Here is a 230,686-nt window from a genome sequence, read left to right on the forward strand (position 1 = left end):
ATCCAAGGGTCCAAAACCAGAACCCGTGGCCCGGAAAGGCGGCACAGAAAAGCCCAAGTACAATTTCGATATAACCCAGGTAGCGGACCTGCCCCAGGGTGTATTTGGACGCGTTGACCAAAGCCAGACCATAAAAGATCAGCATAAGGGCCCCGGTCAGACCAAAGTGATCGCTTTGAATCTTAATGAGAATGTAGATTCCACCGGTAAGTAAGGGCACAGCAAAGTTGATCAGTAGTCGGGTAGTCGTGGCATCCCATATGTTTTCTCCATTCTTTTTGGCTTTGCGATAAGAGAGCCCAATGGCGGTAACTATACTCAAGAAGGCAATTCCCAATAAAAGGGCAACCAGGAGCGAAAAGGAGGTACTGTGTGTTCTCAAGCTTTCGCCTTCAGCGGGGAGCAGATAGACATAGGCAATACCTGCGCCGATTAAGGCATAAAGGCCAGCGAGTATTCCGGATAGGCCACTCAGCGATAGAAATCGAGAGGAGCGGGACATGAGGTCCTTGATTTCGGAAAGGTCATCCAGGTAGTTCTTTGATTCCATTTAAAAGTACTTTGAAATACAAAGTAAAAATAATTTAATTTTCCAATTGAAGTACTATCTTTTGAAAAATTTAAGAGTGAACCCGGCCGAAGACTACATTCTCCAACAAAAAGAACCCTATAGAGAGATCCTCCTCTTTCTTCAGCAGTTTATCGAGCGTCAAATCCCTTCTATACAGCTGAAATACAAGTATAAGATACCGTTCTTCGACTATAAAGACAGACCGTTCTGTTATTTGAATGTACCCCGTAAAAAGACCTATGTCGAGCTTGGATTCTGGCATGCGGCCCACCTCACCTTGCATCCGGAACACCTGCATTCCGATGGTCGCAAAGTCATGCGCTCCTTGCGATTTCACTCTTTGGAGGCGATTGACCCACAGGTATTGGAAGACCTGCTTCAAGAAGCGGTATCCAAATCACACCTGGGCTTTTATAAGAAGTAGAACTTAGCTCTTCTTCAGGGAAATCAAACTGTTTTGCTGTAAATAATAAAAGGTGTCGTAAAGTTCCTTGAGTTGGGGGTAGTTTTCGACCAAGAAGAAGACATTTTTGACATCAAAGACAAACTGCAAGTTGATGTTCTTACCGTCGGGGGAGGCTTTGCAATCGTACTTTAATGAAGCCTGTCCGTCTAGTACACTCAATTCCTTTTTCGCAGGCAAGTCCTCAATGACGTAGCCTTCCGGAACAGGAATAATGGCATTGAAGCCATAGGATCTGGGATAACCAAATTCCACCGGGAATTGCCGCTTCTTATTCTTGAAGGGGGAAGAGCTCAAAAACTTCACAATAAAGGGATTGAAACGTATTCGGTTGTCTTCACTGAAGCCCGGCATTTCAAAAACATAGTTTTGGGTCAGTTTTTTTGGGGTACTGCCGGGAGCAATCTTGTGCTCGCTGATTTCAATAAAACTGTTGTCTTCGATTTTTTCTAGAAAACCTTCTTCTCCTAACTTATCGAGAGTTCTGTAGCGATCGGATGCACTGTACCCCAGAAGGATTTCTCGATGACGCCCCTTAATGACCTGATTATCCAGGTCAAATTGCAGCATAACTTGACTGGTGGATTTATTTCGGTTCGATACCGGCAGGTCAATCCAATAGCTGTCTTTCTTAAAGTCCATGACCCGCCCGACATAGTTGAGTGCACGATAGGGTAGCATTCCAAAAGGAGTAAACTTATCGCTGGCGTCCAAAACATAGTCCTTTCCATCGATGGTGGCCAAAGCGACTAAATAATTAAAGTCGGTGATATTGGCCTGATTACGTCGAGGTAAACCGTTTTCTCGGGTGGACAAGAGTACAATCTTGGCGGGAATATCGGCCGCTTCCAGCATATTGATGAGGGAGATATTGATTTCGCCAATATTCCCCGTTCTATTTTCGTAGGCCTTTTTGACGCGCACCTTGCGGTAGATCCCATACTTCTCATTCCAATTGAAATGGTCTTGTATGTGCTTGTAAACAGCGCGGGCTTTTTCCATTGTGGTCTGAGCCGACTTCGCGTTACTCGGCAAAGCCTTGGTAAAGAAGTCCTGTTTACCCACTTGTCTACCAATGTCCTGATCCTTGCGATACTCTTTGTCTACATCCTTCCAACTTTTGGAATACTTTTCGACCCCTCCATTAAAAGGGTAGAACTGCGAAAGTTCAAAGACCAGACGCGAGATGTAGTTCTCGCTAGAGAGCATAAAGGGTTCGGTCTCTCGAAAAGCGGGCACATTTTCGATAGCAAAATCCAATACCTCGCAAGAAGCCGATTGAGAACTGCGTGGAACAGAAAAACAATTTGGGCGTTCTGAGTTTAAATTGAGCGAAAGCGGGAGATCTCCTTTTAGGACCCGGTTATACACATAGTTCCCTGGTATTTCGGCATGAAAACGGCTGTAGAGCTTTGGTATGGATCCCTGAAAATCCCAGCGGTCCAAATTGAAGTAAAAAGGAGATTGCAGGGTGTATTTGTACTCAATGATGGACCCCACTTTTACTTTCGGAAAAGTAAATCGGTAGGCCGACCAATTGGGGGTTTCGTCCACCAAAAACTGAGCAGATTGGTCGACTCCTGTTTTTTCGCGTCCGTTGTGGGTGATGGCCTGGAATTTGACGATTTGTTCTTTTCGTTTATCGGTCCTGTAAAGGGGAATTTCCTGATTGGCCAATTCGAGCCCTTCCTGATTGAGGATCTTGATTTTGGTATGGTACTCCTTCATCAAGTAGATATAACCGTTGTCTTTCAGCTCAAAGGTGTAGACACCGTATTCGAAAATAGCCATGGCTTCGGCTTCGGGATCACCAGGAAAATGATCCATCTCGAGTTCTTTGACCGTCACGTTGCCAAAAGGTTGGCTGTATTGGGCGCTGAGACTAAGGTTGAGAAATAAAAAGAGGAGGAGTAGAAAACTTCGGCTCATCAGGTGGTTGGTTTAGGCCCGGAAGATAACCGCTCCCCACCAACAGACCAAGAAGTTTTATGTATTCTGCACCACTTCTCTCAGTCGGACAAGTTGGGTCAACAGGTCTTCCATCAAATCCAACTGCAGCATATTCGCACCATCACTTTTCGCATTTGCTGGATCATAGTGTGTTTCCATAAACAAGCCATCAACTCCGACGGCAATACCGGCTTTGGCCATAGTACTGATCAGAGCAGGGCGACCACCGGTAACTCCAGAAGCCTGGTTGGGCTGTTGTAGAGAATGGGTAACATCCAGAACCACAGGAGCGTAGTTTTGCATTGTTGGGATACCGCGGTAGTCCACTACCAAATCTTGGTAACCAAACATGGTCCCCCTTTCGGTGAGCACGACCTGCTGATTACCGCTGTCAGTGACTTTTTTGACGGCATGAGACATGCTCTCCGGGCTCATAAATTGCCCTTTTTTGAGGTTAACGGTCTTTCCGGTCTTCGCTGCAGCAACTACCAAATCCGTTTGACGCACCAAAAAAGCGGGAATTTGCAGAACGTCAACGTACTCGGCAGCCAAGGCTGCATCTTCAGGAACGTGGATGTCTGTCACGGTGGGAACCTGGAACTCTTGGGATACTTTTTGGAGGATTTTCAGGGCTTTTTCGTCCCCGATTCCACTAAAAGAATCGATTCGGCTGCGGTTGGCCTTCTTAAAGCTGCCTTTGAAAACGTAGGGAATACGAAGTTTATCCGTAATGTTCACTAGTTTTTCGGCAATGCGCAAGGCCATTTCTTCCCCCTCAATTGCACAGGGTCCAGAGAGCAAAAAAAACTGCCCGGAGTCGGTGTTTTTAATCTGAGGGATTTTGGAGAGTTCCATAGAAAAATGTTTTCACAAAGATACTTTTTCAGATCCGAAAATTTTTCGGCCTAAGTGTAGGGGATTCAGACTATATTTGCGGGCTGAAAGCGAGGGCTCTTCCTAACTGAGAGTCAGATAAAAGCACCTATGGGCACCATCAAAAACATTGCAATCATTGCACACGTTGACCACGGTAAGACCACCTTGGTAGACAAAATCATGTACCACTGCCGTTTGTTCCGCGAAAATGAGAACAAAGGAGAGCTGATTTTGGACAACAACGACCTGGAACGCGAGCGTGGAATTACCATTGTCTCCAAGAATGTTTCGGTTCAGTACAAGGACGTTAAAATCAACATCATCGATACCCCTGGTCACGCCGACTTTGGTGGGGAAGTGGAACGTGTTCTCAATATGGCTGATGGGGTTCTTCTTTTGGTTGACGCCTTTGAAGGACCGATGCCTCAAACCCGCTTTGTCTTGCAAAAGGCGATCGAATTGGGATTGAAGCCCTGTGTAGTCATCAATAAGGTCGACAAAGAGAATTGTACCCCTGAAGAAGTTCACGAAAAGGTGTTTGACCTGATGTTTGAACTGGGGGCTGAAGAGTGGCAACTGGACTTTCCTACGGTATACGGTTCTGCCAAGAACAACTGGATGGGCGAGGACTGGAAAACGCCAACAGAAAATATTGAACCCTTATTGGACATGGTACTGGAACACGTTCCGACCTTTGAACCTACAGAAGGGAACACCCAATTGCTTATCACTTCCCTCGATTTTAGTTCTTTCACTGGGCGAATCGCTATCGGTCGCCTGCAAAGAGGTAGTCTGAAAGAGGGGCAGCAAGTCGTGCTAATCAAAAGAGATGGGTCTACTCAAAAAACCCGCATCAAGGAACTCTTTGTTTTTGAAGGTTTAGGCCGTCAAAAAGTAAGCGAAGTGCAAACGGGAGACATCTGTGCCATTGTTGGTATGGAGAACTTCGAAATTGGCGATACGGTCGCTGATTTTGAGGAGCCAGAAGCCTTGAAGACCATCGCGATCGACGAGCCGACCATGAGCATGCTCTTTACTATTAACGACAGCCCTTTTTTCGGGAAAGACGGGAAGTTTGTAACCTCTCGCCACCTCAAGGAACGTCTCGAAAAAGAGCTCGAAAAGAACCTGGCTTTAAGGGTAGAAGAAACCGACAGTGCTGACCGCTTTATGGTCTTCGGCCGTGGCGTACTTCACCTCTCGGTTTTGATCGAAACCATGCGAAGAGAAGGCTACGAACTGCAAATCGGTCAGCCCCAGGTAATCCTTAAAACCATAGACGGGGTGACCTGTGAACCGGTCGAAGAGTTGACTATTGATTTGCCGGAAGAAGTATCGGGTAAGGCAGTAGAAATGGTGTCAATCCGCAAAGGAGAGATGAGGAGTATGGAGGCCCGTGGAAGCCGAATGCTCTGTGAATTCGAAATCCCTTCTCGGGGAATCATTGGATTGAGAAATCAATTGCTTACCGCGACAGCAGGGGAGGCTATTATGGCTCACCGCTTCAAGGAGTACCAACCCTTAAAAGGCGATATTCCTGGTCGTATCAACGGTTCTTTGGTTTCGATGGAAAACGGAACGGCGATTCCTTACTCGATCGATAAACTACAAGAAAGAGGGAAGTTCTTTATCGATCCGGGAGAAGAGATCTACGAAGGACAAGTAATTGGTGAAAACTCGCGAAACGATGATATGGCCATCAATGTGACCAAGACCAAAAAGCTATCTAACGTTAGAGCTGCGGGATCAGACGATAAGGCCAAGATTGTACCAGCAATCAAGTTCTCTTTGGAAGAAGCTTTGGAGTACATCCAAAAAGACGAGTACGTTGAGGTGACTCCAAATCACTTGAGATTGCGCAAAATCTTCCTGAAAGAGGTCGATCGCAAGCGCAACAAAACCGTCTAATTCGGACTATTGTTCAAATCGGTGCATGTGGACGCAAGACGCGGCTGCACCGATAATACCAGCATTGTTCTTCAATTCTGCAGGAACAATCGGGGTTTGTATTTGGATCATGTGGCTGTACTGATTCCACTTTTTGGAAGCTCCTCCACCGACGATTATGTAGTCCGGGTTGACGACGAGTTCCACGTAGTTTAAAAATTTGTTGAAACGTTTGCCCCATTTCTCGTAGCTGAGACCATCGCGTTCGCGGGCTGAAGCGGCAGCGTAGTCTTCTATTTTCTTGAAGTCTTTATACGGCATTTGACCCAATTCAAAATTGGGAAGGAGTTCTCCGTTAAAAAAAGCACCACTGCCCAAACCTGTACCCACGGTGATCATCAGTACAAAGCCTTTCTTGCCTTTTCCAACACCGTATTCCATGGAGGCAAAACCAGCAGCGTCCGCATCGTTCACCACGGTAAACTGTTGACCCGTATGTTGGCTGAAGAGGTCTTCGATATTGGTGCCAACCCATTCTGGATTGAGGTTCCCAGGGGAAGTGCACACGCCATTCTTAACGATGGTCGGGAAGCCACAACCTACGGGACCACTGTAGTTGAAATGATCGATAATTTCTTGAACCACTCCGGCCATTTCCTGAGGGCCTCGGGAGCCTGGGGTTTGGACACGAAAACGATCCGTAGTCATTTCTCCGGTTTCTGCATTGACCAGAGCACCTTTCATACCGGTTCCACCGATATCAATACCAAGTACTTCCATGAAGTTGATTTATGAGTGAGTTGAGTAGATGAGAAGCGGTAACTGTAGTCAATCTAAACGGCTTTTTGGATCACTTCAAACATCTTGTTTCCATCGCACTTAATGGTCTTGTGCGGATATTTTAAGATCAGGGCGTAGTCGTGGGTGGCCATGACAATGGTACGCCCGGTCTGGTTGATTTCTTGGAGGACCTTCATCACCTCGACACTGGTTTGGGGGTCCAGGTTACCGGTCGGTTCGTCGGCCAGGATCAGTTCGGGATCATTCAGCAGCGCACGGGCGATCCCAACACGTTGTTGTTCCCCTCCCGACAACTGATGCGGAAATTTAAAGCCTTTACTTTTCATTCCAACCTTGTCGAGAACTTCTTCTATTTTCAATTGCATCTTGGCCGGCTCCGTCCATCCGGTGGCCTTCAGAACAAATTCGAGATTTTGCTCAACACTGCGGTCCGGAAGAAGTTGAAAATCTTGAAAAATAATGCCGAGTTTTCTTCTGAGGTAGGGGATGTCCTTCTCTTGCAGCTTTTTTAAGGAGTAGTCCACTACACTGGCCTGTCCTTTAGATAAAGGCAGGTCACCGTAGAGGGTTCGCAAAAAGCTGCTTTTTCCGCTACCGGTTTTTCCGATGACGTAGACGAACTCGCCTTTCTTTACCTCGAGGTTGATATTGCTTAAAATCAGGTTGTCGTTCTGAAAAATATCGACATCCTTCATTTGTAAAACTGTTTCGGCCATTGGGGTGACTTTTCCCTAGTAAAGGTAATAAGGATTTCCGGAAAAGGGCAGGGGTATACTTTGGCCCATTATTTGACGTTCTAAGAAAAGTTCTCGAGGCGCACGAGGTCTTGAAGCAGAACAGAGAAGCTATATGAATCGATTGCACCTTATCTTGCTGTTTGCGGGATTGTGCTGCTCGGCCCTGTATGGCCAGCAAAGTGTACAGCCCCAAGAACAATCCCAAACATTTCAGAAAGCCCTTCGGCTGTATCAACAAGGGAACTACACCCAGGCACAACCCCTATTCCGGCAGGTTCAGGCCGGCTCAGACAATGATCTCGAACGGGGAGAAGCCCTCTACTACGCGGCCAGTTCAGCAATACGCTTGGGAGAACGCCAGGCGGATCGCGAATTACTCGGTTTTGTCGAGAAGTACCCCCTATCACCCAAGCGTTGGGCGGCCTACAAGGAAGTGGGGGACTACTATTACGGTATAGGCCGGTACCTCTACGCCCTCAAATGGTACCGTCAAGTGGATCCTGACTTTTTGAGCGATCGGGCTCGGGACCGTTTTATTTTTCAATACGGCTATTGTCTGTACGCTGCTGGTAATAAGGAAGAGGCCAAAACCTACCTCAGTCAGGCCAAGGAAACCGAAGCCTATGCTTCTCAGGCCGCTTATTACCTCGGGTTTATCTCATACGAAGAGGATGATTACCAAGGGGCCAACCAGGCCTTTAGCGAGGTAAAAGACCCCAAGCTTCTGGAAGAAAAGCTCAGTTATTTTCAGGCCGATATGAACTATAAATTGGGCAAGTTTGAAGAAGCCATTGCCCAGGCCAAAAACTACCTGCCCCGTGCAGATGAAGAAGAGAAGTCCGAACTAAACCGTTTGATCGGTGAAAGTTATTTTCAACTCGAAAATTACGCTGAGGCGTTGCCTTTTCTGGAGAAGTACCAGGGGCGCAACGGCAAGTGGACCAATGCTGATTTCTACCAGTTGGGCTACTGCCACTACCAACAAGCCCAATACAGTGAGGCGATTGAATCCTTCAACCGAATTATAGAAAGCCCGGATGCTCTGGGGCAAAATGCCTATTATCATCTGGGGCAGTCTTATTTACAAGAAGACAAGAAAACCGAGGCTTTGAACGCGTTTAGGCAAGCCAGTTCCATGGATTTTGACGGTGCTATTCGCCGTGAAGCTCTTTTGAATTACGCCCTGCTCAGCTACCAAATAGGCAATGCGTATGAGCCGCCTACTCGGGTCTTGCGTACCTACCTCGAAGATTACCCTCGGGACCAAAAGCGCCGCGAAATCGAGAAGCTGCTCCTGGATGCCTACGTCAGTTCACAAAACTTTCAGGATGCCCTGGAGTATATCGAAGCCAACGGCAAGGATCTCGATAAGCAATCCCGGCAAAAAATCTTTTTCTTTCGGGGGATTCAACTCTTTGCTGAAGGGACTTATGCAGAGGCCGAATCTCTTTTTAGCAGGACTTTGGAAGAAAGCAATTCCACACTCTGGTCTTCCCGAGCTCTATTTTGGCGAGCGGAGTGCTTTTCTAGAGCGGAACAACACGAGCAGGCCCTGGCGGATTTGATCGCTTTCGAAAACAGCCGAAAAGCAGAAGAAACTCCAGAGTACCCCGAGCGAAACTACCATTTGGCCTACGCCTATTTACGACTGGAGCAATTCCCCCAAGCCGCCAAGCGATTCGCGGACGCCCGAGCCAATTTCTCCGTCGAAGATGCCCGTTGGCAGGATGCACAAGTTCGTGAGGCTGATGCCCATTATGCGGGCAGCCAATACAGTAAAGCCATCAGCGCTTACAAAAAACTAGCCCCGACGCATCCGGAGTATGATTACAGTTTGTTTCAACTCGCCAAATCTCAAGGACTAGTCGGTCGACCGCAGCAGAAAATGCTGGAACTCGCTCGTTTAGAACAGGACTATCCGGAATCGAATTACCGGGACGATGCCCTTCTAGAACGGGCAGCGACCTTGGCTGAACAAGGGCAAGAAGGGCAGGCTTTAGCGGGATATCGTCGCTTGATCCAAGACTACCCTGAAGGCAATTTACACTTGACGGCTCGCCTAAGGGAGATCCTTATTCTCTATAACCAAGGAGAATTGGATGCCTCTCTTGAAAAAATCAATGCACTGGTGCAGGCCTATCCAGAATCCGCAGAAGCCACACAGGCGGTTTCGACGGCCAAACTCATCTATATGGACAAAGGAGAGGTTTCTAAATTTGCCGCTTGGGCTAGGGACTTGCGTTTTGTGCAGCTCACCGATTCGGAATTGGAAGAGGCGTCCTATAGTGCGGCACAGAGCCTCTTGGATCAGGGGCGTACCGCAGAAGCGATTCGGGCCTGCGAAGATTACCTGAAGGCCTTTCCTCTAGGCGCTCGCTCCGGTATTCTTTCGTTTGAACTGGCCGAACTCTACTACAACCAAGGACAAAAAGATTCTGCCTTACCCTACTACCAGAGGGCGGCCAAGGCATCTTCCAGCTACAGTGAGAAGGCCCTGACCCGGGTAGCCAGTTACTATGTCGAAACGGAACAGTTTTCTCTGGCGTCACCCTATTTGGAAGAATTGCTTCAAACAGCCCAAGTCGAAGAGAACAAACGATTTGCCCTGTCCAACCTGATGAAGTGGTTTTTTGAACAAGGGCAGTTTGATCGTTGTGTACAGTATTCCCAACAGCTGCTGGAGAAACCCGGTCTTGGCCAACGTTTAGAAAAGGAAGCCTGGCTCTATCAGGCTCGTTCGTCTTGGGTGACCGGCAATAAGAATCAGTCCAAAAGAGCTTATGCGGAATTACTAAAAACAGCTTCAGGCAGTCGAGCGGCTGAAGCCCTCTATTATCAGGCTTATTTTCAGAATGAATCAGGTGATTACCTCGACTCGAACAGTTCCATCGAAAAATTGGCCCAGTCTTATTCGTCCTATAAAGAATGGGGTGCTCGAGGTCTGATCTTGATGGCTCGAAATTACGATGCACTCAAGGATCCTTTCCAGGCGACCTATATTCTGGAATCCGTTATCGAAAACTTCGGAGAATTACTGCCTCAAAAAATGGAAGCCGAAGCCCTTCTCGCTCAGATCAAAGCCCGAGAGGCCCAGAACAATTCATCAGTCAATCCTCAAAACAAGCGTCCATGAGAACAGTCATTTCTATCGTATTTCTGCTGATCCTTGGGCCCGCTTTGGCTCAGGATAAACCCCTGAACACACAGACGGTAACGGTGACCCGCTCTTATGCGCCCTCGATCGCACCGGCCAGTAAAATTCTTTCGGAACCCGGATTGTCGGATTCCCTCTTTTTGAAAAAACGACCGGTACAGTGGAGTCGTTTTACGGCCCCTGTGGCCTCTACTTTCTCACCAGCCAAAGGCAAGGCCGAGAAAGTGCAACCGGAGCCCCCAGAAAAATTGTACAATACGGCAGTCTCTTTAGCAGCGGGTAACTTCACCAATATTGAAGCCGAGGCCTTTACGCGCCAGCCTCTGGGTACTGGTCGAAACAGCTATGCCTTGGGGTTGGAACACCGATCGGCCCAAGGCGATATTCTGGACAACCCCCTGCCAACCTCCTTCAGTCAAACCGCTTTGGAAGGGGGCTTGCACTTTAAGGGGAAAGAGAATACCGGCCACTTGCTGATGGAAATCCAACGCGATATTTACCATTGGTACGGTTTTGATCGGGATCTTTTTGGTCCTGAATCCTTCCCCGAGTCTGGGGTGCAACAGCGCTACTTTACCGGAGCCTTGAACGGACAATACACAGACGATAAGGTTGCGGTCGATGGCGGGTTTCGGTGGTTTACAGACGAAACCGGTTCTGATGAAAGCCGTTTGCAGTTTGGTTCTCGCTTTGATGTCGAAATCGAGGAGACCCGGGTGAGTTTTTTACCCTCGATCGATTGGGTTCAAGGCCAGCAAAGTGTCACTTCTCTGAGGGAAGTAGCTGCGGCCAGTCCAGATCGCTACAGCCAAGCCCAGGCCGAAATCGCGGTGTACTGGTCGATCAAAAAAAGGAGTGGGATCTCCAAATCGGTGGTGCCGTTGTGTACAATGTCGATGCTTTGGATCGGGATCAGGGCTTCTCGGTTTATCCCCGAGTTAAAGCACGTTATCCCTTGCAAAAAGAAAAACACTACTTCGTTGGGGAGGCCACCGGTGGTCTCAAACAGAACAGCTATGCCCAGGCAGTGGCCGCAAATCCCTTTGTTGCCCCTAGTTTGGATATTCGCCCCAACCAACAGCAATACCTGGTAAAAGGGGGCTTACAGGGGCTGATTGCAACCAATGTGACCTACCAAATTGGAGTGGCTGTGGAATCCAATGACCAGCAAGCTCTATTTCAACTTAATCCATACAATACTTTCCGAACCGATGAAGCTTATGCCTTCGGAAATTCCTTTGAATGGCTTTATGAAGATGTACAGCGTTATGGGGGTTATTTTGCCTTGCAATGGGAGCCCAAAGAAGCCATTTCTTTCCGAACAAGTTGGCAATTTGACCAATACAGCACCGCATCGGATAATCCGGCATGGAACTTACCCAATTACCAGGGAGAGGTCGCCTTGAGTCTGGAGTTTCTGGAAAACTGGCGATTGACCAGTGAACTCTATGTCATTGGAGAAAGAGAAGACCTGAACTCAATTGTGGTTGGGGCAACCGTTCCTATACCAGGACAAGGAGAGCCTTTTCAACTCGAACCTATACTCGACCTCAATTTGGGTGTTGAATACCAATGGACACCCCAATGGAGCTTCTTTTTGCAAGGGAGGAACCTGAGTAATCAGAACTACACCTTCTTTGCGCAGTACCCTGCACAAGGGGCCCAGCTCTTGGGCGGAGCCCGCTACCGATTTGATTGGTAAGACCGCTGGGCTTCTTTGGGAATGAAGTATTTTTACGTCTTCCTAATCACGCCCAAATCATGTCTTCCGCCAATCGACTCTCCTTTATTGATCCTGCCCGTTCCAGGCTATTTTACGGCTATGTGGTTCTGTTTATCGGAACCTTGGGTGTTTGGTGCAGTATTCCGGGACAGACCATTGGTGTTTCTGTTTTTACCGACCCGGTCATGGATGCTTTGGGGCTCAGTCGGGATCAGTTCAGTAACGCTTATGCTATAGGAACCATCCTGAGTTCCCTGTTCATCTCCAAGGCAGGGCGCTGGTTTGATCGATTTGGGGCCCGGTATGTAGCTTTTGCAGCTACCTTAATGCTTGCATTTTCGGTGCTCTTGTGCTCCCAAGCCGATCGTATGAGCTTGCGCTACAAGGGGTTTTTGATCTTTCTGCTGCTACGGTTTCCTTTGCTTTGATGATCGTTTTGTTTTTCCTGATCCGCTTTAGCGGGCAAGGCGTGCTGACCATGTCTTCTCGCAATATGATCATGATGTGGTTCGACAAGAACCGAGGCAAGGCCAACGCTTTTACCAGTGTCGCCCTTTCCTTTGGTTTCTCTTCCGCTCCCCTTTGGTTAAATGAATTGGTCGAAGGAGAGGGCTGGCAAAGGACCTGGCAATGGATGGCCGCTGCCTTGCTCTTTTTTAGTCTGGTGGTTTTTCAGCTTTACAGAAACCGTCCCGAGGACCACGGCTTAGCTGTCGATGGTGGCTCAAGAGCATCCAAAGAAAAAGCCCCAGAAGTAAAACGGCCCTTTTTGCGTTTGAACAAGCCGTTTACCTTGGAAGAGGCCAAACAAACCCGCGCTTTTTGGATGTATGGACTTTTGTTGGCCTTCCACAGTTTTTTTATCACCGGCCTCACCTTTCATGTGGTATCAATTTTTGAGAGTTCGGGTTACGAAAAGCAAGTGGCTATTTCTTTGTTTTTGCCCGCTTCGGTTATTTCGGTCTGTTGTTCGACCCTCTTCAATTTCTTAAGTGATTACTTGCGCTTAAAGGGTTTCCTATTCGCCAAGACCGGTGGGGGGCTTTTGGCGAGTATCGGTTTATTCTATCTGGATTCCTCCTGGGGAGTGGTGGCCTTGACCATCGGTATTGGTATTATGGGAGGCTTTTTTGCTGTGCTAAATTCAGTGACCTGGCCCCGATTCTTTGGAAGGGCGCATTTAGGGGCGATCACCGGAAAGGTGACTTCTTTCTTGGTCTTAGGAAGTGCCTTGGCCCCGAGTGCATATGCCTATGGTTATAGCCAACTGGGAAGCTACCGCTACTTGGGGCTTTTGGCCATGGCCTATTTGTTGTTTATTCTTGCAGGGAGTATTAGGGCGAATAATCCGCAACAATCAGCGAGCTGATTTGGGCGCAAATACGATTTTATCTATCCTTTACGTTAAGGAAATGGGGAATGATGATAGCTTACTCTACTACAAGTCAATCCAATAGCTTGCGCGATTGGGGGATGCTCTTGGCCAGCATCGTACTATTTTGTACTCCTCTTCAAGCGCAAAACCTCATTCTAAATCCAGATTTTGAGGACCGCCTCTTTTGTCCCAAAGCGCTCGGAAGTTTTGATCAGGATGTGGAGGGCTGGACCTGTCCTACTCAAGGCAGTACCGACTACTTTCACCGCTGCAGTGAGGTCATGGGAGTGCCTAAAAATTACAACGGAAACCAAGAGGCCTATTCTGGTGACGCCTATGCCGGACTCTACTTTTTTGCTCCTGGAGATTACCGGGAATACCTACAGGCAGAATTGAGCCAAACCCTGGAGCCTGGGCGCAAGTATCATTTTGAAGTCTACGTCAGTTTAGCCGAAAGTGCTGACTTTGCCGTGCGCAAATTTGGCCTGATGTTCAGCGAACAGCGCATACAGATCGAAACAAGGAAATACCTCTCCAAAGGACGTTTGTTAGAGCAGACCGGAAACCGTATCCATACCATGGAGATGGAAATGGATCATATTGACGAGAATCGAGATCGCTGGTTCAAATTGAATATTTCATTTACGGCTAAAGGGTTCGAACGCTACCTGCTGATCGGAAATTTCTATCCGAATAAAGGAACCCAACGCATTAAAACGGAACGCTGGGGAACCAAGCAAGGAGCGTATTACTACGTTGATCGTACAGCGCTTTATGAAGACGGAAACAGCCTGCCCAATTACGAACTGGAAAAGCGCTATCACTTTCCGAAAGTCTATTTTGCCTTTGATTCCGATAAGCTGGATGGAACGGCTAAAGAGAGCCTTAAGGAGATGCAGGCCTTTTTAAAGAAGAACCGGGACTACTACATCATTGTCAGTGGGCATACCGATAGTTTAGGGCAGAGTGAATACAATACCGATCTTTCCCACAGACGTGCCAAATCCATTGCTAAACAGTTGGTCTTGCTGGGTGTAGACCAAGATAGAATCAGACTCGAAAGCTTTGGGAGTGACAAGCCTTTGGCCAATAACCACAGCGAAAAAGGACGTCAAAAAAACCGTCGTGCCGAGTTCAAACTGAGTTTAGTTGAACCCTTTCCACAACGCTAGTTCTAACGTCCTTTGTATTGTAAGGAGTGTTTGGACTACCAGCTAATCGGCAGGCTAACGCGGGTGGTATCCCATCCCATGACTAATTCTACTCCTTTACCACTGTTCTTATAAGCGATAGAGAATTGCTCCAAGGAGCTTGAATCTGAAGAGGCAGAAGCCTGTACACGCACTACATCCGCAGCGCTGTCGTAGAAGTAAGCTCCCCATTGGTTCAGATTCGTATTCAAAATAACGGTCCACTCTCCTTCACCTGGAATGGTGAATAGGGCATATGTTCCCGCTTTTACAGCCTTTCCACCAAATACTACGTCTTGGTAAAAAGTAATCTCAGGTGCCTCGTTAGCCCCTGTTCTCCATACCTTGCCTACTGGGGCCAAATCTGCAAGGGATCTTTTTTCTCCTGTTTTAGGGCTCGTCAGGTTTGGGCGGCTGTAAATGATTCGAACATTTTTGTTTGCTTCCTTGTAACTGGTCGGATAAGAAGCAATATCCGCAGGACTCACATCTGCTTTGCTGAATTTCTGTGCAGAGGCTGTAGCGCTGATAAAAAGGGCTGTAAAAAGTCCGAGTAATAACCGATTGTTCATAGTGATGTCGTTTTTGGTTTACACTGGGCTCCAAAATTAGGGAGCCTTCCTACTTGGTAGTAAAAACGCCTAAAAACTTTCAAGCTGATAGCAGGGAAGGGAAAAAGACCTTAGATATTTAAAATATGTCGTAAAAAACGCTTATAAAAGTTAAAATATGTTATTGATTACTTAATTGCTATTTCATATTGACATATTAAGGCGGTTATTGCATTCAAATTATTAGCTATGTGTGGAATTGTATGTGCATTTGAACCCAAACAGGACGTGAGCGAATTGCGTCCGCAACTTTTGGAAATGGCGAAAAAGCTGCGTCATCGGGGTCCCGACTGGAGTGGAATTTACAGCTGTGAATCTGCCGTAATGGCCCATGAACGTTTGGCTATTGTGGATCCCGCCTCTGGGGGACAACCCCTTTACAGTGCAGATCGGCAGTTGATCCTTGCAGCCAATGGCGAAATATACAATCACCGGGAGTTAAAGGAAGAATTTACTCCGGACTACGACTACCAGACCGCTTCGGATTGCGAAGTGATTCTGGGGCTTTACCAAAAATTTGGTGCCGATATGCTGGACAAGCTCAACGGGATCTTTGGTTTCGCCTTATATGATGAAAGTGAAGACCGTTATTTTATTGCCCGGGATCATATGGGCATTATTCCTCTGTACTATGGCTACGATCAATACGGCACCTACTATGTCGCTTCAGAATTAAAAGCCCTGGAAGGTATTTGCCAGCAGATAGAACTCTTTCCGCCTGGACATTACCTAGATAGTTCTGAGGGCGAGATCAAGCCGTGGTATCAGCGAGATTGGCAGTCTTATGAGGCAGTCAAAGACAACAGCACCAGTATCGAGGATCTACGCATGGCACTCGAAGAGGCGGTACACCGCCAGCTGATGTCTGATGTACCTTATGGCGTGCTGCTTTCCGGAGGATTGGATTCTTCCATTACTTCTGCAGTGGCCAAGAAATATGCCCAAAAGCGTGTAGAGAGCCAGGACACTCAGGAGGCCTGGTGGCCTCGATTGCATTCTTTTTCGGTCGGATTGAAGGGTTCACCGGATTTGGCCGCTGCCCGAAAAGTAGCCGATCACATCGGAACGGTCCACCACGAGATCGAGTTCACCATACAGGAAGGGCTAGATGCGATAAAAGATGTTATTTATCATCTAGAGACCTACGATATCACCACGATTCGCGCCTCGACTCCGATGTACCTCATGGCTCGGGTGATCAAATCCATGGGAATCAAGATGGTGCTCTCTGGCGAGGGTGCCGACGAACTCTTTGGCGGATACCTGTATTTCCATAAGGCGCCCAATGCTCAGGAGTTCCACGAAGAGTTGGTTCGCAAGCTCAGCAAGTTGCATATGTACGATTGTCTGAGGGCCAACAAATCCCTTTCTGCCTGGGGGATTGAGGGCCGAGTTCCTTTCTTGGACAAAGAATTTATGGATGTGGCCATGCGACTGAACCCAAAAGACAAAATGTGCAGTTCAGAGAGAATGGAAAAATGGGTGCTTCGAAAGGCTTTTGAAGAGTATTTACCGGCCGAAGTCGCCTGGAGGCAAAAAGAGCAGTTTTCCGACGGGGTTGGCTACAGTTGGATCGATACCCTCAAAGAAGTGGTAAACCGCGAAGTAAGCGACCAGCAAATGGAGCAGGCGACCTTTCGCTTCCCTTTCCAAACCCCGCAGACCAAAGAAGAGTACTTCTACCGCAGCATCTTTGCCGAGCACTTTCCATCGGCAGCAGCGGCGAAGAGCGTCCCTCAGGAAGCTTCAGTGGCCTGCAGCACCAAAATTGCGCTGGAATGGGATGCCGCATTTAAAAACCAAAATGAGCCCTCAGGAAGGGCTATAGCAGCGGTTCATACCGACGCCTACGAATAGTTTTCTATTAGGGTTGAGTCGAGGGGGTCTGGCCTGGTGCAGGACCCCCTACTCATAGACTTCGGTTATTCACAAGATTTTGTTAATAACTAAGCACTTAAAAACCCTTCAATGCCGCATATTTACTAGCTTTTCGTTATATTTGTGAGATTTGAAAATCGCCAAAATTTAAGGCCTAGCTCATGAGCGAAAACGAGAAAAAGAACAACTACTCCGCAGACAGTATCCAGGCACTGGAAGGAATGGAGCACGTAAGAATGCGTCCGTCCATGTATATCGGTGATGTCGGGACCCGTGGACTGCACCATTTGGTGTACGAGGTGGTCGATAACTCCATCGATGAAGCCCTTGCTGGACACTGTGATACTATTGAAGTCATTATCAACGAAGACAACTCCATTACCACCCGTGATAACGGACGGGGTATTCCGGTAGGTCTTCACAAGAAAGAAGGGGTTTCGGCTCTGGAAGTAGTAATGACCAAGATCGGAGCAGGTGGAAAGTTCGATAAGGACTCCTACAAGGTTTCGGGAGGTCTCCACGGGGTCGGTGTATCCTGTGTGAATGCCCTTTCGAGTCACTTAAAAGCCACGGTCTACCGAGAGGGTAAAATCTGGGAGCAAGAATACGAAAGAGGGAAGACCCTTTACCCGGTAAAAAGCGTAGGGGATACCGATGAAACCGGTACCGTAGTTACCTTCAAGCCGGATCACGAGATTTTTAAGCAAACCACCGAGTACAGTTACGAAACCTTGGCCAATCGTATGCGCGAGTTGGCTTACCTGAACAAGGGGGTGAGTATTACCATGACGGACAAGCGTCAGAAGAATGAAGATGGCAGCTTTGTGGGCGAAACTTTTGTATCTGAAAAGGGACTAGAAGAATTCATCCGATTTCTGGACGAAACCCGAGTACCGATTATTCAGGAGGTTGTCGCTATGGAGGGCGAGAAGAATGGAATTCCGGTCGAAGTAGCCATGATCTACAACGATGGGTTCTCCGAAAACCTGCATTCCTACGTAAATAACATCAACACCCACGAAGGGGGTACCCACCTTTCTGGATTCCGTCGCGGACTCACCACCACCTTGAAGAAGTATGCCGAAGGTTCTGGAATGCTGGACAAGGTCAAATTCGAAATCTCTGGTGATGACTTCCGAGAAGGATTGACTGCCATTGTTTCGGTGAAGGTTGCGGAGCCTCAGTTTGAAGGGCAAACCAAAACCAAGCTGGGTAACCGGGAAGTTACCTCTGCAGTAAGCCAGGCGGTTTCGGAGATGCTCACTGATTATTTGGAAGAGCATCCGGATGATGCAAAGCGCATAGTCGAAAAAGTATTGATCGCTGCTCAGGCCCGCCATGCGGCGGCTAAAGCCCGGGAGATGGTTCAACGCAAAAGCCCCATGGGCGGCGCTGGACTTCCGGGTAAATTAACCGATTGTTCTGAGCAAGATCCAGCCAAATGCGAAGTCTTCCTCGTTGAGGGAGATTCGGCAGGTGGTACGGCCAAGATGGGCCGTAACCGAGAGTTTCAGGCAATTCTGCCGCTTCGAGGTAAAATCCTCAACGTCGAAAAAGCCATGCAACACAAGGTTTTTGAAAACGAGGAAATCCGCAACATTTATACGGCCTTGGGCGTCACCGTAGGAACGGAAGAAGACAGCAAGGCACTCAATCTCGAAAAGCTGAGGTACCACAAGGTGGTGATCATGTGTGATGCGGATGTCGATGGGAGTCACATTGAGACCTTGATTTTGACTTTCTTCTTCCGCTACATGCGCGAGTTGATTGAGAAAGGCCACGTTTATATTGCCACTCCACCGCTTTACTTGGTGAAGAAGGGATCAAAGAAGCGTTACGCCTGGGATGATAAAGAACGCGACTCCATTGTAGAGAGCATGGGTGGTTCCGGAACCAGTATTCAACGCTACAAAGGTCTTGGAGAAATGAACGCCGAGCAATTGTGGGATACCACCATGAATCCTGAGTTTAGAACCCTGCGTCAAGTAACAATAGATAACGCAACAGAAAGCGACCGAATTTTCTCTATGTTGATGGGAGATGAGGTGCCGCCGAGACGCGAGTTTATTGAGAAAAATGCGGTCTATGCCAACATTGATGTCTAGCTAGACGCTTACATAACTGCATTTCACAACAAAAACTCTCCAGCCCCTGGGGAGTTTTTTAGTTTAGAGGAAAACTTACAAAAATGAAACGTATTCTTTGTCTTTTTGCTTTGTGCGCCTCCATGACGACCCAAGCACAGGATTTGAACGATATTTTTATCTCTGGGCTTGAGGATGCAGAACGATTTGCAAACGACTACACAGCACCCGCAGCGGAAGCTTTGATGTTTAATCTGGCCAATGGTTGGTACAATAGCGGACAAGCGAAAAAGCTCGGTGGATTTGAGATTTCAATTGTCGGTAATACGTCCTTTTTCAAGAACATGGACAATAAAACTGGATTTATACTGGATCCAAGTCAATACGAAAATTTAAGATTTAGAGATGGCGACCCTTTGGCTCCACGAAGAGTATCGAGTGCGCTCGGTGATATTGAAGGAGTGTTTGTTGTCGTCGACGACGGTAGCGGTCTTTTCAATGAAGAGTTTGAATTGCCTTCTGGATTGCTGTCTGAAGGAATCAATTTTGTCCCTACTGGGTTTTTGCAGGCCAGCGTTGGACTGATTAAAGGAACCGAAATCAAAGCCCGCTTCGTCCCTAAGATTTCCATTGAGGATGAAGGTGAATTGGGTCTTTTTGGTGTAGGTATCCAGCACGATTTCACTTCTCACTTGCCAGCCGATAAGGTTCTGCCTATCGCCATTTCTGGGGTTATTGGATACACCAATGTCAACTTCAATTACGAGTTTACAGAGAGTAGCGGGGTTACCGGCTCGGATCAACGTGTAGAATCCGATTTTGGCATCTGGACGTTTAGTGCTGTAGCCTCTACCAGGCTTCCGGTCATTAACTTTTACGGAGGATTGAATTACATCAGCGGAAAGGCTGAAAATTCCATATTGGGACAATACACTGTTCAAGAAGGACCTTTTCAAACCACTTACACCGATCCTTTTGTGTTGGAGACCAAAGTCAACGCCGTCTCTGCCAATATCGGAACCAAGTTGAAACTCGGATTTTTCCGCATCAACGTCGACTACAATATTTCTGAATTCAGTACATTAACCGCAGCGGTTAACTTTGGATTCCGTTAGACCTAACCACGATTTTCTTAACTAAATAACTCAACTAGGAACCCCTGTTTCGGCAGGGGTTTTTTTATTCCTTCTCGGCAAATATCTGTCCCGAAGGCATCAGCAATTGTCGAGGGTCTGTCAGGTTATCTAGTCGTACAGAATCCTTAGGAAAGTCTGTTCCATAGTAATCGATCAGGTAGGTATCGCCTTGAAGTTCCCAGGCATAGTCGGTGTAAAAGTGCAAAGAGTTGTTGTGGAATACCTGATATCGACCAAGGTAGACATCATTGAATATCCATTCTTCTTTGACTTGAATCGTCTGAGAGTCGGGGGCTGAGGTTTCAACGCTGCTGCGCACCCAGATGCCTAAAATAGGATCATTGTTTTCGGGTATGCGTGAGCAGTTGATCGCCACAGCCAAGACCAAGAGGCCCAGGAAGGTGTGTCGCCTTTTCATGCGTAAGTAGGTTTTTTCTGATTTGGGACTATTATAACGGCTTAGAAATTTGTTTTGGTATAGATTTTTCGACCAACGGTAAGGTAGCGGCCAAAAGCCCTTATTTTCTTCGGGTTGACAAAATGACTCTGTACATTAATTTTATGTCAAGACCTGCCAATTATCATAGAGTAAATGGGTTAAATCCACTATTTTTGCCCCCGAATAATTGAAAAATACACATCATGAAAGTTACGGTTGTTGGTGCAGGTGCTGTTGGAGCAAGTTGCGCTGAATACATTGCAATGAAGGATTTTGCTTCTGAAGTCGTTCTCCTGGATATCAAGGAAGGATTCGCAGAAGGGAAGGCCATGGATTTAATGCAAACGGCTTCTCTGAATGGATTCGACACGACCATTACAGGAACCACAAACGACTATAGCAAGACAGCCAACTCCGATATCGTGGTGATTACCTCAGGAATTCCACGCAAACCTGGAATGACTCGGGAAGAATTGATCGGGATCAATGCCGGGATTGTCAAAACCGTGAGCCAGAATCTTTTGGAGCACTCTCCGAATACGATTGTCATCGTGGTGAGTAACCCGATGGATACCATGACCTACTTGGTGCACAAAACAACAGGTCTTCCTAAAAACCGCATCATCGGAATGGGTGGTGCCCTTGACAGCGCGCGTTTCAAGTACCGATTGGCTGAAGCCCTTGGTGCTCCAATCTCTGATGTTGATGGAATGGTGATTGGTGGACACAGTGATAAGGGAATGGTTCCATTGATCAACCACGCCGCCAGAAACAGTGTAAAAGTGTCAGAATTCCTAAGCCCAGAGCGCATGCAACAAGTGGTGGAAGACACCAAAGTTGGAGGGGCTACCTTGACCAAATTATTGGGAACCAGTGCCTGGTATGCTCCTGGAGCAGCGGTATCTGGATTGGTTCAGGCGATTGCTATGGATCTTAAAAAGATTTATCCTTGTTCTGCTCTTCTTGAAGGGGAATACGGGCTAAACGATTTGTGCATTGGTGTACCTGTGGTTTTGGGACGCAATGGATTAGAAAAAATCGTTGAAATTGAACTTTCGGAAGCAGAGCAGGCCAAAATGGTCGAAAGTGCAGAGGGAGTAAAGAAGACCAACGGTCTCTTGAACACCTAATTTCATCGAAAATACGAGCTATAAATCCCGCTTCTGGCGGGATTTTTTATTTGGGGGCTGATCCAATTGGGAATTGGTGTTTGAAATGATATATTTGCACGCTGTTTGAAAAAACTTCTATAAACACCAGAATTCATGCAGAGTAAAGGACTCATTAGCTTTTCGCCATTCTTTTCGGTTTGGTAAGTATCTACCAACTCTCTTTTACCTTTATTACCAATAAGCTAGAGAAGGACGCCGATAACTACGCGATCAGCCAAATTTCAGAAGATCAGGAAAACTACCTTAGCCTGCGAGAGGCAGAGGCTGTGAGCTATCTCGACTCGATTGGCAACGACCCTGTTTTGGGTTACACCAGCTACAACGATGCGAAAACAAAGCAGCTGAACAAAGGTCTTGACCTGGAAGGGGGGATCAACGTGACCCTTCAAATTTCTGTAAAAGACATTTTAAAAGGATTATCCAACAACAGCTCCAATCCAGTGTTCCTGCAGGCTTTGGAAGACGCTGACGAAGCTTCTAAGAACAGCCCGGATACCTACCTCGAACTCTTTTTTGATGCTTTTGACGAGAAGAAAGGAACGACCACTTTAGCGTCTCCTGATATTTTCGCCAATAAAGGTCTGGAAGAGGATATCGATTTCGAGATGAGCGATGATGAGGTAAAGCCTATTCTTCGCCGCAAGATTGACGAGTCTGTTGAATCTGCCTTCGAAGTACTTCGCGAGCGTATTGATGGATTCGGGGTAACCCAGCCCAACATTCAGCGGGAAGGGAATTCTGGTCGTATCATCGTCGAGCTTCCTGGAGCGCGTGACGTTAAGCGTGTTTTGACCTTGGTTTCCAGTACTGCCCAATTGGAGTTCTGGGAAACCTACAATCCTCGTCAGGACCAGTTCTTCGGATTTATTGCAGAAGCCAACCAGCGTTTGGCTCAAATCTTGGATCCAAAAGAAGAAACAGAAGAGCAAGAGCCTGAGTCAGAATTGGATTCTCTCTTGACCGATGTAGCAGAAGACTCTTTGGATCTTTCTCAAAGTCAACCGTTGACGGATCTCTTGGACTTCCAAATCGTCGGTTACCAGATCGCCAGAGCACGTATTGCAGATACGGCGACTATTGGAGAATACTTGAGAATGCCTGAGATTCGTTCCTTGCTGCCTGCACAATTAAAATACACCAAGTTCGCCTGGGAGCGTCCAGCGAACGAAGACGTCGAGTTTGTAGGCCTCTACGCCCTCAAGTCTAATCGTTTGGCCATGCCAGCGATGAGTGGTGACGTAGTCGCTGATGCACAGCCAACTTTTGATGAGAGAGGACGTCCAGCCATTAGCTTGAACATGAACGTCAAGGGAGCCCGTGACTGGGAAGAATTGACCGGGATCGCTTACAACAACCAAACCGGGATTGCTATTGTTCTGGATGAAAAAGTATACTGTGCTCCTGGAGTTTCTGAAGGTCCTATTGCCGGAGGGAACGCCCGAATTACAGGAGATAACTTTACTATTGACGAAACCAGTGATATTGCCAACGTACTTCGCGCCGGTAAACTTCCTGCCAAGGCCGAGGTAATTCAATCTGAAGTTGTTGGTCCATCTTTGGGTCAGGAAGCCATCAACAGCGGTTTCAACTCCTTCATCATCGCTATGCTCTTTGTGTTGGCCTGGATGATTTTCTACTACGGACGTGCAGGAGTATTCGCCAACGTGGCTTGGTACTCAACATCCTCTTGATCTTTGGAGTACTCACCAGCTTAAGTGCGGTACTGACCTTGCCTGGTATTGCCGGTATCGTTTTGACTATTGGTATGTCGGTGGATGCGAACGTTTTGATCTTTGAGCGTATTAAGGAAGAAATTGACCGAGGAAAAGGTCGTATGGAGGCGATTAGTGACGGTTTTGGTAACGCCTTGTCTTCTATCCTCGATGCCAACATTACCACCGGTCTTACAGCGATTATCCTTTTCTTGTTCGGATCCGGTCCGATCAAAGGTTTCGCAACAACGCTTTTGATTGGTATTGCGACTTCCTTGTTCACGGCTATCTTCATCACTCGTTTGTTGATTGAGGGCTATTTGAGCAAAAAAGGAAATGTCTTGACCTTCTCAACGGCCATGACCAAGAACCTGTTCAAGAATTTCGATATCAACTTCTTGGGCAAGCGCAAGATCTCTTACATCATCTCTTTCGCCTTGGTTGGAATTAGTGTCTTTGCGCTAAGTACCCGTGGGCTTCAAGAAGGGGTTGATTTTGTCGGAGGTCGTTCGTACCAGATCCGCTTCGAAAAAGCGGTAAATCCAGCCGAGATCTCTTCTGAATTGAATGATATTTTTGGTAGCGGAACCAACGTAAAAACATTCGGTGAAGCCAACCAGATCAAAGTAACGACTCCCTACAAGGTAGATGTTGAAGGTCTGGAAGTGGATGACGAAATTCACGGCAAGCTTTTCCAAGTAATGCAGAAGTTCATGCCTGATGGCAGTACTTTGGAAGACTTTGTAGAGCTGAAAGAAGATAAAACCACCGGTATTCTTTACCGAACCAAAGTGGGTCCAACCATTGCTGATGACATCAAGAACAATGCTTTCTTGGCCATCTTTGGATCTCTCTTGGTGGTATTCTTGTACATTCTCTTGCGTTTTAGCCGCTGGCAGTTCTCCCTTGGAGCCGTTGTGGCGGTATTCCACGATGTGATGATCGTATTGGGAATCTTCTCGTTGACCAGTGCAGTGATGCCTTTTAACATGGAGATCGACCAAGCCTTTATCGCGGCAATCCTGACGGTCATTGGTTACTCGCTCAACGATACCGTGGTTGTATTCGACCGTATTCGTGAGATCGTGAACCTGAAGGGCTGGAAGAATGGAGATCACGTCAATGAGGCTTTGAACAGTACCCTAAGCCGTACGTTGAATACCTCTTTGACTACCTTGATTGTACTCTTGGCCATCTTCGTTTTTGGCGGAGAGAGTCTACGCGGATTCATGTTCGCCATGATCATCGGTATCCTAGTCGGTACCTACTCGTCGCTCTTTATCGCGACGCCGGTCATGTTTGATACCTTGAAGAAAAACATCAAAGACGGTTCTTCAGAATAAGAAGAGCCCTTACTCTACAATATAAGTGTTTGCTATTGATCCCTCCTCGTGAGGGATCAGTTGTATACGGTGGGTTGGTTTCAGCCCTTGCTCCGGATGATGGCTGACATAGATTAGACTAGCATCGGATTCCTTATACATCAGATTGACCAGCTCGACAAAGAGGGCGACTTGCTCTGGATCCAGCCCCCAAGTCGGTTCATCCAGAATAAGCAATGGAGGTTGCTTTAAAAAGGCTCTGGCGGTCATCACTAGGCGTTGTTGCCCTTGAGAAAGATTGCGAAATGCATTCTTGAGGGGGATTTGCAAAAGATCCAGCCATTGGCGGGCGATCCTAAGCTGTCGATCGCTGGGCAATTGATAGAGTCCTACAGAATCGTAATAACCCGACAGCAAGACTTCTAAGGCGTTCTGGTACCCCCCAAAACCTTGAAGCTGAACAGGAGTGAAGTAGCCGATATGGGATTTGATCTCCCAGACACTTTCGCCACTGCCTCGCTTTCGCCCAAAGAGGGAATAGGGTTGGCCGTAGCCCTGGGGATTGTCTCCGGTAATCAGGCTGATGAGACTGCTTTTTCCGCTTCCATTGGGTCCGCTGAGTTCCCAGAACTCATGTGTCTTAACCCGCCAGTGAATATCCTGGAGAATGCATCGGTTGCCGTAATGCAGCTCCAAGCCCTTCATCTCGATCAGGCTGTCGAATTGCTGTGGTACTTTTTGTTCAGCAAATTCGGGCAGGCCCTTTGCCTGTATGGCGTTGGCAAATTCCGTAGATCGGGCTTTATTTTGGTGCGGGGCCAGTTGGCGATACCTCAGATCAAAATCCAACTCTTCTGCCGTCCAAGGCAACAGAAAATCGGGGCGGTGGAGAACCTGGATAATCCAGCATTGGGACGAAAGCTTGTGAAGTTCTTCCAGAAAATATGCACGATTAGCAGGGTCCAGGCTTTCTAATGGACTGACCAATAGTAAAACCTCCGGGGCTTCTTGGATCAGCTGTGAGAAAAGAGCTCTTCGTTTTTCACCACTGCTTAAATGACTGAAGTGTTTGTTTTGTGAAAGACCACTGTTTCCGTGACGACTTTCGTTCAGGAGAAAGCGATCAATAGCTCTTTCCGAGAATTCTGACCATCCTAGAGAAGAAAGACTGGGATAAGCGGATTGAAGGGTCTTTTTAAGCTCGTCGAGGAGCTCCGCTTCACTGGGATTTCCCAGAGGGTAAATCGCTAGGGTTTTGGGCTGATTCACTTGGTTTTAGTGAACTCCATTCGATCGCCAACCTGCATGCCTAAAGCATCGGCTTGTCCACCGTTGATCTCAAAAACGTATTGGGCAGGGCCCTCAGACGGTAAGGAAGATTCATCCAGTGGCTTGGCATTCTTTTGAAAGGAAATGATTTTTTTTTCCGCATTCAGGTAAATGATGTCCAGAGAGATTTCGGTATTCTTCATGTAGAAGTAACGCGGCTGTTCTTCAGGGAAAATAAAGAGCATGCCTCGATTGGATCGCAAGCTCTTACGGTACATCATACCGGTCTGAATTTCGTAATCGTTGTCGGCAATTTCAATCTCGAAATCAGCATAAGGCTGTTCGGTAGAATCTTTGAACATCTTGAGCTGACCTTCCACGGCGAACTGAACATCAGAAGAAGTGTTGATGGTCTTCTGGTCCTTTTCTCCACAAGCAATAGTGAGCAGGATAAGCGCTCCAGCGAGAAAAGAGGATACATGTGATTTGTAGGTGGCCATAGCTCGATTATTGGCGGATACTGACTCCCGGCTTGGGACGGAACATCAAGTAAAGTCCAAAGAGTACAAAAGGAATACTGAGGTACTGCCCTGTAGAAAGCGAATCACCGATGGCGGTCTCAAAGCCTCCCTGGCTTTTCTTGTAGAATTCTAAAACAAAACGGATGGTCCACATACCCACCAGCCAAAAACCAAATAAATATCCTGGTTTATCGCGTTTGGAGGTGTTGTAGATTCCGAAGTACATAACAATAAAAAGAATCACGTACCCTACGGCCTCATACATCTGAACCGGATGGCGGAAGGGAATAGCGGCCAATTGATCCGCAAATTCAGGCTTGTTTTCCAGGGCTTTATAGGCTGCACTAGCTGTCTTTTCTTTGGTGATGGCCATGGCCTTGTAGGCCGGCATGTCCGAGGAGTCTCGAATAAATCGGGTGGCCAATGCGAAACCTTCATCGACTTCCTTCCCGTTGATTTCCGAATTAAAGAAGTTACCTATTCTCACGAAGGCGGCTCCAATCACGCTCACGATACCAATGCGGTCCAGAATCCACCAGAATTTGATGTCTTCGAATTTTCTGGAATACAGATAAATACCAATGACACCCGCGATGGCTGCTCCATGACTGGCCAAGCCGGTAAATCCAGTAAATTCATAACCGTTGATCAAGCCGAACAATCGCCCATCTTGGCTACCGCGAATCGGAAGCAGGATTTCGATGAGGTTGTTTTGATAGTATCCCCAGTCGTAAAAAAACACATGACCAAGGCGGGCACCCAACATGATGGAAACCACAGCGTATACAAACAGGGAATCTAGTTTATCCTGGGAACGACCTTCTTTTTTGAAGATCTCTTTCATGAGGTACCAGCCCACAATAAAGGCTGCAATCCACAAAAGATTGTAGTATTTGATCTGGATAAACCCTAGGGTGAAAAGGGTGTCGTCCGGGTTCCAGTTGATTCCAAGAAATACCATGGTTGAGCTTTTTGGCTAAAATAAGGAAAAACCCCAGCCAGAGCAGGAAAATTTAGCTCATCGACTCAAGTTTCACTTTTTCTTGTGAGATCGGGAATCAGGGTACAGGATCATGCCCGTGTCCACCCCAGGGGTGACAGCTAAAAATCCGTTTGATTCCCAGCCAACCTCCTTTAAAAAGTCCATACTTTTTAAGGGCTTCCAGGGTGTATTGCGAACAAGTAGGGGAGTAGCGGCAGGTGGCCGGGGTGTAAGGCGAAATACCGTACTGGTAAAAGCGAACTAACGCTATGAACGGGAGGCTAAACCAATACGAGAGCCCGCGTTTTTTCATTCTACACTATAGGTGGTTCCTTCTTTCCCGTCCTTGAGTTGCACGCCCAGGTTGGCCAACTCATCTCGAATTCGGTCTGATGTGGCAAAGTCCCGGTCACCTCTTGCCTGCGTTCTCAAGTCGATCAAAAGTTGGATAGCTCCATCCAGAGCCTTGTTATTTCCACTTTGTTGTTGAGGAGCTAAAAGCCCGAGAACATCAAAGATAAAGGCTTTGAAAAGTCGCTTGAATTCTTCTAAGTCGGAAGCGTTCAAAGACATTTTACCTTCTTGTGCCTGGTTGACAAACTTGACACCGTCAAAAAGGTGGGCAATCAGTATAGGCGTGTTGAAGTCATCTCCCATCGCCTTGTAGCAATTGGCTGCCCAAGCTTTTAAATCAAAGTCGCTGTTTTTACCAGCGTCTAGGGTTTCCAATCTTTTAAGTCCATCCATCAAGCGCAAATACCCTTTTTCAGAGGCTTGTAAGGCGGATTCACTGATGTCCAAAATACTGGTATAGTGGGCCTGTAGCATGAAGAAACGAACTACCGAAGGACTGTAGGCCCTAGTCAGTAAAGGGCTGCTGCCATTGAAGATCTCGTTCGGATAAATGTTGTTGCCCGTCGACTTCGACATTTTTTTACCGTTCAGCGTCAGCATATTGGCGTGGAGCCAGTAACGCACTGGGGTTTCCCCATTGCAAGCTTCCGCCTGGGCGATTTCACATTCGTGGTGTGGGAACTTGAGGTCCATTCCACCCCCGTGAATATCGAACTGTTTTCCGAGGTATTTGGTGCTCATCGCAGTACACTCCAGGTGCCATCCCGGGAAGCCATCCCCCCAGGGTGAAGGCCAACGCATGATGTGCTGAGGCTCTGCCTTTTTCCAAAGGGCAAAGTCCTGCGGTGCTTTTTTCTCGCTTTGGGCCGTTAACTCACGGGTATTCGCAATCATATCTTCCAGCTTGCGACCGCTGAGTTTACCGTATTCTCTGTCTTCGTTGAATTTGATCACATCGAAGTAGACCGAACCATTTTGTACGTAGGCATAGCCGGCATCGATAATTTCTTTGATCAGTTCAATCTGTTCAATGATGTGCCCGGTAGCTGTCGGTTCTATACTGGGCGGCAAAAAGTTCAGTCTTTCCAGGGTTTGGTGAAAGTCTACGGTATAGCGCTGCACCACCTCCATGGGCTCAAGCTGCTCCAGTTTGGCCTTTTTGGCAATTTTATCTTCCCCTTCGTCGGCATCGTTTTCCAGGTGCCCCGCATCGGTAATGTTTCTGACATAGCGCACTTTGTACCCCAGGTGACGGAAGTACCGGAATATCATGTCAAAAGACAAGAAGGTACGGCAGTTCCCCAAGTGGACATTGCTGTATACGGTGGGTCCGCAGACATACATGCCCAAATAACCCTCTTTAAGAGGAAGGAGTTCTTCTTTTTTTCCGCTTAGCGAATTGGTGACGTAAATCGGGTGTTGTTGGTAAAGTGGAGCCATGCTCTAATGAAAGTCCGTATCTAATTTGATGTAGTCCAAAAACGCACGTTGTTTAGCCTCTTCTTTAAAGACCCCACCGTATTCCGCGGTTACCGTGCTGCTCTCAATATCGCGAATTCCACGTGAATTGACGCAGAGGTGCTTCGCATCGATGACACAAGCCACATCTTCTGTTCCTAGTACGGCCTGCATCTCTTTGACGATTTGCATGGTCAAACGCTCCTGAACCTGAGGACGTTTAGCAAAATAGTCAACAATACGGTTCATTTTAGACAGCCCAACTACGGTCCCATTCGAAATATAGGCGATATGTGCCTTCCCGACAATGGGTAGCAAATGGTGTTCGCAAGTAGAGTAGAGCGTGATGTTCTTTTCTACCAACATCTCCCCGTACTTGTACTTGTTATCAAAAGTTGAGGAGGTGGGTTTGCGGTCGGGATGAAGTCCTCCAAAGATCTCCTTGACAAACATCTTGGCCACCCGTTTAGGTGTGCCTTTGATGCTGTCGTCTTCCAGATCCATACCGAGTGTCCACAAAATGTCTTTTACATTCTCCTGGATACGGTCCATTTTTTCTTGATCAGAAAGCGCAAAGGCGTCTCTTCTCAAGGGAGTATCCTGAGCGCTACTCAGATGATCTTCTTCGTTTTCTTCCCAGCGTTGGTCGATGTGTTCATCGATTTTCATAAGGCTAAATCAGGGGGCAAAGATATACATTAATAGGCGATTAACATCTCCAAACCCCCGGTTGACAACATAAATTCTTGTTAAGCCGGACTCCGTTATATTTTTACAACTACCAAATCTACAGCTACTTATGAAGGGGCAATTCTTCTTTGTCGTCGTTTTATTTTTCTCTGGCCATATTCTGCAGGCGCAGATTTCGGCAGATTGCTCGACGGCCATCCCCATATGTTCCAATACACCGATCAATTCAGGTACCGATGGATACGCTTCTGATGACTTTAATGGAGCGGCCAGCAGTGGCTGTTTAGAACAAACCACTACAGGCGCCATTGAGTCCAATTCGGCCTGGTACCGTTTTCGTGTAGGTGCATCCGGTCAATTGGGTTTCAATATCATGCACGACCCTTCGGAGGACTGGGATTTTGCGCTGTACCAGACCAATGATTGCACTCAACTCGGTGAGCCTGTACGTTGTAATTTCTTCGATAACCGGGATCAGAACAGTTATATCGGGGTAGGCGAAGACCCTACCGGAGATAATCTAACCGTGCAATACGAGGACTGGATCCAGGTAGAGGCGGGACAGGAATATTATTTACTGATCAACAACTTTAGTAAGCTAAACTCCGGTTTTTCTATCCAATTCTCTGGACAAATCTTCTTGGACTTTCCGGATACCGCCTTGGACTGTTCCATCGTGGATAACCTCCTAGGACCGGGACAGATCTTATGCGAGAACGGAACGACTGAACTCAATGCGTCTACCATGGGCGCCCTGGGATACCAATGGTATGCCGACTTTGGAACTGGATTTGAACTGCTTCACGGGGAGGACAAACCCCGCTATACTGTTCTTCAGGCCGGATTATACCGGGTTGTGGTGGATTTGCCAGAAAATACGAACCGGGTGAGTGATGTTCAGATTGAGTATACCGAGATACCGAATTCCTTTCCCATAGAAGACCAGGGCTATTGTTTACCCCTCGGGGAGGAGGTCTTTTTCGACTTATCCGCTTTGGATTCTCAAGCATTGGGCAGTCAGGACCCTAGTCAGTTTCGGGTAAGCTATCACCATTCCCAGCAGGACGCCGACTTGGGTGTTGGAGCCTTACCCTTGCAGTACCAGACCCCCCCGGGAACAGAAGTGGTTTATGCCCGGGTGAGTTCTCGACTGAATCCAGATTGTTATGACGCTTCACATCACTTTCAACTCAGTGCCCTGTCTGAGCCACTTTTTGACTTTCCTTTAGAGGTGTCCATATGCGGGAATGATCCGGGTGTACTTATTGGCGAAGACAACCCTAACCCAGCCTATTCTTATGAATGGAGTACGGGAGATAGGGGCCCAGAATTGTGGGTCGAAAACCCCGGAGACTATGAATTGACCATTACCAATAACTTTGGATCGTCCAGTTGCAGTAGCACAAGGATCGTTCGTGTACAAGCGGTTCAAGTGCCCGTGATTAAAGAAATTCAGATTGATGATTTGCAGGCCTTAAGCACGGTTACCGTGGTGATGGACCAACCGGGTAATTTTAGGTACCAGTTGGACGGAGGACCTTTTCAGCCGGGCTTCCGATTTACGGGAGTTCGCCCTGGTGTACATCGATTGGTTATTCAGGATGAGCAGGGTTGTATCAGCATTGACGAAGAAATTGTCGTCATTGGATTTCCTGCGTTATTTACACCCAACGGAGATATACAAAATGAAACCTGGCATATCGTAGGGCTCGATTATCTGGAAGATCCAATCGTATCCATTTTTGACCGCAACGGTCGTCTTCTTCAAACAGTCACGGCCAATTCTGGCGGCTGGGACGGTACTTACCAAGGTCAACCCTTGCCTCGTGATGATTATTGGTTTCGATTGACTTACCGCGATACCCGAGGTAACCGAAGCGAAGCCAAGTATTTGCGTACTCATTTCGCTCTTGTACGCTAAAATCTCTTTTTTGAGGTGTACGGTCATTGATCGAAAAGTCAGGAACTCTTCCATAGTTGAATAATAAAGTAGAGGAAAGTACAGTTATAGGTGTTGTATTATTGCGGAACAAAAATTAGCCCAAATCCCAATGAGAACACTGTATCGTGCTAGTTGTTGCTTCATATTCCTCCTGCTGCCCTTCCTGGTACAGGGGCAAAATTCTCCCGATTGTTTTACTCCCATTCCGATTTGTGCTGATGCCCCCTACGCCGGGCTAGCCGATGGCGGTGGTGCGGACGATTTTGATCCCAATGTGATCACTCAAATTGGCTGTTTGGAAAAGGGGAGTAGTAACAACGCCAATATCGAGAACAACTCTTCCTGGTATGTGTTTCGAGCTTCCCAAGACGGTATGATTGGTTTTGATATCGAAGCCCTCAGTAATTCTGCTGACTGGGATTTTGCGGTCTTTGGGCCGGATGTACAATGCACCGATATCAGTAACGGGAGTGTGCAGCCCATTCGATGTAATTACGAAGCCAATGTCACCGGCTATACGGGCCTGGGGACCAACCCCATCAGCGGACAAAACGGAGCGCCCAATGTGACCGGAAGTCAAAACACCTATGACGAAATGATTCAGGTTACGGCAGGGGAAGTGTATTACCTCTTCATCAACAACTACAACACCAACTTTAACGGGGATCCAGAGCCTTATGAACTGACTTTCACCGGTCCCTTGGTCGATAACGACCCCGCAACAGCTTTGGACTGTACCATCCGAGATGAGTTTTTAGGCCTGAACGATATTATTCGCTGTGAAGGAGATCCCGATGTGGTTCTTTCGGCCGCTAGCAGCCCTGCTGGGCCCAATGTAGTTAACTACACCTGGACACGGGATAACGAAGACGACGGTTTCATTGATGAAGTACTCCTTACAGGAATAAATGCTTCTGAGTTGACTGTAGTTTCACCCGAATCAGGCCGCTATTTTGTCTCTATCGAAACGACTACCGGCGAAATTATTTCGGATGACATTCTCATTACCTGGTACGGGGCTCCTCAGCTCAATCCGATCCGGGGTGTGGAAGTATTGGACGATTACCTCAATGGAGATTTGGATACCTATTCGATCCAGGTTAATGTAGTAGGAACAGGAGATTATGAGTACCGCTTAAACGACGGAGAATTTCAAGATGACCCCGTTTTCTTGGATGTGCCTGCCGGCTTGAACAATTTGGTGATCAACGATAAGAATGGATGTGGATCGACAACGACAGAAGTCTATGTGCTTGGTTATCCGCGGTTCTTTACTCCGGACGGAACAGGAACTCCTGAGACTGAGCGCTGGAATTTGAGAGGGATAGATCCTAACTTTCCTTTTGCGTACCGCCTCTACATCTACGATCGCTACGGTAAGCTGTTAAAGCAACTGAACGAAGGTTCTGTGGGCTGGGATGGTATTTTCAATGGCCGACCCCTGCCGGCTACGGATTATTGGTTCCGAGTCGATTTTGAACGGGATGAATCAGGCACCATCGTCGCTATGTCTTCCCGCTCACATTTTACGCTAAAGCGTTAGATAAAGCATTAAAAAAGCCCGGTCAAACCGGGCTTTTTCTATTTAGAATTTTAAGGTGTAGCTCAAGACGACATTCGTTACACTCTGATCGTTTAAGGAGGAGTTGGTACTCCCAGAGTCAAAGAAGAATTCATTGACCATTCTTTGGGAGTGACTGACCGCAAGATCGATACGGCTGTCGTCAAAGGAGAAGCCGAGTCCACCACTGTAGGCTTCTAGATCTCCAATAAAGTCACTGCTCTCGTACGGGCTTTCTTCCAATCGGTAACCACCTCGTAGACTGATGTTGTTAAAACGCCATTCCCCTCCAATACGAAAGCTCTGAGCGACCCCAAGCTGATCTGTGATCAATTGGTTTTCGGCGGCAAATGAAGGATCCGAATTGGGTCTCAATTCCGCAGTAGAGAAGTCTTGGTATCCATAATCAAAACTCAAAAGCCCTTGCTTTCCGAAAACCAAAGCTGCACTTCCAGTTACTTTAGAAGGGGTTTTGATTCGGTGCTCGTCAAAGAAATTCAAGACATTGAAGTTGATAAAACGGATATCCGAATCAGCCAAGTCTGAGTTTATACGTTGAGCTGTATCGTCCGTTAAGCGGTACCAAGTAGGAGACTGAAAACTACCGCCAATTCGAAGAACATCTCCCAACCGAGCAATAGCGCCAACACTAAAGGAGAAACCTGTTCCTTGGGTACGCAGAAAATTGTCAAAGTCTACAAAACTGATTCCTGAACCGGTGTCGTAACCGCTCTCTGAAAAGAAGGTAGTCCGCTCATAGAAAATCGAGTGAAAGTTCAGGGAGGCTCCAATATTCAAAACGTTCTCGTATTGCCCTGAGGCGTTCACCGTTATGCGGCTGTTGTAGCCATTGGTGGCTTGCAGGTAGTCCTGGTTAACACTGCTGTAACTCGCGTTGGAGACATAGGTTGTTCCGTTTTCGTTACTGGCATCCGTCGGATCAATGACCCCACCAAAATACCCCAGGAAGGCCTGCTGACTTCCAAATCCTAGATCACGCCCTACGTTGAGGTATCCTTCTTCCAGAAGTTCACCATCGCGTAGTAAAAGATCCCCGAAAGGAACCCCATTGGCAAAATTTTGGAAGTAATTGTCAATTCCTTCCTCGCTGCTGCCAATCGCTCTGTATTCGTTGTCAAAATCCTGTACCTGATCGTAGTTAATTGCCAGCGCCACTTTTCTCCAGGGTCCATTATTGCGGTAGACAAAGACGGCTCCTGCCTGATTTAAATCGATGCTGTTAAAAGGGTTAGACGTCAGCGTTCCTCCATAAGAGACATCGTTTTGGATGTTGAAGTAATTGCCCGTGATCACAAACTGATCTTCGGAAAAAACCGAAGAACCAGCAGGATTGACATTCAGGCCTGAAAGGTCTCCGCCTAGTGCTCCGAAGGCTCCTGCCATACTGTGATAGCGTGCTGTTCCTTTGATGTCTTCTAAGCTGTAGCGAAGCACATCGTCAATTGTTTGCGCCTGGATAAAGGCAAAGCCAGCCAGGAGCAATCCTAGTGATAGTATACTCTTTTTCATGGGATGAATTGCTTGGATAATTTGAATTTAGTCTGCCCGAGAATTAGTTTCTTCTTCCGCTAGATCGGCCTCCGCCACCTGAAGAGCGACTGCTCGATCTGCTGCTTGAACTTCTCGCGCTTGAACGGCTGCTCGATCTGCTGCTCGAGCTGCGTGCACTGGATCTGCTTGAACTGCGTCCACTGCTGTATCCAGACGAACTTCTTCTCGATCCGGAGGAAGTTCTCGTTCCTGAAGAGCGAGTAGAACCAGACCCACTGCGATAACCGGAACTTCTGCTAGAACCAGAAGAACTTCTTCGGTATCCACTGTTGCCTGAGCTTCTTGTTGAACTGTTGCCGTAGCTTCTTCGTGTCCCGGAACTTCTGCTGTATGAATTGCTTCTACCTGAACGGGTGTTGCTATAGGTGCGCCCTGTAGCCCGAGTCGTACGGTTCGAACGGTATTGTTGATTCCGTGCGTAAGCGCTCATACGCGAACTCCGTGTTGTGCCATTAGAACGTACGCTTCTTGCGCTACTTGACGTAGTCAAATTAGAACGTCCTCGAAGCGAATTGGCTGCGATTGCGGTATTGGAATATCCGCGACGCCCTCCGTTGCGGCCCCAGTTGTAGCCACGGGTGTAGTAGTTCGGATGTCCCCAGCGATTGTTCCAGCCCCAGCCGCGGCCCCAGCCCCAACCGGCCCAGCCCCAGCCTGCATTCCAACCCCATCCGGGACCCCAGCCGTTCCAGCCCCAGGAGTTCCAACCCCAGCCGCCCCAGCCCCAGGAGTTCCAACCCCATCCGGGACCCCAGCCGTTCCAGCCCCATCCGGCATTCCAGCCCCAGCCGCCTCCCCAAAAGGGATCGATCCAGCCACCATTCCAGCCCCATCCGTTGTCGTAGACATTGATGACGACCTGGCTTCCATTGTCTCCCCAGCTTCCGAATCCGTCGTAAGCTTCTGGAGCAAAATAAGTGGTATCACGGGCGAATTGCGTACTGTCCTGAATAGAGTTGCTCGAATAACTATCCGGGTCGGTGAATATTTCGCTTTCTAAAATTTCGTTGTACTGATCTGCTTTTTGTCCGAAGTAGTCTCCGTACAAATTGTTCTGAAGGTCCTCAGCAGCCACGCCCTCACCCGTTTTAACCTGAACTTGTCGATCACCTCTTCGGGTACCGTAAATACCATCGTCTTCGTAATCGGAAACCTGTTCATAGGTGACGCAAGACGAAAGACCCAAAAAGAGAAGACAAAGAAGAAGGAGTGGATGATTTTGGCGGCGGAGTAATTTCAGATACATCATAGATTCTTTTATTGTTGAACTACCTTAAAATAGTTAGTTTTACCCAACTTTTTTGATAAAATTAGCACAAGTTTTGTGCCAAACTACAGTGAATGGCTAAAAAACTAACGCCTCGAGCCGAGGATTATTCAAAATGGTACAACGAACTGGTTGTACAAGCCGATTTAGCAGAGAACTCAGGGGTTCGTGGCTGTATGGTGATCAAACCCTACGGCTACGGTATCTGGGAAAAAATGCAAGCCCAACTGGACAAAATGTTCAAGGAAACAGGCCACCAGAACGCCTATTTTCCTCTGTTTATTCCAAAGTCCTACCTCAGTAAAGAGGCGAGTCACGTCGAAGGCTTTGCTAAGGAATGTGCTGTAGTCACACACTACCGCCTTAAAAATGCGGAGGACGGAAGCGGAATCGTTGTTGATCAAGACGCCAAGCTTGAAGAAGAGCTCATCGTGCGTCCAACCTCAGAAACCATCATCTGGGACACCTATAGAAGATGGATTCAGTCCTACCGGGATCTACCGCTAAAGCTAAACCAATGGGCCAATGTGGTGCGCTGGGAAATGCGTACTCGTTTATTCTTGCGGACGGCTGAATTCTTATGGCAAGAAGGACACACCGCCCATGCTACACGGGAAGAGGCGATTGAAGAAGCTGAACAAATGATGCACGTATACGCCAGCTTTGTAGAAGAGTTTATGGCTGTACCTGTTGTTCGCGGTTTAAAGTCAGAAAGTGAGCGCTTCGCTGGGGCCGAAGAAACCTACTGCATTGAGGCTTTGATGCAGGACGGAAAGGCTCTTCAGGCGGGAACTTCTCACTTTTTGGGGCAGAATTTTGCCAAGGCCTTTGATGTGAAGTTTCAAGATAAGGAAGGGAAGCAGGAATTGGTCTGGGCGACCTCATGGGGGGTGTCTACTCGTTTGATGGGAGCCTTGATCATGACGCACTCTGACGACCAAGGCTTGGTGCTGCCTCCAAAATTGGCACCTATTCAGGTTGTTATTGTTCCTATTTACAAAGGAGAAGAGCAGCTGAGCCGTATTGCGGACTATCTAGATCCGTACATCAAGGAGCTTCGTGAAGCGGGCATCAGTGTCAAGTTTGACGATCGAGATACCCACAAACCTGGGTTTAAATTTAATGAATACGAGCTCAAGGGTGTTCCGGTGCGTATTGCTATCGGCTCACGTGATCTTGAGAACGGAACCTTCGAAATTGCGCGTCGTGATACCCTGAGTAAAGAGAGTATTGCCGCGGCCGATATGGTCAAGCATGTCCAAGGCTTGTTAAAAGATATTCAGGAGAATTTATTCACCAAGGCGATTGCCCACAGAGAAGAGCATACCACCAAGGTCGATGGCTACGAAGAGTTCAAGGAATTGTTGGAGTCCAAAGGAGGCTTCTTCCTGGCTCACTGGACGGTACAGCCGAAACGGAAGACCGTATAAAGGAAGAAACCAAGGCCACCATTCGGTGCATTCCTATTGACGCAGAGGAGGAAGACGGGGTTTGTATTTATTCCGGAAAGCCATCCTCGAGAAGAGTGGTTTTTGCCAAGGCGTATTAATGAGTTTTGCATCAGGGTTAAAAAAAACGACCAGCACTTGTAATACTTAAAAATAGTTGTATTTTTGCGTCCGCAATTATGCGACCTATGGCCCGTTCGTCTAGGGGTTAGGACGCCAGGTTTTCATCCTGGTAACAGGGGTTCGATTCCCCTACGGGCTACAAATTAGTAATGAAAATTTTACGGGAAATCCGGTAATAGGGCCCGTTCGTCTAGGGGTTAGGACGCCAGGTTTTCATCCTGGTAACAGGGGTTCGATTCCCCTACGGGCTACAAAAAAATAAAAATGGCAAATCACAAATCTGCTTTAAAGCGAATCAGAAGAAACGAAAGCGTACGTCTGCGTAACCGTTATCAGCACAAAACTACTCGTAATGCAATCAAGAAATTGCGCACTGAGGAAGACAAGAAAGCGGCTGAAGAAATGCTTCCTGGCGTTTTGTCTATGATCGATAAGCTGGCTAAGCGCAATGTGATTCACAACAACAAGGCATCTAACTTGAAGAGCAAGTTGATGATCCATGTGGCTCAGATGTAATCAGCTGTTTTAAAGAATAAGAAGCTCTCCGATTGGAGGGCTTTTTTTGTGGCCAGATTTTAGCGAAATGCTGGTCTTGATGCACGAATAAAGCCAATGATAAAAATGATGTACATGGCCGCGATTGATAACTCAAATACGGTGCCCAAACCATAGGGTTGAAAAACGTTGCGGTAGTAGTTGCACATCAGGAAGTAGAGCATAGGGAAGGGGAGATAAAAAGCGATCAATCCGCGATCTATCCAAAACATCAGGTTGTAGTAGGCAGGCGTGCTGCCTCGTTTTTGTTTGAGTTCCCAGATGTGAAAAAAGGCCGCTGTAGCAATCAAGAATCCTTCAATCATAGCCGGCGCGAGGAATACATCGTGAGCAGGGTCGAGATAGATGAGACAAATGAAGTAACTGATAAAATAAAGGATGACTCCACCTTTGATCACTAGTTGCAGTCTTCTTCTCTTGATCAGTTTGAGGTACACCCAGGCAAAATACAAGAGGGTCAATACCCCATAGATATTGTAAATAATGATGTTGTGCCAATCGTAACGGGGATCCGTGTAAAAGGTAAACTCGGAATAGTTTTTGACCAGAAACCCCAAAAGTTCATTCAAAAAGGTGTATCCAATAAAGAGTGGAAGGTGGCGAATAGCGGTATCGAAGTACTTTTTAAAATTAATAACCCCTACCACCCAAGTGAGGGCGTATAGGGGTAAAATTGGAAATTTTATAAAAATGTCTTCGATTATGCGCCACATGGCCTAAAAATCATCTGGTGGTGGAGGCCCTCCTTGGCTGTAATTCAGAATCAAACTACCATCTCCTTGATAAATTGGTGAAGGCAATAGGCTGATAGGAACTAAACTAGCTTCGGCAGTTCTAGGATTGGACTTGCTACCCAAATCCGCTTGACCTTTTAGGTTAGCGCTCCAGTCTCTGATTAGCTGAGCTTTGCCATCCGATCCGATGTAAAATCCAAATTCCTGATCTCTTTCCGCATTCACAAGAGTGGGAAGAATAAAAATTCCATTTTGACGGGGATGAACCACCTGACGTCCATTCGGGTAGGTTGGACTATTGGGGTTGTTTCCGAAGTAAAAGCGAAGGCTTTCTACTTCTACACCGGCCTTATTGGCTTCTTGCTCAACATAGCTGACGTACTGCCTGATTGTCTCAAAATCAAAGGCGGCATAACGAGCTACGACAAATTCCTGAGGATCTCGTTTAGCTTCATAGGCCTCAATAATAGGAACTCGATTTATAGAGTAGCCATCGTAGAGCCTTTTGGCTTCTTTTAGACTAATCAAGTCTTTTGGAGGTTGCACAGTTGCTTCTTTGGCCGCATTTTCGGCCGGGGCATTTTCATTTTTACCTTGCGTATTGCAAGAGCTCAGAAATAGACATACGCTGCCGCAAAGCGCCAAAAATGGCGTTTGTAAATGTTTCATGTTAATGGTTTTTAATGTTCAACGGCGGGGAAACCTTAGCTAAAGATAAAGTTATTCGTTCATTGTCATTAAAAACTCTTCATTGTTACGGGTTTGTTTCATTCGCTGCTCCATGAATTCCATGGCCTCCACAGGATTCATATCGGCTAGGTATTTGCGCATAATCCACATGCGTTGGATTGCGCTTTCGTCCAAGAGCAGGTCATCACGTCGTGTGGAAGACGAAATAAGATCGATAGCCGGGAAGATTCTGCGGTTCGCGATACGGCGATCTAACTGAAGTTCCATGTTACCGGTACCCTTAAATTCTTCAAAAATCACCTCGTCCATTTTGGATCCGGTCTCGGTAAGAGCTGTAGCGATAATGGTCAGTGATCCACCATTTTCAATATTACGTGCGGCTCCAAAGAATCGCTTGGGCTTGTGCAATGCGTTAGCGTCAACACCACCACTCAGTACTTTACCAGAGGCAGGCTGTACGGTATTGTAGGCACGAGCAAGACGTGTAATCGAATCCAACAAGATGACTACATCGTGTCCACATTCAACCAGACGCTTCGCCTTCTCGATAACAATGTTCGCAACACGCACGTGCTCGGTCGCTTCTTTGTCAAAAGTAGAAGCCACTACTTCACCGCGAACATTGCGCTGCATATCGGTTACCTCCTCAGGGCGCTCATCAATCAAAAGAATGATTTGGTACACCTCTGGGTGGTTGGCTGCAATAGCATTGGCAATATCTTTTAGGAGCATGGTCTTACCGGTCTTGGGCTGAGAAACTATCATTCCCCTTTGCCCTTTACCAATCGGTGCGAACAAGTCCATGATGCGAGTAGACAGCGTGCTTTGCTTCTCGGCCAAGTCGAATTTTTCTTTTGGAAAGAGTGGTGTCAGGTGTTCAAAAGATACACGGTCACGAACCACCTGAGGATCCAGGCCGTTGATTTTATTCACCTTGATTAAAGGGAAATACTTTTCTCCTTCCTTTGGAGGACGAATACTCCCGAGCACCGTATCTCCTGTTTTCAAACCGAATAGACGAATCTGGGATTGAGAAACATAGATATCATCTGGAGACGAGAGGTAATTGTAATCCGATGATCTCAGGAATCCATAACCATCCGACATAATGTCCAAAACCCCTTCGCTGGTAATGATGCTGTCAAACTCAAATTCAGGTTCTTTGTACCTGTTTTTCAAGTCTTTATCGAAGTTGCTGTTCTTCTTGTCTTGACGGTTGTTGTTATTATTGTTGTTGGTGCGGCCGCGCTGCTGTTTTTGCTGTTGTCCGTTTTGGCGGTAGTTGTCCTTTTTCTGGCCATCCTTCCCGTTTTTGGAGTCGGTTTTCTCGTCTCCTTTGGACTGCTCTTTCTCGCGACTTTGTCTTTTGTCCTCGCTGGCCTCCCCGCTTTTGGCCTCCTCCTTATTAGCGGGCTTTCGGCTGCGGGGCTTGCGGGTTTTCGCGGTGTCCTCACCGCTAGAAGTGTTGTCTTTGACTGGAGTTTCTTTTTTGAGGGCTTGTGGGTTAGAAGCCTGAAAATCCAGGATTTGATAGACCAAATCCAGCTTTTTAAGTGAACTGAATTTCGGTACGTTTAATTCTTTAGCGATCTCCTGTAGCTCAGGTAATTTTTTGGCTTTTAGATCTGAAATCTCAAACATGTAAGAAGAAAAAAGTGAATAATACGTGCTCTAGAATACGTGGAGCAACATTAAAAAATTTGGAATAGTGGAAGGCAAAGAAGATTGCCTAGGGTAAGTATTAAATCAATAACGACACAAGTATACAAATTATTTTTCAAGAGGAATGCTTGTTTTCCCAAAAGAGGTTCTATTTTTACGCTCCTTTAACACAGGAGAATATTATGTGGCAGAGAATACAAACCCTTTACCTAGCTTTGGCAGCGATCTTGAATGCTGCTTTGGGTTCCTGGGTGCCTCTTTACAAAGAGAACTCTGCGGATTGGATTTTGGCCACTGATCGACTAGAAGTGCTTATTGGCTTTGGATTAACCGCCCTTGGTGCTTTAATTTGTATCTTCCTGTACAAGAAAAGACAGAACCAGTTTGTGCTGAACAGACTGCTTATGATATTGAATCTTTTTTTACTAGGATTTTTCGTTTTCCGGTCCCTAAACTTATCCGGAGAGACTGTCGTCTCAGAGAAGGGTATTGGGATGTTGATTCCGATTTTTTCTATCGTTTTACTGGTCCTGGCTAACAGGAACATCAAAAAGGATGAAGATCTCGTAAAATCTGTGGATCGATTGCGATAAACCTTACATCTTAGTAGTATTAGTGCGTGAAACCCGGGATCTTCCCGGGTTTTTTTGTTTTACAAAGAGAAGCGTTGACCTACTCGGGCGATGTTTAAACCGGCCCTCTCGACTTGCCTGACCCGGTCTTCGTTTTCGGGCCGATCCGCATGGAGCAGTGGGTTGGTGTGGTTAAAATGGATCAGATAAATCTTTATTCTTTCCTCCAGTGGCAAGGATTCTACTTTTGCAAGAGTTTCCAGAACAAAGGGGTGCGGAATCTCGTCCATATTGCGACCAGGGAGTTCATCCGTATCAAAAAAGGTGGCGTCGATAAAGGCGTAATCGACTTGGGTCAAAACCGTATTGAGATCGCGCTCCCAGAGCTTCCATTTATCAATGTCTGGTACAAAAAGGGCAGTTTTAGAAGGCCCTTCAATAAGGTAGGCAGCGGTCTCAGAATATTCGTCCCGGTGGGGGACCTTTACAGGAACAACAGCAAGGCGATTACTCAGATGTTGAGTGCTATCCGCAGCCAGGGTATGGAGTTGGATATTATTCAGGTGCACCAATTGGTTCCAAGGCCCTTGGGATTCGATAAAGGAGGTCATTCGGGGCAAGCCATAAACCGGTACTTCTTTTGCGCCCATTGCTTCCCGACCCAGGTGAACCAGTCCGATATAGTGTCCCATGTGGGCATGGGTCAAAAAGACCCCGCTGGGTTGAGATAAAGCCGGTTCGAGCTCTTCGGATAAATCTTGCCATTGCTGGCGGATATCGGGGGTCGCTTCAAATAGGTATTGCTTTTTCAGAAGATGATCAGTGATTCCAAGACTAACAACGGGAGTGTGGAGTTCGGGGTGACCCCACAAGGGTTTACAGCAGTCCTTTTGGCAGTTCATCTGGGGGCTTCCGGCATCTTGGGCGGTTCCCAGTACCTGGAGAATCACTTGCGTTGAAGCTTTAGTTTGTTCGGCCGGAGTGGATGGATTTTCGGATTGTTTGCCCGAACAGCTCAATCCTAAAACTAGCGCTACAAGAAGCCCCGGTATTTTTAAAAATGCACCATTTCTCATGATTCCTCTGATTTTATTTTTCCTCTTTTACCAAATTCGATGACCTGCAGGTCTTTGAACTCTTTGCCGTCGACCACAAATTGCAGCGCTGTTCGCGTCTGATGAAACCCATGTTGTCCGCAGGCACCTGGATTCATATGCAAAAGCTGACGTTTGGGGTCCTGCACCACCTTCAGGATATGGGAATGGCCAGAGATGAACAGATCAACGGGCTTGCGGTCCAAAAAGGCTTTGGCTTTTGGGGTATATCTCCCAGGATATCCACCAATATGGATCATATAAATGCGGCATCCTTCGCACTCAAAGTACAATTCTTCGGGGTATTCCTGTCGAACCCGATGACCGTCAATATTCCCATAGACTCCTCGTAAAGGAGCGATGGCGTTGAGCTGATCGCATACTTCGAGTTTGCCCATGTCTCCCGCATGCCAGATCTCATCGGCCTGTTCAGCATAATGGAGAATTCGTTGGTCCAGGTAGCCGTGGGTATCTGAAAGAAGAAAGATTCGCTTCATGGGATTTTGAATGGATAAACAGAGAGGAATATCTTTACAGGGTAAAAATACAGCAAGCCTTGCGATATTTCTTAGAATGTGCCTTTAAGGGAACGGCCTACCACGGCTGGCAAAAACAACCGGACGCCGCAAGTGTGCAGGAAAGGTTGGAAGAAGCCTTGACCTTGCTCCTGGGTGAAACGACAGAGATCACCGGTGCTGGTCGAACGGATGCTGGGGTTCATGCGCATCAGATGTACGCTCATTTTGATGCTGCCGAGGAACTGGACTGTCAAGACCTGGTGCATCGCTTGAATCGATTTTTACCGGAAGACATTGTCGTTAAGAGTATTTGGAAACTTCACGATGAAGCCCATGCCCGTTTTGATGCCACGGCTAGGGCTTACCGTTACCGCATCGTCCAAAAGAAAGATCCTTTTGAATCAGAGTGGGCGCATAGAGTCCATTTGCCATTGGATGTGGAAGCCATGAATAAGGCAGCTTCTCTGCTTTTGGGTCAGCGGGATTTTCAGTGTTTTTCGAAAAGCAAGACCGACGTAAAAACCTATATCTGCGACCTGCGTCAGGCCGAGTGGAAAAGAGAGGGGGATATTCTGGTCTTTTCTATTGAAGCCGATCGCTTCTTGCGCAATATGGTTAGGGCAGTAGTGGGTACCTTACTCGAAGTCGGGTTTCACAAGAAAAGTCCTGAAAGTGTGCTGGAGATTTTGGAGGCCAAAGACCGTTCTCAGGCAGGGGTATCGGTGCCTGCAAAAGGGTTATCTTTGGTATCGATTCGCTACCCCTATTCCGATCAACTGAGATAGGGATATCCATCCAAATTGGTTATGAGTAAAGAGAAAGAACAAGGAAAAACCTTTGATTACCAGCTGCTCAAAAGGGTGATTCACTACACCAAACCCTACCGTCTTGTCTTTTACGGCGTGGCTCTAGCGGCCGTTCTACTTTCGGCCTTTGCGGTGCTCACTCCGGTTTTAGTTCAAGAAGTGGTCGATTCCGGAATTACCAGTAAGGATCCAGACCGCCTGTTGACTTTGGTGATTTGGATGACCGTGGTCTTGGTGGCCGAAGTGGTCTGCCAGCTACTTTTTACCTACTACGCCAACTGGCTCGGTGAATCGGTTATTCGCGATATCCGCATCAAGCTGTTCCGACAGATGATCGGATTTAAAATGACCTATTACGATAACTCTTCCATAGGTGTCTTGGTGACAAGAGCCGTTTCTGATATGCAGAAGATTGGTGAAATTTTCAGTCAGGGTTTCTTTGTGATAATCGCCGATGTCCTGAAAATGGTCGTCGTTGCGGTGGTTATGCTGGTTATGGATTGGGAACTCGCTCTTATCGTGTTTATTTTGATGCCTGTTATTCTGCTTTTGACCCGTTGGTTTCAGCGTTCCATGAAAGTGGCCTTTACCGAAGTGCGAACCCAGGTGGCCCTCCTCAATGGTTTTGTGCAGGAGCGTCTGGCCGGGATGAAAATAGTACAGTTGTTTACCCGAGAAGAAATGGAGAAGCAACAGTTCGAAGCGATTAACGAAAAGCATAAGGCCGGCTGGTTGAAGACGATTTGGTACAACTCCATTTTCTTCGCTTTGGCCGAAATGATCTCTTCGGTAGCCTTGGCTTTGGTCATAGGATACGCCGGATTCAAAATAATTGGCCGGGACTTGAGCATTCCGGAGTCACAGTTTGGGGTCATCTTCGCCTTTGTTTTATTGACTGGATTGCTCTTTAGACCCTTGCGTCATATCGCGGATAAATTCAACACCCTGCAAATGGGAATGGTGGCTGCCAGACGTGTTTTTGAGGTGCTTGATACCGACAGTCATATTCCCAATACCGGAACCCTGTATAAGGAATCCGTTCGAGGAGAAATTAGTTTTGAGAACGTACACTTCGGTTACATTCCCGAAGAAGAAGTGCTGCACGGGGTGAGCTTCGATGTCAAAGCAGGGGAGACCCTGGCCATTGTAGGGGCTACTGGAGCGGGTAAGTCAACCATCATCAACTTACTGAATCGATTCTACGATATCAGCAGTGGAAACATTCGCATTGACGGAACCGATGTCCGGGAATTCGAATTATCGGCCCTGCGTAAGCACATTGCTATTGTCCTTCAAGATGTCTTTTTATTCGCCGATACCATCGAGCAGAATATTTCTTTAGGGCACCCTGATATCAAGCTCTCGGATATTGAGGATGCTGCCAAGCAGATTGGGGTGCATGAGTTTATTTCGAGCCTGCCAGGTGCTTACGGGTACAATGTAAAGGAAAGAGGTTCTATGCTTTCTGGAGGGCAGCGTCAATTGATTGCCTTTTTGCGGGCCTATGTCAGTAAGCCCTCCATCCTGATTCTGGACGAGGCCACTTCTTCGGTCGATACCTATACGGAGCAACTCATACAGAAGGCGACCGATAAGATTACCGAAGGGCGCAGCAGTATTATCATTGCTCACCGCCTGGCCACCATCAAAAAGGCAGATCGCATTCTGGTTATGGATGCCGGCCAGATTGTAGAAACAGGCACCCACAAAGAGCTGCTCGAAAAAGGCGGTTACTACCGCGACCTGTACGAAGCTCAATTCCTAGACGAGGAAGTACTGGGGTAGATCCAATAAGAAGGCGCTTTCTTTGGGGATAAAGCTCTCGCGTAGTTCTGGGTTTAAAAAGATGATCATTATCATTATTAATATCAAGGCCACATAGAGAACGGCCCCAAAGGCGAAGAACAGCATAGTCCTGGCCAGAATCCCGACAAAACTCAGGTCAAAGACTCGCTTCATTGTAAAGGCGTAGTACAGAATCATAAGGAGAGAAGCCATTACCGAAGACCAATAAAATACTTCTTTGTTCCATAGACTGGCAAGACTCATTAAGGTTGTTAGGATATAAGCATGAGAATAGGCATAGGTGTTCAGAACAATATGCTCGCTGTAGTTTAGGTCCTTCATCTTCCAGAAAATCACTTTACTGGTTAAGGCCAAAAAAGGGATGGTTGCAAAGGTGAGTAGGTATATATTGTCAATGGTAAATTGGAGAAAATTCTCCATATTTTCCGCCATCATTTGATCGAAAGCTGGATTCTTACTGGAATCCAGATTCATCATATCGCTTACTGTTAAGATATCTGGAAAGAAGGTTGCTTGAACGTAGTAATTGGCAACTACAAAGGCCAAGGTCAGGGTGATGTACGAGACCGGATTCAGGTACTTCCCTCGAACCCCGTTGATATAATCCAATATGACCACCTCGGGCTTCGTAGTCATATGGCGAAGAGTCCTTAATAGGGTATTGTCAATATTCAGGAAGCGGTCCTTAAAGTCTTCCAATAAATGACTAATCGTCAGTCGTCTACGAATGATCTTGGCTCCGCAACTGGGGCAAAACAGATAGTCCGTGCGCAGAGCTTTGTTGCAGTTTTTACAGTTCATAGCAGTTTAATCGAGAGCGCCAGGCGGTAAGAAGTCATTGATTTCAATTACCCCCAGGAGCAGATTGATGATAAAAGTGACAATGGACAACCCAAAAAAGCCCATCACATAGAGCATTAAAAAAGCCATAGCCTGTACGAGTCGTGTTCCGATTCCGGTTTCGGTATTCAGTCGCCAATAGACATACACACTGTAGGTTGCCATGGTTAGAAGCCCAAGAGTAGCTATGAGCAAGTAATATTTTGGGATGGCAAAAAGAGCAACCAAGCTAACAGGGAACATGAAAATGCTGTAATTAGCCAGAATATAAATGGCCGCGAGGATGTTTTCGACATAACTCAAGCGTTTCACGTTTAGAGCGATTAATCCAGACAAGGCCAAAATCGGGATATAACCCAAAAAGATGAAGGTGCTGTATTCCATATTGGCTGCCGACATCTTTCGGTTGGCTTCTGCGCTGCCGTTGCCGTTGATGAGCTCAAAATCAATCATTTCCCAGGCGTAGGATTTCATCACAAACAAGGTAAGCCCGGATAGGGTTAAGGCAATGGCCAGAAGGCTGGCCGGGTTTAAGTACTTCCGGCGTATTCCATTGAGGTAGCCCAAAATAACGACTTCGGGCTTGATCAGCATGTGGGTAATCGTCCGAATAAAGGTGTTGTCGACATTGAAATAGCGCTCGACAAAGTCGTGAACCAGTCCTTTAAAGGTGATCCTTCCGTGGATTACTTTGGCGCCACAATTTGGGCAAAAGCTGTAGTCGGTTCGCAGCGAGAAATTGCAGTTCTTGCAGTTCATCGGGTTGGTGTTTAGTAGGTGCAGACTATCAGGGGGTTAGCCTAAATCTTTTTTCACTTTTTCGGAAAGTTCGTCCAAAGTTTTGAAAGGCACAAATGCCCGGTCTTTGATGTAAGAGATTTGCCCTGTTTCTTCACTCACGACCAGACAAAGGGCGTCGGTACTTTCGGTTATTCCGATGGCCGCGCGGTGGCGAAGACCGTAGCGCAGTGGAATATTCCTTTCGTTGGACACCGGCAAAATAACCCGGGTGGCTGTGATTTTATTGCCCTGGACAATGGCTGCCCCATCGTGCAAGGGACTGTTTTTGTAAAAGATACTTTCGAGAATAGGCTGGGTGATTTCGATACTCATCTTATCTCCCGTCGACTTGATAAAATCGAGACTGTTGGTCCGTTCCATAACAATGAGGGCCCCGGTCTTGTTGGAGCTCATTTTTTCGCAAGCGCGCAGCACCGCGTCGACGTCCGTTTTGGTCGGAATCTCGGTTTGCTGTCGAAGGAACCGGAAATAGCGACTAAAATTCTGCTTGTTCGGAAAGTTAGCGGAACCGATCATGACGAGGAACTTTCGGATTTCCTGCTGAAAAACCACTACGAGTACGATAAAACCCACTTGCATAAAGCCACCAACAACACTACTGATCATTTTCATGCCCAGTAATTTGGTCAAGTTCCAGAAGGTCCAGACGATGACCAGCCCAATAAAAATATTGATGGCTACGGTACCGCGTAGGAGCTTGTATACGTAATAGAGAAGGAGGGCGACCAGGAGTATGTCGATGAAATCGGTAATCTTAAATTCGAGGAAATTCAGGTACTCCAAGGAAGCGGTTTTTGTAAAATTAGGAAAATTGCCCCAGTTCCTGCACCAGGCGCACGCATTCGCGGGCTTCGGCCACATCGTGGGTTCGCAAAATGGACGCGCCTTTGAGTAAGGCCACCGTATGAAGAGCAGTGGTGCCGTTCAGGGCGTGTTCGGCAGTCGTATCTAAGGTTTTGTAAATCATTGATTTGCGACTCAGGCCAATGAGCAGGGGTAGCCCTAAACTCCTAAAAAGTTCCAATTGGTTGAGGAGTTCAAAATTCTGCTCTCTGGTTTTGGCAAAACCAAAGCCCGGATCCAGGATCAAATCATTAATCCCCAGAGAAGCTGCTTTGGTCTTGAGTTGCGAAAAGTAAAGGGCAATCTCCTTGAAAAGATCTTCGTATTGGGTCTGTTGCTGCATGTTTTGCGGGGTGCCACGCATATGCATGGCCACGTAGGGGACTTGCTGCTTTTGCACCACTTCCCATATCCTGGGATCTTGCTGCCCGCCGGAGATATCGTTGATTAAATCGGCCCCTGCCTGCACAGCTGCTTCAGCGACTGCGGATCGAAAGGTATCGATCGATAAAAAGGTCTTTGGAAAAGCTTTGCGAAGGGCCTTGATGGCGGGTATAACGCGCTGGATTTCTTCTTCTTCAGAAACATGGTCGGCACCAGGCCTGGAACTGTAGCCACCAATGTCCAAAAACAGAGCATCTTCTTTTACCATTTTTTCGGCTTGTGTCAAGAGTTCGCTCAAGGCATTGGAGCGACTGGAGGCATAAAAAGAGTCTGGCGTGCGATTCAATATTCCCATGACTTGAGGTTCAGAAAGATCGACCAATTGTCCTCGGCAGTTTATTTGCATGAAAGGGGCTTGCTTTGAGTGGTTTTTTTATCTTTGGATTCTTGGCAAAAGTGCATATTTTTCGTGGAACTTATGGGGGAAGAGCAACAGGTGATGAATCAAACTTTGGAACAGTACAACGGTGTCTTTGAAAAGTGCCGGGAACTGTTTATGAAAAAGAGCCGCGACTATGGTACTGCCTGGCGTATACTCCGCCTACCTTCCTGACGGATCAAATTTTCATTAAAGCGCAGCGCATTCGAGGCTTGCAAGAACTCGAGGAGCGCAAGGTAGATGAAGGAGAAGAACCTGAATTCATCGGAATCGTCAACTACTGCATCATGGCCCTCATTCAGATGGAGCTTGGGGTGGTCGAGGAACCCGATTTGGACGCGCAGACGGCCTTGGACTTTTACGATAAAAAGGCGGAAGAAACCCGGCAGTTGATGCTGAAGAAAAACCACGATTATGGAGAGGCTTGGCGATCTATGCGGGTGTCTTCTTTGACCGACTTAATCCTTCAAAAATTGCTGCGAGTCAAGCAGATTGAAGACAACGCTGGCAAGACTTTGGTCAGCGAAGGCATCGACGCGAATTACGCCGATATCATAAATTACGCCTTGTTTGCGTTAATCCATATAAAATCAACAAATTGAAACCACTAGTCACTACCTCCCGAATTCTAGTGGGTCTGCTTTTTATTATAAGTGGGCTCATCAAACTCAACGATCCGATTGGGTTTTCCTTCAAACTGGAGGAATACTTCAGTCAGGCCGTTTTGAATTTACCCTTTCTGGAGCCAGTTTCCCTGGGGCTGGCTTTATTTCTGGTCACCATTGAAATCGTTTTGGGAGTTATGTTGCTAGTAGGCTTAAAGCCCAAGATTACGCTCTTTAGCCTGTTGGGCATGATCCTCTTTTTTACTTTTCTGACCTTTTATTCTGCTTATACCGGTAAGGTGACAGACTGTGGATGCTTCGGAGATGCGATCAAGCTTACGCCTTGGGAATCTTTCATAAAAGATGTCATTCTACTGATCCTGATCGTGATTATGGTCATTGGCCGTAAGTACATTCAACCTTACTCCACCCTGAAGTTTCGACTTTATGTGACGGGTATGGCCTTTGTCGTCTGTTTGCTCATTGCCAATCGTGTACTCAACCATTTACCGATGAAGGATTTTCGTCCGTACAAGGTGGGCAATAATATTTTGGCTGGAATGCTGGTTCCGGAAGATGCACCCAAGCCCATTTACGAATACGCTTGGAAGTTTAAAGTAGGAGACGCTGAACAAGTGGTAGTTACCGCCGGTGACTTCCCCACCGTTGAGGGAGGGGAATGGACGGGAGACGTTGAAACCACCCAAGTGCAGGAAGGCTACACGCCTCCCATTCACGATTTTCAATTGAAAAGGAAGGGACCGATTATGCGGCCTACTTCTTAGGTGAAGAAAAGGTCATTTTTGTCATTGCCTATGATTTGATGAAAACCGATGCCGATGTCTTTGAAGACCTCTCTGAACTGACCGGGCATGCCTTTCTAAAAGACTACAAAGTGGTGGGGCTATCGGCTTCCAGTAAGGAAGTTGCTGCCGAAATGAAGAAGATGTACAAACTCGCCTTTGATTTTTATTTCACAGACGAGACCACTTTAAAAACCATGATCCGAGCCAATCCCGGTGTTATGGTACTCGATAGAGGAACCATTACCCACAAGGTGCACCACAATGACTTGGACGATTTAAAAGAGAACCTCAATTTACAATAGAACCACTATGAGAACACCCCTGGTTGCAGGAAACTGGAAAATGAATAAAACACTGGAACAAAGTGAAGCCCTCTTGACAGAGCTTGCCGCAAAGCGTCCAGACACGAGTGCCGAAATTATTGTTGCACCTCCATTCCTCAACCTGCCTGCGGCCGTTCGTCAGCTACAGAACTCTGTTATTGGGGTTGCGGCACAGAACATGCACCAAGCCGAATCAGGAGCTTATACCGGTGAAGTATCAGCCGATATGTTGTTGTCTGTTGGTGTTCGTACGGTCATTCTTGGGCACTCTGAACGCCGATCTTATTTTGGTGAATCAGACGAACTTCTTAAAGAGAAGGTAGATCAGGCGCTGGCCAAGGACCTGCAAGTGATCTTTTGTTTTGGAGAAGAGTTAGGTCAGCGAAAAAGTGGAAGTCATTTCGAAGTCGTAGAACGACAATTGCGCGAAGCCCTTTTCCATTTGGATGCTTCTCAATGGAAGTCTCTGGTTTTGGCCTATGAGCCTGTTTGGGCTATTGGAACAGGCGAAACAGCCAGTCCTGCGCAAGCGCAGGAGATGCATGCTTTCATTCGCCAGTTGTTGGCTAAAGAAGTAGGTGCTGGAGTCGCTGATGCGGTTCGTATACTCTATGGCGGAAGTGTAAAGCCGGCGAATGCGGAAGAAATCTTCTCTCAACCCGACGTCGATGGAGGGTTAATCGGAGGCGCTTCTCTAAAAGCAGATGACTTCGTCGCGATTATTGCAGCTGCAGGTTAAATGACAACTTCTCAGCCCTATTGGGTTTTTCATTTTGATTTAGAGCCGCTTGATGGCTTTCGGGATATCCTGTTGGCCGAATTGGTTGAAGTCGGTTTCGATAGTTTTGAAGAAACTCCGGCGGGATTAAGCGCTTATGTGCAGCCCAAAGAATTGCCAGAAAACTGGTGGAGTGAATTGCGTATTCGTCAGATGGAAGGTGTAAGTCTTTCTTATCGTAAAGAAGAGTTACCCGATATCAACTGGAATGCGGAGTGGGAGAAGCAATTCGACCCGATTGAGGTCGGTGACCGATGCCGGGTTCGGGCAGACTTTCATCCGTATAAGGAGGTGGAGTATGACCTGATCATCTCTCCTAAGATGAGCTTCGGGACAGGTCATCACCAGACCACCTACATGATGTTGGAGTTTTTACTTGAAGCAGAGTTAGAAGGTAGTTCGGTACTCGATATGGGCTGTGGCACCGGTGTCTTGGCCATTATGGCCGAAAAAAGGGGCGCCGTTCAGCTACAAGCGGTTGATATTGATGCCTGGTCAGAAGAGAATTCTCGCGAAAACACCGAGAAGAATGGCTGCGAAAACATCGAGGTACACCAAGGAGATGGGCAAATTCTGCACCGGTGGCCGGCTCAGTTCAACTGGGTATTAGCCAATATTAATCGCAATATTCTTTTGCAGGATATTCCGCTCTATGTCGATACGCTCCAGGAAGGAGGGGCCCTTCTGCTCAGCGGTTTCTATACCGAAGACCTGCCCTTGATCAGCGAGAAATGCGAAGCAGCAGGCGGCCGACTCGAAAAAAAACGAGTCCGGGACAATTGGGTGGCAGCAAAATATGTATTTTAGAGAAAAGCAAACGGCATGGCTGTTAAGGAAAAGGTTTCGGTAGAACTCCTCTTGGAGGAGCAGGAAAGCTTGCAAAACGAATTGATTCTGTTCAATGACGATGTCAACACATTTGAGCATGTAATCACCACCCTTATTCGTGTATGCGACCACAGCCCTGAACAAGCGGAACAGTGCTCACTCATCGTTCATCACAACGGAAAGTGTACTGTGAAGACGGGGGAGTATGATGATTTGAAGCCTCGCTGTTCAGCATTATTAGACGCTGGTTTGAGCGCCGAAATTCAGTAACGAGCACTTCTATTTTTCAGTTAACGGCGGGTGCTTTCTTCCATGTGCATGAGGTACAGACTCTTTTTCTTATTCGTTTTTATTCAAAGCCTGCTCTTAGGGCAAGGCACCTACCCCATTAAAAACTTTAGTCCATCCGACTACCAAGCCCGAAATCAGAATTGGGCGATCGCTCAGACTGAAAACGGCAAAATTTATACAGCGAATAATGCGGGTATGTTAGAGTATGATGGCCTTAATTGGAGATTGTACCCTTCACCCAACCATTCTGAGGTTCGTGCACTCCATGCTGTCGGTAACCGAATTTATATGGGGTGCTACGGTGACTTTGGTTACTGGGATAAAGGAAATAGTGGAAGGCTTCAATTCACCTCTCTAGTCAATCAAATGAGTGAAGAGCTCGGCGAGGACGAGGAGTTCTGGAATATTACCCAGTTTGGCAACTACTTCATCTTTCAATCCTTAAAAAGGCTTTATTTCTACAATTCGGAAACTGCTACTATTCATTATGTTGAAGCACCTTCTGAAAGAGCCCGGCTGTTTCGAGTTAAGGACCGCCTTCTTTTTCAAATAGCAGATGAAGGTATTGTTGAATTATATGAAGGTAAAACCCGGCCATTCGCAGGCGGACAAGGAATATCCGACAAGGTAGTGGTTCAAATTTCGGTGGTAGGGACTGAGATTGTAATGATTAATGAGGATGGAGAATTTTTTGTTTGGGAGCATGAAAATCTGACTTCCTGGCGGCCCATTGATGAAAAGAATTTAAGAGGAGTTAAGGTGTACAGTGCCCTGTATACCAAGAAACGAGAATGGATTCTTGGTACGATTAATAAGGGGGTAATTGTTTTGGATGAGGAGGGAAGAATCCTTTCTAAAATTGACCGATCTAAGGGCTTGCTGAACAACACTGTGCTGAATATTTTTGAGGATCAACAGGGCGTACTTTGGTTGGGTTTAGACAACGGAATTAGTCTCTTGTTTCAGCAATCAGCCTTTAGGGAGTACCGAGATGAACTGGGAGAGCTCGGTGTCGTCTATGCCGCAGCTCGAGTAGAGGATCAACTTTTCTTAGGGACGAATCAGGGCTTATATAAGTATGTGGATGGGCCTGAAAGTCGATTCGAATTAATACCGGGCAGTTCAGGTCAGGTTTGGACCTTAAAACAAGAGGGCGATGTTTTGTTAGGCGGGCACAATTCCGGTGTTTTTCGTTACCAAAACAATCAGTTTGTGTGGTTGAATAAAGGAACAGGTGTTTTTACTATTCAAGATGTTCCTGATCGACCGGATCTGCATCTCTTGGGTACCTATGAGGGGTTAGGAGTGCTCAGTAGTCAAACTGGAAATTGGGAGTTTTTAAGGCAGATACCAGGGTTTAGTGTCACTTCTCGATTTTTTGTTTGGACAGGTGAAAACACCTTATGTGTGAACCATGAATACAAGGGTCTGTTTAATGTAAAACTGAATGAAGATTTTACTCAGGCAAACTTACTGAATCAGCACACACCTTATGGGCAAAGTAGTGCTTTGATTCAATTTAGAGATTACTCGATTTACGGCCATAATAATGGGATAGAAGTGTGGGATCAGGCGAATTCACAATGGACCAGAGATACCACCTTAATGAGGCTGCTACATTCTGATTCTGACAGCCTGGAAGGGATTCTTATTCCTGATGAAGCTGGGGGCGTACTTTGGGGTATTGGTCAGAATGGTCTTTTCCTTATTTCACAACAAAAAATTGATGGACGATTCGTGGGCCAGCAATTGGATCTTAGTACGGAGGTAAGACAAACCTTGGGAACAGCGGGTTTTGAATGTATAAGTCGAATTGGTGAAGAGTCCTATTTGATCGGTAGGAATGAAGGCTTTTTAATTCTGGACATAACCAAATTGGGCGAAAATCCTCATGAACTAAGTCTTTTATCCGCGCATCAAGAACTATTTTCCCAGGAAAGCCGCGTATTGAATATTCAGGATTTAGAATTTGATCTTGGAGACGAGCCTGGGGAGCTTGTATTGGAGATGGGTGTGAACCAAATTCCCGTTTATCAGGAGGTATATTACCAGTACAGAATTCCTGGAGAGGTAGATGCATGGTCTGATTGGACCACAGATCCTATCATCAGACTTTCTGGATTACCCATTGGCGAATACAATGTTGAGTTCAGATCACGTATTAATATGAGTTTCAATACCAATGATCTCCAGATTGGTTTGGTCATAAAGTCTCCTTGGTATGCCCGATGGTGGGCGGTTGTGCTTTATATTCTCGGCTTCCTATTAGCCTCTTAGTAATACATTACATCTACAGATCCTACTATAAAAAGGAACAAGAAAGGCTCGATTTAAAAGCACAGGAGGAGCGGATACAAGAGAGTAGGGAAGCTCAGCAGAGAATTACTCAAATGGAATACGAGCGTTTGCAGCAAGAAATGGAAAGTAAAAACCGTGAGCTTGCGGTTTCTACAATGAGTATGATCAAGAAGAATGAATTTCTTAACGAAATAAAAAAGCAATTACAGTCGACGGATCTGGATGAAGTGAAGCCCATTATTAGGAAGATTAATAGGAGTCTTAGTAATGAGGACGATTGGAAGTTTTTCGAAAATGCCTTTAATCAGGCTGATCAACACTTTCTGAAGAAAATCAAAAAAACGCACCCAGATTTAACCTCTAATGACTTAAAAATCTGCGCCTATTTACGTCTTAATTTAAGTTCTAAGGAAATCGCACCATTACTAAATATCTCCGTTAAGAGTGTAGAAGTGAAGCGATACCGTTTGCGTAAAAAGCTGGGAATCCAGGCTAAACAGAGTCTTATCGACTATATACTTGAGGTTTAGCAACTCTACTCCAACCTTTACACACCTCTACATCGCCACTACAATACCCTGATTAGTTCTTTTTCTTGCAAAAGGTTAAGCCCAAGTTAATAGAAGGGTGATTATTGCGTATATCCCAACTACACTGGGTTTTTTTTGAGTATTTGGTGATTTATGAAGGAAATTCTTACCGTCTTCGAGTTTTGTTGTGTTTTTATAACCGGAATAAGCCACTACTTCCGCTTATATTGTAATCCAAACAATTCAACAAATGAAAAGAGAATTACTGTTACTGGTTCTCGCAGTTTTTTCATGTTCCATCTACGCTCAGAAAAGAGTTAGCGGTACGGTTTACGACGCAGGTCTAAACGAACCGCTCCCTGGAGTGAACGTTGTGGTAAAAGGAACAGCGAAGGGTACCAGTACCGATTTTGATGGCAACTTTGTCTTGTCGGACGTGAATGTAGGGGACGTACTTGTGTTCTCCTATATTAGTTTCAAAACACAGGAAGTAACTGTTAGTGAGCTTGCGGTGTACAATGTTTACTTACAAGAAGACCTCAATTCTTTGGATGAGGTTGTTGTAATTGGATATGGTACACAAACCAAAAAGGAGATTACAGGGGCAGTTTCTGTTGTAGGTTCTGAAACAATCGAAGAATTGAATCCCCAAAGAATTGAACAAGCGCTACAAGGACAGGTAGCCGGGGTACAAATCACCTCCAGTTCTGGTTCACCAGGAGCTGCTTCTAATATTCGTATTCGGGGTATCTCGACCAATGGGGATAACCGACCGCTGATTTTGGTTGATGGGAACGTCATTGAGGACCTCAGTGTGATTAACCCTGGTGATATCGAAAGTATCAACGTTCTCAAGGATGCCACCGCAGGTATTTATGGTGTGCGAGCGGCAAACGGGGTAGTACTCATTACAACCAAAACGGGGCGTCGCAACACTGGACTTAAGTTCAGTTATAATGCCTATGGAGGATTTCAGGAAACTTCCCGCAGACTGCCTTTACTCAATGCAACGGAATACGCTCTTATAGTTAACGAGGCGCATGCTGCTGGCGGGCAACCCAATCCTTTTCCAGTTGTTGGAAACTTAGGACAGGGCACCGATTGGCAAGACCGTGTCTTCCAACGTGCTCCTATTTTCAATCACGATATCTCTGTTTCTGGAGGTGGTGAAAAATCCACTTACTCCGCAAGTGCTTCTCTCTTGACCCAAGATGGTATCGTCGGTGGTGATAAGGCCAACTTCAAGCGTTGGACCACCAGAATTAACTACAACCTAGACCTCTTTGAGAAAGTAAAGCTTACCGCGAACCTACTCTATACAGGTACAGAACGTAGTGCCTTGCCAGAAAACTCTTTGGGATCTGTTCTATTTAACGCCCTGAATAATGCGCCAACTTTTTCTGTTCGCGACGCTAACGGAGACTTCACTTTGGCAGAAGGTTTAGGGAACGAGGTTATTAACCCTGTTGCTCAAATCGCGAATACTTTCAACGATACGGACGTTCAGCGTATCAGTGGAAAGTTTGGTTTGGATTATGAAGTGCTTCCAAATATCACCGCTGTAACTAGTTTGCAGTTCAACTACGCTGAAGTAGAAGGACGCAGCTTCTTACCTGAAGTATTCTACGGTTCAGGAAAGGTATTCAATATTGACCGAAACGTAGTGAGTACAAGCGATAACATCTTCCGTGATTACACCTTTGATGCTTTCTTGAACTACGATACTATATTGGGAGAAAATCACGATCTCAAGGCGACTTTGGGTATGTCTGTTTTCAAAACAAGAGGAAAATTCTCTGGCTTTACGGGTTTCGATATTCCGGATAACAGCTTTAAAAACGCCTTTATCGAAAACGCTTCCGATGTAGTAGATAACTTCATCAACGGGGGTGATGAATTCGATTCACGCTTACTGTCCTATTTCGCTCGAGTCCAATACAACTACGCTGGCAAATACCTATTATCAGCGGTTATTCGTCGTGACGGTTCTACCGCCTTCGGTCCTAGAAACCGCTTTGGATGGTTCCCTTCCGGTTCTGCGGGATGGGTCGTTTCTGAAGAGGAATTCTTGCGGGATAGCAACTTCATTACCTTCATGAAATTCAGAGGCAGTTACGGTATTGTCGGTAACGATAGAATTCCTGCGAATGCCTTCCGTTCCGTTTTATCTGGAGAAGGTGCCTATGTGTTTGATGATCAACTTCTCTTTGGACAGGCTGTTGGTTTAATATCTAATCCTGAAATCCAATGGGAAGAGCAAAAGACACTCGACGTTGGTGTCGATATGCGACTCTTTAAGGATCACGTAAACATCACTGCAGATTACTTTAACCGCCGTACCGAAAACCTTTTGGTTAGTCCACCGGTTTCTGGAATTCTAGGAGCTTCTGCCCCTGGATCTGGATCTCCTGTGGTAAATGCCGGTACCGTAGAGAATCGCGGTTTTGAGTTTGCTTTCGGATACGATGAAAGCATCAATGAGGACCTGAGTTTTGGAATTAATTACAACGTCACCTTCCTCGATAACGAGGTGATTTCGGTAAACAATGGTGTTGGGTTTATTCCCGGAGGTGCCTTTGGTGTTGGACAAGAACCACCATCAAGAATGGAGGATGGATTCCCTTTAGGCTACTTCTACGGTCTTGAAACAGACGGTCTTTTCCAGAATGTCGGAGAAGTTTCGGCTCACGCCACTCAGGCAAACGCCGCTCCTGGTGATCTTCGCTTTGTAGATCAAAACGGGGATGGGGTCATTGACCTGGACGACCGTACTTATATCGGGGATCCTATTCCGGACGCTACCATGGGTCTGAATATTTCTGTGAACTATAAGAATTGGGATTTTGGAGCCTATGCTTTTGCTTCGATCGGGAATGAGATTGTGCGTAACTACGAGCGTAACCAGCCTTTGGTAAACCGTTCTGTTTACACGCTGAACCGTTGGAGAGGAGAAGGCACAAGTACAACTTTCCCACGGGTAACCACAGGAGCAACTTCCAACACCTTATTCTCTGACTTCTTTGTAGAGGATGGTTCTTTTGTCCGTATCCAGAATGTTCAACTGGGTTATACCCTGCCGAGTGACTGGATGGAGAAGATGGGTGCTGACTCACTTCGTTTTTACCTCTCGGTAAACAACTTGTACACCTTCACTGAGTACAAAGGATACGATCCAAGTGCCTCATCAGGAGCACCAATTGGAGGAGGGATTGACCAAGGGTTCTACCCGGTCCCCAGAACATATTTCTTAGGCGTAAACTTCAAATTCTAAGCAGATGAATTTCGAAACAAAACTCAAAAGATTCTTCGCGATAGCAATTGTGGCCTTTATGCCCTTGAGCTGTTCGGACGAGTTCCTTGATGTGGATTCGTTTGAGGAAGATTCCGAAAACTTTTTCAATACTGAACAAGACTACCAAAACGCACTTATTGCGGCTTATGACTTGTTGCAGTCGACCTATATCAATGTCATGCTGGGCGAAATTGCCTCGGACAACACCTTGGCCGGTGGTGAAAGTGCTACCGATGTGCCAGGTATTCAAGAAATCGATGACATGGTTCACACACCGCTGAATCAGCAACTACAGGATATGTGGGGCTGGATGTTCTCCGGGGTGAACAGGGCCAATTATATTCTCGAGTTCAAAGACAAGACGGATTTTGCCGGTAAGAATGTTATTATCGCCGAAGCGACCTTCTTAAGAGCTTACTATTACTTCGAGCTTGTCAAGTGGTTTGGTGATGTGCCTCTTTCAGTTGATCGCCGTCTCTTGTTTGGTGATCAAGATGTTGTCGAGCGAACTCCTGTAGCGGAGGTCTACGCTCAAATTGAGCAGGACTTGCTCTTCGCGATCGATAATTTGCCAGAGGTACAATCACAAACGGGTCGTGCGACCAGAGGAGCTGCACAGGCTCTTTTAGGGAAGGCCTATTTGTACCAGGACAAGTTTACAGAAGCGGCTAACGTATTGAATGACTTGATTAATTCTGGTACCTATGACCTGCTTGCTGATTACAGCACTATGTTTGAGAACGACAACGAAAACAATATTGAATCTGTTTTCGAGGTCCAGTATACTGACATTGAGGGAGCTGGTTTTGGATGTCTTCAATGCAGTGAAGGAAACGTGGCTGTAGGGTTTAATGGAATCCGTAACTATGCTGGTCCTTTATTCGAATCAGGCTTTAGTTTTAATGTTCCAGTTCAGGAAGCCTATGATGCTTTTGAAGATGGTGACCTGAGAAGAGACATAGCCATTTTGGACATCAACTCTTGGGCAGAAGCCAACCAAGACTTCGCAAGTGGAGCAGGGATTTCCTTCGTGGAAGGTTTTGAACATACTGGTTACTACAACAGAAAGTATATCGCCCGTCAGGGTGATTTAAATACAGGGGATGCCAACTTAACGAACCCGAACAACTACAGAGCGATTCGCTTTGCTGATGTTCTGTTGATGGCAGCAGAAGCCCTGAATCGTGGTGGGATCAACGAGGCTTTGGCTCAAACTTATCTAAACCGGGTGCGTACCCGCGCTGGATTGGCTGATGTCATGGCTACAGGATCTACTTTGACCGATGCGATTTACCAAGAGAGAAGAGTTGAATTGGTTGGCGAAGGCCACCGTTTCTTTGACTTGGTTCGCACCGGAAGAGCAGCCACCGAAATTGACGGTTTTCAAACCGGTAAACACGAATTATTTCCCATTCCCGCCATCGAAATTGAACTTGCTGGCAATCGCTGGGCTCAAAATCCAGGGTACTAAAAATAAAATTGATGAAGATGAAACAACTTAAAAACGTATTTGTATTTCTTTTGGCCGCATTGTCTTTTACGGCCTGTGAAGAAGAGGAGATCGTATCCTATGTATTACAGGATATCTCTGCGCCTACCAATGTCAATGCCATCTTCGACATTGCCCAGGATGAGAGTGGCGAAGTAAGCGTTACTCCAACTGCGGTTGGTGCATCTGTTTTCGAAGTGTACTTCGGAGACGTTGACAACGAAACACCAACGGAAGTCGCCCCAGGCGAAACCGTTACTCATGTCTATGCAGAAGGAGAATTCCTTTTGCGCGTCGTGGCCATTGGACCAACGGGCTTGACGTCGGAACTGAATCGGGTGATAACCATTGCCTTTACGCAGCCGACCAACCTCGAGGTTGATATTGAAATCAGCCAGGCGAATCCATTCGAGGTTCTCTTTACTCCAACTGCGGACGATGCAACTGTATTTGACGTCTTCTGGGGTGATGTAGAAAACGAAACGCCAGAGACCAAAATGGCCGGTGAAGAATTCAGACACCTTTATGCAGAAGTAGGAGACTACACCATTCGAGTAGTGGCTAGAAGTGCCAGCGCAACAACCATCGAATACAGCGAAACGGTTTCCATTACCGGAGCTAGTGATCCGATTGTACTGCCAATTACTTTCGATATCCCAACCGTAAATTACGCCTTTGGAACATTCAACGGTGCGAGCTACGAAGTGGTTGACAACCCTGACCTTTCAGGAGCCAATACAGAAGAATCCAAAGTTGGTGCGATCACCAATAGCGGAAATGCCTTTGAAGGAGGAGCCTTTACTTTAGGGACTCCAGTAGACTTTAGCGGTGACAATAAGACCATTACCATGAAATTCTGGTCTAATGTAGCTCTGCCTATTCTCTTGAAATTTGAAGGAGGAGTTAATGGAGAACGCGAGAACGAAGTGGTTGTAGATCACGGAGGTACTGGATGGGAAGAGTTGAGCTTTGACTTTGGTGTAAACGCGGTGAAGAGTTTCATTGACGGTTCACAAGGAGTAGGTGAACCCTTCGTCCCAACCGGACAGTACGGAACTATTGTACTCTTTGTTGATGGTCCTGGTACAACAGCCGGAACCTTCTACATGGATGATATCGATCAAAGCACCGGTGGCGGTGGAGGAACGGACCTCTTGGAATTGCCATTGACCTTTGATGTTGCGGGTGTAGACTACGCGGCTACGACTTTTAATGGAGCGGAATACGAAGTTGTCGCTAACCCCGATCAATCCGGAGCCAACACTTCTGCTTCGAATGTGGCTGCGGTAACGAACTCTGGTGTGAACTGGGAAGGTCTTTTCTGGGAACTGGATACCCCAGTTGATTTTAGTGGAGACAACAAGACCATTACCATGAAACTATGGTCGACTGTTTCTTTACCTATTCTCTTGAAATTTGAGGGTGGAGTCAACGGAGAGCGTCAGAACGAAGTGGTGGTAACCCACGGCGGATCTGGATGGGAAGACTTGAGTTTTGACTTTGCTGTCAATGCCGTTAAGAGTTTTATCGACGGATCTCAGGGCGTAGGTGAGCCTTTCGTTCCAACGGGACAGTATGCTACAATTACTCTTTTTATTGACGGCCCTGGAACAACACCGGGAACCTTCTACCTGGATGATATTGCTCAAGACGGAACTGGCGGCGGCGGTGGACCCATGGCTCCATCCGTTGGACCTGATGCACCTTCTTTTGATGCAGCTGACGTGATCAGTATTTACTCAGACAGTTATACAGATAACCCAAGAGACGGATTTAACTTCTACGGTTCTGCGGCATTTGAAGAAGTAGACCTGGGAGGAAATATGGCACTTAAATACACTTTCGTAGAAGGTGGTGGAGGAAATTTCCAAGTGATTGAATTAGGGGCGAATCAAATCGACGCCGTTGGTGCTGGTATGACCAACTTCCGTTTTGACGCTTGGTTCCCAAATGAGGTTTTGGCCGAAACTGCTGCGCTCTTCAAATTGGTTGATATCAATGGAGCAACAGTTACAGAAGCACTGATCAATGTGAATGCTTCTTCTGATCCTGCCATTGCTCAAGGACAGTGGTTGACTTTTGATTTCACTATTGCTGAATTGCAAGGTCTTGGATTGGGTGCAGGAAATAACATTCAGCAATTCGTGATCGATTTGATCAACTCGGGTGAAGTGTATCTGGACAACCTCTTGTTCTATGTGGACAATGGAGGTGGAGGTGGAGGCCCAATCGCTCCGACGATGGGACCTGACGCTCCAACTCAGGATGCTGCTGATGTAATTAGTATTTACTCTGATAGCTACACCGACAACCCAAGAGACGGTTTCAATTTCTACGGCTCCGCTGCTTTTGAAGAAGTAGACCTCGGTGGAAACATGGCGCTCAAGTACACCTTCGTTGACGGAGGTGGCGGAAACTTCCAGGTCATTGAGCTTGGTGGTGCTAACCAAATTGATGCCGCTGGTGCTGGAATGACCAACTTCCGTTTTGACGCTTGGTTCCCGAACGAGGTTGCGGCCGATACACAGGCACTCTTCAAGCTGGTTGATATCGGTGGAAGTGTTACGGAGGCTATTATTACCGTAAACAGTTCTTCGAACCCAGCCATCGCGCAAGGACAGTGGTTGAACTTTGATTTCACCATTGCCGAATTGCAAGGACTTGGATTGGGTGGAAGCTCTAATATTCAGCAATTTGTTGTTGACTTGATCAACTCTGGTGAAGTATACTTGGATAACCTTTACTTCTACAACGACGGTAGTGGAGGCGGAGGCGGAGGCCCAATCGCTCCAACGATGGGACCAGATGCTCCAACTCAGGACGCTGCTGATGTGATCAGTATTTACTCAGATAGTTACACCGATAACCCAAGAGATGGTTTCAACCTATACGGCTCCGCTGCTTTTGAAGAAGTAGACCTCGGTGGAAACATGGCGCTCAAGTACACTTTCGTTGACGGAGGTGGCGGAAACTTCCAGGTCATTGAGCTTGGTGGTGCTAACCAAATTGATGCCGCTGGTGCTGGAATGACCAACTTCCGTTTTGACGCTTGGTTCCCGAACGAGGTTGCGGCCGATACACAGGCACTCTTCAAGCTGGTTGATATCGGTGGAAGTGTTACGGAGGCCTTAATCACCGTGAACAGCTCTTCGAACCCTGCGATTGCACAAGGTCAGTGGTTGAATTTTGATTTCACTATTACGGAGCTAGAAGGACTTGGATTGGGTGGAAGCGCAAACATCCAGCAGTTCGTGATCGATTTGATTAACTCGGGTGAGGTGTATTTGGATAACTTGTATTTCTACAACAACTCTGCGGGTGCACCTATTGCTCCGACAATGGGCCCTGCTGCTCCTACTCAGGATGCTGCTGATGTAATCAGTATTTACTCTGATAGCTACACGGATGTCCCCAGAGATGGTTTCAACTTCTATGGTTCTGCTGCTTTTGAAGAAGTAGACCTTGGAGGAAACATGGCGTTGAAGTACACCTTCGTTGATGGAGGTGGCGGAAACTTCCAAGTCATTGAGCTTGGTGGTGCAAACCAAATTGATGCGGCCGCGGCCGGTATGACCAACTTGAGATTTGACTTGTGGTTCCCGAACGAGGTTGCTGCAGATACGCAAGCACTCTTCAAATTCGTAGATATCGGAGGAAGTGTTACCGAGGCCGTTATGGTAGTGAATGACAGTTCTAGTCCAGCGATTGCTCAAGGGCAGTGGTTGTCTTTTGACTATACCTTCACTGAACTTCAAGGCCTTGGTCTTGGTGGTAGTGCGAACATCCAGCAGTTTGTTGTTGACTTGATCAACTCTGGTGAGGTATATATCGACAACATCTACATGTACAAATAAGACAAGAGATGAACATGAGAAAGATATTGAACAAATACAGTGTGCTCTTCTTAGGCCTGGTCCTTCTGATTTCTTGTCAGGAGGAGGAGCCGGAGTTGCAGACCATAGTGGTCCCGATGAACTTGTCGGTTAACGCGACAGTTTTAAATGACCAATCAGGAAATGTTACCGTGAGTCCAACGGCGGATGATGCCTTGTACTTTCACGTGATCTTTACGCCCGGTGCAACACCGCAGGTACTTTCGCCAGGAGAGACGGCGAGTTTCCGCTTTACTCAGTCCGGTCAATACCAGGCTCCAGTATCTGTGATTGCATTTGGTGTTGGAGGCGTTAGCTCGAGCACAACGGTGTTTTTGGATATGGATGTGCGACTTTTTATCGATCAGTCTACACTCGAAATGATTGGAGGAAGCGGATCCAAGCGTTGGGTTTGGGATCAGACGGTAGCCGGACACTTTGGAGTTGGACCTTTAACCAATAACTTCCCTGAATTTTTTAGTGCAGGACCCAATCAGTTGAACACTTGTCTTTATGACGACGTGCTGACCTTCAGCTATGACGATAATGACAATTACAACTTCACCCTAGATCCCGGTGCAAATAACGAGGTCTTTATCAACTGGGCAGAAGTCAATCGCTTCTTCCCTGATGCAACACCAGGACAGTTTGTTGATGAGTGCCGTGATATAACCACCCAAGTTCCCTTTCAGGAAAACTTTGTCATCATCGACAATGCCGATGGTACGCGTACCCTGGATGTAGGAGACAGCTTTATGAGCTACTGGGTAGTGGTTTCCGGAGAATACGAGATTGTTGAATTGACTGCCGATAAACTGGTATTACGAGGAATTAGTTCTCCTTTTAACGGAGACGATCCATTGGCTTGGTACTCCACTTTTGTTCCTGAAGATGCAGGCAGTGGAGGTGGAGGCGAAGATCCAGTCTTTGATACCTTGATTTTTGAGGAGGAGTTTGATACGGGGACTCTGGATACCGCTACCTGGAACTACGAAATCGGGACCGGTGAGAACGGCTGGGGTAACGGAGAATCCCAGTACTACACCGATCGACCTGAGAATATTGTAGTGGAGGATGGGATGCTAAAAATCACCGCGCGCCAAGAAAACTTCGCCGGAAGTGCTTACACCTCCTCCAGAATTCAAACTTACCAGAAGTTTGAGTTCCAATACGGACGGGTAGACATTCGAGCTAAACTGCCTACAGGCGGTGGAACTTGGCCAGCACTTTGGCTCCTCGGATCAGATTTTGAAACCAATGCATGGCCTGCTGCCGGAGAAATTGACATTATGGAACACGTAGGTAACCAACAGAATACCATTTTTGGATCCACCCACGATCCGGCTAACTTTGGAGGAAATTCCAGATCCGTTAACACGGTTGTTGAAGGGGTGTCAGACGACTTTAATGTGTATTCCATCATCTGGTCCGAAAATACCATTCGATTCCTGATTAACGACGAAGAATACGGAGCACTTAGTAATAGTGGAAGTCTACCGTTTAACAAAGATTTCTTTTTGATTCTCAATGTAGCCATGGGAGGAAACTTTGGCGGAGCAATTGATCCGGCCTTCAGTTCTTCTACAATGGAAGTTGATTACATCCGCGTCTACCAATAAGTGTGAAAAATTTTTGAATAGGGATTAGTTCCTGGAATTGGGATTCTTGCAAAGTGAGCGCAAGGATCCCTTTTCTTTTTTTACATTTAGGGTTCGCTTAAACACCTAATCAGCGCACCCCAACATGACCGAGTTTTTCAAGTCTGAATTGAAAGACAAGTTTCTTGAGTACGCCTGTTCCCGGGACGATTACTTTGAGACACAGCTACTCTATGACGAATTTCTAAGACCCAACTACGACCGGAAATTTGCTGAGAAACTGATCGAAGAGATTCTGGAATACGACAACCAACTCCTGGATACCATCAGCGGAAATGGAGTGAAAGTCTTCATGTTGTCCTCGACCGCCTATACGGATGAGTTTCTGGAAAGCGGTGGCTTTAAAAATCTGTTTATTCAGGAAGAGGAAAAGTGGGATACCTTCTTACAACACCTGGGCGGAGGGCGTTCTTCTAAGAAGAAACCTATGAAAAAAAGTACGAAGTCTTCCCTGAAAAGGGAGCGGCAGTGGATCATTTTGCTCTTGTGTATGTTGGGTTTCAGTTTTTTGGTTTCCTCAACAGCAGTGGTATGGACTTTATTCGGCGAGCCCAAAGTCAGCGAAAAGGAATTAGAAGAAAGGCTGAAGCGGATGGAAATCCGCCATATGGAAGAAGTGCAAAGTCTGCAAAGGGAGCTCAATGCTATACGTCAATATCATGAAGCTGATTCCAGTCAATAACGCCATTCCCACTGTTGATTCTTATCATTACGCTTGCCTAATTCTCCGATGAGGTTATCGTATTGAGCGGGGTCTTCCGAACAGGTTTTTATCGCGATTACTTGAGGATGTATTTGTGTAGTCTGGTCGTATATTCTGGATTTAATCGTCGACAGGGCTTGCATGGCTTGTTGAATACTGGTACGATTGATTTCGCTTGGAAGAGGCAGGGTACCTGTTACTTCCCTAGATTTAATACCGATAATCTCAATTGAAAGTGTGCCTGAAATATGATTCGATTCTGCGGCCAAACCCAAAGCGAAGAGATCGCCAAAATTGATGTTGGATTTATGGGCTTTGATGTGGGCCACCAGCCGCAATCCCACCCCGATACGGGCCTGACCACATTCCTCGGAATTCACCGTTCGGAACTTGGAATAATCCATAATCACGCGGTACGAGGAATTCTTTTTTGACACAAAGCTATTGCTCACACTGAGATCGCCTCCCCGATCGTGCTCCAAAACCGAGACCAAGACATTTTCGTTGATAAGAAAGTCCAGTTTTTCTTGTTTTGAGCACTGCCCTAAATGCTTGCGCAGGCTTTGTTGCTTTTGAAAGAGTTGAATAGGATGGGCATATTCCAAAGGATCTACGGGAACATAGCCGCTTATTTTTTGAGGGCAGTCGTTTCCGGTGCCAGCGTTTGATAACTCTTGCAGGAAAGGCTGAAACAAGAGAGAAGAACAAGTACGCAGAGTGCTTTCATGGGTGAAGCTTTTCCGCAAAATACATGGAAGGGCTTCTGGTGGCAAGCGCTATTGAGGGAGGAAGGCGTTAGGTTGAGTGAGTAGGAAAGGGAATGGCGAAATTACATCATCCGACCCATCCACCGGAATAGTCCGTAAAACACCAAAGCGATTGCCGCATACAATAAACCATAAAAACCCAAGAGGCTCAGGTTGTGTATATCCAGGTTAGAAAAGTAGAAAAGGCCTTGCGAACGATGTTGATAGAGATCCACGACCACCGATCCGACTTGGGAAAGGAGGACGATGAGAAGGATGTGACGGCCTTTTAGCATGATGTTCGTTTTAATAGATAGACGCCCGATAAAATCAAAAGTTACGCCTAGGGGTGTTAAAGTTTACTGTATCCACAAGAGGAACTCCACATAGAGGCGTTCCCAGTAGTTGATTTGGGTTAATCCAACGAATAAAATAATAAGTAAACTGGACAACATTGAGGTAGCAATGCTACGCTTCACGTTTTTTCGACGAACAGGAGGCTGTGCCGGGTAGTAAGCAATGTTTCTGATAACAAAACGACTGCTCTGAAATAGAACATAGCAAATCGCTCCCAGGAGCACCCAGGCCAAAGCCAGGTTGGGAAGCAATTCAATCAGTTCTTGTAGTTGGGAATCAGTCCACATAGTTTATTCTCTCTCTTATAACGAAAAAAAGTAGCAAAACGTATGCCACAAACGGACTACAAAATTAGGGGTTGGAAGAACCTGTGCTGTTTGGGAGAGCTCTATTTAACCTGAATTTAGCTTTTGCTTAAAAGGAAGATATTTAACGACTGAAAACATAGAGGAGACCATCTGCCGCTGTACCGGCGTCAAGCCGCAATCGATTTTGTCTCCAGGACAAGGTGCCCAATCTTTCTCCTTCGACAATAAAATCATAGGTGTAACGAAGTTCCTCTTCTTGTTGGATTAAATCAAATGAATAAACACCATTCGCAAGGGGAAACTGTCCTCTTTTAGGGTCGTTTTCGTCTAAGTTTGACGAGACGCTAACCACAGAAGCAAAAAGGTTAATATTCCATTTCAATTCTCCAGGGTTAAAATCCGTACTTGACCCTGTAAGTCCTCCAGAAATGTTAGATAACTGCCATTGGCCTGATAATAGGCGAACCTCGTTTTCGTCTTGTTCTGCTTCTGTACAAGCCAAAAGAGTAAGAAAGAAAAGGTAGAATAAGGAGCGTCTCATGATGAGGTATTTAGCCTTAGACAAGATGCAAAAAAAATCAAGGTCTTCCGTCTGTCAAGCGCAGAGCATCTTCATCAATCCAAAGACTATCGGTTTTTCGGTTAAGCAATCCGTGATTCAGGAGCAAATAGGTGCCTTTTTCGCTGGTATCGCCTCGTTTGGTCTGAGGCGAGTAAAGTCCCCGAATCAAATAGGTCTTTGCAGAGCTTTCTAAGCGGTTCGGTTGAACTAAAATGTATAAATCCACAGGATCTACTTCGGTGACTTTATTGGCACTTGGACGGCCAGAAAACTGCATAAAACGTATAAAGTAATCCGAGGTATACAGGGAGTTTTCTGAAACAAATTGAGACATCCATCCCACCAAAGATTCTGATGGTTGTTTTTGCACTAAGAGCAGATGACGCAATCCCAGAGGACCTTGGTCTGTAGCGATGCTGTCTTCTACCCAGATCTTTTGTAAGGTGTTGGTTTGCTTACTCTCAGGCAGAGCAGGGGACGATTTTTGTTCTCCTTCAGGCAAGATAACCACAAAGGTTTCTTCTTCCTGGCTTTTGTGGTATTCCGATTCAGCGAGCTCAATTTCCTTTTTAAGACGTTCAATATTTTCTTCCTCCTCCTCCAGTTCCTTTTGCAAGGTTTCAAGAGTTGATCTGGTCTCTTCCCGTTGGCGTTCTACTTGGGATCGGGTCTTGGGATCGACACAGGCAAGAAAGAAAATGAATACGCCCAAAGTGAACAATAGGACTCTCCGGCTATTCATACTTATGGGGTTTGGGGCGGGCTAAAGGTAATTATTCTTTGGAATTAGCCGGATTCGGCCATTGATAAAGAAAAATTAACGGCTAGTGTTAAAGTCTACGGCTTCTCTAGGCGATTGACTTATCTTGGTTCGCAGTTTTTACACCTAAACATGAAGAATACACTGCTACTGACCGGCATTTTATTTGCTACAATGCTACACGCCCAGGTGACACCAAACTGGGTGCGTTATCCTTCCATCTCTCCGGATGGAAAAACAGTCGTTTTTACCTATAAAGGAGATTTGTTCTCGGTACCCGTAACAGGAGGAGAGGCACGACAGTTAACCTACCACAAAGCCCACGATTACAAGGCTGTTTGGAGCCGCGATGGCAAAACCATTGCCTTTGCCTCGGATCGCTATGGGAATTTTGACATCTTTACCATAGATGCGGCTGGGGGACCAGCAAAACGCCTGACTTTCCACAGTACAGACGAGCATCCATTTACCTTCAGTGCCGACGATAAAGGCGTGGTCTTTGGAGCAGTTCGGCAGGACTTGGCCGAACACAGACAATACCCTACGCGTTCTCAACCCGAGTTGTATAAGGTTCCACGTAATGGGGGCCGTGTTGATCAAATTCTAACGGTTCCTGCCGAAGATGTGCGCATTAGTGCCGATGGTAATCGCTATATCTACACGACAAAAAAGGGGGAGAAAATGAATTCAGAAAACACCACACCAGCTCTATTGCACGCGATATCTGGACGTACGATCCCAAAACCGGAAACCACAAAAAGTTGACGAATTTTTCGGGTGAAGACCGAAATCCAGTCTTCAGTAAAAGTCAGGAACGCATCTTTTATCTGAGCGAAGAAAGTGGAACCTTTAATATCCACGAAATGGACTTGGAATTCCCAGGAAGCTCCAAGCAGCTGACCCGTTTCGAGAAACACCCTATCCGCCACTTAACGGCTGCTCAGGGGGTGATGACTTTTAGTTATGATGGAGAATTGTACGCTTTACGCGAGGGGACACAAGCCCAAAAAGTTCGGGTTTTTCTGCGCAGCTCGGATGTCGAAAACAAGGATCAGGTGGTTTCCATTTCCGGAGGAGTACGTGAGATGCAAGTTTCGCCTAACGGAAAAGAAATCGCCTTTATCTCTCGAGGGGAAGTCTTTGTAACCGCTGTAGAAAGCGGATTGACCAAGCAGATCACCAAAACTCCCGAACAAGAGCGCTTTGTTCAGTTCACCCACGATGGGAAGGGATTGGTCTATTCCCGGGAGGTCAATGGAAAGTGGACCTTGTTTCAAACGCTAAAACAACGCAGCGAAGAACCTTACTTTTTCGCTTCGACTCTATTGGAAGAGAAGAAGTATATAAAGGGCGATAAAGAACACTACTTGCCTCGCTTTTCTGCCGATGGAAAGTATGTGGCCTTTATTGAGGACCGTCGTAGTTTGGTTGTGATGGATTTAAAATCCAAATCCAAGACCACCTTGCTTACACCGGACGATCTTTACCATATGACTGATGGTGATCAGTACTTCACCTGGAGTCCTGATAGCCGTTGGTTACTCTTTAGCTGGGGGCAAAGCCTGAGTAACGAAGAGGTACTCTTGCTTTCTAAGGACGGAGAGCAGCGGATTAATCTGACCCAAAGTGGCTACTACGATTACTACCCCAAATGGATTGGCAAAGGGGAACAAATGATCTGGTTCAGCAACCGGGATGGGCTTAAGAGTTACGCGACCAGTGGTCGTACACAGACCGATATTTACACCATGTTCTTTACCCAGGAAGCCTGGGATAAATTCAGCCTTTCTAAGGAAGACTACGACCTCAAGAAGCTGCTCGAAAAAGACAGCAAAAAAGATAGTGGTTCGGCCAAAAAAGAGGATGATAAAAAGAAGAAGAAAGACGCCAAAAAAGACGAGAAGAAGGAAGCTGATCCTCTGAAGTTGGATTGGGCCAATGCAGAAAACCGCAAAGCGCGTTTGACCATTCACTCTTCGCGTCTGTCGGATGCAGTCTTGTCTAAAGATGGCGAAAAGCTCTACTACCTCGCTCAATTCGAAAAGGGATACAACCTTTGGGAGACAGAACTAAGAACCAAGAAAACCCAGCAACTGATTTCTCTTAAAGGAAGAGGAGGTTCGCTACAATGGGATGCTAAGCAAGAAAACCTCTACCTGCTGAGCGCTGGACGAATTTCGAAGGTGAACCTCAAAACGAAAAGAACCAAACCGGTGGCTATGCGCTCCGAAATGCTATTGGATACTGAGGCGGAACGCAAGGCCATGTTTGAGCATATCTGGATTCGAACCAACAAGATATTCTACACCTCAGATTTTCATGGTAAAAACTGGGACAAGCTCAAGACAGAGTACGAAAAGTACCTGCCTCATTTGGGTAATTCTTTTGAGTTCGCTGAAATGATGTCCGAGATGTTAGGAGAGTTAAACGTGAGTCACGCGGGAGCAGGGTACAACAGCAGCATACAGAATGGAGATGCGACCGCTAGCTTGGGAATCTTTATGGACTACGCTCACAAAGGAGATGGACTGCGTGTCGTTGAGGTCATGAAGGGTGGGCCTTTGGATAAAGCAGGCCTCAATGTCCGTAAAGGGGATATCATTCTAAGTGTTAACGGAACGGTGCTAAGTCCAGAGAAGGACCTGGCCTCCTATCTGAATAGACTGGCTGGTAAGATCACTCTACTCGAACTGCGCAAAGTTGATGGGAGCACTCAGCAGATCACCGTCAAGCCAATCACAACTGGTCAGGAAAATCGTCTGCTCTACAACCGCTGGGTTAAGAAGAACGAATCCGAAGTGGCCAAGCGCAGTAATGGTAAATTGGGTTATGTCCATATTCCAGGGATGAGCGATGGTCCTTACCGCAACATCTACGAGAAAATGCTGGGTAAATATGGCGATAAGAAGGGTGTTATTGTGGATACCCGTTTTAATGGAGGAGGAGACTTGGTAGCCGATTTAGCCATGTTCTTTACCGGAGAGCCTTTTATTTCTTACGAAACAGAGGCGCGTCGTGTGGGAGGAGAACCCACTTCGCGATGGACCAAACCTACCCTGGCCATGTTCAATGAATCCATGTACAGCGACGGGCATTGTTTTGCCAGTGGGTACACGGATTTGAAAATTGGAAAGACCGTTGGAATGCCTGTCCCGGGTACCTGTAGTTTTGCTGGATGGGAAGGATTACCGAACGGCGGCTATTGGGGCGTTGTGCCGGTAAGCGCCAAAAACAAAGCAGGGGAGTGGATGGAAAACAACCAGACCAACCCGCAGATTCTGGTCAAAAATGATCCAAAGATCATCGCCGAAGGTCGTGACCAGCAATTGGAGCGGTCCGTGGACGAATTGCTACAAGACGTGAACTAGTACTGGTGAAATCCAGCACTGATAAATTCTAAAACAAGAGGAAGGGAGGCCCGCCAGTAGGTCCAGGTGTGGCCTCCGTCTCTTACACGGTATTCGTGTTTGATTTTCTTTTTAGTCATCGCGATATGCATTAGGCTGTTGCCCTCAAAAAGAAAGTCGTCATCCCCACAATCGATAAACCAGCGAACAGAATTCAGATCTTTTTCGCTCATGCTTTCCACCAGTCGAAGCGGGTTATTAATGTCCAGGTATTTTTCAAGTTCTTCCTCGGAGAGCTTTTTGTTTTTAAGTTGTTGAAATCCGGCGAGCTCTTCGGCCGTTTGTGGCCCCATCCAGGCACTTAAGGGGCAGGCTGACGCAAAAAGATCAGGCCGGTGCAAGGCGTAGAGAAAAGTGCCTCCTCCACCCATAGAAAGACCGGAGACAGCGCGATAACGCTTTTCTTTCTTAATTCTAAATCGCGATTCGACCGTGGGCATCAGTTCCTCAAAAAAGAACTCCTCAAACTTCCATTTTCCGTCTATGGTATTGGTGTACCCAGGCTGCCCGGTATCCGCGTCAGGCATGACAATGATCATCGGGGTTGCTTTGCCTCTGGCTATGGCTTGGTCTGTGATTCGCCTTACCTCTCCAAATTGGACCCAGCCCGTGTGGTTATCGGTATATCCGTGCAGGAGGTACAGGACGGGGTAATGCCGTTTTGAGAGTTCGTAATCCGGGGGCAAATAGACCGCGTAGTTTCGCTCTTCTTTTAAAATCTTACTCTTTACCGTGAGGTTGTCGTATACTTTACTATGTTGCCCGTGGATCTGAGCGACCGTCAAAAGCGCAAGGAAACACAGGAGGGTTTTCGGTAATAAAAGAAGATTTTTTAACATTTTTTCTGTTTTGAACGTCAGATTGTTGAGAGATTGATTGAAATACTTGTACCTTAAAGTCGTTAAAATCCTACATTTAAACAAAATAATATCCAATGGGAAAGTTTGAGATTAAAACAACTGCTAAAGGAAACTTCATGTTTAACCTCAAAGCAGGGAATGGCCAGATCATTCTCACTAGTGAGCAGTACAACAGTAAAGCGGCCTGCGAGAACGGCGTGGAATCTGTAAAAAAGAACGCTTCTGAAGATGGACGTTTCGAAAGAAAAGAGGCTAAGGATGGTAGCCCTTATTTTAACCTAAAGGCTTCCAATGGTCAGGTCATCGGAAAAAGCGAAATGTATTCCAGCTCTTCCGCTATGGAAAATGGAATCAGCTCGGTGAAAAAGAACGCTCCTGACGCTTCAGTAGAAGAAATTTAACAGCTGCAGCTGAATAATTTAAGCCTCCTTCGGGAGGTTTTTTTGTTTTCAGCCCCTATCTTGTAAACAAAATTGCTAGATCCGCCTATGAAATGGAAAGCTTTCGTATTGGGCGTCTTCTTTGTGCTGGTTTCTTGCGGCACTACAGACACCCCTGATGTACCCGAACCGAACACCGATATTATCCCTGCAAACCTCACGGTTGAAGTCGTCCGAGTTGGTTCTGATTCCCAAAATCCCAATGGGGATGGATCAGGAGAAGTACTTCTGAGTGCCAACGCCGATAATGCTGTTCGCTTCACCTTTCAATTTTCTGATGGACAGCTCATAGAATCCAATACCGGACAGGTTCAGTACCGCCATGATTTGGCTGGAACGAGAACCTACGCCGTATTGGTGAAGGCCATTTCCGAAACAGGGAATGAATTGGCTTTATCCCGTCAGTACCAGGTCTTTGTTTCTTCAGAATTGTTCTCGACTTTGGTCTTTTCGGATGAATTTGATGAAGATGGGGCCTTGGATCCTGAAAAGTGGCATCACCAGATTATTCCACCCCAAAACGGAGGATGGTTCAATGGGGAGCAACAACACTATACGGATCGTTTAGACAACTCTTACGTGAGCGATGGGACACTGAAAATCGTAGCAAAGAAAGAGACTTATACCACCCAAAATTCTACCCGGGAGTACACCTCGGCGCGTTTGAATTCTATTTTCACCTTCCAGTACGGCCGTGTCGAAGTTCGAGCGAAGACGCCGTCTAGAGGAGGGACTTGGCCTGCGATCTGGACGCTGGGCGCCAACATCAATGAGATTGGCAACTACCACGGAACTACTTTCGGTAGTGTGGGCTGGCCTGCTTGTGGCGAGATTGATATCATGGAACAAAAAGGTTGGGACAAAACCCGTACCATTGGCTTCTTTCACTGGGGCAACACCAATACGGGTGCGTACCAGAATGAAGGGGGGGAGATTGATATCGCTGGTGTGGGAACCGACTTTCACATTTATTCCTTAGAATGGACCGAAAACAGCATGCGTGTCGAAATGGATGGGCAATTGATTTACGAGTTGTCCAATACCCAAGATAAACCCTTTGACAATCCCCACTATTTGCTGTTAAACATCGCCATGGGTGGTAACCTGGGAGGGGATATCCCGGCAAACTTCACTGAGGATGTAATGGAGATTGACTACGTACGAGTGTATCAATAAGTCGGCTTATCTCGAGGCTGCATAGGACTCGACCTCGTCAAGTATACGAAGCATATTCGCACCCCATAATTTGGTGAGGGCTTCTTTGTCGTATCCACGCTTGATCAATTCTCGAGTGACATTGATCGTTTCGGAGCTGTCCTGCCAACCGGCAATACCACCACCCCCATCAAAATCGGAGCTGAGTCCTACTTGATCAATTCCCATTTTATCGACCAGGTAATCTACGTGATCGGCGAAGTCCTGCACATTGACCTGAGCAGGCGCCTGCTTGTCTTCTGCGGCCAGGGCATTAGCCAAGGTTTGAATGCGGAAGCGACTGTTCATAAAGGCAACGAAGTCTTCCTTGAGCAGTCGGGAGAATTGAGAGCGATCGAAATACGGTAACCCCAATTCGCTTGCGGCGCGTTTTAAATACTGCTTCATAAAGGCTGCACGGGCATTGTGTTTTTCGGTGTGCAAATAGGAGCTAAAGGCTACCGCTTGCACCAATCCTCCTTTTTCTTTGAGCGCTTGGAGTTGCTCATCGTCCAAATTGCGGGAGTGACCACAAAGGGCTCGGGCAGAAGAATGCGACGCGATAATGGGCGCTTCGGAAAGTTGAACCATCTGCATCATGGTCTCTCGGGAGACGTGGCTAACATCCGCCATGATTCCTAAGCGGTTCATCTCGGCCAAGGCTTCTCGACCTAAACCACTCAGGCCTCCGTGAATCCAAATATCATCTTCTTCCCCGGTATTGGAATCACACAATTGGTTGTGCCCATTGTGCGACATCGAAATATAACGGGCTCCACGCTGATGATAATCCTCCAATTGCTTGAGGTCGGTCCCCAGTGGGTAGGCGTTTTCTACACCGATCATGATGACCTTTTTGCCTTTTTCCAAAATCCTTTTAACCTCGGAGGAAGAAGTAGCCAGTTCGACCTGCTCAGGAGCGTACTCCATGCAGAGACGATCAATGGCATCAAATTTAGAGAGGGCAACTTCTCTTGCGTTTTTGTAGGCCGCTTCATTGAGCTCACCCTGCCCCGTAAAGACGATAAGCCAGGCCACATCCAACCCTCCTTGTTTCATTTTAGGCAGGTTGAATTGGGTGTCTAGATTTTGGGTGTAGTTGACCTCCTTAGTGAAGTTAGCTACATTGATATCGATGTGGGAATCGAGGGTCAGGAGTTCTGAATGTAGCTCCTGAACGTGTTGATCAATAGTGCTTTCTTGCATTGCTCTCTTTTCGGTACAAGAAAAGGAATTCGCCCATAATTCTAAGACTAATGGCTATTGAATTTCTGGTTTTACCCGAGCTCCGTCCTCTCCGATACTAATCTCTGAACTAATCAAAATATTACGGGAAGAGTTGCCCAGTTGAATAAAATAGTCTCCGGGTTCAACCACCCAAGAGGACTGATTTTCATTCCAATAGCTCAAATCACTTAAAGGGATTTCAAAGGCTAAGGTTTGGCTGGTACTCGGTAAAAGAGCACTGGTCTTCGCGAAGGCTTTCAGTTCTTTTTCCGGACGCTCGACGGCCGATTCTCCTTTTCCGATATAAACCTGGACTACTTCTTTTCCCGCCAATTCTCCCGTATTGGTCACCTTAACCTGCAGAATGATTTTGTTTTCTTGGATTTCCGTCTTCAGCTCATCGAGTTCAAAAGTGGTGTAGGACAGACCGTATCCAAAAGAATAGGAAACCCGAAGATCAGCATGGTCAAAATGACGATAGCCCACAAAGATGTCTTCTTCGTACAGAGTGAAATCGATATTTCGCTCTTGCTCTTCTTCGGGTTTGGTTTCGGGGGGACCTTGCATCAATTCCATCAGCATGCCGGGCAAGGACCATTGGGTTCCCACAAGGGGGAAGTTGGCATGAGAGGCGTGGTCTTCCAGTTTTACAGGAAAGGTCATGGGGAGCTTTCCACTGGGGTTTACAGCACCTTTAAGAATATCAGCGACGGAGTTACCGCCTTCTTGCCCTCCTTGCCAGGCCAAAAGAATGGCGTCGGGGGCCTCTTTCCAGGAAGCGGTTTCAATGACTCCTCCAATGTTGAGTACCACGATCACGGCTTTGTTCTTTGCGTGAAAGACCTCGCAGGTGTTCACAATCATTTGTTTTTCGGCCTCCGTCAGTAGGTAATCCCCTTCTGGCAACCGATCTCCACCTTCTCCGCTGTTGCGTCCGATGGTAATAATCGCAGCTTCTGCCGTTTCCGCCATTTTGACCAGGTCTTCAGCCGTATACGTCAGGTGAGGAGGGATATAGGGAGTGAAAATAGCGTCCATGCCTTCTGGTTTTTGGAAGCCTTCTTTATTCTCGGCCTTGTGCTTTTCAAACACCTCTTTGGAATAGTCGTTTACGGTAAAACCAGCATTTTCAAGCCCCTGATCCAGAGAAATGGAGTAGGCTTCGTTGACATCTCCAGAGCCTGTTCCTCCAGCGATAAAATCAAAGGAAGTCACTCCGATAAGCGCAATATTGTTTTGGTTGGTCAAGGGCAATGCAGATTCGTTTTTGAGAAGAACCATGCCTTCTGAGGCAGACTGCCTTGTTAGGGCGGCGTGGGCCTTAAGATCCGGTTCATTGCTGTATTCGGTCCCTTTCATCTTGTGTGAGGTAAAGACCAGGCGCAGGATGCGGCGAACGGAAGTGTCGATAGCCTCTGACGAAAGAGTGCCTTCTTCTGCCCCTGCTTTAAGGGCTTTCCACTGGTTGTTTGTACCGGGTTCCAAGAGATCATTACCCGCCATGACCATTTTCACGGGATCGTATCCACCAAACCAATCGGTCATAACCAAGCCTTCAAACCCCCACTCATCCCTGAGAATATCCGTCAGGATTCTGCGGTCTTCGGCCACATAAGTACCATTGATTTTATTGTAGGACGACATGATGGTCCAGGGCTGTGATTCTTCCACCATGATTTCAAACCCTTTGAGGTAGATTTCACGCAGGGCTCTTTCCGAAATCCGAACATCGTTCAGGTTGCGATTCGTTTCTTGGTTATTGGCCAAAAAGTGTTTTACGGCAGTACCCACACCATTAGATTCTATCCCATTGACCAGGGCGGCACCCATCTTCCCGGAGAGCAGCGGATCTTCCGAGTAATACTCGAAATTACGGCCACATAGAGGGTGGCGCATGATATTGGCTGCTGGCCCCAGAATCACATCGATTCCATATTCTTTTCCTTCCTTACCCATGGCCTGACCGACTTCTTGGGCCAGCGAAGTATTCCAAGTAGAAGCCATCAAGGTTCCAATAGGGAAAGCCGTACAGTAGTAGGTTCTCTCTTCACCCTTGCGGGCAGGTTGTATACGCAAGCCGGCTGGTCCGTCAGAAAGATAAATGGTGGGTAATCCCAAACGGGGAGTGGGAACGATGGTTCCCACCGCTCCAGGGATTCCGGTGCCTGGTTCTACTTGACCCATGGCAGAGGCAAGTCCGGACCCTTTGAGCAGGTGAATTTTTTCTTCTTGAGTCATCAGGCTCAAGGCATTACTTACTCGCTCTTCAAGAGATAGGCGATGATCTTCATAAGGATCAAGAGTACTGTTGCCATTTCGATCGGCAAAAAGCTGGCCGTCTACCTCAATGTCGCTGAATTGCGCTTTTTCGACGTAGTCATCTTCAAAATCAAGGAAGGTGCTTTTGAATTTATTGGCGGTGAATAGAACGACAATAATTATAAGGAGTAAAATGATTCCCAATCCTATTCCGATTTTCTTCAGTACTTTTTTCATTTCTTTGGTTTGTGGCAGAATGACACAAATATAAATTATTTATTGTGGCGAACTGACACAAAAGTTTATTTTTGTGGTATGGATGTTTCCGATTTCCTGCATAATGGAGACAAGAGTTATCTGCCCAATCTCAGTTTGGATCATGTTATTCTGGGGTATGAGGAGGGGCAACTAAAATGCTTGCTCTTGCAGACCAATGAGGGCTGGAATTTACCGGGGGGACTGATTAAACGAACAGAGTCCGTTGAAGAAGCGGTCGATAGAGTGCTTCAGGAACGCACCGGTTTAACGCACGGTCATCGGGAGTTTTTAAGCGTATTCGGAAAGCAAGATCGATCCTTTGCTCAGCAGTGGAAGCAAATGCTCGAGAGTTATAAGCTGGAGTGGAAACCCGAGTTCTGGATTAACGATCGCTTTGTAACGCTGGGCTACTATTCCCTGGTCAATATTCGCGATGTAGAGCCGGTTAAAGGGGAGTATAATCAAGATATCGCCTGGTTCTCTTTACAGGATTTACCCGAAATGTGGATGGATCACAAGGACATTGCTCTGTTTGCTCATGAAAAATTAAAGAGAGACATCAAAGAGCAAATGGCCTCCCATTACCTCCTCAACAGCGAATTCACCATGCCAGAATTGCATCAGCTCCATCAAACTATTTTGGAGCAAGAACTGGACCGCAGTCGGTTCCAAAAGAAGATGTTATCGAGCGGCAAATTTGAACGTCTGCCGCAAAAAAGGACCGATAAACCGGGTCGAGCTCCTTTTCAATACAGGGCAAAATAGCATTTTTAGGGACGTGATTAAGGCTTTGGAATCTGTTTGCTTTTTACTTGTCGTACAGCGAATGAATCGAACCCCAAGAAGATTACTTGGAAAAGACATCAGAAGATGATGTGGAAGAAAGCCCGGCAGTTTTTCCTTTTGAGACTACTTCGCTTCCATCACCTGTACCAACGACATTGGTTACCTACATTTAAGAAGCTGGATTCAATGGGGGAGAAAAGACCTTTATCTGCAACAATAATCTTCTGGACCAGATCACAGAACTGCTCGAAAACAAAGTGGCGGTGGCTTCCCTTAATTATCGTAAAATCCTACCGGACGCTTAAACCGCCTTGTGGATATCTACCGATGACGAAATGGCTGAATCGACCAGTACGGATCTAATCGTAAGAGAAAGCACCAGGGTGCTTGGAATTGCCTTAAATGCCACCCCATACGGTTTGGATCTTGAAGGTCGATGGATGATCGATGTGTTCAGGGAGTAAGATCCAGTATTTAGCTAAAGCGAGGCCTTTTATGGATTAATTTTTCCAGCTAAAAATTCGAAATCTGCAGAAAGGGTCTTTTCGAAAACGGTGTAGTCAAACCACCTCTTCACAAAGGCGAGATTTCAGGCCTCAATGAACAACTACTTTTATTGACATTCTCGCGAATTACCGGGTGTAAGTTTGTCATTATAACAGAGACAACTTCACAAAATTGGAATTTGGCAAAAAGAACCTAGTGGAGATCTAGATTTGAATTGCCGACGTATTTTTCGAACAACAATAAAAGTAATATGAAAGACACAGGAAGATTATTCGCATGGGGCTACGTTGCCTCTGTTGCATTCTTTTTCATTGTACTGACATTGGTAATCACAGCGATGAATTAAAAATGCGGACAGGCCAGGCTATGAGGCCAGAATCCGAAGGTTACAGACTCGATTAAAGTCTGAGGAAAATATAAAACCACGCCCCGTAAGGCGTGGTTTCTTTTTAGGGATTAAATACAAGATCTTCCGGATAGGAGTCCTGACTGATCGGGGTTCCTTCGGTGTTTTCGACCAGTACGGGTTCTTTTTTCTCGGGGGAAGAGGAGGTCGGAAGTAAAAAGCTCAAGCCGAATACCAATAAGACCAGAGCAGCGACCTGGTAAGCCGGTATGGGCCGGTTAGCCAATCTGTTCAAATTCAAGGCACTTTGTTGCGTCCAGCTCCTTTCCGACAGTTGGTAATCACGTTCTGAATCCGTCTGCCGAATGGTCGTGACGAAGGAACGGTAATCCGAGTACTCTTCTGCGGTTAACCATTCTTCTACCATGGGGCGTTCTTTTGAAGTGAGCTCTTCAAAAGATTTATCAGCGATCAGGTCAAAGAGCTCAGAGGGAATATTTTCGTTTTTCATGACTGTTGTGCTATTTCTTCTCTTAATTTTTTTAAGGCGTAAAAAAGCCTGGATTTTACGGTGCCTTCACTGCATTCCAGGTAATCACTTATTTCGGCAATGGTTAGGTTGTTGCTGTATTTGAGCAAAACCACCTCTTTGTGGTCAAAAGACAGACGATTCAGCGCTTTTTGAACCAAGTTTTTCTTAGCGTTGAAGAGAGGTTCTTCAACTTCAAGGGTACTCCAAGATTCCGCTGACTGTTCCACTTGTCGGAGACTGTGGTATCGGATTTCGTTTTTCCATTGGTTTTTGGCGATCGAAAAAAGCCAAACTTTGAGTGATTTGTTCGGATCGAAGAGCTGAGGTTTTCGGAAGACCTTTAAAAAGACGTTTTGGGTAATGTCGCGAGCCAGTTCTGAATCTCCGCTGAGCCAGGTGACAAAGCGGAAAAGGTCCTGGTGATTGCGCTGGTATATCAAAGAGAACACCTCCCGGCTTCCGCTGGAGGTGAACTCTTGCATTAGTCTTTGATCGTCTAAGGGCATCTGAATATGGTCCGGATTCAAATTAGGATTTTTAGTCTGCCCGGTCAAACCAACTCAGTACTTCGTCTTTGCGACCACTGTCCTCGGCAATGCGATTAATAAAAACTAAAGCTTGTTTGTATTTCACTTTTTGACCGGTACGGGCGTAGTGATTGCGCAAGTGCATCAAAGCCGGCAGATAAGTCAAATTCATACGCTCTTTGACCATTTGATCTTCCGGATGGGTTTGAAAGTTTTGCAAGAGATAATCCAGGTAGTACTTCTGCTCAAAATTGGTTCTCATCGCGGCGGTATTATCGAACGGCTGGGCGGAGTACCGAATCACGTTTCCGACCAGGTACATTTTATTCTCCAATCCGAATTGCTTGAAATAATCCAAATCAGTTCCGCCAGAGATGTAGGCTGGACGATTACTGCCACGAAGTACTTCTGCAGCCAGATAATCCGCATAGGCTGTAATATTCTTAAAGTCCTTTTGGAATTTAGCTGGTGATTGAATGCCCAGTAATTTGAGCACTTTTGAGCGGTACTCGTCTTCGGTAGCTAAGATCCATTTGTTGATGACCAGGACATCCGTTCGAATACCAGCGCCGTACTGCAGAACCCATTTTTGCATACTGTCGGTATCGCCATTGGTAATAATGATCCCGTTTTGATCGATCGATTGCAATGCATTGTAGTTCCACTTCAAACTGGCGTTACTGTAAATATTGCTCTGGAGCATTCGAGGAGCGAGATCTTTCAATTTCGCTGATTCAAATTCGGGCACATACACCGCCAGTAGCCAGCCGTAGACTTCCGGTCGATCGGGGTCGATGCGGTAAGCCGCTGCAAAATAGCGGATCGCCTTTGCTCGAGGAGTATTCATCCCCTTGATGTATTGGTAGTCAAAGGTCTCACCGATGTGGGGTTTGGCCTTGACCAGAATGGGGTCTAATTGAGCGTAAAAATCATTCTTGCCATCGGACCAAAGGTCGGGTTGCTCCAGTTGGAGTTTCGCTCGTTCTGCTCGGTAATAATTGGCCCATGCCTCGGTATTGGCCGGACTCTTTTTGAGCTCTTTTTGCCAAAGGGAAGATTGTTCCTCATAGTAAGAAACTGGATGTACCTCTTTAGCAATTCCGAGAATTTTTTTGGGTTTCTGAGCCAAAAGAGAAAAGCTAAACAGAAGGCTCATACCAAGACAGGTAAGGGGCCGAATTGATGTACTCATGTGAAGGGTATTTTGATGTTCGTTTTGAGATAGTACACTTCAAAAATCAAAAGGTTCAAAAGAAGTTGATTGAGTACCTTTCGGTAAAATTGCTCAACCGAATAAGAGCCGGCATGCGCTTCGATTTAAAGAGACTCATTCCTTATACCTATTCCTGGCGAAACACCTTTATTATTGGGTTGTCTTGGGCCGTGGTCAGTGGACAAGCCTTTAAAGTAAATGAGGACTACAGTGTCTTTTTATCTATTTCGGATTATTTAGCAGCAGACGGGCAGCGTCTTGATCAGGTAGGAGTAACCCCAGAGCATCATGTTCCCGCCGAACGAGCTTTGGAGTATGTGCTCACTGAATTAATCAAGTAGTCAGAAGACAATACTAAAAGAAAAACCACAGCCACTGCGCTGTGGTTTTTTATGAAGTCCTACGGCCTGTTTTAGTGAGCCTTTATAAAGGAATAAAATGGGTGTTTTGGGAAAGGGATATTCCTTCAGTTGCCTGTAAAGAGTTAAATGTTAAAATCTATTTTTATTTAGAATAAATATAGATAAGACTAGGTTTTTATGTTTTTGAACTTTAATTTCGACCCCGAATTATTGAAGTTATAACACCATTTAACTATGAAAAATCTGAAATATATTTCCTTGGCTTTGCTAACGGGTCTCGTTTTTATCGCTTGCGAAAAAGAAGATGATGGCCCCGTCGATCCCATCGCAACTTGTACTGATGGGATTCAGAATGGCGATGAAACCGGGGTAGACTGCGGAGGCAGTTCTTGTGCTCCCTGTACGACCGTTACTGAAATCCCCGCGATCTACAGCTTTCAAAGAAATGGAGAATCGACGGTGAGTTTTAGTGGACAAACCACGCGCCTCATGATGGCAATAGAAATTCTTGGACTTCTTAGAGACAATACCTCCACGGAAGCGCAAATTATGGCCGCCTACAATCACCAAGAGGGGGTTGCTGATTTTAGTGATGCGGAATTGAATGCATCAGACAAGCAGGTACGAAACAAAACCGCTGGTTCTTATTTTTTTCAAAACTTCATGCCCTCTATTGCTTCCTCAGCGGTAGTTGCAGATTTTGAAGGCTTTGTAACAGGTCAAGTGAATGAGGTTTTTCCGGCCTGGAACACGGTAGCGGCTGCTGGAAATGCTGGTCAAATCGCCGATGGTAGCTCAACGCGATACGTCAATGCCAAAGGATTGGAGTACGACCAAGCCTTCATCAAAGGCTTAACAGGAGCTTTTGTGGCTGATCAGATCGTAGGTAACTACACTTTTCCGGGGAACCTTGAGCGCTTTGAGGCTGCCAATGACGAAGGAACTATTGTCGATGGCAAATCCTATACCGATTTGGAGCACGATTGGGACGAGGCTTACGGCTACTTCTTTGGTCTAGCAGCCGACGGTGCTAATCCCCTAGCTGCACTACTCGAAGGAGGAACTCCAGGTGATTTCAGCTCAGGCGATGATGAATTCCTATACAAGTATGTAGACAATGTCGAGGCCAACTTTGAGGGTACGGCAGAAACTATTTTCGAAGCCTTCAAAGCAGGTAGAACTGCTATTATAAATAAAGACTATGTCGAAAGAGATGTCCAGGCCGATATCCTACGAGAACAGGTGGCTTTTGTGGTTGCTGTCCGTGCCGTTCACTACCTAAAAGCCGGAGGAAATATGGCTGCCAGTCCCGGGACAAGGCTTCATGATTTATCGGAAGCTTATGGTTTCATCTACAGTCTACAGTTTCTTTTGGAGCCGGGAACCAATGACGAGTTCTATTTTACTCGACAAGAAGTGGAGGACTTCCTGGACACTATTTACAATAATCCAACCAATGGGTTTTGGGGTGTGACAACTGCCGATTTGAATTCGGTAGCAGAGGCCATTGCTGTAAAATTTAGTTTCAGTGTAGCGGAGGTTGAATAACCCCTGCAGAAGCGCTTGAAAATTAAAGCTATTTAGATCAAATAAAATCAAGATAAGGGCGGATTTGAAGCGAACATGTTTTATTTTTGCCTGCCATTTAGAATTAATCTGAATAAAAATGATGAAAGGAAAAGCCCATTGGATCTTAACAATTTTATCGGCTCTTTTTATTTGGGCCTGCTCAAGCACAGGGGATGATACCCCTATAACGGATGATGATGGAGTGTCTCTGACCTTTGATCGGGGAGCGATGCTGGAAAATTGGGCAGACAACATTATTCTTCCTTCTTACAACCAGTTTCTAGTTGATTACGCCGCCTTCAAGGCCGACTTCGAAAGCTTTCAAAATGATCGAAGTGGGTCGAATCTGATCGCCTTGCGTTCTTCCTGGGTAGACGCCTACCTCAGTTGGCAATCGATTTCTCCATTTGAAGTAGGTCCTGCGGAAGACAATGGACTAAGGCTGAATGTCAATACCTACCCTACGGACGTCGCTTTAATTGGAACGCACATCTCCTCAGGGAGCTACAATTTAGACCTTTCCTCCAACCGCGATTCCAAAGGTTTTGCGGCTTTGGATTACCTGATTAATGGAATTGGCGGGAACGATGCCGAAATAGTTCAGGTCTACACCGATGCCATAACAGGGGATGCTCATGTCGCTTATTTAGGGGAGGTAATTAATGATATTGATACCCGGGTGACCACTGTTCGTAATGCTTGGCAAAATGGATACCGCGATACCTTTGTTCAAAACGATGGATCTTCGGCTACGGCTTCGGTTGATCGCTTTGTAAACGATTTTATCTTCTACTACGAGAAATTCCTTCGAGCAGGAAAGATGGGAATTCCTCTGGGCGTTTTTTCTCGTACTCAAACACCAACTTTGGTTGAGGCATATTATTACCCCCAGCTATCCAATCAGTTATTCTTGGCTGGTCTTAGTACAGTTGAAGACTTTTTTAACGGAAAAGCGTTTGGAAGTTCGCGTACCGGAGAGAGTTTAGCCTCTTACCTCACCACTCTTAACCAGATCACTTTACGAAATGATATTCGCAATCAATTCTCCAGCGCCAGAACTGCGGTAAGTGGTTTGGGACCCTTTCGGGCTGAGTTAGAAAATAACAGCCCAGCGGCGGATATGTTTGCCGCATATGATGAAGTACAAGGGGCAGTGGCTCTGTTCAAAGTCGATATGGTTTCGGCCATGAGTATAGCCATTGATTTTGTCGATGCCGATGGAGACTAGATGAAGGACTTAATCCAGACCTATCTTTCAAAGAAATCGGAGGCCGCCACTTTGGCGGTCTTTCGTGTTTTCTTTGGTTTGATGATGGTCTGGAGTCTGCTGCGGTTTTGGTATAACGGATGGATTGAAAGCCTTTACCTGGAGCCTGGCTTCCATTTTTCGTACTACGGATTTGAGTGGGTAAAACCGATCGGAAATTGGACCTACCTCTTGTTTGTAATCTGCGGTATCACGGCCCTCTTTGTAACACTAGGATATAAATACAGGCTTTCTATTGTCGTGTTTTTTCTGTCTTTCACCTATATCGAGTTGATGGACAAAACCACTTACCTGAACCATTACTATTTCATCAGTATACTTTCGTTCTTGCTGATTTTTTTACCTGCAAACGCCTACTTCTCTCTTGATGCCATGGGGAATACCACGAGAAGATTTCAGTTTATCCCTCGTTGGAATGTAGATGCGATCAAAGTTTTGCTGGTTATTGTTTATGTGTACGCTGGGCTAGCCAAGCTTAATTCCGATTGGCTCGTGGAAGCTCTGCCTTTGAAGATTTGGCTTCCGGTCAAAGCCGATACGCCACTGATTGGTGAACTCTTGGGGGAGCCATGGGTGCACTATATGTTTAGCTGGTTTGGAGCCTTGTATGATTTGACCATACCCTTTTTCCTGCTGTATAAGCCGACGAGAAAGGTCGCCTTTTTCTTTGTGGTTGTTTTCCACATCTTGACTCGGCTACTCTTCAATATTGGGATGTTTCCTTACATCATGATTGTCTCTACCCTGATCTTCTTTGACAGCCCCCTACACCAGCAAATCTTGAATTTCCTTTCTCGGCTGCTCCGGATTAAAACAAAGGTGTTTGACAATGGGCTCTCTTACGCGATGAGCTCGGGTTTAAGAAGGAATACAGTCTACGGAGTCGTTTCCTTGTTTTTGCTTGTTCAATTGCTTTTACCCTGGCGGTATCTGGCCTATCCAGGAGAATTGTTTTGGACGGAAGAGGGTTATCGATTCTCTTGGCGGGTGATGTTGATGGAAAAGGCAGGCTACGCACAATTCAAAATAGTCGACGGCAGGACCGGCCAGTGGTTCTATGTAGACAATACCGACTTTTTGACCCCTTTTCAGGAAAAGCAGATGAGTTTTCAGCCGGATTTTATTTTGGAATACGCTCACTATTTAAAAGACCATTTTGAAAGTCAGGGGCATAAAAATATTGAGATCTATGTCGAGAGTAAGGTGACGCTCAATGGAAGGAGAAGCACTACTTATGTCGATCCGAACGTAAACCTGGTGAGTGAAGAAGAGTCATTTCGCCATAAAAAATGGATAATTCCTTTTAAAGATGAGATTAAAGGTATTTAGCACTTTTTGTTTTCTGCTTATAACGGCTACCCTGATGGGTCAAGAACGCCTTAGGGGTCAAGTCGTTGATCAACAGGGTGTACCTGTTGTAGGGGCCGAGGTGTATATCAGGCAAACAGAGACCTTGAGTATATCCGATGAAAAAGGCGAGTTTGTGCTTGAAGCAATCCCCTTCGGGACTTATGACGTGGTCGTTTTTGCCTTGGAGTACCGGGTTTATGAACAGCAACTTGAGATCAATTCGTCTACTGCTCTTCGGATTCAATTACAACCTCTTGCTGCTCAAGAACTCTCGGAGGTCGTTATTACTCAGGAGCGAGAAAAAGTCTTCGCTTTGCAAAAGCTCAAATCGGTTGAAGGTACGGCCATCTATGCCGGCAAAAAGAGTGAGGTCGTTTTGGTGGGTAATATCCCCGGCAACCTAGCGGCCAATAACCCTCGACAATTGTACAACCAAGTCGCCGGCCTGAATATATTCGATTACGGGGATGCAGGACTTCAGCTAAACATTGGCGGCCGGGGGCTCGATCCCAACCGAACCGCCAATTTTAATGTACGCCAGAATGGCTACGACATCAGTGCGGATGCATTGGGATACCCGGAAAGTTACTACACACCTCCGGCAGAGGCACTGGATCAAATTCAGGTGGTTAGAGGAGCGGCTTCTCTGCAGTATGGGCCTCAGTTTGGCGGCCTTATTAACTTCAAGTTCAAGAAACCCAACCCGAATAAAAAGATAGAATGGGTGTCCAGACAAACAGTGGGTTCCTTTGATTTAAAAACCAGTTTCAACAGCCTTACCGGAACGTTAGGGAACTTCAGTTACTACACTTATTTCAATTACAAAGAGGGGAGTGGGTTTAGACCCAACTCCAATTTTGATAGCCGGAACTACTTCGGACATTTTGAATATCAATTTTCTCAAAAAACCAGTTTGGCCTTTGAAGTGACCATGCTCAATTATTTGGCTCAACAGCCCGGAGGATTGACCGATGTTCAGTTCATACAAGATCCTGTATTTAGCAACAGGGAGCGCAATTGGTTTGGTGTGGATTGGAAACTCTATTCCTTACTTTTCAAGCATCAGTTTTCGTCCAATACCGATTTTAGTTTGAACCTCTTTTCATTAGACGCTTCCCGCGAAGCTCTGGGATTCCGAACCAACCGGGTTTCTCAACCGGATGATCCCAACGAACCTCGCGAATTGTTGGCCGACAACTTTCAGAATTGGGGAGCAGAGGCCCGGGTTCTGAATCGGTATAAAATCAACGATTCCGATGCCGTCCTGCTTTTGGGGGCAAAGTATTACCAAACATCGAATGACCAGAGGCAAGGTCCTGGAAGTAATAGCAACGATCCGGATTTCAATTTCGCCGATCAGGATTTTCCGAACTACGAGCGGCAGTCGCAATTTGAATTCCCCAATTTGAATATGGCTTTTTTTGGAGAGAACATTTTCAATCTTTCTAAAAAATTCTCCTTGACCCCAGGTTTTCGGTTTGAATACATCAAGACCGAGAGCGAAGGGAGTTTCCGCAACATCGTTTTGGATCTGGCGGGTAACCCCTTGCTCAATGAAGAGATTGAAGACAACCGTACCTTTGAGCGCAACTTTTTACTGCTGGGACTAGGGGCGTCCTACAAGCCTACAGCTAACTTGGAAGTTTACGCCAATTTTTCTCAAAATTACCGCTCGGTTACTTTTAGCGATATCCGCGTCATTAACCCTTCTTTTCAAATCGATCCCAATATATCGGATGAAGACGGATTCACGGCAGACCTGGGGATTAGAGGCCGCGTAAAGAATGCCTTGACCTATGATGTGAGTGCCTTTGGCTTGCTTTACGACAACCGATTGGGCGAAATTCTCAAGAACGAAACCCGAACCAATGCTTTGGGCGAAGAGGTCGAAACTGGCCGAGTGGTGCGCTTTCGGGGGAATATCGGAACCGCTTTTATCTATGGCTTGGAGTCCTTTGCCGATTGGAATATCAAAGAAGTTGCTTTCCCGGGACTAGAGAAAGCGAAGCTGAATCTCTTTGTCAACTTGGCTCTGACAAATTCGGAGTATACTGATTCCGAGCAGAACAATGTGGAGGGGAACAAAGTCGAATTTATTCCGGAAGTCAATTTGAAGACTGGACTGAATTTTGGTTACGGGAACTTTTTGGGAAGTCTGCAGTATACCTATCTCTCGGAGCAGTTTACAGATGCGACCAATGCTCCTCAGGATATCAATGACAACCAAAGGGGTATTGAAGGGACAATCCCAGCCTATGATATCATGGACCTTTCGTTCTCGTATTCCTGGAAAATGTTCAAGTTAGAGGCCGGAGTCAATAACGTATTGAATAACTCCTATTTTACTCGGCGTGCAACCGGTTACCCAGGTCCGGGAATTATTCCGGCAGAACCCAGAACGTTTTACACCACTCTTCAGCTGAAGTTGTAGAAGGGGGGCGCAGACTTATTTACTGGAGTTGATGGATTCCTTATTTTCTTCTGACTTTAGCTGGGATACCAAGTTTGAAATAGATTCCTTCAAGGTGAATTCAAAGTTCTTTAAGTCGTTGCCCATTTGATCGATCACACTCATGATATCAACAACGGTGGTGGAAGAATCAAAATTGAGGATCTTCTGTAGAAGTGAATTCGCAAAATCAGCGTATTCTTTTTGGTAATTATAAACCTCGGAAATGGCTTGAACGGTCTCAAAATCAAACTCTTGAATGATCCCGGAGATTTTGGCGGCTTCAAAGGCGGTATCATTCAAGTTTGCATAGCCTAAGCCCTTCCAGCCTTTAATTTCCGTGTGCTTAAACACGGTATTCCCAATATAGGGTTTGAGGTAGTCCGATTCTTTTACCTTATTGCGATTTGCATCAAACTCCAGCTCAATCGATTGGTGATATGCATAGGCTGAGTCTAGTTTTGCTTTGTTGTTTTCGAGCTCTTCGATAATAAAGGTGAGGGACTTCTCTTTCTTTTCGTAGGTTTTCTTTTCGCTTTGTTTTTCGCCAGCGTAAACGCCTAGATAAACACCAAAGGCGACAATTAAGAACTCGATGAAGTATTTGGAAATCGTCCTGATATTTAAAACCATATTCTCTCTATTGATCTATTCGTTTGGGTAAATGCGGATCAGGTTCGCTTTAGTATCTTGTGTCTTTATGATGCCAAGCAAATGAAAAGACTTCTTTACTCCCTGTCAGCACTTGTTCTTTTATTGTGTGTTTACGCGGCCTATATTTTAAATTCCACAGGCTTTTTTAGGAAGGTAGAAAATACGAATACCCAGGCAATTCTTCAATCGATTCCTCTCTATGGTACGGAAGATTTAACCGTTAGTCAGCAAGGTGAATTTGTTCTTATTTCTGCCACCAAACGCGGGGTGCAATATCCGGATGCTGATCATCAGGATGGTCTCTATTTTATGGATTTACAAGAGGAAGGGGCAAGGCCGAAATTGATTTCAGGGAATTTTAAAAAGGCGTTTCATCCCCACGGCATCGACATGGTTCGATTAGATAGTAGCCGACACCGACTTTTTGTAATTAATCATGTGGATGAGGTTAATTCGGTGGAGGTCTTTACTTTACATAATCGAGATAGCTTGGTGTTTGAGGAAACCTTGACCGATAAACAGATGTTTAGTCCCAACGATATTGTTGCTCTCGGAGATCGGGAGTTTTACTTTACCAATGACAAAAACGCTAGCAGCACTTGGGGGAAATTTCAAGAGAACTATCTGGGTAAGGCTGCGTGCAAAATCACCCATTATAACGGACAAGAATACCGAACGGTGGCCGACGGCCTGGCCTATGCCAACGGAATCAATTACGATGCAGAAAGAGAGTTGATGTATATCGCTTCCTCCCGGGGATTCTCGGTCAATGTGTACCACAGAGAAAGCAACGGAGATTTGACCTTGCTCAAAAGCATCCCGTGCGATACTGGTGTAGATAATATCGAACTCGATACCAATGGGGATTTATGGATCGGCTGTCATCCCAACTTAATGGCTTTTAAGTCTTACAGCCAAGGCAAGAAGGCAAAGGCTCCTTCTGAAATAATCAGGTTGGTCTACAAACAGGATGGAAGCCACATCCTGGAGTCCTTCTTTGTGGATGACGGCACCAATATTTCTGCCTCTTCAACGGCTGCGGTCTTCCAAAACAAAGTGATAGTTGGTAATGTTATGGATGATCACTTTGTGATTTTGAAGAGGTGATACTTCTGATAGGGACTAGTCAATTTAGGCAGCTTGTCGAGTAATTGCCGCGTTGGGCAATTATATAATTCATACTCAGTAGGTTTTACAATCTTGCATGGCCCTACTATGCTATGAAGACTGTAAAAACCAATACTGGTAGAATTCCATTTTTGGATTTCCTCAGAGGCGTTGCCCTCTTGGGGATCCTACTTATCCACTGCGTACAGCAATTCAACGTACTCTACCCAACTTCCTATGAAGGTCTTTTCGGGGATTTTTTTTCTGGCCAATTTGAAGCCACCCTCAATTTTCTGATCGCCGGTAAATTCATCTTGATTTTTTCTCTGCTCTTTGGAATTAGTTTTGGCTTACAGGCCAAAATGAAAAGGGAATACGACAGTCCCTTGTTTTTTTATTCCAAGAACCTGGTTCTTTTTGTCTTTGGATTTGCGCATTTAATGATTTATTCCGGTGATATACTTTCGAAGTATGCCATTATGGCTGTTGTGCTGTATCTATTAGTCAAGGGGCTTAAGCCGATTTATATCAAGATTCTATTCTTGGTTTTTTTCTTTCAACTCATACCGGCCGCGCTCCTACTTGTGCAGGGGGATTTATTCAAACAAGAGTTGGTAGATCAACGCATTCGAGGTCCTATCTATCAATTCTCAGGCCTCTCTGAGGTGATTTACTACAATATGGAGACCTCTTGGTTACAGGCGTTTACCAAAAAGATGCTCAGTCCGAGGATGCATCGAATTTTTGCTTTCTTCCTTTTGGGGTATCTCATCACCACCTACGATTTAAGGCGATTACTGAAAAGGTCGGAGAATTGGTCTAAACACGTCTTTGTCGTCTTGTCGGTTGCCGTAGGACTTCTGTATTGGATGAAGTTCTATATGGGCGGACTAGGGATAGAAGGAATATTTAAGAACTCCTTCTCTTCGAACGGGTTCATGACTTTTGCGCTTACCCATCTTTGGAAATGGTTTATCCTATTGGTCATTACCAGCTTTTGGATCTGCTCTGTACTGCTGCTTCACCAATCCACTGATCCGAGATCTTGGTTCATAAAGATGTTCTCGAATGTCGGAAAAATGAGTTTGACCAATTATCTGCTGCAATCGATTTTGTGTGTTATCATATTTTACGGCTTCGGCTTTGGGCTATATGCGCTCGGGTTAGAGTGGAGGCTACTCTTAGGAATGATTGTCTTCTTGATGCTGGCTTTCTATTCCACCTATTCCCTGGATCGATACAACTACGGTCCATTTGAAGAGCTGTGGAAGAATCTTTCAAAGTGGGTGTATAGTTTGCACGCTCTGCCATCCAGTGTGATTCCCCTTGGCGTCAAAAAGTATTTAAAGAGAAAGCTTTAGGCTTACTGAGTTGTTCTACTCAGTGGATGTCAACGCGTTTTTTAATTAGAATTCTACCTGCGTTGATCAACAGGACCGTCAGGCAAACGGCTACCGTTCCAATGATGTAAGGGTAGTTTCCGTCAAAACCTGAAGGGGACACATGTTTTAAGAGAATACCCGAGTAGGCCCAAACAAAGACCAGACCATAAGCTCTATTCCAGTCTTTATTCATGCGCAGGATTCCAATCACTAAACCGATCACCAGAATCAAACAGGTCCAAATCGATTCACTGATACCGAATCCGTTCCATTGAATGCTGACTAGAAGGGCGGTGATATTGGCGATGGTCGCTACGGTTATCCAACCAAAATACACGCTGAAGGGTAGTCGAATGAAAAGTTTCTGTTTGCCCGTGAGCTTGCGGGTGTTAACCATATCAGCAATCTTAATGAGGGTGATAAGCAAAACAAGCATCAACAATACGGACAGCCAAATAATCCCATAATGCCAGGCAAAAATCCAGGCAATGTTAGCCAGGGCGTTGATGATGAAAAACTGGCGAATACGGGTGCTACTTTTTTCATCAGTTTCAGACAGCCCTTGTCCAGTGCCAAATTGGTAGATGGTATACCCTAAAAGAAGCAAGTAGATAAACCCCCAAATGGAAAAGGTAAGGCCTGCTGGTGTAAATAGATTGCCTAGCTTATCGGATGCTTCCCCGGTCGTAACTCCTCCAATAGGCAAGGCATTGGCCAGGTAGTTCACAGCAATCACAACAGTGAAGGCCAAGGCCACCAAGATTTTGAGAGCGGTATCTTTTTTAGTCATGGTAAAGCAATTAAAGTTGGCGACCGAATATTAGTCTAATTGTGTTTTAGTGATGAAGATTGCTTTTTCCAAGATAGGGATTTATAGGGTGTTCCATTTTGGAAAGATGTTTTTGTGGCAAGGATTGGCTTCGCCCTTCCTGACAAAGCTCCGTAGTCTAAATGAAAAGCTTGTAAACCTGCGGTTTAGGCCCTTTTTATTTTCATTTCGATTAGGAAGCGAGCTTCCATCTCATTCAAATAAAAAAGCCCGCCTTGCAGGGCGAGCTTTTCATTCTTAAGTGACCTCGGCAGGATTCAAACCTGCAACCTTCTGAGCCGTAATCAGATGCGCTATTCAGTTGCGCCACGAGGCCTTTTGGTAAATCTCTTGAAGGATGATTTTCAAGAGGGGTGCAAATATATTTCTTTTTAAATTTACTTCAAACTCCCAAGTTCAGTTTTCCATGAATCTTAATGAATTTATTCGGGATATCCCTGATTTCCCTGAGCAAGGCATTGTTTTTAAGGACATTACCCCCTTGATGGGAAATCCTGTAGCGCTTCAAGCTGTTCAGGAAGGTCTTCTGGATTTACTCCAAGGCCTGAAAATTGACAAAGTGGTGGGCATGGAAAGCCGCGGGTTCTTCCTGGGACCGGCTTTAGCGATGCACCTGAATGCTGGCTTTGTTCCTTTGAGAAAGCCCGGTAAACTGCCCCATACCACCTTGAAGCAGGCCTATGGCTTGGAATACGGAAAAGATGTTCTTGAGATGCACACGGATGCCATAGAAAAAGGGGAACGGGTATTGATTCACGATGATGTTCTGGCTACTGGAGGGACGGCCGAGGCAGCCTGTAAGCTCGTCGAACAAGCCGGTGGAGTAGTGGTTCAATGCAACTTCTTAATTGAACTGGACTTTCTAAAAGGACGCGAACGCATCTCTGCGTATTCCGTTCAATCCCTATTACATTATTAACCCAGCGCCTGGCAGGTGACATAGTAGCGGTAGCCAACCAATGCCAACTGCCACTTCTTGGCTTTCGCCAAATCCAAACCTTGCTTCGTAAAAGAGGGTAATACTGCTTTGTTGACCTTGGCGAGCCCTTGGAAGAAACTTTGCTTCATTGCGGTTGGTTGAGCTGCAAAGAAAGAAAAAACCCGGCACATGGCCGGGTTTCATCACAATCGCAGGTCGTGTCAATTTGCTATTGCTTGTTGCTTTTTAGCATGGTCTTCGCCAGATCAGCTCCGATCAGCGATTCCAGGAGATTGGCCTGGGCTTTGTCCTTTCCGCCTCCTTCAATATAAAACTCGGGAAGTTTTAAGGCCTTGAGCTCTCTGGCTACGCCAACGGCGGTTTTGTATTCCCACTCGGCTCTTTCTTGCGGAGTAAGTCCCGCATTTACGAGCTTGGCGTTCTGATAGGCTTCTGCATCCGCAGCGACCTTCTTACTCTGGGCTTTGAATTTTTCCACCTCAAATTGTTTCTTCTCTTTGACGAGGTTGAACTCAGCCACTTTGGCTTCGGTCTCTGCAGCGATCGTTTTTTGGATCTGCTCTTTCTCTAGACGGGCTCTTTCGGCCGCCTTCTCGGCTTCACCACGGGCTTTCTCTTTTTGTGCCCGGTAAAACTCACGCTCGGCTTGTTGCTTTTCGAGTTGGGTTTGTGCCACCTCCTCCTTTTGCAATTGCAGACGCTTATCAAAGGTCTCCTCCCAGTCAATCTCGGTAACCACCGCCTGAACGACGGTCAGTCCGTACCCTTTGAGGGAATTGCCTGGCTCCCTTACGGGAAGACCATCTTTGATTTTAATCCGAAAGCGTTTTTGCTTGGTTTCTTGATTCACCACCGTTCTCACGGTAGAAGAATCTCCGATTACCTCGCGGTTCTCACTTTCGTTGTACTCTTCCAGAACATACATTCCGTTTTCGAGTTGATCTTTAAAATAGCGGTCAAAATCCGAAGCCTGTCCAGAAATATAATCCTGGGCATCCATGAGCTTACAGGTGTTTTTGATCGACTGATCAATGTTGGGGATAATCCGCGAACGGATTAGGTTTTTTTCAGTTTTGTTTCGATCGGCTACAGATAAGAACTGCGCTTCATCTTGTGTGTTGATGCTGATGACCACGGAAGTCGCGATTCGGGCTTTTACCGCATCGCTGAAAGCCCAGTATTTGGCCACGTCAACATTGGCGTATTCACTTTGCTCTCCAAGTTCGCCATCCCGACCAGGAATCACGTATTTAATCGGTAGTTCAAATTGTATAGGAATAAGTCTTCCCCACATTTTGGTGTTGATTCCTTGTCTAAAAACGGCCTTTTGACCGCCCCAAGGGTATTGCACTGCGTAGGCTGTACCAGGCTCGGCGTAAAACACCGTACCCGAAACGATGCTGAAGACAATACCGACTAAAAGAATTTGGATGCTTCGACGCGTGGTAAAGCGTTGAAAGAAGGTGTTGTTTTTAAGTATTGGATTTAGGATGAGGGTGATGAGCCCAAAAAGAATTATTAAAATTCCGAAAAATGTAATCATAAATTAGTTGGTGTTAAAGGTTAGTAATTGTTTAAAGCAGTACCTGAACGAGGTGTACAAATAGGGACACGACAAATTCAATAAATGCGATCATGATGTTCTGATTTTTTGATGATTATAAACTCCTTGATTGATGATGTTTGATCAATATAAAATGAGGAATGTCATGTTTCCAAGGATTTGGAAGGAAATCTATGAAAGAGAATACGAAACTGTAAGTTTTTAAACGGAATATCTTTCAGAGTTTGAGTGACCTCCTTGGGCAAAGTTTTTGTTTGTAATTATAAAAATTCAGAAAGGTTTCGGATTATCACAAATGAAGGGGGTTTTTTGAGGGTATTTTGAAAACCAAGGGGCGTTTCGTTTAAAAAACAACCAAAAATGGCCAATCCGTTTATTAGGCCATTTCCTAATTCTGAAATTTCACTAAATCCATAACACAAAAAAACCAGCCATTTTCGGACCGGTTTTTTCGATTGATTGGTTGGGTTGAGTCTTTATTTTTTGGTGTTAATGACCACGACCCCGTTTTTGCCCTTGCGGCCATACAATTCTTTAGCAGACTCTCCTTTCAATATATTGATGCTTTCAATCTTGTCTGGATTCATTTGGATCATCTTGTCTTTGTCGACCACCTTACCATCGACGATGTACATGGGCTCTTTATCTCCATGATTGCGCACCACGACAAATTCGTTATCGGTATCCGAGATCACCTTGACGCGAACCGAATCGCTAGAGTTGGTGCGAATCACTACCCGAGAACCATCGGTCTCCGATTCCTTTACACGCTTCTTTCTTTTGCGGCGCTTGCTTTTGTGCTTTCCTTTCTCGTCCTTATCCTCAATTCGGATGACCTCTACTTCAACCTCCTCTTTTGGATTTAAGTGGATGATTTCATCCTCATTAAGATCTCCTTTAATTCGGATGACCTTGTGCTTATCGGTCAGGCGAATCACTTTTTCAGCTCCTCCTTCGATATCGATGGTTTCGAAGTGAACACTATCACCTATTGATTTCCAAACAATACTGTCTGCTTTAAAGGTGTGGGTTTTATCGCCATTGAGAATAATTATTTGCTCTTCTTTTTCTCCACCATTGCGGTCTCCACGAATGACAAAGGTGTTCCCTGCTCGAATACGCTTGCCTTTGTATTCCATGTTTCCGAAAGAAATTTGATTGCTCTGGTCATCGTAATGGATGGCAATAGGGGAGATGGGCTCCTCTCCGTTGAGGTTGTAGTTGCCGTTAAACTGGGCACCGTTCTCTCCCTTCCCGTTCATGGACAATTCAATGCTGATGATTTCTTTGTCGTCGTTGCGAACAACGGTGTACGAGAAGTCGATTCCATCCTTCGCCAAATCCGATTTGATTTTTTGAAGCTCTGCATCGGTCGTCGTGCTGTTGATGATAAGGTCAATGGATTTTACCCCTTCCATAGGCTTGCGCGGCTGGCGTACGGTATTGATCCCTCCCTGAGCCGTTTTGGGCTTTTTGGCTTTCACTTTTTTGCCGTAGCGCTCTTCGGCTTGGCCAAAATCTATAAAGCCTAAAGGATCCTGAGGATTGTTGTTCAACAAGATTTCGAAGTGAAGGTGGGGCCCTGTCGAAAGACCAGTGCTTCCAACGAAGCCAATAAGGTCTCCCATTTTTACGCTTTGGCCTTTTTCAACCATTCTCTTTTGCAAGTGCAGGTAGCGCGTGGCATACCCTTCTTGGTGCTCAAGACGCAGGTACTCTCCGTTCTTCTCGTTGTAATCGCTAATCTGTACAAGACCATCAGCACTTGCATAAACAGGTACGCCGGTTTTCGCACTGAGGTCAATGCCCTTGTGCTGTTGCAGATTCCCATTGAAAGGATTCTTGGCCGGGCCAAATCCGGAGGTAATCCGGTTGATTTGGTTTGTGGCCAAGGGACTGATAAAAGATACTTCCCAGGCGCTTACTTCTTCGGCATTGGCATAGCTGTAGCGCAGGACTTCTTTTTATTGAAGCTCAATAAAAGACCGCGATCAGGGGTAATACAAGTAAGAACTTCCAGCGTTTTGCTGGGGATGAAGGCTCTTGATTGATCATAACTATTCGTTTTTTGATTAATGAATTAAAAAAGGATGCGGACAACGCTGGGCTGTCTTGATGAATACTGAGTTTAAGCAGTGTCTTTTGGTAATTGCGGCTCGATTCCAGTTCTGCCGTAGCGGATTGGTCAGCCAAAAATTCCAGGTTTTGTTCGATATTTTTTCTAAACCACCAAGCAAACGGGTTGAACCAGTGCAGGCAGAGGACCAATTCCGCAAGCAGAATATCGATCGAGTGGAGCTGTTTGGCGTGTGCTCTTTCGTGGGTTAGAATCGCCTCCAGCTCGTCCTCCGGATAGGCTTCCGGATTAAAAGCTATGTAGCGGAAATAAGAAAAAGGCGGGTAGCTTATCGGCAACTTTACGTAGCGAAAACCTTCTTTCTTGTGTTGTGGGTAGCGTTGCAGCATGGAAGTTAGTCGCCAGCTCTTAAAGGCCAAACGCCCAAGGAGGAATAGGGTGGTGGTACCGTAAAGCATGAGGAGCATGCCTTGCCAGCTCGACCAAATGGAGCTAGACTCTTGGCCGGTTTCTTCAATGATCTGTTCCACCGAATTAGCCGGAACCAGGACGGGTTGCCATTCCACGAGTACATCGGTATAGGTGGTCCAGGTCAAGAGGGGCAGGACAAAGGATACCGATGGTAAATAAAAGGAACCAGCGCGAGACCTGAAAGTGGGTTTCTTTATACAAGAAGGCGCGGTAGAACAATAAAAACAAGGATAAAAGACCGGTGGCTTTGAGCAGGTAGATAAAAAAGAGTTCCATGGGACTATTTGGATTTTTCAATCAGGTTGATGATTTCTTTTAGTTCTTCTACACTGATTTTTTCTTCTTTGGCGAAAAAAGAAACCAGACTCTTGTAAGAGTCGTCGTAGTAATCAGCGATGGTCGCGTTCACGTACTTCTGTCTGTACTCGGTTTTACTGATCACCGGATGGTAGCGGTGGGTGTTACCGAAGGCTTTGTGCCCGACGAATCCTTTCTCTTCGAGATTCCGAACAATGGTCGATAGGGTGTTGTAATGGGGTTTGTCCTCAGGCATTTCGGCCAAGATCTCCTTGACAAAGGCTTGTTCCAGTCGCCATAAGATCATCATGATCTCTTCTTCTTTGTTCGTTAATTTCAGCATAGTCTTTTATCTTGGTTCCAAACCTATTACTAAAATTTTAGTTACGCAACTAAAAACGTAGTAGTTTAACTAATTTTTTAGGAAAATTTTGTGAACGCCTCTGTAACAAGGCCCTAAGTTGAAAGACAAATGTTACCGTTATCTTTGCTGAAACACTTACCCCTTTGGAAAACTTTTTATACGTCATCGGTGGCCTCATTCTGCTCATTGCAGGTGGAAACTGGCTCCTTAAATCTGCGGTAGCCCTTTCTCTCCGCATGGACATTCCCAAAATTGTCATTGGGATGACGGTGGTTTCTTTTGCTACTTCTGCACCTGAACTCATTGTTAGCATCAAGGCAGCCCTGGAGGGTTCTCCTGATTTAGCATTAGGGAATGTGGTGGGTTCCAATATTGCCAATCTCGGTTTGGTCCTGGCGGTCACCGTTCTTATGGGAAGTATTGACGTACGGAAAAGCTTCTATACCACAGATTGGCCTGTGATGATGGTAGCTTCTTTGCTTTTTGTAGGCTTTATCTACGAAGACAAAGAACTTCAGCAATTCGAAGGCATCATCATGGTGGTTCTTTTGGTGCTCTTTCTATTCTATCTCTTACGTGTTCAAAAACCAGCGGTCGTTGATGAAATGCCGGAAGACGATAAGCCCATGTCCTTAATTGCGACACTCTTTTATCTCTTGGTAGGAGGTGCAGGGCTTTGGGCGGGATCTGAACTCTTGATCGAAGGGGCCAAATCATTGGCCAGTAGCTTTGGGGTAAGCGAACGGGTAATCGGAATCACCGTAGTTTCCATAGGGACGAGCATTCCTGAACTCGCCGCTTCCGTTATCGCTGTCCTTAAAAAGGAAAAAGCGATATCGCTGGGGAATTTGATCGGCTCCAATATTTTCAATTTGTTGGCCGTGCTGGGCATCACTTCAATTGTAACCCCGATCAAGGTCATTGACGAAGGCTTGCTCGAAAGAGATATCTTCTGGATGCTGGGAATCTCCTTTCTTATCCTCCCCTTGGTTTTCTTCCCAAAGGGATTGCGTCTGGGCTGGAAGGATGGCTTTGTTCTCTTGGCCCTCTACACCTTATTTGTTTATTCCACCTTGGCTTAAAGACAATAAAAAAGCCACCGTGAAGGTGGCTTTTCATTTAGGGTGAAGTGCTCTTAAGCAGACTTGACAGTCTTGATGATACGAGCAGCTACTTTGTATGGATCAGCGTTTGATGCTGGACGACGATCTTCCAACCATCCTTTCCATCCACTCTCTACTGTAGCAATTGGAATACGGATGGAAGCTCCACGGTCAGATACTCCGTAAGAGAATTGATCGATGGATTGGGTTTCGTGGTCTCCGGTTAGACGCATATCGTTGTTGGCACCGTAGACAGCAATGTGCTCAGCAGCAACCGGGCGGAAGGCTTCACAGATCTTGTCGTAGGTCTCTTTGTTTCCAGCTGTTCTCAAAGTACTGTTCGAGAAGTTAGCGTGCATACCACTACCATTCCAGTCACCTGTTACAGGCTTTGGGTGAAGTTCAATGTAGTATCCATACTTCTCGGTGATGCGGTTGAGGAGGTAACGAGCTACCCACAGTTCATCACCGGCCTTCTTTGCGCCCTTGGCGAAGTTTTGGAACTCCCACTGTCCTGGAGCAACTTCCTGGTTGATCCCCTCGATGTTCAATCCTGCTTCAAGGCAAAGATCCAAGTGCTCTTCTACGAAGTCACGCCCCCAAGTGTAGCGCCCACCAACGGAACAGTAGTACTGTCCTTGAGGTCCAGGGAAACCACCACGTGGGAAACCTAGCGGAAGATCCGTTTCGGTATCCATCAGAAAGTACTCCTGCTCAAACCCAAACCAGAAATCGTTGTCATCGTCATCAATTTGTGCTCTGTGGTTAGAGGCGTGAGGTGTACCGTCGGGGTTTAGTACTTCGGTCATTACCAAAAATCCGTTCAAACGATCCGGATCGGGGTAAATCGCTACGGGTTTCAACAAGCAGTCTGAAGAATTTCCTTCTGCCTGTAGGGTAGAACTCCCATCAAAAGACCACATGGGGCAGCTTTCTAGCTTCCCGTCGAAGTCCTCAATAATTTTTGTTTTACTTCTCAATTCCTGGGTTGGTACGTAACCATCCAGCCAGATGTACTCTAATTTAGACTTGCTCATTTTGCGTCAACCTTTAATTCTTAAAGGCGTCTAAATTAGACGATTTGGTAAAAAAAATAGTTTCCTGACGGAGATTCGATCAAAATTTATCAACATCGGACTATAGGCTTGATCCCATTTGAAGTTTTCTAGCGAAATGGCGAATAAAATGCGAAAATCGGAAGCCTAAACAAACTGATAGGACACCGCGACTCTCTGAAATTCATTTACTTTTGCGCAAAACAGGAAATCATATGAGCCAAGCGGCAGATGGTAGGTATGCACAACGGGGAGTTTCGGCTTCTAAAGAGGATGTGCACGCAGCGATCAAAAATATAGATAAGGGCCTTTATCCCAAGGCTTTCTGCAAGATCGTACCCGATTATTTAACCGCCGATCCGGAGGCAGCTTTGGTCATGCATGCCGATGGGGCAGGAACCAAGAGTTCTCTGGCTTATATGTATTGGAAAGAAACCGGGGATTTATCGGTTTGGAAAGGGATTGCCCAAGATGCCCTGGTCATGAACCTGGACGACTTACTCTGTGTAGGGGTAACGGATCAAATTTTACTTTCTTCCACCATAGGCCGAAACAAAAATCTGATCCCAGGAGAGGTGATCAAAGCCATCATTGAAGGAACAGAAGAGTTGATTGAGGAACTCGCTTCTTTTGGTGTGCAGATATACAGTACCGGTGGGGAAACGGCCGATGTGGGAGATTTGGTCAGAACGATCATTGTCGATAGCACAGTTGTTGCCCGTATTAAACGGAATCAGGTGATCGACAACGCCAACATTCGCCCAGGAGATGTCATCGTAGGGTTAGCTTCCGATGGTCAAGCCACTTATGAGAAGGAGTACAATGGCGGAATGGGAAGCAATGGCCTTACTTCGGCAAGACACGATGTCTTTGTCAAGGACCTGGCCGCCAAATACCCCGAGAGTTTTGACCCCAGTGTTCCTCAGGATTTGGTGTATACGGGTTCTCGTCGCTTGACGGAAGAGGTCTCTGGAACTCCTTTAGATGCTGGTAAGTTGGTTCTTTCTCCGACCCGTACCTACGCTCCCGTAGCCAAGAAGGTCATCGATGAGATCGGAACCCAGCATATCCACGGGATGGTGCATTGCAGTGGAGGTGCCCAGACGAAAATTTTACACTTTTTGGAGAAAGGACACGTGGTCAAGGACAACCTTTTTGCCTTGCCACCGCTCTTTCAAATGATCTCAGAAGAATCGGGTACGGCGATGAAAGAAATGTACCAGGTCTTCAACTGTGGTCACCGAATGGAGTACTATGTGCCTGAGGAAGTTGCGGATCAACTCATCGCGATTTCAGAAAGCTTCGGAATCCCTGCACAACGCATTGGTCGGGTGGAAGCTTCCGATACTAAAAGCCTGACTATAAAAAGTGCTTTTGGTCAATTTGACTACCGCTAGCCTTTTCGTAACTTTTGGTTTATTGTCAATAAAGGGGGGATTTAGAGGACTAGCCATACGGCCAAAAAGCTGTAAATTCGCCCTCCGGATAGATTTCACGGCATGATCGACAAACTCAATATTATTCAACAGCGCTTTGATGAGGTAGCTGATTTAATCATTCAGCCCGATATCATTGCAGACCAGAAGAGGTATGTCAAACTCAATAAAGAGTACAAGGACCTCAAGAAGATGGTGGACAAGCGCAAAGAGTATCTGGAAGTGCTTGCCAATTTAGAAGAAGCGGAAGCGATTCTTGCGGATGGCAGCGACGCCGAAATGGTGGAGATGGCCAAGATGCAACTGGATGAGGCCAAGGAATCCCTCCCACAACTCGAAGAAGAAATCAAATATCTCCTTATTCCCAAAGACCCAGAGGACGAGAAGGATGTGGTCATGGAAATTCGCGCGGGAACCGGGGGTGATGAGGCCAGTATCTTCGCTGGAGACCTCTTCCGGATGTACTCCAAATACTGCGAATCCAAAGGGTGGAAAACAAACATCATGGACCTTTCTGAGGGTACAAGTGGTGGTTATAAAGAAATTCATTTTGAAATCAGTGGGGAAGATGTTTACGGAACCCTCAAGTTTGAAGCTGGAGTGCACCGGGTACAACGAGTACCTCAAACCGAGACGCAGGGTCGTGTACATACCTCGGCTGCGACGGTCATGGTCATTCCGGAGGCAGAAGACTTCGATGTACAGATTGACCCCAAGGATGTTCGAATCGATTACTTCTGTTCTTCAGGACCAGGAGGACAATCGGTTAACACCACTTACTCTGCAGTTCGCTTAACCCACGTTCCTACTGGATTGGTGGCTCAATGCCAGGACCAGAAGTCTCAGCACAAGAACAAAGAAAAGGCGTTCAAAGTACTGCGCTCTCGTCTATACGATTTGGAATTGGCCAAAAAGCAAGAAGCCGATGCGGCCAAAAGAAATTCCCAGGTGAGCAGTGGAGACCGATCCGCCAAAATCCGCACTTACAATTACCCTCAAGGCCGGGTGACGGATCACCGAATAGGCTTGACTTTATACGATTTACAGAACATCATCAATGGAGATATTCAGAAAATCATTGATGAGCTGATGTTGGTAGAAAATACCGAAAAGTTAAAAGAGGCTTCAGATCTTATTTAGGCTATGACCAAGGAACAACTCGTTCAACAAATTCAGGAAAAATCATCTTTCCTCTGTGTGGGCTTAGACCCCGATTTGCAAAAGATTCCTGCACACCTGCGGGATTTGGAAGATCCGTTTTTTGCCTTTTGCAAGGCCATTATTGATCATACTAAGGACTACTGTGTAGCGTATAAACCCAATACGGCTTTCTTCGAAGCCAGGGGAGCTGCGGGCTGGCAATCTCTAGAAAAGACCATAGCTTATCTCAACGAGACATGCCCAAATCACTTCATTATTGCTGATGCAAAACGAGGGGATATTGGCAATACAGCTACCCAGTACGCCAGGGCCTTCTTTGAACAGATGGACTGCGATGCGGTGACCGTAGCCCCTTATATGGGCCGAGATTCGGTAGAGCCTTTTTTGGCTTTTGAAAAACGCTTTTGTGTTTTGTTGGCTTTGACCTCCAATCAAGGAGCCAAAGACTTTCAAACGACACGAGAAGAAGCTCCCCTCTATGAAGAGGTGCTTACTACCTCTCAGACCTACGCCCATAGCGAGCGCTTGATGTATGTGGTGGGTGCCACCAAAGCGGAATACCTCGAACGGATTCGACAATTAGTACCAGCGAGTTTTCTTTTGATTCCCGGTGTTGGGGCACAGGGTGGAAAATTAGACGAGGTCTGTGCAGCAGGAATGAATAAGGAAGTCGGACTCCTTGTCAATAGTTCACGAGGAATCATTTATGCTTCAAGCGCGGAAGATTTCGCTCAAGTGGCTGGTGAGCAAGCCCGGGTACTTCAACAGCAAATGGCCGAAGAATTAAAGAAGCAAAGGGTATTTTCTTGAGTTTAAACGCCCAGTTCGTCCAATAATTTTTTGAGTTGTTCGGCTTTGGCTTGAAAGAATTCTCCGCGAAGAGGATCCTTCTTCAGGCTTCGGGCAGCAAGCTCATTAAAGTGTTGGTAACGAGATTCCAGGATGCTAAAAGCTTCGTTAAGTCCTTCGATGGGAGTAATATTCCCAACTTTGCAATTTTGTTGTAACATGACGGTAAGATTTTGGTCTTATAAAAGTAATACAGGGGAATGGGTTGAACCCCATACCTCCTTGGTTACTGAACCGAATTTATTGGTTATTGGTCCAAAAACCAGGCCAATACCTGTGAAGAAAGACCTAAAATGGGGAAAGAATGAAAAAAGGACTTCGTAAGAAAAGTTGTAATTTGTCAAAAAATAAAGCTTGATCCACTACACTGTTTATCCCAATGCCCAGTCCGATGAATGGGTGACTTTCGTTCACGGCGCTGGAGGCAGTTCTACCATTTGGTTCAAGCAACTGCGTGATTTTAAAAAGCACTTCAATATTCTCCTGCTCGATTTGCGCGGGCACGGAAATTCACAACCCAATCTAAAGGAGGCTTTTAACGATAAGTACACCTTTGACTCTATTACAGATGATATTGTAGAGGTAATTAACCACGAGAGTATCGAAAAATCTCATTTTATCGGGATTTCCTTGGGTACCATCCTGATTCGAAATTTGGCGGAGCGTTACCCAGATCGCGTACAGAGCATGATCATGGGCGGGGCGATTCTTAAATTGAATTTCCGTTCACAGGTCTTGATGCGTTTGGGTGTTCTTTTTAAGTCGGTTGTCCCGTACCTCTGGTTGTACAAGTTCTTCGCTTTTGTTATCATGCCGAACAAGAACCACCGCGAATCCCGATCTCTTTTTGTGCGAGAGGCTAAGAAGCTCTACCAAAAAGAATTTATCCGTTGGTTCAGGCTCACTTCAGAAATCAATCCACTGTTGAGGTTCTTCCGCTCAGTTGATATTAAAATCCCCACCCTCTATGTGATGGGTGAGGAGGATTACCTGTTTTTACCGAGTGTTCAGAAAGTGGTCAATGCACACCAGGTTTCTTCACTCCATGTCATTGAGAATTGCGGGCACGTGGTCAATGTAGAACAGCCTACTGTTTTTAATGAGACGGTTATCAGCTACCTCAACGGGCTGAGTCGTTCCTAATCCACCTTCTTAAGACTAGAAAATAGTCTAGAAAAAACCGGCCCATCAAGGCCGGTTTTTAACTAACTAACTCAAAAATGCTTACTCAGATTATCCGGTTCAAAAGTCCTTCTACCGTGTAATGAAGAAGTAAAAGTCACTTTTAGGAATTGGTTATAATCTAGGGTTGCTTACAAAGCAAACGGTACCCGCAGAAAAATTATTGCAGTTTTTCCAGTCTTTTTATCAAAGATTCGATAAACGGGTCGGATTTGTAGGGTGTTTCCCTTAATTTCTCTGGTCTTGCAGAGCAAAAACTTTTTGTAAAAGCCGGGTGCCGCGCGCAGAAACTTTGGAGCGAATTTCTTTCTCTTCCTCCCCAATAACCTGGTAAACTCCCCCGAGGGCTTCCCCCGTTACATAGGCCGAAAGATCCGGATTGACATCTCTGGTGAGGGGAATATTGTTGTAGCGCGTGATCAGATCTGACCAAATACGATCGGCTCCAACCTTGGCAAATGAACTTTGAATGATAGGCAAAAAACGGTTGTACAATTCTTGCCGGGTTCTGCCTTCTAAAAAAGTGGTAGCCGCAAGTTCGTCGCCCAGGAGAATGTTCTTAGCGTCGGCAAAGGTGATCCCGCTGACGGCATCGACAAAAACGGGTATAGCTTCACTCACGGCATCTTCCGCAGCGCGGTTGAGTACTTTAAGACCTTCATCTGCCAATTTGCTCAGTCCGATATCCCTAAGGGCTTTATCTACTTTTTGTAAATCGGAAGGCAGCCCGATACGAACCAGAGGATTATTGAAATAACCCCCTTCGTCTGCCAAGCCTGATACTCTTTGGTCAATTCCCTGCTGGAGTGCAGCTTTAAGGGCTTGGGCAATTTCTACTTCCGTAACTGGACCTTGGTTGGGAAGTTGACTGACTACCTGTTGTAGTTCGTCGCAGGCACTAAATACAAAGAGGGATAGAATGAGAACCCATTTTGCCGGAGCTGTTTTCATGGTCTAGAGTTTGAGTTAAAGGTACAAAGATCGAGTGCAGCTGCTCGAGCATAAAAATCAGCCTTCTAACGACTATATTTTTCTTAATGTTTCGGTGATTTGAGTGCGTATTCCGTAAATTGCAGGGCCGAAAACGCTCTTTTTTTATCAATGGAACAAAATCCAAATCGCCCTACACACAAAATTAGAATTGTAACCGCTGCTTCGCTCTTTGATGGTCATGACGCCTCCATCAATATCATGCGAAGAATCATGCAATCCAGTGGTGCTGAAGTTATTCACCTCGGGCACGATCGCAGTGTGGAAGAGGTGGTTCGCTGTGCTATTCAGGAAGACGCTCAGGCGATTGCGATGACTTCTTACCAAGGAGGGCACAACGAATATTTCCGGTACATGTATGACTTGCTTCAGGAACAAGATGCCGGACAGATCAAAATCTTTGGAGGCGGAGGCGGAGTAATCTTACCAAAAGAGATCAAGAGCCTGATGGATTATGGTATCGAGCGCATTTATTCACCAGACGATGGACGTGAACTCGGACTACAGGGGATGATCAACGATTTGATCCAACGCAGTGATGTTCCAACGCCGGATATGCCAGCAGACCGCAAGGCCAATTTGCGCGAGCGATTAGAGCAAAAAGACGTGGTGTCTATCGCCCGACTCATTTCATTGGCAGAGAACCGTGCGGAAGATTTTAACGAAGAAATTAAAGGGTGGGAAGCGCCTGCTCAACCAAGTCCTGTACTGGGTATAACAGGTACCGGAGGGGCAGGAAAGTCCAGTTTGGTTGACGAGTTGGTTCGTCGTTTTCTTTTGGAGCATCCGGAAAAAAACCTGGCTATCCTTTCGGTCGACCCCAGTAAGCGAAAAACGGGAGGCGCACTACTCGGAGACCGTATTCGAATGAACGCCATCGATCATCCTCGGGTGTATATGCGTTCATTGGCGACACGACAATCCAACCTGGCCCTTTCTAAGTATGTTGCAGATGCGCTGCAGGTTTTGCAATGGGCCAAGTTTGATTTGATCATTCTAGAGACCTCGGGTATTGGTCAATCCGATACGGAGATTCTGGAACACAGCGACGTTTCGCTTTATGTGATGACTCCTGAATTTGGAGCGGCAACACAGCTCGAAAAAATCGATATGCTCGACTTTGCGGATTTAGTCGCCATCAATAAGTTTGACAAACGAGGTGCCTTGGACGCCCTGCGTGATGTGCGCAAACAATACGTGCGTAATCATAATCTCTGGGAAGAAGATCCGGAGAGCCTGCCCGTATTTGGAACGATTGCCTCTCAATTCAACGATCCTGGAATGAATACCCTTTATCGCCAAATCATGGAAGTGATTTCGGAGAAGTGTGAAGTGGACCTCGCCAGTCAATCGAAATTAAATGAGGGCGAAAGTGAGAAAATTTATATCATACCTCCGGCCAGGACCCGCTACCTGTCTGAAATTGCCGAAGGCAACAGGCTTTATAAAGAGGCAACGGAACACCAGGCAACGGTGGCCCAACATCTGTATGGCTTGTATCAGTCTATCATTGGTTTGACCCAAGCAGTGGGCAAAGCGCTGCCGGAAGGCGAGTTTGTCAATAAAAAGGACCTGGATCGGGAGCAAATACTCAGCGGAATCTCAGATCCCGCAAAGAAGGAATTGGCCGAGCGTCTGCTGGAAGAATTTGATCGGGTAAAGCTCGAGCTCAATCCTCACCACTGGGAAGAGTTAGCGCAATGGCCTGAAACCAAGACACGGTATAAAAATGAGGAGTACATCTTTGAGGTGAGAGGAAAGGAGATTCGAATTCCTACCCACACCACCTCTTTGTCCGAAAATCAAATCCCCAAAGTCGCTCTACCTTCTTACCAGGCGTGGGGAGATATTCTGCGCTGGTTGCGAAAAGAGAATGTACCGGGACGTTTCCCATTTACATCAGGACTTTATCCCTTTAAGAGAACCGGTGAGGATCCCACCCGTATGTTCGCTGGTGAAGGCGGGCCAGAGAGAACCAATCGTCGTTTTCATTATGTTAGCCTGGGAATGCCGGCCAAGCGCCTTTCGACTGCCTTTGATTCGGTAACCCTCTATGGACAAGATCCAGATCACCGACCTGATATTTACGGGAAAATCGGAAATGCCGGGGTATCGATATGTTGCTTGGACGATGCCAAAAAGCTGTATTCTGGCTTTGACCTGAGTAATCCGATGACATCGGTAAGTATGACCATCAATGGTCCGGCCCCCATGTTGTTGGCCTTCTTTATGAATGCCGCGATTGATCAGAATTGCGAGAAATACATTCGCGAGCAGGGCCTCGAAAAAGAGGTTAGCGCCAAAATTCAAAAACTTTATAAAGACCACGGTTTGTCGGTACCACAATATGCCGGTGATTTGCCAGAGGGGAATGACGGACTGGGCTTAATGCTTTTGGGTTGTACAGGAGATCAGGTCTTGCCGGCCGAGGTCTATCGGCGTATCAAAGCCGAGACCCTATCTCAAGTTAGAGGAACCGTCCAAGCCGATATTCTCAAGGAGGACCAGGCACAAAACACCTGTATTTTTTCAACGGAGTTTGCTCTTCGCCTGATGGGAGATGTGCAGGCCTACTTTATTGAGAAAGAAGTACGAAACTTCTACTCGGTTTCTATTTCCGGTTACCATATAGCTGAAGCGGGAGCCAACCCCATTACTCAGTTGGCCTTTACCTTGGCCAATGGATTTACCTATGTGGAATACTACTTGAGTCGGGGGATGGATGTCAACCAGTTTGGGCCCAACCTTTCGTTCTTTTTCTCCAACGGAGTGGATCCTGAGTACGCGGTTATTGGTCGAGTGGCTCGACGTATCTGGGCTAAAGCCTTACGCGATAAGTACGGAGCCAATCCTCGAGCGCAAATGTTGAAATACCACATTCAGACCTCTGGAAGAAGCCTGCACGCTCAAGAGATTGATTTTAATGATATTCGAACGACCCTGCAGGCCTTGTATGCGATTTACGATAACTGTAATTCTTTGCATACCAATGCTTATGATGAGGCCATAACCACACCGACAGAAGAATCGGTACGACGGGCCATGGCCATTCAATTGATTATCAATAAGGAGTTGGGTCTGGCCAAAAACGAAAACCCGCTACAGGGATCCTTTATTATCGATGAGTTAACCGACTTGGTGGAAGAAGCCGTGCTGATGGAATTCGATCGTCTCACCGAAAGAGGTGGCGTACTTGGAGCGATGGAAACCATGTATCAGCGTTCAAAAATTCAGGAAGAAAGTCTGCACTACGAAATGCTGAAGCACACCGGAGAATATCCGATCATTGGAGTGAACACTTTCTTGAGTTCTAAAGGATCACCAACGGTACTGCCTGCCGAAGTTATCCGAGCGACTGAAGACGAAAAGAAACGTCAAATCGAAACCCTCGGCTTGCTACATACACGTTATTCTGAGGGTACGGAAGATAGGCTTAAGGACCTGCAAAGGGCAGCGGTGAACAACGAGAACCTATTTGAGCACTTGATGGAAGTGGCTAAGTACTGTTCTCTAGGACAAATTACCCAGGCCTTATTCGAAGTGGGGGGAGAGTACCGAAGAAATATGTAAGCTTAAGACAAGCGTCTAAGCTTCTTCCAGTCTTTTTGAAAAAGAAGGACTTCTTGACGGAAGAGTTCCAGGTATTCGCGATCTTGAACCCCGTCATTTTCTAGGCCACGGATATAGGACAAAAGGTTTTTGGTAGCTGTTCCCCAGCGCCTGCCGGGCTTGCTTGTACGTCTTTCTTGGAGGGATTGAACGAGCTCCATCAAAATGCTGGACTCATAGCGCAGGGCTTCTGAAATTTCTTCTCTTAAAGAAGCAACTCGTTTTCGGCTCGGAAAGGAGGTCATCCAAGGGTAAGCGTAGGTCTTTATAGGCTCCTTTTCTCCTGTAAAACCATAGCAGGCTGACAAGGCATTGGCAATACCAGCCACCTCATGGGTTCGGGAAAACAGACGCAGTTTTAAAGAATCGCTTTCTTGGGACACAATTTTTCTTTTTATCAAAGTTACTAGAGGTAAAGTATATTATATCTTAAAAAATTAAGGCAAAAACGATAATATGCTTTAAATATTAATTAAATTTAGATTTAAAGCCTAAATAATGGATGTAGTTAACTTTAGAATACTGGAAGCTTTGCAGGAGGATGCACGAATGCCTTTTACTCGGATAGGCCAAGAGCTCGGAATGAGTTCACCAGCGATTAGCGATCGGGTGAAGAAAATGGAGGATCTGGGAGTCATTCGTGGGTACAAGGCCATTGTTGATCCTAAAGCATTGGGTTATCAATTTCAGGCGATGATTACCCTGAGGGCCTTTGTCGGAAAATTGCGTCCTTTATTGGATAAAGTACCTCAATTGCGAGAAGTACGAAATTGCTACCGTATCACCGGGACCGAGAATATTATCATGGAAGTGGTCTTGGAAGATCAGGGTCATTTAGAGCGCTTTATCGATTTACTCATTGCCTATGGTGAAACCAGAACCCATGTTGTTTTATCTCAGGTAATTGCGCAAAATCCATTGGGTAGACCTCTGGCAAAAAAGGATTGATAGGGGGAATCATTTTCAATATCTTTGTTAAGCAGACCGCGTTTTGGCGGGATTTTTGATGCGTACCTGGCATGAGCAAAAAACACAGCACTCTTCTTCTCTTTAGCTTCTTTTACATATGGGTAAATGCCCAACAATTCACCATTAAGCCAGGTGAGGTCTACGATTCTATTCCCGTGGTAGGTGCCGGAGAAAGCTACTCCATCTTTCTGCCCAAGGGATTCAAACAGCAGGGCAAATGGCCCATCCTTCTGGTCTACAATCTTCAGGGTAAATCAACAGATCAATTGCGTAAGCTCACCAAACTGGCGGATCGAGAAGGATATATGCTCGCTGCCAGTCATCAAGTCAGTGATAGCTTGAGTATTACGGATAATGTATTGGTAACCGGTCGGATGATTGAGTCCATCAAGGCCCTTTTTCCTATTCATCTCGGACGAGTCTACACCTACGGACGAGGAATTAATGCCCGCTTTGCTAATCTGGTTCCGGTTTTGCTGAAAGATGTGGAGGGGGTGATATCAGATGGGGCCGGACTGGCCAATCAGCAATTGATCAGCACCAAGAATTCTTTCCACTTTGTCGGTATCATCAAACCCACAGACTTTAGCTATCCGATCATGACCTTGGATGTAGAACTTCTGAACCGACTTAAGTTCAGAAATCAACTTCTGCTGGAAGAAATTGTGGATTCTGTGGATCAGGAGAAAGAACACGAAGCCACCCTAGGACGGGCTTTGCGCATGCTTACACTGGCTTCTATGAGGGACCAGTACACTCCCCGAGATACCGCCTATATCAATCAATCCTTTGTGGAGGCTAATGGGCAGGTCCAGCGTCTGTACGCCAAAGGAAAGGCTCAGAGAGCTTTGCAGTGGATTGCGGCCTGGAAGGTGTCTTTCACCGGTTTGAATAAAAATCAGGATTGGTCAGAGCAGGAAAAAGAATGGAAAAAGAGCAAATTATTCCGCTCCCAAAAGCGCGAAGAGCAGGGAGCTTTCTTTAAAGAAGAAATACTCAAGGAGGATTATATCTACTACCTGCAGGAAGACATGGAGGTCACCAATTTCAATAACCTGGGTTGGTGGAATTCGCAATTGGCCGATATTGCCGAATTTCTGAAAAGTAGTAATGTACGCGAACAGGAAATGGGTTATCGTTTAAAGAGCTTTGTGAATGCCCTGCTGGACGATAACCTGGAACTTATGGAGACTGAAAAGAATGCCAAAGAGTTTGACGAAACCCTCTATCTGTGGATGCTAAAAACCTTGACCTTGCCGGATAGTCCAATAGCCTACCTGAAGGTAGCTTCTCTGAGTTCGTACCGTGAAGACTATGGAACGGCTTTATTTTATTTGGAAGAACTACTTAAAACGGGCTATGAAGACCGGGCGAGCTTATACCAGCTGGAGGACACGGCGCTGTTGCGTATTACGCCTGAATTCAATGCTCTAATCGATCGATATTTTGACAAAGGTTCCCGTTATCAGCCAAAATAAAAAAGTCTTACTGCCCGCGGCTTTGCTTGTGGCGGTTTTGCTCCTTAGCGGATGTCAAGAAAAGAAGTACCTGGATAAACGCGAAGAAGGTGCAATCACGCCGGAATTAAAAGAAGCGTATTATTTCCAAGCCGACTTGAACCGCCAATTCAGCGATCCTAAAGATTCGCCCCTAAAAAAGAAAGATCTCAAAAGGTTTGAAGAGCTTTCGTTCTTTCCGCTCAATGCGGCTTATCGGGTCAAAGCTCAGTTTTCGCGCAGTGCCGACAGCACACCTTTTTGGATGCCCACAACCACCGGTCGCAAATCTAGAGAGCGCATTTACGGCATACTGCAATTTGAACTTGACGGACAACAGCATCAGCTACAAGTGTACCAAGAAATTGATACGGCTGGTCAGGCCAGTCAAGGCGACCTTCTTTTTTTGCCTTTTGGGGACGATACCAATGGGCAGGATAGTTACCCTGGGGGACGATATTTGGACCTGAGTATACCTCAAGGGGAGGACGTCCTGCTGGATTTCAATCAAGCTTACAACCCCTATTGCGCATACAATGCCAAATACTCTTGCCCCTTGTTGCCTGCACAGAACAGACTTTCGATTGAGATTCCAGCAGGTGTCAAATACCCCGAGCCCTGGCAGCATAAATAGATAACAAAAAGCCCACTCTTTCAAGTGGACTTTTTTCACTAGTAAACCCTAAAGAATAATTATCATGGTTGGCTTTCGTCCTTTGATTATAAGGATAGGAAGAAAGATAATTTATAAAAGTCGTTAGGAGCAAAACGGCTGTCTTCGTCCGCTAGATTTCCTCCGAAAGAAAAGCGAAGTCCGGCATTTCCTTTTTGAAACTGGATGTATGGTCCTAGCCAAACATAGCCATCTACACGATCGAGCTCACCTCCGCCATTAACTTCTCCACCAGAGAGGTACAATTCTTCGAAGTGACCTCCTACAGAGAAGAAATCAGAGACTTTGTACCCCAAGTTCAGCCAGTAGTGGATGTAGTTGTTTGTTGCATTTCCGGCTGCAGTTTCATCACTCAAGGCTGCATAGTATCCGAAGTATGCCTGACCTTCGAGTTCTTCCGTACCCAGGTTAACGGTTAGGTTAGGAACGATACCATCCCCAATAACACCCGGTTGAGCTGCTCCACTGGACAAGAGGCTACCCATGGTAAAACCCAATTGAGGGTTAATATCGAAGGCTCCTATTGTTTTGTTGTATCCAATACCGAATTCTGTCCACTGACCCCAGGCAGATCCTGTTCCAGCGCCCCACTGAATACCATAAAAAGTCAAAGCCTCGGTTTCGTTCAGCGAATAAGACACAGCCATCATCGGGTTAAAGCCGAAAAAGGCATCGTGGTTGAGGCTAAGCCCCACGCCTACTTTATCGTCAATACCGACTTCTTCTTGTGCGAAACTCTTGCCTGTAATTGCCAATGTGCCTAAAAGGGAGAGCAGGATTATTTTTTTCTTCAACATAATTTCTAAGATTTAAAAAGGATTAATAATTGGTTATAATTCCCATTATATCAGCCCTTTACTGATATTTTCAAGCCTGAGGTCTTGCAATGGAAAGTTCTTTTTGTAGAGGACCACTGGTGTTCCGTGAAGAAGGTGCCTTTCTAAGTCTTTTTTTGTTACTTTGAAGAACGATACCTGTTATCATAATACACGGATTAAACACCTTTTTAAAGGTCTTGATCTACCTGAATGTGTTAAGTAATAAGGTTCTAAAACGGAGTGTTCTGCCAAACGCTCCGTTTATTTTTAGTGCTGATTCATACGGAAATCCGCATAAGCATCCATTCCGTGTTCGTGGATGTCCAGCCCTTCTAATTCTTCTTGCTCGCTTACACGAATTCCAACTGTTTTCTTGAGTGTAAACAAGATGCCAAAGGCAGTGAGGGTGCAAAAGGTAGCTACCGCTCCTGCGCCTGCCAACTGAACCAGAAACTGATCTACACTCGCTTTGGATCCAAATAGCCCCACTGCCAGGGTTCCCCAAATTCCGCAAACAAGGTGAACTGCAATAGCTCCAACTGGATCGTCGAGTTTGAGTTTGTCGATGAGTGCCACCCCAAGAACGATAATTAACCCAGCCAGAAAGCCAATCATTACGGCTTCGTTAGGACTCATCAAATCCGCACCTGCGGTAATGCCCACGAGCCCGCCGAGAATTCCATTGAGAAACATGGTTAGATCGTATTGTTTGTACATGATCGTAGAGAGTAAAAAGGCACTAACTCCGCCGGCTGCTGCGGCCAAAGAAGTGGTGACAAGCACCAAAGAGGTGCCTGCTGGGTCTGCTGACAAGACCGAGCCTCCATTGAAACCAAACCACCCCAACCAGAGAATAAGAACCCCTGCGGCCGCAAGAGGTAAGTTGTGTCCAGGAATAGCCTGGGGCTTGCCGTCTGCACTGAATTTACCAATTCGAGGACCTAAGAGGAAGACTGCGATTAGTGCCGCCCAACCTCCTACAGAGTGAACCAAAGTGGAACCGGCAAAATCGTAAAAACCGGCTGATTCACCATAGCTCATGGTAGACAGAAAACCTTTACCCCATTGCCAGGATCCAACAATTGGGTAAACAAGACCTACATAAATCAAGGTAAAGATCATAAAGGCCCCCAGTTTGATGCGCTCGGCTACAGCACCGGAAACAATGGTCGCTGCCGTAGCGGCAAACATCCCTTGGAATAAAAAGTCGGTCCACCAGGTGTATCCTCCCTCTGCATAGTCGGGAGTCATTCCGTTTTCAGGGGCCGAAATACCCCAACCGGCAAACTTAAAGAAGCCAGCGTCCCCGGTTTCAAATCCTGGATACATCAGGTTAAATCCTCCAATATAATACACAAGAAGGCCAACGCAGATTATAAATACATTTTTGAAAAGAATATTGACGGTATTCTTTTGGCGTGTCAAACCGATTTCCAAAAAGGAGAAACCGAGGTGCATAAAGAAAACCAGTCCTGTACAGACCATCATCCATACATTGTTCACCGTAAAAAGTCCTGTTTCCATCTTCGTTCTTGATTAGTGATTAGTTAATGCCCGCTTTACCGTTTTCACGGGTTCGGATGCGATAGGCCTCTTGGATTTCGGAGACGAAAATCTTTCCGTCCCCCACATTTCCGGTAACCGCGGAATCGAGTATAGCTTCCACGGTTCGGTCCAGAAATTCATCAGAAACGACAATTGAGAGGTAACGGCGTTGGATATCGGAAGTACTGTAGGTGATTCCACGGTAGACGTGGCCTTGGGTCTCGTTTCCAACTCCTGTTACGTCCCAGTAACTGAAGAAGTTCACCTCGATGTTGTGAAGGGCTTTTTTCACATCATCGAATTTCGATTTACGAATGATCGCTTCAACTTTTTTCATAATTATTCCTTGATGGTTTCGCCAAATATAAAGGCGGGATTTCTCGATAACCTAAAGAATTGAAGCTTTGCAGATTATTTTTCTCAAATCCCAAATGGGAAAACCTTTTGGTTAAGGAATCATTAAAATATTTGGAGAAAAATTATCAGGAGGCTGATAAAAATGCAGAGGGTAATCTAAATGCTTAAATGAATTACAACGTTTTCGTAAAAAAGCTGGTAATTATACAATGAGGAATTAGCGGTTACTCAGGGCAAATCCGAGCCATAGAAAGAGGTAGCCAGTGGCAATACTGAGCCCGAGATAGGCCAGAAAAGGCAGCCAAGCTCCCTCACGGAGGAGTTGGTGTTTTTCGAGTACAAAGGTGGAAAAAGTGGTAAAACCTCCGCAAAAGCCAGTGGCAAATAAAAGGGAGTATTCAGGTGGAAAATTAGAGTTTCTAAGACTGTAGCCAGTCAGAAGGCCAAGAATCAAACAGCCCAAAATATTCACAGAGAAGGTTCCCCAGAAAAAAGAAGTAGAGAGAGTATTGAGGTGCTTCGAAAGAAGGAATCTCAAAAGACTCCCCAGACCTCCGCCCACAAAAACAAGTAGTGCTTGCTTCACGGGTCAAATGTAGGAATTAGATGGCTTTCTTGTACTCGGTGGGTGCGTACTTCTGATCGAAAAGGCGCAGGATTGGTGTTTCAGAAATACGTCTAAGTGGACGCTTGAACATATCCAGGGCACCATTAACGCTAAAGATAAGCAGGAGGCATTGATGCCGAGTAGGACCATTAGGATGTAGAGAAATGTTGTCATGTTTTTGTTGATATGCACATACAAAATTACTCCTTTTCCCTTCTCAGCCGCGGGATGACCGGGAATATGTTGCGAAATGCAAGATTCTTGTTGTGAAGTGTAAAATCCTGTTAATTCTTCAATATAAACTTGACAGAAAATAGGAATATCACAAAGATGATGAAGCCGATAAGCACCTTCCAGCTCCCCGGATAGTTTTTTGTGTGCAGGGCCTTGTCTTTTGAATACGAGAAGTAGATCAAACTGGCGAAGCCTAGAAAGAAAAGTCCTGCAAAGACGAGTTGACCAGTAGTGAACATAGGCTTAAGAAGTAACGACTTGTTCCCTCCAGCCATGCGGATCCTCGCTGCGGTTGTACTGGATGTTCATCAACTGATTTTTAAGGCGTAGAGCATAGGAGTCTTTACTGAGTTCTGGAAGTTCGTAGCGTTTGCCTTCATAACTAAATCCGCTGATCGGACTGACCACTGCGGCAGTTCCCGCTCCAAAAAGTTCAGTCATTTCGCCACTGGCTATTCCTTTAACGAGCTCGCTAACGGCAATAGGACGAACTTCGGTTTTAATACCCATGTCCTCTGCCATTTGAAGTAGGCTCTTACGGGTAACTCCGTCCAGGATTCTATCGCTAACAGGGCAAGTGACCAAGGTATCCTTAAGTCGAACAAAGATGTTCATGGTTCCTGCTTCCTCGATGTATTTGTGTTCTGTAGCATCTGTCCAGACCACTTGCTGAAATCCTTCCTGCTTGGCTAATTGGGTTGGGTAAAACTGTCCGGCATAATTTCCAGCGGCTTTGGCGTAACCAAATCCTCCGTTGGCCGCACGACTATAATGCTCTTCGATTTTTACGGAAACAGAACCTGTGAAATAAGACTGTGCAGGTGCACAGATGATCATAAAGGTGAACTCTTCTGCCGCAGAAGCAATGATCCCCGCCTGGGAGGCAATCATAAAGGGTCTTACATACAAGGTGTTCCCAATACCGGGCTTGATCCACTCTTGATCCAGACGTAATAATTCGTGGAGTCCCTCAAAGAAGTATTCCTTTGGAAGAGGAGGCATCGCCATGCGTTCAGCCGACTTATTGATGCGCTCGTAGTTTTGATCGGGTCGAAAAAGCCAAACTCCACCTTCGTCATCCTTGTAGGCCTTCATTCCTTCAAAAATGGCCTGACCGTAATGGAAAACACGGGCAGAAGGTGCGATCTGAAGGGGTTGGTACGGTTGGATTCTCGGGTTCGACCAAGCTCCGTTTTTGTAGTCACAGATGAACATGTGATCCGTGAAAATTTCCCCAAATGGCAATTTGTCAAAATTGACTTGATCTATTTTGCTGCTTTCACACTTAGTGATCTGAAGGGTGGTTGTCTGCACAGAAGTTTATTTTTTTCAAAAATAAGCAAAAAAAATCCATTTTAGGCCATCATAATTACACTATTTATTGAATAAGAACAGATTTACTGACAATACTGTAATTTCTCTTCGACTTCCATGGAAGCTTGCTACCTAAGGCTATAAAGGTACCTATTTTTGCAGCATAAAGGCATGGAGAAAAAGATTGTACAAACCGCCGATGGCAGTAAAACCATTGCTATTCCGAAGTGGAACGAATCCTACCATTCCAAGCATGGGGCTTGGCAGGAATCTCAACATGTATTTATTCAAATGGGTCTTGCTTATACAGGGCTTTCAAGTCTCTCGATTTTTGAAATGGGGTTTGGAACGGGTTTGAATGCCATACAGGCTCTTCTCTATGCCGAAAAACACCAGATCAATATTGATTACCACACCCTAGAGGCCTATCCTTTGGAAGAGGAATTGTGGCAACAAATGGACTATGAAGACTTCTTGCCCAGCCGTCTCATGAAGGACTTTTTTGGACGAATGCACCGGGTAGAGCCGGAGCAGAGCATCCGCTTAGCCGACTTTTTTAGGTTTACCAAGTACCACGCCGATATTCACGAATTTTTACCGCCAACAAATCCCGACCTGGTCTTTTATGATGCCTTTGGCCCTCGGGTACAGCCTGACTTGTGGACCTCGACCATTTTTGAGCGCCTACACAGCATGATGTCGCCAGGAGCGATTTTGACAACCTATTGCGCCAAAGGCGAAGTTCGAAGAACCTTCCAATCTCTTGGTATGGAGGTAGAACGCCTACCTGGCCCTCCCGGAAAACGGGAGATGCTGAGGGCGACCAAGGCCAAATAGCCCCCTCGATTTAGTTTTATCTTTGCATAAAAACGGCATGAAGGTATTGATTACAGGAGCGACCGGGCTCGTGGGTACTGCGCTCAGAAAACACTACGAGGAGAAAGGAATAGAAGTGCATTACCTCACCACCTCAAACAAGAAGATCGGGCAGGGCTATGGATCTGGATTTTTGTGGAATCCGCGCAAAAAAGAAATGGATCTTCAGGCATTTGAAGGTGTGACTCACCTGGTAAATCTGGCAGGGGCCTCTATAGCCCAGCGCTGGACCTCGAAGAACCGCAAGAGTATCCTCAATAGTCGCATAGACAGTCTTTCTACTTTAAATGAGGCTCTGAAGCAGCTGAATTCAAACAAAATCGAGCATTTCTTAACTGCTTCGGCCATTGGGATTTATCCGAATTCGTACAGCACGGAATACCGAGAAGAACACGCCGGAGTGGACAACAGTTTTTTAGGAGAAGTGGTGGAAGCATGGGAAAAAGCGGTGCAACCCTTTGATGCACATGCCTTCCCGGTTTCTATTCTGAGAATCGGGATTGTGCTGGATGCAGAGGAAGGAGCTTTGCCCAAGTTGGTTCAGCCCATCGTTTCTGGTGTAGGAGCTCCCTTAGGAAGTGGCCGTCAATGGCAATCCTGGATCCATATCCAAGATCTGGTTGGCATCATTATCCATGCCCAAAAGCATACACTGTCAGGAGTATACAATGGGGTAGCTCCCCAGCCTGTTCGCCAAAAAGAACTGACTAGAGCCGTGGCCAAGAGCCTGGGTAAAAAAATCTGGCTACCTCCTGTGCCTTCCTTCGTATTGCGGCTCATGCTTGGCGAAATGGCCTATATCGCCTTGGCCAGTCAGCGAGTGAGTGCCGAAAAAATACTGCAGACCGGATACGCTTTTACCTTTGATAAGGTGCAGCCCGCCTTGGACTCTCTCTTGCCCAAGAACTAAGCGAAAATGACATTTTGACATTTTACGACAATTGGCAGTACTTTTGCCCCTTCATCATTCGAATTGCATAAGCATTGACATCACATGAAAGAAACCGAGCATAATAAAGAAGAGCTTAAGGACCAAGAGTTGAACCAGGAAAGCCCGCAGAACGAAGCGGAGGAAGTGGAAGAAACGGCTCCTGTGGAGGAAGATCCGGTAGCAAAATTAGAGGGAGAGCTGGCTCAGGAAAAGGACAAGTTCTTGCGTTTGTTTGCAGAATTCGAGAATTACAAAAAGCGCACCACCAAAGAACGTCTGGAACTTTTTAAAACAGCCGGACAAGAAGTCATGGTGGCCTTATTGCCTGTCATGGATGATTTTGAGCGTGCCCTAGCCGAGATTGATCGGTCAGGGGACACTGAACTGTTGAAAGGGATCGAGCTTATTCAAAACAAACTAAAAGAGACCCTGAAGGCAAAAGGATTGGAGCAAATGGCTGTAGGAGAAGGAGATGCCTTCGATGCAGAAATTCACGAAGCTCTAACCCAAATCCCGGCGCCGGACAAAAAGCTCAAAGGAAAAGTGCTCGACGTGGTCGAAAAGGGATATATCCTGGGCGACAAGATCATACGTCACCCCAAGGTGGTAGTAGGTCAATAATAGGCAAATGATGAAACAGGATTTTTACGATATACTGGGGGTAAGCAAGGATGCTTCGGCAGGCGAAATCAAAAAAGCCTACCGCAAGAAGGCCCTGCAATACCACCCGGACAAAAACCCCGGTGATCAAGAAGCAGAGGCCAAGTTCAAGGAAGCGGCTGAAGCTTACGAAGTACTGAGTGACGCCGATAAAAAGGCCCGCTACGACCGCTACGGACATGCTGCCTTTGAAGGGGGCGGCTTCGGTGGAGGTGGTATGAATATGGACGATATCTTTAGCCAATTCGGAGATATTTTCGGAAGTGCCTTTGGAGGTGGTGGTTTCGGTGGATTCGGTGGCTTTGGTGGCGGACAGCGGCGCGTCAAAGGAAGTAACCTTCGTATTCGTGTAGGGCTGACCCTGGAAGATGTCGCTCATGGAGTAGAAAAGAAAGTCAAGGTACGCCGAAAGGTAAAGGCCGATGGGGTTACCTATAAAACCTGTCCGACCTGCCAGGGTAGTGGTCAGATGACCAAGATAACCAATACCATTTTAGGGCGAATGCAAACAGCGACCACTTGTACTTCTTGTGGTGGAGCTGGCCAAGTTATAGATCATAAACCAGCGGGAGCCGACAACCAAGGGTTGGTTGTGGAGGAAGAGACCGTCTCGATCAAGGTGCCGGCGGGAGTAGAAGAGGGCATGCAGCTCAAGGTAACCGGAAAAGGAAATGAAGCCCCCGGTGATTCCATTCCTGGGGACCTTTTGGTGGCTATCGAATTTAAGGAGCACGATACCTTAAAAAGAGATGGTGACAACCTGCACTACGATTTGTACATCAGTTTATCGGAAGCGGTCCTCGGCGGAGCACGGGAGATCGATACCGTCGATGGCAAGGTGAGAATCAAATTGGAAGAGGGAATTCAATCCGGAAAAATCCTGCGTCTTCGAGGCAAAGGGATCAGTAGTCTCAATGGCTATGGCAAAGGAGATCTCTTGGTTCATGTGAATGTGTGGACGCCCCAAAACCTCAGTCGTGAACAGCGTGAATTTTTCGAGCGCATGCAGGAGGATGATAATTTTGAACCCAAGCCTGAAAAATCCGATAAGTCCTTTTTTGACCGAGTTCGCGATATGTTCTCCTAATCTTCGGAACTGATTAAAATAAAACCGTATATTTGAACTAGTATTGGTATACCAATATTAATTTTCTTTTTCATAGCAATTTTTTTCCCATCCTTGATCTGATTAAGGGTGGGTTTTTGTTTTTAGAGGGGGGTGGCTTCCCTTCTCGGGTTTTCTTTATATTTGGTAAATTTAGAACTATGGACAACATCCTTGTTGTTGATAGGGTTTCGAAGAAATACGGGGATTACACGGCACTCAACCAACTCTCACTCGAAATTCCTAAGCACTGCATATATGGCCTTTTAGGTCCTAACGGAGCGGGAAAAACTACCCTTATTCGGATTATAAATCAAATCACCTATCCAGACACTGGATCTGTTTATTTTGATGGGGAATTACTCGAACCCCAGCACATTGCTCAAATTGGCTATTTGCCCGAAGAAAGAGGGCTCTACAAGAGCATGAAAGTGGGAGAACAGGCTCTTTACTTGGCCCAGTTAAAAGGGCTGAGTAAGACAGAAGCAAAAAAGCGGTTGAAATTCTGGTTTGAACGCCTCGAAATTGGTGATTGGTGGAACAAAAAGATACAGGAGCTTTCTAAAGGGATGGCTCAAAAAATACAGTTCATCGTCACTGTCCTTCACGAACCAAAACTCCTGATTTTTGATGAGCCTTTTAGTGGCTTTGATCCTATCAATGCCAACAAAATAAAGGAAGAAATTATCTACCTCAAGGAGCAAGGCACCTCTATTATTTTTTCGACTCACCGCATGGAATCGGTTGAAGAGCTCTGCGAGTATATCACTTTGCTCAATGAATCCGAAAAAATTCTGGACGGAAAGCTTTCTGACATTAAAAAGGCCTACAAGAACAATACCTATCAGGTGGGGGTGCGTCTCAATGTGGGTGAAGAACAGGCCTTGGCACGATTGCAAGGTCAATTGAAGATTTCCAACAGTGCCTATGACAAACAAGAAAATCTCTTGGATTTTACCTTGAATCTTCCCAGTCCGGATACACACCAGGCCCTTCAAGTAATCAATGGTTTAGGAATGCTCAGTCATTTTGAAGAGACCATTCCCTCAGCGAACGATATTTTTATCAGAACCGTAGAAGAAAAGCAACAGCATGGGTAAACTCGGTCTGATCATCAAAAGAGAATACCTGGCCAAGGTCAGGAACAAGTCCTTTATCATTATGACTTTTCTCAGCCCGGTGCTGATGGTGGCCATGGTGGTACTTATTTCGTTTTTGGCCAAGGTCAATGACAGCGAGAAACGGGTCATTTCGGTCCTTAATGAATCGTCCTACCTGCTGGAGCTTCGAAACCAACCAAAGTATTTCGTATGTGTCTCTGCGTGATATCGATTTGGAGCAGGCCATCGATTCTACAAGATCTTTGGGATTTTATGGGCTCCTGCACATCCCAGATGAACCCAGTTTGGAACAGGCGGCAGACAGCGCTTATTTGTACACCAAAGACAGCCCTGTGAGTTTTGTTCTAGAGCAGCTCGAAGGGGTGTTCGAAAGTGAATTGCGTAAAAAACGCCTACAGGATCTTGGGCTAAGTCGAAGTGAATACTTGCAAGTGGATCGGTCCTTTGAGATTCGGGCATCGACCTTTAGTGGGGAGGCCAACATAAAAGGAGTGAGTGAAATTAAAGCCTTTATCGGAGGAGGATTTGGGTATATGATTATGATGTTCATTATCATATACGGTGGATTTGTCATGCGCTCGGTCATTGAAGAGAAAACCAGCCGCATTATCGAAGTGATCATTTCTTCGGTGAAGCCTTTCCAGCTGATGTTGGGTAAGATTATTGGCACCTCATTGGCAGGGGTTACTCAATTTGCAATTTGGATTGTTTCGGCCAGTATTTTATTGGTTATCGCCTTATTAGTTTTTGGGATAGACCCCAGTATTTTGGTCGACCGCTCTAATATGTCTGCTGTTTCTGCGGGCATGTCATCAGACCTTTCGCCTGAAGTATTTGAGCGGGTTCGCATTATAGGAAAGGAAGTTTTGCGCATTCCTTGGGTCAGCCTGCTTTTCTTTTTCCTCCTGTATTTCGTGTTAGGCTATCTGATTTACAGCTCGATTTATGCGGCTATTGGTGCGGCGGTCGATAACGAAACAGACACCCAGCAGTTTATATTTCCGATTATTTTGCCCTTGATGTTGGCCATTTATGTGGGCTTCTTCTCGGTATTCAGTAATCCTCACGGGCCTATAGCGGTAGGCTTCTCCCTCTTTCCGTTGACTTCGCCGATTGTCATGTTAATGCGACTGCCGGCCGGAATCGGTGAGAACGGCGTCCCGGTTTGGCAATTGGTGGTTTCCATCCTCTTGCTGATCCTGACTTTTTTGGCCATTGTCTGGCTCGCAGCAAAAATTTACCGGGTGGGAATTTTGATGTACGGCAAGAAACCGACCTATAAAGAGTTATGGAAGTGGCTCAAATATTAATTACTTTGACAGTGTAATGGAGGAACTTCGCAGCTTTTTTGAAAGGGACATTTGGGGAAAGATTCAAGAGGTCTTGAATTGGGGCTTTCACTTTAATGTAGGAGAGAAAGAAATTCACCTCACCATTGGCCTAATTCTGTTGGTCATCGCCGTTTATGTCGCCACCCGCATCTTGCTCAAGTGGTTGAGACGATTACTGACTCGGAAGATGAACGAAGAAGACAAACTGAAATTCATCAGCGTCTTCAAATTCACCGATTACATCATTTACCTCACCGTGATCCTCTTAACCTTAAACGCAGCGGGGATTAATGTGACCGTTATTCTTACCGCTTCCGCTGCCTTATTGGTTGGTTTGGGTCTTGCTTTGCAGATTTTATTTCAGGATATCTTGGCAGGTATCCTTATTATCGTAGACAAGAGTGTCAATGTAGGGGATGTGGTGGAAGTGGATGAAAAAGTCGGGAAGGTATTCGAAATCAAACTGCGAACGACTCGTGCCATTACCCGCGACGATAAGGTGGTCATCATTCCCAACCACAAGTTTATTACCGATACTGTTTTTAACTATACCCAAAACCACCGTACCACCAGAGAAAAGATTTCGATAGGTGTTGCTTACGGGAGTGATGTAGAGAAAGTCGAAGAGATTCTGATCTCGGTTGCCGAAGACCAAAGCGGGGTATTGCAAAATCCGGAGCCCTTTGTGCTTTTTGAGGATTTCGGGGATTCTGCCTTGCTCTTCACTTTGCAATTTTATATCAATGATAGTTTTCAGGTTCCTCGCTTAAAGAGCCGTATGCGATTTACGATAAATGAGCGTTTTAATTCGGCGGGTATTCGTATTCCTTTTCCACAAAGAGACGTGCATTTGTTTTCTTCGGAAGGGAATTCATCCAGCCCTTCGAACCCATGAGGAAACCTTTTGCATCCTTGATTTATTTTCGGCCTACCGTTCTGTTCTCTTGCCTTTTATGGGCCATGTCCTCCTGTATGGCTCAAAGTACAGACCTTTTGCGATTGGAGTACCTTCAAATTCCTTCGAATGAAAGTGGGGTACGCACTAGCCGAATCAAGGCACTCGCCAATGTTCCCATTTTTTGGATTCGACCAATGTTCTCTTCGCAGGTTTAGAGTACAACCGATTGCAATTTAATTACGAGAATGAATTGGATTTTTCGACCGCTGCGATCGAAAATTCTCGATTATCGATTTGAATCTGGGCTACCTGACCGATTGGAATGAAAAGTGGAAGTTTATTGGAATTTTGACCCCCAGGGTGGCCTCCAACTTTCAGGAAGGGTTAAAAGCCAGAGATGTCTTTTTGAATGCGACAGCAACGCTGTGGAAAGAACAAAATAAAATAGAGAAGCCTTTTCGGCTTATTCTCGGTTTGACATTCAACAGCACCAGTGGATTGCCGGTACCTTTACCCTTGGTCAACTACACCCGGCGCTTCCGCCCGAATTGGTCCTTTACCTTAGGGGTCCCCAAGATGGAAATACGCCACTGGATACGCCCCCAACAATCCATTTTTGTCGAAACAAAACTGGATGGCTACTTTCTCAATATCCAAAACGATCTGAATCTGGGAAACGGCGATATTGCCTCCCGGAATTCTCTTTCGGCCCTAATTGTGGGAGCCGGCTACGAATACCAGATCGGAGACCGCCTCAAGTTCTACGCCCTTGGAGGGACTACTTTGATCCAGAACGCGATTTTAAGGGACCGCCAACGCAACAATTTACTTACCCTGAACAACCAAATGAGCTTCTACTTTAAAAGTGGTGTTAAGCTCAGCCTTTTTTAATCCAGAAGGAGTTAAATTTGGATTATGTCGAGAATTCTAATTATTGAAGATGAATCCAGTATACGCCGTGTACTGGTCAAAATATTAGGGGAAGAAAACTCCCAGTACAAAGTATTCGAAGCCGAAGATGGAGCGGCTGGTTTGGCTATGGTTAAAAAGGAGGATTTTGATTTGGTTCTCTGTGATATCAAGATGCCTAAAATGGATGGAATTGAGGTTTTGGAAGCCAGCCGTAAGGAAAAGCCTGAAATTCCCTTCATCATGATTTCCGGACACGGAGACCTTGATACGGCGGTGAATGCTATGCGTCTCGGTGCCTTTGACTACATCTCCAAACCCCCAGACCTGAATCGCTTATTGACCACTGTTCGCAATGCTTTGGATCGGAAGGTTTTGGTTCAGGAGAATAAGATCTTGAAGAAAAAGGTCAGTCGCAATTATAAAATGATTGGCGAAAGCCCTGAAATACAACAAATTCAGGGGATAATCGAAAAGGTTGCGCCCACCGATGCCCGGGTATTGATTACCGGTCAAAATGGAACAGGAAAGGAATTGGTTGCCCATTGGTTACACCAAAAGAGCGAGCGTTCTGCCGCTCCCTTGATCGAAGTAAACTGTGCGGCTATACCAGCCGAATTGATTGAAAGTGAGCTTTTTGGTCACGTCAAAGGGGCTTTTACTTCTGCTGTGAAGGACCGAGCGGGTAAGTTCGAAACCGCGCACAAAGGAACCCTCTTTTTGGACGAGGTCGGCGATATGAGTTTGTCGGCTCAGGCCAAGGTGCTTCGAGCTCTGCAGGAGAACCGAATTTCCAGAGTAGGTTCTGATAAGGACATCAAAGTCGATGTTCGGGTCATTGCTGCAACCAATAAAAATTTAAAAGAAGAAATTGCCGAGGGGCGTTTTCGAGAAGACTTGTATCACCGATTGGCGGTCATATTGGTCGAGGTTCCTTCGTTGAATAATCGACGCGATGATATTCCTTTACTTATTGATTTTTTTGCGGATAAAATAGCCTCCGAGCAAGGAACCGCACCGAAGAGCTTTTCAAAGAAGGCGGTAACCCTCTTAAAGGGATACGATTGGACCGGAAATATTCGAGAACTGAGAAACGTAGTAGAACGCTTGATCATCTTGGGAGATCAGGAAATCAGTGAGCAAGACGTAAAAGCTTTTGCAAGCAAATAATGGGCTTTAGGAGGCGGCCCAGAGAACGCTGTGGAATAGCCCTAAAATACCGAGGGCCAGGCCAAGCAGGATGATGGTAATCTTCAGTTTCATTTAGTGGTCATTGGGACGCGCTAAAAATAGAGCCAACATCCTTGAGTGAAGCAAAATAATCGACCAAGTGGTATTTTTTTAGAAGAAAGTCATGAATAACCAGAAGCATACAGAAAACTACTTTTTTTCGGAAGATTCTCGTTTGAAGGACTACCCAACTCGGGTAGATCTCGGTTTGGACAATAAGGGTCTCAAGAAAGAATTGAACCGTCTCAGAGAAGAACTGGCCGCCTTTCAAGATAAACTCTATGCGCACGGGAAGTACGGGGTCTTGGTTTGTTTACAGGGAATGGATACTGCTGGTAAAGACAGTTTGATCCGCGAAGTATTCAAGGAATTTAACGTGAGAGGAGTGGTGGTTCACAGTTTTAAAGTTCCTACTTCTAAAGAACTGAAACACGATTATTTGTGGCGCCATTATGTCGCTCTGCCGGAACGAGGTAAGTTCTCGGTTTTTAACCGGACTCACTACGAAAACGTTCTGGTTACACGGGTGCATCCGGAGTATCTTCTCTACGAAAACCTGCCTCATTTGACGCGAGTAGAACAGGCTGACGAGAAGTTCTGGGCCGATCGCTTTCGACAGATTCGGGATTTTGAGCGACACATCAGTGAGAACGGTGTTAAAATTCTGAAGTTTTACCTGCACTTGTCCAAGGACGAGCAACGCAACCGGCTTTTGAGACGTTTAGAAAAAGAAGAAAAGAACTGGAAGTTTTCTCCGGGAGATTTAAACGAGCGCAAGCTTTGGGAACAGTACGAAAACTGCTATCAAGAAGCGCTGAGTGAAACCAGCACAGAGCAAGCTCCATGGTATTGTATTCCAGCCGATGATAAGAGAACAGCGCGGGTACTGGTCGCTTCGATTCTACAAGAAACCCTGACCGTACTCGATGATGTGCAGTACCCTCAACTGGAAGAGAAAGTTGCCCGGAATATTGAAAATTTTAAAGAAGTACTTAACAACGAAGAATAGACCCATGAAAAGAAAGATTTTATTCTCGATGCTTTTGGTTTTTGGCTTAAGCTTAGGTCAAGCCCAAAGTGAAAAAGACGCAGCTCAGATCAAGAAAATGTACAATTCTGTACTCACAGAAGGAAAGGCCTACGATTGGTTAAATCACCTTTCCAATCAAATTGGGGGACGTCTCTCTGGTTCGGTTGAAGCACAACTCGCGGTAGAGTACACCCAGAAGGAATTGAAAAAACTCGGTTTGGACCGGGTTTGGTTACAACCGGTCATGGTGCCAAAATGGGTAAGGGGAGCCCCCGAATTTGCCTATATCGAAACCCAGATCGGTATCACCACCAATGTTCCTATTTGTGCACTTGGAGGGTCAGTAGAAACCCCTAATGGAGGGATCAAGGCCCAGGTTATTGAGGTTCAGGGGATCGAAGAATTGGCCGGTTTGGGAGAAGATAAAATCAAAGGAAAAATCGTCTTTTTTAATCGCCCGATGGATCCGACCAATATCAGTACTTTCAAGTCCTATTCTGGTTGTGTTGATCAGCGGTATTCTGGTGCAGCGGAAGCCGGTAAATATGGCGCAGTAGGAGTGATTGTCCGTTCTGTGAATTTGCGATTAGACGATCTGCCTCATACGGGATCGATGTCTTATGGCGAAACTCCCGTAGAACAGCGTATACCAGCAGCAGCAATTAGTACCAATGGTGCTGAACTCCTCAGTACAACGCTTAAACTCAACCCAGAAACTCGTTTTTTCTTTAACCAAAACTGTCGGGTCTATGACGATGTAGAATCCTTTAATGTGATCGGTGAAATCCGGGGCAGTGAATTTCCAGAGGAGATCATGGTTGTTGGGGGGCACCTGGATTCTTGGGATCTCGGAGATGGTTCTCACGACGACGGTGCCGGCGTTGTTCAAAGCATGGAGGTCTTGCGCTTGTTCAAGGGGACCGGTTACCGCCCTAAAAGAACCATTCGCGTTGTCCTTTTTATGAATGAAGAAAACGGTCTTCGCGGAGGGAGAAAGTACGCTGAAGTGGCTCAGAATAAGGGAGAGCAGCATGTGTTTGCACTCGAAAGTGATGCCGGTGGGTTCACTCCACGTGGATTCTCCTTTGATTGCAGTGATGAGAATTTTGCACAGATCGAATCGTGGAAACCCCTATTTGAACCCTATCTGATCCACCTCTTTGTTCGAGGTGGGAGCGGTGCCGATATCGGCCCCTTGAAGGATCCAAACATCATTCTTTCCGGTTTGCGTCCGGATTCTCAACGCTACTTTGATCACCACCATGCGAGAACGACACCTTTGAACATGTAAACAAAAGAGAGTTGGAGTTAGGAGCCGCTACTATGGCGAGCTTGGTTTATCTAATGGACAAATACGGACCAGTTAAAACGCAAAAGATTAAAGGATAGCTGTATTTTTGCAATCTCATAGAAAAAAATATCACCATGCAAAACGGCCTGTACGCCCAATTTAACACCTCCAAAGGAAAAATCACCGTTGAACTGATGCACAAGCGCACCCCTGGAACGGTAGGGAACTTTGTCGCTTTGGCAGAAGGAAATATGGAGAACGGTGTAAAATCGCAAGGTAATCCGTACTACGACGGTTTGAATTTTCACCGTGTTATTGCTGACTTTATGATTCAGGGAGGCTGCCCCGAGGGTTCAGGTTCCGGAAGTCCAGGATACCAGTTTGACGATGAGTTCCACCCGGAACTGCGTCACGATGGTCCCGGTGTTTTGTCTATGGCGAATGCTGGCCCTGGTACCAACGGGAGTCAGTTCTTTATTACCCACGTCGCCACACCTTGGTTGGATGACAAGCACACCGTCTTCGGGAAAGTGGTCGAGGGTCAAGATATCGTAGATACCATTGCACAGGGTGATACCATCGATCAACTCAAAATTCTAAGAGTGGGGGAAGAGGCTGAACAGTGGAATGCCATTGAAGCCTTCCGTACTTTCGAAGGAGCGCGCGAAAAGCGTATTGCTCAAGAGAGAGAACGCAAGTCAAAGGAGTTGGATAAATTAGCCGCAGGTTTTGAGCAAACCGAATCAGGTCTTCGCTACAAGCAAATTCAAGCGGGAAGTGGACAGGCCGCAGAGAAAGGTAAAAAAGTTGCCGTCCACTACGAAGGGAGTCTTGCCAATGGACAGGTTTTCGATTCTTCTTATGCCAGAAAAGAGCCTATTGAATTTACTTTAGGTATAGGGCAAGTAATTGCCGGATGGGATGAAGGGATTGCTTTGTTGAAAGAAGGGGAAAAAGCACGCTTTGTCATTCCTTCTGATTTAGGCTACGGAAGCCGCGGTGCAGGGGGGGTAATTCCTCCTGATGCGACCTTGATATTTGACGTGGAGTTGGTTCGTGTCGGCTAAATTATCGCGCACGATTTACACTAATTAGCAGTAAAAATGCGTTTACTGCGAGCAATGTTACCAATACTGAGAGTAGTTGCGTCACCATGGGGCGTGCTTTTGGTTATTATTAAATAGATTTACATCTATTAAACAATACGGGAAGAGAAAACCCTACTTCGGTTTCTGCTTAAAACTGAGATTTTGAAGTAGGTCATAACTTCCTTACTCTGTAACGGAACCAAACACCTAAATCGTATTTTTTGGAACACCTAAAATATCCTATTGGGTTATTTGAGCTACCCGAATTTGACCTGCAACTCCTAAGTATTTGGAAAGAAGAACTTCAAGATTTTCCATCCCAATTACGTCAAACCGTACAGTCCCTAAATGATGAACAGCTCGACACGCCCTACCGACCGGAGGGTTGGACGGTACGTCAATTAGTGCATCACCTAGCCGATAGTCACCACCACAGCTATGCCCGTTTTAAATGGGCGATGACCGAGAATAGGCCCATCATCAAGGACTATAACGAAAAGAAATGGGCGGAGCTGGAAGACGCTAAGACGACGGACCTAGAAGCCTCCTTATTGCACTTGGAGGCGGTTCATTTACGTCTCCTCAAGCTTTTGGATCGGATGGAAGAAGAAGATTTTAGAAAGGTTTACATTCATCCCTCCGAGCCTGATCCTGTGAGTTTATTTGAGAATACTGGCCGGTACGCCTGGCACGGCAAGCACCACCTGGCCCATATTCAACGATTGATCCACCGCGAAGGCTGGATGTCGTCCTAGGAAGTTTTCCATTTGATATTACAGCCAATACTCGGCTTTTGATCTTCTGAGATTCGCTCTCCCTGAAGCAAGGCTTGCATGGCTGATCTCAAGTCTTCTCCGGTAACAGGAAGACCATTGCCTGGACGAGAATCGTCCATTTGTCCTCGGTACACCAGGGCATCTTCTGCATCAAAAACATAAAAATCAGGGGTGCAAGCGGCATCATACGCTTTGGCAACGAACTGGGTTTCGTCGTAGAGGTAAGGGAAGGTATAGCCCTCCTCCTTGGCGGTTTGGGTCATCAGGTCCGGATGATCTTCCGGATAGTTGACCACATCGTTACTGGAAATCGCCACAAAGCCCAAGCCTTGATTTTGAAACTCCTCCGCCAAGGCAACTAGTCCGGCATTAATGTGTTTTACAAAAGGGCAGTGGTTGCAAACAAAGGCAATTAAAGTGCCTTTTTCTCCACGTATATCAGCTAAGTGAAGGGACTGACCGGAGACGGTGTCCGGGAGTTGAAAATCGGGTGCTTTGCTTCCCAAGGGAATCATGTTGCTAGGAGTTCTGGCCATTATCCTGTACTTTTCTACAAAGGTAAGACAGAGGCCATGGAAGAAAAAGTACTGGATTGGGAGACTTTCACCCAGGTCGATATGCGCGTGGGAACCATCGAAGAGGTTCAAGAGTTTCCGGAAGCGCGTAATCCCGCATACAAGCTCAAAGTTAATTTTGGAGAGGAGATTGGAATTCGCTGGTCCTCCGCACAAATCACCCTCCGCTACACTCCTGAGGATTTACTCGGAAAGCAAATAGTAGCCGTGGTCAACTTTCCGCCCAAGCGCATCGCAGGCTTTAAAAGCCAATGCTTGGTGCTGGGAGCAGTTGAAGGCAAGGATGTAGTGGTCCTCCAAACGAGTACCCCGGTCAAAAACGGATTACCGATATCCTGATTACATCTGTGGTCCAAAGAACACCGCGTTCATCATGAGCTTGTTGGTACCGTACCAAAAAGCTCTGAAGTTGGTGTTATCCGTAAAAGCCATAACACGACCGCGGCCGAATCGGGCCACCTGAAAAGGTACGCTGTTGGCAATTCTCTTGGCGTTTTCTTCCGAAATATAGCCGCTTTGCAAGGGCTTGCTGGTGTATTGAATTGGATTATCGTAGCTATTAGCAGCGGGCTTCATGTAGAAGTTCGTATTGCGGAATAGGGAGATGCGGTCACCCGTATACCCATAAACTACAGGGTGAGAACGATCGATTTTGGCTTCAAAAATGGCACCTCCAGTTACCTGGGCGCCTAATAAATCTCCTTTTTGGTCAAAACGTATGTTTTTGGCCACCAGGCTATCCGGGATAAAGTTGAGATCGATTAAGCCTCTCGTTTCATCCAGCGCACGGTGTTTCTAAATCCGATAAGACTACCTCCGTTCTGAACAAAATCCTTGAGGTTTTCGGTCGCACGCTTACTAAAACTTCCGCTGTAGCTTGGGATGATGATGTCGGTGTATTCCCGAAGATCGACTCTTCCCAAGGCGGCAACATCCAGTTTGGTAATGCGCATATTATAGCGTTGGTCAAACACATGCCAGATTTCCCCAGCGTCGTAAGAGCGAACACCATTGCCGACCAGCACAGCCACTTTTTGGGGTCGTACCGGATCAAAATCATTACTTCCCAGGTCTATGCCCTGGGTCAGCCCTGTGCTAACCCCAGTGATTTGTACTCCTGCAGTGGAACCCAAAGAATTCAAATACTCATACAATTCCTGAGGGGTTAATTTTTGACCTACGACAGGTACCATAATGGTTCCATAATCGTAGCTCTTTCCATCGAGAACAAAGGGAGATTTGGCCACCTTGGCACGCAGACCTTTCTCCAGTAAGGCATTCAAGACCTTGGGGCTGTAGTAGTGGTGCCATTCAAAAAGGTAGGCGTAATTGCTCTGGGAACTCACGCCACCTTTATTGGGCTTAAGGTCCGTTATTTCGGCTCCGGCTTTAGAAAGGTTCGTTTGACTTTCGTAATTCAAATCAAAAGCCAGGGGCAGGGTCCAGGCCGAAACATCATAAAAAAGACTGTCGGTAAAGGTGGTTCTCTTTTCGAAGATGGCTCGAATCAAGCGAGGATTTTTCTGGTCCATCGGTACAACATAACCCTGACTCGCAGGAACCATTTGGCCTTGGATACGGGTGTCCTGGGCCAGTGCATGGATTTTGATATTTTGCCTTTTGAGAATTTCAGCCAGGTGATAAGCACGTGCTGGGTCTTTAGGATCTCCGAAGACGTAGGCCTTTGTTTTAGCACGCGCAGCCTCCGCTCTGGTGTCTTGGAAAAACTGGTGCTGGTACTTGAGAATCTTTTCCTTAAGACCTTCAGCGGCAGCAATGGTCGAAAGGGCTGTGGTAAATTGATTGCGAATGGTAAAAGGGAAAGTCAGGATCCCGTTTTCGCTCTCTTGAATATGTCCTCTGGAGCTTCCCTGCTCAAAGAGAATACCGATTCCTCCGTTCACATCCGGGAAGGTAGACCCCTTACCGTAATAGTAGTCGTCGTAGTTTTCTTCTGAGTAATACAAGGAGCCAATTTTGTCCAGGGCTTTGGCGTGGTAGGTTCCGATCGCTTTGGTCAGTTCTTGGTTCAGGTCAGGAGTGAGGGGGTGGATACGACTGGGTTCTCCCGGCTGAAAGAAAAAGGTCGAATTGGTTCCCATTTCGTGGTGATCGGTCAGGATGTTGGGCATCCACTTGTGGAAGGTCTTAATGCGAACACGGCTTTCAGGAAGCTGTACAGGAAGCCAATCCCGGTTCATATCGAACCAATAGTGGTTGGTACGCCCTCCCGGCCATACCTCCCGGTACTCGCGGTCATTGGGATCAGGATTAAGACGAGCGGATCGGTGAACATTCGCCCAATAGGCAAAACGCTGCAGTCCGTCCGGGTTAAAGCTAGGGTCCAAGAGAATGACTTCGTTCTTCAAAAGGTTTTCGATGGCGGGTCCTTCTGCAGCGGCCAAGTAATAGGCGTAGAGGAGGGCGGCATTGGAACCACTTGGTTCATTTCCGTGAATAGAAAAGCCTTGGTAAACAACAATAGGTTCTTGCTCGGCACTGGGTCCTCCTTCGGTAGCTCCTACATGCTTTTGACGGATATCTTCTAAGCGTGCCAAGTTATCGGGGTGCGAAACAGTGAGTAACAGTAGTGGACGCCCTTCGTAGGTGGTGCCTCTATTCTCGATCTGAATTCGGTCACTCGCGGCGGCAACAGCCTGCATGTAATAAACCAGTTTGTCGTGAGTGATGTGCCATTCCCCAACCTGATGACCAATAACGGATTCCGGGGTGGGTATGGCTGTATCGTAACTAATGTTCTGGGGCAGGAAGTAATCCAGTCCGTACTTTTGATCAGGATCGATTTCCTGCGCGTTCAGGCCAAAACCTGTCAATAAGGTAGCAACAACTAAGGCCCCCTTAAAAAGGCGGCTACGAAGAATTCTATTCATCAGATGTACTCTTTGTGATCCCGGTATTCGGGGGTTAATGGCCAGACGATCAATCAGATGTCATCAAAATCCAGGTCAGTAAAGGAACCTGTTGATTGCTCAGCACTATCAGACTGGCCGTTTTGTTCTTCTTTTTTGAAGTCCTTTCGGTGTCTTTCCGAGATTACTTCCATTCCTTTCTCCTCGATGATATAATCCATCATCTCTTCCATGATCTCCCTAAAAGATTGAAAATCTTCTTTGTAGAGATAGATCTTGTGTTTTTTGTAGTGAAAAGAACCATCGTCGTGTGTAAACTTCTTACTCTCTGTAATGGTAAGGTAGTAATCTCCAGCCTTGGTGCTGCGCACGTCAAAAAAGTAGGTCCTACGACCTGCCCGGAGCACTTTGGAGTAGATCTCTTCCTGATCCATTAAATCTTTCTCGCTCATGGACTGCAGTTCGGTTTGGTTATTTTATCGGTCTCTCAAAAATGAAAAAAAAATGGGAACGAGCCAATTCTTTTTTGCTTACCCCTTAGAAGCCAATTGTTCCTCGTATAAATCCTTGTAATAGCCAGGAATAGCTAGTAATTCATCGTGAGTTCCCGATTGAATAATAGACCCTTGATCCAGTACCAGAATATGATCAGCATGCCGAGCGGAAGAGACCCGATGACTCACCAAGAAAGTGGTTCTGTTTTTGGATTCATTTTGCAGATTGCTGAGAATTTCTTCTTCTGTTTCGGTATCGACTGCAGAAAGGCAATCGTCAAACAGATAGATCTGGGGTTCTCTGATCAGCGCCCGAGCGATCGATACCCGTTGCTTTTGACCACCGCTCAAGGTTATCCCCCTTTCACCCAACATGGTTTGGTACTGCTTGTTAAAACCCATGATATTCTCATGAACTACAGCTTTGCGTGCATACTCTTCAATTTTTTCTAAGCTGGCCTCTTGGTCCCCAAATCGGATGTTATTTTCGAGGGTATCGGAAAATAGGAAGGCCTCTTGTGGTACCGCTCCGATATTGCTTCTGAGCGCGTCCAGTTTGAGCTTTTGTATGGGGTTGCCATCAACCCTAATCTCCCCATCCGTACAGTCGTAAAGGCGAGCGACCAATTCGAGTAAGGTTGTTTTTCCGGATCCGGTATTTCCCAAGACAGCCAGGGTTTGTCCAGGTTTTATAGAGAAAGAAACCTCCTTCAAGGCTTCAATCCCCGTGTCGGGGTAGGTAAAACTCACCTTATCAAAATCAATTTGTCCTTCAATGGCTTCGGGGACGAGTTCTCCACTGATAATTTCTGGTTCTTGATTCAAGAATTCGTTTATCCTCTTTTGGGAGGCTTCTGCCCGCTGGACCACGGAGGTTAGCCAGCCGACCACGGCTACGGGCCAGGTGAGCATATTGACATAAATCACAAACTCAACGATCAGTCCCAGCCCAATTTCGCCAGCGATATACTGCTGCCCTCCAATGTAGATGACATTGATGTTGCTTATACCAATAAGAAGCATCATCAGCGGAAAAAACCAGGCATTGACCTTGGCCAAGCTCATGCTGGTTTGCTTGCCCTCTTCCGAGAGATTCTCCATGTCGGAGTTCATTTGCGGCTCGAGTAAGTACGCTTTGATCACAGTGATCCCGGCAAAGGACTCCTGGCTAAAAGTCGAAAGCGTCGAGAGGTATTCCTGAACCCGGGTACTTCGGTGGTGAATGATGCGGCTAATTTGGTAGATCAGAACCGAAAGAAAAGGCAGAGGGAGTAGGGTATACATCGCCAGCTCGGGAGCCTTGATGAACATCAGCGGAATTAAAATAGCAAAGAGGGTAAGGGTGGTAATACCATACATGATCACAGGCCCTCCGTACATGCGAACCTGGGTCACATCTTCGCTGATTCGGTTCATCAAATCCCCAATACGGTTGTTCTTGTAAAAGCTTTGAGACAGTTTTTGGTAGTGCTCGTAGACCTCGTTTTTCAGGTCAAACTCGATATAGCGCGACACATTGATGATGGTCTGGCGCATAAAAAAAGTAAAGAGTGCCGAGAGCGCAGCGGTTCCAATAATGATTCCGATATATAGCAGAAGAGTACTCGTTGCTTCTTCCTGAGAGAGTTGGTTGTCACGGGCTAATTCCATGACATCCAGTGCTTTTTTAGCATAAGAGGGCAAGAAGAGTGCAAATACCCGGGCGATGATGGTAATGATGACACCAAGGATCAGTTTGAACCGGTATTTGCGAAAGTATTTGTGAAGGTGTTTTAGTTCTTTCATCGGGCCTTCAAAAATAGGAATATAACACTACTTTTGTAGGCGTTAATTAGAAGAATCTCTAGGCGAATACTCCTTTCATGCTCACCCGTAGACACATCAGAGTCAAAGTTATGCAGTGCATTTACGCATTGTCACAAACCCGTGAAGAATCCCTGGATGGGCAAAAGAAATTCCTCAAAGGGAGTATAGAGAACATGTATGTGCTCTATTTGCTGCAGTTGAGCTTGTTTACCGAGCTTCACAAGTTAGCAGAAAAACATGTGCTTCACGACGAGAAGAAGTACTTAAGTGACGAAAAAACCAATTGGAGGAACCCGCGAAAATTCATCGATAATCTTCTGCTGCTGCAACTGCAGTCCAATACCCTCTTGAAGGAGCAGCTCGAAAAACGCAAGTTGAAAAACTGGTACCTCAATGAGGAGTATGTCAAGATCGTCTACCGAGACCTCGTTGATAGCGATTTGTATAAGACCTATATGAAAGAGGAAGGTCGCAGTTTTGAGAAAGACCGGGAGTTCTTGACCGAGGCTTTCAAACAAATCATCGCTCCCAACGAGAAAATTTACGAGTACTTTGAAGACGATCGCCTAACCTGGGTGGACGATATCCCGCTGGTCAATACATTTTTGTTGAAGCTCATGCGAAAAGCGGCGCACGATACGCCGGCATCGTACTTCTTACCAGAGCTATTGAAGGACCAGGCCGATTTGGACTTTGCCAATGAACTCTTGACCAAAACCCTGCTTAAGGATGGGGAATGGGAGAAGGAGGTAGAAGGAAAAACGCCCAACTGGGACAAAGAGCGAATTGCCGAAATTGATTTTATTTTGCTTAAGATGGCCATCTGCGAACTTCTGAGTTTCTCGTCTATCCCAGAAAAGGTGACCATCAACGAGTACCTGGAGATTGCCAAGGAATACTCGACTCCAAAAAGCAGCATTTTTATAAACGGAATCCTCGATAAACTCGTTAAGGAATATAAAGAAAGTGGAAAGATGCGCAAAAGTGGTAGGGGATTACTCTAAGCCACCTCGTTGAACATGTCCACCGTAATATGTATTTTTGAACAAAACTTAATTACCCATGAAAAGAACAGTTTTATCCTTTGCTCTAGCCGCTCTTGTGAGTGTTTTTGCTATTAGCTGTAAGGAAAAAGCCAGTGACAAGGTGATCGAAGACAATGTTGCTGTTGCTTCTGCCAGAGATCAAGTACAAAAGAAACTTCCTGTTATGCAATTCAATAAAAGAGAGCATGACTTCGGAAATATCGTTTCTGGAACCCCTCAACAGACCGTATTCACATTCACCAATACGGGAGATGCACCTTTGATTATTACAAACGCCGAGTCTACTTGCGGATGTACAGTTCCTGAATATCCAAGAGATCCAATCGCTCCTGGTCAAACAGGTGAGCTTTTGGTAAAGTTCAACGGTACGGGTAAAAACCAAGTGACCAAGCAGGTAACAATTACAGCGAATACGGCCGCCGGAAAAGAAATTCTCCGCATTAAGGCTTTTGTTGAGTCTAAAGCTGACGGGTCCGTTGTATCACCTTGGAACTCTAAGTAAATGGAAGCACTGAATAACTTTCTGCCCATCATCCTCATTTTTGTGGTGGCTTATTTCTTTATGATTCGTCCGCAAATCAAGCGTCAAAAAGACGAGAAAAAGTTCGCGGAATCGTTGAAAAAAGGAGACAAGGTCATTACCAAAAGTGGAATGCACGGAAAAGTAGTGGAACTCAATGACAAGGACAATTCCTGTGTAATTGAGACCATGGCAGGCAAACTGAAGTTTGACCGTTCCGCAATCTCTATGGAGATGAGTGCTCGTCTTAAACCGGCTGCTACGGCAGAGAAGAAAAGTTAATAGCCTTACCGGCAAACAAAAAACCCGCCTTCAAGGCGGGTTTTTTATTTCTTGTATTTGTCGTTGAGGCCTTTGCCATCGAGGATCATGGGCACAATAGTGGTCCACCGCTTTATCTTGGTTTCTTCTCGCTTAGCAGAGCTAATGTGCTCGGCATAATCGCGTTGCTTGCTGGGGCTCAGGCTTTCGAAGGCCCTTTTAAAATCAGCGTCCTTTTTCATCTCATTTTGGAGGAGCTCAGGAAGAGCTACCGCTTGGGGAGCTTTGCGGTCAGCGGCAATGCGCTTTCCTTGCTTTTCATTTTCTAAAGCCTCCAAAACATAGGCCTTTACCAGGGCTTTGTTATCGGGTTGCGGGGCTGTGAACTTCCAATGCCGCATGGCTTTGGTCTTCCCTTCTTGGGCGTTTTGAAGGACGCCTTCAGCGTCCTGGAGTAAGCCCCCTTGAAAAAACCAGACACCGTAGTGTTTTTTGAATTTGGCGATGCTTACAATGTTCTTTTTATTCCAGGTGTAGGTGGGTAATTGCCACTTGTAGTCTTCCTCTAAGCCGCATTCTTTAATCCATTGACGCAGTGTATTTACACCTTCAGAAAAGGGGTGCTCTTCTTGGTAAAAGAGGTCAATTTTTTCGCATTTTTCCATTGGACTTGAAGCGTTTTTGTGTTCTCTCTGCGATCCTTACAATGACCTGAACAGCCTTCTCCATACTTTCTAGAGGGATGTACTCATAGGGTCCATGGAAGTTATGACCACCCGTAAAGAGGTTGATACAGGGCATTCCCTTAAAGCTGAGGTGAACAGCGTCTGTCATGCCTCGTATCGGTCGATTAAGGGGTTTGATGCCCGTCTCAACGATAGAGCGTACGGCGATTTCTACCGCATGAAGATGTTCATCGATGATGGGCTTCATATTGGTGTACTCTTCCATAATATTCAGGCTGCAGTAGTCCCCTTTTTGTTCTTCATTGACGCGATCACGGCAATAGGCCAGGAGTTCTTTTCTGGCTTTGTAGTGCTCTTCGTCAATATCGCTAATGATGAGGTGTAGTCGAGCTTTTTCTACATCACCTAACAGTTTAGTCATGTGGAAAAAGCCTTGTGATCCTGAAGTTTTTTCAGGTACTTCTTCTGCGGGAAGCATCCCCATAAAAGCCCGAGCCATTCCCAGAGCGTTCACCATTTGTCCTTTAGCGATTCCAGGATCAATTCCTCTGCCCTGAAAGTCTACAATAACATTGGCCGCGTTAAAGCTCTCGTGTTGTATCTCCCCAATACCACCTCCGTCAACGGTATAGGCCCATTCGGCCCCAAAACGCTGTAAGTCAAAAAACTGAGCCCCTCTCCCGATTTCTTCATCGGGAACAAAAGCGATCCGAATAGGTCCTCGTTTGATTTTAGGGTGTTTGATCAAGTAGTCTAGGGCCGTCATGATTTCTGCAATGCCTGCCTTGTCATCGGCACCTAATAGGGTGGTCCCATCGGTTGTGATCAGGGTTTGTCCTTTGTATTGATTGAGTTCGGGAAACTCCTCAGGGCGCAGCCAGGCATCCAACTGCTCGTTGATGAGTAGGGCCTCTCCGTTGTAATCCTTGTGCACTTGCGGATTGATTCCCGTACCGTTGTAGTCTGGACTGGTATCATAATGCGCTATAAATCCGATGGTGGCGACTGGCTTTTTGGTGTTGGCCGGCAGAGTAGCCATGATGTAACCAAAATCATCGATGGTCACATCGGCCAATCCCAACTGATACAGTTCCATCACCAGTTTCTTGGCCATGTCTTTTTGTTTGGCTGTACTCGGGCTGGTATTGGAGTGAGGATCGCTCTGTGAATCGACCTTCACGTATTCCAGAAAACGCTCTAGTAGTCCGTTCATTTATTGGATTTTGTCAGAATTTTTGGTAATATATCTGTAAAATGCGGCCCCTAAATTGCCATTTTCTAAATTTAAAGAAAACGATTGGATATGAGAATTGCCTTCGTTCTAATGTGCTTTTTATCCGTTACGGGCCTGGTCGCTCAGCAGGATTGTTATTTGGGTGTCGGTGGTCCGGACAACCAGACCATTGCGGAGGTATTTCAGCTGGATTCCGTTCAGCAGGAGCAGCTGGCCAATTTGGGTGCTGAACTCAACTACCGCAATCAACTCCTTGCCCAAAGAGCAGAATATTTACTCGATCTGCATGCGCAAAGCTCGCCAGAAGATTTATTGGTCATGTCTTTTGAATACCGTCAGGTGATCGACAGCATGCATACCAACATGAGGATGATTGACAAGAAGATGCTCAGTCTCTTTAATGATAAACAGTACAATATGTACATCAAGCTCTGTAACCAGGCCATGAGCAGTCCTATTTACACTTCCAGAGCGAATCAAAAGCAGAAGAAAAAGAAGGATAGCCGTTAGTTTCTTATTTGTTTCTATTTTTGCCGAAACTGCAGGGCATGTATAAGCACGTCATCCGGCCCATTTTATTTCTTTTCGACCCCGAATTCATTCACCACTTTGCGTTTTACAGCATCCGGGTGTTCAATCGTTTGGGTTTCTCTTTTTTGATCAGAAAATGGTATCGTATGGACAACCCTGCCTTAGAAAGGGAAGTCTTTGGGCTAAAGTTTCCGAATCCGGTAGGCCTGGCCGCTGGCTTTGATAAGGACGCCAAACTCTACAATCAACTCTCCGATTTCGGTTTTGGATTTATTGAAATCGGAACCGTCACACCAAAGCCCCAAGCGGGCAATAGTAAGAAGAGACTATTTCGTCTTAAAGCCGACCAGGCCCTCATCAACCGCATGGGCTTCAATAACGGAGGTGTATTTGACGCGGTAAACCGATTAGATAAGGAGCACCGGGTATTGGTTGGGGGAAATATCGGAAAGAACAAAGTCACCCCAAACGAGAAGGCGATCCTGGATTATATGATCTGCTTTGAAGCGCTGTTTGATTATGTCGATTACTTCGTTGTCAATGTCAGTTCACCCAATACTCCGGGCCTACGTGAATTACAAGACAAAGAGCCGCTGGAATTGCTTCTGAGAAAGCTCAAGACCCAAGGGGAACGGTTTGCTGAGAGAAAGGGTATTGCTCCCAAGCCCATTCTTTTAAAAATTGCTCCGGACTTATCGGAGAACCAATTGATGGACATCATTGAGATCGTTAAATCCACTCAAATTGATGGGGTTATTGCAACCAATACCACCATTTGGCGTGAAGGCTTGAATTCTCCCCGTCGAGTTGTTGCGGAGGCAGGCGGTCTGAGTGGTAAGCCATTAAAAGACAGAAGCACTGAAGTCATTCGCTTTTTAGCCGAGAAGAGTAATAAAGCCTTCCCTATTATTGGAGTGGGAGGAATTCACTCTGCTGAGGATGCCTTAGAAAAACTGGATGCCGGTGCCGATCTTGTTCAACTCTACACAGGCTTTGTTTACGAGGGGCCTCAATTGATACGCAACATCAACCAAGCCATTCTGGAACGCAGCAAGGCAGAAGTCAAAGAGGCGGCGCTAACCTAAAAACGCCCATGACCGAAATCCTACTGGCCTTTACTTTTGCTACTTTTTTTCTGGCCCTCTCTCCAGGACCCGATAATATTTTTGTGCTAACCCTGAGTGTGACTCACGGGTTCCGCTATGGTTTAGCCACCATTGCCGGCTTGATGACGGGCTGTTTTGTACACGCAACCTATATGGCGTTTGGGATTTCGGCCCTGTTGATTCAATGGCCGGTTCTCTTGTATGGAATCCAGTTTTTTGGAGCGGCCTACCTACTTTACCTGGCCTATCAGGTATTCAGGAGTCCTGCGGAAATAGGGGAGGCCTCTGTTGACGCTCAGGCACCTTTGCTGATCGCTATGTATAAGAAAGGGTTTTTGATGAACGTTTTGAATCCCAAAGTGAGCTTGTTTTTTATCGCCTTTTTTCCAGGGTTTTTGTTTGAGTCATCTTGGCCCTTTTGGCTGCAGATTTATACGCTCACGGCCTTGTTTATTGTGGTCTCATCGTTCGTTTTTGGGAGTATTGCTCTGGCCGGTGGGGTTTTTACTCAAGCCCTAAAAAGACCCGGTGTTGGTCAGGTCATGAAGTGGGTGCAAATTCTTGTTTTCGTCGGGATCGCAGTATATTTAATGGTCGTTGAACCCACAATACCAGAATTAGGATGATTGAGCTGGTGGAATGCCCTCGCGATGCTATGCAGGGTATAAAAACCTGGATACCTACCGAAAAGAAGGTCCTCTATTTGCAGGCCCTCCTGAATTGTGGCTTTCACACCCTGGATTTTGGGAGTTTTGTCTCGCCCAAGGCGATTCCTCAAATGCAAGACAGCGCCGAGGTATTGGCTGAACTGGATCTGGATAAATCCAAGACCAAACTGCTCGCTATTGTCGCCAATTTGAGGGGAGCGCAAGCGGCTGCCGAGCACCCTCCAATTGATTTTCTGGGCTACCCTTTCTCTATTTCGGAGAACTTTCAGATGCGGAATACACACAAGACCATCGACCAATCCGTGGACGTACTCAAGGATATTCTCGAGGTGGCTGAGAAGTCCAACAAACAAGTGGTCACCTATTTGTCTATGGGATTTGGAAACCCTTATGGAGATCCCTGGAATGTCGATATTGTCGCTGAATGGGTGGAACGGCTATCGGCCTTAGGGGTCGGTATTCTTTCACTTTCGGATACCGTGGGTAGTTCGACACCTGAAATTATTGAATATCTGTACAGCGATTTGATTCCACGTTATCCAGGGATGCAGTTCGGAGCACATCTGCATACCCGACCAGACCAGTGGCACGAGAAAGTCGATGCGGCTTATAAGGCCGGTTGTCGTCGTTTTGATGGCGCTATACAGGGCTTTGGCGGATGTCCTATGGCCAAGGATGAACTCACCGGAAATATGCCGACCGAAAAAATGTTGAGTTACTTCAATACACACGACCTGCAGACCGGGGTTGATCAATTGGCTTTTGAGGCAGCCTACAACAAGGCCTCCGATCTTTTTTCAGTCTTTCATTAAGAGGGAATTACATAGGTGAAAACCCCTGAAAAAATCGTATATTTGCACGCAATTAATCATTAATTGCTATGCAAGCTCACCTTTCCAAAATCGTCGGTGAGGGATTGACCTACGACGATGTTCTCCTGGTTCCTGCTTATTCTCAAGTTTTGCCGCGTGAAGTAGATATTACCACGCGCTTCACCCGTAATCTAAGGTTGAATGTACCGGTTATTTCGGCGGCCATGGATACGGTCACTGAATCGAAAATGGCCATTGCCATTGCTCGAGAAGGAGGTATTGGAGTTCTCCACAAGAACATGACGATTGCTCAACAGGCCAATAAGGTCCGAAAGGTAAAGCGTGCAGAAAGCGGGATGATTCTCGATCCGGTTACCCTTCCCTTGACAGCCTTAGTGGAAGACGCCAAGGCGAGTATGCGAGAAAACAGTATTGGCGGTATTCCGATCGTCAACGACGATGGTCGCCTGGCAGGAATCGTGACCAATCGGGACCTGCGTTTCGAAAACAACAACCGCCGTCCGATCACGGAAGTCATGACTTCGGAAAACTTGGTAACCGCTGCTGAGGGGACCACCCTACAAGAGGCTGAAGGAATCTTGCAGGCCCATAAAATTGAAAAGTTACCGGTTGTTGATAAGGACAACACCTTGGTTGGTCTGATTACTTTTCGTGATATCACCAAGCTGACCCAAAAACCAATCGCCAATAAAGATCAGTACGGGCGTTTGATGGTGGCTGCGGCCATTGGGGTAACCCCCGATGCAGGGGAACGAGCTGCTGCGCTAAAGCAGGCAGGAGTCGATGCTATCGTTATTGATACTGCGCATGGCCACACCTTGGGAGTGGTTAATACCTTAAAAGAAATTAAAGCGGCCTTCCCGGATCTGGAGGTCATCGTTGGAAATATTGCAACAGGGGATGCTGCGCGCTACCTGGTGGAGGCTGGAGCAGATGCCGTCAAGGTCGGAATTGGTCCTGGATCCATTTGTACAACCCGGGTTGTCGCCGGTGTTGGTTTTCCTCAATTCTCAGCTGTTCTGGAAGTGGCAGCAGCCATTAAAGGATCTGGCGTCCCTGTTATCGCGGACGGGGGAGTACGCTACACCGGGGATATTCCAAAAGCTATTGCGGCAGGAGCAGACAGTGTCATGCTGGGATCCCTGCTGGCCGGAACAAAAGAATCTCCCGGCGAAACCATCATCTACGAAGGGCGTAAGTTCAAGTCTTATCGCGGAATGGGTTCTGTTGAGGCTATGAAAGAAGGTTCCAAAGACCGTTACTTCCAGGATGTAGAAGACGACATCAAAAAACTGGTTCCAGAAGGAATCGTTGGACGCGTTCCTTACAAAGGAGAGCTCTACGAAAGCATGCACCAGTTCATTGGAGGTCTACGGGCCGGGATGGGCTATTGTGGCGCCAAAGACATCGCTAGTCTCCAAGAGAACGGGAAATTCGTCAAGATCACCTTCAGCGGGATCAAAGAGAGCCACCCCCATGATGTAACCATCACCAAGGAATCTCCTAACTACAGCCGATAAAAGAAGGATTACTTTCCGGTCTGACGACGGGAAGCGCGAACGCCTTTTTTGTATTCTTCCTCGCCGACAAAGCGCGCGATTTTGAAGAATTCCGGAGCTTTTCTAAATCCGGGAACCGGAGTGATGATATTAAACTCTTCATCCAGAAACACGGTGGTCGGATAACTCAGTTTGCCCTGAAGTAGAGCGGCGGCTAGTTGGTGGTAGCCACGACGCCACTGGCCACGTACTTGAAGGTGTTTCCTTTGAATACAATGTCTGCTTTTTGCTCGGCATCCAGCTTGACCAGGTAGTACTTTTTACTCATGTAGGCCATGAGCTTGGGGTCGCTAAAGGTGGTAGCGTCCATCCGCTTGCACCAGCCACACCAATCGGTGTAAACATCGACAAAGACTTTTTTGGGATTTTCGTCCGTCACGGATCGTTCATAAGCTTCTTCCCAGCTTAGCCAGACGACTTCTTCTTTGGGTTCCTCCATCGGAACCATCATTGTTGCTTTCTGCCCCATAACTGGGACAACCAGTCCCAATGCCCATACGATAGTTACTATCCATTTCTTCATGACAACTCATTTTACTTCCTTTCCTTAGTGGGAGAGGAGCAAGAAAACTAACGTCAATTTTACGAAAAAATTGCCTTAAAAGAAATCGGCAAAAGACTTAAAACACTGAAATACAATTGATTAAGCTTTTGCGGAAGCTTTCTTTTTAGCCGATTGAGCAGCAAAATCGATCTGGGGATCTTTTTGATGCCTGAGTAAGTCATCAAAATTTTCGCGTTCGCGGATCAAATAGGCCTGTCCCTGATGCCAAAGCACCTCCGCCGGACGGTAGCGGGAATTGTAGTTGCTTGCCATGGTAAAACAATAAGCGCCTGCATTGTCAAAGCACAGTAAATCTCCTTCCGATATTTCGGGGATGCGTCTATTGCTACCAAAGGTGTCTGTTTCGCAGATGTAGCCAACAACTGAATAGAAGCGCGGTTTCCCTTCCGGATTACTCAGGTTGCGAATTTCGTGTCGTGATCCATAGAGCATGGGACGGATGAGGTGGTTGAAGCCCGAATCGATACTTGCAAAAACGGTAGAGGTGGTTTGCTTGACCACATTGACAGGGGCGACAAAATACCCGGCTTGGCTCACTAGGAATTTGCCCGGTTCAAAAGCGAGCTGAATGTCGCGGCCCAGTTCCTGGCAAAATTCCTTGAAGCGCTGGCTTAGCTTCTCACCCAATTCCTCAATATTGGTCTCGATATCATTCTCGCGATAAGGTACTTTGAACCCGCTCCCAAAGTCGATAAAATCAAGATCGGGGAAGTGTTTAGCGGTATTAAAGAGGATTTCTGAGGCGTGCAAAAAGACCTCGATATCCAGGATGTCACTTCCTGTGTGCATATGAATACCGTTCACATGCATGCCGGTGAGCTCAATGATACGCAAGAGGTGGGGGGTCTGGTGAATACTAATGCCAAATTTGGAATCGATATGCCCCACAGAGATATTGCTATTGCCTCCCGCCATGACGTGCGGATTGATGCGAATACAGACGGGAATATCCGGATGTTTTGTACCGAATTGTTCGAGCAGCGAGAGGTTGTCGATATTGATTTGTACCCCTAAGCTAGCGGCCTCTTCAATTTCTTCTAGAGAAACTCCGTTGGGGGTGAAGATGATATTTTCTGCCGCAAATCCCGCCGTGAGTCCCAGGCGAACTTCTTGTATAGAAACCGTATCCAGTCCGCTACCGAGAGAGTTCATCAAACGCAGTATGCTGAGGTTGGACAAGGCCTTCACCGCGTAATTAATACGCAGTCGAGGTACAGAAGCAAAAGCGCTGGTCAGGCGTTTGTACTGCTGGGTGATTTTTTCTGAATCGTAAACATAAACAGGGCTTCCGAACTCCCGGGCTACCTCGATTAAATCTTGATCTCTCATATCGGTATTAGAATGATTTCAAAACTAGCTGACCTCAGGCGAAAGGCCAAAATATTCCAGAAATTTACCAGCTATATAACAGCTTGTTATAAGTATAACATTGTAGAAGGCGCATTTGTTCTCCAGAGCAAAGAGGCCTACCTTTAAAAGAAAAACCCTATGCATCTGGCCCAATTCCCACTTCAGTCTGTTTTTTATCCGGGCGAAACCGTTCCTCTACACATCTTTGAAGACCGCTACAAGCACTTAATTAGTGACTGTAAGAACGAGACCATCACTTTCGGAATTCCGGTTTACCTCAATGAACGACTTCAATTTGGGACAGAGGTCCAATTGGTGGAGGTCGTAACGACCTATGCCGGGGGCGAAATGGATGTCGTCTGCCTAGGGCGTCAGGTCTATGAGCTTTTGACCTTTGAACCGGAGATGAAAGATAAACCCTACGCGGGAGGCCTGGTCCGTTTTCTCGAACACGAAAACGATGGGACGCCTGAGCGCAGAGCCGTTGTCTTTGAAAAGCTCAAGCGACTCTATGAATTGATGGGCGTGGTGCTACCGCCCGAAAAGGAAGCAGAATTCAACAGCTATCAATACGCTCATAAAATGGGATTGACCTTAGAGCAGGAATACAAGATGTTGCAAATCAGTCGGGAATCCGAGCGGCTGGATTTTATAGATGCCCACCTCAATACTACTATACAAGTGCTGCAAGAAGTGGACAGAACCAAACAAAAAATCGAATTAAACGGTCATTTTCGCAATTTCGACCCGCTTGACTTCAAGAAATTTGAATTGTAGACCAGAAGCCCATGAGAAATCAGGTCTGTTTGCTATTTTTGTGCCCTAAAGAAAAAGTCAATACATGAACCTCCACGAATATCAAGGAAAAGAAATTCTGGCCAGTTTTGGTGTACGCGTACAACGAGGCCATATCGCTACAACCCCCAAAGAGGCTGTAGATGCTGCTAAGCAATTGACCGAGGAAACCGGAACAGGTTGGCACGTGATCAAGGCTCAGGTTCACGCCGGAGGCCGTGGAAAAGGCGGTGGTGTAAAGTTGGCCAAAAATCTCAAAGAGGTAGAAGAAATTGCCGAGCAAATCATCGGAATGAATTTGATTACTCCTCAAACTTCTGCGGCAGGAAAGAAGGTGCACCAGGTTCTAGTCGCCGAGGATGTATACTACCCTGGAGATAGTGAAACCAGCGAATTCTACATGTCTGTTCTCTTGAACAGAGGTGCCGGTCGCAACATGATCATGTACTCTACCGAAGGGGGAATGGACATCGAAGAGGTGGCCGAAAAAACGCCTCACCTCATCTTTACAGAAGAAATTGATCCGGCTGCTGGCTTGTTGCCTTTCCAGGCACGTCGTGTAGCTTTTAATCTTGGATTGAGCGGAGTAGCGTACAAAGAGATGGTTCGTTTTGTAACGGCCTTGTATAAAGCCTACGAGCAAAGTGACGCAAGTCTTTTTGAAATCAACCCGGTCCTTAAGACTTCTGACGACAAGATCATGGCGGTTGATGCCAAGGTAAGTATTGATGACAATGCTTTGTTCCGTCGCAAAAACTACGCAGAGATGCGTGATGTGCGCGAAGAGAACCCGATCGAGGTAGAAGCCAAAGCGCTTGGTTTGAACTATGTTGACCTGGACGGTAACGTCGGTTGTATGGTCAATGGTGCTGGACTAGCGATGGCAACCATGGATTTAATTAAAATGGCAGGAGGCGAGCCTGCGAACTTCTTGGACGTAGGAGGAACAGCAGACGCCAAGCGTGTGGAAGAAGCTTTCCGAATCATTTTGAAAGATCCGAACGTAAAAGCCATCTTGATTAATATCTTCGGTGGAATCGTGCGTTGTGATCGGGTCGCTAACGGAGTGGTTGATGCCTACCGCAATATGGGAGACAGCATCCAGGTTCCGATTATCGTTCGTCTGCAAGGAACCAATGCCGAAGAGGCTAAAGAAATTATTGATAATTCAGGTTTGGCGGTGCATTCCGCTGTTCAGTTCAAGGAAGCTGCTGATAAAGTAGAGGCTGTTTTGAAATAACCTTAGCATAATTTTAAAGAAAAGGGGAAATGTGTAGTTAACATTTCCCCTTTTTTTATGCCCCAGTATTTCCCTTTTTTTCTTGCGGTAATCGCAATCTAAGATGGTCTTCTTTTGAGGTATTCTCGGGTCTTTGACCACCTCTTCGCCGATCTATTAATCTCATTTTTTAAACAGATTTTGATTCATTAACAGCTTAGTGTTAAGAACGTTAATTGTCGGTTAAATCCCACAATACTGGGCGATTTGAATGGAGTGGCTGCGTACTTTTGAGTAGGTCAAGTGTTGAGGATATCGCAACTCAGGACTGTTAAAAGAAGTTAAAGTTGTAACATCCTCAATAGATAGCCGTCTTTAACGTGTAATCATCAATTAATCATCAAATCAAAATCGATCAGTCATGAAAAAAGTAAGTATTGTTTTAGCTGCAGCCGCTATGTTGTCTTTCTCTCAAGTAAGTGCTACTCCAAATCCAACTGAGGATCCCGGAAAAAGACTTACCCAAGAGATTCACGGTCTCTTGAAAGAAAACAACTTTGCTGCGAACCAGGACGTGGTAGCGCAAGTGCGTTTTATGATCAACAAGGAAGGGGAGATTGTCATCGTAACAGTGGATTCTGCCGATGAGAATGTCGCTTTGTTTGTAAAAGGACGTCTGAACTATCAGAAGATTGATACGGAAGGTCTGACGAAAGGCCAGATGTATTCTATGCCTTTGCGTATTACTGCATAGTAGGAACGAGAACAAGAAAAAAGGCCTCAACCTGAACCGGTTGGGGCTTTTTTTATACGAAACGACCATTTTCGGAGTTATAGAAGATACCGGAAGTGACGTCCCGATGAATTCCTACGAAGAAAAGCTTAGCATACTTTCCGAAATGATTGCCTTTGCTCGCATCGATGAGCAGATGAAGCAATCGGAATACCTCTTTCTCCAAGGGGTGGCACGTCTACTTCGCATTGATCAGCCCACGTTTGAACATCTCCTTAAAAATAAGGTTGAGCCGAAGCGCTTAAAAAGCCAAGCCGAACGGCTGGTACAGTTCCATCGTTTGCTCCTGCTGATGAATGTCGATCAAGAACAGCATCGGTTAGAGATTCACGAGCTTCATAACATCGGTTTACGGATGGGGCTTCCTCCTTCTGCGATTGATCAGGTTCTTGAAGTCATGTACTTGTATCCAGACAATGCTATTCCTCCGGATGTCCTCATCAGGATCTTCAGGGCACATTACAATTAAAAAAACGCCAAAATGACAGTAAAACTTCGTGTTGAGCTGTCAAAACGGCATTGATTTGACTCGTTTTGGGATTGGTACATCCTTTGTCTATTTACTGGCAAATGATAAACGCAATTCAATCTTAAAATTTAGCATCATGAAAACAATTCGTACAAACAATTTGTTATTTCCGTCCTTAATGAACGACTTACTATACACAGACCTATTAGGTGGAACAGAAGTTCCCCGCAATCGCTTTAAGCCTGCGGTGAACATCAAGGAAACCGAAACAGGTTTTGAATTGGAGCTCATCGCTCCTGGTCTTAAGAAAGAGGACTTTCATGTAGAGGTCGAAAACGAACTGATGACCATCAGTGCAGATTTCGAAGAGAACAAGGAAGAAAACAATGAAGGCTACAGTAGAAAAGAATACAGCTTCCGTTCCTTTAAACGCTCCTTTACCTTGCCTGAGACCATCGATGACGAGGCGATTAAGGCCGATTATAAAGACGGAGTACTAAGGCTCAGTCTCCCTAAGAGAGAAGAAGCCTTGCCCAAGCCGAAGCGTTGATAAGCATAAAGTAATAAAAGAAGATGCACCGCAAGGTGTTTCATGTTGATTGGTTTATTTGGTTGGTTGAGAGACCCTTTTGCCCCCCGGCAAGGGGGTCTCGTTTTTTGAGGATTACTCCTCCGTCTGCAACATCTTGATTTCGTCTCGCAGTCGGGCCGCTTCCATAAAGTCCAGGTTCTTCGCCGCCTCTTCCATGGCCTTGCGCTTTTGTCGAATGACTTTGGCCTTTTCCTCCGGGGTGAGGTACTTCAGATCAGGTTCCTCTGCTTTTTCAGTTTTTAAACTCGAGACATAAGGGTTGGTAGATCCTGAACTCAGGGCATTATCCAAGCTCTTGTTCAGAGCTTTGGGTGTGATGTTGTTTGCCGTATTGTAGTCCATCTGTTTTTTGCGGCGGTACTCTGTCTCGTCTATGGTTTTCTGCATGCTATCGGTAATCTTATCGGCATACATGATGGCTTTTCCGTTGAGGTTACGAGCAGCTCGGCCCACGGTTTGGGTCAGAGAGCGGTTGCTTCTCAAAAAGCCTTCTTTGTCGGCGTCGATAATGGCCACGAGAGAGACTTCAGGTAAATCCAGCCCTTCCCTCAGTAGGTTCACCCCAATAAGGACATCGAAGAGCCCTTTGCGGAGGTCTTGCATGATTTCTACCCGTTCCAGGGTGTCCACATCACTGTGAATATAACGGCAGCGGATATCGAGTCGGGCCAGGTACTTGGTGAGTTCTTCAGCCATTCTCTTGGTTAGCGTCGTGACCAGGGTACGTTCGTCCAGTTCAACCCGGGCTTGAATTTCTTCGATCAGATCATCGATCTGGTTTTCACTCGGGCGCACTTCAATAACCGGGTCCAAAAGACCAGTCGGTCGAATGACTTGCTCGGTGTAGACGCCACCGGCGTGCCCCAGTTCGTGGTCGGCTGGCGTAGCACTCACATAGAGTACTTGGTTCTGTAGGGCTTCAAATTCCTCAAATTTAAGAGGACGGTTGTCCAGAGCAGCAGGGAGTCGAAAGCCGTAGTCCACCAAATTCTCTTTACGCGAACGGTCCCCGCCGTACATGGCATGAACCTGAGGGATGGTCACGTGGCTTTCGTCCACCACCATGAGGTAATCCTCGGGGAAGTAATCCAAAAGGCAGAAAGGACGGGTGCCTGGAGCTCGCCCATCCAGATAGCGGGAGTAGTTTTCGATTCCTGAGCAGTAGCCCAGTTCCCGCATCATCTCCAGATCAAAGTTGGTTCGCTCTTCCAAGCGTTTGGCCTCCAACGGTCTGCCGATTTCTTTGAAGTAGTCGATTTGCTTGACCAGGTCGTCCTGGATTTGGTGAATCGCATTTTGCAAGACATCCGGCGAGGTCACGAACATATTGGCCGGATAGATGTTGAGGGATTCGTAGACTTCGATAACCGAGTTGTTACGGGGGTCTAGTGCTTCAATTTCTTCTATTTCGTCCCCAAAAAAGTGGATGCGGAAGGCGTGTTCTGCATAACCGGGGTAGACGTCAACAACATCTCCTTTAACGCGAAAGTTTCCGTTACTGAACTCGGCAGTGGTTCTGGAATACAAACTCTGCACCAGCATCTGCAAGAACTTGGTGCGGGCCAAAATTTCGCCTCGCTTGATGCGCACTACATTCTTCTGAAATTCTACTGGGTTTCCGATGCCGTACAAGCAACTTACAGAAGCCACCACGAGGACATCTCGTCGGCCAGAGAGGAGGGAAGAGGTGGTGCTCAAACGCAGTCTCTCTATGTCTTCATTAATAGAGAGGTCTTTTTCGATATAGGTCCCACTGGAAGGAATGTAGGCTTCCGGTTGGTAGTAGTCGTAATAAGAGACGAAGTACTCCACCGCATTGTTCGGAAAGAACTGCTTGAACTCCGAATACAGCTGGGCCGCCAGTGTTTTGTTGTGAGCGAGGACCAAGGTCGGGCGCTGCACTTCTGCGACTACATTGGCCACCGTAAAGGTTTTACCCGATCCGGTCACACCAAGAAGTACCTGGTGTTCCTGGCCATCTTCAATGCCTTGAACGAGTTCAGTAATGGCCCCCGGCTGATCTCCGGTTGGGCTAAATTCAGATACGACCTCAAACTTCATCGGTGCGATTTAGGGGTAAAAAAATGGATTGAAAAAGGTGAATAAAGGTAGTGGATTAGCGCTTCAAACTGAAATGTCCTTTCACCACATTTCCTTGGGTGTCAATGGCGACATACCAGTAGTCTGAAGCGGGCAAGGGCCGACCGATAAAGGTGCCATCCCAGCCGTCTCCAAGCGAGCTGAATTCCTTGAGGAACTTTCCGTAGCGGTCAAAAATCCGAATCCTTGGGAAGACCCGTGACACCCCTTCAGGCGGAATGTATTGCCAAGTGTCATTCGGGAAGTTTCCGTCGGGCGTAAAGAAAGCGGGGAAGCCATTCACCGTATTGTCAATCAGGTAAGTGGCAGAGGTAGTCCCGCAGCCCTGCTCGTCCTGCACATAGATAGTGTAGGTATTCAGATCCAGGTCTGAAAAGACCGGACTGCTTCGGTAAGGTCCTGCCTTGTCCAGGGCAAAGGTGTAATTGCCAATGCCACTCACGATGGCTTCGAGTTCTAAGCGTCCGTTGCGGAATTCGCCTCGAATGCGGTCAATGGTCGCGATTTCAGAAGAGAAGACATCAAACTCCATATAGCTAGGACATTCCAGATCCAAGAGTGGTCCGGCCAGGTTATAGGGTTCGTAAGCATAGCGCCCGGCTTCCGTAATATCTACGGAAAAGTCTTCACTTAGGAGTTCGGTTCGCCCGTTAGGCAATAGGCGGTACCAACGGTAGCCGTCAGCTAAGTCCGGTGCATCCAGGGTAAAGGGCAATTCGTTTTCGCAAATGGAAACAATTGGATTGAGCGAGGCTTCAGGTCCCAGGGTTACAAAATCGCCGACGACCGGATCAAAGTAAGGTCCGCAACCCACCTCGGTAGAAAAGGACTCAATGGTAACACAGCCTATAGCATCTCCAGCTTCGTTGAATGGAACAATCCGAATGAAGTAGGTGGTATTGGGTTCCAGGTCAATAATGGGTGTGGAATTGGTCGGAAATTCATCGCCACCCAAAATAGTATCTTCGGGCGTCTGGGGCGTAGGGGTTTTGGTGATGGTCACCCGGTAGCCTGTGGCCCTAGGAGAGGCTTCCCAGGTGAGGGTGGGACTGAGCGAAACATTGATTTCTCCATCAAAGGGAGAGACCATTCGGCTACAGTCTGGTAAAGCGACCAGTTCACCGGTGGTAAAACTAAAAGTCGAACAAGAAGCACCATCTCCCACGGAATTCACAGGGATGATTTCCACTTCAATAAAGGTGTTTTCTGGCAGTACAGTGGGGGGATTGAATGAAAGGCTCCCTGTGACAATTTCATTGTGGATAACGCTTCCGCTTTCTCTCAAAATGACTCGGTACGAGGTAGCCCGGGTGGAATAGTCCCAGCGGATGTCCGTAAAGACGCTCACGTCGGTGGCCCCATCCGTGGGGATGGTCATCTGTCCGCAATCGGGCAGGGTAGTAATGCTTTCCGTCGTAAAGGATCCCAAAGGGCATTCGATATCGTCTTCAATTGTAAAAGGGAAATCCAGAATGACCGTTACGAAAATAGTGGTGTTCTCAGGGAGTCCTTGGGGAGGTAGGTAGAAGGTGGTGTTACCGACCGGAAATTCCCCGAGTTCATCCCCCAAAAGGGTAGTCCCTAATCGGAGCTTGTAACTTGTAATTCCAGCCGATTCACCCCAATCAATTGCTGTACCGACCGAAACCCCAGTGGAACCATCCAAAGGGGTAATCATACTCGAACAGTCCTGCGCTTGCAGCGACCATCCGAGTAGGATTCCGGCAAGTATGAGCAATTTTTTGAGCATCTGACTTCGTCAAACACTCTAAGATACTATAAATCCCTCTTTTTCAGGAGTGCAAACGACCAATAGATGAAAAGAGTCGTCCAAACCAGGGTGATTAAAGTTTCTGTGAAACGGACCTCGTAATCGAGCTTCAAGGTTTCTCCAACCTGATTGGCTACCGCCTGCACTGCACCGAGCCTCGTAAAAGGTTCGTCGATGAGTCTGGACATGGATTCCAAAGGAAAAAAGCCTTTGATTTTATCGGCCATATCCCAGGAAACCACTTTCCATCCGAGAAGACCAAAAATGATCTGTTCTAAAATGACCCACAGGATCAAAAAGCCCAACGCAAAGGCCGAGCGTTTGACCAGAATTCCCAAGAAGAGACAGAAGGCAAAAAAGCCGGTTAGTTTGATAAAGAAGGCCAAAAGGAATTCCATATCCCGGAAGATGATGGCCGCTTCGGTATAGTCCGAATAGATCAGTCCTAAAATCATGGAAAGTACAAAGACAAAAACCGTTGAAAGTCCAGCGAAGGTCAGTACGGTCAAGAACTTCGAAGCAATAAACTCCTTCTTGGATAAACCATCGATCAGGTTCTGTTTCAAGGTCTTGTTGCTGTACTCGTTCGCCATCATGGAGACGATTACAATGGCTAAAAACAGCTTGAATATGGCCGTAATAAAGGTATTGAAATGCCAGATATAAGGGAAGTTAAAAATCCCCTGATCTGCCAGGTGGAATTCAACCGGTCCAATATCAAATTTAATTGCCGCAACAAGGGCAATAAAGGTCAATAGAACAAAGTACGAGATGATCAGCACCCGGCTGGCTCGGTTGTTCCAGAGTTTGATGAATTCTATATGGAGGAGACGTTTCATTATTTCTTGGTTAAGGTTAGGAATTGTTCTTCGAGGCTCTCCTTGCGTTTAACAAGGTGAGACAGGACAAGGCCTTGGTTAAAAGCCCATTGGTTTAAATCGACCGCAGACATTTCTTCTTCCAGATAAGCGGTCATGGTATCGGTCTCCAGTATTATTTTTCCAAACCGCTTGTCTTCTTCCAAGAGGTTTTTCAACTTCTCCATATCGTCACAACGCAGTTCGAAAAAGCCATGACTGGCCAGCATTTCGTCTACGGGACCTGAATAGAGTTTTTCACCTTTTTGCAAGATGACCACATGGCTACATACTTTTTCGACCTCGTCGAGTAGGTGGGATGCCAAGAGAATAGTCGTTCCCTGTTGGGCAATTTTTTTAATAATTTCTCGAATCTGGTGAATCCCCTGTGGATCCAAACCATTGGTCGGTTCATCCAGAATGAGTATTTCCGGGTCATTGAGCAGGGCAGAGGCAATAGCCAATCGCTGCTTCATCCCTAAAGAGTAGGTTTTGAATTTACTGTCTTTTCGGTCCAGCAAGCCTACGATTTCTAACTTCTCTAAGATTTTATCGGCCGGAACATCCTTGATCTTACAGACCAAAGAGAGGTTCTGAACAGCGGTCATATACGGGTAGAAGTTCGGGCGTTCGATGATTGCACCGACTTTTTTGAGTGCTTCGTGAGTCGAAACGGTTCCATCAAACCAGCTGAAATCGCCGGAGGAACGGTTGACTACGTTGAGGATGATTCCGAGAGTGGTTGATTTACCGCTGCCGTTTGGGCCCAATATGCCATAGACATTGCCCTTTTCTATGGTAAAGGACAAGTCCTTTACTGCTTGCACCCTTCCATAGTTCTTGGAAAGGTGATTCACCGTTAAAATGGTTTCCAATATGATTGCTTTTAGTGTTGGTTGTATTGTTGTATAAAGGTAGACGAAGTCTTTAAACTTTTGTTACATTCACTTTATGTCCGAAGAACGATTACTCTCGAAGAAAAAACCGGCCTTCCCGGTTTCTTCTGCTCTAGCGAGCTACCTTGAAAAATACAACCGCCAAATTGAAATTCCTGTTTTTTACGACGATTTATTGCGGTTTCAGGGTTCCATTGCCGTCCATGATAAAGACGGCGAAGACACGCTCTGGGTCCGGGTGTACTTCTCTGATTTTGATCGGGAAGAAATTGACCTAAGCCTGAAGCAGGTGTATTCTATCCTGCACTCGGATGGTAGTGATCGTATTTTGGAGTTTCTCAATATTGATGCGGTGGATTACTGCACCTTCGGAAATTCAAAACCCTTCCGGGTGAAAGTGAGGAACATCCTCAACGACAACTACACCTACCTCTACATCAAAAAGACCGATGCCTCCCGGATTTACGGACTGGAACTGGAACACATGCTTTCGCCTTACAACCTAAACTTCTTGGTTTACAAGGATACTTTGATTGAGGAGCACATTGCGGGTATTCCAGGGGATGTCTTTATTAAAGACTATCTGCCCGATTGCAGTGCAAGAGAGCAGGCTCAACTGGCCAAAGAATTCGTCAAGTTTAACGAGCGCTGCATGATCCGTTTACTCGGTGATATGCGGGCGTATAACTATGTGATTGTACCCACTCACGATTTTGATCATGTGGAATACAAAATCAGGGCTATCGACTTTGATCAGCAGTGTTTCGAAGGCAAGCTCAAGGTCTACCGTCCCCAATTTTTCAAGGAGAATTTTCGGATGGTAGAGCTGGTCAGTGAACGACTCAAGCAGGAATCTGTGGATCAGTACCAAATTGAAGAGAGGTCCATCATTGCCAAACGCTTTAAAAGTACAGCAGACCGGGTTCGAGAATTGATCGAGATCGCCGAAAAAGACTCCATTTCTCTGGACAAGAACATCTTGCGCTTACGGGAAGAAGTCTACGAGATTACCCACGACATGACCTTCCGCAAATGCGAGACCATGGGCGAAATCCTTAAAGCCGTGTTGGATTTTGTGATTCGTAACTACGAAGACATGAATCCCAAAGGATAATTAGCTGTTCTCTTCTCGGTTGAAGTAGACCAGGTAGTAGTACATCTGTCTCTCCTCATCCCAGCCCTTTTCGACAAAACGCTCAGCAGACTCCGGGTTGATAAAATCCATTTTGATCTGGATGTTGGTGTCGAGCTGAATAACATTTTTAATCTTCTTGCGGGTTTCCGAAACCGCCTTGTTGGCGATATCGAAATGAGAGACATCCTCAATGCTGTACTTCGGGCCTTTTTCGACCTTGTAGTGCTTGAATTCCGGAATGAGCTCTGGGTTTTCGATGACCTCGTTTAAGAAGCTACTTTCTTCAAAAGCATCATTCTTGGCAAAGTGGTTGACCGCTCGGTTCATAAACAGCACCTCCTGCTGCTTGTCCTCGGCAGGCAGAACCACATCTTTTGCAAAATCCTTGCAGAATTTCAGGTAGTTCTTGGTGTAAAATTGCTCGTCAGTACGCGGACTTACTCCCAAAAATTGCTCTAGCCAGTAACGGGCATCGTAGCGGTTGCTGTCTACAGAGAGCACGCGGAACCCTTCTTCCTGGTCGACCCGAAACACGAGGCAGCCTTTGTCGAGCTTATTGATGTTGACCCCTTGACGAATCAACAGGTCCAAACCATCAGCCTTTTCAGCGAATTCCAAAAAGTCGTGCTTGAGCTCGCTCTTAAAAATACCAATGGCTTCTATTTTCTGCTGGTCCAGCACCACATCGCTGAAGTGGGCCAAATACACCTCTCCACTTTTGATGTGGGGATGATTGGACTGTTCAAAGAGGTGGGTAGTGATTTTTTTAGATTCCAGGTGAAAGCTGTCCGGGTCCTGAAAAATGGAGCAGATAGACTGGTAGACAGGATTGAATTCCAGATCGGCCTCGTGTTCGAACTGGAAGAAATTTTCTTCCTTCTCCCGAAAGGGTTTGAAGAAATATTCCTTCAGCAGGTGAGCGAGTTCGTCATTTAAAGGGTGTGGCTTGTCAGAAAAAAGAACAGTTTCTCCTTTGTGTTTATTCCCTACTCGGTGCAGGGAAAGGGCCTCGATTTGGGCCGAGTATAAGTTCAGCATAAATTAATTCCAGTTCTCGTCAAAATCCAGGTCGTCGTAGCTGTCTAAGGAGCCATCGAAGTCGACTTCCGGATCTGCTTCAAAATTCTTTTCAGGGGGTTCGGCGGGCATATCTCCGAAGGAGAATAGCAATATGGGGTATTGTTGTCCGGCTTCTTTTTCAACCACATCAGCCAATTCGATAAAGAAGGTCCACATATTGAAGTAATCGTACACGTAGATCAACTTGGGTTGATCAGCGTACATCACTTCTTGCAGGTGCACCTCGTTCATTAGGCGAGGGGGCTCCACAGCGTCACCCATATCAAAGAGGGCCACTTCTTCATCCTGTTCCCAGTTTTGGTTGCAGGTGTAAAAGGAAGCCATCTCATTTCCGGCGAAGCCAAAGGCTTGAACCACCACATTGTGAAAATCCTCCAGACTGATTTCTTCCTCCACAGCGACGTCTCTAAAGACATCTTCTTCCGCATCCAGTATAATTCGGATTTTGTAAATCATGATTGAATTGCTAACGCGTAAAATTACAAAGATTTTCTACTTGCTCTGTTGCGAGAAACGGCCAGCCACAAATAGTACTGAAGTCCAAACAGGGCACTGGCTAAAACCAGGTGTAAAGGCTGAGTGCTAAAAGGGAAATCGAAGTAATATAGGGCGATTCCCAATACAATCTCTGCAAATATCAAGACCAAAACAGCCCGTAGTTCGGCCAGAGCAAATCCCAATTTTTTCATGGCCCACCACAGGTAAAAGTTCAGAGCAACTACCAATAAAGAAAGGGAGCGGTGTACATAGAAGGTCCATTCAGGTTGGGCCAACCACTGATCCTGGGCGTAGTACCCCATAAATTCCACCTGATCGTCGACGTATTCCCTCACCTGTGTTCCCAGGTAAATTTGTACTGCAGTCAGTACGAGAGAAAACAAAAAGAGCTTGGGGAAAGGTTGAGGGTAAATCTCGCGCCTTAGCGGGTGTTTCTGAAAATGAATCAGGGTGAGGAGCAGGCATACAATGACCAGTGCCATGAACATATGCAAAGTGATCTTGTAAGGATTGAGTACAGAGTACACTACGGTTGCTCCTAGCCAACCCTGGAAAGCCATTCCAAAAACAACGGCCCAACTCAGGTACACATACCGCCGGAAGGATCCCCAAAAACTAAAAGAGCGAAGGGCCAACAAAAGGGTAGCCAGACCAGCCAGAGCTCCCAAAAGCCGGTTAATGTATTCGATCCAGGTGTGCCAGACATTGAATTCCGCGTAGTCGTGACGCGTGTAATCTTCCCAGTTCTCTTCCGTATAGGCTTCACCGGTGGTAAAATCCTGCTTGGCTACCTTGAGTTCTTCATTTCGGATGATCACCTGCCCAGCCTCAAATTCTCGATTTTCCTGCCAGAGCAAGGCCTCTTCTTCTGTTGGCGGTATCCAATATCCAAAGCATTTGGGCCAGTCAGGACAACCCATACCGCTTCCGGTCATGCGCACAATAGATCCGGCTGCGATCACCAAATACACCAAAATCAAACTCCACCAGGCCAGACGTTCAAACTGGTTCATAATCCAACGGGTTTTAATCCTAATTTTTCACCTTGCTTTAGCATATACTCAAAGGCGGCCTCGTACTCATTCGGGATCACACCCTCCAGTATGGCCTCCTTAATGGCTTCTTTAATGACGCCGATTTCACGAGAAGGTTGCAAAGCAAAGACCTTCATTATTTCTTCACCACTCACAGGAGGCTGAAAATTGCGCACCTGGTCCCGGGCTTCCACTTCTTCAATTTTTTGACGGACCACCTGAAAGTTTTTCCGGTAGCGTTTTTGCTTGTTGGGGTTTTTAGTGGTGATGTCTGCCTCACACAACATCATCAAGTCCTCAATGTCTTCCCCGGCGTCAAAAATCAGTCGTCGTACAGCGGAGTCCGTTACAAAGTCCTGAGAGAGAATAATTGGACGGGAGCTCATTTGTACCAACTTTTGAACGTACTTCATCTTTTCGTTCAGGGGCATACGCAGCCTTTTAAAGACCTTGTACACCATCTTACCACCCAGAAATTCATGTCCATGGAAGGTCCAGCCAATTTCTTTATCGAAACGTTTAGTCGGTCCTTTACCGATATCGTGTAAGAGGGCCGCCCAGCGCAACCAAAGTTTATCACTGGTCTTCGCCAGGTTGTCAACGACCTCTAGGGTATGCCAAAAATTGTCTTTATGGCGTTGCCCTTCAACCTCGTCAATTCCTTCAAGTCGGGTGAGTTCGGGTAGAATTTTATGCAGTAAGCCCGTTTTGTGAAGCAAGGCAAAGCCAATCGAAGGCTTGGGAGTTGCCATAATCTTGTGGAGTTCATCCACGATGCGCTCCCTGGAGAGAATTTGTAGGCGGTTCCTTTGATCTTTAATGGCCTGAAGACAGACGGGGTCTATCGCAAAATTCAATTGGGTCGCAAAACGAATCGCCCGAATCATCCGCAGTGGATCATCTCGGAAGGTCAGTTGAGGTTCCAATGGGGTGACAATGCGTTTTTCCGCTAGGTCCTGTTGTCCCCCAAAAGGTCCAAGAGTTCACCAAAATGGGCTTTATTGAGCCGTATGGCCAGTGCATTAATCGTAAAATCACGGCGCTTTTGATCGTCTTCTAGGCTTCCGTCCTCTACGGCCGGTTTCCGGCTGTCTTCCCGGTAGCTTTCTTTTCGAGCCCCAACAAATTCCAATTCGTATTGCTCGTGTTTGATCATGGCCGTACCAAAGTTCTTGAAAATACTCACCTTGGTTTTGCCGGGTATTTTATTCGCCACGGCCTGCGCGAGCTCAATACCGCTTCCCAGGGTGACAATATCAATATCTTTTACCTGAGGGCGCCCTAATAAATAATCCCGCACAAAGCCGCCAATGACGTAACACTCGAGTCCGAGTTCGTCTGCCACTTCTCCAATGAATGGAAAAATGGAATCCGTTAAAGCCTGTGAATGATTTTCTTGTGCCATGAACCGAATAGACCGGGAAATTAGACCCCTTTCAGCAGTGCTCTACGGACAATTAAAGCCAAATCTTTCCGAAGAATTTGTCTGCCAATGGAGTTCTGGCAAAGGTACCACATCGTCGACTCCTATTAAAATAACGGGGCCATTCTCTTTGGGTAAAATAAGAGCGGAATACGGCCTTAGTCTTGCGGCAAAAATAAAAGGGAAGGCAAGTCAAAATGAGCAGATAGGGCCCTCCATTGTCGGGTGTTTCCGCCTTGCTTGACATTGGTCTTTTTCAGGGCCACTTTTTGGGTGCCCAGGATCGGGATGGGTTCTGCTGGCTTTTGATCCGTAGGAAGAGAGTGAGTGCCCTGTAGCAGGGCCATGGTTTTAAACCACAAATCATCAGCTTGCGGGCACAGACGCATAAATAGCTCTTCCTCTTTATAAAGAGGACTCAGGCTTTTCGGTGGATAAAGGGTACCCCATTGGCCAATGGGCAGAAATGCCCTTGGGTTCACTTCGCCTTCAGCGGGTTTTCTCCAGGCGGCTGAAGGAAGGGGTTGTTGATCTTGGTCATACCGAAGATAGACCGTTCTGACGGCTAAGATATCCGTCGGTCTTTTTTGGTGTTCCTTCCAGAAAAGGCTAAGCCATTCCCGGTGGTACATCATATCGTCATCACAGGTAAGAACCACCTCGTCTGGGTAGAGTTCTAAGGTCCCGACCAGTTTTTTGTGTGGGCTGTTTAAGGGGGTAAAATGAAGTTCAACCTGGTCGGAGCACAGGGCATGAACTGCTGGGGGGACTTTGGATTTCAAGGCTACGTTGAGCCAGATCAGGATTTTTTTAGGCCGGCAACTCTGATCCAGTAAACTGCGGATAACCAAGTGTAAACTTCCCAAGCGCGGTTCGATAGAGGCCAAACTAATCACAAAAGGAACTACCGGTTTACTCGGATCGAGCAATTCTTCCAGCGGGCGCTGTTTGAGTCGCCAGGAGTGAAATAGAGAATAGGGGAGTTCTTTGATGAGTTTCACGAGATAGCCTGCTTAAATTTCTGTTCGGAAAGGCTTGCCGGCGGGTATTTCAGGCAACTGTATATAAGAGCCGATGATGGCATTGTACTCGTCTGGTAAAAACTCATTGCGGCCATCAGCTGGGTAGAAGGTCATTTCTCCAAAGAGGATGCGGCCGTCAATGTTGTAAAGATCAACGCGAACAAAGGGGAAGCGATCAGCAAGCTTACGGGAAACTTCTACCATTTCTTCAAAAGCGGGTGGTTTGGGGTAATCATCTTCCATGGGCTGGTAATTCCCCTGGCGGTAGAAGGCCTGCTTTTCCCACGCCATATTGTAATAAGCCCGGCGGTGTTCGGTGCTGCGGTCCTCATCCACTTGAACAAATTTGGGTTCTCCGTTAAAGCAGTAAAATTTATAATCTGCAATTTCTTCTTTTCCGAGTTCGGCCAGGAATTTTTCGGCCACGAAACGGGGCGGTACATCTTTGTAGGCCCATTCTTTTCCTCCTCGCCAGTACTGGTTTTTCATCTGCCACTTTCGAAGCAGAAAACGGGCCTTTTTTAAGTTGAGTTTACTCTTATCCGGGACGATGAGGTTGAAGTGAAACCCATGGGTTCCTTTTAGTACGTACTGCTGTGGTAAGGCGTCAAAATCGACCTCGGAGGCGCTGTTGTATAAGGCGATAAGCTCATTGAGGTATTGGGGCCCAATCTTTTCTTCCACATACTGCCGCACAGCGTACTTGTCGACGAGTTGATTGAGTATTTTCGGACGGTAATATACCTTCATCCAATGGATTTTCTGATTGAATTCCACAGGATTCTCGAGATCCAGCTTTTTGCCGGTGTAGTATTCGTAATACACTTTGGCGTAAAAAGGATCCGGAAGGAACTTACATTTCTTTAATAGAGCGAGGCCAAGTCTGCGCATGGTGGATGGTTGAAGACTTAAAAGAAAACGACTTTTTGCCGTTTCTCGGGTTTTCAATACCCCTGAGGAACAAATATAAATGAAAGACTTTTTTATTTTTGCCGGAAGCAGAAGAACAGATGGATCAACCCAAAATATCGGTTATTGTAAGTACTTACAATTCAGAGGAATGGCTTAAAAAAGTTCTTTGGGGGTTCAACTGCCAACTCTTTAAAGAATTCGAATTGGTGATCGCAGATGACGGTTCGGGTCCGGCAACCAAATCTTTAATAGATCAAATGCGGGAGGAAGTTTTTTTTCCGATCCAGCACATATGGCAGGAAGATGAGGGTTTTCAAAAGTCCCGAATCCTCAATAAAGCCGTGAGTGCTTGTCAGGCTGACTACATCATTATGACCGATGGGGATTGTATTCCGCGAGAAGACTTCACGGAGGTTCATTACATCAATAAAGAAGAGGGATTTTTCATTTCTGGCGGTTATTATATGCTCCCCATGAATATATCAGAAATGATTGGGCTCGAGGATATACAGACTCAACGCTGCTTCGATATTCAATGGTTAAAGGAGAAAGGGATACCTAAAACCTTTAAGAACAACAAGCTGACGGCTAAGGGGTTTATCTCTAAACTGCTCAATACGATTACTCCGACCAACGCAAGTTGGAATGGCCACAACTCTTCCGGCTGGAAAGCGGATATTGAAAAAGTCAATGGTTTTGACGAACGGATGCAGTATGGAGGGCAAGACCGGGAACTGGGTGAGCGGCTTTTTAATACAGGTATTCTCTCTAAGCAGTTGCGCTACAGTGCGGTTTGTGTGCATTTGGATCACAAAAGAGGGTACAAGACACCTGAATCCATTGCCAAAAATCAAGCGATAAGAAAAGAAACAAGAAGTCAGAAAAAGACCTGGACCGATTACGGCATTACCAAGTAGTAGGCCAATTCGTTTTTCTTTTCGAGGCGCTTTAGCTCGCGGAAGCGCTCATACACGCTAAGAGCATTCAAATAGCATATGGTAATCCCTTTCTTTCCGTCCATAATTCCCAAGCGAAGAATGTAGTTGTTGAAGAATTTCCAGAAGGGCTTTACATACAAAGACAGGTAGTTGAAGTGCTTTTCTTTGTAAAAAGCTTCTCTGGCCTTCAGACGCCCGTAATGCAACATTTTGCCTTTGTAGTCTTCAAAGTCTTTGTAGCAATAGTGCATCAATTTGGATCTCATTTTACCAGAGGTTCCATTGACTTCTAAAGTTTCGTGCACCAATTTGCGGTCCGTGAACTTTACCTTGCTTTTTTTGAAAAGTCGGTGATTTTTATCGGTTTGCCAACCACTGAATCTCAAGCGGTTGTTTTCGAACATGAATTGGCGATAAAACCAGTAAGCATCATGGGTCTGGGGCCCGGCTAGGGTTTCTTGAATTTCGTCTCGTAACTGTTCGGTGACTACTTCGTCAGCATCGACAAAAAGAATCCAGTCGTTACGGGCTTGCTCTAGAGCGTATGATTTCTGAGCGGTGAAGTTTTTGAACGGGTGTTGAATTACCCGAACATTTTCTTGCTGCAAGAGGTACTCGTAAGTGCCGTCTGTACTATACGAATCAATGACAATAATCTCATCGGCAAAAGCGATGGATTCAAGGCATTTTTCGATATAGCCAATCTCGTTATAGGTAATGACTAAGGCACTTATGCTAGGTGTTGTTTGATAACTATCCTTCATGCGATCTCTGCGTTGGGGCGTGTCCTCTGTCCTAATAACTAAAAATTACAAAAAAAATTTTACACGATAGTAATTATCCTACAAAGATAGGAGGATACGGCCTAACACCAAGCGTAGTCCTTTTTAAACTGCGACCTTGTGGGTTCTCAAGGCGTCATTCAAAGAGGTCTTTTTGTCCGTACTCTCTTTTCTTTTCCCGATGATCAAGGCACAGGGCACTTGGTAATCACCTGCGGGAAAAGTCTTTGTATAGCTCCCTGGTATAACAACTGACCTGGCAGGAACCCTACCCTTGTACTCTACAGGTTCCGATCCACTGACATCGATGATCTTAGTAGAGGCCGTTAAGACCACGTTGGCCCCAAGAACCGCTTCTTGCTCTACGCGTACACCTTCTACCACAATACAGCGAGATCCAACGAATACGTTGTCTTCGATGATTACCGGTGCGGCTTGAAGAGGCTCCAGCACTCCTCCAATACCAACACCACCACTCAAGTGGACGTTTTTTCCGATTTGGGCGCAGCTACCAACCGTAGCCCAAGTATCAACCATAGTCCCTTCATCGACATAGGCGCCAATATTGACATAACTCGGCATGAGGATAGTGGAGGGAGCAATGAAGGCTCCGTGCCTTGCAACCGCGTGGGGAACCACACGAACTCCTTGTGATTTATAATCTTTCTTGAGCGGAATCTTATCATGAAATTCAAAAATTCCAACTTCTAGGGTTTCCATTTCTTGGATAGGGAAATAAAGAACGACTGCTTTTTTCACCCATTCATTGACTTGCCATCCTCTGACGTAGGCTCAGCACAGCGCAATTGGCCCTTGTCCAGGGCTTCGAGTACTGCTCTGATGGTGGTTTTCACCTCTTCTTTTTGCAAAAGACTTCGGTCTTCCCAAGCCGCTTCAATGGTTGATTTGTATTCGTTCATTTCCGAAAATTTGGGGCAAAGATAGGGTGCTTTGGGTCGAAAAATGCAGGCTTTTATAGAGATTACAAAATTGATTTATTTTTGTGGAAAAGTGAAGCTTGTCAAGACTCTTAGCGCTCGATTATGGCAAAGTAAGAACAGGGGTAGCCGCCACTGATGAAGGGCGGATAATCGCGAGTGGACTGCCGACGGTAGCCACTTCTAAACTCTTTAACTTTCTGGATAGTTATCTTGCGGAAGAAAAGGTAGGAGCTTGTGGTAGGTCTGCCGGTTCAAATGGATGGGAGTCCATCCGAGTCGGAGGGAGACATTCAGAAATTCTTGCAAAAATTTGTGCAGAAATATCCTGAGATGCCTGTGCATAGACAAGATGAGCGCTTTACATCAAAGATGGCCGCCCAAAGTTTGCGTTTGGGAGGTGCCTCGAAGAAGAAAAGACAAAACAAAGGTTTAGTAGATGAGATCAGCGCGGTCCTGATTCTACAGGCCTTTATGGATAAAAACCCCTTTTGATACCTGCGGGATCAGAATTGTAACTGTTATATGGTATTACCTATTGTCGCCTATGGCGATCCTGTACTAAAGAAGAAAGCCGTTGACATCGATGCGGACTACCCAAAGCTGAAGGAACTCATCGACAACATGTGGGATACCATGTACAATGCCCATGGTGTAGGTTTAGCTGCTCCTCAAATCGGCTTGGCCATTCGTTTATTTCTGGTCGATACGGCTCCTTTCGCTGAAGATGAAGAGTTGACTGAAGAGGAGGTAGAAGAGCTTAAGGCTTTTAAGAAAGTTTTTATCAATCCTACTATTGTGGAAGAAGAAGGAGAGGAGTGGGCCTTTAGTGAGGGCTGTTTGAGTATTCCAGATGTCCGAGAAGATGTGTACCGCAAACCGGAATTGGTACTGCACTACCAGGATGAGGACTTTAACGCTCATGAGCTTAAGTTGGACGGAGTTATTGCCCGGGTTGTTCAGCACGAATACGATCACATCGAGGGAATTCTCTTTACCGATAAGCTGTCGAGCTTAAAAAAACGGCTATTGAGAGGTCGCCTGGAAAAAATCAGCAAGGGTAAAATAAGTGTCGACTACAAGATGCGATTCCCGGCCATTAAAAAAGGACGGTCTTAGTCCGATAAGCCCTCTTTTTCCTTAATTTCGTCACCCTAAAATACAGACATTGACACTAGATAAAATTCTTTCAATTTCCGGTAAACCCGGCTTGTACAAGCTGGTGACTCAAACAAGAACCGGATTTGTTGGTGAATCCCTACTCGACGGCAAACGCATTACCGTAGGTTTGAGAAATAACGTGAGTGTTCTTTCTGAGATCGCCATCTACACTTTGGAGGAGGAAGTTCCTCTGCGTGAAGTCTTCTTAAATATTCAAGTAAAAGAAAAAGGAGGCGAAACCTCTGTCAGTCACAAAGAGGATAAGCTCAAATTGGAAGAATACTTCTTTGAAGTGTTGCCAAACTATGACGAGGATCGGGTTTACGCGAGCGATATCAAAAAGATCATTCGCTGGTACAACCTACTTCGTGAAAAAGGAATTACCGATTTCTCGGATTCCAATGAAGAGGAATAGGACGATTACTCCTCCGTCCCAAAAACGGGAGACTTGTAGTAATTGATCCCTTCCTTATCCCACCTTTGACGTTGAGATTTTAGCCTTTTCAGGTAGAAATCCCATTCCCTGTGCTCTTGTTGGCTCCAGGCCATTTCGGCATATCCTGCCATTCTCGGATAGGCGAGGTATTCCAACTCAGCTGAATTGGAGACGGTTTCGGACCACAAAGGCGCTTCAAGCCCGAGAATATTCTTTTGCGCTAAGCCGGTGACAGCTTCATCCGGATTCCAGTTGTAGGCTTTGTCTACAGGGATGAATCCCGCCCAAGTCAAACCGTATTCAGAATATTTGTCGTATTTCATATCCAGATAGCTGAAGAAGGCAGGAGAGAGAACGACTTGCATTCCTTGTTCTCCTCCTTTTGCGGCATTTTCGGGTGTTCTCCAGTGTTGTAGTACAGTAGAATTGCCCAGCTTGGCTTGTACAATTTCATCCCATCCCATCATGCGTTTGCCTGCCTTGGTAATCAAGGGTTCAACCCGTTCCAAGAAGTAGATATAGTCCTCTTTCTTGGTCACATGGCTTTCGTCTCCACCGACGTGGAAGAAGGGCCCATCGGTTAATGCAGTAATTTGCTGAATGACATCTTCCAAGAAGGCATAGGTTTTGTCGCTTCTGGTATCAAAAGTGCTGAAGCCCACTCGGGTACCCGTATAAGGCTTTGGGGTTTTTCCGTTTCCGTTGAGTTCTGGATAGCTCACTACGGCCGCATTGGTGTGGCCAGGCATATCGATCTCGGGAACGATAGTGATGTATCGGCTTTTCGCGTAGTCCACCAATTCACGGTACTCTTCCTGCGTGTAGAATCCTCCGGGAGTTCCTCCTACTTCTGTAGCGGCACCGATTCCGGTCAGTTCTGGCCAGCCTTTGATTTCGATACGCCATCCTTGGTCATCGCTCAGGTGCAAATGCAGGTGATTGACTTTGTAATAACTCAATTGATCAAGGAGACGCTTAACTTCATCAACACTGAAGAAGTGCCGAGCCACATCCAGCATCATGCCTCGGTAGGCATAGCGAGGACGGTCATTAATTTCTCCCCCAGGAACCACCAGGATTCTGCGGTTGGCCAGGGTATCGTTGGTCTGATGGGGAATATTCTGTTTCAGGCTTTGTAATCCTCTATAGGCTCCCGCGGGGTCGGAAGCCTCTAAAAAGAGGGTATCCTGCCCGATACGTAATCGGTAGGCTTCACTGCCTCCATCTGTAGGGGGTACAGACCGAATGACTAAAGGTGAACGCTGAGCCAATTGTTCTAAAGGGAGCTCCCAGCCGGTTTGCTCTTTCAATTCAGCCTGAACGCGCTGCTGCAGTTGTTGCCAGGATTTGGATTTGTCTTCCAAAAGAATCGGAGTGAGGCTGTCCAGAGGAAAGGCGCTACTGTCTGCAAGAATTTCGGATGGCCAGGGCAAGAAGGCCGTTTGTTTTAAATCTGTTTTGGGTAGGTTCAGCACTTCCTTCTCTGGAGTGCATTGGCTGAAAAGGCTCGTGCCCAGTAAAAGCAAGAGCGTGGTTTTGATTCTCATAGAGACCTATTTTATCAGATAGGGTTGGAGCACGGTTTTCCAAATCTGGTAGCCGGCGTCGTTCATGTGCAGATTGTCCTCAATGAACAGATCGTTCTTGAGCTCCTCTCCATTGAGCATGGGCTTCCAAACATCGGCATACGCCATATTCTTTTTTCTCTTGGACCAACGGTAAAACCGCTTGTTTAATTTCTGATACTGCCCCTTAAGGGACCACCGGGCAATACTGGGTTTGGCTGATATCAAGACAATTTGGCAATCCGGATTGTACTTCTTGATTCTGCGAACAATTCGACGCATTCTTCTCATGATTCGATCCAGAGATTCCTTCATAAAGATATCATTATCGCCTTCGTAGATAAAGACCTGGTCGGGATAGTGGTCCAGGATGAGGGGGGCTGTATAACCTAAAAGATCCTTTGCTGTCGATCCCCCAAAGCCGGTATTGATGATGTTGTGTTGATCAGAAATTTCCTCCACATTTTTCCACATCCGAATGCTGGAACTTCCAACAAAGACCACCGTTTTTTGGTCAGGATTTAGACTCGGGCGCAGGGAGTCGTACTTCGCTTTAAGGGTTTGAACCTCTTCATCAAAGCGACCTTGGGCCCAAGAAGTTTGAAAAAGTAGGGCTGCGAGGCTAAAAAGTAATAAGGTCTTTTTCATCTAGTCGAGCATAAAAAGGGCGTTGGCCATAAAGAGTTTTCCATTTTCCCAAAATCCTCGGAAGAGCGGATTGTCCACCATAAAAACAACGGATCCACGTCCCATTGGCTGTACGCCAAAGACCAGGGTATTTTGTATGTTCTTTAGGGCCTTACTTCCGGCAAAACCAGAGACCGCTTGTGCGTCACCTTCAAGGTAGGCTACATTTCCGCGGTCTAAATAAGAGAAAGCAGACGAGCCTAGTTTTAGGCTGAAATACTCTTGGTCATAACCGAAGGCCATTGGATGACTGGGATCCACTTTGGTTTTAAAGATAGCGCCTGTTATGGCTCCCATAATGCGGGTACGACTGGTCTGATCAAAAGGTTCTGGCTGTTCGTTTTTATCACCCTCCCCGGAACGATCGGCGTACTCCAGGCCAAAACCGGCGCTCTCTCCGGCCAGGTTATTAAGTGCATTTTCCATCGCGATAAGTCGTCCACCCTGACGCACCCATTCTTTGAGGTCTTTTTTCTCCCGGTCACCCAAAACGCCGAAATAGCGACCGCCAGGTAAAATAAGTACATCGTATTCATCTAGATCGACGCGTTGCCAGTAGTCGGTGTCCAGAACGGTAAGGGGATAGTGCAATTGCTTTTCAAAAAAGTGCCATACCTCCCCAAAGCGATACAAGTTTACCCCATCTCCGCTGAGAACGGCAACTTTCACCGGCTTGATCATTTGCACATAAGAAGAACCGAAGTCCTTTCCTTTGTCCACGTAGCCACTGTTTACGGGGGTAAAGTCCTGTTGGTATTTATTTGAGACGGCTTGTAAGATGGAGGCAAGATTATCCAAATGGTCGTTGTCGGACTGGGTAATGATTAGAGTGCCTTTCTTGTATGAACCGCCTTCAATTTCAAAATCCTTGTATGCCTTGCGAACACGCACCTTTTGTTGCAATAAATCCGCGAGCATACGGGCATCATCCATACTGTTCCAGTCTGCTAGATAGGCGTAGGAAGCGTTTAAAGATGCCGATGTTGTGTTTTGAAAATAAGGAACCTCGGCATGAGTGGTGTCGAAGTTGAGTAAAGAGCTGTTGTTGCTACTGCCCAAAACAGTTTCCGTCGCCATGGCATCCAAACCATAGGCGTAAGGGAGAGACCAGGCGGTGATATCATAGGTCAATGAATCGGTGAGTTTGGGTTGAGGCTCAAAGAGCACCTTAACCAGTTTGCTTTTGGGCTGCCGGCTGTTAACCACTAAAGCCTCTCCGTAGCGCTTTGACCCTCGGACACCGGTTTGGTAGTTGTAGCCTTTAATGGTCCCTGGGTTTTGAATGCTGTATTCAATCTCGTGGTGGTCAAGTAAGGAAGCCAAGGCCTTGACTTGGTCTTTGTTTCCGCTCATGACATAGCTGTTGTACTTGGCGCTCCTGTCCTGGTAGTACTTGGCGTATTCTTGGTTGAGCTTTTCGATGTTGGCCGCCGCAACCTCAACAGTAGACATCCCGGTCGTGTAATGGTGGGCTAATCGGTCTTGTAGGCTTAAAGTGTCTCCATTGCTGTTGATAATCGCTAGCCCGGCTCGGCCGCTTCCCCCTTGCTCATAGGTCATTCCTATGCCACCGGTGTACATGGGGTAAGTATCTCCATAACTCGGGTAGAAGAGATCGAAGCGCTCCTTGGTAAAGTAGAACCAGCCGTTTTGATCAAAATACTTGGCGTGGTTTTTACCGATGGTTCGTTGAAAGCTCCGTTGAAAAGGCGTGATCACTTCGTGCAGGGGTTCAGCTGCAGGAGCAAAGTAGTAAGGGCTATCGACTCCCTGTTCGTGAAAATCTACATGAATATGAGGAATCCACTGGTTGTACATTTTTAGCCGCTGCTGACTTTCGACCTGGGTTAACCAAGCCCAGTCTCGGTTCAAATCAAACATATAATGATTGGATCGGCCTGACCACCATCCTTCCCAGTGTTCCTTGCTATTGGGATCTGTTTGGAAAGGGGTGTTCTTGTATTGATTGTACCAGTTGCTGTAGCGATCACGTCCGTCGGGATTGATACAAGGGTCCATGATGACCACGGTATTCTTAAGATAGTCGGATTTGGAGGTCAACAAATCGAAAGCGGTCTTCATGGCTGCTTCTGTGCTGACGCTTTCGTTCCCATGCACATTGTAGCTCAACCAGACGATGGCTTTGTCTGAACCAGCGGTGCCAGAAGTCTGAGCCAAATGGGCTTGGCGAATTGACTCTAAGTTGTCAATATTTTCTTCGGTCGAAATGTAGGCCAGCAGTAGAGGACGGCGTTCATTCGTGGTGCCATATGAGGTCAACTTCAGCATCCCATTTGAACTTTCGGCCAAATGTTCGAAATAATCGGTCACCTCGTAATGTCGGCTAAACTGAGTTCCTAATTCATATCCTAAAAATTCACTTGGTGATTGGATTTTTTGAGCTTGTACCAGAGCAGTAAAGCATAGCACTAGGGCTAATATCTTCTTCATCAACTAGTTGGAGTTTTTTCTCGATTTAATTTTAGCCAAATGATTTCGGCAGATCCACCCTAATTAACGAAATTTTAGTAAATAAAGGGAGCGGGTACGATATATTTACAAAGTTTTTGCACTCATGCCTTCAGACTGTTTGTCTTTTACTGAAACCTCCTTTCTTTCTCCCCTGTTGAAAGACTATGTTACGCAGAAAAAGGAGCTCCAACCCTTCTACAACCGCTACCCAGAAATAGAATCTTTTCAGGCCCAAATCGCCGAAAAGTCGAATTCTTATAGCCGTTCTTCCAGGGCCATTTTGGTTGATGAAATAAGAAGACAATACACAGGCTTGCAAAAAACGGAAGCTGTCGAAGAGCAACTGCAAAAACTCCTCGAATGCAATGCCTTTACCGTTACCACAGGTCACCAACTCAATTTAGGGACCGGGCCCTTGTATTTTCTCTATAAAATCAGTGCAGCCATTAATATGAGTCAAAAGCTCAATGAACGATACCCGGATCAACATTTTGTGCCGGTGTATTGGATGGCAACCGAAGATCACGATTTTGAGGAAATTAATTTCTTCCATCTCGGAGGACAAAAGATTCAGTGGAACCGTCCTTTTGGCGGGGCTGTTGGACGGATGGACTTGAGTGGAATGGAGGAAGTATTAATTGGCTTAAAGCACTTATTAGGCCCAGGGAAGCACAATACAGCCTTGTTGCAAATAATTGAAGAGGCGTATACGGATTCCCCCAATTTGGCTTCGGCTACTCGTCACTTGGTGCACACTCTTTTTGGGGAGTACGGTCTTGTAGTACTGGATGCTGACTCAGCTGCTCTAAAGACACTTTTTGTTCCGGCCATGCGGCAGGAGTTGGAGCAGCAAAGTAGCTATGAAGCGGTCACAGCAACCAATGAGGCCCTAAAGCAGGTACACTCTGAGTACAAAATTCAGGTGAATCCAAGGGAGTGTAATCTATTCTACCTCACGGACCAAAAGCGTGAGCGTCTGGTTCAGGACAATGGAGGGTTTGCTTTGGCTGACGGTTCTCAGTATTTTAAGAAAGACGCTCTGCTCCAGGAATTAGAGGAGCATCCCGAACGATTTTCGCCTAACGTCATGTTGAGGCCTTTGTACCAGGAAGTGATTTTACCCAACCTCTGTTATATCGGTGGAGGAGGTGAGTTGGCCTATTGGCTGCAGCTGCGAGCCAGTTTTGAATCCTTCCACGTACCCTTTCCGATGTTGCAGCTCAGAAGTACGGTCTTGATCTGGTCTGCCAAACAGGCTGCTAATTGGGAAAAATTGGGATTGAGTCGAGCAGATTTGTTCAAAAAAAGAGAGGAACTGGTGAACTTCTTTGTTCGTAGAGAATCGGCTTTACCTCTCGATTTTTCGGATCAGAAGAACCTACTTGTGGAGCAATTTAAAGCGCTGCACTTGCTCGCCGACCAAACGGATGCTAGTTTTCGCGGTGCTGTAGCGGCCCAGGAAAGAAAACAAATTAAAGGCCTGGAGCATCTAGAAAAACGGATGCTCAAGGCTCAGAAGAAAAAACACAAGGACCAAATTGAGCGCTTGACGGAATTGCACGAAAGTCTTTTTCCGAATGGAAGCTTGCAGGAGCGTTTTGACAACATCACTTCTCACTATCACACCTCGAGTGGACAGTTGATAGACCGGTTAGTCAAGCGTGTTAATCCGCTCGAATGCCAGGTACTTCTCTTGACTTTAGACGCCGATTAAGGCACCAATAATTCCTGTTTCCATCCTTTGTTCTTTCTGCGGTAGCGCAGTCGAAGATGTCCTTCTCTTCTCAGTTGAAGAGATTCGATTTCTTCCACTTTGAGGTGATAAACTGTAAAGTGTTTTCGGCCTTGATCGTTCCATTCCAAGGTCTGTTCTGAATGAGCAACGGAGCCAGGAGGCATGGCTGAGGAGTAATCTCTTCTGGCCCCTTTTGGCATATTTTTCCAAAGGGAATCCAAAATTTCTTCGTCTTCCAGTTTTACACAACGCCCCTTTAGTTGAAGTTGCCAGCGTTTTTTGGGGTGATAGAACAGTGCTGTTGCCTGCCCTTTTTGATGAAGTTGAGTTGCTTTTTCGGAGCGGGAATCCGTGTAAAAAGCGATCCATTGATCTTGTCTGCTCCGTCTCAAGACGACGGTGCGCAGCGCAGGGTATTCCTGGTCGTGTGTGGCCAAAGTAAAGAAGCGAAAAGGGTGGTCCTTTTTTCTAAAACCTTTTTCTAGATGCCTGAAAATCTCCTTAGTGGTGGGGTAGGATTTCGTCATTTTTCAAAAATAATTCAAAATCGGGGTAGGGTAATAACGCTAAGACTTGTTTAAGTATTGAAAATGACTATGAAAAAGGAAGTTTTCTTCCTTAGTCAACTGTGAATTAGTCAATTCATGTGTTAGGTTGGTTTTGATTTTATTGCAACAAACCCCGGGGTGGTTCCCGGGGTTTATCTTTTTAAATTCTAGGCTTTCTCACTTTGGGCAAATTACTATTTTTGCCCATGCATCAAAAGGTCTTAATTCTCGACTTCGGGTCGCAGTACACGCAGCTGATCGCACGGCGCGTAAGAGAACTCCACATTTATTCAGAAATCATTCCTTTCAACAAGGTGCCCAACACCTTGGATGATTATCAGGCGGTAATCCTTTCGGGATCCCCTTCTTCGGTTCGCTCAGAGCAAGCACCGATTCCTGATTTATCAGAAATTCAAGGAAAAAAGCCACTGCTTGGGATTTGTTACGGAGCCCAATTTTTGGCTCATGCCCACGGCGGCGTAGTTGCTCCGTCGGCTACTAGGGAATACGGAAGAGCCCGATTGGCGGAGGTCAATAGTGCTGATCCATTTTTCAATGGGGTAGAAAAGCAGAGCCAGGTGTGGATGAGTCACAGTGATACCATCAAGCAACTCCCTGCTGAAGCGGAAGTTTTGGCCAGTACCGAGGATGTTGAGTTTGCTGCTTATCGCTTTAATAACCAGACGACTTACGGAATACAATTTCACCCAGAAGTTTACCATACGGAAGCCGGGAAGTTGATAATCAGGAATTTCTTGGTAGACATTGTAGGGATGAAGCAAGACTGGACACCGGATGCTTCGTGGATTCAACCGTTGCTCATTTAAAAGAGAAACTGGGTAGTGATAAAGTGGTCCTCGGCTTATCTGGAGGTGTGGATTCCAGTGTGGCGGCCTTCCTATTGCACAAAGCCATTGGCAGTCAGTTGCACTGCATCTTTGTCAACAATGGATTGCTCCGAAAAAACGAATTCGAGCAGGTACTAGAGCAGTATCAGGGATTGGGCTTAAATGTCAAGGGGGTTGATGCCTCGGCACGCTTTTTGAAAGCTCTTGAAGGAGAGTCGGATCCAGAGAAGAAACGCAAAATTATTGGACGGGTCTTTATCGAGGTGTTTGACGACGAAGCCAATTTGATTGAGGACGTGAACTGGCTTGCTCAGGGAACGATTTATCCAGACGTAATCGAATCGGTTTCGGCTACGGGAGGTCCTTCGGCGACCATTAAGAGCCACCACAATGTGGGAGGCCTGCCCGATTTTATGAAATTGAAAGTGGTGGAGCCACTGAAGCTCTTGTTCAAGGATGAGGTACGACGTGTCGGTAAAAGCATGGGTATGTCTCCAGAAATTTTGGGCAGACACCCCTTTCCCGGTCCTGGACTTGGAATTCGTATATTAGGCGATATAACCGCAGAAAAGGTGCGCATTCTCCAGGAGGTTGATGCCATTTTTATCAATGGTTTGAAAGAATGGGGACTCTACGATAAAATCTGGCAAGCGGGAGCCATGTTGCTGCCTGTGAACAGTGTAGGGGTAATGGGGGATGAAAGAACATATGAAAAATGTGTAGCGTTGCGCGCTGTCGAGAGTACAGATGGAATGACTGCGGATTGGGTTGATCTGCCGCATGATTTTCTTCAGAAAACGTCCAACGATATCATTAATAAAGTAAAAGGTGTAAACAGGGTGGTGTACGATATCAGTTCCAAGCCGCCTGCAACAATAGAATGGGAATGAAAAACAATTGTCTCAAAGCACTCCTCCTTTGCCTACTCATTGCTTTTACCGCTTGCAAGGTAACCGCACAACGAAAATTTAAGACCCATGCTGTTAAGGAAGGGGAAACCCTCCAAAGCATTGCCAAGCGATACGGGGTAACCCCATACTCCATTTTGTTGGCGAACAAAGACGTCAAAAAGGCCACAGACATCAAGCCGAATACCTTTTTGATTATTGACTTGAGCAACAGTACGATCAAGCCTGGACCCATTACTCCACCTGCGAGTACTGGAACTGTTGAGCGGGATACGGTGAAACCGGGTCCAAGCGATTCCAATCCACTGCGCTTTACAGCACACCGAGTCATTTCTAAAGAGACCATTTTTAGCCTGACTCAACAGTACGATATTACGGAAGCCCAACTACGACAATACAATCCCGAATTGAACAGTCGGGGATTGCAGACCGGTATGGTTTTGCAGATTCCTCGGTACCCTAAAGTGGTCGAAACGAAAGCAACAACAGAGCAACCTGAACGAATTGCGCCTTTGCGTTTTATGTCTCACAAGGTTCGTCGGAAGGAGACCATTTTCAGTATCACACAATTGTATGGTATTAAGGAAGCGCAGCTTAAACGATACAATAAATCCTTGTACTCTGAAGCGCTGAAAAAAGGGATGATTCTGCAAATTCCACGCTACCCAACGGAAGAGCAAATCGTCAAAATGGGGTTGAACTTCGACACCATCACGGTTCAGCCAAAGGAAACCCGTTGGAGTATAGCTCACCGTTTTGGAATCAGCCTTGATAGCCTAGCAGCCCTGAATCCGGATCTGCCTAAAAACAGTAGTTACCTCTCGGTGGGCCAACAACTCAAAGTGCCGGTTTTGGTTAAAGAAATGATGGAGGAAACCACTCCATTGTACGAGTCTTACACTGTTCCTACACAAATGACCTTATACAGTTTGAGTAAGCTGTATGAAATTGAGCAAAAGGAAATCCTGCGACTCAACCCCGTCATCGTGCAAGAAGGGGGACTTAAAGAGGGCATGGTTCTTCGCTTTCCGAAGAAAGAAGCCCCAGAACTGGAGCTTACAACAGAGAACTACGTGTACTACCCTGTTAGCGCCAAGCAGAATATATTTAGAATCACGCAGGAGTTGGGGGTTAGTCGCGATACCCTGTTCGCTTTGAATCCAGAACTCGAGGCCGGATTAAAAGAGGGAATGATTTTGAAGTTGCCCAAAGAGAGGGCCCAAAACCTCAATGTGAAAGAAGGTTTGGTCCTGAACCAGATCAACTTGATCGATAGCCTGGATGTCAATGTTCGGCCGCAGTTGGTTTACCTTTTGCCTTTCCGCTTGGATCGGTACGATTTGGCCGATAAAGAAAAGGCAGCACGCCAGCTCAAAGCCCGTACCGATAGCCGCTATGCCATGGGCTTGTATACAGGAGCTATTGTAGCCCTTGATTCGATTAAATCCATGGGGATGTCAGTCGATGTAAAATTTTGGGATACTCAGCGTGATTTAGAGCGCGTAAAGAACCTTTTGGAATCCGATCCTTTAACCAATGCCAGTGCAGTGGTGGGGCCAGTAGATCGAAAACTTCTTGGTGAAGTAGCCATTCAGGCCTCCAAATACAACGTGCCTGTGATCACGCCCTTTTTGGCCGATAGCGAGCTCACTTTACAGAATGTCTATTTTTCGGTTCCGGATGAAGAAAGTCTTCGGGTTAAAATGCTGGATTATTTAGCTTCTAAAAGAACGGATGAGAACATCATTATCATGGCCGATGAAGTGCATATGGCTGTCCGTGATTCTATCTTAAGCCGTTTTCCAGAGGCCAAGGTAGCGGACCTCGTAGAAAATACTTTGGACAGAGAAGCATTCGCCGAAATGTTGTCTGAGGAAGTAGAAAACTGGGTCATTTTGGAAACCGATATGGGCAGTATTGTGGCGAGTATCACTTCTATACTCAACGCAGCAAATACCGACAAGAAGAAGGACGTACGCATGTTCACCACGCATTATGACAATGCCTTTGAGGACAAAGCAATTTCAAGGCCGCATCTAGCGAACCTGAATTTCACCTTCCCTTCTGTTTTTAGGGAAGTGGCTAATGATCAATTTATGGAATCCTACCGCAGTCGATGGGGAGTAGAAGCTGATCGTTATGCGATCAGAGGGTTTGATTTAACCTTTGATCTCCTCTTGAAGCTGGGCTACAAAAACAACCTCTTCCAAACCACGCCTTTCATTGGTGAGACCGAGTACAGCGGTAACCGTTTTAATTACTTCAAGGAGGTAAATAACGATTGGAATTCTGGATACGGAAACAAGGCTTCCTTTATCCTGCGATACAACTATGATCTTACCATTAGCCAGGTAGAAAACGAATGATTCTTAGTTCCCCTCAGCACATAGGAAGTCTAAAGGCTTTCCGGCTATCCCTGTCGAATAGGTGGGGGTGGAAGAAAGGGAGATCACTACCTGTACTGCTTTTAGTGTTGGTTTTGGCTGCTTGTGCAGTCAATGCACAGGAGGAAGAAGGCTTGCCCTGGCGAGAAGAATGGCGTTTGACCTGGGAAGACTTTAAGGGAGTTGTACCTATGGGCACTGTGGCTGCAGCTACTACGGCGAGCGGGATCAGTTATTCCTATCAGGCGGAATGGCAAGGAAGCGGGGATGTTCAGGTTGTTTTTGATGTCAAAGCGCATTTCTACCCCACAGAATCCTGGTACCGCCCAAGTGTTTGCAATGACCATATCTTGAATCACGAACAATTGCATTTCGATATTGCTGAAATATTTGCTCGCAAATTGAGGCAGCGATTGGAGTCCAAAAAATACACCCGCAATATCAAGTCGGAGGTCAAAGAAATATACCAGCAAACCGTACGAGATTTGAGTAAGTTTCAGAAGCAGTACGATCGCGAAACCAACTTCTCCCGCAACCGAGAAAATCAGTTGTTGTGGAATGAGCTGATTGGTAAAATGCTTAACGCCAATACTCCCTAAACATCACAAATACGAAAGGCTTCTTTTAAGGAATTCAGAGGCTTTTTAGCCGTTGGAATGAATTCCTGGGCGACATACCCCTGGAATCCTGTTTCGTAAATGGCTTTCATAATCGCCGGATAATAGAGCTCCTGGTTATCCCCTATTTCATGTCTTCCGGGTACCCCTGCAGTATGGTAATGGCCAAAATACGGATGGTACTGCTGTATGGTTCGGATAATGTCTCCTTCCTGGATTTGCATATGGTAGATGTCGTAGAGCAACTTGAAGTTGTCGGTATCGAGTCGACGACAGAGCTCCACAGCCCAGAGCGTATTATCAGCCATATAGTCCGGGTGGTTGATCTGGTTAAAGAGCTCCATTTGAATGACTACACCGTGTTTTTCGGCCAAGGGAATAATTTGCTTAAGGCCTTCAACACAATGTTGTAGTCCAACTAAATCGTTCATCCCATCCCGGTTTCCGCTAAAGCAAATCAAATTGGTGTAGCCCGCTTCGGCGACCAAGGGAATCATTTTGGTGTAGTTGGCAATCAGTGTTTCGTGGTACTTGGGATTGTTCCAGCCCTCAGTCAAACTGATCTCGGCTCCATTGCACATGGAACAGTGAATCCCTTTTTCTTTGAGTAAAGCCCAGTCAGCCGGTCCAATAAGGTCTATAGCCGGAATACCCCAGTCGACCAGGACATCCAAAAAGTCAGCAAGAGGCATATCGCTATAACACCATTGACAGACGCTGTGGTTGATGTTGTGTTTGAGCTTTTTAAATGCTTGCTCTGATTGGCCTAGAGTCCTCGCCTGAGCGGCAGGGATACTTCCTAATCCGACGGCTGCCACGCCGGCCTTTTGCATAAATTTTCTTCTTTCCATGCTGCTAATGTCTGCTTCAAGGTACACTATTTTACAAGGAAATTGGGCAATGTGAATAAGCTCTTACAGGATTAGTTGCCTGTGCAGTTCAGTTTCTTAACTTTACACCCCGTAAACGAAACTCCACATACTTCTAATGTCTACTACCAAATACATCTTCGTTACGGGCGGAGTAACCTCCTCACTTGGAAAAGGAATCATCGCTGCATCACTGGCTAAATTGTTGCAGGCCAGAGGTTTTAGAACAACCATTCAAAAGCTTGATCCCTATATCAATGTCGATCCCGGAACACTGAATCCCTACGAGCATGGCGAATGTTATGTCACCGATGATGGGGCCGAAACGGATTTGGATTTGGGGCACTACGAGCGTTTTTTGAATGTCCGTACTTCCCAGGCAAATAATGTAACCACTGGACGTATTTACCAAAGTGTTATTCAGAAGGAACGCCGTGGAGAGTTTCTTGGAAAAACGGTACAAGTAGTTCCGCATATCACCAACGAAATCAAAGACCGTATTCAACTCTTGGGAAAGAGTGGAGAATACGATATCGTCATTACCGAAATCGGGGGAACTGTCGGGGATATCGAATCCCTACCTTATATAGAAGCGGTTCGTCAATTGCTTTGGGAATTGGGGGATCAAAATGGAATTGTGATCCACTTGACCTTGGTTCCTTTTCTTTCCGCAGCTGGGGAACTTAAAACCAAGCCTACACAACACTCAGTGAAGACCTTGATGGAAAGTGGGATCAAGGCCGATATTTTGGTTTGCCGTACCGAGCATGAAATTTCCGCGGAGAAACGCGAAAAGCTCGCGCTTTTCTGTAACGTACAAAAAGAGGCGGTAATTCAGTCGATCGATGCTTCTACCATCTATGAAGTGCCTCTGCTAATGCAGCAAGAAGGCTTGGATAAGGTCACCCTAAAGCGTTTGGGACTTTCGGATGAGGCTCAGCCCGATCTTCAGAACTGGAATCAGTTTCTTACCAGGCACAAGAACCCCAAGGCCAATGTGACCATTGGGTTGATTGGGAAATACGTGGAGTTGCAGGACTCTTACAAGTCGATCTTGGAGTCCTTTATCCATGCTGGGGCTCAGAACGAGGTCAAAGTAAAGGTGCGCAGTATTCACTCCGCCCACTTGAAAAAAGAGAACCTCGAAAAAGAACTGAGTGGGCTTGACGGAATTCTCGTGGCACCAGGTTTTGGTGAACGCGGTTTGGAAGGCAAAATCCTGGCCGTTCAATACGCCCGTGAAAAGCAAATCCCCTTCTTGGGAATCTGTTTGGGGATGCAAATGGCCGTCATTGAATACGCCAGAAATGTTTTGGGACTAAGCGAAGCCAATACAGCCGAGATGAAACCGGACAGTCCGCACCCGGTCATCAACCTGATGGAAGAGCAGAAGAGTGTAACCGATAAAGGAGGGACCATGCGTCTTGGTGCCTGGAAGTGTCAGTTAAAAGAAGGTACACTAGCGCAGGAAGTCTACGGAGAAAGCGACATCACTGAACGTCACCGCCACCGCTTTGAATTCAATAATGCTTACCTGGAGAAGCTGGAGGCTGCCGGTATGAAAGCTTCCGGAATCAATCCAGACACCGGACTGGTGGAGGTAGTTGAAATCCCGGAACACCCTTGGTTTATTGGGGTACAGTATCACCCGGAGTACAAGAGTACTGTGGCCAATCCACATCCTCTCTTCGTCGGCTTTGTCAAGGCGGTCTATACCCACAAACAAAAACAAACTAATGCCAGTTTGGCATAGAGCCCTTGTTTGGGCCTATATTTGCGCTTTGTAAGCAGGCCCTTCAGGAGAAGCTGAAGAAGCCCTTACATTCTACAAAGAACACATGGAAGAAAGAACACTAGACAAAAAGTCCATCATTGGGTTTGTCCTTATGGCCCTGATCATGATGGTTTGGTTGTATTTAAACCGACCTTCAGACGCTGAGCTGGCTGAACAACAAGAAAAGCAAAAGCAGGAACAGCTTGCCGCTGAACAAGAAAATCAGGTGGCAGAGCTTCCAGTAGTCAAGCCCACCTTACCGCAGGTCGATACGGCAGATTCGGTCTCTATGGCTCAGTACCAAAGCCGTGTAGGGCGCTTTGCGGCAACGGCAGTGCAAGAAGGCTCTACTGTTCTCGAGAATGAACTTTTGCGATTGGTCGTCGACCACCGAGGAGGACAAATCATTGAAGCGAAGCTGAAGAATTTTGTCGATCACGATTCGGTTCCGATTTACCTGATCAATGAAGGCAATGCCAATTTTGATATTCAATTCTCAACCAGCGACAATAGAGTACTCAGTACTTCTGAACTCTATTTTGAGCCGGAAGTGAGTCAGAAAGACGGTAACCGTATTTTGACCCTCCGAGCAAAGGCCGGCCCTTCTCAATTCCTGGAGTACCAGTACAGTGTGAAGCCGGGCGAGTATTTGGTGGATTTCGTAGTGCGTTCCCAAGGACTTCGAGATGTATTCAATACCGCCAAGCCCGTAACCCTGGACTGGAAGCTCAAGGGAATTCGTCACGACAAGAGTATCCGTTACGAGAACAGGTACACCCGACTGACCTATATGCACGATGGTCGGGTCAGTAAACTTTCTGATAGTAGTGAAGAGGATGACGATGAAGAAGAATTGATTCAGTGGGTGTCTTACCGTCAACACTTTTTTAGCTCCATCCTCGCTTCTAAAACCGCCTTTAGTGGAGCCAAGATGTTCTCAAAAAACCTGGTGGAGGAAGAAGACAAAGAACAAAAGTTTACTAAAGAGTACCACAGTATTATACCATTAGAGTTGCAAGCGGGGGAATTGGCCCAAAGCATGAACTGGTATTTTGGTCCGACAGATGCCCAGGAATTGAAGCAGTACTCCGAGTTGGAACTGGTCGAATCCATTCCTTTTGGATGGGGAATCTTCGGATGGATTAACCGTTATATTTTTAATCCCTTCTATTCGTGGTTGAGCTCGTTCTTGCCTTTTGGTATTGCTATTATTGTAATGACGATTGTTGTTCGACTTCTGCTCTCTCCGGTTACGTATAAGTCTTATTTGTCCCAGGCCAAGATGAAAGTCCTCAAGCCAGAGATCACTGAGATCAATGACAAGTACAAGGACAACGCCATGAAGAAACAGCAAGAGACTATGAAGCTGTACAACAAGGCTGGGGTAAGCCCAATGAGTGGTTGTGTACCTGCCTTACTGCAGTTGCCGATCTTCTACGCCTTATTTATGTTTTTCCCGACTTCTTTCGCCTTGAGACAGAAGTCCTTCCTGTGGGCGGAAGACCTTTCTTCTTACGACACCATACTGGAATTGCCCTTTTCTATTCCCTTTTATGGAGACCACGTAAGCCTGTTCCCGATCTTGGCGTCCATCGCCATTTTCATCTACATGAATATGACTACGGGTCAGAGTATGCAGATGCAGCAGCAGCCGGGGATGCCGAATATGAAGTTCATTATGTATTTATCGCCCGTCATGATGTTGTTCTTCTTCAATAACTACGCAAGTGGTTTGAGTTTGTACTACTTCATTTCGAACTTGATTACCATCTTCATTATGTTGGTCATTAAGAATTACATCATCGATGAGCAAAAGATTCATTTGCAGATCGAGGCGAATAAGAAGAAACCTAAAAAGGAGAATAAGTTTCAGAAGCGTATGCGTGAGTTGATGGAAGAGGCGGAAGCGCAGAAGAAACAAGGTCAGCCACAGATCTCTTTAAAGGGAAAGAAACCAAACAAAGGGGCTAAAAAATAAAAAGCCCCTCCGGTGAGGGAGGGACTTTTACCACTACAAGGTTTAGTTTGGAAAGATTCGGGACTGTAAAGATGCAGCCGAATTCCTTTTAAAAAAAAAGTTTAGTTGTGAGAGGTGGATTTCTGTAGGGAAAAGAACCCTATTCTGATGTGACATCGATGAACTGCAAACCCCAGTAAAATCAATGCATTTCATCGATTCGACGAACTACACTTTTTATCGATAAACGACTCGACGAACGGTATTCAAAAGAAAACCGCTGGAGATCATCCAGCGGTTTTTGTTGTTAAGTGCTCTTTTTAAGCACATTAGGAGATTTCCTAATGAATTAATTTGAAGTGTCTGGAATAAGAACGGTATTGATTACGTGAATCACGCCGTTGTTGGCTTGTACATCAACAACTACAATTCCAATACCAGCATTTCCGGCACCGTCAGTGACTTCAGCGATGTTTGGCGCAGTACCAGGTAGGTTAATCGTAATGGCGTCTCCTTCTAGGGTAGCAGGAGCAATTCCATCAGTCAAATCACCACTGCGAACATTGAGCTCGTTCAATACATGGTGTTGCAATACACTCGTCAGCAGACCTTCTTCGATATCGTCAACCGTCGTCCAGTCCATATTGCTGTCGAGTAAAGTCTGGAAAGCGTCAGCTGTTGGAGCGAATACCGTAAAGGGTCCTGTACCTGAAAGAACACTTACAAAATCGGTTCCAGGAGTAGCTGTAGTCAAGGCTTCAACCAAAGGAGCGAATGTAGGATCAGCAGCGGCAAAAGTGACAACAGTAGGCAGGTCGATAACTTCATTTACGGCGTGAACTACTCCATTAGTCGCCACGATATCAGCAGCAGCAACCGTGCTGTTTCCATTGATCATCACCCCGTTGTCAATATTGATGTATTGACTCAGGTTATCTCCGTCCGCGTTTGCAGCAGCAGTCGTCACATAGCTATTGCTCAATTCATCAGCAAAGGCAGCGGTACCTGGAATAACATGGTATGAAAGCACATTGTCAATATCGTTTCCGTTCGGGTTGGTGAAGGAAGCAAAAGCGCTGTTTACTGGAGCAAACACAGTGAATAGTTGCGTGTTGTCAGAAAGAAGATCTGTAAAGGTGGTGTTTCCATTCGCAGTCAAAGCGCCTACCAAGGAGCTCAAATCGCTATTGGCAACAGCATGATCGACGATCGTTGGAAGACCAATTACGTTATTTACAACGTGTACTACGCCGTTATCTGCCGTTACGTCCGGAGTAGAAACGGTTGCTACACCGTTAATAACAACTCCGGCAGAAGTGTCAACGAACAAACTCAGATTCCGTCCGTCAGCACCTGCGGTAGAAAGACTGCTCCTGTAGCCTGTCGTCAAGTCTGTAGAGCGATTCGTTCCTGATACCACGTGGTTTAAGAGGATTTGGGTAAGCGTACTCGTAGGGACCTCGTCAAGAGAGTTGAAGTTGTTGGCGGCTAGAAAATCGGTGAAGGCCTGGTTGGTCGGAGCAAACACGGTAAAAGGTCCGTCCCCTTGAAGAGTGGTTACCAAATTTGTACGGGTCAAAGCTTCAACAAGGATGCTTAGGTCATTGTTAGCGCCTGCCAGGTCAGCGATGGTAGTCGCTGTCATTTGCATGTTGTCATCGTCATTGTTGTTGTCACAGCTGGCTAGTGTAAACAAACCGGCCATGGCGAATACTCCAAATAGTTTTGCAATTTTTTTCATGGATTTTGTTTTGAAATGTAGTTGTTAAACATTATGAATATTTGTTTGGACAAATGTGAATCTCTGGTTTTGAGACACTTAGATGATAATAAGGTCTAAAAAACTGATAAACAGTAATTTGAAACAAACGTTTTCAAGACGTATGATTTTCAGCAAGGTTGCTTTTGTTCAACAATAATTAATAAATGTTTAACAAAAAATAAAAATCCTTGACTTTTTTCGTTATTCTTAATCCTGTGTCTTCAGCGCGTAGTTCCCTTTGCAAAGCCTAGCTGCTGAAGCTTATTTTTTGATTAATTTTGTCCTTCCAAATTTGATCGAATGGGACGGATTGTAGTCGGACTTTCCGGAGGTGTAGATTCCAGTGTAGCCGCGTACTTGCTTAAGGAGCAGGGGCACGAGGTGATCGGCCTGTTTATGAAGAATTGGCACGACGATTCAGTAACGATTTCTGATGAATGTCCATGGCTGGATGACAGCAATGATGCCCTGATTGTTGCTGACAAATTGGGAATCCCTTTCCAGACCATCGATCTCAGCGGTCCTTATAAAGAAAGAATCGTTGATTATATGTTCTCGGAGTACCAACACGGAAGAACACCCAATCCCGATGTTTTGTGCAACCGAGAAATAAAATTCGATGTCTTTTTGGATCGAGCCCTTCAGTTGGGGGCTGATTTTGTAGCAACGGGCCACTATTGCCGAAAAGGAGAAACCCAAAATGAGGCCGGCGAAACCGTTTATCAATTGCTCTCTGGAGTGGACGGAAACAAGGACCAGTCCTATTTTTTATGCCAGTTATCTCAGCAGCAGTTATCCAAGACTCTTTTTCCGATTGGACATTTGGAAAAAACGAGGTCAGAGAGATTGCTCGCAAGGCCGATTTAGTAACGGCAGAGAAAAAGGATTCACAAGGATTGTGTTTTATCGGAAAGGTTCGCCTTCCGGAATTTTGCAGCAAAAGCTTAAACCAAAACAAGGGAAAATTATCGAAGTACCGGCGACCGACAGCCAGTACACCAAAACCCTTGAGCTCAGCCTGGAAGGAGAAACCCTCTGGTCTAGTCTGGCCCAGGAGTTTAGCTATACCCCGGAGTCTGGTATAACTGTCGGGGAGCATTACGGAGCTCATTTTTTTACTGTAGGGCAACGCAAAGGTTTGGACGTTGGGGGAACACCGCTCCCTCTATTCGTCATTAAAACGGATGTCGAGAAGAATATTTTGTACACGGGACAGGGCAAGGATCACCCGGGCTTATTCCGCAAGGCTCTCTTTATAGCCCAAGAGGAGGTGCATTGGGTTCGACCCGACCGCGAACTTCCGCTCGGGGAAGCCCAGAAATTCCAAGTGCGTATTCGGTATCGACAGCCACTGCAAGAAGCCACCCTGTACACCACAGAATCAGGAGTATATATTGTTTTTAATGAGGCTCAGTCGGCGATTACCCCCGGTCAGTTTGCAGCTTGGTACGATGGTGAAGAGCTCGTCGGGTCTGGGGTTATCGCTTAATTGATTTATCTTTCCTTAAAAGCATTCGTATGACAACTTCGGAGCCCCAGCGCGTTCGGGATTTATTAGGTATTCATTATCCTCTTATTCAAGGGGGTATGATATGGGCCAGCGGCTGGAAACTGGCTTCAGCTGTTTCGAATGCCGGTGGATTGGGCCTGCTCGGAGCTGGGAGTATGTACCCGGATGTCTTGGAGGAGCACATTCAAAAGTGCAAAGCGGCCACAGACAAGGTCTTTGGCGTCAATGTTCCCTTGCTCTATCCGAATATTGAAGAATTGATGGAGATTATTCTCCGAGAAAAAATCCCCGTGGTCTTTACCTCAGCCGGAAATCCGAAAACCTGGACTTCAACCCTAAAGCAGGCCGGTGTTAAAGTGATTCATGTGGTCAGTAGTGTAAAGTTCGCTTTAAAAGCCCAAGACGCTGGTGTTGACGCTGTGGTTGCAGAAGGATTCGAAGCGGGTGGGCACAATGGAAGGGAAGAAACCACCTCCATGGTTTTGATTCCAGCGGTCAAGGCCGCCATTGATATTCCCTTGATTGCCGCAGGCGGTATAGGAAGTGGTCGGTCCATGCTCGCGGCCTTCTGCCTAGGCGCGGATGCGGTTCAGGTGGGAAGTCGTTTTGTCGCGAGTCATGAGGCCTCGTCTCATCCTGCTTTTAAAGAGGAAGTCATCAAGGCCAAAGAGGGCGATACCGTACTCACCCTGAAGGAACTCGCGCCGGTTCGACTACTAAAGAATCCCTTTTATGATGAACTTCAACAGGCCTATGCCGAATGTGCCAGTCCTGAGAAGTTAAGAGAAATTCTGGGTCGGGCCAGGGCTAAGCGGGGCATGTTCGAGGGGGACCTCACCGATGGAGAACTCGAGATTGGACAGGTATCCTGTACGATTAACCGCTTGCAAAGCGCCGCAGAAATAGTGGAAGAAATGGTCGCGGAATGCCGACAACTGCAATCGGTTTCTTACCTCTAAAGAATTCCTTCCAAATCGGTATCAAAGAGCAGTTCTGGATAAGTGGCGTCTTCTAGAATTGCAGAGGTATTTCCTTTGTACTCTTTTCCTCTTAAGCGGTGAGTGGGATGAGCTTTAAGCACGCCTTCCGGGCTGGGCTGTACTATATTCGACAGAAAATCTTCCAAGAGTTCCTCTTCACACTCCCTCAACCAATTATCCGCTTGGTCTTCCTCGAGGAAGACCGGCATACGGGCTTCCTTCATTTTGGGGTTGTTGTGAATTTTGGCCATCATGTCGTTGCCCTTGGTGGTGATGATGGTAAAGCTTCTGATCCATTCCTCATTAGCTGGATTGAGCCAGTCACTGTATAGACCCGCTGCGATCAGTGGACTGTCGTCGGTTTTAGATACAAAAAACGGATAGGTATTCCCCTGAAAATGATGGTGTTCATAAAAGCCTTCCAAATAGATGAGACAGCGGTTGTTTTTAACAGCCGTGCGAAAGGCCGGTTTTTCTGTAAGGGTCTCTGACCGGGCATTCAGGGTGTTGTTCCAAAGTTTCTTCTTGGACTCCTCATTTTTGACCCAATGCGGTATCAGCCCCCATTGTGCGACCGACGGAAAGTCGGGAGAATCCGTCGTGTAGATCAAGAGCTTGGGATGACTGAAACCAGAGGCGTGAAACAAGGGCAAATCCGTATAGGGCAGTAGTTTTTTAGTGATCTCATCAATGGCTTTGAGATCACCTAATCGCTTGGCCTTATGCAGTTGCGTGTGCAGTTGAGTTTTAATGTCGTAACACATCAGAAACAGGGATTTAGCGGCGGTCATTTAAAGATAAGAATTGTGTACCTTGCCTGCCAAAATCAAGTCAGTAGAATGTCTACCCTCGTTCAAAAATGGAGGAGTATTGATCCTTCCAATCGCCTCTTTTACATCTTTCTTTTTTGCTGGACGATTGCCGGTTGTTTGCAGTCCGCTTTTATGGAACTCTCCGGAGAGGAGGCCTACTACTGGATGTTTGCACAGCAGTTGGAGTGGGGGTTTTTGGATCACCCGCCTCTGGTCGCCTTTTTTACCCAACTGGGTTACTTCTGGCTGCCGACCAATTTAGGAGCGCGCCTGTTTATGGTCTTGCTCAGCACAGGAACATTTTATGTGCTTTACCGCACTATAGAACCGAGGAATCCCAGATTGCTCATCACCATGGCCCTGGGGCTGGTCGCTTTTCACGCCGGGAGTTTTTTGATCAAACCGATGTGCCCTTGATCTTTTTTGAGGCCCTGTTTTTGTTGGCCTATAAGGAATACCTAAGGGAAGATGGCTGGAAGCAAATCCTGCTCATGGCTGTGAGTATTGCCGGGATGTTCCTCAGCAAATACCACGGAGCCTTGGTCGTCCTTCTCGTGGTGGCGTCTTACCCGGCGGTGACCAAAAGAAGGTCATTCTGGGCAGTGGTCGGTCTGGTCGTTTTATTGATGTTGCCCCATACCTACTGGCAATATACCCACGATTGGGCCAGTATTCGATTTCACTTGCAGGGCCGTTCCGATATCACCTTTAAGTGGAATAACTTGTTCAATTACCTCTGGAGTCAACCGCTGATTTTGGGGCCACTGGTGAGCTTGGTGCTTATGCCGGCAGCCTTTCTTTATAAAAGCCAGGACCGATTTGAACGGGCCTTACGGTTTGTTTTTATTGGGGTTTTGGTCTTTTTCTTGCTGAGTTCCATTCGTGTATATATTCACAAACACTGGACGAGTATAGCCGTATTGCCTGGTTTGATTCTGGCCTATAACTACCTTATTCCTCGAGAAAAGTGGCAAAAGTACTTGCGTACCCTGACCCTGATCACTTTGGTGCTTTTGGTACCCGCGCGCCTCTATTACGTCTATGATTTTGTGCCGGACAAATGGGATGGAAATCTAGAAGTCTTGCACAACTGGCAAAGTTGGGCTGAGGAATTAGACTCCATCGCAGGGGAGCGAGAAGTGGTTTTTTTAAACTCGTATGAGAACGCCTCCCGTTATACCTACATGACGGGTAAGCCGGCGCATTGTGTGAGCAATTACTTTTTTAACAATACCCACTTTGACTACTGGGATGGGGAAGATCGCCTTCAGGGTAAATCGGTATTCCTGATCAACAACAAACGAAAAAATCAAGAGTTCAAGACCTACAATACTGGCATTAATGTTGAGATCCGCTACCGGGAGATCGACAATTACCGCTCCTATTCAAAGGTGTGGGTGGAGCCTCTTGACGAAATCGAGGACATGCAGGCAGGGGGAAAAAGAAAGCTCCGGGTATTGGTCACCAATAATCACAGCTACGAGGTGAGCGCTAAAAACAATCCCGAATTGCCACCGTATTTGGGTTATTTCTTCCTAAAAGGCCAGGGGCGGGGCTATTCCGATGGGTTATCCGCTGAAGCTCTGGAATTGGCTCCTGGGGAATCGGTAGAAATGGAATTCACAGTGAAGGCTCCTGAAAAACCCGGAAACTATCAACTGCGTTTTGGGGTGCAAACAGCATGGATACCTGCGACCATTAACAGCCGCAGGCATGCTTTAAAGGTTACAGACTAGGCTTAATCGAGAACGAAGCGTTCTTTGAGAACATTGACGGAATTTCCACCGACCATCACCTCAAATTCTCCAGGTTCAACCACCCATTTGTACTGGTGGTCAAAATACCCCAGTTCTCTCCCTGTAAGGGTAAACCGCAGCAGTACAGAGGCACCCGCTTGCAGGTAAACTTTTTCGAATCCTTTGAGTTCTTTGATTGGTCGAACTTGATTCGCGACCAAATCGCGTACGTACAACTGGGCCACTTCTTCTCCAGCTCGTTTACCTTTATTTTCCAGTACGACTTCCACCTGAACCGCTTTAGGGTTCGACGCGTCTACCTTGAGATCAGAATAGGCAAATTCGGAATAACTCAAACCGTAACCGAAAGGAAAAAGAGGGCTCTTTTCGGAATCCATATAATGCGACCAAAAGACGATAGGCTGTGGGTCTGGTCGGCTTCCGTTGTATTGGTTGTAGTAGATCGGTACCTGCCCCAAATTACGTGGAAAGGTCATTGGTAACTTACCCGCTGGGTTGTAGTCTCCAAAGACGACATCCGCTACGGCATTTCCGGCCTGACTCCCCGGCTGCCAGCACTCCAGAATGGCGGGAATGTTTTCGGCTTCCCAAGAGAGGGTTAGAGGACGACCGTTGAATAAAAGCAAGACCATATTGGAATTGGCTTTATGCAGGGCTCTGATCAATTGGGGTTGAATACCGGGCAACCCAATTTCAGCTCGACTGCGGGCTTCCCCACTTTGGAAGCCATGCTCCCCAGCGACCAAGACCACTACATCGGCCTCTTTGGCGGCGGCAACCGCTTCTTCCAAACCGCTCAAATCATCTTCATTGACTTTGACTTCTTGTACAAAGGCGACTTCAGGATCAAAATATTCAGGGCCCTTGATGTACTTCAGATAGGGGTTTTGAGCACTTAAACCTTCCCAAACGGACACCGCGCTGTTATCGTCTGAAGCAATCCTCCAGCTGCCCAACGGGCTGTTTTTATCTTTGGCCATCGCACCGACGACTAAGATGTTCTTTTGCTTCTTTCCGAGTGGTAAAAGCTCGCCTTCATTTTTTAATAAAACCATACTGCGGCGGGCCATATCCCGAACCCCTGCTTGGTGATCTGCGTGGTAAATGCGTTCCTTTTCTCGTTCCAGGTCACAGTAACGGTAAGGATCTTCAAAAAGACCCAATTCAAATTTGACTTTAAGAATTCGCCGCACTGCTTCGTCAATAACGGCTTCATCAACTTTGCCTTCGCGAACAAGGGCCGCCAGGTGGGCCACATAGGTGCCCGATTCCATTTCCATATCAGAACCTGCGATAGAAGCTTTTAAGGCTGCGTCCTTCTCATCGGCAGCAAATCCATGGGCGACCATTTCCTGAGTTGAAGCCCAATCCGAGACGACAAATCCTTGGAAGTTCATTTTTCCTTTCAGCATTTCGCGTTGCAAAAAGGCGTTTCCGGTTACCGGTACGCCATTCAGCAGGTTAAACCCATTCATCACCGACTTGACATCCGCATCAACGGCTGCCTGAAAAGGAGGGAGCACCTGGTTGTAGAGGGTATGGGTGCCGATATCCACGATTCCGTATTCGATTCCGCCTTCTACAAAACCATAGGCGGCAAAATGCTTCGCTGTTGCGGCAATGGTATTGGGGGCGCTGAGGTCACTTCCCTGGAAACCGCGAACACGGGCCGTTGCTATTTTACTCCCCAGATAGGGATCTTCTCCTGCTCCTTCCATAACTCGTCCCCAACGGGCGTCTCTTGAGATATCAACCATAGGGGCAAAGGTCCAATTGAGCCCCACCGCAGAAGCTTCATTGGCGGCGATGGAGGCAGATTGTTCGATCGCTTTTAAATCCCAGCTGGCCGCTTCGGCCAAGGGAATAGGCGAAAGGGTTTTGTAACCGTGAATCACATCAAACCCAAAGAGCAAAGGGATTCCCAAACGGGATTCTTCCACCACTAGTTTTTGAAGCTTGTGGACTTCTTCCACTCCGCGAACACTCAGCATGGCGCCCACCCAGCCTTTGCGAAGGTGTTCGTATTTAACCGCAGCGTTTCCGCCTGTAGGGGCAGGACCGGTGACATCGTAAAAACCATTGTATTGATTCATCTGACCGACCTTTTCTTCCAGGGTCATCAACTGCATCAAAGAATCCACTTGAGCGTCGTAGTTTTTTTGTGCCATAAGCGAAAGGGAGCCCAGTAAACAGGCTACTAGGAGTTTATGCTTGAACATAATTTGAAATTGATTCTGAATAGGGTTAGCGTCGAATTTAACCCAAATCCCTCAGAGAAAAGGAGGGAAAAGCGATATTTGTGGCCTGAAAACGATTTCGTAGTTCATAAATCTTTCAATAAGTCCTTTTGCCCATGAATTCTCGCCAAGAACAACTCGCCGCCTTCGATCGCTTATTAACTATTATGGACGAATTGCGCGAGCAATGCCCCTGGGATAAAAAACAAACCCTGGAGTCTCTGCGTCACCTGACGATAGAAGAGACTTATGAGCTTGGTGACGCCATCTTAGACAACGATTTGGAAGAAATCAGCAAAGAGTTGGGCGATCTGTTGCTCCATATTGTTTTTTACGCTCGAATTGGTCGGGAAAAACAGGCCTTTGATATTGCCGATGTGGCCAACGGGATCTGCGATAAACTGATTCACCGCCACCCCCACATCTATGGCGATGTAGATGTTGATAATGAGGAGGATGTCAAGGCCAATTGGGAAGCGATAAAACTCAAAGAAGGTAAAAGAAGCGTTTTAGAAGGAGTGCCCAGAAGCCTACCAGCTCTTGTCAAAGCCGGGCGCATTCAAGAAAAAGTGGCGGGTGCCGGATTTGATTGGGAAAAACCGGAACAGGTCTACCAGAAGCTCGAAGAAGAAATGGGGGAGTTACAGACCGAAGTCCAGGGCGGAGACCTGAACAAAATAGAAGCCGAATTCGGGGATGTTCTATTCTCGATGGTTAACTATGCTCGGTTTTTAGGGGTTAATCCTGAAAATGCCTTAGAGAGAACCAACAAGAAATTTTCGAGACGCTTTCAATACCTGGAAAAAAGGGCTAAGGCTGCCGGTCAGAATCTTCAGGAAATGAGTCTAGAAGAAATGGACCAGTATTGGGAAGAAGCCAAACAACATGATTAGTATACTGCAGTCTTACACTCGTGACTTTGGAGCGCACCTGCGATTGGCTTATCCCGTCATTCTCGGCATGCTGGGCCATACCTTTGTGGCCTTTGCTGACAACGTGATGGTCGGGCAATTGGGACCGGCAGAACTGGCTGCGGTCTCTTTGGGGAACAGTTTTGTGTTTATTGGGATGTCTTTGGGGATTGGATTTTCCGTTGCCATTACCCCTTTGGTCGCAGAAGCAGATGGAGAAGGAGACAATTCCAAGGCCAAGAATGCACTCAAGCACGGACTGATTTTATGTACCACCTTGGGAGTTTTGCTGTTCGCCATGATTTGGCTGGCCAAACCCTTATTGGCGCATATGGATCAGCCCGAGGAAGTGGTGGAGTTGGCCAAGCCCTATTTGGATCTGGTCGCGATTAGCTTAATTCCTTTGGTCATCTTCCAGGCCTTCAAGCAGTTTTCGGAGGGCATGTCCCAAACCAAATTCCCGATGTACGCCACTTTGTTGGCCAATGTGGTGAATATCCTTTTGAATTATATCCTCATTTTCGGAAAATGGGGAGCGCCAGAAATGGGAGTGGTAGGCGCGGCCATCGGAACCTTGGTCTCTCGAGTTCTGATGCTATTCTTTCTCTGGGGTGTTTTGTATCGGGACCGTCGTCTAAAACCTTTCGTCAGTGGGTTTGCTTTCAATAGGACGAGGAAGGTTTATTTCAAGAAGATCTTGTCTCTCGGATTTCCGACCGCCTTACAGATGTTTTTTGAGGTGGCCATTTTTACGGCGGCCATCTGGTTGAGTGGTGTTCTTGGAAAGAATGCCCAAGCGGCCAATCAGATCGCCCTGAATTTGAGTAGTATGACCTTCATGGTGGGTATGGGACTGAGTGCCGCGGCCATGATTCGTGTCGGGAATCAAAAAGGACTGGGGAATTGGTCTGAGCTCAAACGCCTGGCCCACTCTCTCTTCTTTTTGACTTTTTTAATCGAGGTGATTTTTGCCTTGGGATTTTGGTTGGGGGCTGATTATTTACCGACGATTTATTTGGACGAAAACAACCTTGCCTTGCAAGCAGAAAACACCGAAGTCATACTGCGGGCTTCCCGATTGCTTGTGCTCGCTGCCATCTTCCAAATTTCCGATGGGTTGCAGGTGGTCGTCTTGGGCGCCTTAAGGGGGCTTCAGGATGTACGCATTCCAACCTTGATCACCTTCATCGCCTATTGGTGTATTGGATTCCCTATTTCTTATTACCTCGGGATACAAGGTGGCCTGGAAGGAAGGGGTATTTGGATCGGGCTTTTAGCCGGTCTCACGGCTTCCGCCCTAATGTTGTATCTTCGGTTTCGATATTTAACAAATAAACTCCTGTTGGAGCCTTTGCCTTCTCGTTGAGGCTCCCCCTGAATGCTTTATGGACGTACCCAAGTTTTTGTTGGCTGATAATACGGATTATCCCAATGGCATCTTCATTGTGCATACCGAGTATCCACGTTTCATTATCAACCTCGAAAACGATGAGGTCGAATGGCTGGAAGAGTTTAGCCAAGAAGATCGTTCTGAATTGGAACTCGAAGCCGAGAACCTGATCGATGCCGCTACGGCATTTTACGATCGCGAGGTTCACCGCTACGCCGATTAGTCACTTTTAAATTGCCCCTGTTTTGGAAGGACTCCTCGAACTGGACAAAGAACTCTTTGTATTTCTAAATAATCTGGGTTCCCCAACCTTTGATGGGTTTTGGATGTTCATTACCGGGAAGTGGAATGCCATACCCCTTTACGCTTTTTTACTCTTTTTGACCTATCGCACCCTGGGTTGGAAGCAAACGCTTGTCAGTTTGTTGTTTGTCGGATTATTAATTACGGCGACCGACCAGCTGGCCAATGCATTTAAATACGGTTTTGAACGACTTCGTCCTTGTCATGACCCGGACCTCTTTGAGCGTATTCGGCTGGTGAAACCAAGATGCGGCGGTAAGTTTGGCTACTTCTCGGCCCATGCGTCCAATTCCTTTGCCATGGCCGTTTTCTTTTTCCGCTTACTCTCTTTTAAATGGGGAAAGAGGATGCTGGCCCTTTTGTTTTGGGCTCTACTGGTGGCTTACAGCCGGATTTATATCGGAGTTCACTTTCCTTTGGATGTGGTTACGGGCATCGCTATTGGCAGCGGATTGGGGATCTTGTTTTCCCTTCTTTTCAAAAAAGCAGTTGAACGGTATCTCCCGGATACGTTAATGCCAGGTCAATGATTTCGGATCGTCGGTATTACCTGCTGTTGGGACTCTTGATCTGGGTAATGGTCATGGGACTTCCGGTGACCCTTTTCGAAAACGATTCCAATCAATTTGCCGTAATGGCCCTGCGGATGGTGCAGGAGAACGATTTCCTTCGGCTATTTAAAGGGACTGAAGAGTACCTCGATAAACCGCATTTACACTATTGGTTGGCGGCTGGAAGTTTTTCGTTATTCGGTGTTTCGGAATTCGCCTACCGCTTACCCGCTTTATTGGTGCTCCTCTTAGGAGCTTACAGTTGCTATGGATTGGCCAGCTTACTGTACCGTCGTTCTGCCGGGAAGTTGGCTTCGTTAATTTTTTTAAGCTCACAGACCATTGTATTGTCCGCGATTGACGTTCGAACAGATGCCGTCTTAACAGGCTTCAGCATCTTTGCTATTTGGAAATTGATCGCCTTTATAGAAACCCGAAAGACCAACGCCCTTTTTTGGGGGGCGATAGGCGCAGGACTCGCATTTTCAACCAAGGGACAGATCGCCTTGGTGGTCATCGGAATGACTGTACTCTGTCATTTGGCTTATACCAGGCAGTGGAAAAGACTATTGGATGCAAGACTATTACTGGCTCTTGGAGTATTTGCTTTGACCATCAGCCCCATGCTTTACGCCTACTATCAACAGTTTGATTTACATCCCGAAAAAATCATTCGTGGTAGAGGGGATCGAAGTGGGATCTATTTTATTTTCTGGGAGCAGAGTTTTGAACGCATGAGTGGCGAAGGAATGGGCAAAAACAGCTCCGATTATTTCTTTTTCTTCCACAGCTTTTTATGGGTGATTCTACCCTGGACGGTATTGAGTTTATTGGCCCTTTGGGTAAGGACTTCTCAGGCGATCAAGCTACGACTCAGGAAGGTGCGTGGCCTGGAGTTTGCCACCCTCGGCGCTTTGTTTATTATTTTTCCACTGATCAGTTTTGCTCAATTTAAACTCCCGCATTACCTCAATGTTTTGATGCCTCTGTACGCCGTTCTGACTGCGGGCTATTTGGATACCCTTGACCGTCGTCAAAGCGGGCGCTTGATGAAAATACTGTTGCCTATTCACTACACCATTTTATCGTTGTGCTTTGTAGTCATTTGTCTTTTGGTCTTCTTCGTCTTTCCTCTGGACTCGGCATTTGCCTACTTCCTGTTCTTTATGGGATTGATCTGCATGGTTCTTTATATACTCAAGATTGACCCCCCTTTTCCGCGTCTGATCACCTTGGTTGTATCCACTTCATTACTGATCAATGCGGTACTTAACTTGCATTTTTATCCGCGTCTACTCCATTACCAGGGAGGGTCCGAAATGGCCAAACTAATCAAGGAAAAGCAAATTGACGCCCAAGGGATTTACAAATGGTCCGATGACCACACTTGGGCCTTGGATTTTTACAACCGCCGTCCAACACCTGTTTTTGACCCTAATACAGATCTTGAAGAGGGCCAGGAAATTTGGCTCTATACCAATGAAAAACAGAAAGTAGACCTTTTCAACCAAGGTTGGGAGTGGTCGGAAGAATTGGAGGTGGATCAGTTCCGTATTACCCGTTTGCAAGCTCGTTTTTTAAACCCGCACAGTCGCAAAGAGGTTCTCAGAAAGCATTATTTACTCAAGATGACGGAAGCTCCTCATCAGAAGGAATAGGCATGGGCTTCTTGAAGTGATAATACATCCCGAATAGTGAAATCAGGGCCTGACTCAGGAAGAAAGTCAAGCTGATACTGACTGCTTGCTCTTTGCTGAGTGCCAGCCAAAGATGCCCATAATAAAAGGTCGCTTCCCGGAAACCAAGCCCCCCCGGTGGTGAAATGGGGAGGGCAGATGCGATAGAGGAGGCCAGAAAGACCAGCAAATAAGACAGGTGTTGGGTCTCTATACCAAAGGCGTACAAAATGCATTCGACGGCGAGCAGTTGAAGTCCTTGCACCCCAGCAGAATAGAGGCTGATTGCCAGAAAAAGGGCAACACAAAGGCAAAAAATCGTTTATTGAGGTACCAAAAGACAACCACTGAGGAGGGCATTCCCAACCAGAATAGCCAAGACCACCCCTGCCAGATATCGGCTGGTAAAATAAGGGCGATAATACAGCCGTATAGAAAGAGCAAGAGCATTCCACTCAATCGGTCCAGGAGCAGGGCACTGACGACCTGCTTGGTTTTTACGGGGTAGGTTTTTTGTATGACATACCCTTTGTAGGCGTCTCCTCCGATTCCACCAGGAATGAAGAGGTTGTAGAACATGCCGAGCAAATAGAGCTTGAGGTTTTCGAGCCGTGAAATTGGAGCGCCTATTTGGTGCAGGTATCCCTCAAGTCGAAGAGTAGCTAAGGCTTTGGATGCCCCGACCAGAAAGACAGCCAAAAAGAGAAGTCCCCAATGGGCTTTGGCCAGAATATCGGCGACATCCTCGGGATTAATTTTGGTAAAGACAAAGTAAATCAGGACAAACCCAATAACCAGCTTGAGTGCGGTAAAGAGAAGTTTACGCTGCTTTTTCCCGATCGCCAATGCTCACTTTTTTAATCCGGTAAGGTCGTTTTTGCTGGGATTCGTAATAGGTGCGAATGAGTAACTCCATTACGATACCTATGGTGAAGAGTTGAATTCCTCCCAAAATGAAGAGCATCCCGAAAATCAACAAAGGACGAGTTCCAATATCTTGCCCCCAGCCGAACTTAACGATGAGCAAGAAAATATTGATTCCTACGCCCAGGATGACCAGCAATACCCCGAAGATCCCAAAGAGGTGAATTGGGCGCTGAAAGTACTTGCGAATAAAGAGCAGGAGCATCATATCGGCTACCACCTTAAAAACACGTTCCAGTCCGTACTTGGATACTCCAGAATGTCTAGCGTGGTGCTTCACGGGTACCTGCTTGATCTGGGCTCCTTCCAAATACGCCAAAAGAGTAATAAAACGGTGCATTTCGCCATAAAGGTTAAGGCCTTTAGCGATTTCTTTGCTAAATACCTTCAAGGCACAACCGTTGTCTTTGATGTCGAGTTTGGTGACTTTTCGGACCAGGAAATTGGCGATTTTGGAAGGGATTTTTTTAACCAGAGAATCCTTTCTCTTTTGGCGAATCCCCGTGATCAGATCATAGTCTTCATCAATGGCGTACTCCAGCATTTGAGGGATATCTGACGGATCATTTTGCAAATCTCCGTCCATGGTAATAATGAATTCCCCTTCCGCGTAATCTATACCAGCCGCAAGTGCCAAGCTTTGGCCGTAATTCTTTTTAAGCTCAATGAGGTGCACCTTATCGTCTTGCATCTCTTTGACCACCTTACGGGTTGCATCGGTAGAAAAATCGTCTACATAAATGATTTGGTAGGTATAGCCCTCCAGACTTTCATGGATCTTTTCGGTGAGAAGAACAACGTTGTCTTGTTCGTTGTACAAGGGAACAACAATAGAAAGCAATTCTTGGGTTACAATACTCATCGGCGTCTAAATGAGCGCAAATTTAGTTTTTTTCTACGACTGACCTTCCTTTAAAAAGTCCTCTACCAGGCCCAGGGCTGCTCGGTAAGGAGTTGCCTGTCTTTTCTGAATGGCTTCCAGCTTTTCAGAGAGGGCAGCCTTCATTTTAGGAGAATCTTGGAAGGCCTGCTGCAACTGCTCTTTCAAGGATTGATAAAACCATTCGGCTTCTTGCTCCGATCGCTGTTGATCGAATTTTCCACTGGCCAGACTTTCTTTGATATAGCCTTCGATAAGAGACCAAACTTCCTCAATACCCTGATTGTGGAGACCTGAACTCAACAACACTTGCGGACTCCAGCCGTCTCCCCGCTGCTGCAAATAGTGCAGAGCTCCTTGAAATTCCTTTTGAGCTCTTTGGGCGCGCTGCTTGTTTTCGCCATCGGCTTTATTGATGACTATGCTATCAGCCATTTCCATAATGCCCCGTTTGATGCCTTGTAGCTCATCTCCGGCACCGGCCAATTTCAGGAGGAGGAAAAAATCCACCATGCTGTGCACGAGGATTTCGCTTTGGCCTACCCCCATGGTTTCAACCAAGATTACATCGTAACCTGCTGCTTCACAGAGGATCATGGATTCTCTGGTCTTTCGAGCGACGCCACCGAGCGTTTCGCCAGATGGAGAAGGGCGAATAAAAGCATCCTCATCCCGAGAGAGTTCTTGCATCCGGGTTTTGTCACCCAAAATGGATCCCTGACTCCGCTGGCTGGAGGGGTCTACCGCTAGCACAGCAACGCGATGTCCTTGGGAGATCAATAGTTTTCCGAGGGCTTCGATAAAGGTACTTTTGCCAACACCCGGCACCCCCGTAATACCGATGCGTATGGAGTTCTTTTTTGCGCTCATAGCGGCCGATAAGATCGCTTCGGCGGCCATTTGGTGTTTGGGATGGTTGCTTTCGACAAGGGTGATTGCCCGGCCCAAGGCGGCGCGATTCCCCTGAAGGAAATCCTGTATCAACTCGGGTGTTTGCGGGGAATGACTCATGATTCGAAGGTACGAAATGACCCTGTACTTTGGCCAAAATTTAAGAAGGTAGCCCACTGCTAGCTAAAAGCGATTCCTTAATTTCTAAATCAAATAGCATACTATGTTAAGTAATTCAAATGACCACATGACCAATACCGGCGGGCGATCGGGTTTTGTGGTTTCTGCCGATGGTGAATTAGCCTTGGCGCTAAGCCCTAGTGCCAGTGAAGAAGAAGGTTTACCACAGCGAAGTAGTCCGGAACAATTACTGGCGGCTGCGATCGCCAGCAGCTATGCCCAGGTGCTGATGGATTCAGCGACAGAAAACAGCACGGTTATTTCTTCAGAAATTCGGGTGACCGCTGCCGTAGCCCTTATGGAGGAGGAAGGGGAGGAGATTCTTGAAATCGTCTTGGAGGCCCTGATTCCAGGTTGCTCAACAGAGGAGGGGAGCGCGTTGATGCAAGAGGCCTACGACTACTGCCCCTACTGCCAAGCGGTATATGAAAATGTAACCGTTCATCTGAATCTCCTAGAGGAAGATTAATTTTTTTTGTCACAGGCGTAATTCGCTTACGTCTTTAGACCAAACCACCTGAAAAAAGACATTTTGGCGCCAGACCAATCCCTTTTATTACAGCAGTGCAGGGAACACAACCCCAAGGCACAGATGCAGCTGTATCGGCAATATGCCGAGGGCATGTTTCATGTGGCGATTCGCTATGTGGACCGGCCGGCGGATGCGGAGGATATTGTCCAGGAATCCTTTATCAAGGCATTCGACCGCTTGCATCAGTTTGAAGGGCAGGTCAGTTTTGGTGCCTGGTTAAAGCGCATTGTGGTGAACCGGAGCCTGGACTGGATTCGATCCAGAAGAGAGGTGGTCAATGAGTGGGAAGAAAATGAAGTGATTGATCTGGATCAGACCAACGATTGGGAAGTAGATTCCACCGTGAGCCTGGAACGGGTAGAAGAAGCGATAAAGCGACTCCCCGAAAAATACAGAGAAGTAGTGCTGCTGTATTTGGTTGAAGGGTATGACCACGAAGAAATCAGTGAGATCATTAAGATTTCACCCTCCAATTCCCGAGCCCGATTGGCCCGCGGAAGACAGAAATTAAAAAAGATGCTAGAAAAGAGTCATTATGGGACAGGATCTTAGAGACTTATTTGAAGAAAAGAGAAGGGCGTCCGAAGGGCGGTCCATGCCGAGAGGTCATGAGGAGCGGTTTGCCGAGCGTTTGCAGCGCAATACACAATCCAAAGAAACCTATACAATCAAACCCCTTTGGTGGAAAATTGCTGCAGCCGCCGTGATTATAGCGGGCTTGCTATTTGGTTGGCAACAGAGCCAACGGGGTCCGGTAAAAGACAGCCTTGATCCTGATCAGGAAATCGTGAATCAGGAGCACCAAACAGAAGACCCCTTGGTCAATTACAGTTTGGGCGATGTTTCTCCAGACCTTCAAAAAGTAGAACAGTTTTACGTCAGTCAGATCAATTACCAGCTTTCTCAATTGCCTCTGCATCAGGACCAGGGGGAAGTAGTGGATCAGTACCTCGAACGTCTGGCCGAGCTCGACGCGGATTACAAAGCCCTTAATCAGGAGCTTTACCAGCAAGGGCCTAATGATCAATTGATCGCGGCTCTTATACAGAATTTGCAATTGCGCCTCAAGTTGATTGGGAAGTTGCAGAGTAAATTAAATCAATTAAAATCATCAGAAAATGAACAAGTCTCTACTGTTATTATTTAGTGCTTGTCTCTTGGGCGGGACGACCCTGGCCCAAAAGCAAAAGAAGACCTACAAAGAGGTCTACAAAGTCGAACCGGGTGCGGTTCTCGACATCAACACCGCCCATGCCGATATCGTCTTGGATTCCTGGAACAAGAACCAGATCGAAATCAGTGCCGAAATTGTTTTGGAAGGGGCGACGGAAGAAGAAGCCTTGGAATACTTCAAAGAAAATGGCTTGAAGATTCAGGGAAACAGCAACAAGGTCGAAATCAAGTCCGGAAACCGTTTCTTTTTTGGAGGACCTGATGTTTGGACAGCCGAGGCTACTTCTTTTCCGAATCTGGAATTGGATTTCAATTTTAGCGAACTAGCGCCCATTTTTGAACAATTGGCCATTCCTGAATTGGTGGATTCGATCATGGTCGCTATTCCGGAGATGCCTCCGATGCCTCCTTTAAAAATGAAAACTTTCGACTACGACAAGTACAAGAAAGAAGGCAAGGAGTACCTGCGCAAATGGCAAAGTGAATTCGAAGAGTCTTTGGACGAGGACTACCAGAAGAAGATGGAAGCTTGGGCCAAGAAGTTTGAAGAGCAGGCCAAGAAGGCGGAGATCCGTGCAGAGAAAATGGAAGAGCGCGCAGCGCTTATGGAAGAACGCGCTGCTCGAATTGAAGAGAAAGCAGCCGAAATGGAGAAACGTGCTGCCGAAATAGAAAAGCGGGCAGAAGAGAAGGTCAAGCGCATTTACGAAGTGCGTGGGAATGCCTTTTTCTCCGAAGCACCTTCTTCTAATCGCTTCTTCTTCCGCACCAACGGAGATACCCGGAAGTTCAAGGTCAAGACCCAAATCAAAATCAAAATGCCCAAGTCGGTCAAGTTACAACTAGACGTCAAGCATGGAGAAGTTACTTTGGCCAGTGCTGAAGACATGAAGGCTAACCTGAGTTATGCTCGCCTACTGGCAACTCGGGTGGATGGGAAGAACACACAAATTGAGGCGGCTTACAGCCCAATCCGGGTGGAGGATTGGAATGCTGGCCAACTCAAGGCGAACTATGCGGAGCGGGTTGACCTGCTCCGCGTAGGACAGCTGAATATGGATGCGGTTAGTTCGAATGTATTTATTGAGCGGTTAGAAAGCAGCAGTTTGCTCTCTCAGCAATTGGGTGCTCTTGAAATAAAAACCATCACTGAAAACTGCACCAACTTGGACATCACGACCGAGCACGGAGAAGTGGTCATACAATTGCCCAACTTTCCGATGGAGCTCTATCTGTTTGCTAATGCATCCGAATGCCAATTGCCGAGTAGTGGATTGGATTTGAATGCCAGCCGAAACAAAAAGATCTACCGCGGGGTCTTGGGCATGGGTAAAGCCAAAAACAACCTCAGTATTCAATCCCAGTACAGTTCTGTAGTACTCGCGCAGCAGTAAGCTTAATGCGCCTGGGCCTCTTTTTTCAATAAGTGAGGGAAGTTGGCCTTAAAACGATTCAAGCGGGGAATACTTACAGTCTGAACATAACGTTGATTCGGGTTTCTTTTTTCATAGTCCTGATGGTACTCTTCCGCTATATAAAACTTGGTAAAAGGACTCACCTCGGTTACAATCGGTCGATCGTAGACCTTTTTTTCTCTCAATAAATCGAGGTACTCTAAAATCACTTTTTGTTCTTCCTCATTCTGGTAAAAGGCAATGGATCGGTATTGAGGACCCTGTCCGGGCCTTGACGATTAAGGGTCGTTGGGTCGTGTGAGCCAAAGAAGACCTGTACCAACTGAAAGAAACTCACTTTCGAGGGGTCGTAATAAACCTTTACGGTTTCCGCATGCCCTGTTCTCCCATAAGAGACATCATTGTAGTTGGGATTGACTTCCGTACCTCCAGCATATCCGGACTCCGCTTCTACCACCCCTTCAACACTCTCATAAATCGCTTCAACACACCAAAAACAACCGGAAGCAAAATAGGCTACGGTATATTCCTGAAGATTGACATCGTTTTTTTCAGTCTCCTCCTTCTCAGCAATAAGGGGCTCGTTTTCTTGTGTTTTCTTGCCTGTAGAGTTGCAAGAACTAAATACCAGTACTACACTGCCAAAAAAGGCGATAAGGAAGCTCATTTTCGTTTTCATCATGTCTCTTTTCTTTAATGGTTAGTAAATTTAGGTCGAACCTTACAAAATCTCCATTTTTTATCATTCTTTAGGATTTTTACATGGTAGAACAAGCCGTTTTTAGACCTCTCATTGATGGGGTATCCTCCCGAACTAACTACGTCCCGGTGGACCTTTCAAAATCAAACCCCAACATTTCCGCTGAATTGGTCCAAGACCCGGAGCGTTGCGCGACCTTTTTGGAGGAGTATTGCCAGGAGCGTGCTGCCCTTGTGGCCTATGGAGGCTATATGGAGAACAGGGATCTCTATACGCAAAATGGCCTTTTTCAGAGAGGCGAGACCCGGAGCCTTCATTTGGGGGTAGATTTTTGGTGTGCGGCCGATAACCATATTCTGGCACCATTCTCTGGACGAATTCACAGTTTTGCTAACAACACCGTCTCAGGGGATTATGGCCCAACCTTAATTCTTGAACACCGAACAGAATGGTCAGAAACTCCTTTTGAAGGTTTTAGTCTTTATGGCCATCTGGCAGAAGAGTCCCTTGCCAATTGGATTGTAGGCCAAGAAGTTAAAGCCGGAGAAGTCATCGCTAAGCTGGGGGAGGCCCATGAAAATGGCGGTTATGCGCCCCACTTGCATTTTCAACTAATTCTGGAGATGCAGGATGAAAAGGGAGACTATCCGGGAGTCTGTGCTCCTTCTGATCAGAGGAGATTCGTCGCTAATTGTCCTGACCCCTTACCATTTCTCGGACTTTCTGCTCCGTAATCGGAAAGCTCACTCCACACAGAAGCAGCCTGTTCAAATCATTTGAAGACGTTAGAATTCCTCTTGGCGAGCTTTTAAGCACATTCGAGCTTGGCCCATAAATACGGTAAAGTATTCAGGAAAACGATGTATACAATAGGGCTCATCGGCCTGTTCTTTCTTCTAGGACGGCAAAGCACGGCTATCCGAGCAAAGCATGGATCTGCGCTTTTGGAGGTGCTGAAAGAAAGTAAAACGCCTTCACACAGCCTCCTTTTACTCAAAAATTCACTTATCAAGTCCTAATTACGCCTCAAAATTAGGGGGGCAGCCCCAAAAAAGTGGAGCTAATTGGTCGGTAAACGGACACTCTCATCGGTAAGCGGTATGTCAAGCTGAATACCGTTACCGATGCTTTTTTACACTTCAACTGATTTGGTGTTTTAAATCGAGTAAATCTTGTCGATAAGCGAGTATTAAAGGGCTTCGAGGGACCTGGATCTACTTTAGTCACAAATCAAAGCCCAAGTCATGAAAGCTACTTTAACTCTTATCGCCCTTCTTTTCGCTACGACTTTCGCTGCTGCTTCCATAGCTGTTCAAGCTCCTGAAGTAACTCCTATTATCATTAGTGTTGAGGTTTCTACCGAAGAAGTAAAAGAAGTTATGGCTGATAAGAAAGAAGTTGCTCGCCTTTACAAATTCAAAAACTCTCGCATCAAGAAAGCTTTGTCTTTCAAGACGAAAAAGAACAAGTCAAAATTGGCTTAATAAAACCCAAACCCAAATCTTTCCAAAACCTTAAAAACAATTATTATGGATCTTTTTACTCTATCACAAATCGCTCTAGCTGGAAGTTCACTTTTTGTATTAGCTTCTTTGTTTTTCTCTGTACGTTTATCTCAGGCTATAGCTCGCCAGAAATAGAAAGAAACCAAAGTTAGAGGAGCAGGACCTAGGTCTTGTTCCATCGACCCTATCCATCGGAGGCTGGTGCCTCCTTGCGATATTGGATCAAGAAAGACTCTTGATCTTTTGTCGTTTCTCCCCCTCAGTAGCCCGCATTCACTGATTTTGAGGCGCTTTGTCTTACCTTTGAGATTCTCTAAAATCAGTATTGTGCGATATTTACTTCTAACCCTTCTAGCGCTTTGTAGCGGTGTAGCTCTTTATGGCCAAAAGCCTGCCTTCTCTTACATGGACATTTTTGATTTGCAATATGTCTCCCAACCCCAGATTTCTCCAAGTGGGGAATGGGTGGTCTATCGACGTATGGGCTTCGATGTGATGAAAGACCGCTCTAAAGGTAACCTGTGGCTTATTAAAACCGACGGTGGTCAACACCAGAAACTCACCTCTAGAGAAGTCAACGAAAGCTCTGCAGTATGGTCACCCTCAGGTGATCGCATTGCCTTTAGCAGCTCTACAGACGAGGGCTCCGAAATTTATATCTATTGGGTAAATACCGGCAAAACCGCCCGAATCAGTCAGCTGCCCTTTTCTCCGGGCTCCATTACCTGGTCGCCCGACGGAAGTCAATTGGCATTTGTCATGAATGTACCCAAGTCGGCTCCTGTTATTGCCAAGCTGCCCAAAAAGCCAAAAGGAGCGAAATGGTCCGCAGCGGCACGCATCACTGACCGCCTCAAACACGAGGCAGATGGTCAAGGCTATGTAAAGCCCGGCTTTCGACACATTTTTGTGATCCCTTCCAATGGAGGAGCCCCTCGGCAAGTGTCCAGCGGGGATTGGAATCACGGAGGATCCCTATCCTGGGCTCCTGATGGTCAACATCTTTATTTTTCGGCCAACCGGTTGGAAGACTGGGAATACCGTTTTCGCAATAGTGAAGTGTACTCCTTAAATGTACTGACCAAAGAAATCAAAGCGCTGACTGAACGCGATGGACCGGATTACAGCCCAGTGGTTTCTCCTGACGGAAAAACCATTGCCTACATTGGGTATGAAGACAAGTACGAGGCCTATCAGGTGCGCAAGATTCACTTGATGAACAGTGATGGTAGTAACCAACGCAGCATTTCAGATGCCCTGGATCGCAGTGTTAGCAGCTTGCAGTGGAGTGTCAAGGGAGATGGGCTATACTTCAATTATGACGATAAAGGAAATGGAAAGATCGGTTTCATTACACGATCAGGTAAGGTCACAAAACTAGCTGAAAACCGCGGAGGAACCACCTTGGGAAGACCTTACGGTAGTGGTACCTACTCCGTATCGAAGAACGGGACTTTGGCTTATACGCTTTCAACCCCCGCCTTTCCTGCTGAATTGGCCATAATCAACCCGAAAAAGAAAGGAGTGAGAAAGATTACGGACCTCAATGCAGCCCTGCTTGATTTTCGCACGCTGGGCAAGGTAGAAGAGGTCTGGTACAAGTCGTCTTATGATGGACGCGATTTACAAGGTTGGGTGGTCTACCCGCCAAACTACGATCCGGCAATAAAGTACCCCTTTATGGTCGAAAATCATGGAGGTCCAATTTTGAATTACGGAGACCGCTTCTCCATCGAAATGCAGCTTTATGCTACCGCAGGCTATGTTGTGTTTTATCCCAATGCCCGTGGAAGCACCAGTTATGGAGAAGAGTTCGGAAATACCCTTTACCGCAATTACCCAGGGCAGGATTATGACGATACCATGGATGGAGTGGATCACTGCATTAAGATGGGGATTGCTCACGAAGACCAGCTCTTTGTCACCGGTGGAAGTGCTGGAGGAATTATGACCGCCTGGATGATTGGAAAGAACAACCGCTTTGAAGCCGCTGTCGTTGCTAAACCCGTCATGAACTGGATCAGCAAGACCTTGGTGGCCGATAACTACTACGGTTACGCCAATTCACGCTACGAAGGTCAGCCTTGGGAGAATGTCGAGCACTACTGGAAGTTTTCTCCTATTTCTTTGGTGGGAAACATCGAAACCCCCACTATGGTCATGGTAGGTATGAATGACTTACGAACCCCTCCGAGCGAGGCCAAGCAGCTCTATCACGCTTTAAAATTGCAGAAGAAAGAGACCGTTTTGGTCGAAATTCCCAATGCCAGTCACGGTATTGCCAATCGCCCCAGTAACCTGATCGCCAAAATAGCGCATACGGTGGCCTGGTTCGATAAGTACCTGCCAGAACAGGAGTAAGGTCAAAATGAATAGCCTTTTACGGGACTTGAATGTGCTGGCCCAAAAAGAGCGCATTCATAAACAGACGGTTGGTACCGTACCAAGAACCACGGAAGTTCGGGTTGTCTGCAAACAGGACAACCCTTCCACCGCCCAAGCGGGATACCAGAAGTGAGGCAGAAGGCTTGACAAATTCTTCCATATTCTTCTTGGTTAAGTAGCCATCAATATGGGGTTTTTGCGTGTACTTCGCTACCGTGGAATAGGCATTTTTACTCGGCTTCAGCCAAACTTCGTTGTTTTTGTAAACCGGGATGCTGGATGTGGAATATCCAAACCCTAAGGGGTGGGTCAAGTCCAGATCAGCACGCAGTATAACACCTCCAACTTCTTCTTTGCCTTCAATCTCCGAGGCATCGATATAGGGTAGGCGCTTTAGGTTGGTGGTGTCAGCTTTCTTTCCCTTTGTCTTGGACTCGGTCACTAGTTTTTTATCGATGGCCCAAGAAGAGGCTGTCCCAATTGTGATTAGCGTATTCCCACGGCTCACCCAATCCTTGATCTTTTGCTGATCCCGCTTATCGAGCTTGTAGCGCCCTGAGATCATCACCAGGGTGTTGTAGCGAGAGAGGTCCATGCGCTTGAACTGGGCTAAACGCAATTTGGAAATCGGCATGTGCAATCGCGTGTCTAAAAGGTGCCAAACCTCACCGGCCTCATAAGAGCTTGTCCCTTCTCCGATAAGGAGTGCGGCTTTGGGTTGATCCAGTGTTCTAAAGTGTCGGCTACCCAAATCAATCCCGTTCGGCGTATAACCTGTACTCAGAGAGTATACGGGCACCTTGTACTTTTCCCAGGCTTCTCGAACCCACTGGTAAATTTTTTCTGGGTCAGCCTTTTGGCGAGATACCGGTAGCATCAGTGTCCCTGCTGCAAAATTCTGTTTGCCTCTGTTGGTTTCCGATTGAAAGCCTTTGAAAGCACTGGCTAAAACCAAACCTTTTGATTGTAAGTAATACAAGGCCGCGTTCGCGTTGTAATCCTGGTAATCGAGCAAGTAGGCGTAATTGGCCTTTTCCGGAGCAGGTGCTTCGGGTAATTGAGACAGATCGGTGATTTCTTCCTGCAGATTAAGGGCAGTTTCCGCCTTGTAGGGAATATGATAAAAATTCGCCACAGACCAGGCGGAAGCATCGTAATAGACACTGTCTCTGTATTTGCTGTAGGTCTCAAAGAAAGTTTGCACCATGCGGTATTGAGGCTGTGAAGTTGGAACGACATAGCCATTGCCGCTTTTATAGAATTTGATACGATGGAGGAGGAGTTTGTCAGCAAAAGCCTTAAAACGGTTGCGATCTCCTTCATCATTGATGTAGTATCCGCGGATTTTGGTTTTGGACCAGCCTTTTAAAGCCGATTCAAAAAAGCGTTTTTGGTAATCTTTCAGCAACTGATCGTTTTCTACTGCGGCCTTTACTGTGGTCAAGCCAGAAACATATTGGTTGCGAATAGTGAAAGGGAAGGTGATCTCGCCATATTTGGTTTTTTGAACATGTCCTCTAGAACTGGCTTGTTCGAAAAGAAGACCTAATCCCCCTTGCAAGTCGGGATACGAGGATCCGTAACCCGGATAGGTACCGTCGAACACTTCCCGTGTAAAGTAGAAGGAGCCGATACTGTCCAGCGAACTGGCAAAATACTCTCCAAACAGATTGTTCAGGTCTTCGTAATTCTCTTTGGGCATGATAGGATCCAAGGAACCAATGTCCTTCATGGGTTCAAAGAAGTAGGTGCTTTGGGTGCCCATTTCGTGGAAGTCCGTCACCACATGCGGATACCACTTGTGGTACCAGTTTAATTTTCCACGACTTTCGGGGTGAATACCCAAGAGCCAGTCGCGATTTAAATCAAACCAATAGTGGTTGGTTCTTCCTCGTGGCCAGGCTTCGTTGTGCTCAGCGTCTTGTGGATCGTTCACCAGAGGGGTTGCGCGGTAGCTATTTGCCCATTGTGTGTGCCGGTCTCGCCCGTCTGGGTTGATGGTTGGGTCTAGAAAAATGAGGGCTTTTTCACGGTATTTTTGAATGCTGGTGTGGTTGGAAGCTACCAGTGTATAGGCGGTAAGCAGTGCCGCTTCTGAACTAGACGGTTCATTGCCATGGACATTATAGGCCAAATTGATAATCAAGGGTAAGCTGTCATCTTGGGACTTGAGCTGGGCTCTCTTCCATTGGGATTCTTGAATTTCACCCAATTTTTGAAGGCGGTCAGGACGGCCAATAACAAGAAAAACCAATCGTCGGCCCTCATGCGTACGTCCATAATCGACCAATTGTGCACGGTCCGACACCTTGGCAAGCTCCTCTAAATAGCTAACAATGCGATCATGCCGGGTGTGGTATTCTCCAATGCCATAGCCCAGGAACTGTTCTGGACTAGGGATATCTTGTTCAAAAGGGGTGTAGGCTTTGGTGAAGTAATCTTGGGCGGAGACGGTCACGGATAGGAGTAGACCGACCAATACGGAAAAATAGCGCATAAGTGAATGATTTGCTTAAAGATAAAAAAGACTCTTCGCTTAATCTACACTGGTCACGCCTTCTTTAATTTCGGAGAAGAGCAGGCGGTAGTGGGTGCCGGGGGATTCAGGTAGTTTTTCGATTTCGCCCATCAATTGTCGCGCAAGATTACGGATCAATTTGAGTCCTAAAGATTTAGAGTTCTGTGCCGTAATAGAATCCGAAAAGCCGAGACCATTATCGCTAATTTTCATCTGGTATTCTGTACGACTTAGCTTATTTAGCTGTAATTGAATACAGCCATTTTCTTCTCCGGGAAGACCATATTTAAGCGCATTGGTCACAATTTCGTTGATAATCAACCCCAGGGGAATAATGGTGTCGATATTCAACTTGCAGTCCGGAATATTCAATTGCAATTGAACCTGGTCTTCGTGCTCTTTGGTGGATCGAATCAAAAAAGCACAGAGTTCTTCCAGGTAAGGTTTTAGTTCAATCTTGGAGACGTAATCATCTCTCTTGTAGAGCATCTCGTGCACCATCGCCATGGTAACTACGCGGTGTTGACTGTTCTTAATAATCGCACTGATTTTGGGATCATCAACAGCCCTCGCCTGCAGGCTCAATAAACTGGAAACCGTTTGCAGATTGTTTTTAACCCGGTGATGAACCTCTTTGAGATAGGTTTCTTTTTCTTCCAGGCGATCTTGTAGCTCTTTTGCACGTAACTGATCCTGCAACCCAATTTTGAGCTTGCGGATATTCAAGCCGAGTATGGCGCCAATGCCGAGTAAGGCAAAGCCCAATCCATTCCCTTGATTTCCGTCAAGAAGGATACTTAATCCGATTCCGGTAGAGACTACAATGCCTAAGGCGTTAAACGCCAAAAGCAATCGGGTGTTTCTCAGCAAATCGGGTGCTGCAGAAGGAGTGTCGTTCATCGAAAAGGCCAACCAGGCCATATAGTTCTACATATATAGTGTAAAACTACCGGAATTTTATCGGAAAGTCAATACGCCTTTTTTGGGCAGTATTCCAGACTTTATAACAGGCCTAGTTCTCTTGGGTAAGAACCCATTCTCCCTTGTCTAATAGAGCTTCTGCCTGTTTGAATTTCAAGGTTTTACTCTCACCGGACATGACGTTTTTGATGGTCACTTTCTCGTTGCGTCCAATTTTTGGTTTATCCCGAATAATGGTTTCGGTCACTTGAGGCGCAGGACGTCCTGTCTGTCCTGCTGCACGATTTTGGGCAGCCAACTCATCGCTGTTAGGGATTTCTTCCTTGGTCGTCTCTAACTTCTCTTTGGAACGACGAACTTGTTTAGCCTCCCGAATTTGGGTCCCTTCTTCGGTGGGAAGTTCTCCTTTAAACAAGAAGGCAATCACCTCTCGGTTGACCTTGTCGATCATGGCTTTGAAAAGCTCGAACGCTTCAAACTTGTAGATCAAAAGGGGGTCCTTTTGTTCGTGAACAGCAAGTTGAACCGATTGTTTGAGTTCATCCATCTTACGCAAATGCGTTTTCCAGGCGTCGTCAATAATCGCCAAAGTGATGTTCTTTTCGAAATCAGTAATGAGCTGTTTTCCGTTGCTTTCAAAGGCTTTTTGGAGGTTAGAAACCACATTGAGGGTTTTCACTCCATCCGTAAAAGGAACAACAATACGCTCGTAGTTGTTGGACTGGTCTTGATACACTCGCTCGACTACCGGAAAGGCGTGGGCCGCACTGCGTTCCATTTTTTCTTCGTAGTGCTGGTACACCAACTCATACAATTTCAAGGTGAGTTCCTGCTCGGTCGTTTTTTCGAATTCGGCTTCATCAAAAGGAGAAGTCAAAGAGAAGAATTTGATCAGTTCAAATTCAAAGTTCTTGTAATCACTGGCGAGTTTATTCCCATTGACAATGCTCTCGCAGGTGTCGAAGATCATATTGGCCAAATCCACTTTCAGGCGCTCACCTTCTAGTGCGTGGCGGCGGCGCTTGTAGACGACCTCTCTTTGGGCGTTCATCACGTCGTCATACTCCAGTAAGCGCTTTCGGATACCGAAGTTGTTTTCTTCTACTTTTTTCTGGGCGCGCTCGATGGATTTGGTCATCATGGAGTGTTGAATTACTTCCCCTTCTTCCAGACCCATTCGATCCATCATTTTGGCAACACGCTCCGAACCAAACAAACGCATCAGGTTGTCTTCTAATGAAACGTAGAATTGCGAACTACCGACATCTCCTTGACGACCGGAACGACCACGCAGCTGACGGTCAACTCGTCGGGAGTCGTGACGCTCTGTACCAACAATGGCCAATCCTCCGGCTTGTTTTACCTCGTCGCTAAGCTTAATGTCTGTTCCTCGACCTGCCATATTGGTTGCAATGGTTACTACCCCTGGATTTCCTGCTTCTGCGACAATATCCGCTTCTTTCTTGTGCAATTTGGCGTTCAGTACATTGTGCTCGATTTTACGAACACTGAGGAGTTTAGAAAGCAATTCAGATATTTCTACAGAAGTAGTACCGATCAGAACGGGACGACCAGCTTGCGCCATAGAAGTCACTTCTTCGATAATGGCGTTGTATTTTTCTCTTTTGGTTTTGTAGATCAAATCCTGGCGGTCATCACGAGCGATGGGACGGTTGGTCGGAATTTCCATCACATCGAGTTTGTAGATTTCCCAGAATTCGCCAGCCTCCGTAACCGCAGTACCCGTCATCCCCGCAAGTTTATTGTACATGCGGAAGTAATTCTGCAGGGTAATGGTCGCAAAAGTCTGGGTAAGGGCCTCGATCTTAACGTTTTCTTTGGCTTCAATCGCTTGGTGCAAACCATCAGAGTAACGACGTCCGTCCATGATACGACCTGTTTGCTCGTCCACGATCATCACTTTGTTCTCGATCACTACATACTCCACATCCTTTTCGAAGAGGGTATAGGCCTTGAGCAATTGGGTTAAGGTGTGAATCCGCTCACTCTTCACCGAGAATTCCTTGAACAGTTCGTCTTTGAGTTCCGCTTCTTTTTCGATTTCTAGACCCTGTTGCTCAATCTGCGCAATCTCACTCCCTATATCCGGTAGGACAAAGAATTCGGTGTCTTCGCTGCCCGAGATGTGGTTGATCCCCTTGTCGGTCAACTCGATTTGGTTGGTCTTCTCTTCGATGGTAAACAGGAGTTCCGCGTCGACCTTAGGCATTTCGCGGTTGTTGTCCTGCATATAGAAGTTCTCGGTCTTTTGAAGAAGTTGCTTAATTCCTTCTTCACTCAGGAACTTGATAAGCGCTTTGTTTTTCGGTAAGCCGCGGTGTACACGAAGTAAAAGGAATCCCCCTTCTTTGGTGTCCCCCTCCGCGATTTTCTTTTTGGCTTCCGCCAAGACTCCCGTCAGGTAAGTTCGTTGACGTTGAACGATATCGGCCACCTTAGGCTTCAGTTCATTGAATTCATGACGGTCTCCTTCCGGAACAGGTCCAGAAATAATAAGCGGCGTTCGGGCGTCATCGACCAAGACCGAATCCACCTCATCCACGATAGAGTAGTGGTGTGGTCGTTGTACCAGATCTTCCGGCGTATGTGCCATATTGTCACGCAGGTAGTCAAAACCAAACTCGTTGTTGGTTCCGTAGGTGATATCTGCGTGGTAGGCCGCGCGGCGAGCCGGCGAATTGGGTTGGTGACGATCGATACAATCTACCGTCATACCGTGAAATTCAAAAAGGGGCGCCATCCAAGTACTATCTCGTTTGGCGAGGTAATCGTTTACGGTGACCAGGTGGGCTCCCTTACCCGCTAGTGCATTCAAATACAAAGGCAAGGTTGCCACAAGCGTCTTTCCTTCACCCGTCTGCATTTCCGCGATTTTTCCTTGGTGCAGAGCGATCCCTCCGATGAGCTGAACATCGTAGTGAATCATGTCCCAGGTCACTTCTTTTCCGGCCGCATCCCAGGAATTGTTCCAGATCGCACGGTCCCCGTCCAGATTTACATAGTCCTTCTCTCCAGAGAACTTCCTGTCGTAATCCAGAGCAGTCACCTCCAGGGTTTTGTTATGGGTAAAGCGTTTCGCAGTCTCTTTTACAACAGCGAAGGCTTCCGGTAGAAGGTCGTTTAGGGTTTTTTCGGAAATCTTGTAGCGTTCCTCCTCGAGCTTATCGATCTCGGTATAGATCTCCTCTTTGCGATCGATATCGCTAGATTCCGAGGCCTCTTTAAGCAAGGCATCTATTTTGGCTTGGACCTCTTTTCCGTCTTCAGCAATACGGGCCTTAAATTCTTTTGTTTTCCCTCTGAGCTCGTCCAGCGAAAGGGATTCGAGTTTCTCCTCCTGAAGTCGGATTTCTTTGACCAGGGGTTGAAGGGCACTGACATCTTTTTTGGATTTGTCTCCGACAAAGACTTTCAGTACAGAATTGATAAAACTCATGGATCTATTTTTCGGTTAAGCGGCAAAAGCCGTTCCAGACTGTTTTTGGCCCTAAAATGGCTCCAAGGCTGCCAAAATTACATAAAAAAAAGCCTCCAAAGGAGACTTTTTATATTGCGTTTAGCGCTTGTTTTGTTAGTATTCGTCTTCGTTCCAGAGGTAATCCTCCTCTGTAGGATAATCTGGCCAAATCTCTTCGATGGATTCGTAGATTTCTCCTCCTTCTTCCTCCATGGATTGTAGGTTTTCTACAACTTCCAGTGGGGCACCAGTTCGGATAGCGTAATCGATTAGCTCGTCTTTGGTTGCCGGCCAAGGCGCGTCACTCAAATAAGAAGCCAGTTCTAATGTCCAATACATAGCAATGGAGTGTTATTAATTTTTGCAAAAATAGATTTAATCGGGACTTTGTCAAGAGAATTGTGTTTTTTTTAAAACAACGCTCAGATAAGGCAGAAACGCTGGGGTTTCGCGAATTATTGCCCAGAGATCCAACGGACTTCTTCTGCACCCAAGCTCGCAGACAGATGGCGAGAGAGGACAAAAAGGTAATCCGAGAGCCGGTTGACATAGGCCAGACTGGTCTCAGAAAGCTTCTGTTGTTCATCGAGCATACTCATGCGGCGCTCGGCTCGTCGACAAACGGTACGGGCCAAATGGCAGTACGAAACCGTGGCGTGCCCCCCCGGTAGGATGAAGTGCGTCATCGGGGGAAGCGCTTCATTCATCTGGTCTATAGCATTTTCCAAAAAAGTTATTTCTTTTTCTCCGAGGGTCTCGATTTTCAGCCGTTCGGATTTCTCGGGCTCTGTTGCTAACTCAGCACCAAGAGTAAAGAGCTCTGATTGAATTCGTGTGAGATCCGATTTGGTCTTTTCATCAATTTTCTGATCCCGAATCAATCCGAGCCAGGAATTCAATTCGTCCAGGGTGCCGTAACTCTCAATGCGAATGTGGTGTTTGGATACTCGACTGCCTCCGAATAAACTCGTCGACCCTTTGTCTCCGGTTTTGGTGTAGATTTTCATGAATCCCTTCTTTTTCGGTCCATGAAGCGCCTCGATTTACGCGATTTCTGTTGCCGCCGATTTCTGGATAACATCCCAAAATAGACCAGAGCCAATCCTCCCAGGATATAATAAATGGTGTAATCTTCTCCGAATTCCATACAGTAAAAATACGCTTTTAGAAGCGCAGTCTAAAATGCTCCTTTTGTTGACCAGGTCGCACGATAACTAAACCGCAACTCCAAAACTCTGCGGTCAATTGCAAGGATTTTTCCGAAGAAATGGTTTGCCAATGAAGTCCCTGGTCTTCTCTATGGATTTCGGGAAGGATGATCAAACTGTTTTCTGGCCAGTTACTGGACCTCTGAAGAAGAGATTTGGCTTTTTCCGGTCGCAGCACAGCCATAAAGGGCTCTTCGCTGGACGGAAGCTGTGTGATGTCCACAAACCTTACCGAGTCAAACCGGGCGTCCAATTTGGGTTTTGGGGGGAGTTCAGGATCCCAATAAACCGTGCGGAAGTTGAAATGGGCGATACATTTTTGAAGAAGACGCCAGTATTGAGGCCCTTGAAATCGGGGAGATCGGTACAGGGTCTTGGTCAAGAGAGTGTACAGGAAAGGAGAGTGGACTCCATATTGGTTGGTGGCTTTCCACCAGAATCTCAAACGATGAAAAAGGGATAAGCGACTCATCAGAGATTAGTATTCTTCCTGGTAATAGCGGTACAACAAAAAGGCATACCGAACACCCAGAGCAATCCAAAGCGGAATGAGCACGGGAGAAAAGGATTGAATTCCGATGGCCCAAACACCCAAACTCGCCAGGAGTCCGAGTAGCAAGAGGTAGAGGTACCAGCCAACCCACTCTATAACATAAGATCGTTTGAGCAAGGGATAGGCAGCCATTAGGTTTAGAGGGAAGGCCCACATCACATTGAGGTTCGCAGCGGTGGCTCTGTGGTCCGTAGCAAACCAGAGTAGAACGACGACTAGCCCGATCAAACCGGTCAAAGAAAAGACGGAGAAATCCACCCATTGACTTCTTTTCTGGTATTTGTAATCGATGTAGGTATACACCAAAACCACAATCATCAGCACACTGATCCAGAACAGGGGCGAAAGAAAAAAGGCGGTAGAGGAGCTCAGTTCCTCATAATCCAAAACAGTGCGTTCCCTTTCCAGTAGGGGTGCTCCGGCCAGCTCGGTATTTCTGATTTGAGACAGGGCATAATAGGGTAAAAAGAGGTGTTCGCGTACGGTGGCCTTTCGATCGATCACCGACCCCAAAGCCAAGTCAATTCCAAAGGAAGACCAGCTGTTGTACGAAATATTTTGGCGAATCAATTGCCTGAAGGTGTATCTTTTTTCTAGGTGAGAGTCCTTGAAAACAAGCGAATCCCCATATAAACTCGTGAGTACATCTCCAGTAATCGTCGAGCAGTTATTGAACAAGTAATCGTAGAGGTATTCCCGGTTTTCAGGGAGGTAATTGTTTTCGAGGAAGACGAAGAACTCTTGCTTCTGTTCTTGATTTAGCCGTAGAATCTGCTGCTTGACCCACCGTTTTTCGAGCTCATAGGCAAACAAAAATTCCTCGAAGGTGCTTCGAGAGAGTTGGTACATCAATTTCCCTTGGGTAAACTTGAGGTAAAAGTTTGGGGTATTAAAATTGAAGGTGCCGTAGTTGTATACGTAGTCGTATCCCAAAACAGGATCCTGCAAGCGAAAAGCGCTGTGGCCAAAGGAGGAGTAGAGTTCAGTTCCTCGGGCACAGGTCATCAGACTTATTCGGGCTTGGGAAGAAAGCTCAGGCAATCGTTCCCGGACCATGGCTAGACGAGCTAGAGAATCCGGCTCTACCGATTTAACCGAACGGGTAGGGGTTTGAAACGCCAAACAATTCAGGACACAAAAGAGGCCCAACACAAGCGTGGGGAGTAATCGAATAGGCCGCATAAGAGAAATCTGTAGAGCAAATATAGGATTAGTATTTTTACCCCTAGAGTATAGACCCATAACCATGTTGAAGAAATTCATCCCTAACGCCTTAACCCTGATGAATCTGGGCTCAGGCGTTTTAGCCATCATCGCTGCCTTTCAGGAAGCCTGGTCTCTGACCTTTTTGTTTTTTGTCCTTTGTTTGGCACTGGATTTTCTGGATGGAGGGGTTGCTCGCGCCTTAAAGGTTCCGAGCGAACTGGGTAAACAACTCGATTCCTTGTCGGATGTCGTCAGCTTTGGGGTACTGCCCGCTTTGGTGATGTTTCTTTACATGATTCCTTATTATCCGGATTGGAATATAGGCCGTGTCTTCTCCGAGGGTCGATGGGAAGAATTCTTGCCTTTAGTTGCGGTTTTGGTACCCATGAGCACCGCTTTGCGATTGGGTCGTTTCAACCTGATGGAAAGCAGCTCCTATTTTTTGGGATTGCCCAGTCCAGCCAATGCCTTGCTCTTGATGAGTATTCCCATGATCCTGCGCTCTGATAAAAGCCCTGAAGCCCTGTTAGCGTTTCTTGCAAACCCCTACACCTTGGCAGCAATATGCCTGTTTAGTACCTTCTTACTGAATGCTCCGTTCCGCCTCTTTACACTCAAATTTAAAGGGGGTTCTTTTCAGGATAATATCGTTCCAATTCTCTTTTTGATAGCAGCCTTGGTGCTTTTACTCACCTTGGGTTATCTGGGAATACCCCTGATCATCTTGTTGTATATCGGGATGTCCTTGCTGGGAATAAACAAGAAGAAAGCCTAGAAAACTTAAAAGTCCAGTTTCTTTTTTCGCAGTTCGAAGTTCTGTCCGAGGTAGACTTTCCGAACCATCTCGTCCTGTGCCAGTTCTTCCGGTACGCCCGCTTTAAGAATCCCACCTTCAAACATGAGGTAAGAGCGTTCGGTAATCGCCAAGGTCTCTTGAACGTTGTGGTCGGTGATTAGAATCCCGATGTTTTTGTTTTTGAGTTGAGCCACAATACGTTGGATGTCTTCTACGGCAACAGGATCGACCCCGGCAAAGGGCTCGTCCAATAAGATGAATTTAGGATCTGTGGCCAAAGCACGAGCGATTTCTGTTCTCCGGCGCTCTCCCCCCGAAAGCAGATCTCCGCGGTTCTTTCTAATGTGTCCCAGACCAAATTCATTGATCAGGGATTCCAGCTTCATATGCTGTTCTTTTTTCGAAAGATTGGTGGTTTGAAGAACACTGAGAATGTTCTGTTCAATACTCAGCTTGCGGAAGACCGAGGCTTCTTGTGCGAGGTAACCAATTCCATTTTGGGCTCGCTTATACATAGGGTAGCGGGTAATCTCCTGCTGGTCCAAAAAGATTTGGCCTCCATCAGGTTTGACCAAACCCACAATCATGTAAAAAGAGGTGGTCTTTCCCGCCCCATTGGGCCCCAAAAGTCCGACAATTTCGCCTTGGTTGACCTCCAGTGAAATTCCTTTCACCACCTTTCGGCCCCCGTAAATCTTTAGAATGTTATCTGCGCGAAGTTTCATCTCTACTAATCAAAACTAATCATTATTCCCAAGATTTTCTTCTTGGTATTCCGCTTCTACTTCGCCCCAGTACTCGTGGGCTCGGCGAAGGTGAGGAATCACGATGGTTCCTCCGATAAGTGTCGCAATTCCCAAGGTCTCGAGAATTTCTTCTCTACGGGCCCCTTCTTTGTAGGCGGATTCCAGGTGGTAGCGTACACAGTCGTCGCAGCGCAAAACAGTGGAGGCAACCAAGCCCAGTAATTCCTTTGTTTTTTTGTCCAGAGCGCCTTCGGCAAAGGCATTCGTGTCCAGGTTGAATATGCGTTTAATGAGTTTGTTGTTCTCCTCCAGAAGTTTTTCGTTCATCTTGGAACGGTATTCATTGAATTCTTGTACTGCAGACATAGGTCGTTTTACACGTTAGGCATTTGCGAAGGAGGGGAACTCGCCTTCTTCTTTTGTTTGTTTTCTTGGCGAATAACCAAGGCCGAAATATAGATGCTGATCTGGTAGAGGATCAATACCGGAATGGCCACAATGATCTGGCTTGCCACATCGGGAGGAGTAATCACTGCCGACAGAATTAAGACGATCACCAAAGCGTATTTTCGGTATTTCTTTAAAATTTCGGGGGTGACCAAACCGATCTTGGTCAAAAAGAATATGATGATGGGCAACTCAAACATAACACCACAGGCGAGTACAGAGGCCCGTACGGTGGCGATAAAAGAGCTGATGTCGATTTCGTTATTGACTTCGGTACTGACTTGGTAGGTGCCTAAAAAGTTGATAGAAAGAGGAGTCACCACATAATACCCAAAGAGGACGCCCATAAAAAATAGCAGGGAGGCAATCACGATAAAGCCTCGCGAATACTTGCGTTCTTTCTCGTAGAGTCCAGGGCTTATAAAACGCCACATCTCCCATAATACGTAGGGGAAGCCCAGGATAAAGCCAGCCCACATGGAAGTCCAGATATGGGCCGAAAACTGACCAGCCATGGTTCTATTCTGTATAGTAAAGGGCAGCTCAGCTGCACAGAAGGCCGATTCCATACCAAAGAATTGGGCAATGGAGCAGAAAAATTGGTAGGTAGGGAAATCCATCTTCTTGGGACCGAAGATGATGGTGTCAAAAATGAATCCTTTGAATACAAAGGCAAAACAACCCACCACCACAATGGCCACAATGGAACGGATCAGGTGCCAGCGGAGTTCTTCGAGGTGGTCCAAAAAGGACATTTCATTAGGGTCCTGGACATTCTTGGTCTGGGGCATTAAACAATTCCTTCGTTAATGAGGTTATGAATATGAACAACCCCATGGTACTTTCCATTTTTGGTAACCAGTACCTGGCTGATGTTCTTTTCGCGAATAAGCTCAAGGGCTTTTACGGCCAGGGTGTTGTGATCTATGGATTGCGGATGTGCGGTCATGATGTCAGCGGCTCTCAAAGCGGCGATATTGTCATGAGATTCCAACATTCTGCGCACATCTCCGTCGGTAATGATGCCGATGATTTGATCCTGATCCATTACCGCTGCCACTCCCAACATATTTTCTGAGATCTCCACGATGACTTTCTTAATAGGAGTGTCGGCTTCGACTTGGGGCTTTTTGTTTTTGGAAGAAATATCGCCAACTCGGAGGTACAGTTTTTTACCCAGGGCTCCTCCGGGATGGTAATGGGCAAAGTCTTCCGGACCAAATCCTCTCAGTTCCAAAAGCGCAATGGCCAAGGCATCTCCCATGACCAGTTGAGCGGTCGTACTGGTTGTCGGGGTCAGATTCAGTGGGCAGGCTTCTTCTTCCACATGGGTATTTAAGCGAATATCCGACTGTTGACCCAAGGGGGAGTCTTCACGACCCGTCAGTCCGATTAATACATTGCCTCCTCTTTTGATCAGGGGAATGAGCATACGGATTTCTTCCGTACTCCCGCTATTCGAAATACAAAGCACCACATCGAGCTTCTGTACCGTTCCCAAATCTCCGTGAATGGCTTCGGCGGCATGCATAAAGACGGCCGGGGTTCCCGTGGAGTTGAGCGTTGCGACAATCTTGTTCCCGATTAAAGCGCTTTTTCCTATACCCGTGATTACCACCCGACCGGAGCAAGCCTTCATCGCGAGAACCGCTTTTTCAAAAGACTCGTCGATCAGTTCACTGAGTCGGATCAGAGCGGCTGATTCCTGGGTGAAGGTTCTTCTCCCAATTTCGATAATGTTTTTTGCAGGTTGAGTAGGCAAGTCGAACTAAAAGTTTGTCTTATATTTAGTTTACAAAATTAATCAATTGAGGGCTTTAACCGCTGCTGGCGGTTTTTTTCTTATTTGCAGGAAAATACGCATAAATCTAATTTTAGCGTTAGTCTCTAAACGATCGATTTCAGATTAGACTATGGGTCTTACATCGACAGACTTGCATCAGGCTTTGAAACAACACTTTGGGTTCTCTGAATTCAAAGGGTTGCAACAAGGAGTGGTTGAAAGTGTATTGGCAGGGCAAGATACCTTTGTCATTATGCCCACAGGCGGCGGTAAGTCCCTTTGCTACCAACTGCCTGCTTTGATGAAAGAAGGCACAGCCATTGTGGTTTCTCCTTTGATTGCCTTGATGAAAAATCAGGTGGATGCGATTCGAGGCCTGTCCGAACAACACGGCATTGCTCATGTGATGAATTCCTCCTTGACCAAGGCCGAAATCAAGCAGGTTCGGGAAGATATTCTGGATGGGAAGACCAAATTGCTTTATGTCGCCCCAGAATCCCTGACCAAAGAAGAAAACGTGGAGTTCCTTAAAAAAGTCACGCTTTCTTTTGTCGCGATCGATGAAGCCCACTGTATTTCGGAATGGGGGCATGACTTCCGGCCGGAATACCGGAATCTGCGCAACATCATCAATCGTTTGGGACAAGACATCCCGCTGATTGGATTGACAGCCACAGCAACACCTAAAGTTCAAGAAGATATTATCAAAAACTTGGGCATGAACGACGCCCAGGTATTTAAGGCTTCCTTTAATCGACCCAATCTCTTTTACGAAGTACGGTCCAAGACTCGCCAGGTGGACGCCGACATTATTCGTTTTATTAAACAGCGCAGTGGTAAATCGGGCATCGTCTATTGCCTGAGCCGCAAGCGCGTTGAGGAATTGGCTCAGGTTCTTCAGGTCAATGGGATTAGCGCAGTGCCTTACCACGCTGGTTTTGACTCCAAAACCCGCTCTCGCTATCAGGATATGTTTCTGATGGAGGAGGTGGATGTAGTCGTGGCCACCATTGCCTTTGGAATGGGGATTGACAAACCCGATGTTCGTTTTGTTATCCACCACGATATGCCCAAGAGTATTGAAAGCTATTACCAGGAAACCGGTCGGGCGGGAAGAGATGGGGGAGAAGGTCATTGTTTAGCTTTTTATGCTTACAAAGACATCGAGAAGCTAGAAAAGTTTATGTCGGGCAAGCCGGTCGCTGAGCAAGAAGTAGGGCAAGCGCTGTTGCAAGAGATCGTCGCTTATGCCGAAACGTCCTTGTCACGCCGAAAGTTCATCCTTCACTATTTCGGCGAGGAGTACGACGCCGAGCATGGAGATGGGGCCGAAATGGACGATAACGCCCGTAATCCAAAACCGAAGGAAGAGGCAGGGCCAGAGGCCCGTAAGCTGCTCGAAGTCATTCTTCAGACCAAAGAAAAATTCAAAAGCCGGGAGGTGGTTAAAATCTTGGTGGGTCAGCTGAATTCTCTAATCAGTACTTTAAAAATAGAGGGCCAGGATTATTTTGGACTGGGTAAAGAAAAAGAGGAATCCTATTGGATGGCCCTATGCCGGCAAATGCTCGTCGCTGGTCTTCTCAAAAAAGATATTGAGCAATATGGTGTTCTTCGAATAACGCCAAACGGTAAGGACTTTTACGCTTCTTCCGAAGGCTTCACTATGGCCCGGGATCATGAATTTCCTTCCAAAGAAGAGGCTGATAAACCGATCCCTGCGGGAGTTGGAGGCGCTTTGGATCGGGATCTGATGAATCTCCTAAAAGATTTGCGCAAGAGTGAATCCAAAAAACGAGAAGTTCCTCCTTTTGTCATTTTTCAGGATCCCTCCTTGGAAGATATGGCTTCGAAGTACCCGATCACTATGGAAGAACTTCAGGCCGTACATGGGGTAGGAGAAGGTAAGGCCAAGAAGTACGGAGCCCCTTTTGTCGAATTGATTAAGAAATACGTTGAAGAAAAGGGCATAGAGCGAGCCGAAGATATGGTAGTCAAAAGTACAGGCGCCAATTCAGCTTTAAAGCTCTATATCATTCAAAACATCGACCGCAAACTACCGCTGGATGATATTGCCGATGCCAAAGGCTTAGGGCATGACGAACTCATCAAAGCCATGGAGCAAATTGTTTTTAGCGGAACGAAGTTGGATCTGGGTTATTGGATTGACGAAATCCTGGATGAGGACCAACAAGAAGAAATCCACGAGTATTTTCTAGAGGCCGAAACCGATTCTATTCAGGAGGCCGTTGATGAATTTGAAGGAGAGTATGAAGACGAAGAGATTCGCTTGTACCGACTTAAATTCATTTCGGAAGTGGCCAATTAAGACTAAGGCCGCAAAAATTCTAAACTTTCAAAAGGCAAGTTGCGCAGGAGCATGAAGCCCAGCGCCAAGACGAGTATGACCAGAGGCGCGTAGCGATGGGTTAACCAGCTTTTTTGGTTTTCGGCCCAGAGGCGGAGCTTGTCTGTTTTTGGGTGCCTGAGTAAACCCATACCCTTCAGACTGTAGTGCTGGAAGAGGGCAAGGAGCGCCAAAGGCAGGAGAGCATTATGTGAAGCGGCTTCCGTAAGCTGCCCATTGAGCAAGTCATGAATAGCGCGTTGACTCCCGCAGCCCGAACAGTAGATTCCCGTGTGCTGATGCAGAGGACACTTCGGGAAAAATGTGTTTCCTTCAGGATTGACCTTAAAAAAGAGTAGGAGTGCCAGCAAGGCCAGCACTCCTATTCCTATTGTTAACCAACTTTTCTTAAAAGTTGAAATCACCGTTACTGGCTTCTGCGAAAATGGCAAACCCAAAGATGGCGAGATAAACCACCATAATGACGACAAAGAGGCCTATTCCGACCAGTCCCCAAATTTTGGCGTTTTTGGAAGCCCTTTCGGCTTCAGCATACTCTCCTCTTTCGTAAAGTTCATTCACTCTGGCGGCGTAGATGATACTGACTATTCCAGTCACCTGGCAGCACAAAATGGTGGTGATAATGGCCAAGGCCAAGTAATTACTTGGCTTCGGCGGTCTAACAGCTGGATTATTGGTTTCCATAGGTCTATTCTAATTCAATACCGAATTGATCTAGGATTTCTTGCTGGCGCTGCTGAGACTGCTCGAACCAGGCTTGAATTCCTCCAGCTTCAATGATTTGGAAGACCAAGATTCCTACAATGATTAGCGAGATGACCATGCTAATCCAAGAAATGATTTTAGCTGTTTTTACGGTCCCAAAATTGGTGTAGAGCTCTGGGTTTTCGTTGTACGTTGAGGTATCTTTCTTTGTCAGAAACAAGGCAATTCCCGCCATGATGACCCCTCCGATACCGTTACTGAAGCAGCAGCAGATAAAAGAGACGATCCCCAGAATGAGGGCGGTGGTTGCATTGGGCAATTTTTGTTGTTCCATAATGTTAATTTAGAGGAAAAGTTTATAAATAAAGTTTGCTAGTATTAAGGTTATTGTGCTAAAGGCCAAAAAAATAACTCCTTTTTGAGGTATAGCTTTTGGTTTTATAAGATTGATTAGGAGCGCAAGAAAAAAACCGATCATCGGATAGATGGCCGGGTACATTTTAAAAGCTTGCCACAGTTCTCCATTGACTAAAAACTGAATGGATCGTTGAATCCCACATCCCGGACAATCAAAACCCAGCATCGCTTTGGTTTGACAGGGAAGCATGTACTTCTCCAAGGAAATCCCTAATAGGACAGTGACTTCGCTAATAAGAGGCGCAGCGCCACAAGTACAGGACATGATTGGTCTGTTTTCAAGGTTAAAATACTATTATTTTTGCATTTAACCTGAAGGAATAAAGCAAGGCCATGAGAAGTTTGACCATTGGAGATCGCGTAGAGGTTTTGGATGAAGCCCTCCAGGGAGTTGTTCTTGAGATTCAGGGAGATCAGGTATGGGTCGAACTGGATGAGGGCTTTGAGTTGGAATACGCTTTGGATCAATTAATTCGCTTAGGGGAAGATTTTCAGGTCAGTAATTTTCAGGCAGCGCAATCCAAGAACGCCAAGGATGCCCCCCAGAAAAAGAAGGGAAGCCCTAAGATGCCCAAGAAGGAGGTGCCTGCCTTGGAAGTTGATCTGCATGCGCATCACCTCAATCCAGAGGCAGACCGGATAGACCCTTTTGATATTCTTAACTTGCAATTGGACACGGCAAAAAGGCAACTGGACTTTGCTATCTCAAAAAGAATTCAGCGAGTGGTATTCATCCACGGTGTGGGACAAGGGGTGCTGAAGACGGAATTGGGTTTTTTACTGAAGAAATACAGTGGAATACGCCATTACGAGGCAGATTTTCAAAAATACGGATGGGGGGCAACAGAAGTGTACCTCTACCAAAATGCAAGAGAGGAATACTAGGGGCCTAGTTGGTCGTTGTAACCGTCCCAAATTCATTAATGCTCAAATCGGTTATGCGCTCATTAGTTCCATTGAGCAAGGTCACCCCTTCCAATTCGATGGTGTGGGTGAAGGTCACTCCGTCTTCAGAACTGGTTGAAACCATGACCGTTCCTGCAGAAGCTTGAATTTCTTCAATCACAATCGGACTGATCGGGGGAATATCATCGCAGAAGTAACTGCTAGAAACCGAACCGTTAAAAATCCGATAGGTAAGAGAACTGTTCGTCGGAAAGCTACTTGTGCGAGGGGCTTCAGTCACTTGATTGGCAAGTAAGCCAGAAGCCAGATCTAGAATAAGAACTTCGTCCCCATTGATCTTGAAAAAAATGGAGGTTGAGGTGGTAATGGGGCTGTCGCAGCTCTCTGCTGAGACACTGTCAAAATCGAGGGTTTCGATTTGTAAATTTCCGTCGTCACAGGCGGTAACCAGTAGGGCGAGGATGGCAAAGGTCACAAGAATACGCTTTCTCATAGATTCAAAAGTAAAACTTCGCTACCTCGGTTGCAATCTCAGAGGCGACTATTTCTGGAAAAATAATACTTTTACCATCCGCTAAAGACCGGCATATGACAAAGAAGGTTTATTTAGATAACGCAGCAACTTCTCCCGTTCGGGATGAGGTGATTGCCGTTATGACGCAAGCCCTACAGGAGTGTTATGGAAACCCTTCTTCCATCCATTCCTTCGGCCGCAGTGCCAGGTCAGCCATTGAAAAAGCACGCAAGAGTATTGCTGCGCATATGGGTGCCCAGGCTTCTGAAATCATTTTTACCTCAGGAGGTACGGAAGCCGATAATATGATTTTGCGCTGTGCAGTCCGAGATTTGGAGGTAGAGCGAATTTTAACCACCAGGATTGAGCATCATGCCGTTTTGCACACGGCCGAAATTCTAGCAGAAGAGACCAATGTAGAACTTGAGTTTATCGAGGTGGATTCTGAAGGGCAGCCTTCGATGAGCGATCTTGAAAATAAGCTCAGTGCCTCACCGAAGAAGGCATTGGTGAGCCTTATGCACGTCAACAATGAGATCGGCACCATAATCGATATTCAGAAAGTAGCTGGACTCTGTGAACAATACGAGGCTTATTTTCATTCCGATACGGTTCAGTCTGTAGGTCATTACCCCTGGAATGTAGCCGAATTGCCCATCCACTTTATAACCGCAGCCGCTCATAAATTTCATGGGCCAAAAGGTGTTGGTTTTGCCTACATACGAAAGAATACGGGAATGAAGTCCTTTATTGTCGGAGGAGGTCAAGAACGTGGGTTTCGTGCCGGAACGGAACCTTACCACAACATTTTGGGTATGGAGAAGGCTCTGGATCTTGCTCTGGAGAATATGGATAAAGAAAAGGCCTATGTCAAGGATCTGAAATCCTATTTCATTGATCAATTGGAGGAGCGCATCCCGGGTATCGCTTTCAACGGTTGTTCATCCGATCTCGAAAAAAGCACCTATACCCTTGTGAATACCCGCTTGCCTTTGAATGAGCAGCAGGCTCTTATGCTGCTGTTTCATTTGGATCTAAAAGGGATTGCCTGTTCAAAGGGAAGTGCTTGCCAATCGGGAAGTGAGGGAGGTTCTCACGTGCTGGCTCAAGTCCTTGATGAGAAGCAGAACCGTTGTCCTTCTTTGCGTTTTTCGTTCTCTATATACAATACCAAGGAAGAACTGGACTATGTGGTTGAGGTATTGGAGGCCTTTGTAAAAGAGGGGG

At 46.4% G+C, this 230,686-nt stretch carries 204 protein-coding genes, 3 tRNA genes and 12 pseudogenes (2 of these 219 running past the window's edge); 116 read left to right on the plus strand and 103 right to left on the minus strand.

What is annotated here, in order from left to right:
* Window positions 1–550: the 5' portion of a hypothetical protein gene (locus tag BST99_RS00945; protein WP_105000137.1), read on the minus strand. The gene continues 59 nt to the left of window position 1, outside the view; 550 of the gene's 609 nt are visible here — the first part of the coding sequence; its start codon is at window positions 548–550; its stop codon lies beyond the left edge, outside the window.
* Window positions 551–611: 61 nt separating this feature from the next.
* Between BST99_RS00945 and BST99_RS00950 the strand changes: the two genes are divergently transcribed.
* Window positions 612–995: a DUF1801 domain-containing protein gene (locus BST99_RS00950; RefSeq protein WP_245916147.1), complete on the plus strand. Its 384-nt coding sequence runs from the start codon at window positions 612–614 to the stop codon at window positions 993–995.
* Between the two features lie 3 nt (window positions 996–998).
* Here the strand turns inward: BST99_RS00950 and BST99_RS00955 are convergent, their stop codons facing one another.
* Window positions 999–2,963 (minus strand): transglutaminase domain-containing protein, encoded by a 1,965-nt coding sequence (locus BST99_RS00955; RefSeq protein WP_105000138.1) that lies wholly within the window; start codon window positions 2,961–2,963, stop codon window positions 999–1,001.
* 57 nt (window positions 2,964–3,020) lie between these two features.
* On the minus strand, window positions 3,021–3,839 hold the full coding sequence (kdsA, locus tag BST99_RS00960) for a 3-deoxy-8-phosphooctulonate synthase (protein WP_105000139.1): 819 nt from the start codon (window positions 3,837–3,839) through the stop codon (window positions 3,021–3,023).
* Between the two features lie 129 nt (window positions 3,840–3,968).
* On the opposite strand from kdsA, the gene typA reads away from it, so the two are divergent.
* Window positions 3,969–5,768 (plus strand): translational GTPase TypA, encoded by a 1,800-nt coding sequence (gene typA / locus BST99_RS00965; RefSeq protein WP_105000140.1) that lies wholly within the window; start codon window positions 3,969–3,971, stop codon window positions 5,766–5,768.
* A gap of 6 nt (window positions 5,769–5,774) precedes the next feature.
* Here the strand turns inward: typA and ppgK are convergent, their stop codons facing one another.
* Entirely contained in the window at window positions 5,775–6,527 is a 753-nt protein-coding gene (gene ppgK / locus BST99_RS00970) for a polyphosphate--glucose phosphotransferase (protein ID WP_105000141.1), read from the minus strand.
* A 53-nt stretch (window positions 6,528–6,580) separates the two neighbouring features.
* Window positions 6,581–7,264: a cell division ATP-binding protein FtsE gene (locus BST99_RS00975; RefSeq protein WP_105000142.1), complete on the minus strand. Its 684-nt coding sequence runs from the start codon at window positions 7,262–7,264 to the stop codon at window positions 6,581–6,583.
* A 133-nt stretch (window positions 7,265–7,397) separates the two neighbouring features.
* On the opposite strand from BST99_RS00975, the gene BST99_RS00980 reads away from it, so the two are divergent.
* Genes BST99_RS00980 through BST99_RS01000 form a run of 6 tightly spaced genes read left to right on the plus strand, consistent with a single transcriptional unit; the run spans window position 7,398 to window position 14,709 of the window.
* Complete coding sequence (locus BST99_RS00980) at window positions 7,398–10,418, plus strand: tetratricopeptide repeat protein (RefSeq protein WP_105000143.1); 3,021 nt, start codon at window positions 7,398–7,400, stop codon at window positions 10,416–10,418.
* A complete protein-coding gene (locus tag BST99_RS00985; RefSeq protein ID WP_105000144.1) occupies window positions 10,415–11,533 on the plus strand; it encodes a hypothetical protein in 1,119 nt (372 codons plus the stop codon). The genes BST99_RS00980 and BST99_RS00985 overlap by 4 nt, the downstream gene beginning before the upstream one ends.
* Window positions 11,467–12,141: a TonB-dependent receptor gene (locus BST99_RS00990; protein WP_146106168.1), complete on the plus strand. Its 675-nt coding sequence runs from the start codon at window positions 11,467–11,469 to the stop codon at window positions 12,139–12,141. Before BST99_RS00985 ends, BST99_RS00990 begins: the two co-directional genes overlap by 67 nt.
* A complete protein-coding gene (locus BST99_RS14555) occupies window positions 12,135–12,590 on the plus strand; it encodes an MFS transporter (protein WP_245916148.1) in 456 nt (151 codons plus the stop codon). The genes BST99_RS00990 and BST99_RS14555 overlap by 7 nt, the downstream gene beginning before the upstream one ends.
* The gene (locus BST99_RS00995; protein ID WP_245916285.1) at window positions 12,590–13,531 is read left to right on the plus strand and encodes an MFS transporter; all 942 of its coding nucleotides are present in this window, start codon (window positions 12,590–12,592) and stop codon (window positions 13,529–13,531) included. Before BST99_RS14555 ends, BST99_RS00995 begins: the two co-directional genes overlap by 1 nt.
* Before the next feature lie 50 nt (window positions 13,532–13,581).
* Window positions 13,582–14,709, plus strand: a complete 1,128-nt coding sequence (locus tag BST99_RS01000) for an OmpA family protein (protein WP_105000146.1) — start codon at window positions 13,582–13,584, stop codon at window positions 14,707–14,709.
* 35 nt (window positions 14,710–14,744) lie between these two features.
* On the opposite strand, the gene BST99_RS01005 is transcribed toward BST99_RS01000, so the two are convergent.
* Window positions 14,745–15,299, minus strand: coding sequence for a DUF2911 domain-containing protein (locus BST99_RS01005; protein WP_105000147.1), 555 nt, complete (start codon window positions 15,297–15,299; stop codon window positions 14,745–14,747).
* 228 nt (window positions 15,300–15,527) lie between these two features.
* On the opposite strand from BST99_RS01005, the gene asnB reads away from it, so the two are divergent.
* The 3 genes from asnB to BST99_RS01020 all read left to right on the plus strand — a co-directional run bounded on the left by asnB (window position 15,528) and on the right by BST99_RS01020 (window position 20,415).
* On the plus strand, window positions 15,528–17,195 hold the full coding sequence (gene asnB, locus BST99_RS01010; protein ID WP_105000148.1) for an asparagine synthase B: 1,668 nt from the start codon (window positions 15,528–15,530) through the stop codon (window positions 17,193–17,195).
* Between the two features lie 182 nt (window positions 17,196–17,377).
* Window positions 17,378–19,321, plus strand: coding sequence for a DNA topoisomerase (ATP-hydrolyzing) subunit B (gene gyrB, locus BST99_RS01015; RefSeq protein WP_105000149.1), 1,944 nt, complete (start codon window positions 17,378–17,380; stop codon window positions 19,319–19,321).
* 83 nt (window positions 19,322–19,404) lie between these two features.
* The gene (locus BST99_RS01020; RefSeq protein ID WP_105000150.1) at window positions 19,405–20,415 is read left to right on the plus strand and encodes a DUF6588 family protein; all 1,011 of its coding nucleotides are present in this window, start codon (window positions 19,405–19,407) and stop codon (window positions 20,413–20,415) included.
* Between the two features lie 64 nt (window positions 20,416–20,479).
* Here the strand turns inward: BST99_RS01020 and BST99_RS01025 are convergent, their stop codons facing one another.
* Window positions 20,480–20,854 carry a hypothetical protein gene (locus BST99_RS01025; protein ID WP_105000151.1) on the minus strand — a complete coding sequence of 125 codons (375 nt, stop codon included), beginning with the start codon at window positions 20,852–20,854 and terminating at the stop codon, window positions 20,480–20,482.
* Between the two features lie 224 nt (window positions 20,855–21,078).
* Here BST99_RS01025 and mdh point away from each other — a divergent pair, with 224 nt between their 5' ends.
* Both mdh and secDF read left to right on the plus strand, forming a co-directional pair.
* Entirely contained in the window at window positions 21,079–22,005 is a 927-nt protein-coding gene (gene mdh, locus BST99_RS01030; RefSeq protein ID WP_105000152.1) for a malate dehydrogenase, read from the plus strand.
* Window positions 22,006–22,140: 135 nt separating this feature from the next.
* Window positions 22,141–25,102 (plus strand): annotated as a pseudogene (gene secDF, locus BST99_RS01035) (protein translocase subunit SecDF).
* A gap of 9 nt (window positions 25,103–25,111) precedes the next feature.
* On the opposite strand, the gene BST99_RS01040 reads toward secDF, so the two are convergent.
* The 6 genes from BST99_RS01040 to folE form a co-directional block, all read right to left on the minus strand.
* Window positions 25,112–26,350 carry an ATP-binding cassette domain-containing protein gene (locus BST99_RS01040; protein WP_105000153.1) on the minus strand — a complete coding sequence of 413 codons (1,239 nt, stop codon included), beginning with the start codon at window positions 26,348–26,350 and terminating at the stop codon, window positions 25,112–25,114.
* The gene (locus BST99_RS01045; RefSeq protein WP_105000154.1) at window positions 26,347–26,850 is read right to left on the minus strand and encodes a DUF192 domain-containing protein; all 504 of its coding nucleotides are present in this window, start codon (window positions 26,848–26,850) and stop codon (window positions 26,347–26,349) included. The genes BST99_RS01040 and BST99_RS01045 overlap by 4 nt, the downstream gene beginning before the upstream one ends.
* Before the next feature lie 7 nt (window positions 26,851–26,857).
* Window positions 26,858–27,832, minus strand: coding sequence for a prolipoprotein diacylglyceryl transferase (gene lgt / locus BST99_RS01050; RefSeq protein WP_105000155.1), 975 nt, complete (start codon window positions 27,830–27,832; stop codon window positions 26,858–26,860).
* Window positions 27,833–27,929: 97 nt separating this feature from the next.
* Window positions 27,930–28,166 (minus strand): membrane protein insertion efficiency factor YidD, encoded by a 237-nt coding sequence (gene yidD, locus BST99_RS01055; protein ID WP_105000156.1) that lies wholly within the window; start codon window positions 28,164–28,166, stop codon window positions 27,930–27,932.
* Window positions 28,163–29,647 carry a cysteine--tRNA ligase gene (gene cysS / locus BST99_RS01060; protein WP_105000157.1) on the minus strand — a complete coding sequence of 495 codons (1,485 nt, stop codon included), beginning with the start codon at window positions 29,645–29,647 and terminating at the stop codon, window positions 28,163–28,165. The genes yidD and cysS overlap by 4 nt, the downstream gene beginning before the upstream one ends.
* Before the next feature lie 3 nt (window positions 29,648–29,650).
* Window positions 29,651–30,334 carry a GTP cyclohydrolase I FolE gene (gene folE / locus BST99_RS01065; protein WP_105000158.1) on the minus strand — a complete coding sequence of 228 codons (684 nt, stop codon included), beginning with the start codon at window positions 30,332–30,334 and terminating at the stop codon, window positions 29,651–29,653.
* Between the two features lie 130 nt (window positions 30,335–30,464).
* On the opposite strand from folE, the gene BST99_RS01070 reads away from it, so the two are divergent.
* Window positions 30,465–32,276: a T9SS type B sorting domain-containing protein gene (locus tag BST99_RS01070; protein WP_105000159.1), complete on the plus strand. Its 1,812-nt coding sequence runs from the start codon at window positions 30,465–30,467 to the stop codon at window positions 32,274–32,276.
* A 130-nt stretch (window positions 32,277–32,406) separates the two neighbouring features.
* On the plus strand, window positions 32,407–33,840 hold the full coding sequence (locus tag BST99_RS01075) for a T9SS type B sorting domain-containing protein (protein ID WP_105000160.1): 1,434 nt from the start codon (window positions 32,407–32,409) through the stop codon (window positions 33,838–33,840).
* A 42-nt stretch (window positions 33,841–33,882) separates the two neighbouring features.
* Here the strand turns inward: BST99_RS01075 and BST99_RS01080 are convergent, their stop codons facing one another.
* Both BST99_RS01080 and BST99_RS14755 read right to left on the minus strand, forming a co-directional pair.
* Window positions 33,883–35,388, minus strand: coding sequence for an OmpP1/FadL family transporter (locus BST99_RS01080; RefSeq protein WP_105000161.1), 1,506 nt, complete (start codon window positions 35,386–35,388; stop codon window positions 33,883–33,885).
* Between the two features lie 43 nt (window positions 35,389–35,431).
* A complete protein-coding gene (locus BST99_RS14755; protein ID WP_262494640.1) occupies window positions 35,432–36,679 on the minus strand; it encodes a hypothetical protein in 1,248 nt (415 codons plus the stop codon).
* A 92-nt stretch (window positions 36,680–36,771) separates the two neighbouring features.
* On the opposite strand from BST99_RS14755, the pseudogene proS reads away from it, so the two are divergent.
* The 4 genes and pseudogenes from proS to rpsT all read left to right on the plus strand — a co-directional run bounded on the left by proS (window position 36,772) and on the right by rpsT (window position 38,784).
* Window positions 36,772–38,246 (plus strand): annotated as a pseudogene (gene proS / locus BST99_RS01100) (proline--tRNA ligase).
* An 89-nt stretch (window positions 38,247–38,335) separates the two neighbouring features.
* Window positions 38,336–38,407 (plus strand) — tRNA-Glu (locus BST99_RS01105).
* A 40-nt stretch (window positions 38,408–38,447) separates the two neighbouring features.
* Window positions 38,448–38,519, plus strand: a tRNA-Glu gene (locus BST99_RS01110).
* Window positions 38,520–38,532: 13 nt separating this feature from the next.
* The gene (gene rpsT / locus BST99_RS01115) at window positions 38,533–38,784 is read left to right on the plus strand and encodes a 30S ribosomal protein S20 (RefSeq protein WP_105000164.1); all 252 of its coding nucleotides are present in this window, start codon (window positions 38,533–38,535) and stop codon (window positions 38,782–38,784) included.
* Between the two features lie 59 nt (window positions 38,785–38,843).
* On the opposite strand, the gene BST99_RS01120 is transcribed toward rpsT, so the two are convergent.
* From BST99_RS01120 to rho, 3 genes are read right to left on the minus strand one after another with little or no spacing between them, the layout of a single operon-like run.
* Entirely contained in the window at window positions 38,844–39,536 is a 693-nt protein-coding gene (locus BST99_RS01120) for a hypothetical protein (RefSeq protein ID WP_105000165.1), read from the minus strand.
* Window positions 39,537–39,539: 3 nt separating this feature from the next.
* Window positions 39,540–40,226 (minus strand): hypothetical protein, encoded by a 687-nt coding sequence (locus tag BST99_RS01125; RefSeq protein ID WP_105000166.1) that lies wholly within the window; start codon window positions 40,224–40,226, stop codon window positions 39,540–39,542.
* Window positions 40,227–40,277: 51 nt separating this feature from the next.
* Window positions 40,278–41,888: a transcription termination factor Rho gene (gene rho, locus BST99_RS01130; protein WP_105000167.1), complete on the minus strand. Its 1,611-nt coding sequence runs from the start codon at window positions 41,886–41,888 to the stop codon at window positions 40,278–40,280.
* A 203-nt stretch (window positions 41,889–42,091) separates the two neighbouring features.
* On the opposite strand from rho, the gene BST99_RS01135 reads away from it, so the two are divergent.
* Complete coding sequence (locus BST99_RS01135) at window positions 42,092–42,502, plus strand: DUF4293 family protein (RefSeq protein WP_105000168.1); 411 nt, start codon at window positions 42,092–42,094, stop codon at window positions 42,500–42,502.
* 59 nt (window positions 42,503–42,561) lie between these two features.
* On the opposite strand, the gene BST99_RS01140 is transcribed toward BST99_RS01135, so the two are convergent.
* Together BST99_RS01140 and BST99_RS01145 are read right to left on the minus strand one after the other, a co-directional pair.
* Window positions 42,562–43,557: an MBL fold metallo-hydrolase gene (locus BST99_RS01140; protein ID WP_105000169.1), complete on the minus strand. Its 996-nt coding sequence runs from the start codon at window positions 43,555–43,557 to the stop codon at window positions 42,562–42,564.
* Window positions 43,554–44,072, minus strand: a complete 519-nt coding sequence (locus BST99_RS01145; RefSeq protein WP_105000170.1) for a metallophosphoesterase family protein — start codon at window positions 44,070–44,072, stop codon at window positions 43,554–43,556. Before BST99_RS01145 ends, BST99_RS01140 begins: the two co-directional genes overlap by 4 nt.
* 59 nt (window positions 44,073–44,131) lie before the next feature.
* Between BST99_RS01145 and truA the strand changes: the two genes are divergently transcribed.
* The gene (gene truA, locus BST99_RS01150) at window positions 44,132–44,878 is read left to right on the plus strand and encodes a tRNA pseudouridine(38-40) synthase TruA (protein ID WP_105000171.1); all 747 of its coding nucleotides are present in this window, start codon (window positions 44,132–44,134) and stop codon (window positions 44,876–44,878) included.
* A gap of 21 nt (window positions 44,879–44,899) precedes the next feature.
* Window positions 44,900–46,684, plus strand: a complete 1,785-nt coding sequence (locus BST99_RS01155; protein WP_105000172.1) for an ABC transporter ATP-binding protein — start codon at window positions 44,900–44,902, stop codon at window positions 46,682–46,684.
* Here BST99_RS01155 and BST99_RS01160 read toward each other — a convergent pair.
* The 4 genes from BST99_RS01160 to folP are packed head-to-tail and all read right to left on the minus strand — an operon-like array spanning window position 46,661 to window position 49,979.
* Window positions 46,661–47,506 (minus strand): DUF3667 domain-containing protein, encoded by an 846-nt coding sequence (locus tag BST99_RS01160; RefSeq protein ID WP_105000173.1) that lies wholly within the window; start codon window positions 47,504–47,506, stop codon window positions 46,661–46,663. The genes BST99_RS01155 and BST99_RS01160 overlap by 24 nt on opposite strands.
* 6 nt (window positions 47,507–47,512) lie before the next feature.
* Complete coding sequence (locus tag BST99_RS01165) at window positions 47,513–48,304, minus strand: DUF3667 domain-containing protein (protein WP_105000174.1); 792 nt, start codon at window positions 48,302–48,304, stop codon at window positions 47,513–47,515.
* Between the two features lie 36 nt (window positions 48,305–48,340).
* On the minus strand, window positions 48,341–49,129 hold the full coding sequence (gene cdaA / locus BST99_RS01170; RefSeq protein ID WP_105000175.1) for a diadenylate cyclase CdaA: 789 nt from the start codon (window positions 49,127–49,129) through the stop codon (window positions 48,341–48,343).
* Window positions 49,130–49,148: 19 nt separating this feature from the next.
* A complete protein-coding gene (folP, locus tag BST99_RS01175) occupies window positions 49,149–49,979 on the minus strand; it encodes a dihydropteroate synthase (protein ID WP_105000176.1) in 831 nt (276 codons plus the stop codon).
* 93 nt (window positions 49,980–50,072) lie between these two features.
* Between folP and BST99_RS01180 the strand changes: the two are divergent.
* From BST99_RS01180 to BST99_RS01235, 13 genes and pseudogenes are all read left to right on the plus strand, one after another.
* Window positions 50,073–50,614: pseudogene (locus tag BST99_RS01180) on the plus strand (DUF1599 domain-containing protein).
* A complete protein-coding gene (locus tag BST99_RS01185; protein ID WP_317046086.1) occupies window positions 50,611–51,402 on the plus strand; it encodes a BT_3928 family protein in 792 nt (263 codons plus the stop codon). Before BST99_RS01180 ends, BST99_RS01185 begins: the two are co-directional and overlap by 4 nt.
* A gap of 35 nt (window positions 51,403–51,437) precedes the next feature.
* On the plus strand, window positions 51,438–51,725 hold the full coding sequence (locus BST99_RS14835; protein WP_317046087.1) for a hypothetical protein: 288 nt from the start codon (window positions 51,438–51,440) through the stop codon (window positions 51,723–51,725).
* 7 nt (window positions 51,726–51,732) lie between these two features.
* Window positions 51,733–52,485: a triose-phosphate isomerase gene (gene tpiA / locus BST99_RS01190; protein WP_105000177.1), complete on the plus strand. Its 753-nt coding sequence runs from the start codon at window positions 51,733–51,735 to the stop codon at window positions 52,483–52,485.
* The gene (gene prmA, locus BST99_RS01195) at window positions 52,486–53,331 is read left to right on the plus strand and encodes a 50S ribosomal protein L11 methyltransferase (protein ID WP_105000178.1); all 846 of its coding nucleotides are present in this window, start codon (window positions 52,486–52,488) and stop codon (window positions 53,329–53,331) included. It begins immediately after the preceding gene.
* 15 nt (window positions 53,332–53,346) lie between these two features.
* Window positions 53,347–53,622: an ATP-dependent Clp protease adaptor ClpS gene (locus BST99_RS01200; RefSeq protein WP_105000179.1), complete on the plus strand. Its 276-nt coding sequence runs from the start codon at window positions 53,347–53,349 to the stop codon at window positions 53,620–53,622.
* Window positions 53,623–53,670: 48 nt separating this feature from the next.
* Window positions 53,671–55,920, plus strand: coding sequence for a two-component regulator propeller domain-containing protein (locus tag BST99_RS01205; protein ID WP_105000180.1), 2,250 nt, complete (start codon window positions 53,671–53,673; stop codon window positions 55,918–55,920).
* Between the two features lie 113 nt (window positions 55,921–56,033).
* On the plus strand, window positions 56,034–56,471 hold the full coding sequence (locus tag BST99_RS01210; RefSeq protein WP_181044121.1) for a helix-turn-helix transcriptional regulator: 438 nt from the start codon (window positions 56,034–56,036) through the stop codon (window positions 56,469–56,471).
* 250 nt (window positions 56,472–56,721) lie between these two features.
* A complete protein-coding gene (locus tag BST99_RS01215; RefSeq protein ID WP_105000182.1) occupies window positions 56,722–59,742 on the plus strand; it encodes a SusC/RagA family TonB-linked outer membrane protein in 3,021 nt (1,006 codons plus the stop codon).
* A 4-nt stretch (window positions 59,743–59,746) separates the two neighbouring features.
* Window positions 59,747–61,234 carry a RagB/SusD family nutrient uptake outer membrane protein gene (locus BST99_RS01220; RefSeq protein ID WP_105000183.1) on the plus strand — a complete coding sequence of 496 codons (1,488 nt, stop codon included), beginning with the start codon at window positions 59,747–59,749 and terminating at the stop codon, window positions 61,232–61,234.
* A gap of 17 nt (window positions 61,235–61,251) precedes the next feature.
* Window positions 61,252–65,106, plus strand: coding sequence for a hypothetical protein (locus BST99_RS01225; protein ID WP_146106170.1), 3,855 nt, complete (start codon window positions 61,252–61,254; stop codon window positions 65,104–65,106).
* 14 nt (window positions 65,107–65,120) lie between these two features.
* The gene (locus BST99_RS01230) at window positions 65,121–66,743 is read left to right on the plus strand and encodes a glycoside hydrolase family 16 protein (protein ID WP_181044122.1); all 1,623 of its coding nucleotides are present in this window, start codon (window positions 65,121–65,123) and stop codon (window positions 66,741–66,743) included.
* A gap of 124 nt (window positions 66,744–66,867) precedes the next feature.
* Entirely contained in the window at window positions 66,868–67,464 is a 597-nt protein-coding gene (locus BST99_RS01235; protein ID WP_105000186.1) for a hypothetical protein, read from the plus strand.
* On the opposite strand, the gene BST99_RS01240 is transcribed toward BST99_RS01235, so the two are convergent.
* The 5 genes from BST99_RS01240 to BST99_RS01260 all read right to left on the minus strand — a co-directional run bounded on the left by BST99_RS01240 (window position 67,458) and on the right by BST99_RS01260 (window position 70,200).
* Window positions 67,458–68,231, minus strand: a complete 774-nt coding sequence (locus tag BST99_RS01240) for a hypothetical protein (protein WP_181044123.1) — start codon at window positions 68,229–68,231, stop codon at window positions 67,458–67,460. The genes BST99_RS01235 and BST99_RS01240 overlap by 7 nt on opposite strands.
* Before the next feature lie 83 nt (window positions 68,232–68,314).
* Complete coding sequence (locus BST99_RS01245; protein WP_105000188.1) at window positions 68,315–68,527, minus strand: hypothetical protein; 213 nt, start codon at window positions 68,525–68,527, stop codon at window positions 68,315–68,317.
* A 63-nt stretch (window positions 68,528–68,590) separates the two neighbouring features.
* Window positions 68,591–68,875 carry a hypothetical protein gene (locus BST99_RS01250; RefSeq protein WP_105000189.1) on the minus strand — a complete coding sequence of 95 codons (285 nt, stop codon included), beginning with the start codon at window positions 68,873–68,875 and terminating at the stop codon, window positions 68,591–68,593.
* A 142-nt stretch (window positions 68,876–69,017) separates the two neighbouring features.
* The gene (locus BST99_RS01255; RefSeq protein WP_105000190.1) at window positions 69,018–69,437 is read right to left on the minus strand and encodes a hypothetical protein; all 420 of its coding nucleotides are present in this window, start codon (window positions 69,435–69,437) and stop codon (window positions 69,018–69,020) included.
* Between the two features lie 37 nt (window positions 69,438–69,474).
* Window positions 69,475–70,200 (minus strand): hypothetical protein, encoded by a 726-nt coding sequence (locus BST99_RS01260; RefSeq protein WP_105000191.1) that lies wholly within the window; start codon window positions 70,198–70,200, stop codon window positions 69,475–69,477.
* A 150-nt stretch (window positions 70,201–70,350) separates the two neighbouring features.
* On the opposite strand from BST99_RS01260, the gene BST99_RS14560 reads away from it, so the two are divergent.
* Both BST99_RS14560 and BST99_RS01265 read left to right on the plus strand, forming a co-directional pair.
* Window positions 70,351–70,983, plus strand: coding sequence for a hypothetical protein (locus BST99_RS14560; RefSeq protein ID WP_245916149.1), 633 nt, complete (start codon window positions 70,351–70,353; stop codon window positions 70,981–70,983).
* On the plus strand, window positions 70,980–73,586 hold the full coding sequence (locus BST99_RS01265; protein ID WP_245916150.1) for a S41 family peptidase: 2,607 nt from the start codon (window positions 70,980–70,982) through the stop codon (window positions 73,584–73,586). The genes BST99_RS14560 and BST99_RS01265 overlap by 4 nt, the downstream gene beginning before the upstream one ends.
* On the opposite strand, the gene BST99_RS01270 is transcribed toward BST99_RS01265, so the two are convergent.
* Window positions 73,583–74,464 (minus strand): alpha/beta hydrolase, encoded by an 882-nt coding sequence (locus BST99_RS01270; RefSeq protein ID WP_105002385.1) that lies wholly within the window; start codon window positions 74,462–74,464, stop codon window positions 73,583–73,585. The genes BST99_RS01265 and BST99_RS01270 overlap by 4 nt on opposite strands.
* 95 nt (window positions 74,465–74,559) lie before the next feature.
* Here BST99_RS01270 and BST99_RS01275 point away from each other — a divergent pair, with 95 nt between their 5' ends.
* Together BST99_RS01275 and BST99_RS01280 are read left to right on the plus strand one after the other, a co-directional pair.
* Window positions 74,560–74,886: a YegP family protein gene (locus BST99_RS01275; RefSeq protein ID WP_105000192.1), complete on the plus strand. Its 327-nt coding sequence runs from the start codon at window positions 74,560–74,562 to the stop codon at window positions 74,884–74,886.
* Window positions 74,887–74,973: 87 nt separating this feature from the next.
* Complete coding sequence (locus BST99_RS01280; RefSeq protein WP_105002386.1) at window positions 74,974–76,101, plus strand: glycoside hydrolase family 16 protein; 1,128 nt, start codon at window positions 74,974–74,976, stop codon at window positions 76,099–76,101.
* A gap of 6 nt (window positions 76,102–76,107) precedes the next feature.
* Here the strand turns inward: BST99_RS01280 and BST99_RS01285 are convergent, their stop codons facing one another.
* Both BST99_RS01285 and BST99_RS01290 read right to left on the minus strand, forming a co-directional pair.
* On the minus strand, window positions 76,108–77,325 hold the full coding sequence (locus tag BST99_RS01285; RefSeq protein WP_105000193.1) for a dipeptidase: 1,218 nt from the start codon (window positions 77,323–77,325) through the stop codon (window positions 76,108–76,110).
* 54 nt (window positions 77,326–77,379) lie between these two features.
* Window positions 77,380–79,842 carry a beta-glucosidase family protein gene (locus tag BST99_RS01290; protein ID WP_105000194.1) on the minus strand — a complete coding sequence of 821 codons (2,463 nt, stop codon included), beginning with the start codon at window positions 79,840–79,842 and terminating at the stop codon, window positions 77,380–77,382.
* A 78-nt stretch (window positions 79,843–79,920) separates the two neighbouring features.
* Here BST99_RS01290 and BST99_RS01295 point away from each other — a divergent pair, with 78 nt between their 5' ends.
* Window positions 79,921–80,628 (plus strand): NUDIX hydrolase, encoded by a 708-nt coding sequence (locus tag BST99_RS01295; protein WP_105000195.1) that lies wholly within the window; start codon window positions 79,921–79,923, stop codon window positions 80,626–80,628.
* A 332-nt stretch (window positions 80,629–80,960) separates the two neighbouring features.
* On the plus strand, window positions 80,961–81,113 hold the full coding sequence (locus tag BST99_RS14255) for a hypothetical protein (RefSeq protein ID WP_181044124.1): 153 nt from the start codon (window positions 80,961–80,963) through the stop codon (window positions 81,111–81,113).
* A gap of 492 nt (window positions 81,114–81,605) precedes the next feature.
* Here the strand turns inward: BST99_RS14255 and BST99_RS01300 are convergent, their stop codons facing one another.
* From BST99_RS01300 to BST99_RS01310, 3 genes are read right to left on the minus strand one after another with little or no spacing between them, the layout of a single operon-like run.
* Window positions 81,606–82,013, minus strand: a complete 408-nt coding sequence (locus BST99_RS01300) for a hypothetical protein (protein WP_105000196.1) — start codon at window positions 82,011–82,013, stop codon at window positions 81,606–81,608.
* A complete protein-coding gene (locus BST99_RS01305; protein ID WP_146106171.1) occupies window positions 82,010–82,561 on the minus strand; it encodes an RNA polymerase sigma factor in 552 nt (183 codons plus the stop codon). Before BST99_RS01305 ends, BST99_RS01300 begins: the two co-directional genes overlap by 4 nt.
* 10 nt (window positions 82,562–82,571) lie before the next feature.
* Window positions 82,572–83,753: a hypothetical protein gene (locus BST99_RS01310; RefSeq protein WP_146106172.1), complete on the minus strand. Its 1,182-nt coding sequence runs from the start codon at window positions 83,751–83,753 to the stop codon at window positions 82,572–82,574.
* Between BST99_RS01310 and BST99_RS01315 the strand changes: the two genes are divergently transcribed.
* The 5 genes from BST99_RS01315 to BST99_RS01335 all read left to right on the plus strand — a co-directional run bounded on the left by BST99_RS01315 (window position 83,744) and on the right by BST99_RS01335 (window position 90,753).
* The gene (locus tag BST99_RS01315; protein WP_105000199.1) at window positions 83,744–84,115 is read left to right on the plus strand and encodes a hypothetical protein; all 372 of its coding nucleotides are present in this window, start codon (window positions 83,744–83,746) and stop codon (window positions 84,113–84,115) included. The two genes, BST99_RS01310 and BST99_RS01315, sit on opposite strands and share 10 nt — an antisense overlap.
* A 255-nt stretch (window positions 84,116–84,370) precedes the next feature.
* Window positions 84,371–85,684 carry a DUF4856 domain-containing protein gene (locus BST99_RS01320; protein ID WP_105000200.1) on the plus strand — a complete coding sequence of 438 codons (1,314 nt, stop codon included), beginning with the start codon at window positions 84,371–84,373 and terminating at the stop codon, window positions 85,682–85,684.
* A gap of 118 nt (window positions 85,685–85,802) precedes the next feature.
* Entirely contained in the window at window positions 85,803–86,933 is a 1,131-nt protein-coding gene (locus BST99_RS01325; RefSeq protein ID WP_245916151.1) for an imelysin family protein, read from the plus strand.
* Window positions 86,934–88,301, plus strand: a complete 1,368-nt coding sequence (locus BST99_RS01330; protein WP_105000201.1) for an HTTM domain-containing protein — start codon at window positions 86,934–86,936, stop codon at window positions 88,299–88,301.
* Window positions 88,282–90,753, plus strand: coding sequence for a TonB-dependent receptor domain-containing protein (locus tag BST99_RS01335; RefSeq protein ID WP_105000202.1), 2,472 nt, complete (start codon window positions 88,282–88,284; stop codon window positions 90,751–90,753). The genes BST99_RS01330 and BST99_RS01335 overlap by 20 nt, the downstream gene beginning before the upstream one ends.
* 15 nt (window positions 90,754–90,768) lie before the next feature.
* Here the strand turns inward: BST99_RS01335 and BST99_RS01340 are convergent, their stop codons facing one another.
* On the minus strand, window positions 90,769–91,404 hold the full coding sequence (locus BST99_RS01340) for a hypothetical protein (RefSeq protein WP_105000203.1): 636 nt from the start codon (window positions 91,402–91,404) through the stop codon (window positions 90,769–90,771).
* A gap of 81 nt (window positions 91,405–91,485) precedes the next feature.
* Between BST99_RS01340 and BST99_RS01345 the strand changes: the two genes are divergently transcribed.
* The gene (locus BST99_RS01345; protein ID WP_105000204.1) at window positions 91,486–92,532 is read left to right on the plus strand and encodes an SMP-30/gluconolactonase/LRE family protein; all 1,047 of its coding nucleotides are present in this window, start codon (window positions 91,486–91,488) and stop codon (window positions 92,530–92,532) included.
* 113 nt (window positions 92,533–92,645) lie between these two features.
* On the plus strand, window positions 92,646–93,893 hold the full coding sequence (locus BST99_RS01350; RefSeq protein ID WP_105000205.1) for a DUF418 domain-containing protein: 1,248 nt from the start codon (window positions 92,646–92,648) through the stop codon (window positions 93,891–93,893).
* A gap of 19 nt (window positions 93,894–93,912) precedes the next feature.
* Here the strand turns inward: BST99_RS01350 and BST99_RS01355 are convergent, their stop codons facing one another.
* Both BST99_RS01355 and BST99_RS01360 read right to left on the minus strand, forming a co-directional pair.
* Window positions 93,913–94,704, minus strand: a complete 792-nt coding sequence (locus BST99_RS01355; RefSeq protein ID WP_105000206.1) for a lantibiotic ABC transporter permease — start codon at window positions 94,702–94,704, stop codon at window positions 93,913–93,915.
* A gap of 281 nt (window positions 94,705–94,985) precedes the next feature.
* Window positions 94,986–95,059: transfer RNA gene (locus BST99_RS01360), tRNA-Arg, on the minus strand.
* 90 nt (window positions 95,060–95,149) lie between these two features.
* On the opposite strand from BST99_RS01360, the gene BST99_RS01365 reads away from it, so the two are divergent.
* Window positions 95,150–95,662, plus strand: coding sequence for an adenine phosphoribosyltransferase (locus tag BST99_RS01365; protein WP_105002388.1), 513 nt, complete (start codon window positions 95,150–95,152; stop codon window positions 95,660–95,662).
* Here the strand turns inward: BST99_RS01365 and BST99_RS01370 are convergent.
* The 6 genes from BST99_RS01370 to BST99_RS01390 form a co-directional block, all read right to left on the minus strand.
* Complete coding sequence (locus tag BST99_RS01370) at window positions 95,659–95,811, minus strand: SsrA-binding protein (RefSeq protein WP_105000207.1); 153 nt, start codon at window positions 95,809–95,811, stop codon at window positions 95,659–95,661. The genes BST99_RS01365 and BST99_RS01370 overlap by 4 nt on opposite strands.
* 80 nt (window positions 95,812–95,891) lie before the next feature.
* On the minus strand, window positions 95,892–97,226 hold the full coding sequence (locus tag BST99_RS01375) for an SPFH domain-containing protein (protein ID WP_105000208.1): 1,335 nt from the start codon (window positions 97,224–97,226) through the stop codon (window positions 95,892–95,894).
* A gap of 497 nt (window positions 97,227–97,723) precedes the next feature.
* On the minus strand, window positions 97,724–99,139 hold the full coding sequence (locus tag BST99_RS01380) for a M23 family metallopeptidase (protein ID WP_146106174.1): 1,416 nt from the start codon (window positions 99,137–99,139) through the stop codon (window positions 97,724–97,726).
* Window positions 99,140–99,221: 82 nt separating this feature from the next.
* The gene (locus BST99_RS01385; RefSeq protein ID WP_105000210.1) at window positions 99,222–99,920 is read right to left on the minus strand and encodes a M56 family metallopeptidase; all 699 of its coding nucleotides are present in this window, start codon (window positions 99,918–99,920) and stop codon (window positions 99,222–99,224) included.
* Window positions 99,859–100,071, minus strand: a complete 213-nt coding sequence (locus BST99_RS14260) for a hypothetical protein (RefSeq protein ID WP_219843799.1) — start codon at window positions 100,069–100,071, stop codon at window positions 99,859–99,861. The genes BST99_RS01385 and BST99_RS14260 overlap by 62 nt, the downstream gene beginning before the upstream one ends.
* 4 nt (window positions 100,072–100,075) lie before the next feature.
* Complete coding sequence (locus BST99_RS01390; protein WP_105000211.1) at window positions 100,076–100,435, minus strand: BlaI/MecI/CopY family transcriptional regulator; 360 nt, start codon at window positions 100,433–100,435, stop codon at window positions 100,076–100,078.
* 164 nt (window positions 100,436–100,599) lie between these two features.
* Between BST99_RS01390 and BST99_RS01395 the strand changes: the two genes are divergently transcribed.
* A complete protein-coding gene (locus BST99_RS01395) occupies window positions 100,600–101,538 on the plus strand; it encodes a calcium/sodium antiporter (RefSeq protein ID WP_105000212.1) in 939 nt (312 codons plus the stop codon).
* Between the two features lie 53 nt (window positions 101,539–101,591).
* Here BST99_RS01395 and BST99_RS01400 read toward each other — a convergent pair whose 3' ends face one another.
* Window positions 101,592–102,596, minus strand: a complete 1,005-nt coding sequence (locus BST99_RS01400) for a glutamine synthetase beta-grasp domain-containing protein (protein ID WP_105000213.1) — start codon at window positions 102,594–102,596, stop codon at window positions 101,592–101,594.
* Between the two features lie 233 nt (window positions 102,597–102,829).
* Here BST99_RS01400 and BST99_RS01405 point away from each other — a divergent pair, with 233 nt between their 5' ends.
* The 3 genes from BST99_RS01405 to pyrF all read left to right on the plus strand — a co-directional run bounded on the left by BST99_RS01405 (window position 102,830) and on the right by pyrF (window position 106,021).
* Window positions 102,830–104,011, plus strand: a complete 1,182-nt coding sequence (locus BST99_RS01405; protein ID WP_105000214.1) for an AIR synthase related protein — start codon at window positions 102,830–102,832, stop codon at window positions 104,009–104,011.
* Window positions 104,012–104,113: 102 nt separating this feature from the next.
* The gene (prfA, locus tag BST99_RS01410) at window positions 104,114–105,190 is read left to right on the plus strand and encodes a peptide chain release factor 1 (protein ID WP_105000215.1); all 1,077 of its coding nucleotides are present in this window, start codon (window positions 104,114–104,116) and stop codon (window positions 105,188–105,190) included.
* A 3-nt stretch (window positions 105,191–105,193) separates the two neighbouring features.
* On the plus strand, window positions 105,194–106,021 hold the full coding sequence (gene pyrF / locus BST99_RS01415) for an orotidine-5'-phosphate decarboxylase (RefSeq protein WP_105000216.1): 828 nt from the start codon (window positions 105,194–105,196) through the stop codon (window positions 106,019–106,021).
* Window positions 106,022–106,023: 2 nt separating this feature from the next.
* Here pyrF and BST99_RS01420 read toward each other — a convergent pair whose 3' ends face one another.
* Entirely contained in the window at window positions 106,024–106,221 is a 198-nt protein-coding gene (locus BST99_RS01420; RefSeq protein WP_105000217.1) for a hypothetical protein, read from the minus strand.
* Between the two features lie 193 nt (window positions 106,222–106,414).
* Between BST99_RS01420 and BST99_RS01425 the strand changes: the two genes are divergently transcribed.
* Window positions 106,415–107,203 carry an alpha/beta fold hydrolase gene (locus BST99_RS01425; RefSeq protein WP_105000218.1) on the plus strand — a complete coding sequence of 263 codons (789 nt, stop codon included), beginning with the start codon at window positions 106,415–106,417 and terminating at the stop codon, window positions 107,201–107,203.
* 267 nt (window positions 107,204–107,470) lie between these two features.
* Here BST99_RS01425 and BST99_RS01430 read toward each other — a convergent pair whose 3' ends face one another.
* Complete coding sequence (locus BST99_RS01430) at window positions 107,471–108,193, minus strand: DUF4197 domain-containing protein (RefSeq protein ID WP_105000219.1); 723 nt, start codon at window positions 108,191–108,193, stop codon at window positions 107,471–107,473.
* A gap of 150 nt (window positions 108,194–108,343) precedes the next feature.
* Here BST99_RS01430 and BST99_RS01435 point away from each other — a divergent pair, with 150 nt between their 5' ends.
* Window positions 108,344–111,802 carry a methylmalonyl-CoA mutase family protein gene (locus BST99_RS01435; RefSeq protein ID WP_105000220.1) on the plus strand — a complete coding sequence of 1,153 codons (3,459 nt, stop codon included), beginning with the start codon at window positions 108,344–108,346 and terminating at the stop codon, window positions 111,800–111,802.
* Window positions 111,803–111,804: 2 nt separating this feature from the next.
* On the opposite strand, the gene BST99_RS01440 is transcribed toward BST99_RS01435, so the two are convergent.
* Window positions 111,805–112,224, minus strand: coding sequence for a hypothetical protein (locus tag BST99_RS01440; RefSeq protein ID WP_105000221.1), 420 nt, complete (start codon window positions 112,222–112,224; stop codon window positions 111,805–111,807).
* A 115-nt stretch (window positions 112,225–112,339) separates the two neighbouring features.
* Between BST99_RS01440 and BST99_RS01445 the strand changes: the two genes are divergently transcribed.
* The 3 genes from BST99_RS01445 (at window position 112,340) to BST99_RS01455 (ending at window position 114,940) form a co-directional block, all read left to right on the plus strand.
* Window positions 112,340–112,789: an Lrp/AsnC family transcriptional regulator gene (locus BST99_RS01445; protein WP_105000222.1), complete on the plus strand. Its 450-nt coding sequence runs from the start codon at window positions 112,340–112,342 to the stop codon at window positions 112,787–112,789.
* A gap of 71 nt (window positions 112,790–112,860) precedes the next feature.
* Window positions 112,861–114,288: a hypothetical protein gene (locus BST99_RS01450; RefSeq protein ID WP_105000223.1), complete on the plus strand. Its 1,428-nt coding sequence runs from the start codon at window positions 112,861–112,863 to the stop codon at window positions 114,286–114,288.
* Entirely contained in the window at window positions 114,257–114,940 is a 684-nt protein-coding gene (locus BST99_RS01455; protein ID WP_245916152.1) for a DUF1684 domain-containing protein, read from the plus strand. Before BST99_RS01450 ends, BST99_RS01455 begins: the two co-directional genes overlap by 32 nt.
* A gap of 86 nt (window positions 114,941–115,026) precedes the next feature.
* On the opposite strand, the gene BST99_RS01460 is transcribed toward BST99_RS01455, so the two are convergent.
* From BST99_RS01460 to BST99_RS01485, 5 genes are all read right to left on the minus strand, one after another.
* Window positions 115,027–115,776 (minus strand): DUF6733 family protein, encoded by a 750-nt coding sequence (locus tag BST99_RS01460; protein ID WP_105000224.1) that lies wholly within the window; start codon window positions 115,774–115,776, stop codon window positions 115,027–115,029.
* A 288-nt stretch (window positions 115,777–116,064) separates the two neighbouring features.
* Window positions 116,065–117,321, minus strand: a complete 1,257-nt coding sequence (locus BST99_RS01465; RefSeq protein WP_105000225.1) for an ammonium transporter — start codon at window positions 117,319–117,321, stop codon at window positions 116,065–116,067.
* A gap of 19 nt (window positions 117,322–117,340) precedes the next feature.
* Entirely contained in the window at window positions 117,341–117,679 is a 339-nt protein-coding gene (locus tag BST99_RS01470; protein ID WP_105000226.1) for a P-II family nitrogen regulator, read from the minus strand.
* Window positions 117,680–117,916: 237 nt separating this feature from the next.
* Window positions 117,917–118,285 carry a fluoride efflux transporter CrcB gene (gene crcB / locus BST99_RS01475; RefSeq protein WP_105000227.1) on the minus strand — a complete coding sequence of 123 codons (369 nt, stop codon included), beginning with the start codon at window positions 118,283–118,285 and terminating at the stop codon, window positions 117,917–117,919.
* 498 nt (window positions 118,286–118,783) lie between these two features.
* Entirely contained in the window at window positions 118,784–119,854 is a 1,071-nt protein-coding gene (locus BST99_RS01485) for a branched-chain amino acid aminotransferase (protein WP_105000229.1), read from the minus strand.
* 171 nt (window positions 119,855–120,025) lie between these two features.
* Between BST99_RS01485 and mnmD the strand changes: the two genes are divergently transcribed.
* From mnmD to BST99_RS01550, 13 genes and pseudogenes are all read left to right on the plus strand, one after another.
* Window positions 120,026–120,691: a tRNA (5-methylaminomethyl-2-thiouridine)(34)-methyltransferase MnmD gene (gene mnmD, locus BST99_RS01490; RefSeq protein ID WP_105000230.1), complete on the plus strand. Its 666-nt coding sequence runs from the start codon at window positions 120,026–120,028 to the stop codon at window positions 120,689–120,691.
* A gap of 37 nt (window positions 120,692–120,728) precedes the next feature.
* Window positions 120,729–121,640 (plus strand): TIGR01777 family oxidoreductase, encoded by a 912-nt coding sequence (locus BST99_RS01495; protein WP_105000231.1) that lies wholly within the window; start codon window positions 120,729–120,731, stop codon window positions 121,638–121,640.
* An 84-nt stretch (window positions 121,641–121,724) separates the two neighbouring features.
* Entirely contained in the window at window positions 121,725–122,282 is a 558-nt protein-coding gene (locus BST99_RS01500; protein ID WP_105000232.1) for a nucleotide exchange factor GrpE, read from the plus strand.
* A 10-nt stretch (window positions 122,283–122,292) separates the two neighbouring features.
* Entirely contained in the window at window positions 122,293–123,408 is a 1,116-nt protein-coding gene (dnaJ, locus tag BST99_RS01505; RefSeq protein ID WP_105002390.1) for a molecular chaperone DnaJ, read from the plus strand.
* Window positions 123,409–123,587: 179 nt separating this feature from the next.
* Entirely contained in the window at window positions 123,588–124,526 is a 939-nt protein-coding gene (locus BST99_RS01510; protein WP_181044125.1) for an ABC transporter ATP-binding protein, read from the plus strand.
* Window positions 124,519–125,857: pseudogene (locus BST99_RS01515) on the plus strand (ABC transporter permease). Before BST99_RS01510 ends, BST99_RS01515 begins: the two are co-directional and overlap by 8 nt.
* Before the next feature lie 16 nt (window positions 125,858–125,873).
* Window positions 125,874–126,773 (plus strand): mechanosensitive ion channel family protein, encoded by a 900-nt coding sequence (locus BST99_RS01520; protein WP_105000233.1) that lies wholly within the window; start codon window positions 125,874–125,876, stop codon window positions 126,771–126,773.
* A gap of 297 nt (window positions 126,774–127,070) precedes the next feature.
* Complete coding sequence (locus BST99_RS01525) at window positions 127,071–127,667, plus strand: DUF6268 family outer membrane beta-barrel protein (protein WP_105000234.1); 597 nt, start codon at window positions 127,071–127,073, stop codon at window positions 127,665–127,667.
* A 24-nt stretch (window positions 127,668–127,691) separates the two neighbouring features.
* Complete coding sequence (locus tag BST99_RS01530) at window positions 127,692–128,855, plus strand: sigma-54-dependent transcriptional regulator (protein WP_105000235.1); 1,164 nt, start codon at window positions 127,692–127,694, stop codon at window positions 128,853–128,855.
* A gap of 184 nt (window positions 128,856–129,039) precedes the next feature.
* Window positions 129,040–129,924, plus strand: coding sequence for a PPK2 family polyphosphate kinase (locus tag BST99_RS01535; protein ID WP_105000236.1), 885 nt, complete (start codon window positions 129,040–129,042; stop codon window positions 129,922–129,924).
* Window positions 129,925–129,928: 4 nt separating this feature from the next.
* A pseudogene (locus BST99_RS01540) lies at window positions 129,929–131,334 on the plus strand (M20/M25/M40 family metallo-hydrolase).
* A 36-nt stretch (window positions 131,335–131,370) separates the two neighbouring features.
* Window positions 131,371–132,303, plus strand: coding sequence for a peptidylprolyl isomerase (locus BST99_RS01545; RefSeq protein WP_105000237.1), 933 nt, complete (start codon window positions 131,371–131,373; stop codon window positions 132,301–132,303).
* Between the two features lie 242 nt (window positions 132,304–132,545).
* The gene (locus BST99_RS01550; RefSeq protein ID WP_105000238.1) at window positions 132,546–133,079 is read left to right on the plus strand and encodes a YfiT family bacillithiol transferase; all 534 of its coding nucleotides are present in this window, start codon (window positions 132,546–132,548) and stop codon (window positions 133,077–133,079) included.
* Here the strand turns inward: BST99_RS01550 and BST99_RS01555 are convergent.
* Window positions 133,076–133,636, minus strand: coding sequence for a thioredoxin family protein (locus BST99_RS01555; protein WP_105000239.1), 561 nt, complete (start codon window positions 133,634–133,636; stop codon window positions 133,076–133,078). The two genes, BST99_RS01550 and BST99_RS01555, sit on opposite strands and share 4 nt — an antisense overlap.
* 36 nt (window positions 133,637–133,672) lie before the next feature.
* On the opposite strand from BST99_RS01555, the gene BST99_RS01560 reads away from it, so the two are divergent.
* A complete protein-coding gene (locus BST99_RS01560; protein ID WP_105000240.1) occupies window positions 133,673–134,014 on the plus strand; it encodes a tRNA-binding protein in 342 nt (113 codons plus the stop codon).
* Here BST99_RS01560 and BST99_RS01565 read toward each other — a convergent pair.
* The 3 genes and pseudogenes from BST99_RS01565 to BST99_RS01575 form a co-directional block, all read right to left on the minus strand.
* Window positions 134,015–136,566 (minus strand): annotated as a pseudogene (locus BST99_RS01565) (M14 family zinc carboxypeptidase). It abuts the gene before it with no gap.
* A gap of 53 nt (window positions 136,567–136,619) precedes the next feature.
* Entirely contained in the window at window positions 136,620–136,997 is a 378-nt protein-coding gene (locus BST99_RS01570) for a PUR family DNA/RNA-binding protein (RefSeq protein WP_105000241.1), read from the minus strand.
* 78 nt (window positions 136,998–137,075) lie between these two features.
* Window positions 137,076–138,824 carry an ABC transporter ATP-binding protein gene (locus BST99_RS01575; RefSeq protein ID WP_105000242.1) on the minus strand — a complete coding sequence of 583 codons (1,749 nt, stop codon included), beginning with the start codon at window positions 138,822–138,824 and terminating at the stop codon, window positions 137,076–137,078.
* Window positions 138,825–138,934: 110 nt separating this feature from the next.
* Here BST99_RS01575 and nusB point away from each other — a divergent pair, with 110 nt between their 5' ends.
* Genes nusB through yajC form a run of 3 tightly spaced genes read left to right on the plus strand, consistent with a single transcriptional unit; the run spans window position 138,935 to window position 140,693 of the window.
* On the plus strand, window positions 138,935–139,849 hold the full coding sequence (gene nusB, locus BST99_RS01580; protein WP_245916153.1) for a transcription antitermination factor NusB: 915 nt from the start codon (window positions 138,935–138,937) through the stop codon (window positions 139,847–139,849).
* A gap of 58 nt (window positions 139,850–139,907) precedes the next feature.
* The gene (locus BST99_RS01585; protein ID WP_105000244.1) at window positions 139,908–140,393 is read left to right on the plus strand and encodes a DUF1573 domain-containing protein; all 486 of its coding nucleotides are present in this window, start codon (window positions 139,908–139,910) and stop codon (window positions 140,391–140,393) included.
* A complete protein-coding gene (gene yajC / locus BST99_RS01590) occupies window positions 140,394–140,693 on the plus strand; it encodes a preprotein translocase subunit YajC (RefSeq protein ID WP_105000245.1) in 300 nt (99 codons plus the stop codon). It begins immediately after the preceding gene.
* A gap of 44 nt (window positions 140,694–140,737) precedes the next feature.
* On the opposite strand, the gene BST99_RS01595 is transcribed toward yajC, so the two are convergent.
* Both BST99_RS01595 and pepT read right to left on the minus strand, forming a co-directional pair.
* Complete coding sequence (locus BST99_RS01595) at window positions 140,738–141,337, minus strand: YdeI/OmpD-associated family protein (protein WP_105000246.1); 600 nt, start codon at window positions 141,335–141,337, stop codon at window positions 140,738–140,740.
* Entirely contained in the window at window positions 141,315–142,571 is a 1,257-nt protein-coding gene (pepT, locus tag BST99_RS01600) for a peptidase T (RefSeq protein ID WP_105000247.1), read from the minus strand. The genes BST99_RS01595 and pepT overlap by 23 nt, the downstream gene beginning before the upstream one ends.
* Window positions 142,572–142,661: 90 nt before the next feature.
* On the opposite strand from pepT, the gene BST99_RS01605 reads away from it, so the two are divergent.
* The 5 genes from BST99_RS01605 (at window position 142,662) to guaB (ending at window position 147,250) form a co-directional block, all read left to right on the plus strand.
* Window positions 142,662–143,102: a hypothetical protein gene (locus BST99_RS01605; RefSeq protein WP_105000248.1), complete on the plus strand. Its 441-nt coding sequence runs from the start codon at window positions 142,662–142,664 to the stop codon at window positions 143,100–143,102.
* A 38-nt stretch (window positions 143,103–143,140) separates the two neighbouring features.
* On the plus strand, window positions 143,141–144,208 hold the full coding sequence (locus tag BST99_RS01610) for a quinone-dependent dihydroorotate dehydrogenase (protein WP_105000249.1): 1,068 nt from the start codon (window positions 143,141–143,143) through the stop codon (window positions 144,206–144,208).
* A gap of 8 nt (window positions 144,209–144,216) precedes the next feature.
* Complete coding sequence (locus BST99_RS01615) at window positions 144,217–144,855, plus strand: LysE family translocator (protein WP_105000250.1); 639 nt, start codon at window positions 144,217–144,219, stop codon at window positions 144,853–144,855.
* Window positions 144,852–145,709 carry a hydroxymethylglutaryl-CoA lyase gene (locus tag BST99_RS01620; RefSeq protein WP_394335597.1) on the plus strand — a complete coding sequence of 286 codons (858 nt, stop codon included), beginning with the start codon at window positions 144,852–144,854 and terminating at the stop codon, window positions 145,707–145,709. The genes BST99_RS01615 and BST99_RS01620 overlap by 4 nt, the downstream gene beginning before the upstream one ends.
* Window positions 145,710–145,777: 68 nt before the next feature.
* Window positions 145,778–147,250, plus strand: a complete 1,473-nt coding sequence (gene guaB / locus BST99_RS01625; RefSeq protein WP_105000252.1) for an IMP dehydrogenase — start codon at window positions 145,778–145,780, stop codon at window positions 147,248–147,250.
* An 8-nt stretch (window positions 147,251–147,258) separates the two neighbouring features.
* Here guaB and BST99_RS14840 read toward each other — a convergent pair whose 3' ends face one another.
* The 3 genes from BST99_RS14840 to lysA form a co-directional block, all read right to left on the minus strand.
* Window positions 147,259–147,402: a hypothetical protein gene (locus BST99_RS14840; RefSeq protein ID WP_317046090.1), complete on the minus strand. Its 144-nt coding sequence runs from the start codon at window positions 147,400–147,402 to the stop codon at window positions 147,259–147,261.
* Window positions 147,403–147,443: 41 nt separating this feature from the next.
* Window positions 147,444–147,812, minus strand: a complete 369-nt coding sequence (locus tag BST99_RS14845; protein WP_317046091.1) for a thioredoxin family protein — start codon at window positions 147,810–147,812, stop codon at window positions 147,444–147,446.
* Window positions 147,813–147,932: 120 nt separating this feature from the next.
* The gene (gene lysA, locus BST99_RS01635; protein WP_105000253.1) at window positions 147,933–149,183 is read right to left on the minus strand and encodes a diaminopimelate decarboxylase; all 1,251 of its coding nucleotides are present in this window, start codon (window positions 149,181–149,183) and stop codon (window positions 147,933–147,935) included.
* 159 nt (window positions 149,184–149,342) lie between these two features.
* Here lysA and BST99_RS01640 point away from each other — a divergent pair, with 159 nt between their 5' ends.
* The 5 genes from BST99_RS01640 (at window position 149,343) to BST99_RS01660 (ending at window position 153,030) form a co-directional block, all read left to right on the plus strand.
* Window positions 149,343–149,981: an LON peptidase substrate-binding domain-containing protein gene (locus tag BST99_RS01640; protein ID WP_105000254.1), complete on the plus strand. Its 639-nt coding sequence runs from the start codon at window positions 149,343–149,345 to the stop codon at window positions 149,979–149,981.
* Window positions 149,982–150,045: 64 nt separating this feature from the next.
* A complete protein-coding gene (gene sucC, locus BST99_RS01645) occupies window positions 150,046–151,239 on the plus strand; it encodes an ADP-forming succinate--CoA ligase subunit beta (protein WP_105000255.1) in 1,194 nt (397 codons plus the stop codon).
* A 400-nt stretch (window positions 151,240–151,639) separates the two neighbouring features.
* A complete protein-coding gene (locus tag BST99_RS01650) occupies window positions 151,640–151,972 on the plus strand; it encodes a hypothetical protein (RefSeq protein ID WP_105000256.1) in 333 nt (110 codons plus the stop codon).
* A gap of 40 nt (window positions 151,973–152,012) precedes the next feature.
* Complete coding sequence (locus BST99_RS01655; protein WP_317046092.1) at window positions 152,013–152,480, plus strand: TerB family tellurite resistance protein; 468 nt, start codon at window positions 152,013–152,015, stop codon at window positions 152,478–152,480.
* A gap of 136 nt (window positions 152,481–152,616) precedes the next feature.
* Window positions 152,617–153,030 carry an Hsp20/alpha crystallin family protein gene (locus BST99_RS01660; RefSeq protein ID WP_105002392.1) on the plus strand — a complete coding sequence of 138 codons (414 nt, stop codon included), beginning with the start codon at window positions 152,617–152,619 and terminating at the stop codon, window positions 153,028–153,030.
* A 114-nt stretch (window positions 153,031–153,144) separates the two neighbouring features.
* Here the strand turns inward: BST99_RS01660 and uvrB are convergent, their stop codons facing one another.
* From uvrB to BST99_RS01680, 4 genes are read right to left on the minus strand one after another with little or no spacing between them, the layout of a single operon-like run.
* Window positions 153,145–155,133: an excinuclease ABC subunit UvrB gene (gene uvrB, locus BST99_RS01665; protein ID WP_105000258.1), complete on the minus strand. Its 1,989-nt coding sequence runs from the start codon at window positions 155,131–155,133 to the stop codon at window positions 153,145–153,147.
* Window positions 155,134–155,188: 55 nt separating this feature from the next.
* Window positions 155,189–156,922, minus strand: a complete 1,734-nt coding sequence (locus BST99_RS01670) for a T9SS type B sorting domain-containing protein (RefSeq protein WP_105000259.1) — start codon at window positions 156,920–156,922, stop codon at window positions 155,189–155,191.
* A gap of 26 nt (window positions 156,923–156,948) precedes the next feature.
* The gene (locus BST99_RS01675) at window positions 156,949–157,782 is read right to left on the minus strand and encodes an ABC transporter permease (protein ID WP_105000260.1); all 834 of its coding nucleotides are present in this window, start codon (window positions 157,780–157,782) and stop codon (window positions 156,949–156,951) included.
* Window positions 157,782–158,675, minus strand: coding sequence for an ABC transporter ATP-binding protein (locus BST99_RS01680; RefSeq protein WP_105000261.1), 894 nt, complete (start codon window positions 158,673–158,675; stop codon window positions 157,782–157,784). Before BST99_RS01680 ends, BST99_RS01675 begins: the two co-directional genes overlap by 1 nt.
* Before the next feature lie 76 nt (window positions 158,676–158,751).
* On the opposite strand from BST99_RS01680, the gene BST99_RS01685 reads away from it, so the two are divergent.
* Window positions 158,752–159,810 (plus strand): hypothetical protein, encoded by a 1,059-nt coding sequence (locus BST99_RS01685; protein ID WP_105000262.1) that lies wholly within the window; start codon window positions 158,752–158,754, stop codon window positions 159,808–159,810.
* On the opposite strand, the gene BST99_RS01690 is transcribed toward BST99_RS01685, so the two are convergent.
* The 6 genes and pseudogenes from BST99_RS01690 to BST99_RS01715 form a co-directional block, all read right to left on the minus strand.
* Window positions 159,811–160,869, minus strand: coding sequence for a nucleoid-associated protein (locus BST99_RS01690; RefSeq protein WP_105000263.1), 1,059 nt, complete (start codon window positions 160,867–160,869; stop codon window positions 159,811–159,813).
* A 3-nt stretch (window positions 160,870–160,872) separates the two neighbouring features.
* Window positions 160,873–161,367, minus strand: a complete 495-nt coding sequence (locus BST99_RS01695; protein WP_105000264.1) for an IS1096 element passenger TnpR family protein — start codon at window positions 161,365–161,367, stop codon at window positions 160,873–160,875.
* 23 nt (window positions 161,368–161,390) lie between these two features.
* Window positions 161,391–162,422, minus strand: coding sequence for a COX15/CtaA family protein (locus BST99_RS01700; protein ID WP_105000265.1), 1,032 nt, complete (start codon window positions 162,420–162,422; stop codon window positions 161,391–161,393).
* Window positions 162,419–163,848: pseudogene (locus tag BST99_RS01705) on the minus strand (CCA tRNA nucleotidyltransferase). The gene BST99_RS01700 and the pseudogene BST99_RS01705 overlap by 4 nt, the downstream one beginning before the upstream one ends.
* 176 nt (window positions 163,849–164,024) lie before the next feature.
* Window positions 164,025–164,867, minus strand: a complete 843-nt coding sequence (locus BST99_RS01710; RefSeq protein WP_105000266.1) for a hypothetical protein — start codon at window positions 164,865–164,867, stop codon at window positions 164,025–164,027.
* 12 nt (window positions 164,868–164,879) lie between these two features.
* Entirely contained in the window at window positions 164,880–165,779 is a 900-nt protein-coding gene (locus tag BST99_RS01715; RefSeq protein WP_105002393.1) for an ATP-grasp fold amidoligase family protein, read from the minus strand.
* Window positions 165,780–165,898: 119 nt separating this feature from the next.
* Between BST99_RS01715 and BST99_RS01720 the strand changes: the two genes are divergently transcribed.
* Window positions 165,899–166,717 carry a glycosyltransferase family 2 protein gene (locus BST99_RS01720; protein WP_105002394.1) on the plus strand — a complete coding sequence of 273 codons (819 nt, stop codon included), beginning with the start codon at window positions 165,899–165,901 and terminating at the stop codon, window positions 166,715–166,717.
* Here the strand turns inward: BST99_RS01720 and BST99_RS01725 are convergent.
* Both BST99_RS01725 and BST99_RS01730 read right to left on the minus strand, forming a co-directional pair.
* On the minus strand, window positions 166,699–167,502 hold the full coding sequence (locus BST99_RS01725) for a glycosyltransferase family 2 protein (protein ID WP_105000267.1): 804 nt from the start codon (window positions 167,500–167,502) through the stop codon (window positions 166,699–166,701). The genes BST99_RS01720 and BST99_RS01725 overlap by 19 nt on opposite strands.
* A 123-nt stretch (window positions 167,503–167,625) precedes the next feature.
* Window positions 167,626–168,440 (minus strand): annotated as a pseudogene (locus BST99_RS01730) (2,3,4,5-tetrahydropyridine-2,6-dicarboxylate N-succinyltransferase).
* A 98-nt stretch (window positions 168,441–168,538) separates the two neighbouring features.
* Between BST99_RS01730 and ruvX the strand changes: the two are divergent.
* The 3 genes and pseudogenes from ruvX (at window position 168,539) to BST99_RS01745 (ending at window position 170,034) form a co-directional block, all read left to right on the plus strand.
* Window positions 168,539–168,953, plus strand: a pseudogene (gene ruvX / locus BST99_RS01735) (Holliday junction resolvase RuvX).
* 30 nt (window positions 168,954–168,983) lie between these two features.
* Window positions 168,984–169,577, plus strand: a complete 594-nt coding sequence (gene def / locus BST99_RS01740; RefSeq protein WP_105000268.1) for a peptide deformylase — start codon at window positions 168,984–168,986, stop codon at window positions 169,575–169,577.
* A gap of 49 nt (window positions 169,578–169,626) precedes the next feature.
* Entirely contained in the window at window positions 169,627–170,034 is a 408-nt protein-coding gene (locus tag BST99_RS01745; RefSeq protein WP_105000269.1) for a DUF5606 family protein, read from the plus strand.
* A 5-nt stretch (window positions 170,035–170,039) separates the two neighbouring features.
* On the opposite strand, the gene BST99_RS01750 is transcribed toward BST99_RS01745, so the two are convergent.
* The 3 genes from BST99_RS01750 to BST99_RS01760 are packed head-to-tail and all read right to left on the minus strand — an operon-like array spanning window position 170,040 to window position 174,758.
* Window positions 170,040–171,602 (minus strand): beta-N-acetylhexosaminidase, encoded by a 1,563-nt coding sequence (locus tag BST99_RS01750; protein ID WP_105000270.1) that lies wholly within the window; start codon window positions 171,600–171,602, stop codon window positions 170,040–170,042.
* A gap of 6 nt (window positions 171,603–171,608) precedes the next feature.
* Complete coding sequence (locus tag BST99_RS01755; RefSeq protein WP_105000271.1) at window positions 171,609–172,268, minus strand: GDSL-type esterase/lipase family protein; 660 nt, start codon at window positions 172,266–172,268, stop codon at window positions 171,609–171,611.
* Window positions 172,269–174,758, minus strand: coding sequence for a M14 family metallopeptidase (locus tag BST99_RS01760; RefSeq protein WP_105002395.1), 2,490 nt, complete (start codon window positions 174,756–174,758; stop codon window positions 172,269–172,271).
* A 124-nt stretch (window positions 174,759–174,882) separates the two neighbouring features.
* Here BST99_RS01760 and bshC point away from each other — a divergent pair, with 124 nt between their 5' ends.
* On the plus strand, window positions 174,883–176,493 hold the full coding sequence (bshC, locus tag BST99_RS01765; protein ID WP_105000272.1) for a bacillithiol biosynthesis cysteine-adding enzyme BshC: 1,611 nt from the start codon (window positions 174,883–174,885) through the stop codon (window positions 176,491–176,493).
* On the opposite strand, the gene BST99_RS01770 is transcribed toward bshC, so the two are convergent.
* Window positions 176,490–177,041: a pyridoxamine 5'-phosphate oxidase family protein gene (locus tag BST99_RS01770; protein WP_105000273.1), complete on the minus strand. Its 552-nt coding sequence runs from the start codon at window positions 177,039–177,041 to the stop codon at window positions 176,490–176,492. The two genes, bshC and BST99_RS01770, sit on opposite strands and share 4 nt — an antisense overlap.
* A gap of 227 nt (window positions 177,042–177,268) precedes the next feature.
* Here BST99_RS01770 and guaA point away from each other — a divergent pair.
* From guaA to BST99_RS01785, 3 genes and pseudogenes are all read left to right on the plus strand, one after another.
* Window positions 177,269–178,800, plus strand: a pseudogene (gene guaA / locus BST99_RS01775) (glutamine-hydrolyzing GMP synthase).
* Entirely contained in the window at window positions 178,797–181,184 is a 2,388-nt protein-coding gene (locus tag BST99_RS01780) for a LysM peptidoglycan-binding domain-containing protein (protein WP_181044126.1), read from the plus strand. Before guaA ends, BST99_RS01780 begins: the two are co-directional and overlap by 4 nt.
* On the plus strand, window positions 181,181–181,801 hold the full coding sequence (locus BST99_RS01785; RefSeq protein WP_105000275.1) for a DUF922 domain-containing protein: 621 nt from the start codon (window positions 181,181–181,183) through the stop codon (window positions 181,799–181,801). Before BST99_RS01780 ends, BST99_RS01785 begins: the two co-directional genes overlap by 4 nt.
* Here BST99_RS01785 and BST99_RS01790 read toward each other — a convergent pair.
* Window positions 181,798–182,670, minus strand: a complete 873-nt coding sequence (locus BST99_RS01790) for a hydroxypyruvate isomerase family protein (RefSeq protein WP_105000276.1) — start codon at window positions 182,668–182,670, stop codon at window positions 181,798–181,800. The two genes, BST99_RS01785 and BST99_RS01790, sit on opposite strands and share 4 nt — an antisense overlap.
* Before the next feature lie 136 nt (window positions 182,671–182,806).
* On the opposite strand from BST99_RS01790, the gene BST99_RS01795 reads away from it, so the two are divergent.
* Both BST99_RS01795 and yidC read left to right on the plus strand, forming a co-directional pair.
* The gene (locus tag BST99_RS01795) at window positions 182,807–184,441 is read left to right on the plus strand and encodes a CTP synthase (protein ID WP_105000277.1); all 1,635 of its coding nucleotides are present in this window, start codon (window positions 182,807–182,809) and stop codon (window positions 184,439–184,441) included.
* A gap of 85 nt (window positions 184,442–184,526) precedes the next feature.
* Window positions 184,527–186,440 (plus strand): membrane protein insertase YidC, encoded by a 1,914-nt coding sequence (gene yidC, locus BST99_RS01800; protein ID WP_105000278.1) that lies wholly within the window; start codon window positions 184,527–184,529, stop codon window positions 186,438–186,440.
* Window positions 186,441–186,768: 328 nt separating this feature from the next.
* Here yidC and BST99_RS01805 read toward each other — a convergent pair whose 3' ends face one another.
* Window positions 186,769–188,160, minus strand: coding sequence for a fasciclin domain-containing protein (locus BST99_RS01805; RefSeq protein WP_105000279.1), 1,392 nt, complete (start codon window positions 188,158–188,160; stop codon window positions 186,769–186,771).
* A gap of 321 nt (window positions 188,161–188,481) precedes the next feature.
* Between BST99_RS01805 and mnmA the strand changes: the two are divergent.
* Window positions 188,482–189,670: pseudogene (gene mnmA / locus BST99_RS01810) on the plus strand (tRNA 2-thiouridine(34) synthase MnmA).
* Window positions 189,671–189,699: 29 nt separating this feature from the next.
* Window positions 189,700–190,650, plus strand: a complete 951-nt coding sequence (locus BST99_RS01815; RefSeq protein WP_105000280.1) for an NAD(P)H-dependent flavin oxidoreductase — start codon at window positions 189,700–189,702, stop codon at window positions 190,648–190,650.
* Here the strand turns inward: BST99_RS01815 and BST99_RS01820 are convergent.
* Window positions 190,647–191,435, minus strand: a complete 789-nt coding sequence (locus BST99_RS01820; RefSeq protein WP_105002396.1) for an SOS response-associated peptidase — start codon at window positions 191,433–191,435, stop codon at window positions 190,647–190,649. The genes BST99_RS01815 and BST99_RS01820 overlap by 4 nt on opposite strands.
* Window positions 191,436–191,510: 75 nt before the next feature.
* Between BST99_RS01820 and BST99_RS14265 the strand changes: the two genes are divergently transcribed.
* On the plus strand, window positions 191,511–191,900 hold the full coding sequence (locus tag BST99_RS14265; protein WP_181044127.1) for a hypothetical protein: 390 nt from the start codon (window positions 191,511–191,513) through the stop codon (window positions 191,898–191,900).
* A complete protein-coding gene (locus BST99_RS01825; RefSeq protein WP_181044128.1) occupies window positions 191,891–193,219 on the plus strand; it encodes a glycosyltransferase family 39 protein in 1,329 nt (442 codons plus the stop codon). Before BST99_RS14265 ends, BST99_RS01825 begins: the two co-directional genes overlap by 10 nt.
* A gap of 2 nt (window positions 193,220–193,221) precedes the next feature.
* On the opposite strand, the gene bglX is transcribed toward BST99_RS01825, so the two are convergent.
* A complete protein-coding gene (gene bglX, locus BST99_RS01830; protein ID WP_245916154.1) occupies window positions 193,222–195,408 on the minus strand; it encodes a beta-glucosidase BglX in 2,187 nt (728 codons plus the stop codon).
* Between the two features lie 185 nt (window positions 195,409–195,593).
* Between bglX and mazG the strand changes: the two genes are divergently transcribed.
* Genes mazG through BST99_RS01855 form a run of 5 tightly spaced genes read left to right on the plus strand, consistent with a single transcriptional unit; the run spans window position 195,594 to window position 200,290 of the window.
* On the plus strand, window positions 195,594–196,370 hold the full coding sequence (mazG, locus tag BST99_RS01835; RefSeq protein ID WP_105000283.1) for a nucleoside triphosphate pyrophosphohydrolase: 777 nt from the start codon (window positions 195,594–195,596) through the stop codon (window positions 196,368–196,370).
* A complete protein-coding gene (locus tag BST99_RS01840) occupies window positions 196,363–197,754 on the plus strand; it encodes an MATE family efflux transporter (RefSeq protein WP_105000284.1) in 1,392 nt (463 codons plus the stop codon). Before mazG ends, BST99_RS01840 begins: the two co-directional genes overlap by 8 nt.
* Window positions 197,755–197,773: 19 nt before the next feature.
* On the plus strand, window positions 197,774–198,001 hold the full coding sequence (locus BST99_RS01845; RefSeq protein WP_105000285.1) for a hypothetical protein: 228 nt from the start codon (window positions 197,774–197,776) through the stop codon (window positions 197,999–198,001).
* A 22-nt stretch (window positions 198,002–198,023) separates the two neighbouring features.
* Window positions 198,024–198,611 (plus strand): phosphatase PAP2 family protein, encoded by a 588-nt coding sequence (locus BST99_RS01850; protein WP_245916155.1) that lies wholly within the window; start codon window positions 198,024–198,026, stop codon window positions 198,609–198,611.
* Entirely contained in the window at window positions 198,608–200,290 is a 1,683-nt protein-coding gene (locus BST99_RS01855; RefSeq protein ID WP_105000286.1) for an ArnT family glycosyltransferase, read from the plus strand. The genes BST99_RS01850 and BST99_RS01855 overlap by 4 nt, the downstream gene beginning before the upstream one ends.
* On the opposite strand, the gene BST99_RS14760 is transcribed toward BST99_RS01855, so the two are convergent.
* From BST99_RS14760 to meaB, 4 genes are read right to left on the minus strand one after another with little or no spacing between them, the layout of a single operon-like run.
* On the minus strand, window positions 200,256–200,573 hold the full coding sequence (locus BST99_RS14760) for a flippase-like domain-containing protein (protein ID WP_262494641.1): 318 nt from the start codon (window positions 200,571–200,573) through the stop codon (window positions 200,256–200,258). The two genes, BST99_RS01855 and BST99_RS14760, sit on opposite strands and share 35 nt — an antisense overlap.
* Window positions 200,519–201,154, minus strand: a complete 636-nt coding sequence (locus BST99_RS01860; RefSeq protein WP_262494642.1) for a lysylphosphatidylglycerol synthase transmembrane domain-containing protein — start codon at window positions 201,152–201,154, stop codon at window positions 200,519–200,521. Before BST99_RS01860 ends, BST99_RS14760 begins: the two co-directional genes overlap by 55 nt.
* On the minus strand, window positions 201,129–202,094 hold the full coding sequence (locus BST99_RS01865) for a glycosyltransferase family 2 protein (RefSeq protein WP_105000287.1): 966 nt from the start codon (window positions 202,092–202,094) through the stop codon (window positions 201,129–201,131). The genes BST99_RS01860 and BST99_RS01865 overlap by 26 nt, the downstream gene beginning before the upstream one ends.
* A gap of 33 nt (window positions 202,095–202,127) precedes the next feature.
* Entirely contained in the window at window positions 202,128–203,123 is a 996-nt protein-coding gene (gene meaB, locus BST99_RS01870) for a methylmalonyl Co-A mutase-associated GTPase MeaB (protein ID WP_105000288.1), read from the minus strand.
* A 103-nt stretch (window positions 203,124–203,226) separates the two neighbouring features.
* Here meaB and BST99_RS01875 point away from each other — a divergent pair, with 103 nt between their 5' ends.
* From BST99_RS01875 to BST99_RS01890, 4 genes are all read left to right on the plus strand, one after another.
* Window positions 203,227–203,652 carry an OsmC family protein gene (locus tag BST99_RS01875; protein ID WP_105000289.1) on the plus strand — a complete coding sequence of 142 codons (426 nt, stop codon included), beginning with the start codon at window positions 203,227–203,229 and terminating at the stop codon, window positions 203,650–203,652.
* A gap of 63 nt (window positions 203,653–203,715) precedes the next feature.
* Window positions 203,716–204,267: an RNA polymerase sigma factor gene (locus tag BST99_RS01880; protein WP_245916156.1), complete on the plus strand. Its 552-nt coding sequence runs from the start codon at window positions 203,716–203,718 to the stop codon at window positions 204,265–204,267.
* Window positions 204,251–204,862, plus strand: a complete 612-nt coding sequence (locus BST99_RS01885) for a hypothetical protein (protein WP_146106175.1) — start codon at window positions 204,251–204,253, stop codon at window positions 204,860–204,862. The genes BST99_RS01880 and BST99_RS01885 overlap by 17 nt, the downstream gene beginning before the upstream one ends.
* Window positions 204,834–206,282 carry a DUF4097 family beta strand repeat-containing protein gene (locus BST99_RS01890; protein WP_146106176.1) on the plus strand — a complete coding sequence of 483 codons (1,449 nt, stop codon included), beginning with the start codon at window positions 204,834–204,836 and terminating at the stop codon, window positions 206,280–206,282. The genes BST99_RS01885 and BST99_RS01890 overlap by 29 nt, the downstream gene beginning before the upstream one ends.
* A 2-nt stretch (window positions 206,283–206,284) precedes the next feature.
* Here the strand turns inward: BST99_RS01890 and msrA are convergent.
* A pseudogene (gene msrA, locus BST99_RS01895) lies at window positions 206,285–206,985 on the minus strand (peptide-methionine (S)-S-oxide reductase MsrA).
* Window positions 206,986–207,065: 80 nt separating this feature from the next.
* Between msrA and BST99_RS01900 the strand changes: the two are divergent.
* The 3 genes from BST99_RS01900 (at window position 207,066) to BST99_RS01910 (ending at window position 210,869) form a co-directional block, all read left to right on the plus strand.
* Window positions 207,066–207,737: a peptidoglycan DD-metalloendopeptidase family protein gene (locus BST99_RS01900; protein ID WP_105000292.1), complete on the plus strand. Its 672-nt coding sequence runs from the start codon at window positions 207,066–207,068 to the stop codon at window positions 207,735–207,737.
* 510 nt (window positions 207,738–208,247) lie between these two features.
* On the plus strand, window positions 208,248–208,487 hold the full coding sequence (locus BST99_RS01905; RefSeq protein WP_105000293.1) for a hypothetical protein: 240 nt from the start codon (window positions 208,248–208,250) through the stop codon (window positions 208,485–208,487).
* Between the two features lie 348 nt (window positions 208,488–208,835).
* The gene (locus BST99_RS01910; RefSeq protein WP_245916157.1) at window positions 208,836–210,869 is read left to right on the plus strand and encodes a S9 family peptidase; all 2,034 of its coding nucleotides are present in this window, start codon (window positions 208,836–208,838) and stop codon (window positions 210,867–210,869) included.
* Window positions 210,870–210,888: 19 nt separating this feature from the next.
* On the opposite strand, the gene BST99_RS01915 is transcribed toward BST99_RS01910, so the two are convergent.
* The 7 genes from BST99_RS01915 to BST99_RS01945 form a co-directional block, all read right to left on the minus strand.
* Entirely contained in the window at window positions 210,889–213,390 is a 2,502-nt protein-coding gene (locus BST99_RS01915) for a M14 family metallopeptidase (RefSeq protein WP_105000295.1), read from the minus strand.
* A gap of 39 nt (window positions 213,391–213,429) precedes the next feature.
* Entirely contained in the window at window positions 213,430–214,332 is a 903-nt protein-coding gene (locus BST99_RS01920; RefSeq protein WP_105000296.1) for a sensor histidine kinase, read from the minus strand.
* A 91-nt stretch (window positions 214,333–214,423) separates the two neighbouring features.
* Window positions 214,424–217,789, minus strand: a complete 3,366-nt coding sequence (secA, locus tag BST99_RS01925) for a preprotein translocase subunit SecA (protein ID WP_105000297.1) — start codon at window positions 217,787–217,789, stop codon at window positions 214,424–214,426.
* Window positions 217,790–217,924: 135 nt separating this feature from the next.
* A complete protein-coding gene (locus BST99_RS01930; RefSeq protein WP_013551418.1) occupies window positions 217,925–218,149 on the minus strand; it encodes a DUF2795 domain-containing protein in 225 nt (74 codons plus the stop codon).
* Between the two features lie 116 nt (window positions 218,150–218,265).
* Entirely contained in the window at window positions 218,266–218,817 is a 552-nt protein-coding gene (locus tag BST99_RS01935; RefSeq protein ID WP_105000298.1) for a cob(I)yrinic acid a,c-diamide adenosyltransferase, read from the minus strand.
* A 157-nt stretch (window positions 218,818–218,974) separates the two neighbouring features.
* Complete coding sequence (locus BST99_RS01940; RefSeq protein WP_146106177.1) at window positions 218,975–219,490, minus strand: hypothetical protein; 516 nt, start codon at window positions 219,488–219,490, stop codon at window positions 218,975–218,977.
* Between the two features lie 6 nt (window positions 219,491–219,496).
* Window positions 219,497–220,693 (minus strand): lipoprotein N-acyltransferase Lnb domain-containing protein, encoded by a 1,197-nt coding sequence (locus BST99_RS01945; RefSeq protein ID WP_245916158.1) that lies wholly within the window; start codon window positions 220,691–220,693, stop codon window positions 219,497–219,499.
* A 124-nt stretch (window positions 220,694–220,817) separates the two neighbouring features.
* Between BST99_RS01945 and BST99_RS01950 the strand changes: the two genes are divergently transcribed.
* Window positions 220,818–221,552 (plus strand): CDP-alcohol phosphatidyltransferase family protein, encoded by a 735-nt coding sequence (locus BST99_RS01950; protein ID WP_105000300.1) that lies wholly within the window; start codon window positions 220,818–220,820, stop codon window positions 221,550–221,552.
* 5 nt (window positions 221,553–221,557) lie between these two features.
* Here BST99_RS01950 and lptB read toward each other — a convergent pair whose 3' ends face one another.
* From lptB to BST99_RS01970, 4 genes are read right to left on the minus strand one after another with little or no spacing between them, the layout of a single operon-like run.
* Window positions 221,558–222,298 carry an LPS export ABC transporter ATP-binding protein gene (gene lptB, locus BST99_RS01955; protein WP_105000301.1) on the minus strand — a complete coding sequence of 247 codons (741 nt, stop codon included), beginning with the start codon at window positions 222,296–222,298 and terminating at the stop codon, window positions 221,558–221,560.
* Window positions 222,299–222,313: 15 nt separating this feature from the next.
* Complete coding sequence (locus BST99_RS01960; RefSeq protein WP_105000302.1) at window positions 222,314–222,685, minus strand: carboxymuconolactone decarboxylase family protein; 372 nt, start codon at window positions 222,683–222,685, stop codon at window positions 222,314–222,316.
* 8 nt (window positions 222,686–222,693) lie between these two features.
* Window positions 222,694–223,557, minus strand: a complete 864-nt coding sequence (gene tatC, locus BST99_RS01965) for a twin-arginine translocase subunit TatC (RefSeq protein WP_105000303.1) — start codon at window positions 223,555–223,557, stop codon at window positions 222,694–222,696.
* The gene (locus tag BST99_RS01970) at window positions 223,557–224,528 is read right to left on the minus strand and encodes a KpsF/GutQ family sugar-phosphate isomerase (RefSeq protein ID WP_105000304.1); all 972 of its coding nucleotides are present in this window, start codon (window positions 224,526–224,528) and stop codon (window positions 223,557–223,559) included. Before BST99_RS01970 ends, tatC begins: the two co-directional genes overlap by 1 nt.
* A 151-nt stretch (window positions 224,529–224,679) precedes the next feature.
* On the opposite strand from BST99_RS01970, the gene BST99_RS01975 reads away from it, so the two are divergent.
* Entirely contained in the window at window positions 224,680–226,878 is a 2,199-nt protein-coding gene (locus BST99_RS01975; RefSeq protein ID WP_105000305.1) for a RecQ family ATP-dependent DNA helicase, read from the plus strand.
* 2 nt (window positions 226,879–226,880) lie between these two features.
* On the opposite strand, the gene BST99_RS01980 is transcribed toward BST99_RS01975, so the two are convergent.
* The 4 genes from BST99_RS01980 to BST99_RS01995 are packed head-to-tail and all read right to left on the minus strand — an operon-like array spanning window position 226,881 to window position 228,304.
* Window positions 226,881–227,321, minus strand: coding sequence for a DUF2752 domain-containing protein (locus tag BST99_RS01980; protein ID WP_181044129.1), 441 nt, complete (start codon window positions 227,319–227,321; stop codon window positions 226,881–226,883).
* On the minus strand, window positions 227,305–227,601 hold the full coding sequence (locus BST99_RS01985) for a CD225/dispanin family protein (protein ID WP_105000307.1): 297 nt from the start codon (window positions 227,599–227,601) through the stop codon (window positions 227,305–227,307). Before BST99_RS01985 ends, BST99_RS01980 begins: the two co-directional genes overlap by 17 nt.
* A 4-nt stretch (window positions 227,602–227,605) precedes the next feature.
* Window positions 227,606–227,956, minus strand: coding sequence for a CCC motif membrane protein (locus BST99_RS01990; RefSeq protein ID WP_105000308.1), 351 nt, complete (start codon window positions 227,954–227,956; stop codon window positions 227,606–227,608).
* A gap of 9 nt (window positions 227,957–227,965) precedes the next feature.
* On the minus strand, window positions 227,966–228,304 hold the full coding sequence (locus BST99_RS01995; RefSeq protein ID WP_105000309.1) for a DUF2752 domain-containing protein: 339 nt from the start codon (window positions 228,302–228,304) through the stop codon (window positions 227,966–227,968).
* Between the two features lie 68 nt (window positions 228,305–228,372).
* Here BST99_RS01995 and BST99_RS02000 point away from each other — a divergent pair, with 68 nt between their 5' ends.
* Window positions 228,373–228,924: a Smr/MutS family protein gene (locus tag BST99_RS02000; RefSeq protein WP_105000310.1), complete on the plus strand. Its 552-nt coding sequence runs from the start codon at window positions 228,373–228,375 to the stop codon at window positions 228,922–228,924.
* A gap of 4 nt (window positions 228,925–228,928) precedes the next feature.
* On the opposite strand, the gene BST99_RS02005 is transcribed toward BST99_RS02000, so the two are convergent.
* Window positions 228,929–229,438, minus strand: a complete 510-nt coding sequence (locus BST99_RS02005; protein ID WP_105000311.1) for a hypothetical protein — start codon at window positions 229,436–229,438, stop codon at window positions 228,929–228,931.
* Window positions 229,439–229,533: 95 nt separating this feature from the next.
* On the opposite strand from BST99_RS02005, the gene BST99_RS02010 reads away from it, so the two are divergent.
* Window positions 229,534–230,686: the 5' portion of a cysteine desulfurase family protein gene (locus tag BST99_RS02010; protein ID WP_105000312.1), read on the plus strand. It continues 17 nt past the right edge of the window; only the first 1,153 of its 1,170 coding nucleotides appear in the window; its start codon is at window positions 229,534–229,536; the stop codon falls past the right edge of the window.

Source organism: Aureicoccus marinus, from assembly GCF_002954325.1.
In the GTDB taxonomy this organism is placed as follows: Bacteria; Bacteroidota; Bacteroidia; order Flavobacteriales; family Flavobacteriaceae; genus Aureicoccus; species Aureicoccus marinus.

Excerpts from the sequence above, each read along its gene's own strand:
- BST99_RS00955 (WP_105000138.1), bottom strand. The coding sequence starts at position 2,963 with ATGAGCCGAAGTTTTCTACTCCTCCTCTTTTTATTTCTCAACCTTAGT.
- kdsA (WP_105000139.1), bottom strand. The coding sequence starts at position 3,839 with ATGGAACTCTCCAAAATCCCTCAGATTAAAAACACCGACTCCGGGCAG.
- typA (WP_105000140.1), top strand. The coding sequence starts at position 3,969 with ATGGGCACCATCAAAAACATTGCAATCATTGCACACGTTGACCACGGT.
- ppgK (WP_105000141.1), bottom strand. The coding sequence starts at position 6,527 with ATGGAAGTACTTGGTATTGATATCGGTGGAACCGGTATGAAAGGTGCT.
- BST99_RS00975 (WP_105000142.1), bottom strand. The coding sequence starts at position 7,264 with ATGGCCGAAACAGTTTTACAAATGAAGGATGTCGATATTTTTCAGAAC.
- BST99_RS00980 (WP_105000143.1), top strand. The coding sequence starts at position 7,398 with ATGAATCGATTGCACCTTATCTTGCTGTTTGCGGGATTGTGCTGCTCG.
- BST99_RS00985 (WP_105000144.1), top strand. The coding sequence starts at position 10,415 with ATGAGAACAGTCATTTCTATCGTATTTCTGCTGATCCTTGGGCCCGCT.
- BST99_RS00995 (WP_245916285.1), top strand. The coding sequence starts at position 12,590 with ATGATCGTTTTGTTTTTCCTGATCCGCTTTAGCGGGCAAGGCGTGCTG.
- BST99_RS01000 (WP_105000146.1), top strand. The coding sequence starts at position 13,582 with ATGATGATAGCTTACTCTACTACAAGTCAATCCAATAGCTTGCGCGAT.
- BST99_RS01005 (WP_105000147.1), bottom strand. The coding sequence starts at position 15,299 with ATGAACAATCGGTTATTACTCGGACTTTTTACAGCCCTTTTTATCAGC.
- asnB (WP_105000148.1), top strand. The coding sequence starts at position 15,528 with ATGTGTGGAATTGTATGTGCATTTGAACCCAAACAGGACGTGAGCGAA.
- gyrB (WP_105000149.1), top strand. The coding sequence starts at position 17,378 with ATGAGCGAAAACGAGAAAAAGAACAACTACTCCGCAGACAGTATCCAG.
- BST99_RS01020 (WP_105000150.1), top strand. The coding sequence starts at position 19,405 with ATGAAACGTATTCTTTGTCTTTTTGCTTTGTGCGCCTCCATGACGACC.
- BST99_RS01025 (WP_105000151.1), bottom strand. The coding sequence starts at position 20,854 with ATGAAAAGGCGACACACCTTCCTGGGCCTCTTGGTCTTGGCTGTGGCG.
- mdh (WP_105000152.1), top strand. The coding sequence starts at position 21,079 with ATGAAAGTTACGGTTGTTGGTGCAGGTGCTGTTGGAGCAAGTTGCGCT.
- BST99_RS01045 (WP_105000154.1), bottom strand. The coding sequence starts at position 26,850 with ATGGCCACCTACAAATCACATGTATCCTCTTTTCTCGCTGGAGCGCTT.
- lgt (WP_105000155.1), bottom strand. The coding sequence starts at position 27,832 with ATGGTATTTCTTGGAATCAACTGGAACCCGGACGACACCCTTTTCACC.
- yidD (WP_105000156.1), bottom strand. The coding sequence starts at position 28,166 with ATGAAAAAACGCGGGCTCTCGTATTGGTTTAGCCTCCCGTTCATAGCG.
- cysS (WP_105000157.1), bottom strand. The coding sequence starts at position 29,647 with ATGGCTCCACTTTACCAACAACACCCGATTTACGTCACCAATTCGCTA.
- folE (WP_105000158.1), bottom strand. The coding sequence starts at position 30,334 with ATGAAAATCGATGAACACATCGACCAACGCTGGGAAGAAAACGAAGAA.
- BST99_RS01070 (WP_105000159.1), top strand. The coding sequence starts at position 30,465 with ATGAAGGGGCAATTCTTCTTTGTCGTCGTTTTATTTTTCTCTGGCCAT.
- BST99_RS01075 (WP_105000160.1), top strand. The coding sequence starts at position 32,407 with ATGAGAACACTGTATCGTGCTAGTTGTTGCTTCATATTCCTCCTGCTG.
- BST99_RS01080 (WP_105000161.1), bottom strand. The coding sequence starts at position 35,388 with ATGAAAAAGAGTATACTATCACTAGGATTGCTCCTGGCTGGCTTTGCC.
- BST99_RS14755 (WP_262494640.1), bottom strand. The coding sequence starts at position 36,679 with ATGATGTATCTGAAATTACTCCGCCGCCAAAATCATCCACTCCTTCTT.
- rpsT (WP_105000164.1), top strand. The coding sequence starts at position 38,533 with ATGGCAAATCACAAATCTGCTTTAAAGCGAATCAGAAGAAACGAAAGC.
- BST99_RS01120 (WP_105000165.1), bottom strand. The coding sequence starts at position 39,536 with ATGTGGCGCATAATCGAAGACATTTTTATAAAATTTCCAATTTTACCC.
- BST99_RS01125 (WP_105000166.1), bottom strand. The coding sequence starts at position 40,226 with ATGAAACATTTACAAACGCCATTTTTGGCGCTTTGCGGCAGCGTATGT.
- rho (WP_105000167.1), bottom strand. The coding sequence starts at position 41,888 with ATGTTTGAGATTTCAGATCTAAAAGCCAAAAAATTACCTGAGCTACAG.
- BST99_RS01135 (WP_105000168.1), top strand. The coding sequence starts at position 42,092 with ATGTGGCAGAGAATACAAACCCTTTACCTAGCTTTGGCAGCGATCTTG.
- BST99_RS01140 (WP_105000169.1), bottom strand. The coding sequence starts at position 43,557 with ATGAGAAATGGTGCATTTTTAAAAATACCGGGGCTTCTTGTAGCGCTA.
- BST99_RS01145 (WP_105000170.1), bottom strand. The coding sequence starts at position 44,072 with ATGAAGCGAATCTTTCTTCTTTCAGATACCCACGGCTACCTGGACCAA.
- BST99_RS01155 (WP_105000172.1), top strand. The coding sequence starts at position 44,900 with ATGAGTAAAGAGAAAGAACAAGGAAAAACCTTTGATTACCAGCTGCTC.
- BST99_RS01160 (WP_105000173.1), bottom strand. The coding sequence starts at position 47,506 with ATGAACTGTAAAAACTGCAACAAAGCTCTGCGCACGGACTATCTGTTT.
- BST99_RS01165 (WP_105000174.1), bottom strand. The coding sequence starts at position 48,304 with ATGAACTGCAAGAACTGCAATTTCTCGCTGCGAACCGACTACAGCTTT.
- folP (WP_105000176.1), bottom strand. The coding sequence starts at position 49,979 with ATGCAAATAAACTGCCGAGGACAATTGGTCGATCTTTCTGAACCTCAA.
- tpiA (WP_105000177.1), top strand. The coding sequence starts at position 51,733 with ATGAGAACACCCCTGGTTGCAGGAAACTGGAAAATGAATAAAACACTG.
- prmA (WP_105000178.1), top strand. The coding sequence starts at position 52,486 with ATGACAACTTCTCAGCCCTATTGGGTTTTTCATTTTGATTTAGAGCCG.
- BST99_RS01200 (WP_105000179.1), top strand. The coding sequence starts at position 53,347 with ATGGCTGTTAAGGAAAAGGTTTCGGTAGAACTCCTCTTGGAGGAGCAG.
- BST99_RS01205 (WP_105000180.1), top strand. The coding sequence starts at position 53,671 with ATGAGGTACAGACTCTTTTTCTTATTCGTTTTTATTCAAAGCCTGCTC.
- BST99_RS01210 (WP_181044121.1), top strand. The coding sequence starts at position 56,034 with ATGGAATACGAGCGTTTGCAGCAAGAAATGGAAAGTAAAAACCGTGAG.
- BST99_RS01215 (WP_105000182.1), top strand. The coding sequence starts at position 56,722 with ATGAAAAGAGAATTACTGTTACTGGTTCTCGCAGTTTTTTCATGTTCC.
- BST99_RS01220 (WP_105000183.1), top strand. The coding sequence starts at position 59,747 with ATGAATTTCGAAACAAAACTCAAAAGATTCTTCGCGATAGCAATTGTG.
- BST99_RS01225 (WP_146106170.1), top strand. The coding sequence starts at position 61,252 with ATGAAACAACTTAAAAACGTATTTGTATTTCTTTTGGCCGCATTGTCT.
- BST99_RS01230 (WP_181044122.1), top strand. The coding sequence starts at position 65,121 with ATGAGAAAGATATTGAACAAATACAGTGTGCTCTTCTTAGGCCTGGTC.
- BST99_RS01235 (WP_105000186.1), top strand. The coding sequence starts at position 66,868 with ATGACCGAGTTTTTCAAGTCTGAATTGAAAGACAAGTTTCTTGAGTAC.
- BST99_RS01245 (WP_105000188.1), bottom strand. The coding sequence starts at position 68,527 with ATGCTAAAAGGCCGTCACATCCTTCTCATCGTCCTCCTTTCCCAAGTC.
- BST99_RS01250 (WP_105000189.1), bottom strand. The coding sequence starts at position 68,875 with ATGTGGACTGATTCCCAACTACAAGAACTGATTGAATTGCTTCCCAAC.
- BST99_RS01255 (WP_105000190.1), bottom strand. The coding sequence starts at position 69,437 with ATGAGACGCTCCTTATTCTACCTTTTCTTTCTTACTCTTTTGGCTTGT.
- BST99_RS01260 (WP_105000191.1), bottom strand. The coding sequence starts at position 70,200 with ATGAATAGCCGGAGAGTCCTATTGTTCACTTTGGGCGTATTCATTTTC.
- BST99_RS14560 (WP_245916149.1), top strand. The coding sequence starts at position 70,351 with ATGAAGAATACACTGCTACTGACCGGCATTTTATTTGCTACAATGCTA.
- BST99_RS01270 (WP_105002385.1), bottom strand. The coding sequence starts at position 74,464 with ATGTTAAAAAATCTTCTTTTATTACCGAAAACCCTCCTGTGTTTCCTT.
- BST99_RS01275 (WP_105000192.1), top strand. The coding sequence starts at position 74,560 with ATGGGAAAGTTTGAGATTAAAACAACTGCTAAAGGAAACTTCATGTTT.
- BST99_RS01280 (WP_105002386.1), top strand. The coding sequence starts at position 74,974 with ATGAAATGGAAAGCTTTCGTATTGGGCGTCTTCTTTGTGCTGGTTTCT.
- BST99_RS01285 (WP_105000193.1), bottom strand. The coding sequence starts at position 77,325 with ATGCAAGAAAGCACTATTGATCAACACGTTCAGGAGCTACATTCAGAA.
- BST99_RS01290 (WP_105000194.1), bottom strand. The coding sequence starts at position 79,842 with ATGAAAAAAGTACTGAAGAAAATCGGAATAGGATTGGGAATCATTTTA.
- BST99_RS01295 (WP_105000195.1), top strand. The coding sequence starts at position 79,921 with ATGGATGTTTCCGATTTCCTGCATAATGGAGACAAGAGTTATCTGCCC.
- BST99_RS01300 (WP_105000196.1), bottom strand. The coding sequence starts at position 82,013 with ATGAAAAACGAAAATATTCCCTCTGAGCTCTTTGACCTGATCGCTGAT.
- BST99_RS01315 (WP_105000199.1), top strand. The coding sequence starts at position 83,744 with ATGTACTCATGTGAAGGGTATTTTGATGTTCGTTTTGAGATAGTACAC.
- BST99_RS01310 (WP_146106172.1), bottom strand. The coding sequence starts at position 83,753 with ATGAGTACATCAATTCGGCCCCTTACCTGTCTTGGTATGAGCCTTCTG.
- BST99_RS01320 (WP_105000200.1), top strand. The coding sequence starts at position 84,371 with ATGAAAAATCTGAAATATATTTCCTTGGCTTTGCTAACGGGTCTCGTT.
- BST99_RS01325 (WP_245916151.1), top strand. The coding sequence starts at position 85,803 with ATGATGAAAGGAAAAGCCCATTGGATCTTAACAATTTTATCGGCTCTT.
- BST99_RS01330 (WP_105000201.1), top strand. The coding sequence starts at position 86,934 with ATGAAGGACTTAATCCAGACCTATCTTTCAAAGAAATCGGAGGCCGCC.
- BST99_RS01335 (WP_105000202.1), top strand. The coding sequence starts at position 88,282 with ATGAGATTAAAGGTATTTAGCACTTTTTGTTTTCTGCTTATAACGGCT.
- BST99_RS01340 (WP_105000203.1), bottom strand. The coding sequence starts at position 91,404 with ATGGTTTTAAATATCAGGACGATTTCCAAATACTTCATCGAGTTCTTA.
- BST99_RS01345 (WP_105000204.1), top strand. The coding sequence starts at position 91,486 with ATGAAAAGACTTCTTTACTCCCTGTCAGCACTTGTTCTTTTATTGTGT.
- BST99_RS01350 (WP_105000205.1), top strand. The coding sequence starts at position 92,646 with ATGAAGACTGTAAAAACCAATACTGGTAGAATTCCATTTTTGGATTTC.
- BST99_RS01355 (WP_105000206.1), bottom strand. The coding sequence starts at position 94,704 with ATGACTAAAAAAGATACCGCTCTCAAAATCTTGGTGGCCTTGGCCTTC.
- BST99_RS01365 (WP_105002388.1), top strand. The coding sequence starts at position 95,150 with ATGAATCTTAATGAATTTATTCGGGATATCCCTGATTTCCCTGAGCAA.
- BST99_RS01370 (WP_105000207.1), bottom strand. The coding sequence starts at position 95,811 with ATGAAGCAAAGTTTCTTCCAAGGGCTCGCCAAGGTCAACAAAGCAGTA.
- BST99_RS01375 (WP_105000208.1), bottom strand. The coding sequence starts at position 97,226 with ATGATTACATTTTTCGGAATTTTAATAATTCTTTTTGGGCTCATCACC.
- BST99_RS14260 (WP_219843799.1), bottom strand. The coding sequence starts at position 100,071 with ATGGAACTCTTTTTTATCTACCTGCTCAAAGCCACCGGTCTTTTATCC.
- BST99_RS01390 (WP_105000211.1), bottom strand. The coding sequence starts at position 100,435 with ATGCTGAAATTAACGAACAAAGAAGAAGAGATCATGATGATCTTATGG.
- BST99_RS01400 (WP_105000213.1), bottom strand. The coding sequence starts at position 102,596 with ATGAGCAAGTCTAAATTAGAGTACATCTGGCTGGATGGTTACGTACCA.
- BST99_RS01405 (WP_105000214.1), top strand. The coding sequence starts at position 102,830 with ATGAGCCAAGCGGCAGATGGTAGGTATGCACAACGGGGAGTTTCGGCT.
- prfA (WP_105000215.1), top strand. The coding sequence starts at position 104,114 with ATGATCGACAAACTCAATATTATTCAACAGCGCTTTGATGAGGTAGCT.
- pyrF (WP_105000216.1), top strand. The coding sequence starts at position 105,194 with ATGACCAAGGAACAACTCGTTCAACAAATTCAGGAAAAATCATCTTTC.
- BST99_RS01420 (WP_105000217.1), bottom strand. The coding sequence starts at position 106,221 with ATGTTACAACAAAATTGCAAAGTTGGGAATATTACTCCCATCGAAGGA.
- BST99_RS01430 (WP_105000219.1), bottom strand. The coding sequence starts at position 108,193 with ATGAAAACAGCTCCGGCAAAATGGGTTCTCATTCTATCCCTCTTTGTA.
- BST99_RS01435 (WP_105000220.1), top strand. The coding sequence starts at position 108,344 with ATGGAACAAAATCCAAATCGCCCTACACACAAAATTAGAATTGTAACC.
- BST99_RS01445 (WP_105000222.1), top strand. The coding sequence starts at position 112,340 with ATGGATGTAGTTAACTTTAGAATACTGGAAGCTTTGCAGGAGGATGCA.
- BST99_RS01450 (WP_105000223.1), top strand. The coding sequence starts at position 112,861 with ATGAGCAAAAAACACAGCACTCTTCTTCTCTTTAGCTTCTTTTACATA.
- BST99_RS01460 (WP_105000224.1), bottom strand. The coding sequence starts at position 115,776 with ATGTTGAAGAAAAAAATAATCCTGCTCTCCCTTTTAGGCACATTGGCA.
- BST99_RS01465 (WP_105000225.1), bottom strand. The coding sequence starts at position 117,321 with ATGGAAACAGGACTTTTTACGGTGAACAATGTATGGATGATGGTCTGT.
- BST99_RS01470 (WP_105000226.1), bottom strand. The coding sequence starts at position 117,679 with ATGAAAAAAGTTGAAGCGATCATTCGTAAATCGAAATTCGATGATGTG.
- mnmD (WP_105000230.1), top strand. The coding sequence starts at position 120,026 with ATGGAGAAAAAGATTGTACAAACCGCCGATGGCAGTAAAACCATTGCT.
- BST99_RS01495 (WP_105000231.1), top strand. The coding sequence starts at position 120,729 with ATGAAGGTATTGATTACAGGAGCGACCGGGCTCGTGGGTACTGCGCTC.
- BST99_RS01500 (WP_105000232.1), top strand. The coding sequence starts at position 121,725 with ATGAAAGAAACCGAGCATAATAAAGAAGAGCTTAAGGACCAAGAGTTG.
- dnaJ (WP_105002390.1), top strand. The coding sequence starts at position 122,293 with ATGAAACAGGATTTTTACGATATACTGGGGGTAAGCAAGGATGCTTCG.
- BST99_RS01510 (WP_181044125.1), top strand. The coding sequence starts at position 123,588 with ATGGACAACATCCTTGTTGTTGATAGGGTTTCGAAGAAATACGGGGAT.
- BST99_RS01520 (WP_105000233.1), top strand. The coding sequence starts at position 125,874 with ATGGAGGAACTTCGCAGCTTTTTTGAAAGGGACATTTGGGGAAAGATT.
- BST99_RS01530 (WP_105000235.1), top strand. The coding sequence starts at position 127,692 with ATGTCGAGAATTCTAATTATTGAAGATGAATCCAGTATACGCCGTGTA.
- BST99_RS01535 (WP_105000236.1), top strand. The coding sequence starts at position 129,040 with ATGAATAACCAGAAGCATACAGAAAACTACTTTTTTTCGGAAGATTCT.
- BST99_RS01545 (WP_105000237.1), top strand. The coding sequence starts at position 131,371 with ATGCAAAACGGCCTGTACGCCCAATTTAACACCTCCAAAGGAAAAATC.
- BST99_RS01555 (WP_105000239.1), bottom strand. The coding sequence starts at position 133,636 with ATGGCCAGAACTCCTAGCAACATGATTCCCTTGGGAAGCAAAGCACCC.
- BST99_RS01560 (WP_105000240.1), top strand. The coding sequence starts at position 133,673 with ATGGAAGAAAAAGTACTGGATTGGGAGACTTTCACCCAGGTCGATATG.
- BST99_RS01570 (WP_105000241.1), bottom strand. The coding sequence starts at position 136,997 with ATGAGCGAGAAAGATTTAATGGATCAGGAAGAGATCTACTCCAAAGTG.
- BST99_RS01575 (WP_105000242.1), bottom strand. The coding sequence starts at position 138,824 with ATGAAAGAACTAAAACACCTTCACAAATACTTTCGCAAATACCGGTTC.
- nusB (WP_245916153.1), top strand. The coding sequence starts at position 138,935 with ATGCAGTGCATTTACGCATTGTCACAAACCCGTGAAGAATCCCTGGAT.
- BST99_RS01585 (WP_105000244.1), top strand. The coding sequence starts at position 139,908 with ATGAAAAGAACAGTTTTATCCTTTGCTCTAGCCGCTCTTGTGAGTGTT.
- yajC (WP_105000245.1), top strand. The coding sequence starts at position 140,394 with ATGGAAGCACTGAATAACTTTCTGCCCATCATCCTCATTTTTGTGGTG.
- BST99_RS01595 (WP_105000246.1), bottom strand. The coding sequence starts at position 141,337 with ATGGAAAAATGCGAAAAAATTGACCTCTTTTACCAAGAAGAGCACCCC.
- pepT (WP_105000247.1), bottom strand. The coding sequence starts at position 142,571 with ATGAACGGACTACTAGAGCGTTTTCTGGAATACGTGAAGGTCGATTCA.
- BST99_RS01605 (WP_105000248.1), top strand. The coding sequence starts at position 142,662 with ATGAGAATTGCCTTCGTTCTAATGTGCTTTTTATCCGTTACGGGCCTG.
- BST99_RS01610 (WP_105000249.1), top strand. The coding sequence starts at position 143,141 with ATGTATAAGCACGTCATCCGGCCCATTTTATTTCTTTTCGACCCCGAA.
- BST99_RS01615 (WP_105000250.1), top strand. The coding sequence starts at position 144,217 with ATGACCGAAATCCTACTGGCCTTTACTTTTGCTACTTTTTTTCTGGCC.
- BST99_RS01620 (WP_394335597.1), top strand. The coding sequence starts at position 144,852 with ATGATTGAGCTGGTGGAATGCCCTCGCGATGCTATGCAGGGTATAAAA.
- guaB (WP_105000252.1), top strand. The coding sequence starts at position 145,778 with ATGCAAGCTCACCTTTCCAAAATCGTCGGTGAGGGATTGACCTACGAC.
- BST99_RS14845 (WP_317046091.1), bottom strand. The coding sequence starts at position 147,812 with ATGAAGAAATGGATAGTAACTATCGTATGGGCATTGGGACTGGTTGTC.
- lysA (WP_105000253.1), bottom strand. The coding sequence starts at position 149,183 with ATGAGAGATCAAGATTTAATCGAGGTAGCCCGGGAGTTCGGAAGCCCT.
- BST99_RS01640 (WP_105000254.1), top strand. The coding sequence starts at position 149,343 with ATGCATCTGGCCCAATTCCCACTTCAGTCTGTTTTTTATCCGGGCGAA.
- sucC (WP_105000255.1), top strand. The coding sequence starts at position 150,046 with ATGAACCTCCACGAATATCAAGGAAAAGAAATTCTGGCCAGTTTTGGT.
- BST99_RS01650 (WP_105000256.1), top strand. The coding sequence starts at position 151,640 with ATGAAAAAAGTAAGTATTGTTTTAGCTGCAGCCGCTATGTTGTCTTTC.
- BST99_RS01660 (WP_105002392.1), top strand. The coding sequence starts at position 152,617 with ATGAAAACAATTCGTACAAACAATTTGTTATTTCCGTCCTTAATGAAC.
- uvrB (WP_105000258.1), bottom strand. The coding sequence starts at position 155,133 with ATGAAGTTTGAGGTCGTATCTGAATTTAGCCCAACCGGAGATCAGCCG.
- BST99_RS01670 (WP_105000259.1), bottom strand. The coding sequence starts at position 156,922 with ATGCTCAAAAAATTGCTCATACTTGCCGGAATCCTACTCGGATGGTCG.
- BST99_RS01675 (WP_105000260.1), bottom strand. The coding sequence starts at position 157,782 with ATGAAACGTCTCCTCCATATAGAATTCATCAAACTCTGGAACAACCGA.
- BST99_RS01685 (WP_105000262.1), top strand. The coding sequence starts at position 158,752 with ATGTCCGAAGAACGATTACTCTCGAAGAAAAAACCGGCCTTCCCGGTT.
- BST99_RS01690 (WP_105000263.1), bottom strand. The coding sequence starts at position 160,869 with ATGCTGAACTTATACTCGGCCCAAATCGAGGCCCTTTCCCTGCACCGA.
- BST99_RS01695 (WP_105000264.1), bottom strand. The coding sequence starts at position 161,367 with ATGATTTACAAAATCCGAATTATACTGGATGCGGAAGAAGATGTCTTT.
- BST99_RS01700 (WP_105000265.1), bottom strand. The coding sequence starts at position 162,422 with ATGAACCAGTTTGAACGTCTGGCCTGGTGGAGTTTGATTTTGGTGTAT.
- BST99_RS01715 (WP_105002393.1), bottom strand. The coding sequence starts at position 165,779 with ATGCGCAGACTTGGCCTCGCTCTATTAAAGAAATGTAAGTTCCTTCCG.
- BST99_RS01720 (WP_105002394.1), top strand. The coding sequence starts at position 165,899 with ATGGATCAACCCAAAATATCGGTTATTGTAAGTACTTACAATTCAGAG.
- BST99_RS01725 (WP_105000267.1), bottom strand. The coding sequence starts at position 167,502 with ATGAAGGATAGTTATCAAACAACACCTAGCATAAGTGCCTTAGTCATT.
- def (WP_105000268.1), top strand. The coding sequence starts at position 168,984 with ATGGTATTACCTATTGTCGCCTATGGCGATCCTGTACTAAAGAAGAAA.
- BST99_RS01750 (WP_105000270.1), bottom strand. The coding sequence starts at position 171,602 with ATGAGAATCAAAACCACGCTCTTGCTTTTACTGGGCACGAGCCTTTTC.
- BST99_RS01755 (WP_105000271.1), bottom strand. The coding sequence starts at position 172,268 with ATGAAAAAGACCTTATTACTTTTTAGCCTCGCAGCCCTACTTTTTCAA.
- BST99_RS01760 (WP_105002395.1), bottom strand. The coding sequence starts at position 174,758 with ATGAAGAAGATATTAGCCCTAGTGCTATGCTTTACTGCTCTGGTACAA.
- bshC (WP_105000272.1), top strand. The coding sequence starts at position 174,883 with ATGCCTTCAGACTGTTTGTCTTTTACTGAAACCTCCTTTCTTTCTCCC.
- BST99_RS01770 (WP_105000273.1), bottom strand. The coding sequence starts at position 177,041 with ATGACGAAATCCTACCCCACCACTAAGGAGATTTTCAGGCATCTAGAA.
- BST99_RS01780 (WP_181044126.1), top strand. The coding sequence starts at position 178,797 with ATGAAAAACAATTGTCTCAAAGCACTCCTCCTTTGCCTACTCATTGCT.
- BST99_RS01785 (WP_105000275.1), top strand. The coding sequence starts at position 181,181 with ATGATTCTTAGTTCCCCTCAGCACATAGGAAGTCTAAAGGCTTTCCGG.
- BST99_RS01790 (WP_105000276.1), bottom strand. The coding sequence starts at position 182,670 with ATGGAAAGAAGAAAATTTATGCAAAAGGCCGGCGTGGCAGCCGTCGGA.
- BST99_RS01795 (WP_105000277.1), top strand. The coding sequence starts at position 182,807 with ATGTCTACTACCAAATACATCTTCGTTACGGGCGGAGTAACCTCCTCA.
- yidC (WP_105000278.1), top strand. The coding sequence starts at position 184,527 with ATGGAAGAAAGAACACTAGACAAAAAGTCCATCATTGGGTTTGTCCTT.
- BST99_RS01805 (WP_105000279.1), bottom strand. The coding sequence starts at position 188,160 with ATGAAAAAAATTGCAAAACTATTTGGAGTATTCGCCATGGCCGGTTTG.
- BST99_RS01815 (WP_105000280.1), top strand. The coding sequence starts at position 189,700 with ATGACAACTTCGGAGCCCCAGCGCGTTCGGGATTTATTAGGTATTCAT.
- BST99_RS01820 (WP_105002396.1), bottom strand. The coding sequence starts at position 191,435 with ATGTGTTACGACATTAAAACTCAACTGCACACGCAACTGCATAAGGCC.
- BST99_RS14265 (WP_181044127.1), top strand. The coding sequence starts at position 191,511 with ATGTCTACCCTCGTTCAAAAATGGAGGAGTATTGATCCTTCCAATCGC.
- bglX (WP_245916154.1), bottom strand. The coding sequence starts at position 195,408 with ATGGCACAAAAAAACTACGACGCTCAAGTGGATTCTTTGATGCAGTTG.
- mazG (WP_105000283.1), top strand. The coding sequence starts at position 195,594 with ATGAATTCTCGCCAAGAACAACTCGCCGCCTTCGATCGCTTATTAACT.
- BST99_RS01840 (WP_105000284.1), top strand. The coding sequence starts at position 196,363 with ATGATTAGTATACTGCAGTCTTACACTCGTGACTTTGGAGCGCACCTG.
- BST99_RS01845 (WP_105000285.1), top strand. The coding sequence starts at position 197,774 with ATGGACGTACCCAAGTTTTTGTTGGCTGATAATACGGATTATCCCAAT.
- BST99_RS01855 (WP_105000286.1), top strand. The coding sequence starts at position 198,608 with ATGATTTCGGATCGTCGGTATTACCTGCTGTTGGGACTCTTGATCTGG.
- BST99_RS01865 (WP_105000287.1), bottom strand. The coding sequence starts at position 202,094 with ATGAGTATTGTAACCCAAGAATTGCTTTCTATTGTTGTTCCCTTGTAC.
- meaB (WP_105000288.1), bottom strand. The coding sequence starts at position 203,123 with ATGAGTCATTCCCCGCAAACACCCGAGTTGATACAGGATTTCCTTCAG.
- BST99_RS01875 (WP_105000289.1), top strand. The coding sequence starts at position 203,227 with ATGTTAAGTAATTCAAATGACCACATGACCAATACCGGCGGGCGATCG.
- BST99_RS01885 (WP_146106175.1), top strand. The coding sequence starts at position 204,251 with ATGGGACAGGATCTTAGAGACTTATTTGAAGAAAAGAGAAGGGCGTCC.
- BST99_RS01890 (WP_146106176.1), top strand. The coding sequence starts at position 204,834 with ATGAACAAGTCTCTACTGTTATTATTTAGTGCTTGTCTCTTGGGCGGG.
- BST99_RS01900 (WP_105000292.1), top strand. The coding sequence starts at position 207,066 with ATGGTAGAACAAGCCGTTTTTAGACCTCTCATTGATGGGGTATCCTCC.
- BST99_RS01905 (WP_105000293.1), top strand. The coding sequence starts at position 208,248 with ATGAAAGCTACTTTAACTCTTATCGCCCTTCTTTTCGCTACGACTTTC.
- BST99_RS01915 (WP_105000295.1), bottom strand. The coding sequence starts at position 213,390 with ATGCGCTATTTTTCCGTATTGGTCGGTCTACTCCTATCCGTGACCGTC.
- BST99_RS01920 (WP_105000296.1), bottom strand. The coding sequence starts at position 214,332 with ATGGCCTGGTTGGCCTTTTCGATGAACGACACTCCTTCTGCAGCACCC.
- secA (WP_105000297.1), bottom strand. The coding sequence starts at position 217,789 with ATGAGTTTTATCAATTCTGTACTGAAAGTCTTTGTCGGAGACAAATCC.
- BST99_RS01930 (WP_013551418.1), bottom strand. The coding sequence starts at position 218,149 with ATGTATTGGACATTAGAACTGGCTTCTTATTTGAGTGACGCGCCTTGG.
- BST99_RS01935 (WP_105000298.1), bottom strand. The coding sequence starts at position 218,817 with ATGAAAATCTACACCAAAACCGGAGACAAAGGGTCGACGAGTTTATTC.
- BST99_RS01940 (WP_146106177.1), bottom strand. The coding sequence starts at position 219,490 with ATGAGTCGCTTATCCCTTTTTCATCGTTTGAGATTCTGGTGGAAAGCC.
- BST99_RS01950 (WP_105000300.1), top strand. The coding sequence starts at position 220,818 with ATGTTGAAGAAATTCATCCCTAACGCCTTAACCCTGATGAATCTGGGC.
- lptB (WP_105000301.1), bottom strand. The coding sequence starts at position 222,298 with ATGAAACTTCGCGCAGATAACATTCTAAAGATTTACGGGGGCCGAAAG.
- BST99_RS01960 (WP_105000302.1), bottom strand. The coding sequence starts at position 222,685 with ATGTCTGCAGTACAAGAATTCAATGAATACCGTTCCAAGATGAACGAA.
- tatC (WP_105000303.1), bottom strand. The coding sequence starts at position 223,557 with ATGCCCCAGACCAAGAATGTCCAGGACCCTAATGAAATGTCCTTTTTG.
- BST99_RS01975 (WP_105000305.1), top strand. The coding sequence starts at position 224,680 with ATGGGTCTTACATCGACAGACTTGCATCAGGCTTTGAAACAACACTTT.
- BST99_RS01985 (WP_105000307.1), bottom strand. The coding sequence starts at position 227,601 with ATGGAAACCAATAATCCAGCTGTTAGACCGCCGAAGCCAAGTAATTAC.
- BST99_RS01990 (WP_105000308.1), bottom strand. The coding sequence starts at position 227,956 with ATGGAACAACAAAAATTGCCCAATGCAACCACCGCCCTCATTCTGGGG.
- BST99_RS01995 (WP_105000309.1), bottom strand. The coding sequence starts at position 228,304 with ATGTCCTGTACTTGTGGCGCTGCGCCTCTTATTAGCGAAGTCACTGTC.
- BST99_RS02000 (WP_105000310.1), top strand. The coding sequence starts at position 228,373 with ATGAGAAGTTTGACCATTGGAGATCGCGTAGAGGTTTTGGATGAAGCC.
- BST99_RS02005 (WP_105000311.1), bottom strand. The coding sequence starts at position 229,438 with ATGAGAAAGCGTATTCTTGTGACCTTTGCCATCCTCGCCCTACTGGTT.